The 219,500-nt window shown below is 62.1% G+C and carries 179 protein-coding genes and 21 pseudogenes (1 of these 200 cut by a window edge); 111 read left to right on the forward strand and 89 right to left on the reverse strand.

What is annotated here, in order from left to right; translation table 11 throughout:
* The 3 genes from OKW40_RS03675 to OKW40_RS03685 form a co-directional block, all read right to left on the reverse strand.
* Positions 1–3,030, reverse strand: the 5' portion of a protein-coding gene (locus tag OKW40_RS03675; RefSeq protein ID WP_429488246.1) for a hypothetical protein. The gene continues 1,206 nt to the left of window position 1, outside the view; only the first 3,030 of its 4,236 coding nucleotides appear in the window; it begins with the start codon at positions 3,028–3,030; its stop codon lies off the left edge, out of view.
* A 227-nt stretch (positions 3,031–3,257) separates the two neighbouring features.
* Positions 3,258–3,518: an integrase core domain-containing protein gene (locus OKW40_RS03680; protein ID WP_429488247.1), complete on the reverse strand. Its 261-nt coding sequence runs from the start codon at positions 3,516–3,518 to the stop codon at positions 3,258–3,260.
* A 24-nt stretch (positions 3,519–3,542) separates the two neighbouring features.
* Entirely contained in the window at positions 3,543–3,968 is a 426-nt protein-coding gene (locus OKW40_RS03685; protein ID WP_429488249.1) for a hypothetical protein, read from the reverse strand.
* A 582-nt stretch (positions 3,969–4,550) separates the two neighbouring features.
* Here OKW40_RS03685 and OKW40_RS03690 point away from each other — a divergent pair.
* From OKW40_RS03690 to OKW40_RS03715, 6 genes are all read left to right on the forward strand, one after another.
* The gene (locus tag OKW40_RS03690) at positions 4,551–6,686 is read left to right on the forward strand and encodes a metallophosphoesterase family protein (RefSeq protein WP_429488251.1); all 2,136 of its coding nucleotides are present in this window, start codon (positions 4,551–4,553) and stop codon (positions 6,684–6,686) included.
* Positions 6,687–6,968: 282 nt separating this feature from the next.
* Complete coding sequence (locus tag OKW40_RS03695; protein ID WP_429488253.1) at positions 6,969–8,066, forward strand: protein kinase domain-containing protein; 1,098 nt, start codon at positions 6,969–6,971, stop codon at positions 8,064–8,066.
* Positions 8,067–8,070: 4 nt separating this feature from the next.
* A complete protein-coding gene (locus OKW40_RS03700; RefSeq protein WP_429488255.1) occupies positions 8,071–9,675 on the forward strand; it encodes a tetratricopeptide repeat protein in 1,605 nt (534 codons plus the stop codon).
* A 1,215-nt stretch (positions 9,676–10,890) separates the two neighbouring features.
* Complete coding sequence (locus OKW40_RS03705; RefSeq protein ID WP_429488257.1) at positions 10,891–11,175, forward strand: type II toxin-antitoxin system Phd/YefM family antitoxin; 285 nt, start codon at positions 10,891–10,893, stop codon at positions 11,173–11,175.
* The gene (locus OKW40_RS03710; RefSeq protein ID WP_429488259.1) at positions 11,175–11,513 is read left to right on the forward strand and encodes a type II toxin-antitoxin system RelE/ParE family toxin; all 339 of its coding nucleotides are present in this window, start codon (positions 11,175–11,177) and stop codon (positions 11,511–11,513) included. Before OKW40_RS03705 ends, OKW40_RS03710 begins: the two co-directional genes overlap by 1 nt.
* Positions 11,514–11,618: 105 nt before the next feature.
* Positions 11,619–12,641, forward strand: a complete 1,023-nt coding sequence (locus OKW40_RS03715; RefSeq protein ID WP_429488261.1) for an oxidoreductase — start codon at positions 11,619–11,621, stop codon at positions 12,639–12,641.
* Between the two features lie 227 nt (positions 12,642–12,868).
* On the opposite strand, the gene hydA is transcribed toward OKW40_RS03715, so the two are convergent.
* The 5 genes from hydA to OKW40_RS03740 all read right to left on the reverse strand — a co-directional run bounded on the left by hydA (position 12,869) and on the right by OKW40_RS03740 (position 20,032).
* On the reverse strand, positions 12,869–14,326 hold the full coding sequence (hydA, locus tag OKW40_RS03720; protein WP_090811231.1) for a dihydropyrimidinase: 1,458 nt from the start codon (positions 14,324–14,326) through the stop codon (positions 12,869–12,871).
* Positions 14,327–14,368: 42 nt separating this feature from the next.
* Positions 14,369–15,871 carry an NCS1 family nucleobase:cation symporter-1 gene (locus OKW40_RS03725; protein ID WP_184033163.1) on the reverse strand — a complete coding sequence of 501 codons (1,503 nt, stop codon included), beginning with the start codon at positions 15,869–15,871 and terminating at the stop codon, positions 14,369–14,371.
* A gap of 53 nt (positions 15,872–15,924) precedes the next feature.
* Positions 15,925–17,205, reverse strand: coding sequence for an NAD-dependent dihydropyrimidine dehydrogenase subunit PreA (gene preA / locus OKW40_RS03730; RefSeq protein WP_429488263.1), 1,281 nt, complete (start codon positions 17,203–17,205; stop codon positions 15,925–15,927).
* Between the two features lie 48 nt (positions 17,206–17,253).
* Positions 17,254–18,639, reverse strand: coding sequence for an NAD(P)-dependent oxidoreductase (locus tag OKW40_RS03735; protein ID WP_429488265.1), 1,386 nt, complete (start codon positions 18,637–18,639; stop codon positions 17,254–17,256).
* A 127-nt stretch (positions 18,640–18,766) separates the two neighbouring features.
* On the reverse strand, positions 18,767–20,032 hold the full coding sequence (locus tag OKW40_RS03740) for a Zn-dependent hydrolase (RefSeq protein ID WP_429488266.1): 1,266 nt from the start codon (positions 20,030–20,032) through the stop codon (positions 18,767–18,769).
* 345 nt (positions 20,033–20,377) lie between these two features.
* On the opposite strand from OKW40_RS03740, the gene OKW40_RS03745 reads away from it, so the two are divergent.
* From OKW40_RS03745 to OKW40_RS03795, 11 genes are all read left to right on the forward strand, one after another.
* Positions 20,378–21,097, forward strand: coding sequence for a TetR/AcrR family transcriptional regulator (locus OKW40_RS03745; protein WP_429488268.1), 720 nt, complete (start codon positions 20,378–20,380; stop codon positions 21,095–21,097).
* 870 nt (positions 21,098–21,967) lie between these two features.
* On the forward strand, positions 21,968–22,237 hold the full coding sequence (locus tag OKW40_RS03750; protein WP_429488270.1) for a hypothetical protein: 270 nt from the start codon (positions 21,968–21,970) through the stop codon (positions 22,235–22,237).
* 36 nt (positions 22,238–22,273) lie between these two features.
* Positions 22,274–23,905: an allophanate hydrolase gene (gene atzF, locus OKW40_RS03755; protein ID WP_429488271.1), complete on the forward strand. Its 1,632-nt coding sequence runs from the start codon at positions 22,274–22,276 to the stop codon at positions 23,903–23,905.
* Between the two features lie 32 nt (positions 23,906–23,937).
* Complete coding sequence (locus tag OKW40_RS03760) at positions 23,938–25,035, forward strand: BMP family ABC transporter substrate-binding protein (protein ID WP_187630433.1); 1,098 nt, start codon at positions 23,938–23,940, stop codon at positions 25,033–25,035.
* Positions 25,036–25,065: 30 nt separating this feature from the next.
* Positions 25,066–26,220, forward strand: a complete 1,155-nt coding sequence (locus OKW40_RS03765; RefSeq protein WP_184054132.1) for an ABC transporter permease — start codon at positions 25,066–25,068, stop codon at positions 26,218–26,220.
* Entirely contained in the window at positions 26,213–27,139 is a 927-nt protein-coding gene (locus OKW40_RS03770; protein ID WP_429354453.1) for an ABC transporter permease, read from the forward strand. The genes OKW40_RS03765 and OKW40_RS03770 overlap by 8 nt, the downstream gene beginning before the upstream one ends.
* A 99-nt stretch (positions 27,140–27,238) precedes the next feature.
* On the forward strand, positions 27,239–27,931 hold the full coding sequence (gene biuH, locus OKW40_RS03775; RefSeq protein ID WP_429488274.1) for a biuret amidohydrolase: 693 nt from the start codon (positions 27,239–27,241) through the stop codon (positions 27,929–27,931).
* Between the two features lie 2 nt (positions 27,932–27,933).
* A complete protein-coding gene (locus OKW40_RS03780) occupies positions 27,934–29,547 on the forward strand; it encodes an ABC transporter ATP-binding protein (RefSeq protein ID WP_429488276.1) in 1,614 nt (537 codons plus the stop codon).
* A 43-nt stretch (positions 29,548–29,590) separates the two neighbouring features.
* Positions 29,591–30,256: a cysteine hydrolase family protein gene (locus OKW40_RS03785; RefSeq protein WP_429488277.1), complete on the forward strand. Its 666-nt coding sequence runs from the start codon at positions 29,591–29,593 to the stop codon at positions 30,254–30,256.
* A 2-nt stretch (positions 30,257–30,258) separates the two neighbouring features.
* Positions 30,259–30,657, forward strand: coding sequence for an oxalurate catabolism protein HpxZ (gene hpxZ / locus OKW40_RS03790; protein ID WP_429488482.1), 399 nt, complete (start codon positions 30,259–30,261; stop codon positions 30,655–30,657).
* An 84-nt stretch (positions 30,658–30,741) separates the two neighbouring features.
* Positions 30,742–31,479 (forward strand): GntR family transcriptional regulator, encoded by a 738-nt coding sequence (locus tag OKW40_RS03795; RefSeq protein WP_260321059.1) that lies wholly within the window; start codon positions 30,742–30,744, stop codon positions 31,477–31,479.
* 241 nt (positions 31,480–31,720) lie between these two features.
* Here the strand turns inward: OKW40_RS03795 and OKW40_RS03800 are convergent, their stop codons facing one another.
* A complete protein-coding gene (locus tag OKW40_RS03800; protein WP_184054110.1) occupies positions 31,721–31,915 on the reverse strand; it encodes a hypothetical protein in 195 nt (64 codons plus the stop codon).
* Positions 31,916–32,453: 538 nt separating this feature from the next.
* Here OKW40_RS03800 and OKW40_RS03805 point away from each other — a divergent pair.
* A complete protein-coding gene (locus OKW40_RS03805) occupies positions 32,454–32,924 on the forward strand; it encodes a YbhB/YbcL family Raf kinase inhibitor-like protein (RefSeq protein ID WP_429488280.1) in 471 nt (156 codons plus the stop codon).
* Positions 32,925–32,975: 51 nt separating this feature from the next.
* A pseudogene (locus OKW40_RS03810) lies at positions 32,976–33,074 on the forward strand (transposase); the annotation flags it as partial.
* A gap of 55 nt (positions 33,075–33,129) precedes the next feature.
* On the opposite strand, the gene OKW40_RS03815 reads toward OKW40_RS03810, so the two are convergent.
* Complete coding sequence (locus tag OKW40_RS03815) at positions 33,130–35,910, reverse strand: LuxR C-terminal-related transcriptional regulator (protein WP_429488282.1); 2,781 nt, start codon at positions 35,908–35,910, stop codon at positions 33,130–33,132.
* Positions 35,911–36,091: 181 nt separating this feature from the next.
* Between OKW40_RS03815 and OKW40_RS03820 the strand changes: the two genes are divergently transcribed.
* Complete coding sequence (locus OKW40_RS03820; RefSeq protein WP_429488283.1) at positions 36,092–36,745, forward strand: IS6 family transposase; 654 nt, start codon at positions 36,092–36,094, stop codon at positions 36,743–36,745.
* Here the strand turns inward: OKW40_RS03820 and OKW40_RS03825 are convergent.
* Entirely contained in the window at positions 36,727–36,900 is a 174-nt protein-coding gene (locus tag OKW40_RS03825) for a hypothetical protein (RefSeq protein WP_184058680.1), read from the reverse strand. The two genes, OKW40_RS03820 and OKW40_RS03825, sit on opposite strands and share 19 nt — an antisense overlap.
* Positions 36,901–37,081: 181 nt before the next feature.
* Here OKW40_RS03825 and OKW40_RS03830 point away from each other — a divergent pair.
* Positions 37,082–37,147, forward strand: a pseudogene (locus OKW40_RS03830) (hypothetical protein); the annotation flags it as partial.
* 44 nt (positions 37,148–37,191) lie between these two features.
* Here the strand turns inward: OKW40_RS03830 and OKW40_RS03835 are convergent.
* The 4 genes from OKW40_RS03835 to OKW40_RS03850 are packed head-to-tail and all read right to left on the reverse strand — an operon-like array spanning position 37,192 to position 40,828.
* The gene (locus OKW40_RS03835; RefSeq protein WP_429488284.1) at positions 37,192–38,064 is read right to left on the reverse strand and encodes a metal ABC transporter permease; all 873 of its coding nucleotides are present in this window, start codon (positions 38,062–38,064) and stop codon (positions 37,192–37,194) included.
* Between the two features lie 2 nt (positions 38,065–38,066).
* Positions 38,067–38,978, reverse strand: coding sequence for a metal ABC transporter permease (locus tag OKW40_RS03840; RefSeq protein WP_429488286.1), 912 nt, complete (start codon positions 38,976–38,978; stop codon positions 38,067–38,069).
* A gap of 6 nt (positions 38,979–38,984) precedes the next feature.
* Positions 38,985–39,806, reverse strand: coding sequence for a metal ABC transporter ATP-binding protein (locus tag OKW40_RS03845; RefSeq protein WP_187613992.1), 822 nt, complete (start codon positions 39,804–39,806; stop codon positions 38,985–38,987).
* A 5-nt stretch (positions 39,807–39,811) separates the two neighbouring features.
* Complete coding sequence (locus OKW40_RS03850) at positions 39,812–40,828, reverse strand: metal ABC transporter solute-binding protein, Zn/Mn family (RefSeq protein WP_429488287.1); 1,017 nt, start codon at positions 40,826–40,828, stop codon at positions 39,812–39,814.
* Between the two features lie 227 nt (positions 40,829–41,055).
* On the opposite strand from OKW40_RS03850, the gene OKW40_RS03855 reads away from it, so the two are divergent.
* Both OKW40_RS03855 and zigA read left to right on the forward strand, forming a co-directional pair.
* A complete protein-coding gene (locus OKW40_RS03855; RefSeq protein ID WP_187619925.1) occupies positions 41,056–42,063 on the forward strand; it encodes a CobW family GTP-binding protein in 1,008 nt (335 codons plus the stop codon).
* Positions 42,064–42,166: 103 nt separating this feature from the next.
* A pseudogene (zigA, locus tag OKW40_RS03860) lies at positions 42,167–43,358 on the forward strand (zinc metallochaperone GTPase ZigA).
* An 80-nt stretch (positions 43,359–43,438) separates the two neighbouring features.
* On the opposite strand, the gene OKW40_RS03865 reads toward zigA, so the two are convergent.
* Both OKW40_RS03865 and OKW40_RS03870 read right to left on the reverse strand, forming a co-directional pair.
* Complete coding sequence (locus tag OKW40_RS03865; protein ID WP_090811191.1) at positions 43,439–43,786, reverse strand: hypothetical protein; 348 nt, start codon at positions 43,784–43,786, stop codon at positions 43,439–43,441.
* 257 nt (positions 43,787–44,043) lie between these two features.
* Positions 44,044–44,379, reverse strand: coding sequence for an ArsR/SmtB family transcription factor (locus OKW40_RS03870; RefSeq protein ID WP_429488290.1), 336 nt, complete (start codon positions 44,377–44,379; stop codon positions 44,044–44,046).
* Between the two features lie 405 nt (positions 44,380–44,784).
* On the opposite strand from OKW40_RS03870, the gene OKW40_RS03875 reads away from it, so the two are divergent.
* Complete coding sequence (locus OKW40_RS03875) at positions 44,785–45,060, forward strand: metal/formaldehyde-sensitive transcriptional repressor (protein ID WP_429488292.1); 276 nt, start codon at positions 44,785–44,787, stop codon at positions 45,058–45,060.
* Positions 45,061–45,068: 8 nt separating this feature from the next.
* Positions 45,069–45,614: pseudogene (gene dmeF / locus OKW40_RS03880) on the forward strand (CDF family Co(II)/Ni(II) efflux transporter DmeF); the annotation flags it as partial.
* A 328-nt stretch (positions 45,615–45,942) separates the two neighbouring features.
* On the opposite strand, the gene OKW40_RS03885 reads toward dmeF, so the two are convergent.
* Together OKW40_RS03885 and OKW40_RS03890 are read right to left on the reverse strand one after the other, a co-directional pair.
* Entirely contained in the window at positions 45,943–46,614 is a 672-nt protein-coding gene (locus tag OKW40_RS03885; RefSeq protein WP_429488294.1) for an SCO family protein, read from the reverse strand.
* Positions 46,615–46,890: 276 nt separating this feature from the next.
* Positions 46,891–47,076: pseudogene (locus OKW40_RS03890) on the reverse strand (transposase); the annotation flags it as partial.
* Positions 47,077–47,292: 216 nt separating this feature from the next.
* Here OKW40_RS03890 and OKW40_RS03895 point away from each other — a divergent pair.
* A pseudogene (locus tag OKW40_RS03895) lies at positions 47,293–48,113 on the forward strand (phage integrase family protein); the annotation flags it as partial.
* Between the two features lie 26 nt (positions 48,114–48,139).
* On the opposite strand, the gene OKW40_RS03900 reads toward OKW40_RS03895, so the two are convergent.
* The 4 genes from OKW40_RS03900 to OKW40_RS03915 all read right to left on the reverse strand — a co-directional run bounded on the left by OKW40_RS03900 (position 48,140) and on the right by OKW40_RS03915 (position 51,633).
* The gene (locus OKW40_RS03900; protein ID WP_429488296.1) at positions 48,140–49,174 is read right to left on the reverse strand and encodes a PDDEXK nuclease domain-containing protein; all 1,035 of its coding nucleotides are present in this window, start codon (positions 49,172–49,174) and stop codon (positions 48,140–48,142) included.
* 254 nt (positions 49,175–49,428) lie between these two features.
* Complete coding sequence (locus OKW40_RS03905; protein WP_429488298.1) at positions 49,429–50,334, reverse strand: hypothetical protein; 906 nt, start codon at positions 50,332–50,334, stop codon at positions 49,429–49,431.
* A gap of 11 nt (positions 50,335–50,345) precedes the next feature.
* The gene (locus OKW40_RS03910) at positions 50,346–50,558 is read right to left on the reverse strand and encodes a hypothetical protein (protein WP_184056627.1); all 213 of its coding nucleotides are present in this window, start codon (positions 50,556–50,558) and stop codon (positions 50,346–50,348) included.
* Positions 50,548–51,633: a DNA-binding protein gene (locus tag OKW40_RS03915; protein ID WP_429488484.1), complete on the reverse strand. Its 1,086-nt coding sequence runs from the start codon at positions 51,631–51,633 to the stop codon at positions 50,548–50,550. The genes OKW40_RS03910 and OKW40_RS03915 overlap by 11 nt, the downstream gene beginning before the upstream one ends.
* Between OKW40_RS03915 and OKW40_RS03920 the strand changes: the two are divergent.
* A pseudogene (locus OKW40_RS03920) lies at positions 51,548–52,021 on the forward strand (tyrosine-type recombinase/integrase); the annotation flags it as partial. The gene OKW40_RS03915 and the pseudogene OKW40_RS03920 overlap by 86 nt on opposite strands.
* A gap of 223 nt (positions 52,022–52,244) precedes the next feature.
* Here OKW40_RS03920 and OKW40_RS03925 read toward each other — a convergent pair.
* Positions 52,245–54,243 (reverse strand): annotated as a pseudogene (locus tag OKW40_RS03925) (PhoX family protein).
* Positions 54,244–54,425: 182 nt separating this feature from the next.
* Positions 54,426–54,959, reverse strand: coding sequence for a hypothetical protein (locus tag OKW40_RS03930; protein ID WP_429488300.1), 534 nt, complete (start codon positions 54,957–54,959; stop codon positions 54,426–54,428).
* A 135-nt stretch (positions 54,960–55,094) separates the two neighbouring features.
* Between OKW40_RS03930 and OKW40_RS03935 the strand changes: the two genes are divergently transcribed.
* From OKW40_RS03935 to OKW40_RS03980, 10 genes and pseudogenes are all read left to right on the forward strand, one after another.
* Positions 55,095–55,793: an IS6 family transposase gene (locus OKW40_RS03935; protein ID WP_429402455.1), complete on the forward strand. Its 699-nt coding sequence runs from the start codon at positions 55,095–55,097 to the stop codon at positions 55,791–55,793.
* A 359-nt stretch (positions 55,794–56,152) separates the two neighbouring features.
* Positions 56,153–57,862 carry a phosphodiester glycosidase family protein gene (locus OKW40_RS03940; RefSeq protein WP_429488301.1) on the forward strand — a complete coding sequence of 570 codons (1,710 nt, stop codon included), beginning with the start codon at positions 56,153–56,155 and terminating at the stop codon, positions 57,860–57,862.
* A 24-nt stretch (positions 57,863–57,886) separates the two neighbouring features.
* Positions 57,887–58,237, forward strand: coding sequence for a transposase (locus OKW40_RS03945; RefSeq protein ID WP_429402456.1), 351 nt, complete (start codon positions 57,887–57,889; stop codon positions 58,235–58,237).
* 32 nt (positions 58,238–58,269) lie between these two features.
* Entirely contained in the window at positions 58,270–58,608 is a 339-nt protein-coding gene (locus OKW40_RS03950) for an IS3 family transposase (RefSeq protein ID WP_429488303.1), read from the forward strand.
* Positions 58,609–58,766: 158 nt separating this feature from the next.
* The gene (locus OKW40_RS03955) at positions 58,767–59,627 is read left to right on the forward strand and encodes a transposase (protein WP_429402458.1); all 861 of its coding nucleotides are present in this window, start codon (positions 58,767–58,769) and stop codon (positions 59,625–59,627) included.
* A 705-nt stretch (positions 59,628–60,332) separates the two neighbouring features.
* The gene (locus OKW40_RS03960; RefSeq protein WP_429488305.1) at positions 60,333–62,309 is read left to right on the forward strand and encodes a type VI secretion system Vgr family protein; all 1,977 of its coding nucleotides are present in this window, start codon (positions 60,333–60,335) and stop codon (positions 62,307–62,309) included.
* An 18-nt stretch (positions 62,310–62,327) separates the two neighbouring features.
* Positions 62,328–62,774, forward strand: a complete 447-nt coding sequence (locus OKW40_RS03965; protein ID WP_187619882.1) for a DcrB-related protein — start codon at positions 62,328–62,330, stop codon at positions 62,772–62,774.
* A 13-nt stretch (positions 62,775–62,787) separates the two neighbouring features.
* Positions 62,788–66,723, forward strand: a complete 3,936-nt coding sequence (locus OKW40_RS03970) for an RHS repeat-associated core domain-containing protein (protein WP_429488307.1) — start codon at positions 62,788–62,790, stop codon at positions 66,721–66,723.
* Between the two features lie 577 nt (positions 66,724–67,300).
* Positions 67,301–67,717, forward strand: a complete 417-nt coding sequence (locus OKW40_RS03975; RefSeq protein ID WP_429488309.1) for a macro domain-containing protein — start codon at positions 67,301–67,303, stop codon at positions 67,715–67,717.
* Positions 67,718–67,726: 9 nt separating this feature from the next.
* Positions 67,727–67,853 (forward strand): annotated as a pseudogene (locus OKW40_RS03980) (RHS repeat-associated core domain-containing protein); the annotation flags it as partial.
* Here the strand turns inward: OKW40_RS03980 and OKW40_RS03985 are convergent.
* Positions 67,841–68,026 carry a hypothetical protein gene (locus OKW40_RS03985; RefSeq protein ID WP_429488311.1) on the reverse strand — a complete coding sequence of 62 codons (186 nt, stop codon included), beginning with the start codon at positions 68,024–68,026 and terminating at the stop codon, positions 67,841–67,843. The pseudogene OKW40_RS03980 and the gene OKW40_RS03985 sit on opposite strands and share 13 nt — an antisense overlap.
* Positions 68,027–68,274: 248 nt before the next feature.
* On the opposite strand from OKW40_RS03985, the pseudogene OKW40_RS03990 reads away from it, so the two are divergent.
* The 4 genes and pseudogenes from OKW40_RS03990 to OKW40_RS04005 form a co-directional block, all read left to right on the forward strand.
* Positions 68,275–68,547, forward strand: a pseudogene (locus OKW40_RS03990) (IS5/IS1182 family transposase); the annotation flags it as partial.
* A gap of 86 nt (positions 68,548–68,633) precedes the next feature.
* Complete coding sequence (locus OKW40_RS03995) at positions 68,634–69,827, forward strand: ATP-binding protein (protein ID WP_429488313.1); 1,194 nt, start codon at positions 68,634–68,636, stop codon at positions 69,825–69,827.
* Between the two features lie 229 nt (positions 69,828–70,056).
* Positions 70,057–71,169 carry a BMP family ABC transporter substrate-binding protein gene (locus OKW40_RS04000; protein ID WP_184033114.1) on the forward strand — a complete coding sequence of 371 codons (1,113 nt, stop codon included), beginning with the start codon at positions 70,057–70,059 and terminating at the stop codon, positions 71,167–71,169.
* 26 nt (positions 71,170–71,195) lie between these two features.
* Entirely contained in the window at positions 71,196–71,732 is a 537-nt protein-coding gene (locus tag OKW40_RS04005) for a nucleoside deaminase (RefSeq protein ID WP_184058649.1), read from the forward strand.
* 350 nt (positions 71,733–72,082) lie between these two features.
* Here the strand turns inward: OKW40_RS04005 and OKW40_RS04010 are convergent, their stop codons facing one another.
* The gene (locus OKW40_RS04010) at positions 72,083–73,150 is read right to left on the reverse strand and encodes a purine-nucleoside phosphorylase (RefSeq protein ID WP_184044550.1); all 1,068 of its coding nucleotides are present in this window, start codon (positions 73,148–73,150) and stop codon (positions 72,083–72,085) included.
* 154 nt (positions 73,151–73,304) lie between these two features.
* Between OKW40_RS04010 and OKW40_RS04015 the strand changes: the two are divergent.
* Positions 73,305–73,448, forward strand: a pseudogene (locus OKW40_RS04015) (IS6 family transposase); the annotation flags it as partial.
* Here OKW40_RS04015 and OKW40_RS04020 read toward each other — a convergent pair.
* The 6 genes and pseudogenes from OKW40_RS04020 to OKW40_RS04045 all read right to left on the reverse strand — a co-directional run.
* Positions 73,441–73,674, reverse strand: a pseudogene (locus tag OKW40_RS04020) (GntR family transcriptional regulator); the annotation flags it as partial. The pseudogenes OKW40_RS04015 and OKW40_RS04020 overlap by 8 nt on opposite strands.
* A 52-nt stretch (positions 73,675–73,726) precedes the next feature.
* Entirely contained in the window at positions 73,727–75,337 is a 1,611-nt protein-coding gene (locus OKW40_RS04025) for an HAL/PAL/TAL family ammonia-lyase (protein ID WP_429488316.1), read from the reverse strand.
* A gap of 19 nt (positions 75,338–75,356) precedes the next feature.
* Positions 75,357–76,151, reverse strand: a complete 795-nt coding sequence (locus OKW40_RS04030) for an ABC transporter ATP-binding protein (protein ID WP_184058645.1) — start codon at positions 76,149–76,151, stop codon at positions 75,357–75,359.
* Positions 76,152–76,176: 25 nt separating this feature from the next.
* Entirely contained in the window at positions 76,177–76,923 is a 747-nt protein-coding gene (locus OKW40_RS04035; protein ID WP_429488318.1) for an ABC transporter permease, read from the reverse strand.
* Positions 76,924–76,941: 18 nt separating this feature from the next.
* The gene (locus tag OKW40_RS04040; protein ID WP_018422333.1) at positions 76,942–77,664 is read right to left on the reverse strand and encodes an ABC transporter permease; all 723 of its coding nucleotides are present in this window, start codon (positions 77,662–77,664) and stop codon (positions 76,942–76,944) included.
* Between the two features lie 95 nt (positions 77,665–77,759).
* Positions 77,760–78,620 carry a transporter substrate-binding domain-containing protein gene (locus tag OKW40_RS04045; protein WP_184058643.1) on the reverse strand — a complete coding sequence of 287 codons (861 nt, stop codon included), beginning with the start codon at positions 78,618–78,620 and terminating at the stop codon, positions 77,760–77,762.
* A gap of 155 nt (positions 78,621–78,775) precedes the next feature.
* Here OKW40_RS04045 and OKW40_RS04050 point away from each other — a divergent pair, with 155 nt between their 5' ends.
* Entirely contained in the window at positions 78,776–79,102 is a 327-nt protein-coding gene (locus OKW40_RS04050; protein WP_429488486.1) for a LysR substrate-binding domain-containing protein, read from the forward strand.
* 52 nt (positions 79,103–79,154) lie between these two features.
* Here the strand turns inward: OKW40_RS04050 and OKW40_RS04055 are convergent, their stop codons facing one another.
* Entirely contained in the window at positions 79,155–79,316 is a 162-nt protein-coding gene (locus OKW40_RS04055) for a hypothetical protein (RefSeq protein ID WP_176078954.1), read from the reverse strand.
* Between the two features lie 327 nt (positions 79,317–79,643).
* Here OKW40_RS04055 and OKW40_RS04060 point away from each other — a divergent pair, with 327 nt between their 5' ends.
* Positions 79,644–80,243, forward strand: coding sequence for a LemA family protein (locus OKW40_RS04060; protein WP_184058641.1), 600 nt, complete (start codon positions 79,644–79,646; stop codon positions 80,241–80,243).
* 51 nt (positions 80,244–80,294) lie between these two features.
* Entirely contained in the window at positions 80,295–82,244 is a 1,950-nt protein-coding gene (locus tag OKW40_RS04065; RefSeq protein ID WP_429488321.1) for a M48 family metallopeptidase, read from the forward strand.
* Between the two features lie 83 nt (positions 82,245–82,327).
* On the opposite strand, the gene OKW40_RS04070 is transcribed toward OKW40_RS04065, so the two are convergent.
* Positions 82,328–83,245 (reverse strand): mechanosensitive ion channel family protein, encoded by a 918-nt coding sequence (locus OKW40_RS04070; protein WP_429488323.1) that lies wholly within the window; start codon positions 83,243–83,245, stop codon positions 82,328–82,330.
* 462 nt (positions 83,246–83,707) lie between these two features.
* Between OKW40_RS04070 and OKW40_RS04075 the strand changes: the two are divergent.
* From OKW40_RS04075 to OKW40_RS04095, 5 genes and pseudogenes are all read left to right on the forward strand, one after another.
* Positions 83,708–84,010 (forward strand): annotated as a pseudogene (locus OKW40_RS04075) (hypothetical protein); the annotation flags it as partial.
* Entirely contained in the window at positions 84,007–84,255 is a 249-nt protein-coding gene (locus OKW40_RS04080; protein WP_429488325.1) for a helix-turn-helix transcriptional regulator, read from the forward strand. The pseudogene OKW40_RS04075 and the gene OKW40_RS04080, both read left to right, overlap by 4 nt.
* Positions 84,256–84,404: 149 nt before the next feature.
* Positions 84,405–84,890 carry an Hcp family type VI secretion system effector gene (locus OKW40_RS04085; RefSeq protein ID WP_090811148.1) on the forward strand — a complete coding sequence of 162 codons (486 nt, stop codon included), beginning with the start codon at positions 84,405–84,407 and terminating at the stop codon, positions 84,888–84,890.
* A 12-nt stretch (positions 84,891–84,902) separates the two neighbouring features.
* Complete coding sequence (locus tag OKW40_RS04090; protein ID WP_187613507.1) at positions 84,903–85,421, forward strand: DUF2778 domain-containing protein; 519 nt, start codon at positions 84,903–84,905, stop codon at positions 85,419–85,421.
* On the forward strand, positions 85,402–85,662 hold the full coding sequence (locus tag OKW40_RS04095; protein WP_429488327.1) for a hypothetical protein: 261 nt from the start codon (positions 85,402–85,404) through the stop codon (positions 85,660–85,662). Before OKW40_RS04090 ends, OKW40_RS04095 begins: the two co-directional genes overlap by 20 nt.
* 267 nt (positions 85,663–85,929) lie before the next feature.
* Here OKW40_RS04095 and OKW40_RS04100 read toward each other — a convergent pair whose 3' ends face one another.
* Together OKW40_RS04100 and OKW40_RS04105 are read right to left on the reverse strand one after the other, a co-directional pair.
* The gene (locus OKW40_RS04100) at positions 85,930–86,193 is read right to left on the reverse strand and encodes a DUF1348 family protein (protein WP_429488329.1); all 264 of its coding nucleotides are present in this window, start codon (positions 86,191–86,193) and stop codon (positions 85,930–85,932) included.
* Between the two features lie 91 nt (positions 86,194–86,284).
* Positions 86,285–86,668, reverse strand: a pseudogene (locus OKW40_RS04105) (short-chain dehydrogenase/reductase); the annotation flags it as partial.
* Positions 86,669–86,872: 204 nt separating this feature from the next.
* Here OKW40_RS04105 and OKW40_RS04110 point away from each other — a divergent pair.
* The 9 genes from OKW40_RS04110 to OKW40_RS04150 all read left to right on the forward strand — a co-directional run bounded on the left by OKW40_RS04110 (position 86,873) and on the right by OKW40_RS04150 (position 102,249).
* The gene (locus OKW40_RS04110; RefSeq protein ID WP_429488331.1) at positions 86,873–87,034 is read left to right on the forward strand and encodes a hypothetical protein; all 162 of its coding nucleotides are present in this window, start codon (positions 86,873–86,875) and stop codon (positions 87,032–87,034) included.
* A gap of 167 nt (positions 87,035–87,201) precedes the next feature.
* Complete coding sequence (locus OKW40_RS04115) at positions 87,202–87,513, forward strand: hypothetical protein (protein ID WP_184068153.1); 312 nt, start codon at positions 87,202–87,204, stop codon at positions 87,511–87,513.
* Between the two features lie 138 nt (positions 87,514–87,651).
* Positions 87,652–87,939 carry a hypothetical protein gene (locus OKW40_RS04120; RefSeq protein ID WP_429488332.1) on the forward strand — a complete coding sequence of 96 codons (288 nt, stop codon included), beginning with the start codon at positions 87,652–87,654 and terminating at the stop codon, positions 87,937–87,939.
* A gap of 435 nt (positions 87,940–88,374) precedes the next feature.
* A complete protein-coding gene (locus tag OKW40_RS04125; protein ID WP_429488334.1) occupies positions 88,375–97,521 on the forward strand; it encodes a hemagglutinin repeat-containing protein in 9,147 nt (3,048 codons plus the stop codon).
* A gap of 162 nt (positions 97,522–97,683) precedes the next feature.
* Positions 97,684–98,019, forward strand: coding sequence for a hypothetical protein (locus tag OKW40_RS04130; RefSeq protein ID WP_429488336.1), 336 nt, complete (start codon positions 97,684–97,686; stop codon positions 98,017–98,019).
* A 78-nt stretch (positions 98,020–98,097) separates the two neighbouring features.
* The gene (locus tag OKW40_RS04135; protein WP_429488338.1) at positions 98,098–98,559 is read left to right on the forward strand and encodes a helix-turn-helix domain-containing protein; all 462 of its coding nucleotides are present in this window, start codon (positions 98,098–98,100) and stop codon (positions 98,557–98,559) included.
* The gene (locus tag OKW40_RS04140; protein WP_429488340.1) at positions 98,556–99,107 is read left to right on the forward strand and encodes an IS630 family transposase; all 552 of its coding nucleotides are present in this window, start codon (positions 98,556–98,558) and stop codon (positions 99,105–99,107) included. The genes OKW40_RS04135 and OKW40_RS04140 overlap by 4 nt, the downstream gene beginning before the upstream one ends.
* 476 nt (positions 99,108–99,583) lie before the next feature.
* Positions 99,584–101,326 carry a ShlB/FhaC/HecB family hemolysin secretion/activation protein gene (locus tag OKW40_RS04145; protein ID WP_429488342.1) on the forward strand — a complete coding sequence of 581 codons (1,743 nt, stop codon included), beginning with the start codon at positions 99,584–99,586 and terminating at the stop codon, positions 101,324–101,326.
* Between the two features lie 35 nt (positions 101,327–101,361).
* A complete protein-coding gene (locus tag OKW40_RS04150) occupies positions 101,362–102,249 on the forward strand; it encodes a hypothetical protein (protein WP_429488488.1) in 888 nt (295 codons plus the stop codon).
* Between the two features lie 37 nt (positions 102,250–102,286).
* Here OKW40_RS04150 and OKW40_RS04155 read toward each other — a convergent pair whose 3' ends face one another.
* Positions 102,287–102,505, reverse strand: a complete 219-nt coding sequence (locus tag OKW40_RS04155; protein WP_184068173.1) for a hypothetical protein — start codon at positions 102,503–102,505, stop codon at positions 102,287–102,289.
* Complete coding sequence (locus OKW40_RS04160; protein WP_429488344.1) at positions 102,502–102,663, reverse strand: hypothetical protein; 162 nt, start codon at positions 102,661–102,663, stop codon at positions 102,502–102,504. The genes OKW40_RS04155 and OKW40_RS04160 overlap by 4 nt, the downstream gene beginning before the upstream one ends.
* Between OKW40_RS04160 and OKW40_RS04165 the strand changes: the two are divergent.
* Both OKW40_RS04165 and OKW40_RS04170 read left to right on the forward strand, forming a co-directional pair.
* A pseudogene (locus OKW40_RS04165) lies at positions 102,618–103,318 on the forward strand (substrate binding domain-containing protein); the annotation flags it as partial. The gene OKW40_RS04160 and the pseudogene OKW40_RS04165 sit on opposite strands and share 46 nt — an antisense overlap.
* A gap of 199 nt (positions 103,319–103,517) precedes the next feature.
* Complete coding sequence (locus OKW40_RS04170) at positions 103,518–104,375, forward strand: MBL fold metallo-hydrolase (protein ID WP_429488346.1); 858 nt, start codon at positions 103,518–103,520, stop codon at positions 104,373–104,375.
* Positions 104,376–104,555: 180 nt separating this feature from the next.
* Here OKW40_RS04170 and OKW40_RS04175 read toward each other — a convergent pair whose 3' ends face one another.
* Positions 104,556–105,488 (reverse strand): LysR family transcriptional regulator, encoded by a 933-nt coding sequence (locus OKW40_RS04175; RefSeq protein ID WP_187630684.1) that lies wholly within the window; start codon positions 105,486–105,488, stop codon positions 104,556–104,558.
* A 189-nt stretch (positions 105,489–105,677) separates the two neighbouring features.
* Here OKW40_RS04175 and OKW40_RS04180 point away from each other — a divergent pair, with 189 nt between their 5' ends.
* The 3 genes from OKW40_RS04180 (at position 105,678) to OKW40_RS04190 (ending at position 111,618) form a co-directional block, all read left to right on the forward strand.
* A complete protein-coding gene (locus OKW40_RS04180; protein WP_429488348.1) occupies positions 105,678–106,478 on the forward strand; it encodes a putative hydro-lyase in 801 nt (266 codons plus the stop codon).
* A 149-nt stretch (positions 106,479–106,627) separates the two neighbouring features.
* Positions 106,628–107,935, forward strand: coding sequence for an MFS transporter (locus OKW40_RS04185; RefSeq protein ID WP_429488350.1), 1,308 nt, complete (start codon positions 106,628–106,630; stop codon positions 107,933–107,935).
* 50 nt (positions 107,936–107,985) lie between these two features.
* Positions 107,986–111,618 carry a hydantoinase B/oxoprolinase family protein gene (locus OKW40_RS04190; RefSeq protein WP_429488352.1) on the forward strand — a complete coding sequence of 1,211 codons (3,633 nt, stop codon included), beginning with the start codon at positions 107,986–107,988 and terminating at the stop codon, positions 111,616–111,618.
* Positions 111,619–111,701: 83 nt separating this feature from the next.
* On the opposite strand, the gene OKW40_RS04195 is transcribed toward OKW40_RS04190, so the two are convergent.
* From OKW40_RS04195 to OKW40_RS04220, 6 genes are all read right to left on the reverse strand, one after another.
* Positions 111,702–112,055 (reverse strand): DUF1428 domain-containing protein, encoded by a 354-nt coding sequence (locus OKW40_RS04195; protein ID WP_429488354.1) that lies wholly within the window; start codon positions 112,053–112,055, stop codon positions 111,702–111,704.
* Between the two features lie 137 nt (positions 112,056–112,192).
* Positions 112,193–112,528, reverse strand: coding sequence for a helix-turn-helix domain-containing protein (locus OKW40_RS04200; protein ID WP_409259726.1), 336 nt, complete (start codon positions 112,526–112,528; stop codon positions 112,193–112,195).
* A gap of 80 nt (positions 112,529–112,608) precedes the next feature.
* Positions 112,609–114,564 (reverse strand): ABC transporter ATP-binding protein, encoded by a 1,956-nt coding sequence (locus tag OKW40_RS04205; RefSeq protein WP_429488356.1) that lies wholly within the window; start codon positions 114,562–114,564, stop codon positions 112,609–112,611.
* Positions 114,564–115,556, reverse strand: coding sequence for an ABC transporter permease (locus OKW40_RS04210; protein ID WP_090811125.1), 993 nt, complete (start codon positions 115,554–115,556; stop codon positions 114,564–114,566). Before OKW40_RS04210 ends, OKW40_RS04205 begins: the two co-directional genes overlap by 1 nt.
* Complete coding sequence (locus tag OKW40_RS04215; protein ID WP_026226132.1) at positions 115,553–116,506, reverse strand: ABC transporter permease; 954 nt, start codon at positions 116,504–116,506, stop codon at positions 115,553–115,555. Before OKW40_RS04215 ends, OKW40_RS04210 begins: the two co-directional genes overlap by 4 nt.
* A 132-nt stretch (positions 116,507–116,638) precedes the next feature.
* Entirely contained in the window at positions 116,639–118,219 is a 1,581-nt protein-coding gene (locus tag OKW40_RS04220) for an ABC transporter substrate-binding protein (protein WP_429488358.1), read from the reverse strand.
* Positions 118,220–118,534: 315 nt separating this feature from the next.
* Between OKW40_RS04220 and OKW40_RS04225 the strand changes: the two genes are divergently transcribed.
* The 3 genes from OKW40_RS04225 (at position 118,535) to OKW40_RS04235 (ending at position 121,678) form a co-directional block, all read left to right on the forward strand.
* Positions 118,535–119,425 (forward strand): GNAT family N-acetyltransferase, encoded by an 891-nt coding sequence (locus tag OKW40_RS04225; RefSeq protein WP_429488360.1) that lies wholly within the window; start codon positions 118,535–118,537, stop codon positions 119,423–119,425.
* Positions 119,426–119,685: 260 nt separating this feature from the next.
* A complete protein-coding gene (locus OKW40_RS04230) occupies positions 119,686–121,086 on the forward strand; it encodes an aspartate aminotransferase family protein (protein WP_429488361.1) in 1,401 nt (466 codons plus the stop codon).
* An 88-nt stretch (positions 121,087–121,174) separates the two neighbouring features.
* Positions 121,175–121,678 (forward strand): Lrp/AsnC family transcriptional regulator, encoded by a 504-nt coding sequence (locus OKW40_RS04235; protein WP_090811115.1) that lies wholly within the window; start codon positions 121,175–121,177, stop codon positions 121,676–121,678.
* Between the two features lie 93 nt (positions 121,679–121,771).
* On the opposite strand, the gene OKW40_RS04240 is transcribed toward OKW40_RS04235, so the two are convergent.
* The 11 genes and pseudogenes from OKW40_RS04240 to OKW40_RS04290 all read right to left on the reverse strand — a co-directional run bounded on the left by OKW40_RS04240 (position 121,772) and on the right by OKW40_RS04290 (position 132,171).
* Complete coding sequence (locus OKW40_RS04240) at positions 121,772–122,173, reverse strand: helix-turn-helix domain-containing protein (protein ID WP_090811113.1); 402 nt, start codon at positions 122,171–122,173, stop codon at positions 121,772–121,774.
* 11 nt (positions 122,174–122,184) lie between these two features.
* The gene (locus tag OKW40_RS04245) at positions 122,185–123,357 is read right to left on the reverse strand and encodes an NAD(P)/FAD-dependent oxidoreductase (RefSeq protein ID WP_429488363.1); all 1,173 of its coding nucleotides are present in this window, start codon (positions 123,355–123,357) and stop codon (positions 122,185–122,187) included.
* Complete coding sequence (locus tag OKW40_RS04250) at positions 123,354–124,730, reverse strand: FAD-dependent oxidoreductase (protein WP_429488364.1); 1,377 nt, start codon at positions 124,728–124,730, stop codon at positions 123,354–123,356. The genes OKW40_RS04245 and OKW40_RS04250 overlap by 4 nt, the downstream gene beginning before the upstream one ends.
* Positions 124,709–125,020, reverse strand: a complete 312-nt coding sequence (locus tag OKW40_RS04255; RefSeq protein ID WP_184044624.1) for a (2Fe-2S)-binding protein — start codon at positions 125,018–125,020, stop codon at positions 124,709–124,711. Before OKW40_RS04255 ends, OKW40_RS04250 begins: the two co-directional genes overlap by 22 nt.
* A complete protein-coding gene (locus OKW40_RS04260) occupies positions 125,017–125,793 on the reverse strand; it encodes an amino acid ABC transporter ATP-binding protein (protein ID WP_184071923.1) in 777 nt (258 codons plus the stop codon). The genes OKW40_RS04255 and OKW40_RS04260 overlap by 4 nt, the downstream gene beginning before the upstream one ends.
* A gap of 18 nt (positions 125,794–125,811) precedes the next feature.
* Positions 125,812–126,468 carry an amino acid ABC transporter permease gene (locus tag OKW40_RS04265; RefSeq protein ID WP_018422365.1) on the reverse strand — a complete coding sequence of 219 codons (657 nt, stop codon included), beginning with the start codon at positions 126,466–126,468 and terminating at the stop codon, positions 125,812–125,814.
* Positions 126,469–126,582: 114 nt separating this feature from the next.
* Positions 126,583–127,386, reverse strand: a complete 804-nt coding sequence (locus OKW40_RS04270; RefSeq protein WP_184005820.1) for an ABC transporter substrate-binding protein — start codon at positions 127,384–127,386, stop codon at positions 126,583–126,585.
* Between the two features lie 77 nt (positions 127,387–127,463).
* Positions 127,464–128,741, reverse strand: coding sequence for an NAD(P)/FAD-dependent oxidoreductase (locus OKW40_RS04275; protein WP_429488366.1), 1,278 nt, complete (start codon positions 128,739–128,741; stop codon positions 127,464–127,466).
* Positions 128,742–128,822: 81 nt separating this feature from the next.
* On the reverse strand, positions 128,823–129,491 hold the full coding sequence (locus tag OKW40_RS04280; RefSeq protein ID WP_429488368.1) for a haloacid dehalogenase type II: 669 nt from the start codon (positions 129,489–129,491) through the stop codon (positions 128,823–128,825).
* A 106-nt stretch (positions 129,492–129,597) separates the two neighbouring features.
* A pseudogene (locus OKW40_RS04285) lies at positions 129,598–131,092 on the reverse strand (aldehyde dehydrogenase family protein).
* Between the two features lie 464 nt (positions 131,093–131,556).
* Complete coding sequence (locus OKW40_RS04290) at positions 131,557–132,171, reverse strand: cupin domain-containing protein (RefSeq protein ID WP_184068225.1); 615 nt, start codon at positions 132,169–132,171, stop codon at positions 131,557–131,559.
* A 318-nt stretch (positions 132,172–132,489) separates the two neighbouring features.
* On the opposite strand from OKW40_RS04290, the pseudogene OKW40_RS04295 reads away from it, so the two are divergent.
* From OKW40_RS04295 to OKW40_RS04335, 9 genes and pseudogenes are all read left to right on the forward strand, one after another.
* Positions 132,490–133,375: pseudogene (locus OKW40_RS04295) on the forward strand (GNAT family N-acetyltransferase).
* Positions 133,376–133,381: 6 nt separating this feature from the next.
* Positions 133,382–134,305, forward strand: coding sequence for a 2-hydroxyacid dehydrogenase (locus OKW40_RS04300; RefSeq protein WP_429488370.1), 924 nt, complete (start codon positions 133,382–133,384; stop codon positions 134,303–134,305).
* Between the two features lie 94 nt (positions 134,306–134,399).
* Positions 134,400–135,488, forward strand: a complete 1,089-nt coding sequence (locus OKW40_RS04305; protein ID WP_429488372.1) for a tartrate dehydrogenase — start codon at positions 134,400–134,402, stop codon at positions 135,486–135,488.
* An 83-nt stretch (positions 135,489–135,571) separates the two neighbouring features.
* A complete protein-coding gene (locus tag OKW40_RS04310; protein ID WP_429488374.1) occupies positions 135,572–137,050 on the forward strand; it encodes an NAD-dependent succinate-semialdehyde dehydrogenase in 1,479 nt (492 codons plus the stop codon).
* A 2-nt stretch (positions 137,051–137,052) separates the two neighbouring features.
* Positions 137,053–138,045 (forward strand): M14 family metallopeptidase, encoded by a 993-nt coding sequence (locus tag OKW40_RS04315; RefSeq protein ID WP_429488376.1) that lies wholly within the window; start codon positions 137,053–137,055, stop codon positions 138,043–138,045.
* Positions 138,042–138,386, forward strand: coding sequence for a cupin domain-containing protein (locus OKW40_RS04320; RefSeq protein ID WP_018422376.1), 345 nt, complete (start codon positions 138,042–138,044; stop codon positions 138,384–138,386). The genes OKW40_RS04315 and OKW40_RS04320 overlap by 4 nt, the downstream gene beginning before the upstream one ends.
* A gap of 52 nt (positions 138,387–138,438) precedes the next feature.
* A complete protein-coding gene (locus OKW40_RS04325) occupies positions 138,439–139,767 on the forward strand; it encodes an NAD(P)/FAD-dependent oxidoreductase (protein ID WP_429488378.1) in 1,329 nt (442 codons plus the stop codon).
* A 385-nt stretch (positions 139,768–140,152) separates the two neighbouring features.
* Positions 140,153–141,286 carry a substrate-binding domain-containing protein gene (locus OKW40_RS04330; protein ID WP_184068246.1) on the forward strand — a complete coding sequence of 378 codons (1,134 nt, stop codon included), beginning with the start codon at positions 140,153–140,155 and terminating at the stop codon, positions 141,284–141,286.
* Complete coding sequence (locus OKW40_RS04335; RefSeq protein WP_429488380.1) at positions 141,283–144,114, forward strand: ATP-binding protein; 2,832 nt, start codon at positions 141,283–141,285, stop codon at positions 144,112–144,114. Before OKW40_RS04330 ends, OKW40_RS04335 begins: the two co-directional genes overlap by 4 nt.
* Positions 144,115–144,153: 39 nt before the next feature.
* Here the strand turns inward: OKW40_RS04335 and OKW40_RS04340 are convergent, their stop codons facing one another.
* The 3 genes from OKW40_RS04340 to OKW40_RS04350 form a co-directional block, all read right to left on the reverse strand.
* On the reverse strand, positions 144,154–144,786 hold the full coding sequence (locus tag OKW40_RS04340; protein ID WP_090811083.1) for a response regulator: 633 nt from the start codon (positions 144,784–144,786) through the stop codon (positions 144,154–144,156).
* Positions 144,783–146,408, reverse strand: coding sequence for a response regulator (locus OKW40_RS04345; protein WP_429488382.1), 1,626 nt, complete (start codon positions 146,406–146,408; stop codon positions 144,783–144,785). Before OKW40_RS04345 ends, OKW40_RS04340 begins: the two co-directional genes overlap by 4 nt.
* 255 nt (positions 146,409–146,663) lie before the next feature.
* Positions 146,664–146,981, reverse strand: coding sequence for a hypothetical protein (locus OKW40_RS04350; protein ID WP_429354404.1), 318 nt, complete (start codon positions 146,979–146,981; stop codon positions 146,664–146,666).
* Between the two features lie 310 nt (positions 146,982–147,291).
* On the opposite strand from OKW40_RS04350, the gene OKW40_RS04355 reads away from it, so the two are divergent.
* Genes OKW40_RS04355 through OKW40_RS04365 form a run of 3 tightly spaced genes read left to right on the forward strand, consistent with a single transcriptional unit; the run spans position 147,292 to position 148,088 of the window.
* Positions 147,292–147,537 carry a hypothetical protein gene (locus tag OKW40_RS04355; protein WP_026226136.1) on the forward strand — a complete coding sequence of 82 codons (246 nt, stop codon included), beginning with the start codon at positions 147,292–147,294 and terminating at the stop codon, positions 147,535–147,537.
* A 26-nt stretch (positions 147,538–147,563) separates the two neighbouring features.
* On the forward strand, positions 147,564–147,773 hold the full coding sequence (locus OKW40_RS04360) for a hypothetical protein (protein WP_090811076.1): 210 nt from the start codon (positions 147,564–147,566) through the stop codon (positions 147,771–147,773).
* 39 nt (positions 147,774–147,812) lie between these two features.
* Positions 147,813–148,088, forward strand: a complete 276-nt coding sequence (locus OKW40_RS04365; protein ID WP_260321451.1) for a hypothetical protein — start codon at positions 147,813–147,815, stop codon at positions 148,086–148,088.
* Positions 148,089–148,161: 73 nt separating this feature from the next.
* Here the strand turns inward: OKW40_RS04365 and OKW40_RS04370 are convergent.
* The 6 genes and pseudogenes from OKW40_RS04370 to OKW40_RS04395 form a co-directional block, all read right to left on the reverse strand.
* Positions 148,162–148,364 (reverse strand): annotated as a pseudogene (locus tag OKW40_RS04370) (NUDIX hydrolase); the annotation flags it as partial.
* A 206-nt stretch (positions 148,365–148,570) separates the two neighbouring features.
* On the reverse strand, positions 148,571–151,003 hold the full coding sequence (locus OKW40_RS04375; RefSeq protein WP_429488384.1) for a WD40 repeat domain-containing protein: 2,433 nt from the start codon (positions 151,001–151,003) through the stop codon (positions 148,571–148,573).
* A 670-nt stretch (positions 151,004–151,673) separates the two neighbouring features.
* Positions 151,674–154,373: a CoA-binding protein gene (locus OKW40_RS04380; protein WP_429488386.1), complete on the reverse strand. Its 2,700-nt coding sequence runs from the start codon at positions 154,371–154,373 to the stop codon at positions 151,674–151,676.
* A gap of 27 nt (positions 154,374–154,400) precedes the next feature.
* The gene (locus OKW40_RS04385; RefSeq protein ID WP_090811071.1) at positions 154,401–155,687 is read right to left on the reverse strand and encodes an ATP citrate lyase citrate-binding domain-containing protein; all 1,287 of its coding nucleotides are present in this window, start codon (positions 155,685–155,687) and stop codon (positions 154,401–154,403) included.
* A 7-nt stretch (positions 155,688–155,694) separates the two neighbouring features.
* Positions 155,695–156,582, reverse strand: coding sequence for an amidohydrolase family protein (locus OKW40_RS04390; protein WP_184068267.1), 888 nt, complete (start codon positions 156,580–156,582; stop codon positions 155,695–155,697).
* On the reverse strand, positions 156,579–157,883 hold the full coding sequence (locus tag OKW40_RS04395) for an MFS transporter (RefSeq protein WP_184068270.1): 1,305 nt from the start codon (positions 157,881–157,883) through the stop codon (positions 156,579–156,581). Before OKW40_RS04395 ends, OKW40_RS04390 begins: the two co-directional genes overlap by 4 nt.
* A gap of 149 nt (positions 157,884–158,032) precedes the next feature.
* Between OKW40_RS04395 and OKW40_RS04400 the strand changes: the two genes are divergently transcribed.
* The 3 genes from OKW40_RS04400 (at position 158,033) to OKW40_RS04410 (ending at position 161,752) form a co-directional block, all read left to right on the forward strand.
* Positions 158,033–158,770 carry a GntR family transcriptional regulator gene (locus OKW40_RS04400; RefSeq protein ID WP_429488387.1) on the forward strand — a complete coding sequence of 246 codons (738 nt, stop codon included), beginning with the start codon at positions 158,033–158,035 and terminating at the stop codon, positions 158,768–158,770.
* Positions 158,771–159,077: 307 nt separating this feature from the next.
* Entirely contained in the window at positions 159,078–160,385 is a 1,308-nt protein-coding gene (locus OKW40_RS04405) for an MFS transporter (RefSeq protein ID WP_090811874.1), read from the forward strand.
* A gap of 563 nt (positions 160,386–160,948) precedes the next feature.
* Complete coding sequence (locus OKW40_RS04410) at positions 160,949–161,752, forward strand: hypothetical protein (protein ID WP_429332741.1); 804 nt, start codon at positions 160,949–160,951, stop codon at positions 161,750–161,752.
* A 209-nt stretch (positions 161,753–161,961) separates the two neighbouring features.
* Here the strand turns inward: OKW40_RS04410 and OKW40_RS04415 are convergent, their stop codons facing one another.
* Positions 161,962–162,840, reverse strand: coding sequence for an NmrA family NAD(P)-binding protein (locus tag OKW40_RS04415; RefSeq protein ID WP_429488489.1), 879 nt, complete (start codon positions 162,838–162,840; stop codon positions 161,962–161,964).
* 115 nt (positions 162,841–162,955) lie between these two features.
* Between OKW40_RS04415 and OKW40_RS04420 the strand changes: the two genes are divergently transcribed.
* From OKW40_RS04420 to OKW40_RS04430, 3 genes are all read left to right on the forward strand, one after another.
* On the forward strand, positions 162,956–163,879 hold the full coding sequence (locus OKW40_RS04420; protein ID WP_429488389.1) for a LysR family transcriptional regulator: 924 nt from the start codon (positions 162,956–162,958) through the stop codon (positions 163,877–163,879).
* A 489-nt stretch (positions 163,880–164,368) separates the two neighbouring features.
* Complete coding sequence (locus tag OKW40_RS04425) at positions 164,369–165,937, forward strand: tetratricopeptide repeat protein (RefSeq protein WP_429488390.1); 1,569 nt, start codon at positions 164,369–164,371, stop codon at positions 165,935–165,937.
* A 238-nt stretch (positions 165,938–166,175) separates the two neighbouring features.
* The gene (locus OKW40_RS04430) at positions 166,176–167,336 is read left to right on the forward strand and encodes an IS30 family transposase (protein WP_429488392.1); all 1,161 of its coding nucleotides are present in this window, start codon (positions 166,176–166,178) and stop codon (positions 167,334–167,336) included.
* 69 nt (positions 167,337–167,405) lie between these two features.
* Here OKW40_RS04430 and OKW40_RS04435 read toward each other — a convergent pair whose 3' ends face one another.
* Both OKW40_RS04435 and OKW40_RS04440 read right to left on the reverse strand, forming a co-directional pair.
* Positions 167,406–168,677, reverse strand: coding sequence for an IS110 family transposase (locus OKW40_RS04435; RefSeq protein ID WP_429488491.1), 1,272 nt, complete (start codon positions 168,675–168,677; stop codon positions 167,406–167,408).
* A 544-nt stretch (positions 168,678–169,221) separates the two neighbouring features.
* Positions 169,222–170,943: a dihydroxy-acid dehydratase gene (locus tag OKW40_RS04440; RefSeq protein ID WP_429488394.1), complete on the reverse strand. Its 1,722-nt coding sequence runs from the start codon at positions 170,941–170,943 to the stop codon at positions 169,222–169,224.
* A gap of 206 nt (positions 170,944–171,149) precedes the next feature.
* Here OKW40_RS04440 and OKW40_RS04445 point away from each other — a divergent pair, with 206 nt between their 5' ends.
* The 3 genes from OKW40_RS04445 (at position 171,150) to OKW40_RS04455 (ending at position 176,096) form a co-directional block, all read left to right on the forward strand.
* A complete protein-coding gene (locus OKW40_RS04445) occupies positions 171,150–173,915 on the forward strand; it encodes an MGH1-like glycoside hydrolase domain-containing protein (protein ID WP_429488396.1) in 2,766 nt (921 codons plus the stop codon).
* A gap of 170 nt (positions 173,916–174,085) precedes the next feature.
* A complete protein-coding gene (locus tag OKW40_RS04450; RefSeq protein WP_429402507.1) occupies positions 174,086–175,408 on the forward strand; it encodes a DUF2254 domain-containing protein in 1,323 nt (440 codons plus the stop codon).
* 10 nt (positions 175,409–175,418) lie between these two features.
* A complete protein-coding gene (locus OKW40_RS04455; RefSeq protein WP_429488493.1) occupies positions 175,419–176,096 on the forward strand; it encodes a carbonic anhydrase in 678 nt (225 codons plus the stop codon).
* 199 nt (positions 176,097–176,295) lie between these two features.
* Here OKW40_RS04455 and OKW40_RS04460 read toward each other — a convergent pair whose 3' ends face one another.
* On the reverse strand, positions 176,296–177,693 hold the full coding sequence (locus tag OKW40_RS04460) for an MFS transporter (RefSeq protein WP_429488398.1): 1,398 nt from the start codon (positions 177,691–177,693) through the stop codon (positions 176,296–176,298).
* Positions 177,694–177,805: 112 nt separating this feature from the next.
* On the opposite strand from OKW40_RS04460, the gene OKW40_RS04465 reads away from it, so the two are divergent.
* Positions 177,806–178,678 (forward strand): LysR family transcriptional regulator, encoded by an 873-nt coding sequence (locus OKW40_RS04465; protein WP_429488400.1) that lies wholly within the window; start codon positions 177,806–177,808, stop codon positions 178,676–178,678.
* A gap of 270 nt (positions 178,679–178,948) precedes the next feature.
* On the opposite strand, the gene OKW40_RS04470 is transcribed toward OKW40_RS04465, so the two are convergent.
* The 3 genes from OKW40_RS04470 to OKW40_RS04480 all read right to left on the reverse strand — a co-directional run bounded on the left by OKW40_RS04470 (position 178,949) and on the right by OKW40_RS04480 (position 180,992).
* Positions 178,949–179,617 carry a DNA-binding response regulator gene (locus OKW40_RS04470; protein ID WP_429488402.1) on the reverse strand — a complete coding sequence of 223 codons (669 nt, stop codon included), beginning with the start codon at positions 179,615–179,617 and terminating at the stop codon, positions 178,949–178,951.
* A gap of 18 nt (positions 179,618–179,635) precedes the next feature.
* The gene (locus OKW40_RS04475; protein WP_184039521.1) at positions 179,636–180,541 is read right to left on the reverse strand and encodes a S1C family serine protease; all 906 of its coding nucleotides are present in this window, start codon (positions 180,539–180,541) and stop codon (positions 179,636–179,638) included.
* A 241-nt stretch (positions 180,542–180,782) separates the two neighbouring features.
* Positions 180,783–180,992, reverse strand: a complete 210-nt coding sequence (locus tag OKW40_RS04480) for a hypothetical protein (RefSeq protein ID WP_429488404.1) — start codon at positions 180,990–180,992, stop codon at positions 180,783–180,785.
* Positions 180,993–181,155: 163 nt separating this feature from the next.
* Between OKW40_RS04480 and OKW40_RS04485 the strand changes: the two genes are divergently transcribed.
* Positions 181,156–181,578, forward strand: a complete 423-nt coding sequence (locus tag OKW40_RS04485) for an ACT domain-containing protein (protein ID WP_184044736.1) — start codon at positions 181,156–181,158, stop codon at positions 181,576–181,578.
* Positions 181,579–181,831: 253 nt separating this feature from the next.
* Positions 181,832–182,227: a hypothetical protein gene (locus OKW40_RS04490; protein ID WP_429488406.1), complete on the forward strand. Its 396-nt coding sequence runs from the start codon at positions 181,832–181,834 to the stop codon at positions 182,225–182,227.
* Positions 182,228–182,239: 12 nt separating this feature from the next.
* On the opposite strand, the gene OKW40_RS04495 is transcribed toward OKW40_RS04490, so the two are convergent.
* Positions 182,240–184,993, reverse strand: a complete 2,754-nt coding sequence (locus OKW40_RS04495) for a UPF0182 family protein (RefSeq protein WP_429488408.1) — start codon at positions 184,991–184,993, stop codon at positions 182,240–182,242.
* A gap of 269 nt (positions 184,994–185,262) precedes the next feature.
* On the opposite strand from OKW40_RS04495, the gene OKW40_RS04500 reads away from it, so the two are divergent.
* Complete coding sequence (locus tag OKW40_RS04500; RefSeq protein WP_090811025.1) at positions 185,263–185,847, forward strand: glutathione binding-like protein; 585 nt, start codon at positions 185,263–185,265, stop codon at positions 185,845–185,847.
* A 62-nt stretch (positions 185,848–185,909) separates the two neighbouring features.
* On the opposite strand, the gene OKW40_RS04505 is transcribed toward OKW40_RS04500, so the two are convergent.
* Positions 185,910–186,842 (reverse strand): hypothetical protein, encoded by a 933-nt coding sequence (locus OKW40_RS04505; protein WP_429488410.1) that lies wholly within the window; start codon positions 186,840–186,842, stop codon positions 185,910–185,912.
* Between the two features lie 228 nt (positions 186,843–187,070).
* Positions 187,071–188,114, reverse strand: coding sequence for an AraC family transcriptional regulator (locus OKW40_RS04510; protein ID WP_429488412.1), 1,044 nt, complete (start codon positions 188,112–188,114; stop codon positions 187,071–187,073).
* Positions 188,115–188,604: 490 nt separating this feature from the next.
* Here OKW40_RS04510 and OKW40_RS04515 point away from each other — a divergent pair, with 490 nt between their 5' ends.
* Together OKW40_RS04515 and OKW40_RS04520 are read left to right on the forward strand one after the other, a co-directional pair.
* Positions 188,605–188,769: a hypothetical protein gene (locus OKW40_RS04515; RefSeq protein ID WP_167368794.1), complete on the forward strand. Its 165-nt coding sequence runs from the start codon at positions 188,605–188,607 to the stop codon at positions 188,767–188,769.
* Between the two features lie 237 nt (positions 188,770–189,006).
* Positions 189,007–189,723, forward strand: a complete 717-nt coding sequence (locus OKW40_RS04520) for a transposase (protein ID WP_184068447.1) — start codon at positions 189,007–189,009, stop codon at positions 189,721–189,723.
* A gap of 71 nt (positions 189,724–189,794) precedes the next feature.
* Here OKW40_RS04520 and OKW40_RS04525 read toward each other — a convergent pair whose 3' ends face one another.
* The 4 genes from OKW40_RS04525 to OKW40_RS04540 form a co-directional block, all read right to left on the reverse strand.
* Complete coding sequence (locus tag OKW40_RS04525; RefSeq protein ID WP_429488413.1) at positions 189,795–191,018, reverse strand: polysaccharide pyruvyl transferase family protein; 1,224 nt, start codon at positions 191,016–191,018, stop codon at positions 189,795–189,797.
* The gene (locus OKW40_RS04530) at positions 190,993–192,018 is read right to left on the reverse strand and encodes a lysylphosphatidylglycerol synthase domain-containing protein (RefSeq protein WP_429488415.1); all 1,026 of its coding nucleotides are present in this window, start codon (positions 192,016–192,018) and stop codon (positions 190,993–190,995) included. The genes OKW40_RS04525 and OKW40_RS04530 overlap by 26 nt, the downstream gene beginning before the upstream one ends.
* 335 nt (positions 192,019–192,353) lie before the next feature.
* Positions 192,354–192,551, reverse strand: coding sequence for a hypothetical protein (locus tag OKW40_RS04535; RefSeq protein ID WP_184068456.1), 198 nt, complete (start codon positions 192,549–192,551; stop codon positions 192,354–192,356).
* Positions 192,552–192,659: 108 nt separating this feature from the next.
* On the reverse strand, positions 192,660–193,202 hold the full coding sequence (locus tag OKW40_RS04540) for a phasin family protein (RefSeq protein ID WP_429332722.1): 543 nt from the start codon (positions 193,200–193,202) through the stop codon (positions 192,660–192,662).
* A 404-nt stretch (positions 193,203–193,606) separates the two neighbouring features.
* Here OKW40_RS04540 and OKW40_RS04545 point away from each other — a divergent pair, with 404 nt between their 5' ends.
* Entirely contained in the window at positions 193,607–194,377 is a 771-nt protein-coding gene (locus OKW40_RS04545) for a DUF3047 domain-containing protein (protein WP_429488418.1), read from the forward strand.
* 66 nt (positions 194,378–194,443) lie between these two features.
* Here OKW40_RS04545 and OKW40_RS04550 read toward each other — a convergent pair whose 3' ends face one another.
* Positions 194,444–194,773: a hypothetical protein gene (locus tag OKW40_RS04550; RefSeq protein ID WP_429488420.1), complete on the reverse strand. Its 330-nt coding sequence runs from the start codon at positions 194,771–194,773 to the stop codon at positions 194,444–194,446.
* Positions 194,774–195,035: 262 nt separating this feature from the next.
* Positions 195,036–195,512: a hypothetical protein gene (locus OKW40_RS04555; RefSeq protein WP_429488421.1), complete on the reverse strand. Its 477-nt coding sequence runs from the start codon at positions 195,510–195,512 to the stop codon at positions 195,036–195,038.
* A gap of 331 nt (positions 195,513–195,843) precedes the next feature.
* On the opposite strand from OKW40_RS04555, the pseudogene OKW40_RS04560 reads away from it, so the two are divergent.
* A pseudogene (locus OKW40_RS04560) lies at positions 195,844–197,148 on the forward strand (alpha/beta-hydrolase family protein); the annotation flags it as partial.
* Positions 197,149–197,273: 125 nt separating this feature from the next.
* Positions 197,274–197,564, forward strand: a complete 291-nt coding sequence (locus OKW40_RS04565) for an alpha/beta-hydrolase family protein (RefSeq protein WP_429488423.1) — start codon at positions 197,274–197,276, stop codon at positions 197,562–197,564.
* A 71-nt stretch (positions 197,565–197,635) separates the two neighbouring features.
* Here OKW40_RS04565 and OKW40_RS04570 read toward each other — a convergent pair whose 3' ends face one another.
* Positions 197,636–198,364: a FadR/GntR family transcriptional regulator gene (locus OKW40_RS04570; protein ID WP_184068465.1), complete on the reverse strand. Its 729-nt coding sequence runs from the start codon at positions 198,362–198,364 to the stop codon at positions 197,636–197,638.
* A 414-nt stretch (positions 198,365–198,778) separates the two neighbouring features.
* Here OKW40_RS04570 and OKW40_RS04575 point away from each other — a divergent pair, with 414 nt between their 5' ends.
* From OKW40_RS04575 to OKW40_RS04590, 4 genes and pseudogenes are all read left to right on the forward strand, one after another.
* Positions 198,779–199,906, forward strand: a complete 1,128-nt coding sequence (locus OKW40_RS04575) for a sugar ABC transporter substrate-binding protein (RefSeq protein WP_429488425.1) — start codon at positions 198,779–198,781, stop codon at positions 199,904–199,906.
* 35 nt (positions 199,907–199,941) lie between these two features.
* A pseudogene (locus tag OKW40_RS04580) lies at positions 199,942–201,493 on the forward strand (sugar ABC transporter ATP-binding protein).
* Positions 201,490–202,470, forward strand: coding sequence for an ABC transporter permease (locus OKW40_RS04585; protein WP_184044775.1), 981 nt, complete (start codon positions 201,490–201,492; stop codon positions 202,468–202,470). The pseudogene OKW40_RS04580 and the gene OKW40_RS04585 overlap by 4 nt, the downstream one beginning before the upstream one ends.
* Positions 202,467–203,453 (forward strand): ABC transporter permease, encoded by a 987-nt coding sequence (locus tag OKW40_RS04590; protein ID WP_184068473.1) that lies wholly within the window; start codon positions 202,467–202,469, stop codon positions 203,451–203,453. The genes OKW40_RS04585 and OKW40_RS04590 overlap by 4 nt, the downstream gene beginning before the upstream one ends.
* Positions 203,454–203,537: 84 nt before the next feature.
* Here OKW40_RS04590 and OKW40_RS04595 read toward each other — a convergent pair whose 3' ends face one another.
* The gene (locus OKW40_RS04595) at positions 203,538–203,762 is read right to left on the reverse strand and encodes a hypothetical protein (protein ID WP_018422453.1); all 225 of its coding nucleotides are present in this window, start codon (positions 203,760–203,762) and stop codon (positions 203,538–203,540) included.
* A 587-nt stretch (positions 203,763–204,349) separates the two neighbouring features.
* On the opposite strand from OKW40_RS04595, the gene OKW40_RS04600 reads away from it, so the two are divergent.
* A complete protein-coding gene (locus OKW40_RS04600) occupies positions 204,350–205,684 on the forward strand; it encodes an NRAMP family divalent metal transporter (RefSeq protein ID WP_429488427.1) in 1,335 nt (444 codons plus the stop codon).
* Positions 205,685–205,767: 83 nt separating this feature from the next.
* Here OKW40_RS04600 and OKW40_RS04605 read toward each other — a convergent pair.
* From OKW40_RS04605 to OKW40_RS04620, 4 genes and pseudogenes are all read right to left on the reverse strand, one after another.
* A pseudogene (locus tag OKW40_RS04605) lies at positions 205,768–205,995 on the reverse strand (acetylornithine deacetylase); the annotation flags it as partial.
* Complete coding sequence (locus tag OKW40_RS04610; RefSeq protein WP_429488429.1) at positions 205,988–206,665, reverse strand: DUF1028 domain-containing protein; 678 nt, start codon at positions 206,663–206,665, stop codon at positions 205,988–205,990. The gene OKW40_RS04610 and the pseudogene OKW40_RS04605, both read right to left, overlap by 8 nt.
* Positions 206,666–206,675: 10 nt before the next feature.
* A complete protein-coding gene (locus OKW40_RS04615; RefSeq protein ID WP_184068482.1) occupies positions 206,676–207,107 on the reverse strand; it encodes a RidA family protein in 432 nt (143 codons plus the stop codon).
* Positions 207,107–208,465, reverse strand: a complete 1,359-nt coding sequence (locus OKW40_RS04620; protein ID WP_429488431.1) for a flavin-containing monooxygenase — start codon at positions 208,463–208,465, stop codon at positions 207,107–207,109. The genes OKW40_RS04615 and OKW40_RS04620 overlap by 1 nt, the downstream gene beginning before the upstream one ends.
* Positions 208,466–208,643: 178 nt before the next feature.
* On the opposite strand from OKW40_RS04620, the gene OKW40_RS04625 reads away from it, so the two are divergent.
* From OKW40_RS04625 to OKW40_RS04655, 7 genes are all read left to right on the forward strand, one after another.
* On the forward strand, positions 208,644–209,567 hold the full coding sequence (locus tag OKW40_RS04625) for a LysR family transcriptional regulator (RefSeq protein WP_090811864.1): 924 nt from the start codon (positions 208,644–208,646) through the stop codon (positions 209,565–209,567).
* A gap of 124 nt (positions 209,568–209,691) precedes the next feature.
* Entirely contained in the window at positions 209,692–210,843 is a 1,152-nt protein-coding gene (locus OKW40_RS04630; RefSeq protein ID WP_429488434.1) for an SRPBCC family protein, read from the forward strand.
* Between the two features lie 43 nt (positions 210,844–210,886).
* Positions 210,887–212,092, forward strand: a complete 1,206-nt coding sequence (locus OKW40_RS04635; RefSeq protein ID WP_429488436.1) for an ABC transporter ATP-binding protein — start codon at positions 210,887–210,889, stop codon at positions 212,090–212,092.
* Between the two features lie 2 nt (positions 212,093–212,094).
* Positions 212,095–213,150 (forward strand): ABC transporter substrate-binding protein, encoded by a 1,056-nt coding sequence (locus OKW40_RS04640; protein WP_429488438.1) that lies wholly within the window; start codon positions 212,095–212,097, stop codon positions 213,148–213,150.
* 39 nt (positions 213,151–213,189) lie between these two features.
* Positions 213,190–214,446 (forward strand): ABC transporter permease, encoded by a 1,257-nt coding sequence (locus OKW40_RS04645; protein ID WP_184068497.1) that lies wholly within the window; start codon positions 213,190–213,192, stop codon positions 214,444–214,446.
* Between the two features lie 66 nt (positions 214,447–214,512).
* Positions 214,513–215,340: an ABC transporter permease gene (locus tag OKW40_RS04650; RefSeq protein WP_429488440.1), complete on the forward strand. Its 828-nt coding sequence runs from the start codon at positions 214,513–214,515 to the stop codon at positions 215,338–215,340.
* A 233-nt stretch (positions 215,341–215,573) separates the two neighbouring features.
* Positions 215,574–216,023 (forward strand): SET domain-containing protein, encoded by a 450-nt coding sequence (locus OKW40_RS04655; RefSeq protein ID WP_090811862.1) that lies wholly within the window; start codon positions 215,574–215,576, stop codon positions 216,021–216,023.
* Between the two features lie 158 nt (positions 216,024–216,181).
* On the opposite strand, the gene OKW40_RS04660 is transcribed toward OKW40_RS04655, so the two are convergent.
* Positions 216,182–216,958, reverse strand: a complete 777-nt coding sequence (locus tag OKW40_RS04660; protein WP_429488442.1) for a maleate cis-trans isomerase family protein — start codon at positions 216,956–216,958, stop codon at positions 216,182–216,184.
* A 376-nt stretch (positions 216,959–217,334) separates the two neighbouring features.
* Here OKW40_RS04660 and OKW40_RS04665 point away from each other — a divergent pair, with 376 nt between their 5' ends.
* Both OKW40_RS04665 and OKW40_RS04670 read left to right on the forward strand, forming a co-directional pair.
* Positions 217,335–218,471, forward strand: a complete 1,137-nt coding sequence (locus OKW40_RS04665) for a branched-chain amino acid ABC transporter substrate-binding protein (RefSeq protein ID WP_429488444.1) — start codon at positions 217,335–217,337, stop codon at positions 218,469–218,471.
* Between the two features lie 25 nt (positions 218,472–218,496).
* The gene (locus OKW40_RS04670) at positions 218,497–219,396 is read left to right on the forward strand and encodes a branched-chain amino acid ABC transporter permease (protein WP_018422469.1); all 900 of its coding nucleotides are present in this window, start codon (positions 218,497–218,499) and stop codon (positions 219,394–219,396) included.
* Positions 219,397–219,500: the final 104 nt, after the last annotated feature.

Here is a 219,500-nt window from a genome sequence, read left to right on the forward strand (position 1 = left end):
CCGAATCTTTGTCGGCGAGGTCATGATCGAATGAAGAATTTGCTCGGCGACGAACTCCTGGGTTGGCTCGCCCTTTGTCAGGTATGCCCACGCCAACGGAGCCAAAGCCACGCTGATGTCGGCAGGTGCGTCGGCAAGTGACATGAACAGATGTTCAGCGTGTTCCTTGGACACCGCTCCGTTCCCAGACTCCCGGGCCATCTTGGAAAGCTCGGATTTCGCGATATCGGGATACGCGGACACCAACGGCCAGTACCATTTTGGGTAGCCGTTAATTTCAAAGGCGCCGTAGCGCAATGCTCGGCGGACCTCGGACTCCGAGAGGGAGGGCAACGCCGCGCCAGTGCCAAGGTCCGCATAGAGCCCTTGCAAACCAGCAGCGGTGATATGGTAGGTCGATTGGGGTTGCGCCTCGTCGAACCGGGGTGGCTCCTTGCGCCAGACATTGCTGAATCCTTGGCGGACTGCGTCGGTAATGGTCGCTCCAGCCGTGCGTTCAAAGATCTTGAAGTCGACCTCGCTATAGCGGGAATGTGTGCTTGTTTGCAAAAGCCATTGCGCGACCCATTCGAGCCCGCTTTTACCCGTTCCATCGCGAAGGGCGGCTACCATGCCGAGCAATGCCTTCTTCGCAGAAGGGGTGACCTTTAGCCTATCTGCGCTTGCCGATTTTGCGTGCTTCGGTGGAGGTGGTTCCGGTGCTACGGCCTCTCTCGTGAAAAACTCGTCATAGACGTTTGAGAGGCGGGGAGAATTGATTTGCTGAATGTCTTCGGCCGTGTACCTGCAGGCAGAATAGTAGCCAATCACTAACATCAGAAACTGCTGGTCGGAGAGTCCGGACTGTTGGGAGATCATTTTGAGCAAATCTCGCCGAATCGGCGTATTCGCTTCGAGAGCGCGACGGACGCTGCTGGTGTCGGCGCCTCCAAACCTCCCTTCTGACAGCACGCGCCGAAGAATGAAACACACGCGAGCGACCCTTCCAGAGTTCGGTGGACTTGCTCGATTGACTAGCGCAGCAACGGCTTCGGCGGCCATCTCCGCATAGCGGTCATCTACAAGCCGGGACGCTCGACCTTCGTGCGTGTCTCGGTCGCAGAGCCTTGCCACGCGTATGACCATGCTTCTGGCTAGCTGATAGAGCTGTTGTTCGGTAGCCGTCTTCAGCAGATTCGCTGACTCTAGCACGTAGCCGATATGGTAGCCATCTTGTCCCCGAAGGTACTGTTGGTCGATAAGCCGGGCGACATCGGTAGGAGTGAAGTATTTCCAACCCAGTTTGCCGATGAGCAGAGCCACGAGGCTCGCGCGTGCGGTTTCACTCAGTTTAATAGCGGCCGCAAGACCGACGTAATCGGCTTCCTCGCCCAGCTCGAGGAGGTAGTGGACATCGGTGCTGTCACCAAGAAGACGCTCATAATTCTGCTGATGCCGACGCAAAACCTTGGTCCTCACGCCGTCAAGCTTGCACGCGGTTGCGATATCCATAAGGACGTCTCGTGCGCAGTGATGGTCGCCGTATTTGTCGAGGAGGCGCATGATGACTGGCGCCAGCCGCTTCGGACCGGCCTGCCAGAAGTTTTCCGATGTGAGTGTGAACATGCCTCGACCGGGGTGATCCCCATTTTCGACAAGACGTCGGATGCTCTCGCTTAAAGCCTCTGTTGCATCGCTCAATGGAACAAGGTTATTGCGGAGGTCCCCAAAGAATGCCAGCGCCTGCGGTTCATATTGGAGTATGACCGACCGACAATGCGGGTTCATTGTTGCCAGCCAGCCCATCGTCGGGAGTAGATCGCGGCGGATGCCGCACTCTCCGCTTGGCGCCGACCATGTGAAGTTTTGCATCAGGCGTTGAGCCTGATCGGGAGACTGAGCAAGCTGCGCCAGTCGCTGGGCCGCCAGAAACGGCTGCAATTCGTCCGGGTAAACTTTGACCTGGTGAAATCCGGCGTCGATGAAAAGCTGAGAGCCCAACAATTGGTTAATTGCCCGTTCCGTCAACACTGATGATGCTATCAACCTTGCGGACAACGCCTTCTCAGGGATGGCCAACGTTTCTTCAGGCATCTCGATGTTGAGCAACTGACAAAGTTGAGCCGCCGACGCGAGTTTTTGGGCCGCCTCTCCAAGCGATTCGGGACGGGGGCTGCCTGCTTCTGTAAGCCGAATATCTGCCCCCCGCAGAGCGCGAATCGTCCCGGCAACACGGTCGAAAACGTCGGTCAGTGAAGGAGGGGGGCTGGAGAGCAGATCAATGCGAGCCAGTATCTCGATGCCACCTGGGCTTCGTGCGAATCCCGAAAGACCTAGCTGACGCGCAAGGCGCAGAATCTCATCACTCGCGAGGTTCGGGTACCGTCCATTAAGGTATGTTTGTGCCTGGTCACCGTCCAGAGGCATCATCGAGAAGACACGGAGCTTTTCAGGAATAACTTCCGTGCTTTCAGACGTCGTGGTCGGAGTCGCGTTAGGCAGGACCTTGGTGGATGGAGACCCGCTTTCACGAAGTGTCAACGCCGGGCGTGCGAGGAGTGAGGCAATCCAGTCAAAGAGCTGAGTCGTCAAGACCGCGGGTCTGGTCGAGATTACCCAGTTGACCGACTTGCTGGGCCACGATATTTCGGTGGCGATGTCGCTCAGCAGATATTCAATGCTTTCCTTTTTTCCGGCTGCGGCTTCATCGAGTGAGTCGATGAAAAGAGTCAGTGTGCTCTCGGGCGTCGCTCGCCATTTTTGATAGGCCGCTCGCTCTGCTTCATCCAGCGCTTTTTCCAAACTTCCACGGTCGGCCAGCCGTCTCAGGGCAACGAACACAGCCATTTCCGATCGCGCGCGCATCTCGTTGGCGCGATGCTGCATCTCCGTCGTCTTGCCAAAATTCGCCGGCGCGACGATTACCGTGAATCGACTCTCCTGCAACTTTGACCAGGTAATCGGTTTGCCCGCGATTTCGTATGCAACCAGTTCCTCGGGACGATAGGACTCGCGCTCGACGAAACGTCGATTCAGGTTCAGATAGTTCACTGGTCTGTTCAAGAGATTGTTGTTTGTCTGTGCGACCAGAGTATCGCCTGGAAGGAGAATCCAGGGGAAGCGACGCGCCAGTCCCGACCGCCGCTAAAGCCTGTAATGCCGTTGACAGTGTACCGGCTCCGGCTGTTCAGACACGCTTTTGCAGTTCAGGCGGCCAGCTTCATCAGCCGTTCCTGACGGGCTTCGAGGGGTGATTTGAAGCCCAACTTTGCAAGACGCTAGTCGCGATTGCATCGATCCTTGAACGCGATGGCGGCAGCACGAACTTCCTCCAGGTCTTTGAAGATGCGTCCATGAATAGCCTGTTCCTTCATTGTCCGATTGAACCGCTCGGCGACGCCGTTGGTCTGGGGTTCGGCGACGAAGGCATAGCTCGGCGCGATGCCCCAGAACCTGATTTGGCCACGGAAGTCGTCCGACGTGCACTGCGAACCATGATCCATACGCAGCGACAGCCCGTGGCCCGCATCGGCGAGCACAGAGCCGAATTCATCCAGCAGCCCCTAGGAGATTGGGTCGAGAGCAGCAAAGCGGTCGTCAATCTTCGCGGCATGAATGCCGGTACACGTGCCGTCGCACTGATCAACGGCCGAGAAGATCCACACCATGCCGTCGTCCACGGTCGAAATGCGTGCGCCGCCGGTGCCCCACATCTCATTCGGACAATCGGTTGTGATCCGGCCATCGTGAAGGTTGGGTTCGCCTCGCGCTTGCCGGTGCGGCGACAGCAGGCTGTGCTCGCGCATCAGCCGCAGCACGCGTGTCCGGGAGACCCAGATGTCGGGTGGGATACGCAAGCGCGCCCAGACGTTGCGATGCCCCTCGCCGATGAAGGGCGGAGCCACCAGATCGTCGCGGATGGCCTTCAACAGGTCGGCATCGCGCATCTTCGGTTTCGGGCCGCGACGGCCCGGGATGATCGGCGCCACGTTGTCCGCCGTCCTCGCGCGCACAGCGTAGATCGTCGAGCGGCGCCAGAGGCGCTTCCAGTAGTGCTACGCGCCCCTTCCAGCGCCTCTGGCGCAACCCCGTTTGTATCTGTTTTCTTCAACATCAACAATTCCATTTTGGGACCCACGTTTTACCTCCAATCTGTGTCCAGAAAAACTGGAGCCGCGGCAAATGCCGTTGACGGTACACCTTGTGCCCGAAGCGCAGTGCACCCTGTTTTACTCATTCGATACGCCGATAGAGCATATTTGATGTCGATTGCATGGTCGATTCGTCATCCCTGCTGGGACTGCCTGGGAATCTCATGCCACGAATTTTGCATTGGTTGGCGATGCAGGTTGGATTATCATTGCGGGTCGCCTCACGGGGGGGCGCGACTTAGCGGCTGCAAGGTTCTGACTCAACCACGGATTGCCCTAAAGATTTAAAAATCTTCCGGTTGACTGGCCGTGCCCGGGTGACCCTGCGACGGCTATTTTGGCGCGAGAGGTCTGACTGCAAGCTCTTGCTAAAATTATCTGCTGACGGCCCCGAGCCGTGCGGCATACGAAGAAAAATACATGTCGTCGATCAAAATATTGCACATAAGCGACCTTCACTTTGGCACCAAAAACCAGCAAGCGGTCTGGAAGTCGCTGTCTGCACATATTCACGACATCAGGCCCGACCTCATCGTTGTGACGGGCGATATTGTCGACTCGCCTCACAAAAAGGCTTATGAGGGTGCGCGGGACGCCTTGGATCAGCTACGCATCAACAAGTGGTGGGTTTGCGCGGGCAATCACGATCGCCACCCCTTCGGAAACGCGAGGTTCGGGAGGTTGTGGCGGTTTGAGTGGGCCAAGCGTATGTTCAACGGTGACGCCGGCTCAAGCACATGGTTTGACGGATGTTTCTCGGGGAAGATCCTTCTTCCCGATCAGGCGCATGAGGTGACGCTGACGTCTGGACAGAATACATGGCGACTTGCGCTCCTCGGGCTCGATACCAGTCGTGATGCCCGTTACTTCGCACAAGGCTTTGTTGACCCAGGAAGCCTGGCGAAGTTAGCGAAGAGCGCGTCCAGCGTCGGCGCTGATTTTGATCTGTGTATTCTTGCAGGACACCACCACTTATTGCCAATTGCCAAGCTTGAGAGTGAATCGCAGACGCTGGGCGAAAGCGCCGTGGCCGCTACGACGGTTATGCGGAATGCCGGCACCTTGTTGAATACGCTGTCTGCTCACAATGTCAATCTGGTGCTGCATGGTCATGAGCATCAGCACTTTGCGGCACGATACGGCACTATCGGCGATAACAGCGGCGATGTCGCCGTTGTCGCGGCAGGCTCCGCTGTAGGTTTGCATACGCTGGAAGGGTGCGAGTTCAAACGCTCCTCGTTCAACGTGATCGAGCTCCTGGACGATCGACGCGTAATCTTGCATGAGCATCGATTTACCGACGGGGCCTGGTCATCAAAGGGTGGTGGCGTACAACTCTTCAACGCGGCCGATATTCGACGCTTCCAGGCCCGCCGTTCGAGGTCCATCGTCGAAACTCCGACGAGTCAGATTACAAAGACGTTCGATTTCAACCCGAGCCGCGACGTTTTTGTTCGCGAAGTGCGGACAGAATGGGTGGTGAAACCAGGCAGCACCACCCAAACTGTATTCAACAGTACGGGTTTTCCTGATTGCGAGGGTGTCGAGATTGAATGGGATGATGGCAGCAGCGACAGGTTCTGTCCGAAGTATGAGCCTGCGATGGCCGAACACACCCATGAACTCAAGATTCCGCTTGCGCTGACTAAGAACCGGAAAGCTCGGAGATTTATCATCGACACAAGTTGGGTGTCGGGTGGCTTGCTGACGACGGACGATTTCCTACTGGTACCGAGGCACCGACGGGGAAGGTTGCGAAACGAAGATCGGGAGTTCGCGACCGCGGTGGTAGACGCGCCTCTCGAGTCGTTGACAATCGTGGTGAGCCTTCCCCCACAGTTTGTCCCAGCCGTGGCAGACCTGACAATAGTCGCTGAGCCTGCGGCGAACGTAGCTGAAGGGCCGCCTGAGCGTCAGCCCGAACTGGTTAAGGGGTTGCGAATCCAGGACCTCGGACAAGGGCGGTTCTTGCTGAGAGTTCCGTATCCAGCGATGGGTGCGCGCTACGGTCTCGCATGGCGACCGGTTCAGGCTACCCGGCCGATGTCTGGCCAGAGGTTGCGCGAACTTGTGCCAGAGCCGCGGGGCCAAGCCGTTTTGACCGCGTGGATGGAAGGGCTCACGGACGAACTGAAGGCGGGTCCGTTATCCGTGTCGCTATATGGTGCGACGTCCGCGCAGGAGGCCTTGTGCTGGGTGAAATTGGCCGCACTTCCCAATCAGGCTGCGGAACTGGACGTTCCGCCCATGCAAATTGCTGTAAGCGGCGCAGAAGGCATCTATACGGATTGCTGGTGGGGAAAAACCATAATGATGCGTGCGGGCGAACGCGGTGCACAACTCCTGCAAGGCGAAGTTGCTTGTCTCGCTATACCCGTGATGCCGCCGCCGGATGGCCCGCAGCCTCCGCCGTTACTGATGGTTCGGATAGGTTACGGTACACTTCGTGAAATCATTGAGGATAGTGAATCCGCGACCACAGTTCGCGCGTTTCAGGCGCTTGAGCAGGCGGCGATTTTGTTGTTGAATGGTTACATCAGGTCGACTAGGAGATAGCATGCTTTTGCTATACAGACAAAACGGGCGCTTATGCGTGAAGAGGCGTCCCACGGGAGACGAGGAGCGTGTTCCCAGCTCAGCCGGCGGTTTGGGCGTCCCGTATTCCCAGCTATCAGCAGAGGAAAAGGCTGAGCTGACGGCTGACACCCGCGCGGAGTTGCGCGAGGCAGAAGACGTCGAAGTTTGACCTAATAATTGGCGCCAGATCCCCGCCCTTTTCCGGCGGGGATTTTTTTATGCGTCCGGAAAGATAACCGGGCCATATCTTCGGGGAATGCAATGTTGCAGAAAGCTGACAGCGTCGAAGACTTGGATGTCCTCGACGGGAACGCTCGGTCACAGGTTCTGGCGAATCTTGTGGGAACAAAGGTCAAAGGCTGGAAAGTGATGGAGGCGCACCCTTACGGCCCTGATCACTCTGGTGGCTTCTTCTCGCGCGGGTTCGTAGTGGAGCAGGCGGGAGTCACAGCGTTCATGAAAGTCCTCGACATGCAAGGCGCCTTGCAGGACGACGACCCGCAGACGCTGATCAAGCTGACGAGAGCCCACGACTTTGAGACTCTGGTTTTGACGTTTTGCACGAAAGAAGGCCTCGCAAACGTCGTCAAACTCCTTGAGTCAGGCAAGGCGCACGCGGTTTTAGACGGTCAAAAGCACAATATTTTCTATCTTGTCATGGAGCGAGGCGACGAAGACGTCCGCGCTCGTCTGGAAACAGGATTCGCTGGTGGCTTTGCTTGGCGATTATTCGCTTTGCATCAGACCGCGGTCGGCCTCGCGCAACTTCATTGGAAGGCAATAAGTCACCTCGACATCAAGCCGTCGAACGTCGTGGAGTTCAGGGAGGCCGGATGCATCAAGCTCTGTGACCTTGGCTCTGCTGTTTCGCGGCGCCATCCCGGTCCTGGTGATTCAATCGACTATCCGGGCGACGAACGCTATGCGCCGCCCGAGTGTATATACGGATTTGTGCCACAGGATGCTATCGACCAGCGGCAGGGCACGGATGCCTATCTACTCGGGAGCATGATTGCATTTCTCGTGATGGGTCTGGGCGCCACAAACCTGCTTATTGATGACACTCCGGATGAGGCCGTTCCGCTCGTTGATGGGCCAGCAGTGCGATTTTCTGACGCTCTACCATTCCTGGTTCGAGCTCATGGGCGCATCACGGGCAGAATTCGTCAGGCAGCACCGGAGTACTGTGCTAACGAGCTAGCCGATGCATACTGGCAGCTATGTCACCCGGACCCAGAGCTTCGGGGTCATCCAGACGCGCGGAAGTCGGCCGGGCGCCTGCCTGGCATCGATCGTTACATATCCCTGTTCGCCCGCTTGAAAATCAAAGCGGAACTAGCGGAAAGGAAGGCAGGGTAATAACGTGCAAACCAGACGTTTGTTGCCGCGCTGGAGAAGCTCTGAGATTACGCTCAAAGCGTTGAGAGAACATGAAGGTGCCCGGGCGGTCAGGTCGCGCGCCGATCCTAAAAAAGTGGCAGCCGAGGCACGCGAGCTTTGGCTGAGATGGTCGCGTTCGCCGAGCATCGGAGTCGCGGCTGATCTCCTTAATCTGGCGCGCTTCCCCGAAGCTAAGCAGTATCTCGATGGTCCAGCAAAGTATCTCATTGAGCGGCAGGTACACTTGCCTCCCATGTTGGAGAGGTCCGCACGTCGCATAGCGGGTTATGCGGCGCTGGATCTCGGAACTGGCGTGGATAGGACGACGGACCGCCATTCAGAGTTGGCCCGTCTTCGTCAACAACTGGCGCATCAGCCTCGTGACCCAGTCGGATGGATTGACCTTGCGCGACTGCACACAATCTGCGGAAGCCATGAGAAGGCTCGAAAGGGCGTCGACATCGCGTTGCAACTTGCGCCGGACTCGCGCTTTGTATTGCGCAGCGCGGCTCGCTTCTTTTCGCACGTCCGCGAGCATGAGCGAGCGGAACACCTCCTTCGTCGTTCTCCTCGAACAGCGGGCGATCCGTGGCTCATGGCAACGATCGTTAGTCTGCAGGCGATTTTAGACAGGACGGACGATGCAAAGCGGGGTCTCAAGATGCTTGCAACGAAACGGTTTTCTCCCGCGGACACATCCGAACTGGCATGCGCCCTCGGTACACTCGAACTATCTCAAGGCAGGTTCAAACAATCCCGTAGCCTGTTGTCACAGGGACTCATCACGCCGAACGACAATTCGGTCGCTCAAGCGCTTTGGGTCGTAACGACTTTCAGCTTTCCCATCAGCGCGAGGGAGGAGTGGCTGTCCGGAAACTTCGCGGCGGAAGCCCGAGTTTATCGGCACTACATTGACGGGAATTTTGAAGCGGCGGGTGATGATTGCCTGGTTTGGCAAGAGGATGAGCCATTTTCGTCGCGGCCTTGGGTTGCGGCATCTTACGTGGCCGGACTCCTCGAAGAGTGGGACCACGCGGTATCGCTTGCAACTAGCGGGCTCGCCAGCGATCCCAACGATGTCGCTTTGCGTAACAACCTTGCCTATGCCCTCATGGGCAAGGGCGCGATCAGCACAGCGTCTACAATCCTTTACCAATTGATAAAGGATGAACAGCGCGACGGGAAACGGATCGGAGCGCACACAAAGGCGAATCTGGCAATGCATGCCTATCGAACGGGCGATCCTGCATTGGCCGAGAAACTTTACCGCGACGCGTTTCGCGATTTTACGTCGCGCGGTAACTCGGGCAGTGAAGGAGCCGCCTCGGTCATGGCGCACTTTGCACGAGAAGCGAAGCTGGCTCGCGCTCCCAACGCTGACGCAATCCTGCTTGAGGCCTCCGCATTTGTTGAGAAAAGCGCGTGGCCATCGGCTCGCCTTGTAATGAGCAAGTTTGCTGTGTCGTTGCAGAAATCAGAAGGCAGTGGCCCCTCCGAAAAACACTCCCTTGTCAATACCAAGCGCAAGTGGCGATACGACGCAGATAAAAATATACTCGTGCTCGAGGAGCGCAGCCCATTCAATTGATGGCTTTCTCGACTTGGAGAAAGCCGATAGCCGACTTTCCGGGTTCCGGGTCGGTCACTGCGCGCAAGCGCTTTTTCAAGTTGTCTACACAGGTGTGTGTCCCTTTCATGGGCCCGATGGTCCTGCACATCCGTTGGCACGTGTTGTTGCGATTCCCTATGCGAAAAGATTCGCCACTGCGTTGTACGATGTGTCTTCCTTCTCTTTGCACCTATCGTGTATTCGGGTAGCCAGATTTCCCCGCAAAACTGCAATGAGTCGCGAGAACTCATTCAGTCGCATTGGTATCGGACATTCGAGACTACGACGGCGCGAACGGCGGCAAAGTGCGCATCACCTGTCTCACAGTGGCCGATACCCCAACGTCCGCAAAGGCCGACTACCGCGCCTTCAAGATCGACGGTCCGCCAATGAGCGATCGGAAGGGTTGGAGAAACTGTAGCTTGCCGGTTAGGAAACTGTGTCGCCCCGGGGTAACTGCAACACCAGGCGGACGCGAACAATTGCAATTGCTCGCTGACGCATGCGGTGTGAAACGGGTGCAATTATGATCCGTCGACGGAAACCCTAGGGTAATTGTGGTCAGTTGGTTGCCGACACAACGTAAGCGGTTCAAACCGCGGCGGGATGCTATTCACGAGTGAGCAAAGTCGTTACAAAGTTGACGTTCGCGGGCAACGATGATCCGACGGTGACGAAACTGGCCGTGGGTTGTGCCTGAGTTGACGACTCCAGGCAAGGTTTCTTTGGTGGGAATCGCCAATCCCAGGCTTCCTTCAGATCACCAAAAAAGTTTCAACTTTCGGTTCGCTCACGTGCATCTCCGCCACGCAATCAGCGTCACAATTGCATGCCGGACAGCGAAAATATCCGCGAAATTCCGGTCGAATCTCGGGTAACCAATTCCTACGCGAATTACGTGGAATATCTGATACAGATTGCGTGGAAGCGTTCTTCTCAGGAAGCCCCAAATTATGGATGTAAAGGCTGAACCTTCTCGGAGAATGCACCGTTGTGGTGAAACGGCCCAAAAATGGCGAAGAAAGTTGAAGAATTAGGTTCTCCAACTAACGCGACATCTGAACTTTGGACTAACAACAAAAATGTTGATAAATTACATTATGTCAAATGCAACTGCACATGGACGCACCGCAGATTGCCGCCGGACGTTAATGGTTTAAATTTGGTCCTATGTGAACCTCACCGGAGCGCTTGATGCATCTCGCCGATCATGTGAAGCCAATCAGCTACCTCAAAAGCGAAGCGGCGCAAATCGTCAAGGACCTGACTGATTCGGGAGAGCCGCTCATCATCACGCAGAACGGTGAAGCGAAGCTCGTCGTCCAGGATGTGCGAAGCTACGAATCGACGCAGCAGACCCTCGCGCTCCTGAAAATCCTGGCTATCGGCCAGAAGCACATCGAGCGCGGGGATCACGTCGATGGCGACGAGTTCTTTGCGGAACTCAACCAGCTCGATCGTCAGGAAAAGCTCCGCTGATGGCGGCACCGCTGCTGAAATACCGCATCCTCCCGACGGCGCGGATCGGCATTGACGAACTCAGAAGCTATGTTGTCCGCACATTCGGATGGGAAATGTGGCGTCAGACATCGACGCAACTGCAGGAAACGATCACGCACATTGGCCAGTTCCCCGCTAGCAGTCATGCGCCTGCCGAGCTTGAGGGCTTCTTCGAGGACGGTTTCCGGCAAGGCCTTTCCGGCAAGAACCGGATCATTTATCAGGTCCGCGACGAGACCGTTTTCGTTCATCTCGTGGTCGACGCTCGACGCGACCTGCCCCCCCTCCTTCAGAGAATCGTGCTTCGGCTGATGTAACGGGTCAGGACGGCCGCCTTGCGTTTCACACGCATTGCATGCGCGCGCTGCGCGCCCGACTCAGGAAGCCGCCCGATCCGTGCGAAACCCGAGAATGTCCAGCACATGCGGCGCGCGTGCAACGGGTATGCTAATCAGCATTCTCTCCCGCTAACGGCCTTCCCTCGACAATCGCCAATGAACCAGAACAAACAATGGTGCATCGACGACATCACGCCTCAGCACGGCAAACGCGTCATCATCACGGGGGCCAACAGCGGCATCGGCTATCACGTCGCTGCAATACTGGCTCGCACAGGCGCGGAAGTCGTACTCGCCTGCCGTGACGAACAGCGCGGCGCCGATGCCCTGTCCCGTCTGCAGAGGGAACTGCCCGCCGCCCGATTGCGGCTTGAACGACTGGATCTCGCAAGCCTTGCTTCGGTGCGCGCCTTTTGCGATCGCGAACTCGCGCAATGCCGGCCGCTCGACATCCTCATCAACAATGCGGGCGTCATGGCGCCCCGCCGACGCCTCGAAACGGTCGACGGCTTCGAATTGCAGTTCGGCACCAATGTACTCGGGCATTTCGCCCTGACGCACCTGCTGTTGCCTGCGCTCGAGATGGCGGCAGGAGCGTCTGCCGAGCGGCCGCGCGTGGTCACGGTTGCCTCTATCGCACACAAGACCGGGCGGCTCGACTTCGACGACCTTCAGGCAACCCGTCGTTACCGTCCGATGACCGCCTATCGACAGTCGAAGCTCGCCAACCTCATGTTCGCGTTCGAACTCGATCGCCGGTTGCGCGCCGCACGATCGCGCGTGATGTCCGTTGCCGCGCATCCCGGCGTTGCCAATACGAATCTGTTCCGTGCCGACCATTTTGCCGCAAGCCCGATCGTCCGCTCTGCGCTAGGCGGACTGATCGATATCTTGTTCAACAGTGACCAGACCGGCGCACTTTCCACGCTCTATGCCGCAACCGCGGCCGATGTCGTCGACGGCGGCTACTATGGTCCGCTCGGATTGTTCGAAACACGTGGTCGAGACGTGGGACCAGCGAACGTCGCCAGTCAGGCAAGAAACGGAACCGATGCAAGACGCCTCTGGCAGGCCTGTGAATCGCTGACTGGAACAGCGACCGGATAGCGCATGGATCGCGGAACGCGGGAAACACTAACCGCGAGATACGGATTACTCATTCAAGCATGACCGCACCCCGGCTCGCGCTTTTCTCATATCTGATCGCTCAATGGCGAACTCCGACGCAGATAAAAAGCGCCGACCGGTTTGCACTCGAACTACCGGGGCGCAACGCGAATCCTGTCGCGTCGAGCCCCCGATATCCCCTGCAATGCCTCCACGCGTTGCCGTGTTTATTGTGGTGCGTCACCTTCGCGATGCACCGGCTGCGTCTGCTTCAGGCTCTTCGCGAGGCGCGAGGCCTGCAGATAGCCGGGATTCGCGGGCCGCTTCAGATAACGCCCGGCTCCGCGCCGCGCGCGCAGGTCGCCGTCCGCCCACACGAGTTCGCCTTGTGAGACGGTGTGTGTGGGCACGCCGCGAACCGTCATCCCTTCGAACACGTTGAAGTCCACGTTCTGATGATGCGTCTTGACCGATATCGCGCGCGTGGCCTCGGGATCCCAGACGACGAGATCGGCGTCGGCACCCACGGCCACCGTGCCCTTGCGCGGGTACAGGTTGAAGATTTGCGCCGCATTGGTGGAGGTGACGCGCACAAATTCGTTCGGCGTGAGCCGGCCGGTGTTCACACCTTGATCCCACAACACCGCCATGCGATCTTCCACGCCGCCGCAACCATTCGGAATTCTCGTGAAATCATGGCGGCCCATGGCTTTCTGCGAAGCGCAGAACACGCAGTGGTCGGTTGCGGTGGTGTGCAGCAGGCCGCCCTGAAGCCCGCGCCAGAGCGCGTCGCGATGCTCCTGGGTACGGAACGGCGGACTCATCACGTGGGCGGCGGCGCGCGTCCAGTCCGGGTCGCGATAGACCGACTCATCGATCACGAGATGCCCCGCGAGCACTTCGCCGAATACGCGCTGCCCTTCGCCGCGTGCGCGCGCGATCGCCTCGAGCGCGTCTTTCGCCGAGACATGCACGATGTACACCGGCACGCCGAGCACCTGCGCGATGCGGATGGCGCGATTCGCTGCCTCGCCTTCGACTTCGGGCGGCCGTGAAAGCGGATGCGCCTCGGGCCCCGTGAAACCGCGCGCAAGCAACTGGCGTTGCAACTGGAATACGAGCTCGCCGTTTTCCGCATGCACGGTAGGCAGCGCGCCCAGTTCGAGTGAGCGCGCAAAGCTGTTCACGAGAATCTCGTCGTCGGCCATGATGGCGTTCTTGTAGGCCATGAAGTGCTTGAAGCTCGATACGCCATGCTCGTTCACGAGGAGCCCCATGTCCCGATACACGCTTTCATCCCACCACGTCACCGCCACGTGAAAGCCATAGTCGGAAGCGGCTTTCTCTGCCCAGCCGCGCCACTCGCGAAAGGCGTCCATCAGCGGTTGCTTCGGGTTGGGGATGACGAAGTCGATGATCGATGTCGTGCCGCCCGCAAGCCCCGCCGCCGTGCCCGTGTAGAAGTCGTCGCTGGCGGTCGTGCCCATGAAGGGCAGCTCCATATGCGTGTGCGGATCGATGCCGCCAGGCATCACATATTGGCCACCGGCGTCGACCACGGTCGCGCCCGCAGGCGCGTCGAGGTTCTCGCCAACGCTCTGGATCACGCCGTTTTCGCAGAGCACGTCCGCACGCCAGCTCTTGTCTGCATTGACGACGGTGCCGCCTCGAATCAGGATCGCCATGATGCCAAGTCTCCTTCAGTTGAACATTCACGCTTGAAACGCTCACGCGCTCGCAACACGTGGGCGCCGGCTCTTGCCGAGCTTCATCATCACGCCATAGACGAGCGCCGCAATGGCGAGCCCCACGAACCACGCATAGGTGTAAATGCTTTTGAACGCATCGGGCACGGTGGCAAACGCATTCGGGAACGCGACATTGAGAAAGCCCGGCAGGTTCGGCAGCACGCCTGCGATCAGCGCGATCACGGCAGCCGGATTCCAGCCGTTCGAGTAGGCGTATTCGCCGTTTTCCTCGAATAGCTGGGCCGTGTCGAGGCGTGTGCTGCGAACGAGAAAGTAGTCGACCATCAGGATGCCGGCCACCGGCCCAAGCAGCGCCGAATAACCGACGAGCCACGTGAAGATGTAGCCCTGGGTGGTGGCAAGGATCTTCCACGGCATCATCACGATGGCGATACCCGCGGTGATGAGACCGCCCGTCTTGTACGAGATGCCCTTGGGCCAGAGGCTCGAGAAGTCGTAAGCTGGCCCGACGAGATTCGCGGCGAGATTGCAGCACATTGTGTCCAGTGTGAGGATGATGAGCGCGATGCCCACACCGACGCCCTCCATGCGACTCGTGAGGTCGATCGGGTCCCAGATCGCCCTTCCGTAAATCACAACCGTTGCCGAGGTCACGACCACGGAGACCACCGAGAGCAACGCCATCGGAATGGGCAGGCCGATGGCCTGGCCCACGAACTGGTCTTTTTGCGTTTTTGCGAAACGCGTGAAGTCGGGAATGTTGAGCGCGAGCGTGGCCCAGAAACCCACCATGGCCGTGAGGCTCGGCCAGAACGTCGCCCAGAAGAGGCCCGCCTTCTTACCGCCGGCAGCGAACTGTGACGGTTGCGACAGCATCGAGCCCACGCCGCCTGCCTTCGAACATGCCCACCACACGAGCACTGCGCACATCACCACCTTGATGGGCGCGGACCAGCTTTCGAGCCAGCGGATCGAATCGGTGCCGTGCAGGATGAAGTACAGCTGGAACACCCAGAAGACGAGGAAGCAGCTAGCCTGTCCGATCGAAATGCCGAGCCACGGCAGTGCGTCGCCCACCAGCGCGTTGTGCGTGAGGATGTTGACGAGCGTGTAGATGGCGCTGCCGCCAAGCCATGATTGAATGCCGTACCAGCCGCACGCCACGACGGCGCGCAGCATGGCAGGCAGCTTGGCGCCCTGGGTACCGAACGACGCTCGCACGAGCACCGCATAAGGAATGCCGTACTTCGTACCCGCATGACCGATCAGCAGCATCGGCATGAGCACGATCAGATTGCCGAGCAGCACGGTTAGCACGGCCTGCCATGGCGCCATGCCCTGCTCGGTGAGGCCGGCGGCGAGCATGTAGGAGGCGATGTTCATCACCATGCCTACCCATAGTGCCGCGAAGTGATACCAGCGCCATGTGCGCTGCGCAACGCCGGTGGGCGCGAGGTCATCGTTGTATAGCTCGCTTTCGGCGCGGCGCGCATTGGCGTCGACTGCAAAGGGCTGGCTCATGAGGTGGGTTCTCCGTGCTTGTCGTGGGTCCGGCTCGATCCGGCTTCGAAATGTCAGGCGGCTTTCGGGTCGGCGACACGCACCGGGTTGTTCGGGTGCGTGGTCCAGTTCTCGTAGCGCTCGCCCGAATCGACACGCTCCATCGTGATGCATTGATCGACCGGGCAGACATGCATGCATAGATTGCACCCGACGCAGTTCGCATCGACCACCTCGAAGTGGCGCTTGCCGTCGCGCGTGGCGGTGATCGCTTGATGCGAGGTGTCTTCGCAGGCGATATGGCAGAGCCCGCACCGGATGCAGCGGTCCTGATCGATACGCGCCTTGATGTCGTAGTTGAGGTTCAGGTATTGCCAGTCGGTGACGTTCGGCACGGCGCGGCCGCGAATCGCGTCGAGGCTGGCGTACCCTTTGTCGTCCATCCAGTTGGAAAGGCCGTCGATCATGTCGCTGACGATCCGGAAACCGTAGTGCATCGCCGCGGTGCATACCTGCACGCTGCCCGCTCCCAGCACGATGAATTCCGCGGCGTCGCGCCAGTCGGAAATGCCCCCGATGCCAGAGATGGGCAAGCCTTGCGTTTGCGGGTCGCGCGCAATCTCCGCGACCATGTGCAGTGCAATGGGCTTCGCGGCAGGACCGCAATAGCCGCCATGTGTGCCCTTGCCGTCCACGGTGGGCAGCGGCGCCATGACGTCGAGATCGACACCGACGATCGAATTGATGGTGTTGATCAGCGAGACGCCATCCGCACCACCCTTCATCGCCGCGCGCGCGCCGTGACGAATGTCGGTGACGTTCGGTGTGAGCTTTACGAGGCAAGGCAGCCGCGTGCCTTCTTTCACCCAGCGGGTGACCATTTCGATGTACTCGGGCACCTGACCCACCGCCGCGCCCATGCCGCGCTCGCTCATGCCGTGCGGACAGCCGAAGTTCAGCTCCACAGCGTCCGCGCCAGTGTCTTCCACCTGAGGCAGAATCCACTTCCAGTCGTGCTCGTTGCAAGGGACCATCAGCGAGACGATGAGCGCCCGGTCGGGCCAGTCCCGCTTCACCTGCGCGATTTCCTTCAGGTTCACGTCGAGCGGCCGGTCGGTGATGAGTTCGATATTGTTCAGACCCGCCATGCGCTGGCCGCGCCAGGTGGTGGCGCCATAGCGCGAGCTTACGTTCACCACGTGCGGGTCGAGCCCGAGCGTCTTCCAGACCACGCCGCCCCAACCCGCCTCGAAGGCGCGATTGACGTTGTAGGCCTTGTCGGTGGGCGGCGCGGAAGCGAGCCAGAACGGGTTGGGCGATTGAATGCCGGCAATCGTGCAGCGCAAGTCGGCCATGATGCGACTCCTTCGTTTTATCTGGATTCGGTGTAGCTATCACGCGGCTCAGGCGGCCCTGGCGGACTGACTCGCAAGGAAGCGGTCGATCGCGTGCGCAGCGAGCTTGCCGTCCTGCACGGCCTGGACGGTCAGATCGGTGGCGCCGTGGCCGGCACAGTCGCCGCCTGCGAAAACGCCCGCGAGCGAGGTGGCGCCGTTCGCATCCACCGCGACGCGCCCGCCTTCCTCGCTGAGTTGCAACCCGTCGAGGCCTTCGGGTAACAGCGTTTGGCCAATTGCCTTCAGCACCATATCGGCCTCCACGCGCACGATCTCCCCAGTGCCGCGCAATGCGCCGCTCATATCGAGCCCGGTGCGCTCGAATTCCACGGCCCGCACCTGCGTGTCGCCGACGATTCGCAGCGGCTTCATCCACTCGGCCAACGTCACACCCTGGCTACGCGCGAATTCCAGTTCGGCCCAGGTGGCGCTCATCTGCGCCGCGCCGCGACGATAGGCGAGCGTCACTTGCTCCGCGCCCAGCTTGCGGCTTTGCACGGCGGCGTCGATTGCCGTATTGCCGCCTCCGAGCACCACCACCTTGCGACCGACGGGCACGCTGGCTAGATCGTCGGCCTCGCGCACGCGCGCGATGAAATTCACGGCATCGAGCACGCCGTCGAGCAGTTCGCCTTCGATGGAGAGCGTATGCGTGCCGCCAAGGCCCACGCCGACGAACACCGCGTCATACGCCGCGCGTAACTCCGCAAGCGTCACGTCATGCCCCAGTCGCTGGCCTTGGCGCAGTTCTATCCCGCCAACGGAAAGAAGCCACCGCACTTCGCGCTGCGCGTAGTCGTCGACGGTCTTGTACGCCGCTATGCCGTACTCGTTCAGGCCGCCCGGCTGTTCGCGCGCGTCGAAGACGCTCACGCGATGCCCGGCAAGCGCGAGCGTGTGGGCGCAGGCGAGACCCGCGGGACCCGCGCCGACCACGGCAACATGACGGCCTGTCTCGCTGGCGCGCTTGAAGAGCGCAGGGGCACCGGCGGCTTCGCGGGCCATCTGGAAGTCGGTGGCATGACGTTGCAGCGCGCCGATCTGAACGGGCTCGCCATCCTGATGATTTCTCACGCAGGCGCCTTCGCAGAGAATCTCGGTCGGGCACACGCGTGCGCACATGCCGCCCAGCGGGTTCGCGCTGAGGATATCGCGCGCCGCGCCCTTGAGATTGCCGTTGCCGATCTTGCGGATGAAACCGGGAATGTCGATGCCCGTGGGGCACGCGTTCACGCAAGGCGCGTCGTAACAGTAATGACAGCGGTCGGCGGCGATCACGGCCGCATTCGCGGAAAGCGGCGGCGCGACGTCGGCGAAATTGCAGCCCAGCTGCTCGGCACTGAGACGGCCTGGCGCGATGCCGTTGGCGGCATTCGAGGTGGTCTGGGACATCCGGATGCTCCTTGCGCGGCAAAACACGGGTCCGCCGGCCGCGTGCGTGACGTGCGCGGCCGGTACGTGGGGAATCGTTGGAAAGACAGCGCGGCGCTGAGACCGCTTGCGTTCGATCGAAATTGCGTCAGCCGGGCTCGCTCGCGCGTTCGAGCATGGCGTGCAGCAACACGTTCGCGCCGGCTTCGATCCATTCGATGGTGGCGTCCTCGACTTCGTTGTGGCTGATGCCGTCGATGCACGGTACGAACACCATCGAGGTCGGCGCGACCGTCGCGAGATAGCACGCGTCGTGACCTGCGCCCGAAACGATGTCGCGATTCGAATAGCCGAAGCGCTCGGCCGCCGCACGCACGGACTTCACGCACGTCTCGTCGAACGGCACGGGCGTGTAGTAGAAAATCTGCTCGACGTCGGCTTCGAGCTTGCCCTGTTCCGCGATCTTCGCGATGCCTTCGCGCAGTTCGGCGTTCATCTGCGCCAGCACCTCGTCCTGCGGATGGCGAAAATCGATGGTGAAGAACACGCGGCCCGGAATCACGTTGCGCGAATTCGGATGCACCTGCATCATGCCGACCGTCGCGCACGCGAGCGGCGCATGACGCAGGCCGATTTCGTTGACGAGCTGCACGACGCGCGAGGCGCCCAGCAGCGCGTCGCGGCGGCGCGGCATGGGCGTAGGCCCCGCGTGCGCCTCCTGGCCCGTGAGCACGACTTCGTACCAGCGCTGACCTTGCGCGTCGGTGACCACGCCGATCGTCCTGTTTTCGGCCTCGAGTATCGGCCCCTGTTCGATGTGCAGTTCGAACGCCGCGTGAATCTTGCGGCCGCCGCACGGCAACGCGCCCGCGTAGCCGATGCGTTGCAATTCCTCGCCGATGGTCTTGCCGTCGACGTCCTTGCGCGACAGTCCGTACTCGAGCGCAAACACACCCGCAAATACGCCCGAGGCGACCATCGCCGGCGCGAAGCGCGAGCCTTCTTCGTTGGTCCAGATCACCGTTTCAACAGGGCGCTCGGTTTCGATGCCGTAATCGTTGAGCGAGCGAATCACTTCGAGGCCGCCGAGCACCCCATAGATACCGTCGAAGCGCCCACCGGTTGGCTGCGAGTCCGCGTGCGAGCCGGTCATCACGGGCGGCAGGTCGTTGTTGCGCCCCGCGCGGCGCATAAACACGTTGCCCATCTGATCGACACTCACCGTGCAGCGCGCCTCTTTCGCCCATTGCACGATGAGATCGCGGCCCTGCTTGTCGAGGTCGGTCAGCGCCAGACGGCACACGCCGCCTTTGGGCGTGGCGCCAATCCTGGCCATCTCCATCAGGCTGTCCCACAATCGCTGACCGTTCACGTGGATCGCGGTCGTCAGCGCGGCTTCGCTTACTGCGTTCATGCGTGTTCTCCTGTCCGTGCTTGTCAAACGTGCATGCATGCCACCGTGTTGGGGCACGAAGGATCACGACGGTGCACGTCTCGATGGCACTGCGCTGCCCCTGAAACCCAGCCCTTCGAATCCTGTCCGATTGGACAGGTTTTAGACGAGAAACTTCGCGAATTCAATGCGGAGTTACGAGCGAGAAGCGTGCCATTGATGCTGCAGTGCGTGAAAAAAACCAGGCATCCGTGCTGCGCGTTTCTCCTGATGTCGGTGAATTCGCGGCGCACTTGCATCGTGGCTACAATGATTCCGGCATGCGCGCGGCCGCCGCGCTCCTTTTCTCTTCCGAATGGACCGAACATGCGCGACGACGAACCCACCACGCGAGCCGCACCCCTCGCGACGCGCGGCACGGTGCAGGCGCAACGAGCCGCCGACACATCGCACAAGCCACAGCGGCGCAAAGCCTCCATTCGTGCGTCGAATGAATCCCATCTACTCGCCTGTGCCGAAGCCGTGTTCTCCGAACGCGGATTCGAAGGCGCGAGCACGGCGCTGATCGCCGAGCGCGCGGGTTTACCGAAGGCGAATCTGCACTATTACTTCCCGACCAAGCTGGCGCTGTACTGGCGCGTACTCGACGATGTGTTCGAGGAATGGAACGCCGCCGCCAACCTGTTCGATGCAAGCGACGATCCGGTCGAGGCGATTGGCGGCTACGTGCGCGCCAAGATGGCCCTGTCACGGCGCCGCCCACTTGGATCGAAGGTGTGGGCCAACGAAATAATCAGCGGGGCGCTGCACATGCAAGAGATCCTGCTCGAACGCGTGAAGCCGTGGATGGACTCACGCGTGAAGCTGATCGAGCGATGGATAGCCAAAGGGTTGCTCGCGCCCGTCGACCCTCGGACGCTCCTCTTCATGATCTGGGCGACCACGCAGCACTACGCCGATTTCGAGGCTCAAATATGCGCGCTCTCGGGCAAACGCGCGCTCTCGACGAAGCGCTTCGAGGCTACGACGGAAGAAGTGGTGAGCATGATCCTGCGGGCGAGCGGAGCGCGATCGCCGGTCCGATGAATCGTTTAGGGAGTTTCCCTGATGACGTCATTGTCTCGTTGCCGCGGTCGCTGTTTTCCGCGTTAATGTAAGCGCTAACATGTCCAACAAGCGGCAATACCCAGCCGGCTTTGCAGTAAGGTTGTCGCTTTCATGTATCGAACGCATGAACGGCTGAAAGCTCAATGACGGCGTTGAGTCCAGAGGCGGCGCGAGTATTCAAACGTCTGAATCATCCGCGCACGTTCCGTGCAAAAAGCTGGTCTCGCCGACTTGGATATCCCGCCAAGCGCCCTATACTTGAAGAGAGCCGCGCGGAAGCCGGCCCCTGATGCAGAAGCGGACGAGAAATCGTTCATTGGGGCGCGGTAGCGGGGCCACGGAAACGCCCGTGTGAATAACACGGGCGTTTTCTTTTTTGTGCCCCGATCGTGCAGCTTTGGAAAGTGACCGGCTGGTCACGCCCGTTGATCAGCGGTCTTGCCTTGTGTCCCAAACCCGGAGCACGAAGATGGTGGCACGGGCTGGGCATATGCGGGTCTTATTTCGAGATGGATTTCGTATCGCCCGCCCAAACACACCCACTTGTGAACTTCGCGGGGCGGCGGGCCGTCATGCTCGTCCAGTTCCTCTCCGAGCCGGTGGTAATGGTCTTCGCCAGGCTTCCTCGCTTCGGCCAGGAGTGCCTTAACTACCCCGCTCGCTCAGTCCTGCGAGCGTCAGGATCCGGTGGGTGCCAACGATGGGGCGATAGCCGAGCGAACCACCGCTCGCGCCCTTCCCTCTGGTTGGTGCACGATGAGCGGGACACGTGCACCAACCCAAACCAATCGCGACCCACACTGGATCACGGGTAGACAAGTACCAGCGTCTACGCCAATGTAAAAATCGTTGCCGGGCAAGGACTTCCTGCCAACCTTCCCTGCCTGGCACAGTTGCTGCGAGCATGAGCTCAAACTTGTATTCAAGATTGAACTCATGCTTCCCGACGCCTTCTTCAAGGTTCGAGCGCTGCTCGAATCCTACGCCACCAAAAGCACGACGCCTCGCGACATCGTCGACACGGTGTTCGCCCGGATCGAAGCCTCCTGTCGCCCCGAAGTCTGGATATCGCGCGTGAGTGCCGCCGATCTCGGCAGCCGGGCTGCCGCGCTCGAATAAGCGCGCGCGCGCCTGGGCGCCGCGATCTTTGAGCGGATGCCGCTGTTCGGCGTACCGTTCGCGGTGAAGGACAACATCGACGTCGCCGGCATGCCAACCACCGCAGCCTGCGACGCCTTCGCCTACACGCCCGCAGCCTCGGCATTCGCCGTCGATCGTCTGCTCGACGCCGGCGCCATCCTCATCGGCAAGACGAATCTCGACCAGTTCGCCACAGGCCTGGTCGGCACACGCTCGCCCTATGGCGGCGTGCGACAGTTCGAATCCGATGCGCACATCTCCGGCGGATCAAGCTCCGGCTCGGCAGTCGTTGTTGCGGCTGGGCTGGTTGCGTTCTCACTCGGCACGGATACCGCTGGCTCGGGGCGTGTTCCGGCAGGCTTCAACGACCTCGTGGGTCTCAAGCCAACGCCTGGCATCGTAAGCAAGCGCGGCGTGGTACCGGCGTGCCGGAGCCTGGACTGCGTGTCGATCTTCGCGCATGACGTGGGCGACGCCTGGGAGGTCCTGCTGCAGATGGCGAAGTACGATGGAGACGACAGCTATGCGCGCCGAGTGCCGGCACTCGGACTGCCCCATGCACCACTGCGCCTCGCCGTGCCGGATCAGTTGACCTTCCAGGATGACGCTCAGGCGCATCAGGCCTTTGCCGCCACGCTCGACACGATCGCTTCGCGCCTTGCGCTTTCGCCAACAAGCGTGCCGTTCGAACCCATGCAGCGAACTGCCGCGCTGCTTTACGACGGCCCGTGGGTAGCGGAGCGCCGTGCCGCGCTCGGTTCCTTCTTCGAGACGAATCGCGCCGACATCGATCCGGTTGTCGCCGAGGTGATTGCCAAAGCGGACGGCTACAGCGCTGTCGATGCGTTCGACGGGCAGTATGCACTCGCCGCACTGCGCCGCGAAGTGGAAACGCTGTTCGAGGCGATCGACGTCCTCGTCGTGCCGACCACGCCCACGCATCCAACCTTCGACGAAGTACGTGCGGACCCGATCGGGGCGAACAGCCAGCTTGGCGTCTATACCAACTTCGTGAATCTGCTCGATCTGTGCGCTCTGGCGGTGCCGGGCATTCGCCGCGCGGACGGCCTGCCAGCCGGCCTGACGCTGATCGCCCCAGCGGGCGCCGACCAGCGCCTGGCAGTGCTCGGCGCACGCATCCAGGCGCTCTTCATGGCGCACGCTACACCCGACGACGCTGCCAGGATTGCCGCGCGACCGCTGCCCTTCGAAGAGCCGACGGTGACACTCGCCGTGGTCGGCGCTCATCTGCGCGGGCAGCCCCTCTGCTGGCAACTGCTCGAGGCTGGTGCGCGTTTCGTCGAGACCACCACCACGTCTTCGCACTACCGCCTTTACGCGCTCGCCGGTACGAAGCCGGCCAAGCCCGCTCTGGTGCGTACACCGCACGAGGCCGGCCAGCCCATCGAAATCGAACTCTGGGAAGTGCCGCTGCGCAGCTTCGGCGCATTCGTTGCCCACGTGCCGGCGCCGCTCGGCATCGGCAGCGTGCAGACAGCCGATGGACTCATCGTCAAGGGCTTTATCAGCGAGCCCTCGGCGGTCGCACCAGGCAGCGGCGCACACGACATCACTGCATTCGGCGGCTGGCGTGCATGGCTCGCAACGGCGGCCGGAACGCAAGCCCAATCCGATCGGCGATCCTGAATATATGCATTGAACTCACGAGGAGTCCAACCATGACAAACCGTCGCGATTTTCTCAAGGGCGCTGGCGCCCTCGCCCTCGGCAGCGCGCTCCCATTCGACCTCGCTTTCGGTGCCGAGCCGCTTACGGTCGGCGTCATCTACGTCGGTTCGCGCGGCGATTACGGCTACAACCAGGCACAAGCGCAAGCTGCGGCTGTCATCAAGAAGCTGCCGAACGTGAAGGTCGTCGAGGAAGAAAACGTGCCCGAGACCGTCGCCGCCCAAAAGACCATGGAGGCGATGATCGAGCAGGACGGTGCGACGCTCATTTTCGCGACCTCGTTCGGCTACTTCGATCCCCATGTGCTGAAAATGGCAGCCAAATATCCGAAGGTTCGCTTCGCCCACTGCGGCGGTCTCTGGAAGAGCGGCAATCCGGCCAACATCTCCAGCTACTTCGGCTATATCGACGAATGCCAGTATCTGAACGGCGTCGTGGCAGGCCATGCGAGCAAGACGAAGAAGCTCGGCTTCGTCGCGGCCAAGCCTATTCCGCAGGTGCTGCGCAACATCAACTCATTCACGCTGGGCGCGCAGTCGGTGGATCCGTCGATCGCCACGCACGTGATTTTCACGGGCGACTGGTCGATGCCGGTGAAGGAGGCGGAGGCCGCCAACAGCCTCGTCGATCAGGGCTGCGACGTGCTCACGTGTCACGTGGACGGACCCAAGGTCGTGATCGAGACAGCCGAGAAACGCGGCGCGATGAGCTGCGGTTACCACGCAAGCCAGGCGGCGCTGGCGCCGAAGGGCTATCTGACGGGCGCCGAATGGGACTGGGCGACGCCCTACAAGCTGCTCGTCACAAACGCGCAGACGGGCAAGCCGCAGCCGAACATTCTCCGCGGCGGTCTGCGCGAAGGCTTCGTGAAGATGTCTCCGTATGGCGCGAAGGTGACACCCGATGCCCGCACGCAAGCCGACACCGTGAAGGCGAAGATGGTCGCGGGCGACTACGTCATCTTCAAGGGACCGATGAAGGACAACAAGGGCGGCAGCGCCATTGCGGCCGGCACGAGCTACGCACAGACCGATATCGCGCTCGAAAGCATGAATTATCTGGTTGCCGGTGTGGTTGGCCAGATCTGACGACCGTAAGCGTCCTCGCCAGGAGTCGTGATGTCCGCATCCCTTTCTCCCGCTCACGGGCCGTCGCGAAGGCTGCCTGCAAGTCTCGCGCGCCTGCTGCTCGCGCTGTTGCCTGCGTTGCCGACAGTATGTGCAATCGTGGCAACTCTGGCGATCTTCGGCATCTTCCTGCTCGTGCAGGGACAGCCGGCCATCCAGGCCCTTGGTCTCATTGGCGAAGGTGCGTTCGGCTCGTCGTTCGCATGGCAGAACACCTTGCTGCGCGCCGCACCGCTCATGCTTACGGCTCTGTGCGTCGCGCTGCCTGCCCAGGTCGGCCTGATCGTGATTGGCGGCGAAGGCGCGCTCGCGCTGGGCGGGCTCGCGGCCGCCGTCGTGCCGCAGTGCCTGCCGCAGGCTACGCCGTGGATCGTCGCGACGCCGCTGATGGCGATTGCAGGCATGCTCGCGGGGGGCCTGTGGATCAGCGCAGTGGGCGCGATGCGTCAATGGCGTGGTGTCAACGAGACCATCAGCAGCCTGCTGATGTCGTATATCGCCATCGCCGTCTTCAAGTTTCTCGTCGAAGGGCCGCTGCGCGATCCCGCCAGTCTCAACAAACCGTCGACGCTGCCCCTCCCCGACGCCATGACCATCGGCTCGCTGCCGGGACTCGACGTGCACTGGGGCCTCTTCTGGGGCGTACTCGCGTGTCTCGCTGCCTGGGTGCTCGTGCGCCAAAGCACGCTCGGCTTCGCCATGCGCGTAACGGGTGGCAACGTGCACACGGCACGCCTCGTCGGCCTGCCCGTGGGCGGGCTCGCGCTCACCGCCTGCGCGCTAGGCGGCGCATCGGCGGGACTTGCCGGAATGTTCGAAGTTGCGGCCGTGCAAGGCAGCGCGAATGCGTCGCTGCTCTCGGGCTACGGCTATGCGGGCATCCTTGTCGCGTTCGCGGCACGCCAGAATCCGTTCGCCGTGATCGTGTGCGCCCTGATGGTCGGCGGCATCGAGGCGAGCGGCAGTCTGCTGCAACGTCACCTCGAGCTGCCCGACGCCGCCACGCTCGTGCTGCAAGGGCTGCTTTTCGCGAACCTGTTGGCCTGGGAGGCACTTGCTCCCCGTCTTGCCGCCTGGCGCGTGAAACTTCAGGCCGTCGCGCTCGACACCTCGTCTGCTTCACTGGAGCGTACCCGCCATGTCTGACCTTCACTCGCCCGCTGCGGTACTGCTGATCTCGCTCTTTGCGGGGGCCATTCGCGTGAGTACGCCCTATCTGTTCGTGAGCCTCGGCGAGTGCCTCACCGAGAAAGGCGGCCGCGTGAATCTCGGTCTCGAAGGCATCCTGGTCTCCGGCGCAATGTGCGGCTATGCGGGCTCGTATCTCTCGGGTTCGCCGTGGATCGGCGTGCTCGCGGCGGCGGCGGCCGGTCTGGTGCTCGGCTGCCTGCATGGGCTGGTCTGCTCGCTGCCGCGTGTTTCCGATATCGCGTTCGGCATCGCGCTCATGCTGTTCGGCACCGGCCTGGCGTTCTATCTCGGCAAGCCGTTCATCGAGCCGCAGGCTGCGATGCTCCCGTCGATCGATCTCGGCGCGTGGGCCGCCTCGCAGCAAGTGCACAACGCGCTGCATATCAATCTGCTCTTCGTGATTGGCGTCGTGCTTGCCGTCGCTTTGCAGTGGGGACTGCGCTCGATGCGCTGGGGCATGACGCTGCGGCTCGTCGGCGAGAACGCCGAGAGCGCGCGTGCAATGGGCTATCCCGTTACGCGGATACGCGTCATCGCGACGGCGGTGGGTGGTTTCTTCGCGGGCGTGGGCGGTGCCTATCTCTCGCTCGTCTATCCCGGCAGCTGGAACGAGGGACTGTCGAGCGGGCAAGGCCTGATGGCCGTCGCCCTCGTGATCTTCGCACGCTGGCAGCCGCTGCGCTGTCTTTGGGCCGCGCTGCTGTTTGGCGCTGCCGGAGCGCTTGGCCCCGCCCTGCAGGCAATCGGCGTGACCAGCGGCTATTACCTCTTCAACGCCGCCCCTTACGTGCTGACGCTCGCGCTCATGATCATCAACTGCAGGCCGGACCGCACGCTGACGGGCGCACCCGGCGAGCTGAGCCTGACGCGCTGAGCGCGGACAGCTTCCGACCGACCGACCGACCGACCGACCGACCGACCGACCGAATCCAGAATCGCCCGCGCTCGCGTAGCGCGCGACCGGAGAATCAACATGACCCGTACCATCGAAGCCCGTCCCTATTCCTGGCCCTACGACGGGAACCTGTGCCCCGACAACACGGCGCTCGTCATCATCGACATGCAGACCGACTTCTGTGGTTACGGCGGCTACGTCGACAAGATGGGTTACGACCTCTCGCTCACGCGCGCCCCGATCGAGCCGATCAAGCGCGTTTTGGGGCCGATGCGCGAACTCGGCTTCACGATCATCCACACCCGTGAAGGGCATCGGCCGGATCTGTCCGATCTGCCGGCGAACAAGCGCTGGCGCAGCCGCCAGGCGGGCACGAACGGTCTTGGCATCGGTGACATGGGACCGTGCGGCCGGATACTCGTGCGCGGCGAGCCGGGCTGGGAAATCATCGACGAACTCGCCCCGCTGCCGGGCGAAATCATCATCGACAAGCCTGGCAAAGGCTCATTCTGCGCGACGGACCTCGAACTGATCCTACGCACGCGCGGCATTGCGAATCTCGTGCTCACGGGCATCACGACGGATGTGTGCGTCCACACGACGATGCGCGAAGCAAACGACCGCGGCTTCGAATGCACGTTGCTCGCGGACTGCTGCGGCGCGACCGATAAGGGCAACCATGACGCTGCGCTGAACATGGTCCTGATGCAGGGCGGCGTGTTCGGCACGGTGTCCAGTTCGGCGGCGCTCGTCGCTGCCCTGGAGCAGTGACCATGATCACCGCGACACGCGCGCTCGGCGTCGAGGTGATCGGCGCGAGCAAGTCGTTCGGGACGTTCCGCGCACTCGATGACGTTTCGATCAGGGTTGCGCCCGGGACGGTTCACGCGCTGCTCGGCGAAAATGGAGCAGGCAAGAGCACGCTCGTGAAGGGGCTCGTGGGCTACGGCCCGCTCGATCACGGCACGATTGTGGCCGATGGAAGCGAGGTGCGCATCGCATCCCCGCGCGATGCGCAAGCGCTCGGCATCGGCATGGTCTATCAGCATTTCACACTCGCGGCGGGGCTCAGCGTCGAGGAGAACCTGCTCCTTGCGCGCGGCAACCTGTCATGGAAGATCGACTGGGCGGCCGAGCGCAACGCGCTCGACGCCTTCATGCGCCGCATGCCGTTTCGCCTCGAACTCGATGCGCCGGTCTCGTCACTCGCGGCGGGAGAAAAGCAGAAGCTGGAAATTCTCAAGCAGTTGTATCTGGAGCAGCGCTTCCTGATTCTCGACGAGCCCACCTCCGTGCTCACCCCGCAGGAAGCCGACGAAGTGCTCGGCCTCATGCGCACGCTTGCCTCGCGCGGCGACCTCACGGTGCTGATGATCACTCACAAGTTCCGCGAGGTAATGGCCTATTCGGACAACGTCACGGTATTGCGCAAGGGCCGCTTCGTCGGCACCTGCGCGGTGGCCGACACCGACCGCGACCGGCTGGCCGCCTGGATGATGGGCAGCGACGCAAGCGCGCAAACGCGTGAGGGCGCCGCTGAAGACACCGATGAGTTCAGGCTTGCGCGCCGGCCGAACTCGCCCGACGCTCCGGTGCGGCTCTCGCTATCGAGCCTTTCGGTCGTCGACGAGCGTGGGCACGCTGCCGTGCGCGAGGCGTCGCTGAGCGTGCGCGCGGGCGAGATCCTCGGGCTTGCGGGCGTCTCCGGCAACGGTCAGAAGGAACTGATCGAAGCGCTCGTCGGGCAGCGCAAGGCCCAGTCGGGCGCGATGGCCGTGGAAGGTTCGCCCTATGCCGCGACGCGCGAAGAGATGACACGCATGCGCGTGTTCGCCCTTCCCGAGGAGCCGCTGCGCAATGCTTGCGTGGCAGGCATGAGCGTGGCCGAGAATATGGCGCTGCGGGATTTCGACCGCGCGCCGCTGCGGCGCGGCGGATGGTGGCTCGATCGTCGCGCCATGCGCTCGCGCGCCGAGCGGCTGATCGCCGAATTCGACGTGCGGCCTCCACTGCCCGAGCGCGCCATCGGCTCGCTGTCGGGCGGCAACGTACAGCGCGCCGTGCTGGCTCGCGAGCTTGGGCACGCAGTGAACGTGCTGATCGTCGCGAATCCTGTGTTCGGACTCGACTTTGCCTCCGTCGCGGACATCCACGCCCGCATTCTCGCGGCGCGCGATGCCGGTGCGGCCGTGCTGCTCGTCAGCGAAGATCTCGACGAACTGCTGGAGCTTGCCGACCGGATCGTGGTGATGGCCGAGGGACGTCTCGTCTACGAGACTGCAGCAAACGAGGCGGATCGAGTGGTGCTTGGGCGTCACATGGCGGGCCATGGCGACGAAGGCAGGCCGCAGACGGCTGAGCCGGCCGAGCTGCACGCAAGCGCCTGAGCGGCGCGCGAACGATACACAACGCAAACGGAGAAATGTCGCGATGACAACCATCGCCAGCGCAAAGCCCGCGCCGTTCACGTTCGACGCGCGTCATACGGCGCTCATCGTGATCGACATGCAGCGCGACTTCATCGAGCCGGGTGGCTTTGGCGAGGCGCTCGGCAACGACGTATCGCTGCTTTCAGGCATCGTGCCGACCGTCGCGCGGCTGCTCGCGCATGCGCGCTTGGCGGGATGGCAGGTCGTGCACACCCGCGAATCGCATACACCCGACCTCTCCGACTGCCCCCCGGCCAAACGCATGCGCGGCACGCCAGATGCGCGCATTGGCGACGCAGGACCGATGGGCCGCATCCTCGTGCGCGGCGAGCCCGGCAACGCGATCATCGACACGCTCGCGCCGATCGACGGAGAACTCGTCATCGACAAGCCCGGCAAAGGCGCTTTCTACGCGACGCAGCTCGGCGAGGAACTGTCGATACGAGGCATCACGCATCTCGTGTTCGCGGGCGTGACGACCGAGGTCTGCGTGCAGACTTCGATGCGCGAGGCCAACGATCGGGGCTACGAGTGTCTGCTGGTCGAGGACGCGACGGCAAGCTACATACCGGCGTTTCGCGAAGCGACGATTGCAATGATTCATTCGCAGGGCGGCATCGTCGGCTGGACCGCTCCACTCGACGCCCTGCTGGGGGCAGACGGATGACGATGGAAGTGAACCGGCCCGAGATCGTCGCGCAGGTCGCGGCAGCTTTCGAGGCTTACGAGCGAGCGCTCGTCGACAACGACGTCGAGACGATGAACGCCCTGTTCTGGGACGCACCCGAAACGGTGCGCTATGGCATCGCCGAAATCCAGCATGGTGGCGACGCGATCCTCCGCTGGCGGGAAACCTGCGTGCCGATGCCCCGCTCGCGGCGGTTGCACCGCACCGTGGTGACGACGTTTGGCGGCGACTACGCGACGGTGAGCACTGAGTTCACGAGCGACACCACGCCTTTGACGGGCCGCCAGATGCAGACCTGGGCGCGGCTGCATGGGGCGAACGATATGTTCGGCGGCTGGACGATCGTGGCGGCGCACGTGAGCCTCATCGAGCCCGTTTAAGGGCGGATAATAGGGAGTTGGCCCCCGTCGCCCACCATTGCACCGACGCGCCGCACCACTCTCGACGTTATCGATACCTGACTCATGGACGACTTGACCGAAGCCGCCGCCGAAGCCCCCGCAGCATCTGGCACGAAGGTGACCTATAGCGCAAACCCCCTTGCCGAGCAGGTGTATCAGCTCATCAAGCAGGACATCTTCAGTTTTCGACTGTTTCCCGGCGACCGCTTTTCCGAAAACGACATTGCCCAACACCACGGCGTGTCGCGCACGCCGATGCGCGATGCGCTGTTCCGTCTCGCGCGCGAAGGCTATCTTGAGGTGGGGTTCCGGCGCGGCTGGAAAGTCTGCGATATCGACTTCAATCAACTCGACCAGTTGTATGACTTGCGCATCGTTCTCGAACTGGCGGCGCTCGAGCGGCTCTCGGGAGCGTCACACGATGCGATGGATGCGTTGCGAGCCGTATGGTGCGTTGACGAACGGGAACGCGAAAGCCGTCCGGCCACGATGTTCGTGCTCGACGAGGGCTTTCACCGCGGCCTCGTGAGTGCTGCCGGCAACAATGAGATGCTGCGCGTGCACAACGAAGTGACCGAGCGCATCCGCATCGTGCGGCGGCTCGATTTTCTCAAGGCGCATCGCACGAGCGCGACGTACGACGAGCATTCGGCGATGCTCCATCTCATCGATCGCGGCAAGTTTGGCGAGGCTGCCATCCTGCTGCGCGCTCACATTACGCAAAGCAAGCTCGAGGTGCGAAAGATCACGCTGTCGATGCTCGCGACTGCGCGCGACGAGAAGCTGCCCTTCGTCAGCTAGAGAGTGCCTTTCCGGGGCTTTGGCGCAACTATCTGGCGCGGTCTCCAGACACAGCCTTCAGCCTTCATGTCTTCGAGACGCCCTTCAAGGGGTAATCGTACTTTCCATGCAGAATTTGGCATTCCACCCCGGCGACTACGAGGAAGTCGACGATCCGAGGGCTCGTCGGTACTTCGCGGTTCGTCGGTTGAGGCTAGCTGCTCGCTCGAGTCCCAGCCGACACGCGGCAGGTTTCGACTTCTCAGTGTATGCGCGCGAGGTTACGAAGGAGCGAATCGCCGTCCTGCGTCACGCGAGGTCGCACTGCCCCGCCGGCAAGCCTCTCCATGGTGACGAGCTGACGTTCAAGCAGCGTATCGAGTTCTTCCCGCTCGGCAATGTGGTCAGCCGAGTCCCTGACCAGCATCAATGTCGCAAATTCATGGGCGCTGAGCATGCTTGCCTCCTGATAGCTTGAGTAGGTGCTGTATGGATTGTGTTGGCTGAGCCGCTCGCTTTTGACGTCGCCTGCCGATGGCGCGCTCGCTGCAATGGCGCGGGGAGTTGATGGTAGGGGCAGCGCAGCGGCGGGGCAATCCAGGGTCGTCCCGCATATTGGGTCGATTGGGAAGTGCCGCACTGCAACAGATGCGGTGGCGATCACGCAAAAACGGGTTTCGGCACGCTGGAGATTGGGAGGATCGTCGACGTAGCCGTTCGGGCTGTAAGCCGCCTTCTCGAGTTGAGCCAGTTCGGCCGCCAATGACTACAATTTAGGGATAGTCGCATTCCCCAAGGAGGCTGCCATGGCTCAATCAATGATCAGTTTTTGGGTTGGCCTTGTGGTTCTCGTTGTCGTTGCATCGGCCTTGTCCAGGCGCTACAGGCACGATCACCCGGGAGAGAGCCTGAGTCAGTGGCTCGATACACATCATATGAGCTGGATGCATCGCAAGCACTAGCTGGCGGCGCGGGCTGACGCCGAGGAGCGCACCATGGCCTTCACCCTCACCTCACAAGCTTTCCACGAAGGAAGCGAGATTCCTCGGCGCTACACCTGCACGGGCGCGGACGTCTCCCCGCCGCTCTCGTGGTCCGGGGTACCCGCCAACGCGAAAAGCCTCGTGCTGATCGTCGACGACCCCGACGCGCCCGACCCGGCCGCGCCACGGATGACATGGGTCCACTGGGTGCTTTACAACATCCCGAAGACGGCTCCTGGTGTTCAGGAGGGCGTCACTGCGGGCGCGCTTCCGGCAGGCACACTTGAAGGCACCAACGACTTCCATCGCACCACGTATGGCGGCCCATGCCCGCCCACTGGCCGTCATCGGTATTTCCATAAGCTCTACGCGCTCGACACCGTGCTGCCCGATCTTCACAAGCCCACAAAGGCGGCGTTGGAAAAGGCGATGCAAGGCCATGTCGTGGCGCACACCGAACTGCTCGGCACATTCAAGAAGTAACACGCAGACTCCTGGACGCTACTTGTCCGGGATTGTCGATTCCGCGTCGATGACAAGAAGCGCATCCAGCAGCTTGAGAAGGAATTGCAGCGCAAGGAGAAGGCGCTGGCGGAAGCGGCTGCGCTTGTGATTCCGAGAAAAAAGTCCAGGCGATCTGGGGATGTCCGCGCCGAATCTGGTGAGGGCTATTGCATATGGCTCGTCACTACATGGCCGCGCGGCCCTCTCCGACCCCAAGTCCAAAAACTCTCTGTACGGCGTCAATTCGCGAATTTACGTCGAGCTTTTCGAAGATATTTTTCAAATGCCACTTGACCGTCTCGGGTGCCAGTTTCAACGACCGGCCGATTTCCTTGTTCGAAAGACCGCGGGCAACGCACTCGAGTACCTCAAACTCCCTCACACTAAGAGCATCCGGTGACAGCGGCACGGCCTCAACATGCGCGGGCGACGCAGCCGGTGAGTTGCCGAAGGCATCAAAAGCTGTAAGCAGCCTGTCGACATACGCCGTTTCTGCCGTGGAAACATTCGCTGAAGCCAAGCGAAATTGCTGTAGCAACGCGCGCACGGGTGGCCCCTCATCAACGAAGCTGTTAATCATGCCGCTCTGCCTTCCGAGCCGTAGCGCTCGTTCGAGCGCACCAAGCGCCTTTTCGGACGCTCCACATTGCGCGAGCGCGCATGAGAACAGCAAGGAAACCACAGCCTCCGAATAGCGCCTGCCCGTAGCAGCCAGAGTATCAAGCAAAGGTGTGAGAAGCGTGACGGCTTCATCTGCACGATCCCCGGCGATCAGTACGCGAGCCTGCAGGAGACAATAGCTTGTCCAGGTGTCTACCGCGCACCCAGTCAGCCCTTCGCACATCATTGGCACGCTCTTGCTCAGTTCGTCGGCGATCTGCCTCGCTTGAGCAACGTTGCCTTCTACAAGGAGCAATCTTACCGTTTCGGCATCCAGCGCCAACTTCAGACGTAGCCAGTGTCGGGTTACGGCGGCCTGTCGACCGTCTTCGAGAATAGCCAGCGCCGAACCCATCTCCCCGTCGCGCCACAGCAAGCGTGCTGCAGACAGTATATGGCGCATCAAACCAGTTAGCGGCGAGGTTTCCAGTGCAGCGGTCGTGCGGCCCGCGATCATCCTCCGCGCTTCAGGCAGTTCGTTGCACTCATAGTAGATCGCAGCAAGGCAACTGGCCGCCCAGGTTGCGCAGGATGACGAGTGGCCCCATGCTTTTTCGATGCGGTGGAACATCGCCTCAAAAATTCGCCTTGATTCAGACAGCTCGCCATGCACAAATGCAGCAACACCGAACGACGAGCGTCGAAACATATCCGAGTAGTCGGGCTCCTGACCCTGTTCAACTCGCTCGCCGACGGCGTCGCGTATTTCACGTATCTGGTCGAACCTGCCCCTGTGCATCAAGCCGAAGAGCTGCGCGTATTGCGCGCAGCGCTGCACCCAAGGCGCCGTAGGCGCCACTGAGGTTTGAGCAGCATGGCCCAGTTCGAGTGCCCGCTCGCTGTCCTCTGCCATAGTGGCGATCAGTGCGCTGACCGCGTTGATCTCCGCCAATGCCGCTTCCTCTACCATGCGGGTATCCTTGCGACGCCCCCGAAAGAATTCGTTGGTAACAGCAGCAACCTCCCTCGAGGCGGCGTCCGGCTGAATCGAGAACACGAGCGCCCATGCTTCCGTAAGGCGCAAACGAAGCCGTCTCTGGATGACATCCGGTGGCAGTTTTCCGATCCATCCTAGCAACGTGTTCAACTCACCGCGCTCGAGCATCTCCGTCGCACAGTTTTCAACCCACTGTGCCGCCTGCTCGAGTTCGCCTGCAGCCAAGGCATGTCTGACTGCCTCGGGCCAAAGACGTGCTCCTGCAAACCATTGGGACGCACGACGGTGCAGCAACGGGACGTGTTGCGGCATCTGGCGAAGAAGGCGCCGACGAAGTGCGTCGGACAGGAGCGCATGATAGCGGTACCAGTGCCGTGTTTCATCCAGCGGCCGGATGAACACGCTGTGCCGCTCGAGCCAGTCGAGCTCGCCCCCGCTTCCACTTCCCTTGCCCATGATGGCATCGCACAACTCAGGGGCGAGTCGTTCAAGAATCGACGTGTACAGCAGAAACTTCAGCATATGGAGCGGCAGATGTGCGAGCACGGTATCGTTCAGGTACGAATCGATTCCGGAGCTGACTCCGACCAGCGCACCGGCGACCTTGGCCGCATCGCCCACATCGCGTAGCGCAAGAGCAGCAAGTTGCAAGCCAGCGACCCACCCCTCCGTTGCCTCGTTCAGCAACTCGACACTGGTCCGGTCAAGCGGCACGGTGCCTGTCCGGTCAAAAAATGCCTGCGCATCGGCGATCGAAAAACGGAGATCGTCGACATCAATACGTACTAGTTCCTCTGGAGCTCGAAACTGACCAACTATCAAGGCCGGTTCACCTCGCACCCCGAGCAGGATATGCATGTTCTCGGGGGCATAGCGAAGCAGACGGGAAGTAATCGCAAGAACTGGTTTCGCAGTCAGACGGTCGGCGTCATCCAGCACGAGGAAAACGCGCCTGCCGGATGCAGCGATCCCGTTCAGGAGTAGTGAAATGACCGTTCTGATAGGAGTCAGCGGATCGTTATTAAGGATCTGTTGCGCTTGCGAGGCAATTTCCGCCGAGGCCCTGGCGAATGCGGCCACCAGGTAAGCGCAGAACTGCTGCGGATCATCGTCTTCTGCGTCGAGGCTGAGCCATGCAACAACACGCTTTCGCTGCGACAGCGCTTCACACCAACCAGCAAGCAATGTCGTCTTGCCGAACCCCGCCGGAGCGGTCACGACGGTGATGCTGCGAACCGGCTGCTTACGCAACCACTTAAGCAACACGGATCGTTGCACGCAGCCAGACGGAAGACGGGGCGGGAGCATCTTGGTCTGAATCAGCGACACGCTCCATGGCCGATCGGTACTGTCTGAAGACGCATCCATGTTTGTCCTCTACTGGCCCCCAATCCAGAAATAATAGCGCGAAATTTTGCCAGCGCTATTGCTGCGATCCATTGCACACCGCTCCGTCCAGGTCACTCAGCAGACTGACATCAGACCCGCGACCCCGCTGCACCGGTTCTGTTGCAATAGCGGAGGCTGGTATGCTGCGGGACCTAACAGGATGCCGCTCGAGATAATGTTGGTGTGCGTGCGTTGGTACGTGGCCTACCCGCTGAGCTTGCGCAATCTCGAGGAGATGATGGCCGAACGCGGGATCGCGGTCGATCATTCGACCGTGCATCGGTGGGCCATCAAGCTTCTGCCAGTGCTTGAAAAGGCATTCCGCCGCTGCAAGCGCCCGGTCGGCAAGAGCTGGCGGATGGACGAAACCTATGTGAAGGTCCGAGGCACATGGAAGTATCTCTACCGCGCCGTCGACAAGGCCGGCAACACGGTTGATTTCCTGCTGCGAGCCAAGCGGGACAAGGGAGCGGCCCGACGGTACTTCGAGAAGGCCATCGATCAGAATGGCGCGCCCGAAACCGTAACCATCGACAAAAGCGGTGCCAATCTGGCCGGGCTGCACGCCGTGAACGCCGAGCGTGAGACGCCCATCAAGATCCGCCAGGCCAAGTGTCTCAAGAATATCGTGGAACAAGACCATCGGGCGATCAAGCGACGTACCCGACCCATGTTGGGATTCAAGGATTTCAGTTCTGCCCGCATCTTGTTGAGTGGCATTGAACTCATGCATATGATCGCCAAGGAGCAGATGAGAGACTCCGGCAAACTCAAGCCATCGGCCGCCCGGCAATTCTACTCGCTGGCGATGTGAGCAATCCTTCTCACATCGCAATCGTCCACCAAAATCGCCTTACCGCGACTGAACCGTCTGGAGATGCGGCGCTTGCCGCGCTGCTCGCCGAGCGGCACGTCATGCGTGCGGCCCGACATTATCTGGACGCCGTCGCCAGGTAGTGTGATGGCCATTCAGCTTGCGCTCGCCGACCGGTTTGCTCGAAGCAACTTGACCTTTGTAGTAGCTACAGGGTCTATCGTAGTCACCGTGATGAAACGTGTCGAGGTCGAAACGGTGAACTCTTCTCTGCCGCTGAAACTGCGCATCGGGGGCACGGACTGCGCGTCTTGTGCATTGAAGATCGAGAACGCGATGAAGCGGCTGCCAGTCGTGTCCGACATCAACGTTAGCTACGGCCAGGAAAGCCTGACCCTCACATTCGACGAGGACCGCACGTCGCTTGCCGCGATTGAGGCCAAGTCTCATGCGCTCGGCTTCGCGCCGGTTGGCGGTCCCGTCAGTGAGCCGACTGGTGCCTCCGAGGCCGGCCGTTCATCGTGGTGGCGCCCGAAGGCTCGTGCCCGGGTCCACACCTGCCCCACTCCGTAACAGGCGGCCCCAAGCATGCCAACGAAGAAACCGACTGGCCAGTTGGAGACATAGGAGAGGGCGATCGATGTCCACACCGTGACGAGCGAAATTCCAACCGACACCCATATCGCAAGAATCGGCCGGTCAGTCAGCGAGCGGGCCGCAGCCGCGGGTCCAATCATCAGGCTGAACACTAGCAGCGCGCCCACTACCGGGAGCGCCATTGCCGTCGCAAGCGCCAGGATGCTCATGAACGCAAGTTCCATCGCGCGGCTCGATACGCCTCTCGCCTTCGCCAGATCGGGCGATACCGAACTGAGCAGGAGTGGCCGGAAGAGCACAACCGCAACCGCAATCGAGAACCCGCTGATCGCGGCAACCGGCGCGAGATCGGTGTTGCTCACGCCTAGTACTTCGCCGAAGAGAAGGGCATAGACCGCTTGTGAATACTCGCTCGTCATGCTCAGGAACAGCGCCCCGAAGCCTAGCAGCGTGACGAGGCACAGGGCGGTTGCGACTTCGTGTCTTCCGCGCCGGCTCAGCCAACTGATTCCGATCACGCCGAGACCAGCGAAGACGATCAGGCCGAAGAGCGGATTGATACCGAGCAGGCTTGCCGCTGCAGCACCCGGAAAGGTGCCGAGCGGCAAGGCGTGCGCGGCGAACGAGGCGCCTCGAATCACCACGAAGAAACCGATGAATCCGGCGACCGCTGCCACGATGCTCGCCACGATCCACGTGTTGGTCATGAAGCTGGAGAACATGGTCAGGCCTCACCCGGTTCACGGGCGTTCAGGGCGATCCGCGCGCCCGTTGGGGGCTTCCGTGCAGGTCCGGCGCGACCTGTGATGACATACAGGGCGAAGATAAGCGTCACCACGAAGAAGCTCACTGGCCAGCCGTGCCCGGGGGTCCAGTAGTAGCTGTCGTACGCGAGGAGGATGCCACCCCAGGTCGTGCCCAGGCCGATTAACGCGGACAGACCCGTGGCCCAGCCTGGCCGCTTTGCCGCCCTCAAGGCGATCGCCGCCGGACCTATCAGGAGTGCGGTCGACAGGATGGCGCCGACCGTAATAGCTGATAGGGAAACGGCCAGCGCCAATACCAGCAGGTGCAGGAGTCCGACCGTCCGGACCCGCACGCCCATGACCGCAGCCAGCTCTGGGTCAACGGAGCTGAGCAGCAAGGGACGATAAAGCACGCCCGCGGCAATCAACGCCCCCGTGCCCACCGCCAGTGCGAGCGGAATGATCGATGCCGGAATGGCGAACATTGACCCGAACATGACGGTGATCGCCGCTCCAGTCGTGCTTTTCGATGTCACGTCGAGGTAAAGAAACAGCGCGGCAAGGCCAAGCCCCGCGCCCAGCACGACGCCGGTCACAAGATCGCGCTCACGGGCGCGGCGCACCCGCACCAGTTCGATGCCGCCCGCTGCCATGACCGCCATGATGAGAAATCCCAGCAACGGGTTGATGCCGAGCAGGAACGACGCAGCACCGCCCGCGCTGCTCACATCGGCCAGCGCGTGGCCGGCGAAGGACTGGCTCCTCATGACGGTGAATACGCCAATTACGCCGGACACGACTGCGGCGCCGCCGCCGACTACCATCGCGGTATGCACCGGTTCGCTGCTAAAGAAGCCCGGTTCAAAGATGAGGGTGAGCAGGGAATCCATCTTGAATCAGGGAACCTGCACAATGTGGGCGGGGTCTCGCCGAACGGCGGCAAGCATTTCGGCCTCGGTGCCGGCGGCAATCACCAGCACGCGGCCGTGCACGCGGACGACATCGATGTGATAGCCGTACAGTCTGCTCAGGACCTCGGTACGCACCACTTCGTCCGTCGCCCCGCTCGCTGCGTGGCCATTGGCGAGGTAGACGATCCGGTCCATCACCGGCAGCAAGGGATTCATGTCATGCGCCGAAAGCAGGACCGCAAGCCCGTGCTCGAGGCTCAGGCGGCGCAACAGCGCGACAATTTCGGCGACGCTGCGCATGTCGAGGTTGGCCAGAGGTTCGTCCAGCAACAGCAGCCGCGGACGGCGAACCAGAGCGTGTGCGATCAGTACCCGCTGCTGCTGGCCTCCGGACAGTTCCCCGATGCGCTGGTCCGCGAAAGGCTCCGCATCCACGACTTTGAGCATCCCGTCGACCGCCTCGCGGCGTTTTTTCGACGGTAACGGCAAGCCGAGCCTGTGGCCCTCGAGGCCGAGCGACACCAGATCCCGCGCACGCATCGGGAGGTAGGGGTCGAGCGCGATCTTCTGCGGGACGTAACCCACCGAGGTCAGGCTGCGCGCACCATTGATCCTGATGCTACCTGCACTCGCTACCTGGAAGCCGAGGATCGTACGCAGCAGCGTGGTCTTGCCCGAACCGTTCGAACCGATAAGGCCGCAGAACTCTCCCGCTTCCAGACTGAAACTCACCTCATGTAGCACGCTGTGCCCCGGGAAAGAGACGCTCACCCGGTCGACCGCAAGGACCTCGTTGCCAGGGCACATGCCGCTCACTGCACAGCCTGCAAGGTTTCGGTGGACACTTTGGAAGTCACTGCCTTTTCCAGCGCATTGACTTCCGCCAGCATCCACGACTGGTAAGTAAAGCCGGGGGTTGGCATGGTCTCGTAGACGCCGACCACCGGAATACCATTTTTCCTGGCCAGATTGAGGAACGACTGTGTGAGCGCATCCGTGACTTGCTGGTTGTAGACGAACACCTTGACCTTGTGGTCCGTGAACAGGCTGTTCTGTTTCGTCACGTCCTGCGGAGAGGGATCGGTGCCGTTCATGATCGCCGCCTGCAGGCTGAAGGGTGTGGCGATATTGGTGCTGACCGCTTCGAGCATGTAGTTGGCGACCGGCTCCGTCACCGCGACAGGCGTTTTCGCGTAGTGCGCCTTGAACGATGCAATTGCAGCCAGCCAGGGCTTGAGTGATGCGTCGAACTTCTTCACGTTGGCTTGAAAGTAGGCTGCCTGCGCGGGGTTCAATGCGGAAAGGTCCGCTGCCACTGCCTTCGCAACCGCCGGCATGGTTTTCGGGTCGTACCAGAGATGCGGGTTCGGCGTGCTGTCGGGCAGGCCAAGCAGGTGTTGGGCGTCAATGACCTTGCGTTTGTTGTTGGGCGCGGCTGCGATGATCTTGTCGGCCCAGGCGTCGTATCCCACGCCGTTCTTGACGATCAGATCGGCGGAAGCAAGCTGCGCTGCCACCTTCGGGTTGACCTCGAACGTGTGTGGATCCGTATTGGGATCCGTTTCGATCGCGCTCACCTGAACGTACTTGCCGCCGATCTGGGCGATGACGTCGGCGTACTCGTTTTCGACACCGATGGCGTTGATTACGCCAGCCGCTGCTGATGCCGCCATGGCGCTTCCCTGATGCGCGGCAAGCAGTACCAATGCAGCCGCAAGGCTACCGATGGGCTTTAGTGCGGCGCGCCAAACAAACCGGTCTGGCTGTCCTGAACTCCAGGATGCGCGGTGCTGAACGGAGTTGCAAAGCCTGGCGGCGATTTTTCTCATTGGCGTTCCTGGCACGAAAAATAACAATCCGATAGGATTAGATACGTTATAACATAACACATGCGGTGTCCAGCGTTCCCAGCAGACAGACTGGCCGTCCCGGAGCGTGGCATCAGCGAAGCGGGCTGTCACCGCATGGGGGCATCTCGACCGTAACCATTTGCTCAGCGCCTGGGCACCTCGACGGGCGAACATGCTTGAGCGCGTGCCGCTCACAGGAGAATGCAATGCAAGATGCAACCGGCTTCCAGCGTATCCCGACGACCATCCTGACCGGCTTCCTCGGCGCCGGAAAAACGACCTTGCTCAACCGCATCCTGACCGAGCATCACGGCGGACGCGTTGCGGTCATCGAAAACGAGTTCGGCGAAGCGGGCATCGACAACGAATTGCTGGTGCAGGACGGTAACGAGCAGATTGTCGAAATGAACAATGGCTGTATCTGTTGTACGGTGCGTGGCGACCTGGTGCGCATTCTTTCGACGCTCGCCGCGCGACGGGAGACAGGAGAACTCGCGTTCGAGCGGGTCATCATCGAGACAACGGGACTTGCCGATCCGGCGCCCGTCGCGCAAACGTTCTTTGTTGACGATGTCGTGCAGGAGAAATACCTGCTCGACGCCATCGTGACGGTTGTCGACGCACGGCATGGCGGCGAGCAGCTCGACGAACATCACGAAGCGCAGGAGCAGGTCGGATTCGCGGACCGTATCCTCGTATCCAAGGTGGACCTCGTTGGCGAAGAGCAGGCGCAGCAACTGATGCGCCGGTTGCGGCAGATGAACCCGCGCGCGACGATCAGGCCGGCACATTTTGGCGAGACGGACCTGAAGCAACTGCTCGACATCCGCAGCTTCAGTCTGGATGCCATTGTCGACATCGAGCCCGATTTCCTTGAAGACGTTTCGCACGAGCATGACGACGATGTGACGTCCTTCGTCTACCGCACTACTGCGCCTCTGGATCGGGACAAGCTCGAGGCGTTCTTCAGCGCCACGGTTGCGATCTATGGTGCCGCGATGCTGCGCTACAAGGGTGTGCTGAACCTGGCGGGTGACGACCGTCGCGCAGTGTTCCAGGGCGTACATATGATTTTTGGCGCGGATATCGGTAAGTCCTGGGGCGCGAATGAAACGCGCGAAACCCGGATTGTTTTCATCGGCAAACAGTTGCCACATGATCTTTTCAAGGCGGGCCTCGACAACTGTATGGTTGGCGAAGTCCTGCAGAACTGACACGAAGGATCGCGCCTGCTTGCCGCGCACCCGCCTCGGCCAGCAGGCTGGCCGTGTCGATTCATGCGACCTTCTTCACCACGTTTGAGGCTCCACTTTTCCCATGCACAAACTCCCCGTCACCGTACTGTCCGGCTTTCTCGGCGCGGGCAAGACCTCGCTCCTGAACCACGTCCTGAATAACCGCGAAGGCAAGCGGGTGGCCGTAATCGTGAACGATATGTCGGAAGTCAACATCGACGCTCAGCTGATTCGTGACGGCGGCAGCCAGCTCTCGCACATCGACGAAAAGCTCGTCGAAATGAGCAACGGTTGCATTTGCTGCACATTGCGCGAGGACCTGCTGATCGAGATCCAGCGGCTCGCGCGGGAGAACCGCTTCGACTATCTGCTGATCGAATCCACGGGCATATCCGAGCCCTTGCCGGTGGCGGAAACCTTCACGTTTCGCGACGAACAAGGTCACAGCCTCTCGGATATCTCTCGCCTGGACACGATGGTGACGGTCGTCGACGCCTATAACTTTGTGCGCGACTACGGTTCCCACGACTTCCTGGCGGATCGCGGCGAAACGATGGGCGGGGAAGACCGCCGCACCGTGGTCGATCTGCTGACCGAGCAGATCGAGTTCTGCGACGTGATCGTGCTGAACAAGACGGACCTTGTGAGCGCAAGCGAGTTGGAGTTGCTCAAAGGCGTGCTGCGGGTGCTGAACGCCCGCGCGAAGATCGTCGAAAGCCGCTTTGGCCAGGTGCCGATCGGGCAGGTTCTCGATACCGGCCTGTTCGACTTCGAAGCCGCTGCGCAAGCGCCTGGGTGGCTCAAGGAGATGCGCGGCGAACACATTCCCGAAAGCGAACAATATGGCATCATCAGCTTCGTCTACCGCGCGCGCCGTCCGTTTCATCCGCAGCGTTTCTTCGACTGGATTCAGTGCGAATGGCCGGGCGTCGTGCGCTCGAAGGGGTACTTCTGGCTGGCCTCGCGCAACCATGCGGTCGGCGAATGGTCGCAAGCCGGCGCGGTCTCGCGTCACGGACGCGCCGGAACCTGGTGGGCGGCCGTGCCCAGGCACGCCTGGCCGCAGGAGCCCGAAGCACAGGCTATCATCCGAAGCCGCTGGCATGAGCGTTTTCGGGGATCGTCAACAGGAGCTGGTCCTGATCGGCACCGGAATGGACGAGGCAGCCTTGCGCGCGTCCTTTGATGCCTGCCTGCTAAGCGAGGACGAACTGGCCCGTGATGAAGTCGAGTGGCACAAATTTACCGACCCGTTCCCTGAGTGGACGCAGTAAGGTGTGTCCACCCTGGCAGTAACCTGGCACCAGGCATACTCAATCGTATTGAGGTACTTCGCCTGCCTGGCGCCGGGCACTCAGGCGAGCTCAACCGGGCCGTGGTCGTCGCAATGATCGCCGTGCGGATGGTGCAGGTGGCCGTTGACCAGGTAGTCGACGTGATCGCCATGCGGTACCGCTTCGTGGCCGCATGCCGGCCCGTGGACATGTCCCGACTCATGACCGCCGCAGTTGGAAGTACATTGATCCGGATTTTTTGCGCTCACCTCCAGCCGGTGTTCGTCCACGTGATCGCCATGGGGATGGTGCAGGTGACCATCGTGCAGATAGTCAGTGTGATCGCCATGCCTGATCGCAGTGTGTCCGCAGTTCGGACCATGCTGATGGTCATGATGGGCATGATGCGGTTCGTTGCAGGTGCTCATAGCAGTGCTCCTCGACTCACGTGATAGTGAACGCATGACGTGGGCTTCGCGGCGTGCCCCCAATGGGCAAGGGTTAATCCGGCCAGATGTTAAAGCGATCCTCCTTGCGCACGCCGAAGTCAACGCCCTTTGTTTCCGTCTAGATGATGCCATACCCCCCGATGAAGTAAACGCGTCTGTGCTTTAATTAACCGGCGCGGTGGGTTCGATAGCCGGAAAACATCGGGGCTTGCCTTGCAGGTCAGCCGCAAAACGCGTCATTCCTCCTTCGGTGACTCATCAAATTCGGACGGCGGATGCTCACACTCGTGTTCAGCCATGTCGCTGATGACAAGCTTTACGTGCTCGTCAGTTGCTACACAGAAAATCTGTTTTCCGCACCGATCGGCGCGCAGCACCCGGGCTGCTCGCAAAAGCCGCAGGTGATGGCTGACGAGCGTTTGCGCCAAGCCATATTTGGCCGCGATGTAGGAAACGCACATCGGCACGCGAAGGCATGCTGCAATTATTTTCAGGCGGGTCGGATCGCCGATCTGCCGGAACATCTCTACCGGTTCCGCGACCTGGTCGTCGGTCAACTCGGATGCCTGCATTTTTGCATTCCAAAGAGTCACGTCGCCAATAGATGACGCACCGCCGCATGCACGGAAATACCACGGTTGCCCGTCTCCTGCCAAGGGCCATCGGGATATCGAAGTCGACCGATGGTTCTCGACACATCATCGTGGCCGGGACCCAGGCGCGACGAATAGGCTATGTACGAAGGGTCGAATTGGGCGATTAGCTATCCGCAACCGAGCGATGGCGGCTCCACCTTCAAGGTAGCCTTTCGATCGGAGCCAGGTCGAACGGCCGCGACGGGTTCGCGTAGCGTCGCTCGCAGCATCTGAAGCACGCGGCGCATATTCTTATCACACGATGCTGTGTCCGGCCAGAAGCAGCCGATCACGTCAGGAAAACGTATGCCTGCTTCTCCTGCGGTATATCGGAGGTCATTCATGAGCCACACCATTCGTGAGAAACAGAAGCTTCTCAACCGGGTCCGCCGCATCAAGGGGCAAGTGGAAGCCATCGAGCGGGCGCTTGAGGAAGAGCGTGGATGCATCGATGTCCTGCAGCAGATAACCAGTTGTCGCGGCGCGATGAATGGCCTGCTGGCGGTAGTGCTCGAGGAGCATATCCGCACGCATCTCGTCGATGCCGAAATCCACAAAGAGCCGGCCGGCAGCGCGACTGACCAGCTCATCGAAGTCGTTCACAGCTATTTCAAGTAGAGCAGCACATGAGTGATTTCAAAGACTCGGCGTTCGGCGCAGGACACGACCACATCTTTCTGGGCGCGGCTCACGAGCAGAACGAGCGCAGGACCTGGGCGGTCATTGCGCTGTGCAGCGCGATGACGCTGATTGAAATCATCGGCGGCAATATGTTCGGCTCACTGGCGCTTGTTGCAGACGGTCTGCACATGTCGACGCACGCTGGAGCAATGCTGATTGCAGCCCTCGCGTACACATACGCGCGTAAGCATGCTGCCGACCCCCGCTTCGTTTTCGGTACTGGCAAGCTTGGCGATCTCGCGGGCTTCACGAGTGCCATCGTACTTGCCATGATCGCAGTGCTGATTGGGTACGAGGCTGTGTCGCGCTTTCTGCCGCCAGTATCGATTCATTTCGGCGAAGCGATTCCCATCGCGGTGGTAGGCCTGTTGGTCAACCTGCCGAGCGCGTGGCTGCTCGGCGACCATCACGGGCATGGTTACGAAGACGAGGCGCAGAAGATCTTCGCTCCGTCCGGTGTGTTTGCCGTTTCCATCTTCGAAGATGGCATCATGCGGTGCTCCAGCGCTTTAAGGGGTTGTCCCATGTCACGGTCGAGGTCCAGCCTGCTCAAGCGGTGGCGTGATCCACGATGCTACCGGCGCCACACACTTGTATGCCAGGAAACCTTGCGTTGAGCGTGCATAGGGATTCTGGTCGTAGCCGGTTATTGACCAGCTGAACGCAGTGGTATGCGTGGAACTTCGGGCGGCGACAACAAGCGCTCCTCCGGGCGAATCTGGCCGGAATCTCCGACTACGTCCGACTCTATCTGTTGAAAACACCGTGGGTGCGCGAGCTCGTTCGCGGCCTCTTCAGCACCGTCGCGGGCGCCTGTCGTCAGGTCTCGTCGGCCAATTGACGCAGATCGTGCACAAATGCGTCGACCGGATCGTCGTCCGCACCGATCAGGCGTGCGTGCCCTTTCGCATCGAATATGTAGATCGCCGAGCTATGGGTTACCTCGTATCCACCGTTCGCGCGGGGCTTGTCAGCCTGGTACGCGACGCGATAGCGTTGCGCGAGCGCCTTGATCGCGCTGTCGGAACCGGTCAGGCCGACGTCGTGCTTTGCGTCAAACGCATCGACATACGCATGCATCACTGCGGGCGTGTCCCGCGCCGGGTCGACACTCACGAACAGGACCTTCACATGCTGTGCGGCGCCGCCCAGTTGATGCGTCACTTGGGCCAGTTTGGCCAGCGTCTCCGGGCATACGTCCGGGCAATGCGTGTAGCCGAAGTAGACGAGTGTGACATCACCTGCCAGGTTCGCCTGGCTAATCTGCTTGCCGGCGTCGGAGGTCAGTTCGAAATCCAGATCGGGAAAATGCCCCTGGACGTCCGTGAGCTTCCACGGCTCTTCATGGTGGCAGGCGGCAAGTGAAACAGAGAGCGTTGCGCCGACAACGAGACGCACACAGCGATCAAAGAATGGGGGCATGGATTGGTGCGGCATTGCCGTCGCAAAGATCAGGATTGGGAAGTACAGTCTATTGCGGAGAGCTTTCATTCGTCTGCCCGCGTAGTGCCTCATCCGCTTTACAACTCTCAACGACAAGGCTCCATTCGAGGGCCGTTGCGCCACAGGCCGCGTCACCCGAGCGCGCCAAAATGTCGCGCGTAAGGCGGGAAGCGAAGAGGGAATGCTTAAGGCTACGCTGAACAAGCCGCGAAATCGGCGACGCGTCAGCAATTTGAACGTCGTCAAGTCATGAAGTCGAGCTTGAGCGCATGCTTTTCGGCCCTCCCGGGCCTGCTGGCGGCCACTTTGCCCGCCGTTCGCCCACTATGGGCGTACCGATGCCATCAGTTGCCTACGCGAAAGATAGACGTTCGCCAGCGCGAGCGCGACGAACGCCCGATTAGCGTTCTTTGCCAGCCCGCGATAGCGAACCTTGGTAAATCCCCACAGTCGCTTCACGACCGCGAAGACATGTTCCACCCGGGCGGGAATCTTCGACTTGTTGCGGTTCTTGCCGCGCTGCACCTCGTCGACTTCGCCGCCCGCACGGCGGGTGCGCTGATTGGTGAAGTCGCGCGCCCTGGGTGCCTTGCTGTGGATCAGCGCGTTCTGGCTCGCATAGGCGCTATCCACCTTCATTACAAAGGCTTCAACACTACTACGAGCAGCTCCGCCCCTCGCTCCGACATCGGTATTCTTCCTCATGGTGTTTGCCATTTGTCATTCTCCCCTCGCGCCGTGCGCGTGCTGCGCGCCCAAGGCATCACGACGCTGGCCGACCTGACCGTGCGGATGCCGCGACGACGCCAATGGTGAAAAGCGGTCCCCGGTCTCGGCGCGGCGAGTGCGCGCGCGATCGAGCAGTTCTTCGCCGCATGGCCCGCCCTCACCGAAAAGGCCCGCGCGCTGGTGGTGGCAAGCCAGCGTGGTGACATCGCCGTGGGAAAACCCTGCGGCTGCCTCACGAGGTCGATGGCACCAGCCGTACGTTCCGCGCGCCCGTCGCGACCTGTCCGCTGGACGCGTCCAATGACTATGAGGCCGTGCAGACCTGGCTCGCGCTGCAGGAGTCGCCCGCCACGCGGCGCACCTACCGCAAGGAGGCCGAGCGCCTGATCCTGCGGGCGATCGTCGAGCGGGGCCGCGCGCTGTCGTCGCTGACGACCGAAGACGCAATCGCGTACCGGGCGTTCCTGCGGCATCCCTCGCCGCGTGCACGCTGGGTGGGTCCGGTACGGCCGCGTACGTCGCCTGACTGGCGGCCGTTCAACGGCAATCTCTCGGACCGTTCGGTTGCGCACGCGCTGTCGATCGTCGGCGCGCCGTTCCGCTGGCTGATCGAGCAACGCTACGTGCTCGCCAATCCGTTCTCAGGTGTGAAGGTGCGTGGCGGCAATGGCGCAGCGACGCTCGATGCATCGCATGCTTTCACCGAAGGCGAATGGGCGCTCGTGCGCACGATCGCCGACGGACCCGAGTATCCGGACCGGACTGCGTCCGGCACACCTTCAACCGGCTGGAGCAAGGCGGCCGCGCGCGACAAACGGTCAGTCGCCGGATCCTGGCGATCGAATCATTCGCGCCGCTTGTCCTGGAGCCGTGATCTTGCGGCTTCAATTGACTGGTGCAATTTCGCCTGTAACTGCTCTCGTGGCGGCAGCACAGTCAGATACTCTGCGACATGGATACCGCTTTTATCGAGTTCGAGCAGCTCGATCTGCTCCTGCTTCTTGCCTGCACACAGGATAATGCCGAGCGGCGGTTCCTCGTCTGGCTCCTGTTCATGTTTCGCGAGCCAGCGCAAATAAAGCTCCATCTGACTCTTGTATTCGGCCTTGAACGCGCCCAGCTTGAGTTCGATTGCAACAAGCCGTCGAAGCTTGCGGTTGTAAAAGAGAAGATCAATGTAAAAATCGTCGTGATCAATCAGCAAGCGTTTCTGACGAGCCACAAACGTGAAACCAGCACCAAGTTCGAGAAGGAACTGCTCCATCTCTCGCAGGATCGCATCCTCCAGATCCTTTTCGAGGTAGTGATCGTTGAGACCAAGAAAATCCAGCACATACGGGTCCTTCAGCAACGCGTCGGGAGGCACACGTCGTTCGTCCCTCAGCATCGCGAGATCCCGCCGGATTGCGTCTTCGGGTTTCCGCGAGATTGCACTGCGCTCAAAAAGCATTGAGTCGATGCGCTCCTGCAACTGCCGCGTGGACCAGCGTTCGACACGGGCAAGTTCAATATAAAAATCACGCTTCACCGGGTCGTCGATGTAGATCAGCGTCTTCAGGTGCGTCCAGCTCAATTCTCTCCGCACTGCGGAGACCATCGCTTCGTCGGCAAAAACCTCCGCAAGACGCATGCAGTGGCGCAACTGCTTGTCGCTCCAGCCGCGCCCGTATTCGGCGGTAAGCTGACGCGCCAACGATCCGATCACCTGTTGCCCGTACTCCGCGCGGGCGCCCCGCAATACCTCCGCCTCGATACGATGCCCCACCTGCCAGTACAGCAGTGTCAGTTCTGCATTGATCGCAACGGCGGCCCGTTCGCGCGCCGAATCGATCAGCAGTCGGACTTCGTCAAGCAAGGAGGAAGGCGTAAGGTCGTTCATACTTTCATGCTCAGGTGTGCGGCTACCGCCGCGTTAAAACTGCCCGCGGACGGCCCAATCTGTCTTCAAACCCGTCACCGGGGCTTGCGCCGGCGAGCGTCCGAATTGTCTCCGCAGTGCGGAGACAATTACGGATACCTGTTCGGCCTCGCGGCCGTCTCCTCGCCCGGGCGAACCGTCCGCCCCCGGGTCGCATCTCGCGAATGATTGCAGGACGACTGCCCGATGTGACCATTCGCGGCCTCGCTCACCGATCAACGGTGCTGCACTTTCCGTGTCGCCATGTAGGTGTCGAACAGGCCCGCATGCAGCCGGCTGAGCTCCTGGCGCAGCCCGATGAGTTCATGCTGGTCGCCTTCGTGCTCCCGGCGCCGGATCTCTCCGAGCAGGACCGTCGCGCGCGATGCCGCCTGGTCACGCTGCACGCGCGCCTCACCTAACCTGCCGGCGAGCGCCGGCTTCACCAACAGCAGCCATGCCGGGAACCACAAATAGTCGTCGACCTCGCCGGTGCCAGGGAATTCGGCATCGAAGCGCCGGCGCAGCGCGTCCAGCGAAGCATCACCCAAGGTGGGCAACAACGCCACGAACCTCGCCGGCGCCAGCCACGCCAGCTGCGCGAGCAGCGGCCACGCCGCATCCAGGCCGGCCGCCCGGTAGCGTGCCTCGGTCATCCACGCAAGCGGTGCCGGGATGCGCGACCAGGACTCAATGGCTTCGACTGCTTCAATCGCAGCCGCCCCGTCGCCCGCCAAAAGCCACAGCGGCACGGCGTGACTGTCTGCGTCGGCGGTACGAAACGGTAGCGATTCAGCCCGCTGAGCAAGCGCTCGCCAGCACGGCGTGAGCCACGACTGAACATTCTGCGCGGGCAGCACCCGCCGGGCGGCAAGTACGACCTCGTCCTCGAGATGCCGGCGTGCGCTGGCCAGCGTCTCGTGATCAGAAAAGGGCGTGGGCGATCTGCGTTCCAGCTCACGAACCAGCACGCTCATCGCTGGGAGCGCGCCATCGTCCGGATATTCGCCGGCAAGCAGCTCCAGTGCCGTTCGCGCCGCCACCGCATCGCGCCGCTGCAGCGGCTCCAGCACGTCGTTACGCAACATGACATCACGGCTGTCGGCGAAAATGTCGAGCTGCTGAATGGTGGGCTGCTGCATGTTCATCCCGCTCAGAAGAGCTGATCGTGAAGAGCGGCCAGATTAGCCCACTTCACCGTGCTGCGGAAGGTGCTTCCGTCTTCGTGCACCGACTCGATGATCACGCGCTGGCCGCTCGCTTCGGCGATCACGCGCACGGTCCGCTCGCCATAGCGCAACAGCGCGCCGATCGGCGGACAGACCGGGGCCTTCCGTCTCTTGCGCGGGCGGGTTCTATTTTCCATCCCTCTTTCCCCGCTTGCGGTGCACTACGGTCTTGCTGGCTGGCGCGGGCGTGACGCGCGGCGCGCGTGAAGGGCGTGTCGCCACCGGGCGCGCCGGGGTGGAGGCGGACTTCGCACGGGCTGGGCGGGCGTCGCGTGTATCCGCCTGCCGCAGTGCCGCCAGCTGTTGCTGCATCGTGACGTTCGTGGCCAGCACGGCATCGAGCCGTCCCTGCAGCACGCCCGCCTGGTGACGCACGTCCCCGAGCCGCGCCTGCAGCGCCTCGACCGCCCGGTGATGGTCCGCCCCGCGACTGTCGGCCCGCTTCACCGCGGCATCGAGGTCCTTCCGCAGCTTCGCGGCCGCACCCCACTCGCGGTCGATCTCCAGCAGCGCGCGCTTTTCCGATGCTCGCAGGCGCTCCTCGGCGCGTTCCGCGCTCTCGCGCAGCTTCTCGAGATCCCGCGAGAAACCTTCGCGCACCTTGTCCAGTTCACGGTCGCGCACGAGCGCCTCGGCCTTGAGCCGGACGACCTCGGCCTCGCACGCCTGCCGCGCCGCGTGGCCCTCGGTCTGCGCCTTTTCCAGTTCGCGCACCTCGACCTGCGCGGCAAGGAGCGTCGCCGTGCGCTGTTCGAGCGCGGTCTCGACGCGACCCAGTTCGTCGCGGGCAGCAACGACCGACCGTTGCGCCTCGACCTCGTCGCGCAGCGCGTCGAGCGCGGCTTCGGCAGAGGCGGTTGCGCGGGTCCAGAGCGCCGCGACCAGTTCGCCGGCGGCCGGCCCCAGATCGGCGGGCAGGTCGGGGTGTTCGATGCGCACCCGGCTCTTTTCGCGCAGTTCGGCCCAGAATTCACCGAGCACCTGGGTCGGCGTGCTCATGCTGCCGCGCTTCACTAACTGGTAAAGCCGGTTCGCGGTCGGCGCGATCCCGAAGCGGAAGAACAGTAGCGCGCAGACTTCGCGGTACAGCTCGCGGGTCTTCGGGAATTCGCCTTTCAGGCGGTCGATTTCAGTCGAGAGGCGGGTTTCGTCGGACAGGACGCCCCTCGATGCGCTTGAACTGTCCGCCGATCTCGACGGCCGCGATGGCAGCAACCGGGCGCGCGGGCATTCACAGATCGCCGCCCACGACGACCTGAATGCGGTCCGCGCATGGCTCGCGCGGGTCGCCGACAAAAAGGCCACCTTCGAGAATTACCGCAAGGAAGCCGAACGGCTGCTGCTATGGGCGATCGTGCAACTGGGCAAGCCGCTGTCGTCGCTCACGCACGAAGACCTGCAACTCTTCCGGCAATTCCTGAAAGACCCGTTGCCGCACGCGCGCTGGGTCGCCGACGGCGGGCGCAAATACCCGCGCCATGATCCGCGCTGGCGGCCGTTCTACAGGACGCTCCGGCCGAGTAGCCAGTACCAGGCGATGGTGATCATCAACGCGCTGTTCGCGTGGCTCGTCGAAGCCGGCTATCTGGCTGGCAATCCGCCCCGTAGTCGCTGACTATCACCACGCAGTTGCCTGAATGCAGGGCTATGTCACAGTTCGAAGAGTGTCTTGCGAACACACAACCTTGCCTCCCGGCTCCAATAAAAAACCCCCTCCAGAGAGGGGGCGATGAACCGCTCGCGAACCGTGCTTTTCGTATCGGATCAACGCGCCATCAATTTCCCCACAATGAGACTTGCGAGGATCTCTGCGAGCCTTGCCGTCACACCAGCCTGATCGATGTCGGGTCTGCTGTCAGATAGCCGACCGACGCGCCGAAGCGATCCCTGTAATTCGCGCGCACAAGCGGATCGAGCGTGTCCCTGAGCGCCTGCGTATGCTGGCTGCCCCAGTCGCCGGCATGCTGGAAGTTGCTCATGATGTAGGTCCAGCCGTTGAGTTCGTCGACCGCATGCAGACCGGTCGATTCGGCGCCGGCGGGTGTCGACAGCAGACGCGTGAGCTGCTTCGTGTCGACGTTGTACGCCCACAGGAAATTGTTCGCGTGGTAGCCGCTGTCCTCGCCGATAAAGAGCGTGCGCAGCTTCTCCGAGAATTTCAGGTTGTCCGGGTTGGCGACCAACTCCGGGTCGGCCTTGTTGCCGAGCGCGTCGGCGGCGATGTCCTTGCCGACCAGCAGCGCGCTGGTGTGCACCGGCACCCACTCGCTGTTGATGCGCGGCACCCTGGTTATCCTTCTGGCCGCCCGCGAGCTTGTGCTGAAGCACGCCGCCGGCGTTGATCGCGGCGTCGACGGAAATGTTGCTCTCCGCGTTCCAGCCCTTCGCGTTGCCCTTCACCATCGAGTCGACGATGTTCTGCAAAGCGGAGTACGCGATCTTGTCCTTGATGTTGACCGTCGTCCCTTCCATCTTCGTGAAGCCCATGCTGCCGCCCGCCAGGTAAGCGTAGCGATGGGTTTCGAGGAAAGCCGCAACCTTCTCCTTGCCCGGCATGATCCTGACCCACTGCGCGGTGCCGCCGGCGAAGATCTTCCGGTAGTTAGCGTCGGCAGGATCGGTCCACTTGACGTCGATGACGTCCTGCGGCCGATTCGACTTCGCCATGGCCTCGACTTCCGCGCTCGTCGCGTGACCCAGCCTGATCCACGTCAGGTCCGCGCCCGCCGCGGCCGGATCGACCGAGAAGCCCGCGCCCACTTTCGCCACATACAACGTGCCGGCCGACAGGTCCTTCTCGTTGTCCGCCACGAACATGAAGAGGCCGCTGTTGGTCGCGTCGTCGCCCATCAGGACCGTGCGGTTGTCCGGCATCACCTGCACCAGTTCGTGCGAAATGCGCCCGAGGCAATAGTGCTTTCTGACCGAGCCGGTGCCATCCGCCTTGACCGTGATTTCCGGCAGATGACCATAGAGATACGGGTTGAAAGCAATGTTCGTGTTGCCGTACAGGTTATCGTTGAACGCCTTGTACTGCGCCAGATTGCTCGAGCTGGCCGTGAACGCATCCGGCTCGTATTCCTCGCTCGACAGATGCGTGTTCCACGGCGACAGGCTCGCGCCGCAGGTGATCCACAGCCCATTCGCGGGCGACGTGTCGACGTTGTGATACTTGACGAGCGTCAACTTGCCGGTGGCCGGATCCTGATCCAGCGTCAGCACCGCGATCGGCGACGGGAGGCGGCCATACATGTCACTGCCGGACTGCGAGCGCGTCGTGTATTCGAACTGGACCACAGCGAACACCGCGTTGCCCTTTACGCCGGCGACCTTCGCGCCATCGATCTTCAGCAGCGACGTACCGTCCGGCGAGTCCGAAAAGAACTGGCGCCGTTGCGCGGGCACCGAATCGTCGTCGATCGGCTGGTTGTTGATGTCGAAGTACCCGCCGGCCAGCACGGTGCCGCCGTTGCCGTCCGGGACCAGATCGCCGGTCATGAAGAACGGCTGGTACGCGAGTTTGTAAGCCTTTTGGGAGCCGTCGGAATACGAAACCGTCAGGCCTGACCCGACCGTGGTGGTTGCCATCAGCGACGGATTGGCGAGCGACGGCGCCGGCATGCTGTTGAAAGACGCCGAAGTGAAGTTCGCGACCGGGGTGGCAGGCGTAGTAGGCGTGGCGGAATTGGCCGACGGAGTCGCCAGATCGCCGCCGCAAGCGGTCAGCATCGACGCCGTGGCGATGCCGCCTAGCGGCAGCATCGGCGCACCGGCAAGTAGTTTCAGGGCCTTGCGGCGGGAAATGTCGAACGGCTCTGCCATGTTGTCGTGATCCAGGGTTCGGGTAGCGTGGGTGAATGCACAGCCGGCACGCAGTCAGCCCGAAACCACATGGTTCACGCTCGCGCCGCTATGACGCGAGGATTCTATGAAGTTAATATGAAAGTATATTGACAGGTTTTAGTAATTTTTGAATCAACCTGGTCAGCCGGCCTGCCCCGCCTCTAGCCCGGGCGGCGAAATTCGTTTTCGACCCAGGCCACGGCGCTCGCCTCGCTGAGCTTGAAGCTGGGCGCGACCTGCACTTGCGCCAACTGCTCGCCGAAGGTGTCGAGCGCGGTCAGCAGCGCGTACGGTTCGATGTCGTCCGCAACGATGTCCAGCGTGATGTCGAGTTCGTCGTTACCGTCCGCGCTCGCCACCCGCACTTCTTTATGGAGTTGCGCACGCAGTTGCTGCTCATGGCGGCGTAGGACTTCTGAGGCGGTCTTCACCAGCGTGTTGAACGCCGACGTGTCGAGGGGTTTCGGATCCTTCTTGTTGCGGCCCATCGTCCACGGCCCGACGAGCGCCGGTTCCGCTTCGCCGTCCTTGATCATTTCGACGGCCCAGCCTTCGTCGTCTTCGTTCTTGATGACGCGCGCGGTCCAGCCGTCGTCGCTCCACAGACGTGCTTCGTGCACGGCTTCGCCTAATCCGGACGAGCCTTCCGTCGTGGGATCAGCAGCGGTGTCGGACGATGGAACGGGTGTATGCAACGCTGCACGTTTGGCGTCGACACGAAGCCCAGCGCGAATGGCTTTTGCGCTTTACTTTTCCGTCCGGCGGACCGGTTCTGTTGCAATAAGGCGGTCGCCTATGATGTGCGGAACAGATGAACGACTGAAAGCTTGATGAAGACTCTGAATCCGACCGTTGCCCGCGTGCTCAAACGCCTGCATTACCCGCTTGATGTGATCCTGACTTGTGTTCGCTGGTATGTGGCCTATCTGCTTAGCCTGCGAAACCTCGAAGAAATGATGGCTGAGCGAGGCATCTCAGTGGATCATTCAACCGTGCACCGTTGGGCGCTCAAGCTGCTGCCGGTGCTGGAAAAAGCGTTTCGCCGCCACAAACGCCCCGTGGGCAAGAGCTGGCGCGTCGACGAGACCTACATCAAGGTCAAGGGCCAATGGAAATACCTGTATCGCGCCGTCAACAAGGCCGGCAACACCATCGACTTTCTGTTACGGGCCCATCGGGATAAGACTGCGGCGCGGCGGTATTTCGAAAAGTCGATGGCCCTGAATGGCGAACCCGAGACTGTGACGATCGACAAAAGCGGCGCCAATATGGCTGCGTTGCAAGCCATCAACGCCGAGCGCGAAACGCCCATCAAGATCCGGCAGACGAAGTACTTGAACAATCTCATCGAACAGGACCACCGCGCGATTAAACGGCGTACCCGCTCCATGCTCGGGTTCAAGAATTTCCGGTGCGCACGCATCCTGCTCGGTGGCATCGAGGTAGCTCACATGATCGCCAAGGGGCAGATGCAAAACAACGGGGCCCGACAAACTTTCGCCGAGCAATTCTATTCGTTGGTGAAATAGGTAGTCCTAGTCATATCCGGCTTTGCTCAAATTGCAATCGGTATCGCGACAAAACCGAACCTCTACTGCCGACTTCCACGCGCATCAATCCGAAGCGATAGCAATTCCCGCCTCCGCCGTCAACGACATTCTGGACGGTACCGGTCTGACGCTTACGATATATTCGCAATGAATTATCTCAAAATCAATTTCGTGATTGATGCGTACTGCATATCAAATAATCTTTCTCAGCGATGTCACCATAGCAAATTAATATTCAATTAAGCTAAGGTTGTTCAGGATTATGATCTGAACAGGCCTAATTCGCTTCTTTGACGAATTGACAAGTAAGAAGAAAATTTGATTTGGAGAGTCGGTTGATGAAGAAGTTGGCCGATAGATATGTAGTTGGAGAATTAGTACTGGCGGCTGCGGCAGCCTTGATTCTATCGGGGTGTGGAGATTGCATTTCTGACGGATCTTCGTCGTCCTTAGCTACTGCGGCGCCCTCCCCGGCGGTCTCATGGCAACTACCCGCGGGCGAATTGCCGCTCGGACCGCCGGGGCTACAGGAAGCGCGTACGACCACACAGGTCAGCCCCGGTGTCACGTATTACCAGATCACTCGCGGCCAGGCGGCCAGCACCGATTCCTGGACGGTCACGGTTCAGTTCGCGAAGACACAGATCGCTGCGGCCCCTGCCGCTGCAGCGATGGCGGCAGCAGGTTATCCGGTACGCTATGACCCGGCGGGAACCGGACCGGACGGGTCGCCACTTGGTTTCAACGTGTCGATCGGCCAGTATGCAACTCAGGCCGCTGCACAGGCTGTTGCAACGGCAATCGCTCAACAAACCAGCAACGCGTATAAGCCCACAGTCCGCAATACAGGTCTTGACGGTAACGCGTCGTCGACCGGGCCATGGCTCGTCAATGTCCTGGCCATTTCACCTACGTTCAAGGGAAACCTTCAGAACATAATCGCGGGCGGCAATGCATCCGGCAGCGGCGGCACGCTGGGCACGGGCGGCGAAACGCCCCAGGCAACGGCCGCGCGCCTGGGGGCCATTGCTGCAATAAACTCCGGTTTCTGGTCGACCAATGCCAACCCCGCCGGTGTCCGGTTGAAGGGTGCAGCCAGCACGATTGTCTCCAACGGCAAACTTGAGGGTATGGCTGCTAATGGAGAGCCGGGTGTTTCGTTTGCGCAGGTGGACGGGCACCCAACCGTCGCTTTCTTACCCAACCTGTCGACGACAGTGACCGTGACCAGCGCGAACGGCACGAGCACGCCAATCGTCGCGTTTAACAGCTCGATTCTTGGTCAGATATTCAATTGTGGCAGCCCGGATGAAACGCCTGCCCCGGAGCGTGCACACGACTACACGTGTACAAACTATAACGATCTCGTGCTGTATGACAGCAATTTCAACGGTGGCCTGACGTCCTCAACCACGGTTGATCCGGGCTACAGCGGGCCGACCTACGAAGTATTGGTGAGCAGCAATGGTCAGGTCCTGTCAGGAAGTGCGACGCTGGGGGCGCCCCCGCCTAATGGCGGTTACGCTTTGCAAGGGCTTGGTACGAGCGCCGCATGGCTGCAACAAAATGCGCCGGTTGGGACGGCTCTGACAGTCGCGTCGCAGGTCCAGTCGAACAACGCTCCGGTGACACTGTCGCCGGGCGTGTCGCTGACCGCTGCCGGCCCAACCTTGTTGCCGGCTGCGACAGTTCAGGGAAGAGCCGTGACAGAAGGCTGGTCGCCTGACTATGCAGGCGTCGATCGATCAAGCTTTTACTGGGGATGGTTCAACGCACGTAACCCGCGCACGATGATCGGCACGGCTGCGGACGGCACGATCCTGCTGGTCGAGACTGACGGACGGCAACCCGGCCTTGCTTTGGGTACGACAATCCAGGAAACAGCAAACGTCATGGAGTGGCTTGGGGCGAGCAAGGCGATCAATCTCGATGGTGGTGGGTCGAGCGCGATGATCGTGAACGGTGCGGATGTCGGTCACCCATCCGACAGTGCGCCGGCGAATCCGACACAACGGGCGGTAGCGTCTTCAATCGTATTGACTCGGTGAGCCACGTGGAGTTGACCCGCTTTCGTGGACACCTATCCTTTGGAACAGGAGGTGTCCATCATGGGAAAGCACCGCAACCCTTACCCTCCCGAATTTCGGGCACAGATTGTCGAGCTGGTCAAGGCTGGGCGCACACCTGAGGAACTCGCGCAGGAGTTCGAGCCAACCGCGCAGACGATCTACAACTGGGTGGCGCAAGCCGATCGCGACACCGGCAAGCGACGCGACGGCCTGACTACGAGCGAGCGTGAAGAACTTACCCGTCTACGCCGCAAGGTGCGCCAGTTGGAGCTTGAGCGCGAGATTTTGTCAAAAGCCGCGGCCTGGTTTGCACGGGAGACCGGAACGGTGCCCGACAAGGGTTCGAGTTCATGAGAACAAACCAGGCCGCCTGGCCCATTGCCACGATGGCACGACTGCTGGAAGGCTCCGCCAGCGGCTTCTACGCGTGGCTGAAACGTGCTCCATCGAAACGTGCATGCAGCGACGCTGAGCTGCTGGGGCGTATTTGCGCCATTCATGCGAGCTCGCGCGGCAGCTACGGCATGCCTCGCATTCATTTCGAACTCACCGAGCAAGGTGTGCGCGTTGGGCGCAAGCGGGTTGCTCGCCTCATGCGCCTGGCGGGTCTATGCGGCGTGAGCCGGCGGCGCTGGATCAGCACCACACGGCGACAGCCTGACGCACGACCCGCGCCGGATCTCGTGCAACGGCACTTTGTGGCCGACGCGGGGTGCCGTCAATAAAGGGATTTTTTCGTACGCGTGCGACGTGAAGTCGCACCAGTTATTCAACTGGTTGCGGGTTTTCGACGGCCGTGGAATTTGTCTGCAAGCCGCGCCAGGACTGGATTTCAGGTCAGAGTAGCCAGATCGGCTAAAGTCCAGATTTCTGGACGCAGCGAATGACCCGAAGCCCATATTGGCAAGAGATTCCAACAAGATTGCGCCTGGAGCAGTTCGAGCAATTTGTCTGGCCGCATCTGAGCCTGGGCCGTCGCGGACCTCCCCCCACGCTGGCCTTGCACAAGATCTTCAACTACATCCTGCAGGCACTGTACATGGGTTGCCAATGGAAGATGCTGCCGATCGAAAAGAATGCCAACGGCCAACCCGAAATCCACTACACGCGCATCTACCGCACGTTTCGTCGCTGGCAGGCCGATGGTTGCATCGATGCCATCTTTTCGGGCTCGGTGCAGCAACTTCATCAGGACCAGCTGCTTGACCTTTCGGTCATCCACGGCGACGGCACCACGACGGCGGCGAAGAAAGGCGGCGACAATCTCGGGTATAGCGGGCACGAGCATCTGAAGGGCGACAAGGTGGTGGCCTTGTGCGATCGCAACTGCAACGTCATTGCTCCATTCATCAGCGTTCCCGGCAACCGCAACGAATCACCGCTGTTGCGCGACGCGCTGCCCAGCCTTACCGCCATGGCCCGCGCCATTGGCGCGGACCTGCACGGTTCAATCGTCAGCCTGGATGGCATCTACGACTGCAGCGCCAACCGCAAGGCGATCTTCAATCGCGGCATGACCCCGAACATCCCCGAGAATCCGCGCGGACGCAAAACACCGAAGCGGGGCCGCAAGCAGCGCTATGATCCGGCCATCTTCGAGGAGCGCTTCAGGACCATTGAACGGGTCTTCGCCTGGGAGGACAAGTTCCGCCGTCTGCTGCTGCGCTTTGAACGCATCAGTGACGTTCACTACGCGTTCAAGACGCTTGCCTATACGATGATTAACCTGCGCCACTACTGCTGAACCAGCGCGGCGCTCGCACTTCACTGACTGCGGCACGCGCCGTGATTGCTCACGCCTGTTGCATACGCATTCCTGATCATAATGCAAACTCCGATATCGAGATACCAGTCGCTTTTCACAACGATGTTCCTGGCTTCGCACGATTACCAACGGTCATCGTAGTTCTTCCGTTCGCAATGGACGGAAACGCGCAACCAGTTGTCCGCTTCAGTCAGTTCAACGGCACATTTCACGGGCAGGCTGGCAATCAGGATGAGATGTCCTGTCAGACTCGCCATTCTGAAATTCGTTTACTCGACAGACTTAACCGAATTTTTCTTTATTGAACAACGCCATCAGCACCCCAGTGAAAGATTCAGGGTGTGCTTTTCACGGCGCGGCATCCGGTAGTCGTTTCCCGAAAGTCGAGGCCAGCTGCAAGTTTTTTGGGCCCTCGCCCATGTACAGACATCCTGTCGAACGGTATTTATTGTGATCGCTGTCGATCCGGGCAGCGATTTCAAATTTTCCGTCGACACACCCAAGTCCTTGTCCGTATTTGAGATGCACTCCGTGGAGCTGCGCTGACACCGGATGGGCAGCCGGTATTCATGGAGGAGGATTGATGCAGACAGGCTTGATGAAACGATGGGCGCAGGACGCGAGGAATAGATGCGTGCGCTGCGATGACAGTGTCCGGTCCGGTTCATTGGGAGGACGGCGCTCATGCTGACCCTTGTGCCCCCCCGCACCTTTACGGTCAGCGGTGCCGCGTTGCCCACGCTGCTCAATGGCGAGCCGGCCCTGCAGTTACGCACGATCTCAGGCGAGGAAGCGCTGTCGAAGATCTACCAGTACGAACTGGAACTGGTCACGACGCTGGATCCGCTGCTGTCCGACCATACCGCGGCCAAATTCGACCTGAAGGCAATGGTCGGAAAGGAGATGACCGTGACGGTCCAGCTCGACGGGATGGGTGCATTTGTACCGGGCATGCCAGGTATGACAGGAGCCGCCAATATCGGCGCCGGCGTGCGGGAGATTAGTGGCATCGTCACCGCAGCAAGCCTGGTCCGGCAGTTGGAGCGCCAGTTCCTGTACCGGCTGGTGCTCAGGCCATGGATCGTGCTGGCCGAACGGCGTACGGACTACCGGATCTTCCAGAACATCACGGTGGTCGAGATCATCGACGCGGTGCTACGCGGCAACTATCCATACACCTGCGAAAAACGCCTGGGTAACGTGTATCCGAATCTGGTCTACCAGGTGCAGTACGGCGAATCGGATTTTTCCTTTATTCAGCGCTTGATGGAGGAAAACGGCATCTACTGGTTCTTCGAGCATTCCAATGGCATCCACCGGATGGTGCTGGTCGATAACCAGGGGGCGCACAGACCCGTGGAGAGCGCGGCTTACCGCACCTTGTGGTATTACCCGCCCGACTACAAGATCGACCGGGAATACATCAGTGCGTTCGACACCACCGAAAGCATCCAGTCCGGGATCTGGACGACCAACGATTTCGACTTCACCAGGCCGAAGGCCGATCTGGCGGTGCAGAACGCGCTACCGCAGGACACAGCGCACAACCGGCTGACGGTTTACGAGTGGCCGGGCGACTACACCGACCCGGCGCAGGGCGAGCAGTTCGCGCGTGTGCGCATGGAGGAAATCCGCGCGAAGGGCGAGCGTGCTGAAGGCCGCGGCAACCTGCGCGATGTGGTGTGCGGCACGACGTTCACGCTGGCGGGTTACCCGCAGGATGCCGCGAACCGGGAATACCTGGTGATCCGCGCGAGACTCGACGTCGAAGAGATTGCCGAGGCGACCGGTGCGGCGCAGTACCGCGTCAGCACGACGTTCGACGTGCAGCCGACGACCACGATATTCAGGCCGGAGCGCACGGTGGACAAGCCGCGCACGACCGGCCCGCAGACCGCGATCGTGACGGGACCCCGTGAGCAGGAAATCTGGACCGATCAGTACGGACGCGTGAAGCTCAAGTTCCACTGGGACCACTCGGATGTCAACGACCAGAATTCGTCGTGCTGGGTTCGGGTGTCGTACCCGTGGACGGGAAGCAACTTCGGTGGGGTGAACATTCCGCGCATCGGCAGCGAAGTGATCGTCGATTTCGAGAACAGCGATCCGGACCGTCCGATTGTGACCGGCAGGGTGTTCAACGCGATGACGATGCCGCCGTGGGAGTTGCCAGGTAGTGCGACGCAAAGCGGGATCATCAGTCGATCCATGAAAGGCGGGCAATCCAACTTCAGCGGCATCCGCTTCGAGGACAAAGAGGGTTCGGAAGAGTTCATGCTGCAGGCCGAGAAGGACATGAACTCGACCATCAAGCATGACGAGTCGCACACGGTCGGCAACGATCGCGTGAAGACAGTCGTGAGGGATGAAACGGGCAAGGTCGGTCGCGACCGCACCGTCGCGATCACCCGTAACGAAAGCATCGGCGTCGGCAGTGGCTTCGCGATGCTGGTCGGCGCGCTGCCCGCCGCTGACGCCCCGGCTCCCGCTGCCGGTACCTACACCCTGAAGGTCACCGAAAGCCTCGTCCTCGAATGCGGCGCTTCGAAGATCACCCTGCTGAAGAACGGCCACATCGCACTCGAAGGCGTCCAGATCGTGGAAACCGCGAAAGGGGCTTTCCAGATGACTGGCAAGCGAATCGATCTCAACAATTCCTAACGCTTAGCTACCCATTCCATGACCTCGCGCTATCGCATCGACGAGGGCAGTATCGATCTGCCCGAAGGATTTGAAGACCGCAGTACGAACATTTTTGTTTTTGGCGACCCGGACCGCTCACCGCTGAACTTAAACATTGCGCGTGACACGCTGGATGTGGGAGAAACACTGCCGGCCTACGTCGACCGCCAGATCAGGAAACTCGAAAAGATCCTGCGCGGCTACCGTCTCCAGCATCGCCAGGCCGCCCGGCTGGGCAGTGGCGATCACGTATCCGAGGGCGAGCAGATCGATGCTACCCGCAAGGAGGGCCAGCAGACCATCCATCAGCGACAGGCAGCGTTCCTGTGCGCGCCCCGGCGCGCGCTGATTTTTTCGGGCACGAGCATCAGGGCGTTCACCGGCGAGCAGAATGCCCTGTGGTCAACGTGGCTGGCGAGTTATCAGTCTTCATCGGCTGACTGAGCGGGGGCACGCCATGTACGAAGCCGCCCGTCTGCACGATCCCATTGCCCATTCCAGCGCACTCGCCGGTTTTCTGGTGGGTGCGTTGATCGGTATCGCGATCATCGCGGCCGTCGCCTTCGCTACCTGTACCTGTGGCTTTGGCGCGGCCTTGGTGGCGGGCCTGGTGGCGGGCTTTGCCGCACAGGGTGTATTGGCACTTGGGGAGGCGATAGGCCGCAGCATCAAATCGACGGCCGGGAAAATCAGCAGCGGCTCACCCAGCGTCTTCATCAACGGAGAGGCCGCTGCACGTGTCGAGTTCAGCGCGGTCGCATGCGAGAAACACGCGCCGATCAAACGCATCGCCGAAGGTTCCAGCAATGTGTTCATCAACGGCAAGGCGGCGGCACGCAAGGACGATCGCACCGAATGCGATGCGACCATCGGCGACGGGTCGGGGAATGTCTTCATTGGCGGAGGACGGGTTGCGTATCTGAAGATCGATCCCGAAATCCCCGACTGGCTGCGCACCACCGCCCAAGTGGCGTTCATTGTCGCTGGGCTCGCGGGCGGGCTCGCCGGCGGGCTCAAGGCGGCAGCAGAGGAAGCCGGAGAAGCGGGTGAGTCTTTCGGTGGGCGGTGCGCAACCAAATACGCTGCGGGTTTTCTTGAGGACGCCGCCATATCCGAGGCCATCGGCGGATTGATCGGCAGTCCGGTCGAGGTCACCTCAGGGCGCAAGGTGTTGCTGCCCGAGGCCGACTTCGTGCTGCCCGCGCGTATGCCGGTGTCCTGCTCACGCTTCTATTCGAGTACGCTGCACGAACCGGGGCTGCTTGGGCCGGGTTGGCGCCTGGATTGGGAAATCACCCTGCGTCGCACCGATGACGCGCTGATCTACATCGGTCCGCAAGGGCGTCCGATCCATTTCCCGTTGCTCAAACCAGGTCACGAACTGTATGACGCCGCGGAGCTGATCTGGCTGTCGCGCCTCGATGACGGGCGCTACCTGGTGCGAACACCGGAGCGGTATTACTTCCTGTTCGGCGACTTCGATGACAGCGGACTGGCCCGTCTGGTGATGATCGAAGGCCCCGACGCGCAGCAGATGACGCTGACATGGGATACCGCTGGCCGGCCGGTGGAGGTCCAGGCGGATGGTGGTTACCGGCTACGTCTGCAGTATCAGGAAGCGCCCGCGCGTCTGAGCCGCATCGAACTGCTCGAAGGCGGCACCCTTGGCACGCTGGTCAGCTACGGCTACGACAGTGCGGGCTATCTGGCGTCGGTGACCGACCGCGCGGGCGTGGTGACCCGTCGTTTCGGCTACAGCGACGGGCTGATGACCCATCATGCCAATGCCGAGGGGTTCCTCTGCCGCTATCGCTGGGAGATCCTTGCTGGCCAGCCGCGCGTGATCGAACACGACAACAGCAGCGGCGAGCGATACGGTTTCCATTACGACTTTGCCGCCGGCCACGCCGAAGTGACCGACACGTTCGGCAATGTCGCGCGGTGGGACTTCGACGCGAAGGAGCAGATCACTGCCCACACCGGCTTCGATGGCGCACAGTACGGTGCTGAATACAACGCCTCGGGATGGCCGATCGTACTGCATCTGCCGGGTGGGCGCACCCGGCGCATCGACTATGACGAACTGGGCCGGCCGGTGGCTCACACCGATCCGCTGGGCCAGATCACCCGCACGGACTATCACGCGAGTACGTCGCTACCTCGTCAGACGACCCTGCACGATGGCCGCCGTTGGATGACGGTTTACAACGGGCAGCATCAGGCGATCGAAACCGTTGATCCGCTGGGGCGGCGCACCGTCATGCACTACGGCGAGGACGGCCAGTTGCAGTGGGTCACCGATGCGAAGGGAGGCATCGTCACGCTGGAACACGACGCACGCGGGCTGCTGAACGCGCGCACCGACTGCTCGGGCAAAACCACCCACTACACGTACGACCGCGACGGCCTCCTCGACACGGTGACCGACGCGCTGGGCCAGACCACGCGCATCCGCTACGGTGCGCAGGGCCTACCCGAAGCCGTGACACGACCTGACCGGCAGACCGAGCGCTATCAGTGGAATGCCCTGGGTTACCTGGTCAGGCATACCAACGCGGCACATCACACCCAGCAATGGGAGCGCGATGGGGTGGGTCGGGTGCTGCGCCATACCGATGCTGAAGGGCGCACAGTCCACTTCGAGCGCGACGCGCATGGGCGACCGGTGAAGCTCACCAATGGGAACGGTGCGAGCTACCAGTTCGGCTGGGATGCGGCGGACCGCCTGCTTCGTGAGCAGCGCGTCGACGGCAGCGTGCACGAGTTCCGCTACGATGCGGCCGGATTTCTGCAATACATCGCCAGCCAGGCGGGCTCGTCGCGCCGCATGGAAGTCCATGAGCGCGACGCGCTGGGCCGGCTGGTGCGCCGCAGTGGCGACCATAGCGACACGGCGTACCGGTACAACGTGCTGGGCCAGTTGACCGAAGCCCGCCGCACGCCCACCGTTGCCGGCGAAGACCTGGGCATCGTGGCGGACACAGTGCGGATGGAGTACGACGCGGCCGGCCAGTTGCTGGCGGAATGGAGTGCTCACGGTCGCGTGGCCTACGAGCGTGACGAACTGGGTAATCCGCTGGCACTGACCCTGCCGCAGGGACAGCGGATCGAGACGCTTTACTACGGCTCCGGGCACGTGCACCAGATGCGCTTCGAGGGCGCCATCATCGCCGACTTCGAGCGCGACGACCTGCACCGCGAAATCCTGCGCACGCAAGGGCGGCTGAGCACGCACACCGGCTATACCTCACTGGGCCAGATCGCGTGGCAACGTGCCCATGCGCCGAAAGCGGAGGCGTCCGACGTACCGGACGAGACGCACAGTGTGCTATGGCGGCGTTACCGGTATGACCGTAGCGGCGAGCTGACGGAAAGCAACGACAGCTTCCAGGGCCATACGCTCTACGATTACGATCGCACCGGCCAGTTGCTGAGGCGCAGCGCCGAGAGCTTCGACGTCGAGCGCTTTACGTGGGACGCGGCGGGCAATCTGCTGGACGATGCCGGGCGCGAGCCTAACGTCAAGCTATCCCCGCTGCTGGATAACCTGCTGAGGCGCGACCGGGGGGTGTCGTACACCTACGACGACTGGGAGCAACTGGTGAGCCGCAACGGCATGGGCCTGCGCTGGGATGCCGAAGGTCATCTGCTGTCGGTGGACGATGGCGTGCAGCACACCGCTTACCGGTACGATGCACTGGGCCGGCGTATTGGCAAGTCGACCCGCGCCACACGGCACCCGGGTATGCCGCGCGACACCAAACCGCCGGAAGAAATCCGCTTCGTCTGGCAGGGCTTGCGGCTGTTGCAGGAACAGGACGGCAAGGGACAAAGCCGGACGTACCTGTATGACCCGGTGCGTGGGTATGCGCCGGTGGCGCGGATCGATCGTGCCGGCAGAAGCGATCACAGCGAGGTCTATCACTACCACACCGACCCGACTGGCACGCCGCGTGAAGTCACCGACGCCGACGGCAGGCCCGTGTGGAGCGGCAATTACAGTGCATGGGGCCAGGTACGGGCGAACATGCAGACGGCGGTGTTCAATCAACCGCTGCGCATGCCGGGGCAGTACCATGACGAGGAAAGCGGGCTCTCGTACAACACGTTCCGGTATTATGATCCGCATTGCGGACGGTTTATCTCGCCTGATCCGATTGGGTTGGCGGGCGGGCTGAATCTTTATCAGTATGCGCCAAACCCGATACGCTGGATTGATCCTCTGGGATTGAATGTCGGCGATATCACAACGCTTTATCACTACACAACGCAAAAAGGCTTGGAGGGCATTACAAGTAGTGGGGTTTTGAATGCATCAGAGGGGCCAGTGCACGCGAGGTTTGGCTCTGGCCAATATTTCGCGGACATCTCTCCTGATATACATCTCTCCTGATATGATTGGTGGTAGGACCATTGCAGATGCCGCCGGTACCGGGAAGATGTCGCTAGGCCAGCTCGCGGCGAACATTTATGGCGATGCGCGAAAACTCAATAGCGTCACGCATTATGTGGAAGTAGATGTCAGGGGTTTGAATGTTACAGAGCCACGACCCGGCACGTTCTTGATCGAAGGGAATGCACCGCTTGACATTTCGGATCGTATAGTAGGCAGCGGATCAAGTTGCTAATATGAAGAAAGAATATTTTCGTTCAAAGACTGAGTTTCCATGCGGCCCCGGAGAGATTTCTACGGAGTTTATCGACGGTGTCGCGACACGTCAGATCAGCCATCCTGACGGCGGTGTTGCTTATACCTCTTCATCCATACAGGATTGGAATCGTAATATAGGATATTTGCTCTTCGATGGGGCAAGGGATGAACTTGATATTCCGACACATGACCAAATTGAGCAGGACGATTTCGAGCTTGCTTGGAAAGCCGCTGTGAACAATCCTCCGCGCGAGCCTGCGATCATCTATGAAGTCGGTGACGCAGCTGTTCCACAAAAGGATTCAACCTTATTGCGCATGTGGTTAATAACCGCGGCAAATGGGGGCGTGGTTTTGTTGTTGCTCTTGGTCGCCAATACCCCGCTGCACGGAAGAGTTATCTTGACTTGTTCCGGCACGAACAACGGATACCGCTTGGATTGGTTCAATTCATACCAGTAGAAAATCAAGAACGAATATATATTGCAAACATGGTCGCCCAAGACGGGATTCGGAAGAATAGTCGAGATACTGAGCAATATATTTCGTATCCGGTTCTTCGAAATTGCCTTGAGCAAGTCTGCGAATTTGCCTTAGCCAAACGGCTTTCAGTGCAGATGCCGATGGTTGGTGCTGGGCTTGGCGGCGGGAGCTGGGATATCATTTCTGCTTATATTGATGAAATATTTTCACAATATAAACTGACATGCAAGATCGTGAAGCTTGGGGTGAGTTAGCGACTCCCATATTACGATCCGCATTGCGGACGTTTTATCAGTAGCGATCCGATCGGGTTGGCTGGTGGGTTGAATCTGTATCAGTATGCGCCCAATCCGATTCGGTGGATCGATCCTCTAGGCTTAGCAGCTGCCAATGGCGGCAATGCGCCAGTACACGGTGGAGCGGGCCACAATCAGGTCATTGATGATCATATTGCTGCGCTTCGACAAACTGACGGCGTGACGAACATACGGAAAAACCAGCAGCAGGTTGATGTGAATGGCGATAAGGTCGGAACCAATAGACCTGACATTCAATTTGATCAAGATGGGAACCACTACAATGTTGAGTACGACACAAACCCAAGAGCAAGCGCTGCTCACCAAACTCAGGTTACGGCTAGACGGTGTTAGGAACTTCGAAGTACTGGGATTGCATGGACAAGCATAAGTCGCCCCTTCAGAACTGAGCAGAGCCAGCTGCAGCAAGTGATCGGAACGAAGTTCGTTGATTGTCGAACTCCCAGAAGCGATATCGATCTGATTTTCTTTCCGGGAGTTTGCGAGCCTCACCGATGAGCACGCCCGATTTTTTTCGCAGTCGTCTGGACGCGATGATTGATCTTCGTCACCCGCTGGCGGTGTTGGCCACGCGAATGCCGTGGGTGTCGATCGAAGCAACGCTGACCCCGGTGTTCGAGCGGCGTGCTCGCGAAGGACGAGTCAATGATGATGTCGATCTGTTCGGTAGTGCGGCGACGCTGGCGGGGGCTGGCCCGAGCGCGGCAGGGCGGCCGCGCCTGCCGGTTCGCCTGATGGTCGGCCTGCTCTACCTGAAGCACGCGTACAACGAGCATGCGGGCTGTCCACGCTCGATGCTGCAGTCGACATTGCGCAACTGGCTGCGGCGGTTTCCGGCAAACGTCTGCTCCTCGTGCTGGATAACGCCGAGCATGTGATCGACGCCGTCGCGCGGATCGTCGACGCACTCGTAGCGACAAGCGAAATTCTGCGTGTGATGGTAACGAGTCGTGAACCACTTCGCCTGATGCAAGAGACGGTGTACCGGGTCGAGCCACTCGACGTGCCGCCTTCGCATTCAACCCATGCGGAGATCGTCCAGTTTTCAGCGGTAAAGTTGTTTTTGCTGCGCGTCAATTCAATCCAACGGTATGCATACGCCGGCTGCGAGGAAATTCATCTCATCGGCGAGATCTGCCGCCGGCTGGACGGCATTCCTTTGGCAATCGAGCTGGCAGCGACGCGCGTCGCTGGCCTCGGCATTGGGGGTGTTCATCGCTATCTGCACGACCGTTTCAGTTTGCTGACGGGCGGCTACCGGACCGCTCTGCCACGCCATCAAACCTTACGTGCGACGTTCGACTGGAGTTTCTTCATCCTGAATCCATGCCATCAGTTACTGTTCAGGCGCCTCGCGGTATTCAGCGGCGGCTTTACGTTCGATGCGATGTGCGCGGTGGTGTGCGACGAGAAGTACGCTGTGGCGGACGCGATCGGCGGCATCGGCGATCTGGTGGCGAAATCGCTCGTCAACATTGAGCTGGAGGGGCCGGTAAGCAGGTATCGCCTTTCCGATTCGGCACGTGCCTATGCGCTGGAGAAGCCGCATGCGCAAGGCGAGCAGAGGCTGATCGCGGCGCGCTATGCACGCTATGTCTCCCATTGCTTGCGACCGTGTCTGGCTGGCAGTGTCGCTGAACAATTGGACCTGGAAATCGATTTCCGGCAGTCGCTGGATGATGCACGCAGCGCTTTCGATTGGGCGTTCTCGCAGCATGGCGATACGCGGATTGGAGTCGAGCTCGCGGCAGGTTTCACAGAGGCGCTGCTCGATGCGGGCCTGATTCACGAATGCTGCACGCGTGCCGAGCAGGCCATCGATGCGCTTGAAGAACTGCCCCATGCCTCGGTGGACTCGGACACCGAAATGCGCGTACGTGCCACTCTCGCCTCGGCATTGATCTATGCTCAGGGGCCCGTGTCAAAGTCGGCACAATCGTGGAGGGAAGTGCTGGCTCTTGCTGGCGATACAGGCGACGGTTCTGGTGCAAATAGTGAAGGTGAATCGGTTAAGGTGTTGCCCCCCGATCTCATCATCCGACAATGATGCCCGAGCGCGGCCTGTCGCTGGCCCACACGACGATCGCTGCCTCCTATTCGAACTCCGCGATCCGCAGGCCAATTTCCCAATGGCTTCATATCCATTCCGTTATACGACACATAACGAATCAATATTTCGGCCTTGATATTGACTCACCATCATCGCTGACGCGACGCAGCCAGTCGTCTGGACGACTGGCGTCGTCTCCTTCCCGTTCCCCATCTTCGGAGACTCCATGAGAACAAACTTCGCTCGCGCGGTGGTGCGCTCACTGCGCCCTGCGGTTACGCTTTTAGCCGCGCTTGGCATCTATGTTGCGTTGAGCCCCACTGCCACCGCCGCAGTGCCGATGGGCGTCGCGTTCGTCTACCTCGGCAACCCCGGTGACGCTGGCTGGACCTACGCACACGAACAGGGTGTGAAGGCGATCGAAGCGAGGTTCGGTGACAAGATCAAGGTCACGCGCGTCGAGAACGTACCCGAATCCGCTGACTCGGAGCGCGTGTTTCGCGACCTCGCGAACAAGGGCAACAAGATTATCGTGGGCTCGAGCTTCGGATTCCAGGACTTCGAACTGAAGACTGCAAAGGATTATCCCGACGTCGTCTTCGAGCATGCGACCGGATACAAGAAGGCCACGAACTTTGCGACCTATGACGTGCGCACGTACCAGAGCGCCTATCTGGCTGGGCTCGTCGCCGGCTATACGACGAAGACGAATACGCTCGGCTTCGTCGCCTCGGTGCCGGTCCCGGAAGTGGTGCGCAACATTAACGCTTTCACAATGGGTGCGCGTTCGATCAATCCGAATGCGAAGGTAAAGGTCATATGGATCAATAGCTGGTTCGATCCAGGCAAGGAGAAACAGGCGGCCGAAACGCTGATTGGCCAGGGAGCCGACGTGCTGATCCAGAACACCGATTCGACGGCGACAATGCAGACTGCCGAGCAGAAGAATGTGCACGCGTTCGGTTGGGACTCGGACATGAAGAAGTTCGGCCCGAATGCCCAACTGGGCGCATGCGTGAGCTACTGGGGCGTCTACTACTCTCACCTGATCGAACAGGTGCAATCCGGCACGTGGACCAACGCGCCCACGTGGTGGGGTCTCAAGGAAAAAGCAATCGACCTCGCTGACATCAACACTGCAGCCGTATCGCCTGCCGCGCAAAAGGCGCTGGCGCAAAAGCGCGACGACATTATCGCTGGCAGATTCGATCCGTTCTCCGGACCGATCAGGGATCAGAATGGCGCGATCAAGGTGGCAGCCGGCACGTCGCTGCCCGACGCCGAGTTGCTGCGGCTCAACTGGTTCGTGCAGGGGGTCGAGGGCACGTTACCGAAGTAACTCAGCCAACGTGGAGGAGACACACTTTGAGCCTTGTCATTTCCCCGAAACAGAACGCGTCGGCGTTCCCTGAGCAGGGGCTCGCGCCGACACGCGAGCAGATCGTCCGCCATCTGCGTCATGCAAGCGTTATCGCAGAACGTGCGATGCTGTTGGGCCGTCACCCGTTTGGCGCCATACTCGTCGGGCCTGATCAGGAGTCGGTTCTAATAGAACAGGGCAATGTCGATTCCGTCAATCATGCGGAAGCGGTGCTCGCGCGTATTGCCGCGCTCAACTTTACGCCGCAATTCTTGTGGGGTTGCACGCTCTATACGACGGTTGAGCCATGTTGCATGTGCGCAGGCACGGCATATTGGGCCAACATTGGGCGGGTGGTTTTTGCAATGACGGAAGAGCGCCTGCTGCAAGCCACGGGCAATCATGCAGAGAATCCCACGATGAGTGTGTCGTCGCGGTATGTCTTCGACCATTGCCAGAAGCGCATTGAACTGGTTGGGCCCGTGGCCGAGGTCGAGGAAGAAGTGATGCAGGTGCAGCGCAGGTTCTGGGGACGCCGATGAGCATGGCGCATCGCGGCCTTATGTTCGCATCATGCCGCGCGCGGAGCCGCCACCGCCCGCGCAGCGGCCGCCGCAGCCACCGCGCCCGCAGGGCTCAGTTCGGGCCTTGCGCAGTTGAGGCCGTTCGCCGGATCAGACCACCCGAACGTACCCCCACGCTGAGGTAGGAGCACAAATGCTGAGATGGCGCGGTCAGATCCCGTGAGGTCGCATGCCGGTGCTCCGAGCACACCACCGGTCTGCGTTGGCGTAGGCGTGGCCACCGCTCGCGCCGCGGCAGCAGACGACAACGGTGGACACGATCGCTGTGCAGACCGGCACGCGGTACGCTCCACCATGCCGCAAACGCGCTACCGCTGCGGTACGCCGTCGCGCCACTCGCCCCAATGCGTGACGATGTCCTGCACGAGCGGATTGCCCGTCAGGAACAGATTGTCGATCGCGATCGTGAAGCCCCCCTGCGACGAGTAGTTGAGCAGATTGTCCGCGCTCGACTGGCCCGCGTACGGCCGGTCGAAGTCCGAACCAGCGCGCAGCACCGCGACACGGTTCAGGTCAACGCGATGCACGGTCGCCGCGCGCGTCAGCGCCTCGAAAGTGGCGTTGTCTTCCTGCTGGGTCGTGCAATAGGTGCCCTTGCCGTCGGTCAGGATCTTCGTCCATTGCCGCGCACGCTCGCCGAGATCGGTGCCCGACCACCAGGTATCGCCCGCCAGCGTGTCACACTGGATCACGGTCGGCGGACGGTTCGCGGGCGCATAGTTGTATTTGGCGCGGGCAGCCTGCGCCTGTGCGTCGTCGGTCAGCGTCACGTTGCGCGACAGCGCGAATGCCGCGTTCGAAAGCGCCGGATTGAGCTGGAACACTTCGGTGCGATAGTCGAGCGGCGGCTTCTGCGTCGGGCCCGTCGTGTTGATGCCGAGATAGCCGGTATTCCAGCCCGGCGGAATTTCGCGTCCGTCGATTTCCCATTGAATCCCGAAGTCGACCAGCCAGTTCGCCCACGCAGCGGAACCGACGGTGCCCTGAAGCGGATCAATACCAGCGATGCCCGCCACCATGAAGTACGTATGACGCAAGTCGAAACGCGGCGAGAACGTCAGCGCCATGATCGACGCGGCGGCATTCGCGTGCCCCATGCCCGTCGTCATCACGCAGACCTCCTTGCGATTGCAGTGTACGGCAGGGTAGTCAGGAGACAGGCCCGCGACGGTGATGTCCTGCCACGGGCCGAGATGATCGAGCCACACCTGGCCTTCCGGACCGAACATCGAAATGATCATCACCTTGACCGGCCGGCCATGCGACGCGCCGTCGTCCTGCGCGAAGCTGTCGTCGGCATGTGCGATGGCCGGTGCAACTGCGGCGCCTGCCACGAGCAACGATGAAATCGCTGCACCAAAAGCACGATTTAGCATAAGAGGTCCCACCTGATATGTAAGAACTGCGGTTGCGAAAAGTGAGTCGCGTGCCGTGTTGTCGACTGACGTCGTGGTTTTTTGTCGGCGTGCAGCGTGGGACCTGGGCGTGAGCCGTTCAGGTGACAGTGAGTATAAGCAGAGAAAAATCTGAATTGCCAGGCGGACGAATGTCATGCTCGGCTTCAACCGTTTCAGGAACGCCGCGATCACTCTGGCAGGCATTGAGTTGACGCATCGCATTCGCAAAGGCCAATTCAACCTGGCGAAGCTCGGCCTCAAAGATACCGTCGCGTGAGCACACGTCGTGCGCTCAACTCGCGCAACACGCGCGAAACGGTCATGCGTGCGACTCCGGACTCCTTGACCAACTCGGTTTCCGAAGGGATTGCGTCTCCAGGCTTCCAGGTGCCATCGGCTATGCGCTCGATTACATAGCGCTTTATCTGTTCGTATGCTGGCGCAAGCTTGCGCTGCAGCTTCAACCGCTTCGCCTCTCCACCCGCCTGCGCCGCCTCAGTCATGACTGTCCTGGTTGCACCGTGAACGATTTGCGCGCGCCGCGCGACGCCAGCCTCAAGTACCCACCGCCCCGGGCAAAGCATCGTTCGCCGATGCCGCCGCGCTGCCCGCCACGCAGTCCGTTGGTGCCGGAATGCAGAAATCCCGTGAGGGCCGGACCGTCAGCGGACCGGGCAACGGCGGCGGACCATCATCCATGATCATGTGGAATGCGCGTGTCATGTCGTCCGCAAGCGGACGGTCGTCACGGTAGGTCGGCAAGACAGCGCGAACCTGGCTATACAACGCCTGCGTATACGGCGCGCGCTCGGCTGCGATAGGCTGCAGGTCGTATGCCTGAACCGCGGCAAGCAGTTCAATGCCAAATATGCGGCCGCTGTTGTCGATGACGGCCAGCGCCTTGAGGGCGGCCGGCGTGGCGTGGCAAAGGTGATCTTCCTGCAAGCCGGACGTCACACCGCCGTCGAGGCTCGCGGGCGCGGCCTCGCGGCGGTTCTGCGCGACCAGCGCCGCCGCCGTGTATTGCGCGATCATGAAGCCCGAGCGCGTGCCGCTCGCTTGCGCGAGAAACGCGGGCAACCCGCTCACGAGCGGATTGACGAGACGATCGAGACGCCGCTCCGCCATCGCGGCCACCTGCGCGACCGCAACCGCGAGGCTGTCCATGGCGAGCGCGATCGACGCGCCGACGGCGTGCGCCTGCGAGAACACGCGCGGCTCCTCGGGCGTGCCGGCGATGATCGGATTGTCAGTCGTCGAGGCGAGTTCGCGGTTCACGACTTCGGCCGTCGCAGCCAGCACATCGCGCGCCGCACCGTGCACATGCGGAATCGTGCGCATGCTGAGCGGATCCTGCGTACGCCGTCCGAGTGCCGCCGCCAGCAGACCGCTGCCCAGCAGCGCCGCGCGCATGCGCGCGCCGACCTGCGCAAGGCCCGGTGAGACGCGATACGCGAGCGAGCCCGCGTCGAACGCCACCATCTGCCCGCCGAGATTCTCGAAGCTCATCGCCGCCACGGCGTCAGCCCAGTCGAGCAGCCGGTGCGCGCGTTGCAGCGCGAGCGCCGCGAGCCCGGTCACGCACGGCGTGCCGTTCACGAGGCTCAAGCCTTCTTTCGCTTCGAGCGACAAGGGTTCGAGCCCCAGCCGGCGCAGCGCCTCGGCGCCGCTGATGCGCTCACCACGCCAGTTCACGTGCCCCGCGCCGACGCACACGAGTGCGATATGCGCCATGTGGCTCAGATAGCCGACCGAACCGAGCGCGGGCACTTCGGGCAGGCAATCGGCCCGGAGCAGCGCGACGAGCCGCTCGACGAGTTCGACGCGCACGCCCGAATGCCCGTGCGCGTAATTGTTGATGGCTGCGGCCATGATCGCGCGCGTCTCCTGCGCGCCGAGCGACGCGCCGACGCCCACCGCGTGGCTCATCAAAATGTTGTGCGAAAGCGTGTGCTGTTCGGCCGGCGACACCACCACGTCGCACAACGCGCCGACCCCGGTGTTCACGCCGTAGGCGCGCATGCCGCGCGCGATGATCTGCTCAACGAGCGCGCGCGCGGCGCCAATGCGCTCGCGCGCTTGCGCGGAAAGCTCGAGCGGTGCGCCTGCCGCGACGGCGCAGACTTCGCGCCAGTCCAGCGGGTTTCCGGTACGGATGACGGTCATGATGAACCCCGACGATGGATCAATGTGCGTTGCGGTCCTGATGGCTCGACACGAACTGGCGGAAGCGCTCCGACTTCAGTTCGCCGAATACCTCCGCGGGCGTGCCGTCCGAATCGACCTGGCCCTGATCCAGGAACATCACGCGATTGGAAACGTGTTTCGCGAAGCCCATCTCGTGCGTGACGACGAGCATCGTGCGGCCCTCGTCGGCAAGCGTGCGCATGACGCGCAGCACTTCGCCCACGAGTTCGGGATCGAGCGCCGAAGTTGGCTCGTCGAACAGCATCACCTTCGGATGCATCGCGAGTGCGCGCGCGATTGCCACGCGCTGCTGCTGGCCGCCCGAGAGATGTGCGGGATAGTGGCCGCGCTTGTCGGCGAGGCCGACCTTCGCGAGCAGTGCCTCGGCTTCCTCGACCGCTTCGGCGCGGCTGCGCTTTTGCACGCGCATCGGGCCTTCGATCAGGTTCTGCAGCACCGTCATGTGCGACCACAGGTTGAAGTTCTGGAACACCATGCCGAGTTGCGAGCGCACGCGGTCCACCTGGCGGCGGTCGCCCGGTTGCAGCTTGCCGTCACGGCGGCGCTTCATCTTCAGCGCTTCGCCGGCAAGCGCGACGGTGCCGTCGTCGGGCATCTCAAGTAGGTTCAGGCAGCGCAGGAACGTGCTCTTGCCCGAGCCGCTCGCACCCAGGATCGAAATCACGTCGCCTTCGTGGGCGTCGAGCGAAATGCCCTTGAGCACGTGATGATCGCCGAACGACTTGTGGATGTTCCTCACGGACAGGGCGGCGACCGGTGCGACTGCGTTCATACGATTCTCCGGAAAGATGGGCCGATCAAGACGCGACGCGGCGGGTTTCGAGTTGCGTGGCGGGGCGGCGCACGACGGTGGGCGCGGCGCGCAGATGGCGCGAGAGGCGCCGCTCGACGAGGCCGATGAGGCGCACCACGAGGAAATTCAGGCATAGATAGATCAGCGCAGCGCACGTGAACACCTCCGTCGTGCGATAGGTCTGCTGAATGATCTGTTGCGCGACACCTGTCACTTCCCAGACGGTGACAAGGCTTGCGAGCGCCGTCGACTTGACGAGCAGCACGGCTTCAGTCGAATAGGCGGGCAGGCACTGCCGCAACGCGATGGGGCCGATCACGCGGCGCAGCAGCGCGAAGCCCGACAGGCCGATTGCATGACCTGCCTCGATCTGCCCGACCGGCACGGCCATCAGGCCGCCGCGGATGATCTCGGCGGTGTAGCCCGCCGTGCACAGCGCGAGCGAGAGCACGGCGCACACGTAGGGCTCGCGCAGCACGGGCCACAGGAAGCTTTCGCGGATCACGCCGAACTGTCCGAGCCCGTAGTAGACGAGAAACATCTGGATCAGCAGCGGCGAGCCGCGGAACACGAGAATATAGGCGCGCGCGAAGTGGTTAGGCAGCCAGTGCGGCGAGACGCGCATCGTGACGATCACGAGCGAAAGCAGGCCGCCGAGCACGAGCGAGGTGAAAAAGAGGCTCAGCGTGGTCGGCACGGCGGCAACGAGCTGGCGCGTCGTGTCGAGAAGAAAATCGAAATCGATATGCATGATGAGGCCGCCCTTGCGTCAGTTGCGCGCGAAGTTGCGCTTGAAGGAGCGGCCGACGATCGTCTCCGCCCGGCCGAACACACGGTTCGAAACGCCCGTCATCGCGAGATAGAGCGCTCCGCCAACGACGAAGAACAGGAAGTACTGGTGTGTCGATCCCGCCGCGACCTGGCTGGCACGCAGCAATTCCACGAGACCGGTGACCGAGATCAGCGCCGAGTCCTTGAGGCTCAACTGCCACACATTGCCGATACCCGGCAGTGCGAATCGCAGCACCTGGGGAATCAGGATGCGGCGCGCCATGGTGAGCGTCGGCATGCCGATCGCGCGCGCAGCTTCGAGTTCGCCGCGCGAGACAGCTAGCACGGCGGCGCGATAGACCTCCGTCTGATACGCGCCGGAAATCATGCCCACCGCGAACGCGCCAATCACGAACGGCGGCACGCCGATGAAGCCGTCGGCACCGAACCACTGCCCGATCGAGGACACCAGCGTCGAGCCGCCAAAGTAGAACAGATAGATGACAAGCAGTTCCGGCACGCCGCGGAAGACGGTCGTGTAGAAGTCGCCGATCACGCGCGCCGTGCGAAAACGCGAGAGCTTTGCCGCTGCGACGAGCGCGCCGAATACCGCGCCGATCGCGAGCGCCGCAAGCGTCAGCACCACCGTCATGAACGCACCGAGCAGGAGCAGGCCGCCCCAGCCATCGGTCCCGAAGCCGAGCATTTCGAAAAGAGCCATCACGCCACCTCAACCAAGCCTGCGAAACAAGCCGCGCGGCATCAGCCTTTCGAGCCGGATCAGGCCGAAGTGCGCGGTCACGTTGTGAGCGACGCTCAGGGCGTCACGTCGGTCTTGAACCACTTCTCCGAAAGCTTCTTCACGGTCCCGTCGGTAATCGCCGACGTTATCGCCGCGTCGAACTTCGCCTTCAGGTCCGCGTCCTGCTTGCGGAACGCGAGGCCTTCGCCCGGCCCCCAGATCAGGCCGCCGATCTTCGGGCCGGCCGTCACCGTCGGCACCGCTTCCTTCTTGTCGGCATTTGCGGCGTAGTACGTCACATCGTCGAACGACGCGTCGATGCGGCCATTGGACAGATCGAGATCGCGTTCCGGCGAGGTCTTGTAGACGCGGATCGACGCGACATCCTTGAAGTTCTCGTTGATGAAGCGCGTATAGACCGTGCCCGACTGAATGCCGATGGTCTTGCCCTTGAGCGCCGTGCGCAGCGCCTGGACGGCGGGCGCGTTCGACTTGGCGTCGGTGTCGAGCTTCAGCGGCGCCGGGTTGCCGGTTGCCTTCGGCAGGATCTTCGTGTCGGTGACCGCGAAGGTCGCCGGCGTGGACGCATACGGCTTCGAGAAGGCAATGATCTTCTCGCGCTCTGGCGTGATCGAGATCGCATCCATCAGAACATCGAACTTTCCGGCTTGCAAGCCGGGAATCATGCCGTCCCAGTCCTGCGCCACGAGATTGCACTTGAGTTGCGCCCGCGCGCACAGGTTAGCGGCGAGTTCGGGTTCGAAGCCGCCCAGCTTGCCGCCCGGCAGCGTCATGTTCCAGGGCGCGTAGCCGCCTTCGAGGGCGATCGTCACTGTCGTCCAGTCCTTCGCTTCGGCGGTGTTGCCCACAAGCGCCGCCGCTCCAAACGCGGCACCGATCAAACTCTTGACCAACCATCTGCACTTCGCCTGCATGTCCACACTCCTTGGATTGCCGAAAACTTCATTACGGTAGCGCGCCAATCGCGGTTTCGTCTTGTCTAGACAAGATGCGGGAAGTCGAATTTTGGCGCAAGCGCAATTTCTGAAAATGTCGCCGATTCAGGGTATCCACCAGGTCAGGGTCTCGGATCTGGCGCTTTACCCCGCCTGGCGGCGAACGCACAGTGGCAGTCACGGGTAATCGCATCAGCGACGATGCCGATGCAGTTCGTCGCTGGGCGATAGCCGGGGAAGGCCTTGTCTACAAGTCGCGACTGGACCTCATCGACGATCTGAAGGCAGGTCGACTGGTGGAGTTGTTTCCGCCGGCGTATTGCGAGCCTTCGCCGCTGCACTTGATTTGTGCTCACCGTGCGCAACTGACACCGACGATCAGCGCGTTGAATGCCTTCCTGCGCGAGCGCTGCTCTGCATTGCTGGCGAGCTACCTCTCGGGAGGCTCCCGATCTGCGTAACGAAGTTCGCCCTTTCCTGATCGTCTCAATGAGTCGACCGAAGGCTTAGGCGCTAGCTCAGTGTCTTGAACTGGATACCCGGCCAGGTGAGTTTTGGCAGCCTGCTTTCCAGGCAGGTGCGGAGTTCCTGCACCTGCGCCGCTTGGTCGGAATCTTCCGGTCTGGTGAGGTAATACGCGTCACCACTTCCAACGGCGGTTTTAAACGGCAGCACGAGTTGCCGCTCGTCGATCGCGTCCTGTCGACCAGCTGCATCTCGCCGACGACGTTGCACCCGAGGTCCGCGCGAACGTCGCGGTCATTACGACGCTCTCCGCACAGATCGCCATCGTGGAAAAGCGTCTTCGAAAAAACGTCGCACACACGCGGACTGCGCCCTCTTTACTCCAGTACCCGGCAATTGATGGAGCACGCTTAATTCGCACCCTTTGTCTTATAACAGTTTGACGAATTGATTGAATTAAATGTCATTTCACTTATCCTGTTTCCATAGTCGCGCGATGGTCCAAACCAGCAGTCCTCTCGTCGGAGGTCACGGCCAATGAGTCCCGTCGTCGTCACCCTGCTCGTGCTGCTGGGCGTCGGGCTACTGCTCGCGCTCCGCCTCATGGGCATCTACAACGGGCTAGTGGTCGCCCGGAACCGCTTCGCGAACGCCTTCGCCCAAATCGACGTGCAGCTCAAACGCCGCTACGAGCTGATTCCGAACTTAGTCGAAGCGGTCAAGGGCTACATGGGTCACGAAAGGGAGACGCTCGACGCCGTCATCAAGGCCCGCAACAGCGCGATGGCAGCCGAGCAGAAAGTCGCCGCCAACCCCAGCGACCCGGCGGCCATCAGGGGGTTTAACGAGGCCGAGGCCCAGCTCGGCGGCATTCTGGGCCGGCTCTTTGCGCTATCCGAAGCGTACCCGGACCTCAAGGCCAACCAGAACATGCTCGCCCTGCAGGAGGAACTGAGCTCGACCGAGAACAAGATCGGCTTCGCGAGGCAAGCCTTCAACGACGCCGCCACCGACTACAACAACCAGCGCGAAGTCTTCCCAGCCGTCATGGTGGCCGGCATGTTTGGTTTCAAGGAAGCGTCACTGCTCGAAACCACAGAGGCCGAGCGCGCAGCGCCCAAGGTGTCGTTCCGGTAACCGGAACCGCCACGGCTCCGTGCGCTTCACGCTCTCAAAACCGCGCCGACCATGGCCACCAATTTCTTTCAGCAGCAGGATTCGGCACGGCGCAAGACCTTCCAGCTGGTGGTCTATTTCGTCCTCGCGATCCTGATTCTGATCGCCCTCGTGTACGGTCTGTTGGTGGCGCTCAGCATGTATGGCGCTCACGAGCCCGTGTCTTGGTGGCAACCTGACATGCTCCTGCTCGCGGCGCCGGCGGTGGGCATCCTGGTCGGCGGTGCCAGCGCGCTCAAGGTGTCCCAGCTCGCTTCTGGCGGGCAGGCCGTCGCCTTGATGTTGGGCGGTAAGGAGGTGCCCGGCACGACCACCGACGCGCGGCAGAAGCGGCTGCTCAACGTCGTCGAGGAGATGGCCCTCGCTGCGGGAGTGCCGGTGCCCCCCGTATATGTTCTGCCGGAGACCGGCATCAATGCCTTCGCGGCCGGCTACGCCCCGGGCGATGCTGTGGTCGCCGTCTCCCAGGGCTGCCTCGACTACTTGACCCGTGACGAGCTGCAGGGCGTGGTGGCGCACGAGTTCAGCCATATCCTCAACGGCGACATGCGGCTCAACATCCGGCTGATCGGCCTGATCTTTGGGATCATGGCGTTGTCGATCATCGGCCGCAGCCTCATGTTCGCTTCCCGCGCACGCTCGTCGGGAAGACAGGATTCCCGCGGCGGCATGGTGCTACTGGGCCTGGGCGTGTTTGTGCTGGGACTGGTGGGAGCGTTCTTCGGTCGGCTGATCATGGCAGCGGTGTCCCGGCAGCGCGAGTACCTGGCCGACGCTAGCGCCGTCCAATTCACGCGCAACCCCGACGGGATTGGCGGGGCGCTCAAGAAGATCGGCGGGCTGGCCGAGGGGTCGCGCATCGACACCCCCCGGGCCGCCGAGGCTGGTCACATGTTTTTCGCCAACGCTTTCGCCGGCGAGGGGCTCGCCGGACTGCTGGCCACCCACCCGCCCCTCGTCGAGCGCATCCGCCGGCTCAATCCCCCGTTCGACGGCCAGTTCCCGGAAGTGCGACCGGTCGATGTCGATCGGGAACAACTCGAGGGCACCCGCCCCAGCCGCGTCCCGCCGTTCGCCGGGGTTCCCACGTTACCGGGGCTGCCGCAGGTGCCGGTGCCGGTATTGGGCTTCGCCGAGGAAGCGGCGTCTCGGGTCGGCCGCGTCCATCCGGAAGTGATGAGCTACGCCCAGGCACTGCACGACGGTATGCCCGACGCGCTCCGGGTTGCCGCCGAGGAGCCGTTCAGTGCTCGCGCCGTAGTCTGCGCCCTTCTTCTGGACCCGCTGGAGGACCTGCGGGAACTTCAGTTGGCCCAGCTGAAGGCCGGCGCCGAACCGCGGGACTTTGCCGAAACCTTGCGGCTGGTCGCCCCAGTCCAGGCGCTGCCGGACACGCATCGGCTGCCCCTCCTGGATCTGGCGCTGCCAGCCCTGCGGCAGATGTCGCACCGCCAGCACCAGGCTTTCCGCGCGCAGGTCGAGTTGCTCATGATCGCCGACCAGCGGCTGAGCCTGCTCGAGTACACGCTCCGCTGCGTGCTGCATCGCCATCTCGACGCCCAGTTCCTGCCGCAGCGTCAGACGCGTCCCTTGCACAGCTCGCCGCAAAAACTGGCGCAGCCGGTGGCGACGCTGTTAGCGCTGTTGGCCTGGGAAGGCCGGCCGGAACCCGACCGGGCCGCCCGAGCTTTCGATACCGGCATGCGCGGCTACATCGGCGGCGACCACACCCACCGCTTGCCGCCCCGCGAGAAACGTTCCCTCATCGAGCTCGATGCGGCCCTGCGAACGCTCAATCAATCCGTTCCGGCAATCAAGCGCCGGATCGTCGCCGCCTGCGCGGCGTGCATCCTGGCGGACCAGCAGGTCACCGTCCGTGGAGCGGAGCTGCTCCGCGCCGTTTGCGACACGCTCGACTGCCCGCTACCGCCGCTCGTCGCGAGCGAATCGGAAAGACGATGAACGACATTGCATGCAGGGCTTTGTCGCGGCAAGGAACGCAGAACAACTGCGATCGCTATGCCGCGGGATCGAAGAACCGGGGGCTACACCCCCTGCTCCGGTTTTCTGATCGCGGATGACCCTGCCTGACCGGCGGCTGCGCCGGATGCCGACGCGGCCGTCGCGCTCGGCACGATGTGCAGTTCACGGGTGCGCAACGGCAGCGAACATTGCGCGTCGGTCAGTGTTTGACGCACCCGGCGTGCGAGTTCCCAGCGCATGGTCCAGAACATGTCCGTGTTCGACCAGACGCGGATATTCAGCACCGCCGTGCTGTCGTCGAAGCGGATGACCATCACCTGCGGCGCGGGATCGCGGAGCGCACGCGGGTCGGCGGCGGCGAGCGTGCGCAGCGCCTCAAGCGCGCGATCCACATCGTCACCGATCGAGATCTCCACTTCGAGATCGAGCCGGCGCATCGGATTACGGCTGAAGTTGCGGATCGAATTGCTCCACAACGCGCTGTTCGGCACGTATTCGCAGATGCCGTCGGGTTTGGTGAGACGCGTCGTGAACAGATTGACTTCGTCGACCGTGCCCGCGACACTGCCGGCTCCGCCCTCGATATAGTCGCCGACCTTGAACGGCCGCAACACCAGCAGCATGATGCCGGCCGCGATGTTCTGCATCGTGCCTTGCAGCGCGAGACCGACCGCAAGACCGGCTGCGCCAAGCACGGCAATGATGCTGGCCGTCTGGATGCCTAACTGCGACAGCGCACCGACGATCGCGACAATGCGAATGCCCCACAGGCCGATGTCGCAGAGGATCGGTCGCAGCGTGGCGTCCATGCGTGACTGACGCGCAAGGAGCCGGCTCAGCGACATCGAAGCGCGGCGCGCGACCCACCATCCGATCACCAGTATGCCCGCAGCGGCGCCCAGATGAATCGAGAACGCGGTGAGCATATCCAGCAGGAAGGCCCATCTGCCCGGACTGATTTCGACGAGAAGATTCTCCATGTGTCTTGACGATCCCTATATTGGACAGCGGGTAGATTGCCGCGCGCGAGCATCGACGGTATATGTGGACGAACTCGACTGGCTTCCGGGAATTTAACCAGATAACTTCCGTTTTGGGCATTATCAGCGGTTAAAGCTGCGTGTTTTTTCTGAGCCTGTTATCCAGATCGCTTCTGTCGTAACGGCAGCCGCCCGAGCTAGCGGCTGCCCGCCCCGAGTTCCGTGAACGGCCCCGCCGGCGTGACTTTGAGGAGACGGAAACGATGTCCTCACGCCCCGTTCGACCTTCTCTGCAGGCGTTTCGATAAACCACTCAAGATACCCACAGAAGCTGGGCACAAGCCTGTGGACAACAGGCTCATGACTCGCTCAACTCATTGAGCGCATTGGTTTTCACTCACATGCTTCCGATAGGTCGGCTGCGTCGCGGCCACACGCGTGTCGGACGAGCCGGCCGTCGCCGCGGCGGCGCTCTCGCTCACCTTCATCGGGCGCGGCGCGCTGCACGTACCGATTGAAGGATCGGTCGCGCTCTTTCTCGCTGGCGCGGCGCTGCACCTGTTCGCCACCACTTCGATGGGCATTTTCATGGCCACGCTCGCGCGCAGCATGCCGCAGTTCGTGCAGAACGTCATGCTCGCCGCGCCCACCACGCATTTCGTCGAGCTCGGCCAAGCCATACTCTTTCGTGGCGCGGGCATCGCCGTGGTCTGGCAACCCTTCCGGTGGCTCGCGGCGATAAGAGGTCACACAGCGCATGAATGAGCGCCCTGCTACGCCGCGCGGAGGTCGAGCAGCGTATCGGCCTGACCGGATCGACGATCTATCTGAAGATCGCGCAAGGCAAGTTCCCCAAACCCATCACGGTCGGCGTGGCGGCGGTGCGCTGGCGTGAAAGCGAGGTCAATCAATGGATCGCAGGACATCCACCCGACCCGCATCGCGCGGGTCTTTTTTTGCCTGCGCGCTGCGCTCGATCAGATCGCAGTCACACTTCCGATGTTTGTTAAATCACGTCAAAGTATTGATAGTGCATAGCATCCCCGTTGCAAATGCTTGCGTATCTGGGTAAAAGATTGTCCGTTCGTAGTGCATACCTTATTAAAAATGAGGTCGTAACCATGCAGCGCTCATTTGACCATTCAAGGAAAAATTCAAGATGCCAATTCCTGCCCATATGTGGCTGAAAGATGATGGCGGCGCAGACATCAAAGGCTCGTCAACCGTTCAGGATCGCGAGGGAAGTATTGAAATTATCGGCTTCAGCCACGGCGTGAATCTGCCGGTTGATGCGGCTAACGGCAAGATCACCGGCGCGCGTGCGCACTCGCCGATTGCGTTCGAAAAGGAGTTCGATGCGGCGACGCCTTATCTTTACAAGGCCGTGGCGAAGGGGCAAACGCTGCAGTCCGCCGAGATCAAGTGGTATCGCATCAACGATGCAGGCAAAGAGGAAGTCTATTTCATGATGACGATCGAAGGTGTGAAAGTGTGTGGCATCAACCCCGGCATGGCTAATACCAGGCTGGCGCAGGCATCCGCACTCAATCACGTTGAAGCGGTCTCCATGATGTACGACCGCATCACGTGGCATTACCTTGATGGCAATATCAAATACACCGATTCGTGGAATGAGCGCGGATAAGGGGGCGTGACAATGGCCTATCAGGGTAAGTTTTTGGTGAACAACGAGCAGTTTTCACCGCTCACAATTTTCGGTGTCGGCACGTTCGACGCGTATTCTGGAAACGATCAATACCGCAATCGCGGTGGCTGCACGGCTGTGCCAAGTAACGGTCCGATCCCTGCCGGAAAATACTGGATCGTAGACCGGCCCACTGGCGGTATCGGGTCTCAAGCTTGGGCTTCGATAAAGGACACAGTTAATTCAGCGATTGGGAGTGCGGTACATCATCGCGAATGGTTCGCACTGTATCGGGATGATGGCCTCATTGACGACGTGACATGGATTGATGGTGTCAAGCGCGGACAATTCCGGTTGCATCCGGCAGGTGGCGAAGGTATTTCACTCGGCTGTATTACGCTTCCGAGCCGCACGGATTTTCTGAGAATCCGTAACGCGCTGCTGCACACCATGACCATTCCTGCCGGCAATTCGGGGCTTCGCGCCTACGGAACAATTGAGGTCATCACGTATGGCAACACTTGTCCGTAGGCTGTTCAAGGTGGCGCTATTTGTCGGCCTGTTCTGCCTTTCCGTGCCCTACGTCCACACATACCCTATACCGATGCCGGAAAGGCAGGCGCTTGCGTGGTTACACGCTGCAAATCGGCTTGGCATTCGCGACCCGGATGATTTATACATCCCGGTCATGCTGCTGGCTGATCTGCTTGTGGCGACGCTTGCCTATGTGGTGATCATGAGGCTATGGCGGCACTGTCAACGCAAAAACTAACAGGGTCGATGAGCGGCGATCAGGCCGAATTCATTCCTGCGCGGCCCCGTCCAGTCCGGCGCGTGATGATCGCGTTGCGGGGTTAACTAGTGGGTCAGAAAGTGCGCGTTTGCTCAGAGCCGGGCGGGACAAGGCTTTGCGCGGCGCGCGCGAATTTTGGTCTGGAAGGCGATCCCTTCGATGATCCCGGTGATATCCGCGATTCTGGTGGAACTCGTCCTGATCTCGCTCATCGTATCGACCAACGACGGTGCTCAGCGCAATTTTTCAAAGACCCAGCTCGCTCAGACCTGGGTGATCGTCGGGGCGGCGACCCAGCGGCGAATGGAACTTGTGATCGCTTGCCTTGATCGGCATGTCGTTGATACAGGCATACCGGTGGTGCGTCAGACCATCAGGTCCAGACTCCCAGTTCTCGTTTCCGTAGGAGCGGAACCAATTGCCAGCGTCTTCTGCAAGTCGAACCTTCTCGATTGCGGATTCAAGGGTGAACGGTGGGATGGGCGGGCGCACTTCAGCGTTTATGGACATCACAGACTCCCCTTATCCAGGCGGGATTGAGATAGAAATGGGCACTACTCAGCAGCGCAACCGCGCTACACGTTCGTCATCTCGAGAGAACTCAGTCTGAGAAATCGGTTGACGCCGACAGTGCCTTCCACGTTTCAGTTTCCGTAGCCACATAGGCGTTCTTTTCAGCTATCGCCTTCAGCGTGTCGGCTCCGAGCGGCAGACGCAGTGGCGGTCTCGGTACATCGACAAGCGTGACGAGGGCCTTCGCAAGCTTCTGCGGGTCGCCCGGCTGATTGTGATTCATTCCTTCAGCGAATCGACGCACATTGCCCGACGTCTCGTCGTAGTCGTCGATGACCTCCTTGCCGACGACGAGCGACGACGCATCGAGGAAATCGGTACGGAAATAGCCGGGCTCAACGACGGTCGCGTGAATGCCGAGTGGCTTCAACTCCGCGTGGAGCGCTTCCGTAATGCCTTCGACGGCGAATTTGCAAGCTGTATCTCTATGTACTTCCTTTCGGGCAAGGCTGAAATTGCCCTCAAAGCCCCGCCGGTTGGGGCTCCAGGTATCCCCGGCGCGATGTGCGCGGGCTACTCCTCTCTCGGGGTAATCCGGGGCCGAAACGCCTGCTTTCGCCACGATTACCGTGGCTACCTATAATCGAGCGACGCCCCGTTTTTATAGCGACGGACCATGCGCTCCAGCTATTTGACCCGAACGTTCAACCTCATCGCGATTACCGATCTGGACGAGGAAGGACACAAGAGCGTTACGAATGATATCGAGGCCGTACTCGCGGACCTCGTCGAGGCAGGCCAGTTCGTACCCGATCATCCGTATCAGCGCGTTATATAGCGCGATAGCGAGGGCCGGTGGGATCAGGTTGTTATTGACGAGGCGTGCCAGTTTGTCCGCTTCGCGCCAGTCCTCGATGGCGGCCTTATCGAATTCTCGGCAGAGCAGGATCTACGCCTTGCACTATCGAGGATGCTGCTCGGAGAATCCGGGGACGAGGCTCTCAAATGAAGCTCGCCTATCCGACGCGGCGCGTACTGCGTGCCGACGGCACTACGCAGGCGCTTGAAGGGCCGCGAACGATGGCGCAGATTGAGGCGCTTATCGGCCCCGACTGCGAGTGCTGCGATACCGTAATGCTCGACGGCCTACACGTCATGATCGTGGACGACCTTGGGTATCGTAAAGGTTTGCCGGTTAACGAGAACGCGACCGCGTTATACCTCCTGCGATGCGGTCCCGGTGTCGACTGGCAGATTCGCGGAGACGTTGTCATCGTGCCCGATGACGATTTCTCGCCCGCAGCGCTCAAACATTAGGCGTTAGGACCGGGCGTACCGGGCGAGTCAGGCTGGTTGCGCGCGTCGTCGACAAGGTCGCCGTGCCGTGCATACGCCGCGAACGCAAGCGCGATGTTCAATACGACTTCAAACGGCGCTTAATACCGATAGACGATGATGGACACACGCCCGCCGCCATGCTTATTCGAGATGGTTGCCTGGCTTGAGTGCGGCAAGAGCCCAGACCTTTGCGCCGAGGAGCTGCGCGCAAGGATCGAGTATGCGCGGGTCGGCCTGACGCGGCTCGAGCATGAACTGGCGATCGGCAACCTCGATACTGGCGATCGGCAACCTCGATACTGGCGCAACGCGGGCGGCGATGCTGCGCTCGTCGCTTGTCTCATCGCACCCGGAGCGGCTGTCGTGAATACCGGCTCCGGGGATGCGGCGCCATGTCTTGCATGAATGCCGCGCGATAGAGAATCGGGAGGCAGGCGCATGGACGAGATTCCCGCGATCTTCGTCGCCGGTTCAGCAGTCGTAACGTTGCTGCTCGTGGCCTTCATCGCAGGCATAGTCATTTTTACGCGACGCAACGATGCGCCGCCCCGATCCTGATTTACCTCAAATACTGAGGATTCTTGACAATGGGGACGTCCGGAAATAATCAAGCGCGCATTAAGCGGAGCGACCGAAATTATCAAGGATTGTCAGATCAGCATAACATTCAGAGTTATCTCATGGTGATTTCGAAATCAGTCTGATAGTCTCGTCACCCGCACGCTCAAGGCGAATCTCGAAGCGGCGCCCGATCTGCCGTCATGGCCTGGCGTCGTCGTAGAACGATTGGAAAACGTCTCGCGTTGCGCGGGGCTTCGTTCAGCATTACGGGTACAAGCAATGAATAACCACTGTTACCGGCTTGTGTTCAGCAAGCTCCGGGGGATGCTCGTCGCGGTCGCAGAAACCGCAATCGGACATGGCACAAGTCACGGAGAAACCGGGCCGTCGTCCGCGCATCGACCGACTACGCTTTTCGCCATGCGTCACGCGGCCTTTGCTGCACTGGCAATCTTCGGACTGGCTCCCGTTCTCGCAGACGCGCAGATCGTACCGTCGGGCGCACATGCACCCGGTGTCATCGGCACGGCAAATGGTCTGCCTCAAGTGAACGTGAACAGACCGTCGAATGCGGGCGTATCCGTGAATACGTATTCGCAGTTCGATGTACAAAAAAACGGCGTGATTCTCAACAATTCGCCCGTTAATACGAACACTCAACTCGCAGGCCAGATCTCCGGTAATCCGAATTTCGGGCCGAACGACGCCGCGAGGATTATCGTCAATCAGGTGAACAGCAACAACCCCTCACAACTGAGAGGATATGTCGAAGTCGCGGGCCAGAAAACCGCGGCTGTCGTGATCGCCAATTCCTCGGGCCTGGTCATTGACGGCGGCGGCTTCATCAATACGTCCAGAGGGATTCTAACGACCGGCAATCCGCTGATCGACGGTAGCGGCAACCTCACCGGCTTTAGCGTGACGGGGGGCACGATTACCGTTCAGGGCGCAGGACTGAACGGCTCGAACATCGATGAGGTGGATTTATTGGCGCGCGCCGTGCAGGCTAATGCGGCGATCTATGCCAATGCGCTGAACGTTACGACCGGCTCGAACAATATCGACTATGCGAGCCTGACGCCGACGCCCATCGCGGGCAGCGGACCCGCACCCGCCGTCTCCATCGACGTCTCGCAGCTCGGCGGTATGTACGCCAACCGTATCACTCTGGTGGGCAACGAGAATGGTGTCGGGGTCGCGAACGCCGGTACGATTGCCGCGCAGGCTGGCGACCTCACGCTGACGACTTCGGGCCAGCTTGTCCAGTCGGGCAGGATGACCGCGAGCGGCAACGTGGGTATCAACGCGGCAAGCGTCGCGAACAGCGGTACTGTCTACGCGCAGCAGAATACTACCCTCTCGACGGCGGGTGCGCTGACCAATAGCGGTACGCTTGCGGCGCAACAGAATACAACGGTCCATGCCGCGTCCGTCGATTCAACCGGCACCCTCGGCGCAGGCGTCAACAACGATGGCTCGGTCGGTAGCTCGGGCGACCTCAATGTTTCGACGACCGGGCAGCTCAATGCGACCGGCGAGAACGTGGCGGGTGGCAATGCGTCTCTCTCGGGTAGCGGCGTCAATCTCGCGGGTAGCGAGACGGCGGCGAACGGTAATGTATCGCTGACGGCAAACGCAGGCGACCTGAGCCTCGCGGGCGCGACGACGAGCGCAGGCGGCTCGGTCGTGGCGAGCGCAGCGGGTACGCTTGACAACGACAACGGCTCGCTCACGGGTGGGACCGGCGTGACGCTCAACGCGGCCAACCTGTCGAACCAGGGCGGCGAGATTTCGGCACAGGGGCCGCTCGTCGCGCAGGCGTCCGGCCAGCTCGCAAACCAGGGCGGCTCGATTGTCTCGCAGGGCGCGATGCAGGTAAGCGGCGGCGCCATCGCGAACAACCAGGGGACGATGCAGAGCGCCGCCGGTTTGTCGGTAGCCGGGGCGTCGCTCGACAATACCGCAGGCCGCATTACGTCACTGAACGGCGACGGCCTGTCGGTCACGACGACGGACCAGCTGGTGAACGCGGCAGGCACGACCGCAACCGGCGCACAGGGCGGCGTCATCGGCGGCAATGGCGCCGTTACGCTGCAAGGCGGGAGCATTGCCAACCATGGCGTGGTTTCGGCGCAAACGAACCTCCAGGTTACCGGACAATCGGTCGACAATAGCAGCGGCTCGCTCGGCGCCTCGGGCAATACGACGGTTAGTGCCGGTTCGCATCTGACCAACAGCGGCGGCTCGATTACGGCAGGCCAGACGGTGACGGAGAGCGCTACAACGCTCGACAACAGCTCGGGAACGACCCAGGCCGCGCAGGTATCGCTCAACGCGACCAACCTCGTCAATCACGCGGGAACGATTACGCAGACGGGTAGCGGGCCGATGAACCTCGCCGTCTCGGGCACGCTCGACAATTCGGCGGGCGGCACGCTCCAGACCAACAGTACGGACCTGACGCTTGCACCCGCCACGCTCGACAACGACGGCGGAACGATTACGCACGCGGGTACCGGCACGCTGATGCTTGATGCGGGCAACGGCGCGGGGTCGATCTCGAACGCGGCCGGTACCATCCAGAGCAACGGACAGGTCGTCGCCCAGGCCGGTGCGTTCGACAATGCGGCGGGTCGGGTACTCGGCCAGACCGGCCTCACGGCAACGGTCGGAAGCGCTCTCGACAACACGAACGGCAAGCTGCTCTCGAATGCCGACCTGAGCCTCGCGAGCGGTACGCTGACCAATAATGGCGGCGAGATCGGTGCGGCCTCGAACGAAACAATCCATAGCGGGTCGCTAACCAATAACGGCGGCTCGATCGCCGCGCCGGATCTGGCGCTCGCAATCGGCTCCACGCTCGACAATAGCGGCGGCGATATCGAGGCGAACCAGCTCGCGCTGACGGCCACGAACCTGCGGAACCACGGCGGCACGATCACGCAGTATGGCACGTCGCCGATGGGTATCAATGTCAGCAACACGCTCGACAACTCGAACGGCGGCACGCTCCAGACGAACAGCACGGACCTGACGCTTGCCCCCGCTACGCTCGACAACGACGGCGGTACGATCCTCGCCGCCGGAACGGGGACCCTGACGATTGCGCCGGGCAACGGTTCGGGCTCCCTGTCAAACGTAGGCGGGAAAATCATCACTGCCGGGCAGATCGTGGCGCAGGCCGGGAGCCTGGACAACGCGAGCGGCGTACTCGCCGCGCAGGGCAATATCGCGGCAAACGTCGCGGGCGATATCAACAATACGCAAGGGGCGATACGCTCGCTCGCGTCCCTGTCGCTCGCGAGCGGCGGCGCGCTGACGAATACGAACGGACAGATCCAGTCAGGTACGGGCGCCGGGGGTGGCACCAGCGATGCGAGCACGCTCGGCGTTCAGGCCGCGTCCGTCGACAATACAGATGGTCTCGTGAGCAACCTCGGTACGGGAAATACGACCGTACAGGGCGGCAGCCAGACCATCAATAGCGGCGGCGTCATGACGGGCAACGGTAACGTGGCCGTCAATACGTCATCGCTCTCGAACACGCAGGGCGGGCAACTGAGCGGCGCGAGCGTGGCGGTTCAAGCGGATACCGTCGACAACAGCGGCGGTGAGATCGGCAGCTTCGCGGGTTCGACCGGCGACGTTGCCATCACGACGACCGGCGCGATTACGAACACGAACGGGCAGATCGGCGCGACGCACGACCTGACGCTGAACGCAGCGGCACTGACGGGCGGCGGCGCATACAGCGCCGCCAACGATGTGGCGGTGAACGTTCAGGGCGACTTCGCGCCTACCCCGGATCTGCAATTCAGTGCCGGTCACGACCTGACCTTTACCCTTCCCGGTACGTTTAACAACGGCGCAACGCTGGCGGCGGTCAACAACCTCGGTATCAACGCGGGCGATATCGAAAACAGCGGCGTCATGATGGCCGGCGGCACGCTCACCACGCACTCGAACACGCTGGAGAATACGGGGGCGATTGTCGGCGGCAGCGTCTCGCTCAACGCAGCGCAATCGATCACGAATGTCGGACCAACCGCGCTGATCGGTGCGACGGACAGTAACGGCCTGCTCGAACTGCTCGCGCCCGATATCGAGAACCGCGACGACACCACGATGACCGATACGCAGGCGACGACCGCGATTTACGGTCTCGGTAACGTCGTGCTGGCGGGCGGCAAGGATGCGAACGGCAACTATACGAACGCGAACCTGATCCGCAACCAGTCGGCGCTGATCCAGTCGGCGGGCGACATGACGCTCGACGCCAGTCAGGTCACGAATACGCGGACGACGATGACCACGACCGGCCTGAACCAGCCGGTTGATCCGTCGCTGCTGGCACAGCTCGGCATCAGCCTGTCCGGGTGTACTGCGATCAACATGGCCGCCTGCTCCGCAGGTAATCCGTATGTCGGCTGGGCCACCCCGGATAACCCTGCTTTCCTGACCATGATCGGCGGTGTGTACACCGTGCCGCCGCAAGGCGGCCAGTGGAATAGCGGCTACCAGTACACGACCTATACGGGCGTGGCGATGGCAAACCTGATTGCGTCGATCAGCCCGCAGGCGCAGATCATTGCGGGCGGTAACCTGGACGCGTCGAAAGTGGGTCTGTTCCAGAACGACTGGAGCGCGGTCGCGGCGGTCGGCAATATTGCCGCGCCCGTCACGCTCGACCAGAATAGCTGGCAGGGGCAGATGGCGCCCGAGGTACAGGTCACCTACTCGGGCTACTATCACTACACGAACTACGACCATAGCATTGGGGACTGGACGTTACCGTTCGGCGATGCGCCGTTTGTCGGTTCCAATCCGGGCGGCTACCAGGCGGCACCCGCCGATATCCGCTCTTACGCGCTCCCGAGCTACGAGTCGAGCTTCGTCGCGGGGGGGACGCTTTCCGGTACGGGCGTCAATATCGACAATACGGCGGGCAATGCGGGCGTTCCTTCGCTTGGTCTTGTCCCCGGCCAGTCGCTCGGCGGGGTGACCGTTGGCGGCGTCAGCGGTAGCGCAGGCGGTACGAAAGGCGGAGCGGCTTCGGTCAACGGTGGCTCGGGGCTCGTTAATCCCGTCATCGCGAGCGCGACGGCGGTGAACGTCCTGAGCAACCTGACGATCCCGCAGGGTGGCCTGTTCAGGCCGGCTACGGCACCGAACGCGCCGTACCTGATCGAGTCGAACCCGGCCTTCACGAACGCGAAAACGTTCCTGTCGAGCGACTACTACCTCCAGCAGCTCGGCCTGAACCCGCAGAGCGTGGAAAAGCGCCTCAGCGACGGCCTCTACGAGCAGCAGCTCGTACAGAACGAGATCACCTCGCTGACCGGCAAGGCCGTACTCGGCCCGTACACCGATACGCAGTCGATGTATGAAGCGCTGCTCGCAGCGGGTGCCTCGCTCGCCGGGTCCCTTGGCCTGCCGCTCGGCATGGCCCTCTCGCCCGAGCAGGTCGCGGCACTGACCAGCAACGTGGTCATCATGCAGACCGAGGTGGTAGACGGGCAATCCGTGCTGGTCCCGGTCGTCTATCTCGCGCAGGCCAGCCAGCAGAACATGAACGGGCCGCTTATCGCGGCGACCGACATCGATCTGCAGAACGCGCAGACCTTCAATAACAGCGGTACGGTGCAGGCGGGCAATACGCTCTCGATTCAGGGCCAGCAGATCAACAATGCGTTCGGTACGTTGCAAAGCGGCGGCCTCATGTCGCTGGCGACGACGGGCAATGTCGACCTGACCTCGGCCACCGTGAACGCCGGGAGCCTCGCGCTGAACGCGGGCGGCGACCTGATCCTCAATACCGCGGCGAATACCGTCAACCAGGTCAGCGCGACGGGCGCGACACGGACCACGACGACGCTTGGGCCCATCGCGAACCTGAACGTGGCGGGTAACGCGGCCATCGTGACGGGCGGCAACTTCGAGCAGAACGGGGGCAACCTGAACGTGGGTGGCAACCTCGGCATGGCCGTGGGCGGCAACTACGATCTTGGCTCGGTGCAGACCGGCGAGCACAAGGTGGTCGCGGGCGCGAATGGTGTGTCGGATACCAACCTCAACCAGACGGCCGGCAGTTCCGTCAACGTGGGCGGCGTCTCGCAGATCGGCGTGGGCGGCAACCTGACCGCGACGGGCGCGAATATCAGTCTCGGCGGCGGCGGGACGATCGCGGTGAACGGCGACGTGACGCTCCAGGCGGCGAAAGCAACCTCGACCGTCGACAGCAGCAGCTCGGTCCGCGACAGTCACGGCAGCAATTCGGACTCGCAGCACAGGTCCGGCGATACGCTGACCGGGACGACGCTCAATTCTGGCAATTCCCTGACAGTCGTATCGGGCAATGACATCAACATTACCGGCAGCACGGTCAACCTCGACCAGGGGACGGCCACGCTCGCAGCAGCGAATAACGTCAATATCGGCGCGGCCACCGCGACCTATGTCGACAATTCGCAGGGGCAGCATAGCCATAGCAGCGTGGTAAGCGGCAAGGAGGTCGCAAGCTCGCGCGACACGACCACCACGCAGTCGCTCGGCAGCACGATTTCGGCGGACGGCGTGTCCATCAGCAGCGGTCACGATATCAACGTGGCGGGTAGCACGATTGTCGGCTCGAATGACGTGGCGCTGAGTGCCGCGCATGACGTAACCATCACCACGACGCAGGACACCATGCAGTCCTCCGGCAGCTATCAGGAGCAGCATTCGGGCCTGGGGACGAGCGGCCTGAGCGTGACGGTCGGTAGCAGCAAGCTCGCGACGACTGACCAGGAATCGAGCGTGACGAACAACGGGAGCGTGGTCGGCTCGCTGAACGGCAGCCTCTCGATCCAGGCGGGCAATACCCTGCATGTCACCGGCAGCGACCTCGTCGCGGCGCAGAACATTACGGGCACGGCGGCGAACGTCATTATCGACTCCGCGACCGATACCAGCCACACGAGCCAGACCCAGCAGACCAGCAGCAGCGGCGTGACTATTGGCCTCTCGGGCAGCGTCGGCGATGCGATCAACGGCGCGTACTCGCAGGGCCAGGCGCTTGCGAGCGGCAACAGCAACGGCCGCGCCGAGGCGCTGCATGCGATTGCAGCGGGCGGCGATGCGGCACTGGTGGGCATGGGGGCTGCGGGCGTGATGAGCGGCGCAACCGGGCCGAACGCGCCGAGCATCGGCGTGCAGGTCAGCGTTGGTTCCAGCCACAGTCAGAGCCAGTCATCCGAAGACCAGACGACCCAGCTCGGCTCGAACGTTCAGGCGGGCGGCACTGCCGCTTTCGTGGCAACCGGCAACGGCACGGCTGGCAGCGGCAACCTGACAATCGCCGGTTCGAACGTGAGCGCGAACGATGTCGTGCTCGCGGCGAAGAACCAGGTCAATATCGTCAACACGACGAACACTGATGTAACGCAAAGCTCGAACAGTTCCAGTAGCGCGAGCGTAGGTGTGTCGCTTGGCACGAACGGTTTCGGCGTGTCGGCAGCAATGTCGAACGCGCACGGCGACGGCAACAGCAGCGCAGCGATCCAGAACGCCTCGAACGTAAGCGGCGCGAACAGCGTTACCGTGATCTCGGGCGGCGACACCAACATCATCGGCTCGCAGGTCAATGGTGGCCAGGTGACGGCGAGCGTCGGCGGTAACCTGAATATCCAGAGCGTACAGGATACGACGGTGAGCACCGCGCACCAGAGCAGCGCGGGCGGTGGCTTCAGCATCAGCGAAACGGGCGGCAGCGCGAGCATTACCGCGCAGAACGGCCATGCCGACAGCAACTACGCCCAGGTTAACGAACAGGCCGGGATTCAGGCAGGCAACGGTGGCTTCGATGTCAACGTCAAGGGCAACACGAACCTGACCGGTGCGGTGATTTCGAGTACCGCCGATCCGTCGCAAAATAGCCTGACCACCGGTACGCTGACCTATAGCGATATCCAGAACCAGTCGCATTACAGCGCGTCAAGCAATGGCATCAGTGCGGGTGTGGGCGTTGGTAATACCGGCAAGGCTCTCGGCCTTGGCTCGGTGAGCGGTACGGGTGGCGTATCGCCGATGATTTCGCAGAACGACAACGGCGACCAGAGCGCGACCACGCGCAGCGCGATCAGCGCGGGCACGATCAACATCACCAACCAGACCGCGCAGACGCAGGACGTGGCGAACCTGAGCCGCGACACGACCAATACCAACGGTATGGTGTCGGCGACGCCGGACGTGAACAATATCCTCAACCAGCAGGCCGACACGATGCAGGCCGCGCAGGCGGCGGGCCAGGTGGTTTCGCAGGGCATCGGTGCGTATGCCGACGCGAAGCGCGACGCTGCGGCTAATGCGGTCGAAGCGGCGGCCAACAGCAACGATCCGCAGGCATTGGCAGCAGCGCTGGCCGACTACTCTGACTGGCGAGAAGGCGGCGATTCGCGTGCTGAACTCCAGGCCGCAGGCGGGGCGCTGATCGGTGGGCTTGGCGGCGGCGCGTTCGGCGCGGTGGGCGGCGCTGCAGGCGCGGCGATTTCTTCAAAGCTCGCGGACCAGACGAAAGCGGCGGCAGACGCCGTAACCGACGCGACCGGTTCATCTCTAATCGGCAACATTAGCGGCAACATACTCTCAGGTCTGGCGGGCGGCCTGATTGGGGGCAGCGCAGGCGCTTCGATGGCGTCGAGCGTCAACCTGTATAACCAGGCGAAGGACACGGAGTCGTCGGCACAGGACGCGCGAGTGAAAGGCATCGTCGCGCAAGCGCTCGGCAGTCCGCCTGACTTCAATTCGCTTTCGGTTGGGACGTTGATTGACCAGTTCATCGGAATGGTCAAGTCAGGCGCGCAGGCCACGATGTCCCAATCGCCTACTGACCTGGCGGCCCAGGGCGTCGCGAACGGCCTGAATGCTATTGTGGGTACGGGCGGCGGCAAGCCACCGACTCCGAGTACTGGAGGTGTGCTTGTAAATGCGGCTGGTCAGGCGGTACCGGGGACTGCTAACTCGCTGCCCGATAATGCTCTCTTGTCTGACGGCGGCAATAGCCGGCCTTCGGCGCGTCAGTCGGAAATTGATGTTGGTTCGGACCTTGGTTCAGGTGCTGATCCGCAGGTGAGTTATAAGGACGGTCAGCAAGTACCCTATGGTACGTCGGGTAGTGTTCGGCCAGACTATGTTGCGGCAGATGGAAGCGCCAGCTTCGAGGTCAAGAACTATAATGTCGCGACGAATTCGAGCGGCTTGATTAACAATGTTGCTAACCAAGCAATTCAGCGCGCGGCGAACTTACCGGACGGAATGGAACAGCAGGTCGTCATTGATGTGCGCGGACAAACGATGACCCCGGATCAACGTACGTCGATTGTCCAAGGCATTGTTCAAAAATCGAACGGTATTATTGACCCTTCCAATATTCAATTTAAGACGCAATGAGAAAGATCGGTTTCCATGGTGGTCATACAATTTGCGAATTGGGTCCGGCTTCTGACGTCGTATTGTTCTTTAGTTGCTTAGAACGATATGCCGAGGAAAGCGATCCCGCGCAAGATTGGAGTTTGCTAACGGATCGCCTTTATCGACGCTATCTTAGGCAAGATGAGTTGGGGCCTTGCCTTGACGTTGATGGCGAAGGCGCGTGAACTTTTTGCACAATTGCCTGCGCAAACGTCTATCGAGTGGGATGCTGTGATGCTGCAAAACCCGGAAAGAACTCGGCTGAATCCCGACCAGGCGACACTGGCTGATGTATTTAGCAGGTATTTCGATGGGTTCATCGACGTATGCGATTCCGCTAAGTCTTTTTTTAATGCCTTCAATATGTACAAGCCGGTCAGAGTGGTAATTTCCGATTTGGCTGGTTTCGCGCGCGATAAGAAAAAGCCGCTTGCGGAATACGATACCCTAGAGGGTAAGCCGTTCTGGCTTCAGTAATAGCGTTAAAGGTAAGTGTTGCTGGTAAACGCGTTTGAATTTTGTTAACTTCGGCGAACCCATTGCGCCGGAGTCCAGATGAAGTGTGTTGTAGAGCGGAGCGAAGCCGAGGAAAAGACCTTGCAACAGATGTCGTTGGACCACCAGCATCGCGACATGCGCACCCGGGCCGCGGGCGTGATGATGCTCGGCCGCAAGATCAAACTGACTGAAGTGGCTGCGCAGCTCAGCGTGAGCTGGCAGTCGGTCTACAACTGGGCGCACGCGTGGCGGGAATCCGGCATATGTGGGCTGCTGGTCGGTCATAAAGGCGGACGTCCCCGTTCGTCGTCTGAAGCCATAATCGCCACCGCCATCGAGGTGGCCAGCGCCGAATTGATGACTCTCAGACAGATTGCGCAGCGCGTTGAAGAAGCTCATGGTGTGCCGTTTCCCTGCCGCCTGGATACCTTGTCGACTGCGCTCAAACGAGCGGGGTTTTCCTACAAGCGTGGTCGCTATTCGCTCAAAAAAAGCGTAACCCCGAGGAGTTCGCCGTGAAGGCCTCCACCCTCGCGAAGCTACAGCAGGCCGCACTCGACGGTGCGTGCCAGCTGTTCTATTTCGATCAATCCGGGTTCAGTGCTTCGCCCCCGGTGCAGCGCGGCTGCTCGCCCATCGGCGAACCGCATCGTGTGTTCCCGCAACCGCACTGCAAACGCTCCGTCCCTGGTGCACTGGATTTCGGCGCCAACCTGCTGACGTATCACACCAGCAAGACCACGATCAAACGCCCCGATGTCGTGCAATTCCTTGAGCAGATCGCGCGGGAAAGCACGCCCGGTCTGACGACGCTAGTGGTGCTCGACAACGCCTCGATCCATCACAACATCGATCAGGAAACAATCGACCGATGGTTTCTCGAACATCGCATGGTGCTGTTCTATCTGCCGCCCTACAGCCCCGAACTGAATCTCATCGAAATCCTCTGGAAGCACGCCAAGTATCACTCGCGCCGCTTCGTCACCTGGACCAAGGAAACCATCGATGCCGAGGTCAAAAAACTGCTCGACGGATTCGGCTCAGATTTTCAAATCAGATTTTCGTGAACACTTACCGGTTTACTAGTAAATGCCGGTGCGGCGGCCATCGGCTATGGCGTCGGTCTCGGCGCTCAAAACTCATTGCCTGCAAAAAACTGGTTTATCCCGAACAATCTGCCGACTATTGGCGCGGGCGTGGCCGGTGCAGCAGGCGCAGAGGCGGGTACTGCCGCGATCAACCAAGCCAAAAAGTAGGCAGGAAAATAGAATATGTCGAACCTATTATTGGTTTATTTGAAATTAATAATTTTATGCTTTGTTGGAATCGTCGCAGTGAAACTATGGGCAATTTTTATCGTCATTTGGGTACATGGCGGGCAGTATCAATGGGGATGGGGAGATATTAAATTTGTAGTGGTGAATGGCTCGTTACTTGCCGCTGTGTTTTGCGTCTTTGCGACCATCCATTACATGAAAAACAGACCGTAGTAACGCACAGTATCGGCTGACCAGCAGCGCACTTGCTAACGAAAGTAATCCACATGAAAAACAAAAGGAGGCTCGCGGCCTTGCCGCTCACAGCCTTGGTTACGCTCGCGTCGAACGCGCAAACCCCGCCCGACTTAGCGGCGGCGGCCCGCACGAACGCCGAACAGAACCAGCAGATCCAGCAGCAGCGCGACGCGCAGCAGCGCGCGGCAACCGTCGCCGCGCCGGTTGTGCGCTCGGCGGCTCCCGCGCCGGGGGAATGGCCCGTACTGCCCGTCGAGACGCCGTGTTTCCGTATCGACTCGTTCGCGGTAGAGGTACCGGATACGTTGCCCGAGGTCGACCGCGCAAAGGGCGCGTCCGCACTACCGATGGACCCGTTCGCATTCCTGCATGACTGGCTGCGGCACTACGAGGGGCAATGCGTCGGCAAACAGGGCCTCGACCTGCTGACGAAGGGCCTACAAGGCGTCATCCTCAGCCATGGCTATATTACGACGCGCGTCCTCCTGCCGGCGCAGGACCTTTCAAAGGGGACGCTCAGGCTCGCCCTCATACCGGGCGTTATCCGCAACCTGAAATTTGCCGATGCCAATACGCGCGGTACGCTGAAATCCGCGTTTCCCGCGCACGACGGCGACACGCTTCAGTTGCGCGACCTTGAGCAGGGTCTCGAACAGATGAAGCGCGTACCGAACCAGGACGCGACCATGCAGATTGTTCCCGGTACGTCGCCCGGCGAGAGCGACGTCGTCGTGACAGTCAAGCGCTCAAAGCCATGGTCGCTCGTCGTCTCGGCAGACAACTCGGGCACGGCTGAGACGGGCCGCTATATCGGCAACGTATCGCTCGGCCTGTACAACCTGCTCGGCCTGAATGACGTCTTCTCGGGCGGCTTCAACCAGGATCTCCAGTTCGGCAATCACGACCTCGGCACGCACGGCTGGAACGCCTCCTACTCGGTACCATGGGGTTACTGGACCGGCACGCTCTACGGCTATACGAATACGTACTACCAGCAGGTTGCACAGGCTAGCCAGATTTTCGTGGCAAGCGGCAACGCGCAGACGGCGGGCTTCAAACTTGAGCGGGTTGTCCACCGCAGCCAGAACGATGTGTCGGGCGTTGAGTTCCAGCTTATCAAGCGGTTCGGCGCGAGCTTTATCGAGGATGCCGAAATAGCTCTGCAGCACCGCGACAACACGTTCATCGAGGCGGGGCTGACCAACCGGCATTACTTCGGCGCGGCGCAGTTCGACGGCACGCTCGCGTACCGGCAGGGTATAGGCGGGCTGGGTGCCCAGCCCGATACGCCGGGTGGCCCGACGTACCGCTTCCACATGGCGACGCTCGACGCGAATCTCTCAGTCCCGTTTGCAGTAGCCGGTCAGGCGTTTCGATATGTCGGTACGGTACACGGGCAGTTCACGAACGACGAGCTGAACTATATCGACGACCTGACTATCGGCAGCCGCTATACGGTGCGCGGTTTCAGCGGGCAGACGATGCTCGCGGCGGAAAAAGGTTTCTACTGGCGCAACGAACTCCAGTATCCGCTCGGGCAGACGGGGCAGGTTCTCTATGCGGGCCTCGACTACGGCCACCTGTGGGGGGCGTCTGCCGCGAATCTCGCCGGTACCCAGCTCGCAGGCGCGGCCATCGGCCTGAAGGGTTCTGTGCCGTCGCGTCTCGGTACGTACAGCTATGACGTATTCGCAGGGACGCCTATCTATGCGCCGTCCGGCTTTCCTGCACCGAGCGTAACGCTCGGGTTCCAGCTAACAGCGCAGTTCTGACAAGCAGTTCATTGACAATGAAAGGAATAACGATGATGAGAAACAACAGATTGCTGGTGGTTTTGATGGGGGTCACCGTGCTGCTGGCGGCATGTGGTGGCAGTAACGGGAGTGGCCTGAATGCCGCCACAGCCGGAGCGGCGTCAGCGGCTTCGTCACCAGTTGCGGCTTCTGCTCCCAGCGGTGCCTCGACGCCGCAAGCTTCAACCCAAACGGCGTGCCGGCCGGACGGCAACTTTACCTATTCGGGTTCGGCCTCGCAGGTCGTGGCGAACAACGGCCAACTGGCTGTGGTGGTTGTGCCGAGTTTGCCGGTGGCAAATTCGAAGAACAGAAACATGACTGCGCCTAACGCGCCCGCATCGAGCCAGGTTCAGCAGACAGGCGGTGCGTTTACCACGCTTGCATCATCGGCTGCGGCGACCGACTGTCTTGGGCTCGCCCATGGGGCGGTGAGCGAGATCCAGAGTGTTGGTAGCGATGTGGCGATTGGCCGGTGGAATCAGGCCATGGACACGGACGGCAATACCTATGCGAGCCAGCAGGGCGTTCACTATGCAGTCGGCACGCCGCTGTCGTTGTCCGCGACGAGCGGCACGCTCGCGTGTACCCAATTGATCGCAGACGCGGTGGCCACCAATGACGGCAGCGCAGGCGGTACGCTCGGAACGGCTTCGGCCACGCTCGATCTCGGCACACGCACGCTCAACAATCTGAACCTGTCGATCAATCTGGCGAATACCCAATATGCGCTGACGAACTCGCAGTCGCCGTTGAATGGTGTCTCGACGACCGGGCAGTTGTCCGTTCAGTCGGTTGTCGTGGGGCATGATGCGACGCAGCCGCTGGTTGCCGTCGGTTACTCGGCCACATTGCCGAATGGCCAGGGGATTGGCGGCGTTGTCGTGTTGCAGTGCCGGTAGGGTGCCTGGGCGGAGAGAGTCACCGCCCGTGATTTTGCTACCCTTGCTCCACACGAAACACTTCACTGAAAACGAGCACGAGGTCCTCGCCCCTGCATGGGTGGCTGCCGTACCAGGTCTCGGCGCGCCGCGCATAAATCACCGCGCTTGCCGCCCACGGCTCGCCCCGGCGCCGCGCTTCAGCGAGGACCTGATCGCCGAGCGTCGAATGGCGGAACAGTTCGCCCGTCATCCGGTTTCGTACGATCCCGCTCATGGTCCCTCCTGCTCGTGCTGCTCGCCGGAGACGAACGAAGGATCGTCGGGCATGGAACTGACGAGCGCGGCGCGCGCGAGCCGGGCGATCGAGGACAGCGAACCGTGTACGAGCGGCGCTTCGGCTAAGCGCTCCGACGGCGCTCGGGCGAACGGCACTGTGGCCATCGATCCTTGAGTTTGCGGCGCTATACCCTGACGTGCAGATCGATATTCGCTTCGACGATCATTTCTCGGACCTCGTCAGCGATCGCGCCGACGTCGGCTTCCGCGGCGGGTCCCCGCCTTCCGAGGGGGCGATTGCCAGGCGACTGCTACCGATTCAGTTGATCGTATGCGCGTCGCAGCCTATCTCGAACGGTACGGCACGCCGAAAACCGTGGACGAGCTCGATGCGCATCGTTGTTCTGGATACCGGCGTGCGAACACCGGCAAGCAGGCGCCGTGGGAATTTATGGTGGGCGGGGAGATTGTGTATCGGGAGATGGCTGCTTCGGTCTGTTCGAACGATATCGACGCTGAAACCGAAGCGGTACTGGCCGGCGTGGCAATTGGGCAGCCTGGAAGCTTCTCGGCCGTCTCACACATCCGGGCTGGACGGCTCGTGCCTTTGCTCACTCAGCATTTGACCCAGCGCGAGTCGATTTACGTCTACTACCGTCGCCGGACGGAACAACCGCTGCGCGTGAGAACCTTCATCGACTTCATCGTTGCGCGCCTCGCGGACAACAGTCAATTTTTCCTCACAGCAGAGGAGTTGGTTACTTCGACGAGCAGAAGCGGCCGCGCCAGGAGCAGACGAAGTGCCGCGTAGGGGTGTCTGTTGCGGCAAGCGTAGCCAGCCGTGGTAAATCACGCGCCAAACGCAAACAAGGCTTCGTAGCGGGACAAGGGCGTGGCGAACGAGCCGTTTGCGCCTGTACGTCAATGATCGTGTAACAATCCCTGCAACGACCGCGAGACGCCAGCGAGCGTCGAGCCGGCGGATGCGTACGTCAGCCCGGGAGCATCAGATGAAGCCCATACGTAATGCCGACTCTGCTTCAGGAGAGTGGTACATCGACACTGCATGCATCAATTGCGGTGCATCTCGTCACGTCGCGCCTGGGCTGATTGTCGAGCGCAACGACAAGAGTGTCTTCGTTCGGCAGCCGGCCACACCGGAAGAGCAGCTTGATGCCTGGCGTGCGGTGCTCGTCTGCCCTACGGCGTCGGTACGCAGCGAAACGAAACAGCCTCGTCCTAACGCAGCGATCTTTCCGCAGCAGATCACCTCGGATGTGTGGCGCTGTGGATTCAACGCACGGTCGTCGTTTGGCGCACATTCTTATTTTGCCGCGCGTCCGGAAGGCAATCTGCTCATCGACTCCCCGCGCTATGCGGCGGAACTCGTGAAATGGTTTGACGGCGCTGGCGGTATTGCGCACATTCTGCTGTCGCATCGTGACGACGTCGCAGACGCGGACAAATACGCGCGTCAATTCGGCGCGCGCGTCTGGATTCACCGCGAGGACGTGTCGGCCGCCCCATACGCGACGGATCTGCTCGACGACGGTTCAGCACTGAACATTGCGGCCGGCGTGCGCGCGATCCCTGTACCCGGGCACACTCGGGGTAGCGTCGTGTACCAGCTCGATGATCGCGTGCTGTTCTCGGGTGATTCGCTTGCCTGGAGCCCACGCCAGCAGGACCTCGTCGCGTTCAGGGACGCGTGCTGGTACTCGTGGACAGCGCTCACCGAGTCGCTCGGCAAGTTGGCCGCGTATCGCTTCGAATGGCTGCTTCCTGGTCACGGTTGGCACGCGCATTTGCAGGCTGCGGAAATGAATGCCCGCTTGCTCGCATTGGTTGCACGCATGCGAAAGGACTGAATTCGCTGTTTTTCGCTAAAACGCGTCGTCCTTGCCCCTGTGGAAACGCTTGAACGCGAACCGCACGTGCCAAACAATCGCCTCGACCAGGATCGACGAAGTCGTCAACGATCTGGAGCGCGGGGTCGAATGACTCTTCCTGGGTCGCTTGCCGCCTCCAGAGTCCGCAAGAGCCGGGCTCTATAGCCGCTCGATCAGGCGTCGGTCTCCCTGCTCGCAGTATTCATGACACGCCGCACGTGCCGCGTTCGCTGCGCCGTGCACGAAAAGCGGCGCATCCGCGCGTCGGGACATCGACACCACGATGGACGGCGGCGAGGGCTGCAGCGGCAGTTCGACCACCTCGCCTCGCGCGATCAGATCATCGACGAACAGACGCGGAATTGCCGCCACGCCGAAGCCATCGCGCACGAGTTGCACGATCACCGAAATCGATGGCGAACCCGTAATGCGCGTATCCGCGAGCGGCACGCCGTTGGCGAGTGCGAGCTTGCTGACGATGTCCTCCAGCGCGCGATGAGGCGCCGTCCCGCGCCCGAACGTGAGGATCGGATGACGCAGCACGCGTTTCGCGAGTCCGCTGCGCGAAGACGGTAGCAGCCCCGCGCGCGCGATCCAGTGCACCGGATAGTTCGCGAGCGCATCGCAGACGATCGATTCCTCGTCGCTGCCTTCCACGCGAACGATGAGATCGAGTTCGCCCGCCATCAGACGCCGCTGCAGCACCACGCTCACGTCCACCGCAAGCTCCACTTCGAGCTGCGGATAGTCCTTCGAGAGCCGCCGCAGATAGTCGGCAAGCCAGCTATGCACGACCGTCTCGATCACGCCGAGTCGCAACTTGCCGCGCATCGCGCCTTCATGTGACGCGGCGGCCTGCAACTGGCGCGTCGCCTCGACCACGGCCTTCGCGTAGCCGAGCAGATATTCGCCGTTCGGCGTGAGCCGAAATTCGCGGCTCTCGCGATCGACGAGCACGGTATGCAATTCGTCTTCCAGTGCCTTCAGGCGCTGCGAGATCGCCGCGGGCGTGGCGTGAAGCGCGGTCGCCGTCGTGCGGAAACTGCGCAGCTTGGCAAGCGTGACGAAGGTTTCGAGGAAGCGCGTATTCATCAGTCAAAGGTGGGCAGTGCAACGGGAGCAAACCGCTCCAAAAATCTCAACGTGACTCGGGAAAACCCTCGATTCCGTTAAGAAATTCTATTCACCTGGCGCAAAGAAAACTAGCTGGCGTCAAATTTTCTTCTTTTCTATGCTTCGCCTGACGGTAGGCAAGGCGCATCGCCCACCGCAGACAATCCGATGCAACCGCCAGAGCACGCTAACACCATGACTCCATCCGAATTCCGCCGGGCCGTCCGTCACCGCGACTTCCGTGGCCCGACGGCCGGCCATTGCGGCGACTACGCGCAAGCCAATCTCGCGATCCTGCCCGCTGCGCACGCGCACGATTTCCTGCGCTTTTGCCATGCGAATCCGAAGCCATGTCCGCTGCTCGGCGTGGGCGAGCCTGGCGAGTTCCGCGTGCCGATGCTCGGGCGCGACATCGACATCCGCACCGACGTGCCCGCGTACAACGTATATCGCGACGGCAACCTGAGCGAGCGCGTCGAATCGATCGAAGCGCTCTGGCAGGACGATTTCGTCGTATTTGCAATTGGCTGTTCGTTCTCGTTCGAGCACATGCTCGCGAAGGAAGGCATCGGCCTGCGCCACGTCGAAGAAGGCCGCAACGTGCCGATGTACCGCACCAGCATCGCCAACCAGCGGGCGGGCGTGTTCGGCGGCGAACTCGTCGTGTCGATGCGGCCGCTGCGCGGCGCCGACGCGATCCGTGCCGTGCAGATCACGAGCCGCTTTCCGGGCGTGCATGGCGCGCCCGTGCATATTGGCGATCCAGCGGAACTCGGCATCGTCGATCTCGCGCGCCCCGAGTTCGGCGACCCGGTGACGATCCGCGCGGGCGAACTGCCTGTCTACTGGGCTTGCGGCGTGACGCCGCAAACGGCACTGATGGCCGCAAAGCTGCCGCTCGCGGTTGCGCACGCGCCGGGCCACATGCTGATGACGGATATCACTAACGCGTCGCTGGCTATTTTCTGACCGTCCCGGCGGCGCGCCGCGCCGTCGTGCAACAAGCGATTCACAGCACCTTGAAGCCATCGGGCCGCGCGGCCCGGAGGGAATGACGCATCCCTACGTTGGTGCGTGGCTTCGATCGTTTCCCATGCGTCTATCCATAGGAGCAGCAGATGGACAGCAAGACACTCACGACGAGCGTCGACGATGCCGCCGACATGAAGTCAAGAACGGGAAGCCCGCAGCTTTCCTGGTATACCGAAGCCGGTCCGCACGCGCGTCGCGCGTTCTGGAGTTGCAAGGTCGGCTACATGCTCGACGGCATGGACACGCAGATGCTTTCCTTCGTCATCCCGACGCTCGTCGCTACCTGGGGCATCTCGCTCGCGGACGCCGGCTTCATCGGCACGTTGACGCTGCTGTCCTCTGCGCTCGGCGGCTGGATTGCCGGCATTCTTTCCGATCGCATCGGCCGTGTGCGCACGTTGCAGCTCACCGTCTTGTGGTTCGCCGTGTTCACCGGCCTATGCGGCCTCGCGCAGAACTACGGCCAGTTGCTCGCGGCTCGCGCGTTGATGGGCTTCGGCTTCGGCGGCGAGTGGACGGCGGGCGCGGTGCTGATCGGCGAGGTGATCCGCGCGCGCGACCGCGGCAAGGCGGTCGGTCTCGTGCAGTCGGGCTGGGCGCTCGGCTGGGGCATGGCGGCCCTGCTCTACGCGGTGCTGTTCTCCGTGGTGGCGCCTGAAATCGCGTGGCGCGCATTGTTCCTGATCGGACTCGTCCCTGCCCTGCTCGTGCTCGCGATCCGCCGCTATGTGAAGGAACCTGAAGTATTCGAACAGGCCAGGGTTCAGCAGTACGACACTCAAGACACGCCGCGCTTCACTGAGATCTTCTCTCCCAAGCTGCTTTCCACGACACTGCGCGCCGCACTGCTTACGACGGGCGCACAGGGCGGCTACTACGCGATCACGACGTGGCTGCCGACTTTCCTCAAGACCGAACGTCATCTCACGGTGATGGGCACGGGCGGCTATCTGGCGACGATCATCGCGGGCTCGTACGCGGGCTATCTGTGCAGCGCATGGCTCACGGACCGCATCGGCCGCAAGCCGAACTTCATTTTGTTCGCGCTGGGCTCGATGGCGATTGCCTTCGCGTATACCTCGTTGCCGCTCACGAATGCATCGATGCTGTGGCTCGGCTTTCCGCTCGGCTTTTTCGCGTCGGGCATTTTTTCCGGCATGGGCGCGTTTCTCACCGAACTGTTTCCGACCCGTGTGCGCGGCTCGGGCCAGGGGTTTTGCTACAACGTCGGCCGCGCGATCGGGGCGCTGTTTCCGGTGCTGATCGGCGTGCTGTCGAGCCGCTTCGGCCTGGGCACGAGCATCGGGATTTTCGCCGTGGCCGCGTATGGCGTACTGATCATCGCCGCGCTTACGCTGCCCGAGACGCGCGGTCGCGAACTCGAATCGGCCTGATTTTCACCTTGCGCACACCACTACCACTTTCGCATCACGACCACGACACCATGAAGCACGATCACGCCTCCGATGATTGCACGCCGTCCCGCTGGCAGTTCTGGATCGACCGCGGCGGCACGTTCACCGATATCGTCGCGCGCCGCCCGGATGGCACGCTCACCACGCACAAGCTGCTTTCCGAACACCCGGAGCAGTATCGCGATGCGGCTGTCGCCGGGATTCGCCATGTGCTTGGCCTGCGAGCCGGAGAACCCATTACGTCGCGCGACGTCGAGATGGTCAAAATGGGCACGACGGTCGCGACCAACGCGCTGCTCGAACGCAAGGGCGAGCCGGTAGCGCTCGTCACCACGCGAGGCTTGCGCGATGTGTTGCGGATCGCGTATCAAAACCGCCCCCGCCTGTTCGATCTCGACATCGCGTTGCCGGAAGCGCTCTATGAGAGCGTGGTGGAAATCGACGAACGCGTGAGCGCGCAAGGCGAAGTGGTCGCGACGCTCGATCACGCGGCAGCGGAGCGCGCACTGCGCGAGGTCTACCACAAGGGCATCCGCGCGCTCGCAATCGTGCTGATCCACGGTTATCGCCACACGTCGCATGAAAGCGAGCTTGCGGATCTGGCGCGCCGAATCGGCTTCACGCAGATCTCGGTTTCCCACGAAGTCTCGCCGCTGATGAAGATGGTCTCGCGCGGCGATACGACCGTGGTGGATGCCTATCTGTCGCCCATCCTGCGCCGATATGTGGATCAGGTCGCCAGCGAAATGCCGGGCGTGAACCTGCAGTTCATGCAAAGCAGCGGCGGACTGACGCGCGCCGATGTCTTTCAAGGCAAAGATGCGATTCTCTCCGGCCCGGCGGGCGGTATCGTCGGCATGGTGCGCGCGGCACAGGCAGCGGGCTTCGAGCGCGTGATCGGCTTCGACATGGGCGGCACGTCGACGGACGTCTCGCACTTCAACGGCGAGTTCGAGCGCGTATTCGAAACGCAGGTGGCAGGCGTACGGATGCGCGCGCCGATGATGAGCATCCATACCGTGGCGGCAGGTGGCGGCTCGGTGCTCGGCTTCGACGGCGCCCGGCTGCGTGTCGGCCCCGACTCGGCGGGCGCCAATCCGGGTCCGGCGGCGTACCGGCGCGGCGGCCCGCTCGCGGTCACCGACTGCAACGTGATGCTCGGCAAGATTCAGCCCGACTATTTCCCGCGCGTCTTCGGTCCGAACGCGAACGAGTCGCTCGATCGCGAGGTCGTCGCTGAACGCTTTCGGGCACTCGCCGACGAAATCTTTGCGGCTACGGGTCAGCGTCGCACACCGGAAGAGCTCGCCGAAGGTTTCCTGGAGATCGCCATTGGCAGCATGGCTAACGCGATCAAGAAAATTTCAGTGCAACGCGGCCACGACGTCTCGCAGTATGTGCTGACGACTTTCGGCGGCGCGGGCGGCCAGCATGCGTGCGGTGTGGCCGACGCGCTCGGCATGACGCGGGTGTTCGCGCATCCGCTTGCCGGTGTGCTCTCCGCTTACGGCATGGGCCTCGCGGATCAGACGGCGATGCGCGAGCGAGCGCTCGAAATCTCGCTCGACGACTCATCGCTTGCGACGCTGGAAGCCGCGCTCGATGCGCTCGCGGCCGATGCAACCGGCGCACTGCTCGAACAGGGCGTGGGCGCCGCGCGTATCACGACTGAGCGACGTGTCCATCTGCGCTATCAGGGCACCGATTCATCGCTCGCAGTGCCAGCGGGCAGCGTCGATGCGATGCGCGCCGCTTTCGAAGCCGCGTATCGTCAACGCTATGCGTTCCTGATGGCAGATACGCCGCTCATCGCGGAACTCGCTTGCGTCGAAGCGATCGGCCATGCCGACGCGCCAGTCGATGCCGGCAGCCTGCGGCAGCGCGCGGCAGGCGACGCGCCCCATGCGCAGTCGGTTGTGCGCATGTATTCGAGCGGTAGCTGGCACGACGCATCGCTCTACCAGCGCGAAACGCTGTGCGCAGGCGACACGCTCGACGGCCCGGCGATCATCGCCGAAAAGAACGGCACGACCGTGGTCGAGCCGGGATGGCAGGCGGTGCTGACCGTTCAAGGCAACGTGGTGATGACCCGCGTGCAACCGCTGCCCACGCGCCGCTCGATCGGCACCGAGGCCGACCCCGTGCGCCTCGAAATATTCAACAATCTGTTCATGTCGATTGCCGAGCAGATGGGATTGCGTCTGCAAAACACGGCGTATTCGGTGAACATCAAGGAGCGCCTCGACTTCTCGTGCGCGATCTTCGATGCTGCGGGCAATCTGATTGCGAACGCGCCGCACATGCCCGTGCATCTGGGATCGATGGGCGAGAGCATCAAGACCGTCATCGAGCGAAATCGCGGCGCGATGCGCGACGGCGATGTGTTCATGCTCAACGACCCGTATCACGGCGGCACACATTTGCCCGACGTGACCGTCATCACGCCCGTGTTCGCAGACGGTTCGGCCGAGCCGCTCTTCTACGTCGGCTCGCGCGGCCACCATGCGGATATCGGCGGAATCACACCCGGTTCGATGCCGGCCGCTTCGTCGCATATCGAAGAAGAAGGCGTATTGGTCGATAACTGGCAGCTTGTTTCAGCGGGCGTGCTGCGCGACGCCGAAACACGCGCGCTGCTCGCATCGGGCCGCTATCCGGCACGCAACGTCGCACAGAACATGGCCGATCTGCGCGCGCAGATCGCAGCGAACCAGAAGGGCGTGGACGAGCTGCGCCGCATGGTCGCGCAATTCGGCCGCGACGTGGTGCTCGCCTTCATGCAGCACGTGCAGGACAATGCCGAAGAAGCGGTGCGCCGCGTGATCGGCGCCCTCAAGGACGGCGCGTACCGTTACGAACTCGATAACGGCGCGGTCATCGACGTCGCGATTCGCGTCGATGCTGCGACGCGCAGCGCGACCGTGGACTTCAGCGGAACGTCCGTGCAACTGCCGAACAACTTCAACGCGCCGAAGGCGGTCTGCATGGCAGCCGTGCTGTACGTGTTCCGCACGCTCGTCGGCGACGACATCCCGCTCAACGCGGGTTGCCTGAAGCCCCTCTCGGTGATCGTCCCGGACCGCTCGATGCTCAATCCGGTTTATCCGGCAGCGGTGGTCTCGGGCAACGTGGAGACATCGTCCGCGATTACGAATGCGCTCTATGGCGCGCTGGGCATCGTCGCGTCCAGTCAGGGCACGATGAACAACTTCACGTTCGGCGACGCGCGCTACCAGTACTACGAGACGATCGCAGGCGGCAGCGGCGCGGGCGATGGCTTCTGCGGCGTCGACGCGGTACAGACGCACATGACCAACTCGCGCCTGACCGATCCCGAAGTGCTCGAATGGCGCTATCCCGTGCGGCTCGAGTCGCACCTGATCCGCGCGGAGTCGGGCGGCGCGGGACGCTGGCGCGGCGGTAACGGCGCGATCCGGCGCATCCGCTTTCTCGCGCCGATGACCGCGTCGATTCTCTCGAACAACCGCATTCACGCGCCTTTCGGCGCGGCAGGTGGACGCGCGGGAAGGCGGGGCAGCAATCGCGTCGAGCGCGCGGACGGCGAGATCGTCGCATTGGGCCATATCGCGAGCGTCGAGATGGCCGCGGGCGACGTGTTCGTGGTGGAAACGCCGGGTGGCGGGGGTTTCGGGGAAGCGTAATGCTTCATGGACTGCGGATGTTCAATGCCAGACAGCGGCGTCGGCTCGCGTCTCACTCGAACCGGCGCCATATTTTTACGCCATCACGCGTCGACGATCACTTCGAAACCGCCATAGATTAGCCGCTGACCGTCAAAAGGCAGCGGATCTTTTCCCGGTTGCAGCCGTTGGTCGGCCATCACCGCTTTCATCCCTTCGTCTCGCGACTGACGCGACGGCCAGACAACCCAGGAGAACACCACCGTCTCATCATCCTTGCGCTTGATCGCCATTGGGAACGACGTCACCTTGCCCTCTGGCACGTCATCTCCCCAGCACTCGACCACCTTCAACGCACCGTACTCCTTGAAGACGGCCGCCGCTCTTTCGGCGAACTGCCTGTAAATTTCGCGGTTGGCCGTAGGTACGGGGACAACAAATCCATCGATGTAATTCATTTGCAATCTCCTTGTTTGCACACGCACAGTAGGTGCCGGTTGGCAGCGCATCGCAACACGGCCGCCCATACGCACGACGAGCGGGGAGTCAACAAATCGACAATAGTCGCGTCCCTTTGCTCTGATAGCCTGCGGCTCTATCTGAATGCGCTGCCCGATTCTGGCGAAGCAACGAAATGCCCCGGCGTCACGCCGACCGCGCGCCGAAAGTGTCGGCCAAGGTGACTTTGATCGAAAAATCCGACTTCGGCAGCGACCTCACAGGGCGGGACGCCGTCACGCAATAGCCGTTTAGCGTGCTGGATTCGCACCAGACACACATAGCGATGAGGCGAAATACCCACCTCTTTGCGAAACAGGGTGGCGAAGCGCGAAACACTCAACCCGGCGGTGCCGGCGAGCGTCGCGAGGCTGACGGGCTGCGCGAACGAACTCTCGATAAAAGCCACGGCCCGCCTGATCGCGCGCGACATCGCCACGGTCCTGTCGCCTGCGCAGTCGTAGGAGACTCCGGTCATGTTCTATCCCCTCGCGCTACGTTTTCGTAGCGGCATCAGACCCGCACCGTGCCGGACTGCGCGAGCACGCTCGCCGTAGCAGCACCGTCGGGCGGCCCGCTCTGGTACCGCTCCAGTTCCGCTTCGCTGCGATGGCACAGCACCTGCGCGCCGCTCGCGAGCGTGCGCACGCTCGGCGACGTGCGATTGCAGACACCGTCGATGCGCATCGGGCATCGCGCGAGAAATGTGCAAAGCTCCGGCTCATGAGTCGACTCACCGATCGGCGGCAACGTCTGATGACAACGCTCGCCCGCTTCTTCGAGCCAGCCGGCGCGAAGCTCCGGCGCCGACGACACGAGCAGATGCGAATACGGGTGATACGGCGGCGCCGACAACGCGTCGCGGTTGCCCGTCTCGACGCGGTGCCCCGCGTACAGCACGACGATGTCGTCGCTGATCGCACGCACCTTGGCGATGTCGTGCGTGATGAACAGATATGACACGCCGAGCTTCTTTTGCAGATCGCGCAGCAGCTCGAGAATGGCAGCGCCGACCACCGTATCGAGCGCGGACGTGACTTCGTCGCACAGGATCAACTTGGGTTCGGCGGCCAGCGCCCGCGCGAGATTCACGCGCTGTTTCTGCCCGCCCGACAGCTCTCCGGTGCGCCGCTGCGCCAGCTCGGCAGGCAGGCGCACCAGGCCGAGCAGTTCGGCGACGCGGCCCCGCGCGGCCTCGCCCTTCATGCCGTGATAGAACTTCAGCGGACGCGCCAGCGTGCGCTCGACGGTGTGGGTCGGATTAAGCGCGGTGTCGGCGTTCTGGAACACGATCTGGATACAGCGAAACTGTTCGCGGCTGCGGCGGCTGAGGTTGGCGGCGAGCGGCTCACCGTCGAGCAGCAGATTGCCGCGCGCCATCGGCACGAGCCCGGCGATCACCTTCGCGAGCGTCGTCTTGCCCGAACCGGATTCGCCGATCACGCCTACCGTCTGACCACGATCGATCACGAGGTCCACGTCGCGCAGAATGACCTTGTGCGGCCAGCCCTTCGCGTCGGTGCGGCCGTAGCCGGCCGTCAGACCGCGCAGTTCGAGCAGCGGCGTGTTCGGCTGGGCTGCGTCGGGAGCCGCCGAGGTGCAGGCAGCCGGGGCGACGGGCGTCACGGCAGCAATCAGGCTTTGCGTGTACGGGTGCGCCGGCGCATGCAGAATCTGTTCAGTGCGGCCCGTTTCGCGGATTTCACCATTGCTTAGCACGACGATGCGATCCGCCATCTGCGCGACCACCGCCAGATCGTGCGATACGTAGACGGCCGTCATTCCGCATTGGCGGATCACGCTGCGAAACGCTTGCAGCACGTCGATCTGCGTGGTGACGTCGAGCGCCGTGGTCGGTTCATCGAGGATCACGAGTTCGGGGTCGGTGATCAGCGCCATCGCCGCCATCAGCCGCTGCAACTGGCCGCCCGACACCTGGTGCGGGTAGCGCCGGCCGATCGTCTCCGGCTCCGGCAGCGCGAGCGCGCGGAACAGTTCGACCGCTTTGGCCCGCGCGGCGCGCTTGCTGAGCGTGCCGTGAATCAGCGCGCTTTCGATCACCTGGTCCATGATCGGGCGCGCCGGGTTGAACGCAGCGGCCGCGCTTTGCGCGATGTAGGCAACCTTGCGGCCACGCAATCCCGCGAGCGCTTTCGGCGAGAGCCCGAGCACGTCGGTGTCGCCCACCCGGATCGCGCCGCCCGCGATGCGGCAGCCGCTGCGTGCATGGCCCATCAGCGACAGTGCGATCGTGGTTTTGCCCGAGCCCGACTCGCCGATCAATGCGAGCACCTCGCCGCGCGCAATCTCGAAGTCGATGTCATGCACGATCGTCGTATCCGGCTCGCCGGGCCGGCTTCCCACCACGCGCAGCCCCCGTACCTCGACCAGATTCGACGGGGGTAGCGGCGCGGTCCTCGAGATGGCCTCAAAGGCCACGTGAGCACGTCTGAAAAAGGGTGCCTTCATCAGTGGCCTCCATCGGCATCAGGCATGCCCTTGCGGCGGCCATGATGCGGCAGTCCGTCGATCAGCAGGTTCACGCCGACCGTGAGGATCGCGATTGCGATCGCGGGCAGGATCACGACCGGCACGCCTTCACCGAGGCCGGCGATGTTCTCGCGTACCAGCGAACCGAGATCGGCATACGGCGGCTGCACGCCGAGACCGAGAAAGCTCAGGCTGCTCAATAGCAGCACGACGAAAGTGAAGCGCAGTCCGGTGTCGGCGAGGATCGGATGAATCATGTTCGGCAGCATCTCGAAGCACGCGATGTAGAGCGCGCTTTCGCCGCGCGCCCGCGCGACCTGCACGTATTCGAGCGTGCCGATATTGACCGCCAGCGAGCGGGCGATCCGGTACGAGCCCGGCATGTAGCTGATCGCCGCGGTCACGATCAGCAACGGCAGTGACGAGCCGAACGCGGCGACGATCATCAGCGCGAACATCTTCGACGGGATCGACGTCACCGCATCGAGCAGCCGGCTCATGGTTTCGTCGATACGGCGGCCGGCCACGGCCGCCAGCAGTCCCAGCATGGTCCCCGTGAGCGCCGCGAGCAGCGCCGCCGCCAGCGCGAGTACGACCGTCAGGCGCATCCCGTAGATGATGCGGGTCAACATGTCGCGACCCAGGTAGTCGGAGCCGAACGGCAGCTTCGCGCTGAAGCCCGCGAATACGTCAGGCGTGAGGATCGCGCCGATCGAATGCGGCGCGAGCCACGGTGCGAACGCCGCGACGAACAACGCGCAACTGACCATCGCCAGGCCGATCCAGCCGCCGGTCGACAGGTTCATGCGTTGCGCGAGGCTGCGGCGGCGCACCGGCCGAGGCGCCGGGCCTCCGCCGCCGCCCCAGGACCGCGCGGGATCGGCGCCCTCCGGCATCATGCTGCTGCGTTGCACCGGTTCGAGCGCGCCGAGCCGGTGAGGCGCATCGGAAGAAGGTCGAAGAATCGTCATGTCCGCAGCCTCGGGTTCGAGATGATGGCGCACAGGTCGGCTAGCAGCACGAGCAGCAGATAGCCGAGGCAGAACAGCAGCGTGCAGGCCTGTACGAGCGGGAAGTCGCGGTTGCTCACCGCGTCGACCATCAGGCTGGCGAGGCCCGGGTAGTTGAAGATGGTCTCGACGACGATCACGCCGCCAAGCAGATAAGACAGGCTCAGCGCGATTGCATTGGCGATCGGGCCGATCGCATTCGGCAGTGCGTGGCGCAGTACCACGCGGGCGGGGCTCGCGCCCTTGAGCATCGCCATTTCCACATACGAAGAACTGAGTTGCTCGATCACCGCGGCGCGTGTCATGCGGGCCATCTGCGCGATCACGACCGCGCACAGCGTGACGACCGGCATCGCATACGCGCGCAGAAAGTCGTGCAGGCTCTCGATCTCACCGCTGTACGACAGCGCCGACAGCCAGTGCAGCTTGACGGCCAGCACCAGCACCGCCAGCGTCGCGATCAGGAACTCGGGCGTGGCGACCAGCGACAGCGTACCGAGGCTCACGATCCGATCGATCAGCGAGTCGCGCTTGACTGCCGCGAGAATGCCCGCCGACACCGCGATCGGCACCGACACCCCGGTGGTGATCGCCGCGAGGGTCAGCGACTTCGGCAGGCGCCCTTCGATCATCTCGGACACCGGCAGATTGCTCGACAGCGACACGCCAAAGTTCGCGTGCAGCAGACCGACGAGCCAATGGAAGTACCGCAGGTATGCCGGCTGGTCGAGGCCGAACTGCAGCCGCAGCGCCGCGACCGTATCCGCCGTCGCCGACTGGCCGAGTGCGGCCTGCGCGGCATCGCCCGGCAACAGGTTGGTGATCACGAAGATGATGATCGAGACAATCAGCAGCGTCAGCGCAGTGACGGCGACGCGCCGGCCGATCAACTGGGCGATATTCCCGTTCATGGGCATGAGCTCCTCGGTTAGGCTGCGCGACACGGCGAGTCATACATGAGCCGTGCCGCTCGGGTGCGCCGCGGCTGCCTGCCGCGAGCGGCGCGGCGGGGGCCACCCGCCGCGTCCGGGCGCTTCAGCGGGTCACGCGTTCCACCACACGTACTCGGCGAAGTTGAAGCCCATCATCGCGCCGGTAGGCACGGGCTGGAGCCCTTGCAAGTGCTTGTCGTTCGCATCGAGCAGGCTCAGGAAGGTCGGGATGCCAATGCCGCCCTGCTCCGATACCAGCACCTGCATGTCGCCGTACATCTGCTTGCGTTTCGCATCGTCGGTTTCCGAGCGGGCCGCGGCCAGCAACTGGTCGAACTTCGGGTTGTTCCAGCCCGACTCGTTCCACGGGGCGTCCGACTTGAAGAACTGCGTGAACAGCACATCGGCGCTCGAGCGCGGATTGACGTTGCCGAACCCGAGCGGATGCTTCATCCAGTGCGTCGACCAGTAACCATCCGCCGGCACGCGGTTGATCTCCAGGTTCACGCCGATCTTCGCGGCGGACTGCTGCAGCAGCACACCCATCTCGATCGAGCCGTTCGCGTCGGTCGTCGCATAGATCGGCGGCAGCGCCGTACCGATTGCTCCGGCTTTCTGGAAGTGGAACTTCGCCTTGTCCGGATCGTGCGGGCGCTGCGGCAGCGACGCATTGAAGTAGCGGTGTCCGGGCGGAATCGGTTGATCGTTGCCGATCACCGCATAACCGCGAAACACCGCCGAGCGGATCTGCTCACGGTCGAACAGATACTTCATGCCCTGCACGAAATCGGGGTTGCCCGTCAGCGGGTTGTCGCGGCGCATGATCAGATCGGTATAGAGACCCGACTTGGTCTCGCGCACCTCGTAGCCCGGCGTCGCGGCAATGCGCTGCGTCGCGCGCGGATCGACGGAATTGATCAGGTGAACATCGCCGGACAGCAGCGCATTCACCCGTGCCGCGTTATCGCCGATACCGATCAGCTCGATCTGGTCGAGGTAAGGGCCGCCGCCGGTCTTCCAGAAACTGTCGTTACGGATGCCGACGGTCGAAACGCCGGGCTTGAACGTCTTCAGCTTGTACGGGCCGGTGCCGACGGCCGTCGTGAAGTCCGCCGTGCCGTCCTTGATGATCACGAATTGCGGCGTGGCAAGAATCACCGGCAGGTCCGCGTTGGCGGACGCGAGCGTCAGCGTGACTTCGTTGGGACCGGTCTGCTTCGCCTCCACGAACTGATCGGCCAGCGTCTTCACCTTCGACGCCGTTGCCGGATTCTTGTGACGCATCAGCGAGTAGACGACATCGGCGGGCGCGAGTGGCTTGCCGTCGTGGAACGTGACGCCTTTGCGCAGTTTGATCACCCACACTTTCGCGTCGCTGGTGTCGATCGATTCGGCGAGATTCATCCTCGGCGTCAGCGACGAATCGAGCTGCGTCAGGCTGCTATAGAACATGAAGAAGCGGATGTAATCGGAGCCTGCCGAACCCTTGGCCGGGTCGAGCGTATCCGCGGTCGAGGATGCGTCGTAGGCCACCCGGATCTTGCCGCCTTTCTTCGGCGTGGGTGCCGCGAATGCCGGGCGAGCCCCCGCCAGCAGACCTCCCGCGCCGGTGGCAAGGATGCCGCCGGCGGCCAGCAAACGCATCATGTCACGGCGGCTGAAGCCGCCCGTTTTGATTGGGTCGTCGTACATGCAACTGCTCCTCACTCGGGATTGAACGCGGGGTATCCAGCATTGGTGTTCGACGGCGCTCCGCGTGCTGGTCGCGGCGCGGTGGCATTGCATGAATCGATTTAAGCACTGCAAAAAATGGCGTTGATCGCGTATCGGTGGATTCGACCATTCGAAAACATGGTTTTGAGTGGTCAAAACAGCATGATTTGCCGCTCCTGGCGTTGACCCTGATGTTCTGGACAGGACGCCTCCCCACGATGAGAAGTTCGTACTAGTCAATCACCGGGCAACGTGCAACAGTCGCGGCACGGCCGACTATTCACGGAGCGCCCCGTGTCCGATCCAACGCCTCACGCACGTTTCACCTACAGACGCCTGACAGCCGACGACATCCCTGCCGCTCAACGCCTGTCCGCCGCGATTGGCTGGCCGCATCGCCGTGAAGATTGGCGGTTCTCGGCGCGCACCGGGATCGGCTTCGTCGCCGAGACGGCGGGCGCGCTGGTCGGCACCGTGGTGTGCTGGAAGTTCGGCGCGGATCAGGCGACGCTGGGCATGCTGATCGTCGCGCCGGAGCATCGCGGCGTGGGTATCGGCCGCACGTTGCTCGCGCACGCGCTCGACGAGCTTGGCAAGCGTGACATCACGCTCTATGCGACCGAGGCTGGCCTGCCGTTGTGCGACGCGCTCGGCTTCGAGCGCTGCGGCGCGCTCGACCAGATGCAGGGTGCGGCGTTCCGGCCGCCGCTCGTTGCACTGCCCGCCAACGAGCGGCTGCGCCCGCTCGGGGCGAGCGACGCGCAGCAACTCGTCGCGCTCGAATCACGCGCTAGCGGCCTCGATCGCAGCCACGTACTGCCGCCGCTGCTCGATCTGGCCGACGGTATCGCGCTCGATCGCGACGGCGAACTGCTCGGCTTCTCGCTGTTCCGCCGCTTCGGACGCGGCTTCGTGATCGGCCCCGTCGTCGCCAGCGCGTTTCCCGACGCCGTGCGGGCCAAGGCGCTGATCAGCCATTGGCTCGCGCTGAACGAAGGCGCGCTGGTGCGCATCGACGTGCCGCACGGACACGGCCTGCGCGAGTGGATAACCGGCCTCGGTCTCGCACGCTCGGAGACGGTCGTGAAGATGCGCCGGCTTGCATCCGCGCCAGCCGATGGCGAGTCGAGCCGCGCCGACCCGGGGCTGCATCAGTATGCGGTGATCGCGCAGTCGCTCACTTGAGCCAGGCGAAGCCACGCTGAACCTGAACCCGCTGCACCGCGGCGCATCTCTCTTCCACACGCAAACACGGCCGCTCATGCACGGCAGCGTTGGGGTTCGCCCTGCTATTAAGCACGCCCAGCAGAAAATGCTGTCTGCGGGGTGAAAAACGCTGCACCGACGCTCTTTAGGCTTTTTTTTGGCTGAACGGCACGCATACGGCTGTCGCTACTATCGAGGGGTGACTCTTACCTGATCGCCACGTGCGGGAAACCACCATCATGTCAAACTCATCGCTGATCGACGCCGACCGCAAGCACCTGATTCACCCGGTCATCAACTATCGCGCGCACGAGGCGCGCGGCACCACCGTACTCGAATCCGGCCAGGGCGCGTATCTGCGCGATATCGACGGCAACGAACTGCTCGACGCATTTGCGGGCCTGTGGTGCGTGAACGTGGGTTACGGCCAGCAGAGCATCGTCGAAGCGGCGACGCGCCAGATGACGAAGCTGCCCTACGCGACCACCTACTTCCACTTCTCGTCGGAACCCGCGATCGAACTGGCCGAAACACTGGTGTCGCTTGCGCCCGCTTCGCTGCAGCACGTCTATTTCACGCTCGGCGGCTCCGATGCGATCGACTCCGCGATACGCTTCATCACGCATTACTTCAATGCAACGGGGCGCCCGGCGAAAAAGCAGATGATCGCGCTCGAACGCGGCTATCACGGATCGTCGTCGGTCGGCGCGGGGCTCACTGCGCTGCCCGCGTTCCACCGCAACTTCGACCTGCCGCTGCCGCACCAGCACCATCTGCCGTCGCCGTATGCGTACCGTCAGCCGCAAGGCGGTGACGCGCAAGCGCTGATCGCCGCATCCGTCGCCGCGCTCGAAGCGAAAGTCGCGTCACTCGGAGCGGAGAACGTCGCCGCGTTCTTCTGCGAGCCGATCCAGGGTTCGGGCGGCGTGATCGTGCCGCCGGTCGGCTGGTTAAAGGCGATGCGCGACGCGTGCCGCCGCCTCGACATCCTGTTCGTCGCCGACGAGGTCATCACGGGCTTCGGTCGTACCGGCCCGCTCTTCGCGTGCGAGGCCGAACAGGTCGAGCCGGATCTGATGACGGTGGCGAAGGGGCTGACCTCCGGTTATGCGCCGATGGGCGCGGTGCTGATGTCCGACGAAATCTACCAGGGCATTGCAGGCGATGCGCGCGATACCGCGGTCGTCGGTCACGGTCAGACCTACTCCGCGCATCCGGTAAGCGCCGCCATCGGGCTCGAAGTACTGCGTCTCTATCAGGAGGGCGGTCTGCTCGCGAACGGCATCGCGCAGGCACCGCGCTTTGCCGCCGGGCTCGACGCGCTGCTCGCTCATCCGCTGGTGGGCGACTCGCGTCATCGCGGGCTGCTCGGCGCGCTGGAACTGGTCGCGGACAAGAACTCGCGGGCACGCTTCGATCCGTCGCTGAAGCTGCCGGACCGGATCACGGCCGCAGCCTACCGCAACCGCCTCGTGTTCCGCGCATTCGGCGACAGCATTCTCGGTTTCGCGCCCGCGCTGTGCTTCGGCGAGACCGAGTTCGAACAACTGTTCGGCCGTCTGCGGCGCACGCTCGACGACGTGCTCGAGCAGGCGGAGGTGCGTGCCGCATTGCGCGGCGCGAGCCGCGCGGCCGCCTGAGCGCGTGATAACATCGGCCTGCGCGTTGCTTGACCAAGGCGAAGCGCAACGAAGCGAAAAGCAGAACCTTCGACGGGCAGACCGATACATGACGACAAGCGGCGACACGAAGCTGGACCGGATCGACCTGCGTATTCTTTCGCAACTCCAGAAGAAAGGCCGTATCACGAACGTCGAGCTTGCGGACGCCGTGGGGCTCTCGCCGAGCCCCTGTCTGATTCGCGTGAAAAGGCTTGAAAAAGCCGGCTATATCGTCGGCTACGGCGCACATATCCAACTGCAGAAACTCGGTGACGTGCAGATCGTGTTCACCGAGGTCACGCTCGCCGACCATCGTCGCGAAGACTTCGCCAAGTTCGAGGCGGCGATCCGTCCTGTGGACGAGATCATTGAATGCCATCTGGCGAGCGGCGGCTACGATTACCTGCTGAAGTTCGTCACGCGCAGCGTCAATCATTATCAGAGCGTGATCGAAGGGCTGCTGGAGCGCGACATCGGCATCGAGAAGTATTTCAGCTACGTCATCATCAAGACGCCATTCGTGAAATCCGAATACCCGCTGGAAACGCTCTTCTCGCAGCAGCATCAATGAAGCGGTGACGGTTTCGGCTACGCGCAGCCGGCCCGATCGGGTCGAATGCGTTCGAAGCCACCGGCGCGACGCCGGTGGCCTGTCGACTTGCAGTCAACCATTCGCGCTCAGCCATTCCCCCGGCGTTCTGCCAAGCACACGTTTGAAGTGCCGGCATAGATGGCTTTGATCGAAGAAGCCCACCTCGGTCGCGACGATCGACGGCGGCAAGCCTCGTCGCAACAGGCACTGCGCATGCCGTACGCGCACCAGCCGCACATATTGCTGCGGCGACACGCCAATCTCCGCGCTGAAGCGCACCGCAAACCTCGAAATGCTCAACTGCGCGACGGCCGCCAGTTCGGACAGGCTGATTGGCTCGGCGAAACAGGCATCGATGAAGTCGAGCGCACGCTGCACGGCGCGGCTTACGCGATTCGGCGCGCGCGTCGGATGACGGCTCGCGCCCGCAAGCTCAGGCGCGGATGATGACGAAGTTGGGCTCAGGCTCAGCATCGACGCTCCGCTCACGCAACGCGCGACGTGGGCGGCACTGTCGGTGCCGTCTCCCGACTGGTCGCGAAGCGGCGGATGTCGAACGGCTCGAGCGGCGTGCTGGTGGCGCCGGTGTCGATCAGTTCGGCCATCGCGTCGCCTACGCCCGGACCAAGCTGAAAACCGTGGCCGCAAAAACCGAACGCATAGAACAGGCCGCTGGTCGTCCCGCTTGCACCCATGATCGGTTTGTCATCGGGCATATAGCCCTCCACGCCGCTCCACACCCGGATGATGCTCAGCTTGCGCAGCATCGGCGCGACCCGCTGCAGCTGTCTGAACTGCAGCAACGTGCTTGACGGGAGAACCTTCGCGCGACGCTCGTCGAGATACGCAGGCGCACGCGCGCAACCGCCGATCACGATATTGCCGCGCGCGACCTGGCGGAAATACACCACCTCTTCGATCTGCGGCGACGACACGCCGACCACCGGCTGGATCGCATACGGCACGGGTTCGGTAACGGCCATCTGTGGACCGTTGACGGCGATCGGCACCGCTTCGCCAAATTGCTCCGACAGCAGGTTGCCCCAGGCACCCGCCGTGATCAGCAGCACGGGCGCATGGAACGTGCGGCCGTCGGCGCTCGTGGCGCGAAACTCAGCGCCCTCTTTTTCCACCGTCACGACATCGCAGTTTTCGACGATCTGCGCACCGAGCCGAGCCGCGGCGCGGGCGAACGCGGGCGCCGCGAGGCGCGGATTCGCGTGCCCGTCCATCTGCGAATACGAGCCCGCCAGCACCTCCGCACCGAGAAACGGAAACCGCGCGCGCAGCGCGTCGCCGCGCAACAGGTCGAGCTTGAGACCGTAGTGCGCGGCCTCCTTCGCATAGGTTTCGAACTGGTCGGCCTGCTCTTCGCGATAACAGACGCGGACATGGCCCGACATCAGAAACTCGGCGTCGTGCTGGATCAATTCCGGCAGACGCCCCCAGATTTCGCGCGAACGGTTCGCCAGCGGCAACTGCGGCAGAAAGCGCCCTTGACGGCGCACGTTACCGAAGTTGGTGCCGCTCGCCTGCTGCCCGACGAGCTGGCGCTCGAGCAGGATCACCGAGCGGCCCCGCTGCCTCAGAAAAAATGCGGCGGACGCACCCATGAACCCGCCGCCCACGATCAGAACATCGGCTTGTGCACGGTTCACTCGGTATCCTCCACGGTTGCGATGGCCAGCGGCTTGACCGGTGCCTGTCCACGAAGTCTGCCAACCTGCTCGAGCGGCACGTTCGCCGCCGCCGCGATCACCTCTGCACCCGCATGGCCGCAGTAACGTCCCTGACAGCGCCCCATACCGACACGGCTAAAGGCCTTGGCACGGTTCGCTTCCTGCGCGCCTTCATCGCGCACCACGCGGCGCAGTTCGCCCGCGGTGATGCCTTCGCATCGGCAAACGATCGTATCGTCGGACAGACGCGCCGCCTGCGCGGCAGGCCACGCAAACGCCTCCACGAGACCGAGTCGGAAGCGATCCATTTTGCGCTGTTCGCGCGTCAACGCGTCGAGCGTGGTCGCCGCAACTGGCCGCCCGAGATCGCTCAGCGCAGCGTGGGCCGCGAGCCGTCCGGCGACCTCGGCGCCGTCCGCGCCGAGCACGCGCGCGCCATCGCCCGCGATATAGACGCCCTTTTCGCTACTGCGACCGAGTTCGTCGAGTTGCGGCACCCATTGCCGCGTGATCGCGTCGAACCGGAACGCACAGCGCGCGAGATCGGCAAGCTGGGTTTCCGGCCGCAGGTGATAGCCGAGACCGACCGCGTCGCATTCGACCTGCGCGACGTTGCCGCGCGCATCGCGAAAGCGTACGCCAAGCACGCCGTCGTCCGGAGTGCCGAGAATTTCGAGCGGCTCGATGCCGTTTTCCACCCGCACGCCTGAGCGCTTCAACGCGCTCACGAGCGCGCGGCCCTTGCGCAATACGTCGACGCGCGCCAGCAATTTGGGCAGCGCGCGCAAGCGCGCACCGGTCTTCGACGTGTCGAGTACTGCCGCTACCCTGGCGCCCGCCTGCACATACTGGTTCGCGACCAGATACAGCAATGGGCCGGTACCCATGAAAACGACCTGACGGCCAATCGCGCAGGCCTGCGACTTCAGCGCGATCTGCGCGGCACCGAGGCTGTAGGTACCGGCGAACTGCCAGCCTTTGACCGGCATCAACCGGTCGGTCGCGCCGGGGCACAGGATCAGCGCGTCGTAGCCCAACACGCTCGCGTGCCCTTCATGCACGATATGCAGCTTGCCTTGCGCGACGTTCCACGCCAGCGTCTGCGGACGGTAATCGATCTGCGGGCGCAGTCGCTCGAAAGTTTGATGGAGATTCTCCGCGCGCGCGGCTTCCGTGCCGTACAGCTTCGAATACGGCCGCGTGAAGCCATCGGGCTGACGCCGGTAGATCTGGCCGCCATCGCGCCTGCCTTCGTCGACGACGATCGGGCGGATGCCGGCCGCCAGCAGCGTTTGCGCGCAGCGCACCCCTGCAGGCCCTGCGCCGACGATTACGATGCGAGGTTCGGCCATTGCGCCTCCGGTTGCGTCGTGACGACGCGCATGCCTGCTTCGACCACCGTGGTGCAGGCGCGCAGCCGCTCGCCGTCCGCGGTCCATACCCAGCAGTCCTGACACGCGCCCATCAGGCAAAAACCCGCGCGTTGTTCCGCGCCGAACTCGGACTGCCGCACATGCCGCACCGAGCACAGCATCGCAGTGAGCAGCGTGTCGCCGGCCAGCGCTTCGACCGGCGCGCCGTTGATCGTCAGTTCGACTTTGGCGCGAACCGTCTCGCCTACGCGTACGAATCTGCCGTTCATGCCGCGGCTCCTGCCATACCGTCGGGCGCGACGTGAGCGTCGCTGCGATTGGTCAGCACGTGGCGCAGGAACTCGCGGGTGCGCGCCTCGCGCGGCGAGCCCAGCACCTGCTGCGCCGTGCCCTCCTCGATGATGAGCCCCGCGTGCAGAAAACACACCCGGTCTGCCACCTCACGCGCAAAGCCCATTTCGTGGGTGACCACCAGCATCGTCATGCCTTCCCGTGCGAGGGTGCGCATCACGCCGAGCACTTCGCCGACCAGTTCTGGATCGAGCGCCGAGGTCGGCTCGTCGAACAGGATCGCCTTCGGCTTCATCGCGAGCGAGCGCGCAATCGCCACCCGTTGCTGCTGCCCGCCCGAAAGCTGATGAGGATAGGCGTGCAGCTTGTGGCCGAGCCCCACCTTGTCGAGCAGTTCAGACGCTTCGCGTTGCGCGTCCGCGCGCGCGAGGCGCTTGACATGCACCGGCCCTTCCATCACGTTCTCGAGCGCCGTACGGTGGGGGAACAGGTTGAAGCGCTGAAACACCATGCCGACCTGGGTGCGCAACTGGTTGATGTTACGCGCGCGCTGTTCGACGCGCTCGCCGAGCAGACGAATTTGGCCTTCGTCGTATGACTCCAGCGCGTTAATGCAGCGCAGCAGGGTTGACTTTCCCGAGCCCGACGCACCGATCAGGCAGACCACTTCGCCCTGGCGGACGTTGAGCGAAATGCCCTTGAGAACGGGTACGGTGCCAAAGCTCTTGTGCACATTCGTGATTTCGATCATCGCATCCTCACTTCGCACTTATCTCGCCCTGTGCCGACCGAAACGTCGTTCAAGCGTGCGGGTCATGCTCATCAGCGGCAAGCTCATCGCGAGATAGCCGAGCGCGACGAGCGTATATACCGTCAGATTCTGAAACGTCGACGACGCGATCAGTTGGCCTTCGCGCGTCATTTCGGCGACCGTGATGGTCGACGCGAGCGATGAATCCTTCAGCATCATCACGAGCGTGTTGCTGTACGGCGGCAGCGCGACCTTGATCGCCTGCGGCAGGATCACCCGTATCATCGTCTTCACGCGGCCCATGCCGATCGACTGCGCGGCTTCGTACTGGCCCGGATCGACTGCCTCGATACCCGCCCGGAAAATTTCCGCGACGTAAGTCGAGTAACCGAAACCAAGCCCAATGATGCTGGCTTGCAGCGCCGACACCTGGATGTGGATTTCCGGCAGCACGAAGTAGATGTAGAACAGCAGCACGATCATCGGCAGGCCGCGCACGACGTTGATCATCGTGCTCACACCGCGTACGACGAGGGGATAGCGCGACATCTTCAGCAATGCCCAGGTCAGGCCGAGCACGGTGCTCAACACCAGACAACCCAGCGTGATGACGATGCTCATCACCGCGCCTTGCAGCAAAATCGGTACAAAGTCGGCTATATCTTGCCAGTGCATGTCGTGCCTTTCATTGCTCTTCGTATTCGTTCAGTCCGCCGCGCCGCTGCGCGACGGACCTGGCAGGACGAGTCCCGCATCGCCGCGGGCACGGCTCCTTTCACGCGAAGCCAATCAGCTCACGAGGTGCCACTTTTTGAGGATCGCGTCGAGCGTGCCATCGGCCTTCATCTTCGTCAGCGCGTCGTTGATCTTCGCCATCAGCGCGCTGTTGCCCTTCTTCACCGCGATCGCGATGTCGAACTTTTCCATCGGCACATACGCGTCGTCGACCCGCGTCCCCGCCATCGCGCCCGCCGCTTCCTGGGCCTTCAGGATCGGATAGTCGTTGAAGCCCGCGACGATGCGGCCTAGCGCGACATCGCGCGTCATGTCGGCGGGGCTGTCGTACATCTTCACTTCGGTGAAGATGCCGAGTTTCTTCAACTGATCGCCGTAGTCGGTACCGGTTGGCGCCCCGATCGTCATGCCCTTCAGGTCCTGCACCGAGTGATAGACCGCCTTGTTCGTGTCCTTCACGATGATGCCTTCGCCAAACGCCGTCACCGGCTGCGAGAAATCGACCACTTCGGCGCGCTTCGGCGTCGGCGTCATGCCGGCAACGATGATGTCGATCTTGCCCGATACCACCGACTGGATCAGCGCCGAGAACGGCACCGCGTCGTACGACACGTTAAAGTTTTCGCGCTTGCCGATCTCCTTGACGACATCCGGCATCAGGCCTTCGATCTGCTGCGTCTTCACGTTCATGAACGTGGTCGGCGCGCTCGACGGCGGCGAGCCGGCGGTGAGCGTCGCCGTTTCGGCAGCGTGGGCGGCGCCGAACATCATCGTCATCGCGAGGCCCGCGCCGGCGGCAAAGCGCTGCACAGTGTTGAAGCGGACGGCGGCTGCAGGCTGGAACATGAAACGCAACATGGGGATTTCCTCTGGGAATAGTGATTTTCAATCTACGCGCTGCCCGACCATCTAACGGTAGCGATCAGTCGATCCATTCAATGCAGTACATCCTGCAACCTGTAATACGCGCCGACGAGCGGCAGAAACCACGCGCGTCCAAAATGTCCTGGAATCGCGGGCCATTCGAGCGTTCGCCACGGATTGCGCGAGGCGGCGCCGAACATCACGTCTGCCATCAGACGACCCATGTGCACGGACATCTGCACACCGTGGCCGCTGTAGCCCATTGAATAGAACAGTCCTTCATGCTGGCCCGCGCGCGGCAGCCGGTCGGCCGTCATGTCGACGAGGCCGCCCCAGCAATAATCGATGCGCACGTCGGCCAGTTGCGGGAAATAGCGTGCGAGCCCATCACGCAGAATCCGCCCGCTTTTCTCGTCCGAACGCGGATTCGACATCGCGAAGCGCGCGCGGCCGCCGAACAGCAGACGCTCGTCCGGCGTTGCACGAAAATAGTTGCCGATGTTCAGCGTCGTCACATACGAGCGGCGCGTCGGCAACACCGCATCGAGGCGCGCCTTGCCAAGCGGCTCGGTCGCGACGATGAAGCTGCCGACGGGCGCGATGCGGCGCCGGAACCATTGCAGCGGACCGACCTGCGACGCGCCGGTGGCAATCAGCACGCGCTCGGCGCGTACCGTCCCGAGCGGACACTGCACGTCGAACGCGTTGCCGCCGAGCGGCTTGAGGTTCGTCACCGGCGTGTTCTCGTAGATCTGCGCCCCACGCAGTGCGGCTGCCGTGCCGAGACCCACGCCGAATTTGCCCATGTGCATCTGCATGCCGTTGCGTTGCACGAGGCCGCCGAAAAAGCTGTCCGACCCGATCTCGTTGCGAATCTGCTCGGGCGGCACGAGTTCGACATCGGAATCGACTTCGCGCCGCAACACCTCGTACGACTTCGCGAGCGACGCGAAATGCTGCGGTTTCGCGGCGAGTTTGATCTTCCCGGAGTGGCGCAGATCGCAATCGATCTGCTCCTCCCCGATGATCGTTTTCACCGTTTCGACGGCGCCGGCATACGCACGGTAGAACTCCGACGCGCGTTCGCTGCCGATGCGCGCGGACAACGCCGCGTAGTCCTGCGCGACGCCCGTATTGCAGTGGCCGCCGTTCCGGCCCGATGCCTGCGCCGCGAGTCGGCCCGCCTCGAACACGATCACCGACATGCCACGTTTGGCCAGCTCCAACGCAGCCGACAGCCCGGTGAAGCCGCCGCCGACCACCGCAACGTCGACCCGCTGCGGTAGCGGACCCTGGGCGCCGCCGGTAAAGCGTGGCGCAGTGTCGAGCCAGTAGGAGTCGAGCTTCATCGTGATGCGTTCCTGTCGGTTGGTTGCGCCGCTTTCAGCGGCGCGCGGGAAGCGATGTCGTGAGAAGGCCGGACGTGCGAATCAGAGGCCGAGCAGCGATGCCAGTTGCGGAATGCCCGACACTTCGTTGACGCCGTAATACGGGTTCAGCGGCTCGTGACCGCGGTTGACGAACGCCTTGTGTTTGATGCCCATGTCGTACGCGGTCATCAGGTCATAGCGGAAGCTCGACGACACATGCAGCACGTCTTCCGGATTGCAGTCCAGTTGCGAGAACATGTACTCGAAGGCTTTCTGCAGCGGCTTGTACGCCTGTGCCTGCTGGGCGGTGTAGACCTTGTGGAACGGCGCGCCGAGCTTGTCGACGTTGCTGTGGATCTGGTCGTTCGACGCATTCGACAGGATCACGAGCTTGTACTTCGAGGCCAGTCGCGACAGCCCTTCCGGCACGTCCGCGTGCGGGCCCCAGCTCGGCACGGCCTCGTAGATCTTCAGTGCGGTCGCTTCGTCGAACGGCACGCCGGTGCGTTCGCAGGTGCGGCGCACCGAGTTCACGACCACGTCGCGATAGGGCTTCCATGCGCCCAGCACTTCGTCGAGGCGGTAGCCACGGAAGAACTCGACAAACTCATCCATCTTCGCCTTCTCCAGCTTGTCGCCGTAAAGCTCGCGCGCGGTCTGGCCCATCTGGAAGTTGGTCAGCGTGCCATAGCAGTCGAAAGTGATGTACTTCGGCTCGAAATCGATCATGGTCAACATCCTGTCGTCGTGGCGAACCTAGTTGCAGGCTCGGGGTTCAGTTTCGGGTTGAATCAGTGCGGTTGATGCTTGCGTATATCAGGTGTAAAGCCGTGCTTCACAGCGTTTCGAAATCGATCAGCACACTCTTGTGCCGCATGCTCGCCACCATCGCTTCGCGGCCGAGATCCTTGCCGATACCGGACTGGCCGAAGCCGCCCCGTCGGAATGATCATGTCGCCGCTGCGGCCGTAACGGTTGATCCAGATGGTGCCCGCGGCGATGCGGCGCATCGCCCGCAGCGCCTGACCGATGTCGCTGCTATGGACCCCCGCCGCGAGACCGTAGATCGGATGCGCGGCGAGCGCGATGCCCTCTTCCTCGTCGGCGAATGTCTGTACCGTCAGCACCGGGCCGAATAGTTCCTCGCGCACGGCGGGCGTCTCTGAAGTCACATTGGCGAGCAGCGTCGGGCGGTGGAAATAGCCTGCGTCGGTGCCTTCGAAAAAGCCGCCGCCGAAGATCACTTCCGCGCCACTCTCGCGGCTCTGCCCGATCAGCGCTTCGATGCGTCGCGCCTGGGCGCCACTGATGATCGGCGAATAAGCGGTGCGGCTGTCCCACAGCGGGCCGGGCTCGATCGGCTGCAGTTGCCGTTGAATGGCGGCGATCAGCGGCTCGGCAATGCGCTCGTGCACGATCAGCCGCGTGCCGGCCACGCAGGCCTGGCCGCCGTTGGCCGTAAAGCCGCGGGCGACACAGCGCGCCGTATGCTCGAGGTCCCGCACATGTTCGAACACCAGTTGCGGGCTCTTGCCGCCGAGTTCCAGCGTGACGGGCTTGGTGCCGTGCATCGCGGCGTCGCTCATGATCGCGGCGCCCGTGCGGGTCGAACCGGTGAAGCTCATCTTCGCGATGCCTGGGTGACGCGTCAGCGCGGCGCCCGCCGTCGCTCCACGGCCATTCACCACGTTGAAGATGCCCGGAGGAATGCCGGCTTCGATGGCGAGTTCCGCGAGACGCAGCGTCGAGAACGGCGTCATTTCCGACGGTTTCATCACGACCGCGTTGCCTGCCGCGAGCGCGGGACCGCACTTCCATGAACACATCGACAGCGGAAAATTCCACGGTGTAATCGCACCGATCACACCGTACGGCTCCGATGCAACAAAACCGAGACTGTCGCGGCGCGTGGCCGCGATATCGCCACCGAGCTTGTCGGCCAGCTCCGCGAAGAAGCGGATCGCCTCCGCGGTGAACGGCACATCTGATGTATAGCTTTCCGTCACCGGACGCGTCGAGCTGACCGTTTCGAGTTGGGCGAGGCTCACCGCATCGCGATCGATCAGATCGGCCCAGCGGCTCAGCACCTTCGCGCGCTCGCGCGGAGAGCGGGTGCCCCAGCCGCTCGTCTTCCATGCCGCTAGCGCATTGCTGACTGCGTGATCGACGGTGGCATCCGACGCGTCCGGCACATGGCCAAGCAGCGCGCCGTCCGACGGCCGGTGAACGGCAATCTGCGCTTCGCCCGCCGAATAGTACGCACCGCCAATGAAATGCCCCTGCGGCAACGGCACGGCTGAAGGATCGAAATCGAGTGACGGAGTGGACATGTCCGGCCTGATCAGTAGGTTCAAGTGTGTGGTGCCGCGTGCGCATACGCACTGATGACTGCGGCACCACTCGGCACTGCTGTTCGCCATCGCGACCGCCGAATGAACGAACATCGGATGAAGTTCATTTTAATGAACACGAAATGAAATACTAGTGGTCAAAAATAAACTGTGTGAAAAGTTCGTTGTGCGCTGCAATACATTGCCTGCCTCGGAGAGCACACCGCCGCACTGGTGGGCACGGGCCGCAAGCCCACACGGCTGGGGCGCGCACGAGCGAGGCGAGGCGACGCGACACGCCCGTTCCGTCGTGCAATGCAAAACCGAAAAGTGAATGAGAGAAAGGCGTTGACGTCAGCCGCCGTCCGTGCGAACCGGACGCGACGCGTCAGAGCGAGCGGGGAAAAGAGAGGGAAGACAGCGCCGCTTGCCACACGACATGCGGCTCCGGTACAACAAACAGATCAAAGATGAATGACGGGCGGCTGCGTGTTCATGATCCACAGCAAACGGGCAGTCTTCCTGCTTTCGTTACGCACGCTATGCGGCACCGTGCTCTTGAACTGGAAGCTGTCTCCCGCGCGCAGTTCGGAGCGCCGGTCTCCGACATTCAGCACGACCGTGCCTTCCAGCACCAGGCCCGCCTTCTCGCCGATGCCCACCAGCACCTCTTCGGAACCGGAGCCGGCCGGCAGCATGATGATCATCATCTGCAAATCGTGATCGCCATGCGGCGACAGCAATTCTTTCTGCATGCCGTTCTTGCCGACTTCGAACAGCGGCCGCTCGGCCGCCTTGCGCACGAAATCGCCGGTGATCGGGTCCGAGACCGCGTCGTCTTCTTCGAGCAGCGCGGTCAGCGGAACCTCCAACGCCAGGCGCAGGCGCTCGAGAATACGCACCGACGGATTGGCCTTGTTGCGCTCGACCTGACTGACGGTGCCGACCGACACGCCCGCGCGCATCGCCAGTTCGTTGATCGACAGACCCTGCGCGACGCGCAGCGCGCGCAGACGAGCGCCGACGTCGCCGTGACCCGGGTCGGCCGTGCGCTTCTTGCTGAGCTCCGTTCGCTGCATGTGTTTCCCGTTGATGACGGTGCGGCCGGCTGCCTATGTGCCGCCGGTGCGGTTGTTGTGCTGGGCGCGCACGGTCGCATCCGATGAGGCGCCAGCCGCTTCGTTACAATGAACGCCCGTTCAATTTTTCAGCATTATATTGAATATAGCACCCGCGGGGTGAACGCCAAAAATACCTGTGCAATTGCGTTGCGCGTCGCTGCCGCCGTGAAGCAGACCCGAGCACACACCGGCCCGAATAACAAAAAGATCGTCCTATGAAGCAGGCACCGGGAATGCCACAGTCTAGGCTGATCATGCCGCCAGCAGGAGTTTGCAGTGTCCGAATCAACCGTGAAGAAATCACTGACCTATCGCCGCTTCACTTCCGATGACATCGCCGCCGCGCATGGCCTCTCGGTTGCGGTGCGCTGGCCGCACCGCGCCGATGACTGGCGCTTCATGTACGACGCCGGCACCGGCTTCGTCGCCGAAGACAATGGCGCCGTGATCGGCACCGCGCTCTGCTGGAAATTCGGCGCGGACCGGCGGCACGCTCGGCCTCGTGATCGTCTCGCCGGACGAACAGGGCCGTGGCATTGGCCGCAAGCTGATGGAACTGGTGCTCGAAGAACTTGGCAACCGCGTGACCTTCCTGCACGCAACGGTCGCGGGCAAGCCGCTTTATGAAAAGCTCGGCTTCGTCAGCTGCGGCGGACTCACCCAGCATCAGGGCGCGCTCGGCAGCGTGGCCGCTGTCGCGCCGCCGGCCGGCGAACAGTTGCGTGCCGCGAGGCCGGACGACACGCCGAAGCTGATCGAACTCGCGTCGCGCGCGAGCGGCTTCGACCGCAGCGCGACGATTCCGGCGCTGCTCGGGTTCGCGCAAGCCGTGGTTCTCGAACGTGACGGCGAAGTGGTCGGTTTCTCGCTGTTCCGTCCGTTCGGACGCGGCTACTCGGTTGGACCGGTGGTCGCGCAGCATGGGTCCGACGATCTGCGTGCCCGCGCACTGATTTCGTGCTGGCTCGCGCAGCACGCCGGCGACTTCGTGCGGATCGACGTGCCGGACGACGCCGGCATCAACGACTGGTTGACCCATGTCGGCATGCCGCGCGTCGACTCGGTCGAAAAGATGGTGCGCAACGCGCCCGCCGACTTGCGCGAGGTGGCCCCGGACCCGGGCTGGCGCGCGTTCGGCATCATCAATCAGGCGATGGCGTAACCGCCAATGACCGTCCTCTACAAAGCCGATCCGGTGCGTGGAGCGCTATGGGCCGAGCGCTTCGCGCAGCTAGCGCCCGACGTGCCGTTCCGGGTGTGGCCGGACATCGGCGATCCCACGGCCGTGCGCTATCTGGTCGCGTGGCAACCGGGAGACCTCGCGCTCACGCTGCCGAATCTCGAAGTGGTGTTTTCGGTCGGCGCGGGAGTCGATCAACTGGATCTGTCGCAGATTCCGGCGCATCTGCCGGTGGTGCGGATGCTCGAGCCGGGCATCGTCGAAGGCATGGTTGAATATGTCACCGAGGCGGTGCTGGCGATTCACCGCGATCTGTTCGATTACGGGTTGCAGCAGCGGGCGCGCGTCTGGCAGCCGATGCCGTTGCGCGCCGCCGCGTCGCGTCGAATCGGCGTGCTCGGCCTCGGCATGCTTGGCCGCGCGGTACTGGAGCGTTTGCGGCTGTTCGGCTTCGCCTGCGCGGGCTGGAGCCGCTCGAAGCATGAGCTCGAAGGGATCGACTGCTATGCGGGCGAGGCCGGGCTCGATGAGTTGCTTGCCCGTGCCGACATCCTGATCTGTTTGCTGCCGCTCACGGACGCCACGCGCGGCCTGCTCTGCCGGCGGGTATTCGACATGCTGCCGCGAGGCGCGTCGCTGGTTCACGTCGGCCGCGGACCGCAACTCGTCAGCGCCGATCTGCTCGACGCGCTGCAACGCGGGCAGATTCACAGCGCGGTGCTCGATGTCACCGACCCGGAGCCGTTGCCCGCCGACCATCCGCTGTGGGCGCAACCGCGCGTGCGCATCACGCCGCATATCGCGAGCGCGACGCGGCCCGAATCGGCCGTCGATGCGATACTGGAAAACCTGCGCCGCTATCGCAGCGGCGAGCGGATGAACGGCTTGATCGACCGGACACGCGGCTACTGATACCCATGCGCGGCCCGGCCCCCGAACGCAACCCCATTTCGCCATCCGCGCGGCGTCGGCAGACGGCGCGCGATCACGGCAAGGAGAGAGACGTATGACCCGCAAATACCGCATTGCCGTGATTCCCGGCGACGGCATCGGCACCGAAGTGATGCCCGAAGGCCTGCGCGTGCTGGACGCCGCATGCAAACGCTTCGACATCGGCATCGACTACCGCCATATCGAATGGGCGTCGTGCGACTACTACGCGCAACACGGCCAGATGATGCCCGACAACTGGAAGGCGCAACTGCAGGACTGCGATGCGATTCTGTTCGGCGCGGTCGGCTGGCCCGACAAGGTGCCCGACCATATTTCGCTGTGGGGTTCGCTCCTGAAGTTCCGCCGCGAATTCGACCAGTACGTGAACCTGCGCCCCGCGCGGCTGTTCGAAGGCGTGCCCTGTCCGCTCGCCAACCGCAAGCCGGGCGATATCGACTTCATGATCGTGCGCGAAAACACCGAAGGCGAGTATTCGTCGGTGGGCGGCACGATGTTCGAGGGCACCGAGCGCGAAGTCGTGATGCAGCAGTCGATCTTCACGCGCCACGGCACCGAGCGCGTGATGAAGTTCGCGTTCGACCTTGCACGGCGTCGAGCGAAAAAACTCACGGTTGCAACGAAGAGCAACGGTATCGCGATCAGCATGCCGTGGTGGGACGCCCGCGCCGATGAAATGGCCGCCCGCTACCCGGATGTGAAGATGGACCGTCAGCACGTCGACATCCTGTGCGCGCGCTTCGTGCTGAACCCGGATCGCTTCGACGTGGTGGTCGCATCGAACCTGTTCGGCGACATCCTTTCCGATCTCGGGCCGGCGTGCACGGGGACGATCGGCATCGCGCCGTCGGGCAACCTGAATCCCGATCGGCGCTTTCCGTCGCTGTTCGAGCCGGTGCATGGCTCGGCGCCCGACATCGCCGGCAAGGGCACTGCCAATCCGGTCGCGATGATCTGGTCGGCCGCGATGATGCTCGACTTTCTCGGCCACGGCGCGGGTGTCGAGCGCGATGCGCACGACAGCATCGTCGCCGCGATCACGCGGGTACTGAAGCAAGGCCCGCGCACGGGCGACCTGGGCGGCAGCGCATCGACCACGGAGGTCGGCGCGGCGATCGCGGCTCAGGTCGCCAACCCGTCCTGATCATTCACAGAGCAGGCAGCACTGATCGCCCGGCGCGTGTCGGGCGCTCTGCCATCGCATGCCAACCGGCTCGGAGACCTCATATGAGCACGAATCTCGAACAACAGGCCCGCGCGCTGATCCGCACGGAGAACTTCATCAACGGCGAGTGGGTCGCCGCCGCGAGCGGTCGGCGTTTCGCGGTCACCGATCCGGCAACCGGCAAGCTGATCGCGGAAGTTGCCGACAGCGACCCCAGCGACGCGCGAGCGGCCACGGACGCCGCCGCTAAAGCGCTGCCCGCGTGGCGCGCGAGGCTGGCCAGCGAACGCGCGGCGGTACTGCACCGCTGGCACGCGTTGATCGTCGCGAATCGCGACGCCCTCGGTGCGTTGATCTCACTCGAACAAGGCAAGCCGCTCGCCGAAGGACGCGCCGAGGTGAACTATGGCGCGTCGTACGTCGCGTGGTTCGCCGACGAAGCCACCCGCATCTACGGCGACCTGATTCCGCAGCAGCAGCGCGGCAAACGGATGAGCGCGGTCAAGGAACCGATCGGGGTCGTCGCGGCCATCACGCCCTGGAATTTTCCGCTTGCGATGATCGCGCGCAAGATCGCACCCGCGCTCGCGGCGGGCTGCACGGTGGTCGCGAAACCCGCGGAAGACACGCCGCTCACCGCGATCGCACTGGTGATGCTGGCGCACGAGGCGGGCGTGCCGAACGGCGTGCTCAACCTGATCTCGGCTTCGCGCGCGGCGGCGGCCGAGACGGTCGGCGACTGGCTCGCCGACAGCCGTGTCCGCAAGATCACGTTCACCGGATCGACGCCCGTCGGCAAGCATCTCGCGCGCGAATCGGCGGGCACGCTGAAGAAGCTCTCGCTGGAGCTCGGCGGCAATGCGCCGTTCATCGTATTCGACGACGCCGACCTCGATGCCGCGGTCAATGGCCTGCTGGCCGCGAAATTCCGCAATGGCGGGCAGACCTGCGTGTGTCCGAACCGCGTCTTCGTGCAGCGCGGCGTATACGAACGTTTCTCCGCGCTGCTGTGCGCGAAAGTGGCCGAACTGCGGGTCGGACCCGCCAGCGAGCCCGCCTCGCAGATCGGGCCCATGATCAATGAGCGCGCTGTGGACAAGATCGCTCGTCATGTCGAGGACGCGCTCGAGAACGGCGCGCTCGTGCTGACGGGCGGACGACGGCTCACCGAGCTGGGACCGCACTACTACGCGCCCACGGTGCTGGGTAACGCCACGTCGTCGATGGTGTTGTGCGGCGAGGAAACCTTCGGCCCGGTCGTGCCGCTGTTCCCATTCGACAGCGAGCAGGAAGCGGTGCAGGCCGCCAACGACACGCCGTTCGGGCTCGCCTCGTACTTCTACAGCGAGAACATGCGCCGTATCGAGCGTGTCTCGCGCGCGCTGGAAGCCGGCATCGTCGGTATCAACGAAGGCGCGCTCGCTTCAGAAGCGGCGCCGTTCGGCGGTGTGAAGGAATCCGGCTACGGTCGCGAAGGATCGAAGTATGGTCTCGATGACTATCTGTCGATCAAGTATCTGTGTCAGGGAGGTCTGGAGTAAACATGGAAGCCTATCCTATCGAAGTCGAATTTCCGGATCTCTCGGCGCACGCCGACGGCAATACCGGCATTGCATACGTGCACTCGTTCGACTCCGGCCAAGCCGGGCCGCACGTGATGATCAATGCGCTCACGCATGGCAACGAAGTGTGCGGCGCGATCACCGTCGACGCGTTGTTGCGCAGCGGCCTGCGCCCGCGCCGCGGCAAGCTCACGCTGTCGTTCGCGAACGTCGCCGCGTATGCGCGGTTCGATCCCACGACACCAGACAAAGCGCGTTTCGTCGATCAGGACTTCAACCGCGTCTGGACCGCCGCGAAGCTCGACGATCTGGCGACCCGCTCGTCGGAACTCGATCGTGCGCGCGCGATGCGGCCGGTGATCGACACAGTGGATCTGCTGCTCGACCTGCATTCGATGCATGAAAAAAGCGCGCCGCTGATCGTCGCGGGGCCGCTGCGCAAGGGCGCCGAACTGGCCGAGCGGCTCGGCACGCCCGCCACCGTGATTCAGGACGAAGGCCATCCCGAAGGCCGCCGGATGCGCGACTACGAGGGCTTCGGCGACGACACGAGTCCGAAGAATGCCCTGTTGATCGAATGCGGCCAGCACTGGGAAGCCAGCGCGGTGACGGTTGCGCGCGACTGCACCGCGCGCTTTCTGTTGCTGTCGGGCATCGCCGACGCAGCCGACCTGCCGCCCGGCTGGATCGCGCCATTGCCCGACGAAATGCGCATCGTGCGCGTGACCGAACCGGTCGTCGCCAGGAGCATGGATTTCCGTTTCGCGGGTCCTTACACCGGCCTCGAGACGTTCGACAAGGCCGGCACCGTGATCGCATGGTCCGACGGTCAGCCAGTCTCGACTCCGTACGATGACTGCATGCTGGTGATGCCCTCACTGCGCCAGTTGCGCGCCGGCGTCACCGTGGTCCGGCTAGGCCGGATCGAACGACGTATCGACCTCCGCTCACGACAACAGGAAACAGCGCAATGAAAGTTCAGCAGATCAGGCAAGCCGCGGAAGTCTCCGCACTGGAGGATTGGGGAACCGCGGGCCTGCCCGGTACCGAACCGTCGCGCGTATCGGGACGCCAGTACGTCATTCCCGGTCACGAAGCAATCGATACCGGCGTGTTCGAGTGCTCGCCCGGCACCTATCGGCGCTCCGTCAAGCAGGCGGAGGTGATGCATTTCATCAAGGGCAGCGGCACCTTCACGCCCGACGGAGAAGACACGGTCCGCTTCGCCGCCGGCGATACGCTGTTTTTCCAAGCCAACACGGAAGGACTCTGGAACATCGATGAAACGCTGCGGAAGATCTATGTGATCTTCTGACAGCGTACGCACCCGGTATCCGGCTGCTCATGTCAATCATGGTTGCTCAAACATGCTAAGAATCGACGAAGTCCCGAATAGCGAGGGGTTCCCCGATCGCTGCGACGTAGCCGTGATCGGCGGCGGCATTATCGGCGTCAGCACCGCTTACGAGCTGGCACGGCGCGGCGTATCGGTCGTGCTGCTCGAAAAAGGCATCATTGGCGCGGAGCAGTCGGGGCGCAACTGGGGTTGGGTGCGTCAGCAGAACCGCGACCTTTACGAGTTGCCGCTCGCGATGCAGAGCCTGAAGCGTTGGGGCGAGTTGAGCGACGAACTCGGCGAGGACATCGGTTTTCGGCGCAGCGGCATTCTGTACGCAAGCGAGCAGTCTGCCGATGTCGCCCAGTGGGAAACATGGCTCGGCAAGGCGCGCGCGCTCGGCTTCGACAGTCAGCTGCTGTCGGCTCGAGAACTGGCCGCGCGCGTTCCGCATAGTCGTGCAAAGTGGGCGGGCGGCGTGTGGTCGCATTCCGATGGACGCGCGGAGCCGTCGCGAGCAGCACCCGCCATCGCAAGAGGCGCGCAACGACTCGGCGCGCGCGTGCATCAGACCTGTGCGGTTCGTGGACTCGATAGCAGCGCGGGTCGAATCTCCGGCGTATGGACCGAGCGCGGCCGGATTGGCGCGAGCAGCGTCGTGCTGGCCGGCGGCGCGTGGAGCGCCCTGTTCTGCCGGCACCATGGGATCGATCTGCCGGCGGTCAATGTGATCGGAACCGCGCTGCGCACGGCGGAAGCGCCGGCCGTGATAGACGGGTGCTTCTCCGGCCCGAACTTCGCGATGCGGCGGCGGCTGGACGGCGGCTACACGATCGCGGTGCCAGGCTATGGACGCATGGAGATCGCGCCACAGAACTTGCGGCACGCGGTCAAGTTTCGCCAGATGTTCCGCAGCAAACTCAACAAGAAGCTCAAATTCCGGATCGCGCAACCTTTCTTCGGCGGCCCCGAAGGAAGTGCGGACTGGCGCAACGACGACATCTCTCCGTTCGAGGTGACGCGGGTTCTCAATCCTGCGCCCGATGCCGAGTGGCCGACACGTGCACTACAAAACGTTGCGACGGTCTTTCCCGAACTGTCGGGATTGCGTATCGCTCATGCGTGGGCAGGCGCGATCGACACGATGCCCGATCTGGTGCCGGTGATGTCACGCGTGGAGAGCAAGCCGGGCCTTGTGATCGCTTCGGGGTTCAGCGGTCATGGATTCGGGCTGGGACCGGGAGCCGGTATGCTGGTTAGCCGCATCGTGACGGACGACGCGACTGGGATCGAGACACAGCCATATCGATTGACGCGCTTTAGCGATGGCACCCGGCTGGCGAAACCCGAGATGATGTAACACCCGACGTCGCCCCGCGAAATCTCATGTTCCCAGCCCGATCGCGGGAAGATGCAGTTTCGACCGTTTCACCGCCATTCCTCAACCCCGGATACGGCGAAGCGGCTTCCGTGCCAAACGACACTGCCAGTCGTCATGCTGTCGTACCTGCTTGCAGACGAGAAACTCCATGGCTTGCGATCGATGAACGGTTGATCGCGCAATCGTGGCAAACACTGACCATCAGACCATTGCAGTTGAGTGCCGACCACGCTTGATCCAATCTGCGCCAGCGCATGACCGATGACACGCGGGAATCGGCTTGTAATATCCTGCTAAAAAGGTCATCCGCGAGCGGCTTTGGGCACCCCCAATCGACCTCGACGGAGCCCATGGGGGGAACAGCATGAAGGGCTTCCTTCTGGCGTTGGCTTGCGCGTGTGTGCTGCCGGCCGCCGCCGCGCAGGATTTATTGCCTGGCCCTGCGCCCGGAGCCCCGGTCGCCGCGACGGACTTCCTGGCCCTGGCCAGGCGAGTGGTCGACGCCGCTTCGCGACCCGCTGCACCCTGGAACGGGCCACGCAAGGGGCCACCCGCGCAATCTGGAAAACACATCGCGGTCGTCACCGAGGATTTGCGCAATGGCGGCATCCTCGGTGTGGTCGATGGTGTGCTGGAGGCGGCCAAGGTGATCGGCTGGCGCGTGAGGATCTTCGATTCCGCGGGTGCGGCCGACCTACGTCTGAAGATGCTCGCGAATGCGCTGGCAAGCCACCCCGACGGTCTGATCCTCGCCGGGGGCGACGCACGCGCGCTGCTCCCCGCACTGCGGCCGTTTGCCGAGAACAACATCCCGATCGTCGGCTGGCATGTCGCGGCCCGGGCCGGACCGGTGCCCGGCACGCCCGTGGCGATGAACGTGGCGACGGATCCGCTCGAGGTCGCGCGCGTGACCGCGCTGGCGGCCATCGTGCAGTCCGGCGGGCATGCGGGTGTCGTCATCTTCACCGATTCCAATTTCCGAATTGCGCAAGGCAAGGCGGATGAAATGGCTGCCGTCGTTCGCGCGTGCAGTGGCTGTACCCTGCTTGAAGTGCGCGACGTGGCGATTTCGCGCAGCCGGGAACTGGTGCCGGGGACGACACGCGCCCTGCTCGCGCGTTACGGCCCGCGCTGGAACTGTGCGCTGGCGATCAACGACATCTACTTCGACTACGCCGCCCCGGTGTTGACTCAGGCGGGAATGCCGAACGCTGCAATGATCATGCTGTCGGCTGGCGACGGCAGCGAGTCCGCCTTCCTGCGCATCCGCACCGGCACGTTCCAGACCGGCACCGTGGCCGAACCCCTGAATCTGCACGGCTGGCAACTGGTCGACGAAATGAACCGACTTTTCGCGGGCGTCGGCGTCACGGGTTACGTGACGCCGGTGCATCTCGTGACGGCGGACAACGTCGCCGCGGACGGCGGCGATCGTCTACTCTACGACCCTGACAACGGCTATCGCGACATTTATCGTCAGATCTGGCAACGACCGTGAAACTGCCATTCCCACAATCGCTCACCGCTCAATTTGCGCTCGTTGTTTCGTGCCTGGCCGCGCTGGTGGTCGTCGTCGGAGCCACGACGATTTACTCGTTGACAGGTTCGGCCCACTCGATCCGTCAGCTGGCCGAAGAGCGGCTCACGCGCCTCGCGGATGCGCAGGATCTGGTACAGCACACGCTGACCATTGAACGCCTCGCATTGCAGTTGTCTCGCGACGATACGATCGATGCCGTGCGCGAGACCCATCGGCATGTGCTCGAACAGCTGGCATCCTTCGACCGCCTGGTTGACCGCCTGGCCTCCGCGGCCGCAAGCGACGACCCAGAGGTCGACGCGCTGACGCTTTATCGGTCGAGCCAACGCTTTCGCAACATCGCCAACATCGAGGCGCAGGTGCGCGAGACCGCGCTCGGCACCCGGGGTGCGCCGGCGGATGGGCAGCGGCCGGGCGTGTCGCTGACCAGCCTCGACAAGGATCTGCGCGGCGCGGCCGAGGCTCTGGCCGTCGCGGCGCAACGGCAGTCCGATTATTTGACGCGCGACTACCGCGAAGCAGTCCAGGATCTGGCCGTTCGCGCAGATCGCACACGCAAATGGGTGGCAGGTGGAGTCGCGGTGAGCCTGCTGCTCACCTGGCTAATCGCCCGCGAATTCCTCGGGCGCCATGTCGTGGCGCGCCTGCGCCGCGTCAGTCACTTTCTGCGGCACGGCGATGCCGGGAGCACGCAAGCCGTAGTCCCCGTGCACGGCGGCGACGAGATTGCCGATATGGCGCGCGCAGTCGAGCAGTTCCTTGAAGACCGGCGCCGGCGCCGCCAGGCCGAGGATGCGTTGAAGGAGCTCAACGCCGGACTCGAGGCGCGCGTCGCACAGCGCACGGCCGAACTCAGTACGGCGCTTGCGGGTCAGGCGGCCGAGATCGCCGAACGTCAGCACGCCGAAGACGCCGTCCGGGAAAGCGAGAACTTTCTTAACAGCATCATCGAAAACATCCCGGACACGATCTTCGTCAAGGAGGCCGCGACCTTGCGCTTCGTGCGCTGCAACAAGGCGGCGGAGCAACTTCTCGGCTACCGGCGCGAGGAGCTCCTCGGCCGGTCCGTCCACGATCTGTTTCCCGCGGAGGAGGCTGAATTCTTCGCGCTCAAGGATCGGGCCGTGCTGGAGTCGCATCACATGATCGACATACAGGAAGAGCCGGTTCATACGCGACATGGCGTGCGCCTGGTGCACACCATGAAGATCCCGATCGCCGATGTGCGCGGCGTGCCGCAGTTCCTGCTCGGCATCTCACGCGACATCACGGAGCACAAGCATGCCGAAGCGGAATTGCGGCGCTATCGCGAGCACCTCGAAGACATGATCCGCGAACGGACAGCGGAACTCGCCGTGGCCAAGGAACATGCAGATACGGCCAACCAGGCAAAAAGTGACTTTCTCGCGCACATGAGCCACGAACTGCGTACGCCGCTGAACGCGATTCTTGGTTACGCGCAGATCCTCACACGCGACACGACACTCGATCAACGCCAGATCGACGGACTCGCGGTCATCCAGCGCAGCGGCGAACACCTGCTGACGCTCATCGACGACATCCTGGATATAGCCAAGATCGAAGCTGGACGAATGGAACTCAATCTTTCCGACGTTCCGCTCGAACAGTTCGTCTGTTTTGTTGCCGAGACGATGCGGGTCAAGGCAACGGAAAAGGGCCTGGCCTTCGATTGCGACATACCGCCCGATCTGCCCGCGGCTGTCCGGGTGGACGAAATACGGCTGCGTCAGGCGCTGCTCAACCTGCTTTCCAATGCGATCAGATTTACCGAGCAGGGGAGCGTGCATCTGAGCGTCGCTTTTATGCCGCCCGCGCGACTATGTTTCAAAGTGCAGGACACCGGCATTGGGATAGATGAAGGGCGCCTGGAGGAAATCTTCAGGCCTTTCGAGCAAGTGAGCGACGACCGGCACCGCTTTGGCGGCACGGGGCTGGGGCTCGCCATCAGCCGGCAACTCGTACGCCTGATGGGCGGCGACATCTATATCGAGAGTCGCCGCGATATTGGCAGCGTCTTCTCGATCGAGCTGGATGTCCAGGTGGTGGCGCCCCCGCCGGCTGTCGCCGCGTCCGGACGGATCGTGAGCGGTTACAAGGGGCCGCGCAAGGCTATCCTGGTCGCAGATGACGTGGCGGAGAACCGTGCCGTGATGGTCGATATGCTGGGGCCGCTCGGATTCGACATGGCGGAGGCTGGCAACGGATCCGAAGCTCTGGAGAAAACCCGCACCCTGCATCCTGCGCTTGTCCTGATGGATGTGGTCATGCCCGGGATGGACGGGCTCGAAGCCACGCGTCGCCTGCGCCAGATGCCCGAGTTCCGGTATCTGCCCATCGTCGCAGTCTCCGCAAGCGCCTCGGGGACCGATGCGGCGCACAGTCTCGCGGCCGGCGCAAACGCTTTTCTTGCCAAACCGATCGATTTCGGCCGGCTATTGTCCCATGTCGCGTCGCTCCTGAATGTCGAGTGGATCGACGAAGCGAGCAAGGCGCAAGTCACTGGCGCGGACCACACGGCTGTACCCGCTGCCGCTCCTTTTACCGCGCCCTTGATGGCACCGCCGCAGGGGGAGATCGAAGCGCTGCACTACCTGGCGCGACTCGGCGACATGCGTGCCATCGTGCAACACGCCCAACACTTGAGCGAGCTCGACGAGCGCTATCGACCCTTCGCAGACCACCTTTGCCGGTTGGCGAAGGCTTACCGGTCCAAGGCGATCCTCAGCTTCGTCGAGCAATATCTGGAAAAGAGACTACCGCGGTGATTCGCGCCTCAGAACGCGAACCGCATCATCCTTCGTTTTCTACTCGACGATCATTCCGTGCCGGATCGCGTACCGGATCACCTCAGCGTTGTTGGAAAGCCCGAGTTTCTGCATCAACCGCATCTTGTGTGTGCTGATCGTTTTCGCGCTGAGGGCACATGCCTGGGCAATTTCATTGATGCTCCTGCCTGCCGCGAGCATCTGCAGGACCTGGAATTCGCGGTCCGACAGGACTTCATGTGGCGGGACGTCGCCGCGCTGTGTATCGAACACCATCGCATCGACGAGCTTCGGATCGATGAAACGGCCGCCGTCCGCGAGCTTGCGGATTGCCGCGAGCAGCACCTCCGGGTCACTGTCCTTGGTCAGATATCCCGTTGCTCCCGCGCGCAGCGCGCGCGACGCGACCTGAGCCTCGTCGTGAATGCTCAGCACCAGCACCGGCAACGAAGGATGTTCCGCCCGTACCCTGCGGATCAGAGCGACGCCGCTGATGCCGGGCATCGTCATGTCGAGCAATAGAAGATCGAGCGCGCACGAGCGCAGCTTGTCGATCACTTCCGCTCCTTGCGCCGCTTCCGCCGCAACGACGATATCGCTCGTGGTCGCGATGATCTGTCTGAGTCCGCCACGGACTATCGCATGATCGTCCGCAATGAGTATCCTGATCATGTTCGAGCTCCGCCATCGAGCGGAATATGAATCGAAACCATGGTGCCCGCGCCCGGCGAGCTGTCGATCGAAAGCGATCCGCCGATCAGCCGCGCGCGCTCGTTCATGCCGAGCAGGCCATATGAATAGTTGCGACTCACCACTTGCTGGTCGAAGCCGCATCCGTCGTCACGCACATGCAGCAAGAGCTGTGCAGCCGTCGAAACAAGCGTCACCTCGACACGTGTGGCGGCGGCATGACGCGCGACGTTCGTCAGCGAAGCCTGTGCAATGCGGAACAGGGCCGTCGCGTGGGCGTCGGACAGCGTGGGTTCGCCGCCTTCGATGCGCAATTCACACGCAATCGCATTGCGGCGGTTGAACTCGTCGACAAGCCATTCGAGCGCAGACACGATGCCGAAGTTAAGCGCCGCGGGCCGCAGGTGGCTCGCGACATTGCGCACCATCGAGATCGTGCCTTCGACCAGTTGGCGCATATCGTCGGCTTTTTTTGTCGCTTCCGCGTCGTGCGCGATGCGCATTTTGAGCAGAGACACGTCCATCTTGAGCGCGGTCAGCAATTGCCCCAGCTCGTCGTGAATTTCCATCGCAATGCGCTTTCTCTCCTCCTCGCGAATCGCCTCCATGTACGCGGACAGTTCGCGTTGCTGCTCGCGCGATTCGACGAGTTCCTGTTCCATCTGCTTGCGCCCCGTAATGTCATTCAGGCCCACATAGATCGCGGGAGAATCGTCGTAAGTCGCGGCGCGCGCCGTCGCCATCGCCCAGAACCGGGTACCGTCCTGGCGCCGGAACTGTATCTCCGTGTTGCGCAAGCCACCCTTGGTCCGCAGATGTTCGATCAGACGCTCGCGCTCGCCCCGCTCGGCGTAGAAATCCGCGATATTGGCGGACAAGCCTTCGTCCATGCCGAAGAGTTCGCGCAGCGGCGGGTTCGTGTACAGGATGTGCCCATCCGGCATCGAGGTGATGCACAGCGGCACCGGACTCGTTTCGACAATCGCGCGAAAGCGAGCCTCGCTTGCCTGCAGGCGCGCGTCCGCGCGCCGCCGCTCGTCGATCTGCGCCCGCAAGTTGGCGTTGGCGCGCGCCAGCTCTTCGGTGCGCAATGCGACACGTCGCTCCAGATCGTCGCGCGCTTGCGATAGCGCGGCCTCCGTTTCCTTGCGCACGGCGACTTCCGCCAGCAGTTGCCGGTTCTGCGCGAGAACCTGCTTGTGCATCACCCGCAGCTCGAGGTGCACGCCAACGCGCGCGACCATCTCATCGACGCGCAATGGCTTGGTCACATAATCGACACCGCCCACCAGGAAGCCTTCGACGTGGTCCTCGTTGTCCATCAGCGAGGTCATGAATATGACGGCGATATCGCGCGTGCGCTCATCGCGCTTGAGGCGCCGACAGGTCTCGAAGCCGTCGATGCCCGGCATCTTCACGTCGAGCAGGATCACATCGGGCTGCGAGAAGGCTGCGCGCTCCAACGCTTCGATACCGTCGAGCGCCACCAGCACGCGAATGCCGCGCGCCTCGAGACTGTCGACAACCACGCCGAGATTCCCCGGCGTATCGTCGACGATCAGAATCGTGCCCGTATACGCGACCGGAGCGGCGAGATGGCTCATGATGCGGTGTTCCCTTCGAGATACCGCTCAGCGGGTTGCAGGAGCCCGCTCCACCATGCGTCGAAAATGTCGAGCGCCATATATCCCCGCGAGTGCCGCCGTTGTGGTCGTCCTATTCTGCACTCGATGCCGGCGCCTGGTCCATCACGCCCGCTACGGGTTTCAAACGTCCGATGAAACGGCGCGCCCCGTGGCCTCACAGCCGCCGCATGCGTGCCTGTAAGCAGTTGCGCGCCTGGCCGCCGTTGCCGTTCGCTAGTGCGACACCTCGCCCGCCACCGCGATCAGTCGGACCGTGCGCGGCAAGGTCAGTTCGTCGATGAGGTCGGCCACCTCGCACAGCGCGCGAAAGTCATACTCGTCGATCTGCTCCGCGTGATTGCGCCGCAACTCGCGCATGGCTTCGCCCAGGCGCCTGAGCGCGTTGGTCGTGCTGTCTATCAACGGCCAGCAGTGCATCAAATACGCAAGCGATGTCACGCTGCGCGTCTCGCACCAGGTGTCGAACAGTCGCAGACATATCGCGTCGATTTGCTCGATGACGTTTTCCCGTTCCGATAGATAGCCGATCATGTTGCATCAATTCGACATTGCATTTCGATGGCTCATCATCTACGAGCAGAAAGTGTGTCGCATTCAGCGCAAGCTGGAAAATCAGGGTGTGACTTCCTGATTCGCGTGTCAGGAAATCCTTAGTGTCATTCATGGCGAAAGCCCCCGCAGATGGGCAAGGACCCTTAAATGCCGTTCTACATGCTGTTCCGCTTCAGGAAGTCCTGACGGCTGAAACCAGCGATTCCTGAAACGACATTCCGGCCGGCGCCGATTGGACGCACGCACCGATCGCCATAGCATCGAATCATCGTGCATCGCGGGGAAAATCATGGCGGGCAACAGATCGCTGCGTTCTCAGGTCGAAAAACTCGTTGGCCCGACGGGGGGCCGAGGGGCGCGCGTGCGTCTGCTGAACCGCTCGCGCTCGGGTGGAACATGCCGGGTGTGCATTCAAATCGATCTGCCGACCGGGGCGTTTTCACTCTTCTTCTTTCGCCATGCCGACGGCGCATGGCACGTGTTTCCGCCGGGCCAGCGCCGTCCGGAAATGGGGATAGGCCGCATGGCGGCCTGATCGTTCAGCCAGCCGGGGAAACGCACATGCACGACGATGCTTCGAACACACTGCCGCAGGACGTGATAGAGCTGCGCGCGTGGCTCAACGACTGGTACGACCATGCATTCGCCGTAGGCTACGTCCATCCGCCCTTCACGCTCGATGAAGCGACAGCCGACCGGCTCGAAGGCTACTTCAAGGCGGGCCTGACGCCGGCCGAAGGCGCAATTTTGTTCTTTGGCGTCGTGCATTGAGAGGCGAGCGATGAAGGCGAAAGACGGTGAAGTCAATCAATGAAACATCACATCGTCGGGCGTTATCGCGGATTCGTCATCGAAGCGCACATGGAGCCGCGGACGGCCCGTTTGTCCGTTGGAATCGCGCTGACATATCGCGTCACGTGGTCATTGCGTAGAAGGACACGAAAACAGCACGTCACCGGTGACTTAGCCGATGCCGTTACCTACGAGTCGGAAAGTGTTGCTCTCACGTGCGTCGACCGCAAGGCTCGCGCTCTTATCGATGCCATGCTAGCGAATCAGGAAGCGTTAAAAACCGTGGGGCTGTAACCCCGATGCCTGGAAGGCCCGCGCCTCGCGCAGCGTCACGCGGACTCGAACGATCAGGAAAAAAACGGCTCGACTAGCCGCAGACATCCCTGCCGAGATACACAGCGACCGCGCCTGTCACGGCGAAGCCTGGCAATTGCTCCGGCGACGCCAGATGCGCGGCGACGATCTCGCGATTATCGAGCCGCAGTTCGGGTCCCGGATACTGCCGCCCGGAAACCCCCATTCGGCGCGGTACGACGACTTCAGCAGCAACAGCGACTGACCGACGTAGATTGGGCGGATTCAACCGGTCGATGCAACGCAATGAACGCCGGATGAGCGACTCTCGGTGCAGAGGAAAACATGAGCGGACCTACGAGTAGGCGATGGACCTGCTCATGGCCGCGGACTTCGATGTGAGAGCTAGTCAGGAAGATTGGAAAGCAATTGGTCGCGCTGGCCAAACGTATCGTTGCTGCTCGCTCCGACCGGTCGGCGAGTTACGATCCACATACGTTTTCGCCCCGGCGCCCGCGTACGAGAGAAAGAGCAGCTTCATCATCGGTTGTGAGCAGGTTTGCTCCCACGAGCCTTTCCCTACACACGGCTTTAGCCAGGCTCTGACCTCGCTTCTGCATGAGCCATCGGATAGGCCACACCCGCGCGGTCTGATCCGCGGACGCGGTCACCACGCGCTGGCCGTCCGGGCTGAAGGCGGCGGAGAAAACCGGTCCCTGATGTCCGGTGAGCTTCGCGATCACCTCGCCGGTCGCCGCGTCCCACACCCGCGCGGTCCCGTCCGCGGACGCGGTCACCACGCGCTGGCCGTCCGGGCTGAAGGCGGCGGAGAAAACCGGTCCCTGATGTCCGGTGAGCTTCGCGATCACCTCGCCGGTCGCTGCGTCCCACACCCGCGCGGTCCCGTCCGCGGACGCGGTCACCACGCGCTGGCCGTCCGGGCTGAAGGCGGCAGAGAAAACCGGTCCCTGATGCCCACCGAGCTGGGCGATCTGTTTGCCGGTGGCCGCGTCCCACACCCGCGCGGTCCTGTCCGCGGACGCGGTCACCGCGCGCCGACCGTCCGGGCTGAAGGCGGCGCAATAAACCAGATCCTGGTGCCCGCTGAGCTGCGCGATCTGTTTGCCCGTGCTCGCGTCCCACACCCGCGCGGTCCTGTCCCTGGACGCGGTCACCACCCGCTGGCCGTCCGGGCTGTAGGCGACGGAATCAACCGGGCCCTGATGCCCGCTGAGGAGCAAGATCTGTTTGCCGGTGGCTGCGTCCCACACCCGCGCGGTCCCATCCCAGGACACGGTCACCACCCGCTGGCTGTCCGGGCTGAAGGCGACGGAATCAACCGGGCCCTGACGACCGCTGAGGAGCAAGATCTGTTTGCCGGTGGCCGCGTCCCACACCCGCGCGGTCCCATCCGCGGACGCGGTCACCGCGCGCCGACCGTCCGGGCTGAAGGCGGCGGAATAAACCAGATCCTGGTGCCCGCTGAGCTGCGCGATCTGTTTGCCGGTGGTCGCGTCCCAAACCCGCGCGGTCCGATCACGGGACGCGGTCACCACCCGCTGGCCGTCCGGGCTGAAGGCGGCGGAAATAACTGACCCTTGATGCCCTCTGAGCAGCAAGATGCCCATCGCCGCGTCCCATGCGCGCGCGGTCCTGTCACGGGACGCAGTCACCACCCGCTGACCGTCCGGGCTGAAGGCGGCGGAATTCACCGGCCCCTCGTGTCCGGTGAACTGCACGATCACCTGGCCGGTCGCCGCATCCCACACCCGCGCGGTCTTGTCATCGGACACGGTCACCACGCGCTGGCCGTCCGGGCTAAAGGCGGCGGCGCTCACCGGTCCGCGATGCCCAGTGAGCTGCACGATCGCCTGGCCGGTCGCCGCGTTCCACACCCGCGCGGTGTTGTCATCGGACGCTGTCGCCACGCGCTGGCCGTCCGGACTGAAGGCGGCGGAGAAAACCGGTCCCCGATGCCCTATGAGCTGCGCGATCACCTGGCCGGTCGCCGCATCCCACACCCGCGCGGTCTTGTCATCGGACGCGGTCACCACGCGCCGGCCGTCCGGGCTGAAGACCGCGGAGCTTACCGGTTCCCGATGCCCGGTGAGCTGTGCGATCACGTGGCCGGTCGCCGCATTCCACACCCGCGCGGTCCTGTCCGCCGACGCGGTCACCACGCGCCGGCCGTCCGGGCTGAAGGCGGCGGAGAAAACCGGTTTCTGATGCCCGCTGAGCTGCGCAATCTGTTTGCCCGTAGCCGCGTCCCATACCCGCGCGGTCCTGTCCGCGGACGCAGTCACCACCCGCTGGCCGTCCGGGCTGAAGGCGGCGGAATAAACCAGATCCTGATGGCCACTGAGCTGCGCAATCTGGTTGCCCGTAGCCGCGTCCCATACCCGCGCGGTCCTGTCCGCGGACGCAGTCACCACCCGCTGGCCGTCCGGGCTGAAGGCGGCAGAATAGACCAGATTCTGATGGCCACTGAGCTGCACAATCTGTTTACCCGTGGCCAGGTCCCACACCCGCGCTGTCCCATCCCAGGACGCGGTCACCACCCGCTTACCGTCCGGGCTGAAGACGGCGGAATCAACCGCATTCTGATGGCCACCGAGCAACGCAATCTGCACTGATGCTTGCGCGCCACGCATAAGCTCAAGCTCTGCTTCTGCCGATCCCGGCGAGAGCCAACCGTTCCCCAACGCCAGCATCGCGAAGCGCATTGCGCGGTCATAATTTCCCGCGTCGTTCGCCGTTGTCGCGGCCGACGCCAACGCAAGGGAAGTCTGGCGTGCGACCGTCCGAGTCTGGTGAATGATCCACCCGGCAGTCACAACTAGAATGAATACGATTGTGCCAATCAGTACCTGGATGCGTCGCTGCGCGCCCTGTCCGTGCCCGCTCTTCGTTGACATGGGCTTGATCCTCAACGATTTGTTGCAACTGCGACTCGCGCTCCGCGCGTGCAACCTCCTCGCGCCCGCAGCAAGTCCATCGATAGGAAAGGTCGTCCGCGCCCAGCCGAAAGCAATTCGCACATGTCCAATTCGCAAAGAAATCGCTCGCCCCACACCGTCGCCCAGACGTCTGGGGGCTCCCGGTCGCATCGTCTCACGCCACACCACGCACTCGATTCCAGGAAACAGCACATCAGTGCGCACCAGTGTCCGCTGACAGGGGCGGATTCAACCGGTCGATGCAATAGTTCGATGAAATCGTTCAGCCGGTGTTTCGTAATCCAGGGTCTTCCTTGGGCGCTCGTTCCGCCTTGCAGGAGACGTCACTGATGAAATTGCTAAATGATCGCGTTAAACCATATGTTCGGTATCGCGCATGTTTCAGGTCCGGGTAAAGCACACTTCCGAGACAGCGAACGTCTATGATCACCGCAACCCAAAGAGGAGAAGCCTCGCGAAGCGAAACGCGTCGTAGTTGAGCAAGGCCAACGAATAATCGCCACATAGGCTCGGGTTGTTCGGAAAAGCGTGCACGACTCGCACCCCCAATCCCGTGCGGAGACAACTGATAGTTGTGGGCATGAACCCGGCAGCGCGGAAAGACTTCGTGCGCTTCCGGGTCATTCCGCTACGCAACGAAACGACACTCCGACGCTGGTGTACGTGTATCCATGTTCCTTCCGCGGTTCATATGGTCATCGATTTCAGCCGCGCAACCGAGCATGCGAGGGTAAAGAAAGATGGTAAAGGCGGCCGTCTCCAAAGCGTTGCGCGAATACGTTCCGTCACAATACGGCTGCCAGAGCATCTTGAGCAGTAACGCGGCAATCACCGCATCGATGTTGACGCAGTAAACGTTTCGCGAAACCCCCGCGTCGAACAGGCTTTGGACCAACGTCCGGTAAAAGTCGTGGAAGATGTTGTATTCGTCGCGCTCGGCGAACAATCGCCGCACGAACATTTCACGCGGGTCGTGATTGACGGGTTTATCTTTAAACACCGGATGATTCACGCCAGGGATTTTCTGGATGTCTAGGCTGCCGCTCGTTTTCTTGCTCGATTTGTATTTGGCGTAACTTTCGACGTACGTCATCGCTAGTGCTTTCAAATCCAGCCCGTGCGCAGGATTGCCCGGGTCAGTCAGTCCGCTATGCGCGAACTGGTCCAGCAGAAACGCAATTCCCTCAAATCCATTGCCACCGTGTGTGTAACCACTGTGCGTAAGGAAGCCGATTAACGCCTTGTTGAGTTGGACGCGCTCGGGGTCTTCGGGACCATCGGCAGAGACCGCACCTTTTGCACCCTGCGCGGAAATCGTTCCGGGTCCATTTGACAGCAGCAGACCGACCAGCAATTGGAAGGAAAACAAGTCGCTCGTGCCTGGCCACAATCCAAACAACGCGCCGAAGGCGGTTTCACCAAGCGAACGCTCCTCCAGGACTGTCTTCGTTTCGACGCCGCAGAAGCTGTCCGGACCATGCTGGTCCGAGGGCACTGAAGCGCCTATCAGGGAGCCGAAAAGTTGTATCCACCACGGAAGGCTCTCAGCCGAAAGGCGTGAAATGCGTTTGCGCATGAGCGGTCCCCATGCGAGCGTCGCGCAAATGGCTGCCAATACGCCATCGGTAGTCGGCTCGCCGGGCAGGCTTTCAACATATTGCACGAATGTCGACTTCACGTCGCGAGCTTTGAGTCCCGCCAGGATTGCGCGGGCCCGAAAATCCGGTTCACTGCCGACGAACAGGTTGAGGTCGGTGACTTCGGCGCGCGAAAAGTCGAAACTCTCATCCATCGCGTTCTCGAGCTTCACCGGGGCAAAGGCGTCGATTAGAGCGCGGACCGCCTGGCGAGGCCCGGCTTGCCCTCGGGGCCCGATGATACTCGCCGCCGCTGCAAGGACAGTGTTTGGTGCATTACCGGCATCCCGTGCCGCCTGGGCAGCCCCAAGTGCGGGATGTCCATACAGGTTCAGGAACGCACTCACAGCGACATTGATTAGCGCGCGGTCGTTCATCCCGCCGGGTTCGTGGAGCAGCGCGAGGCTTACGTTTGTCTCAAGGGGGTACTGCGCCGCATCAAGCATCGAAACGCCGTAGAGACTGGTCACCTGCGACTTTGGGTCCATCTGCGACGCGCCAGAAGCATCCTTCATCGACTGTCGCGGTGGTACAGCTCCAACCTGTTTGTCGAGCGCGGCAATCTGGGCATCGTATGGGGCCGTGGCCTGCACGACAGGCAAATCCAGCGCCTGCGGCAGGCTCAATCCGCGGTGACTGCTAAACCACGGTTTTAATGCGAGGTTACCTTCCGGCTCGAAATCTGGCCTGCAGGCGTTTTCACGCATCACAGCCGTGAGTGCTGCGGGTATGTGCGCGATGTTCGTGACAAGCGCACCCTTTGCCGACACGGCCGGATTGTCCGGCGTGAACACACTTGACACCCCGAATTTATCGAGAAACCATTGTTCTTTCGATGCGGCGTCGTCCGCGCCTCCGGACATAGCACCCGCGTGTCCGACAGCACGGGTCAGCTTTGACTTCCAGCGACCCACGACGCACGCAACCACCGGCTTCGTAAAGTTGGCGTCGAGCTCGTAGTAGCCGCCCGGTTCGACATAAAGAACGGCCGCCTTGCTTCGCGCGTCGTTTGCCAAGGCCGCAGCGAACTCGGGCGCCGCGAATTGAATGTAGACGTCTTTGCCACTTGAGATGGCTGTAGTCGTGCCCCATCCGGCCATCCGCAGGTAGGTTGCGATGGTAGTCGTGAAGTTGCCCGAGTTGGAAAACAAGGCAATCGAGCCACGCCGCAATGCCTCTTCAGGGTGGTCGCCGCCCAGCGCTCCCCCGATACGCACCTGGTTCCAGGCGTCAGCCACGCCGAGGCTGTTGCCGCCAAAAATGTCGACCCCGTTGGACTGACCCATCGCGCGGATTTCGCGCGAGTCACTGACGGCCAGCTTTTCGGTAACGATGAAAATCTTCTTCAGTTCCGGATTGACACGGATTAGCTCAGCCACGCCGTCCCGTGCAGCGGAAGGCGGCAGATAGATGACGCCGCAGTTGAACCGGTGACCATCGTTCAGGCCTTCAAGGACATTGTTGTAGACCGGCACGCTTCCAAGTGCCGTTTCCAGTACCTGTCCGCGCTTTCCCGGAGCCGTACCAAACACCACGTTGCCACCGGAATAGGCATGACCGACGGGCGTGACATCGCTCGACTCGCCGCCCAGAATGTTGAGCACGCAAACGCGGTCGTCCTTTGTGGCAACTTGGGATAACGAACTAATTCCTACGAAGTATTTAAAATCGCCAATTCCCTGCTTGTACATAATGATTCTCCTCAGTCGATGAGATGCTCAGGCAGCCTGTTTGACCGCAATTCCCAGCTTCGCGGCAATCTGCTCACGGCCGCCTGCTTTCATCCATTGGTCAACCTGCTTCGCGTACAGGACCACCTCGCTCATGTCCGAGTCAAAGCCGAAGAAGGTGTACGGCAATCCCAGCGAATCGAGCGTGTCGCGCAATGCTCCCATTCCGCGAACCAGATTCGGACCGCCACGGCCGACCACCACATAGAGCGGCGTCGGGCCGTGCTGACTGAAGTGCTCGCGTAACGCGTCGGCCATTGCGCGAAATGTTTCGAAAATATCCGTGTTGTTCGACTTTCCACCAATGATGAACAGCACATTGCTCTGCTCAATCCAGTGCTTGAAGCAGATGCGGGCAACTTCCTTCATTTTTTCGTAGGGTGGGTTGCCGCCGAAGTCTGACGAGATGATGGCGTCGTCTCCGAGCATTTGCGTGACAAGGGAGTTCGCGCCGCCACCGAACGTCGGAGCGAGAATGCTGCCCTTCGCGTTAATGACGTAGACGTCGCTCTGCCCCTGATACGTGCGAAGCTGGTTGATTTCCTGTTCGAAGTCTGAATAGTCGACTGCGAAGAGATGCGCGGGCAGGTCAAGGCGCTGCCAGCGCGGGTCATCACGGTCGAAGCCGCATTTGAAGTCACAGGCGACGGGTGTCAGCCGTCCCTTGCTATCCTCGCGCATCCGGATTGGATTGAGTTCGAGGGTCGTCATTCCGAACCCGTGGTAGAGCTCCCATAACTTGGGGAGGTGCTGTACAAGCGGCGAGATAATCTGTTTGGGTGCGCCCAGCGTCGAAAGCGCGTTCGCCACGACGAACGCCTTGAGCCCGGTGAGCGGGTCAAACGGAATCTGCACGACTTGCGACTTGTCCAGTTCCTCGATGTCGACGCCACCGTGATGTGTGAGCGTCATCGTCGGTGCGCGGAAGTGTGTCGAGTCGGTAATCGAGAAATAGACCTCGTACTCGGCCGGCACACCCGCCTCAAAGGTCACACCATTGGCTTTCGACACAGTATTGGCAACGTGATGTTCGACGAAGTAAAGACGCTCCTTCTCCTTCAAGGCGGTCGTCAGGTCAGTCGCGCGGCCAATCAGACCGGCCTTGCCCTTCTTGCCAACACCGCCCTTGAAAACCGGCTTGATGAAAATCATGCCGTGCTTTTTCAGCATCGCTCGAATCTGTTCTTCGCTAGCGTCCGGACCCAGAATCTCGGGCGTCGGAAAGCCCACGAACTGCAGCAATCTGGCGCCGTGCAACATACCGGTGACTTGCATGATGACCTCAGGAAGTGAGTTGGGAAGTCGGTGTCGTCGGGACAATATCCCTCACGGGGTCTTTGTCGAACCCGTAAAACGAGTGCGGGGTTGAGCACAGGATTGCCTCGACAATCGCGGGCGCAAGATGTAAGTCCAGCAACGCGGTAAGCGTCTGGCTGTAGGCCGTCGCATGTTCAAACTGCGTATGTGGCCAGTCGCTACCCCACATCAGACGTTCGGCGCCAAATGCGTCTATGAGTTGGTCCGTGGCATCGCGCATGAAACTCGAGTCCGGCTCCGAGCACCGATAGGCGCCCGAAATCTTGACCCACACGCGGCCAGATGGGCCAAACTCCAACAGGTCGTTGAAGCCCGGGTCGCGTGTGCCGCTGTCCGGGTCAGGGCGGCCAAAATGGTCAACGACGACTGGCAAGCCCACATCCAGCAAAGTGTTGACGAGCGGCGCCAGGTCCGACGCCTCCCTGTGCAACTCAACATGCCAGCCTAGTTTTGATAACTGCCGCCAAAGCGTTACATATGGCGCCGAGCCCAGCTTGGGGAGCGTCTGTCCGACAAGGTTGAGACGCACGCCCGTCACACCCTGACAGTTCAGTCGCTGCAGGTCGTCTTCTGAAATTTCGGGGGACACGACTGCTACACCTCGCAGCCGGCTAATGTCGCTGGTCAGCGCCTGTAAAAGATGGCTGTTATCGGTACCGAGAAAGCTGGGCTGGACAAGGACGGCATTGCCAATATCGTTCTCGTCCAGAAGCTTCCGGTAGGCGTCCAGCGTTGCGTCATAGTCGGGTGCGTAGCGCCGTCCGTCCGCCAGCGGCAGAGTCCTGGCAAACACGTGCGCGTGCGTGTCAACGCGCGGCAGCCGTGGCCGCGCGATGGATGGGGCCTGAGTCATCGCTGGCTCCGGTGATGGTCAAGCGCTAATTCGGCGTCGGCGACCAGTTGTGAAGCCTGCTCGACGCCGGACGGCCGCAAGCGCTTGCCGCGCGTTTCGGGAAGCAACAACACGGCAACCATCGCCAGCCCGTACGCAATTGCGGCATCGATACCAATCGCTGCTCCCAGCGACATCGAATGACTCATGTACCCGACCAGCACCGGGAAACCCGCCGAGGCGATGCGACCGAAGTTGTAGCAAAAGCCGACGCCTGTCCCGCGCATGTCCGCAGGATAGAGTTCGTTGAAAAGTGCGCCCAGGCTGGCCGGGATGCCGGCGGCGAAAAAGCCTAGCGGGAAGCCCAGAACAAGCATCTGCGTGTTGCTCAATGGAAGCATCACGTAGGCGAGCACGGTGACGATGCAAGAAAATGCAAAGAATGCGATGTTGCGACGCCGTCCGATACGGTCGAGCAGGTAAGCGCTCGCCATACAGCCGCACCAGAAAGCCACGATAACAACCGCAAGATACCCACCGGTGTTGAGGACCGACAGATGTCTTTCCTTGGAGAGGAAGGTCGGCAGCCAGGTCATGATGGCGTAGTACCCGCCGTGTGCGCCTGTGCCCAGAATCGCCCCGATAACGGTGGTCTTGATGACGCGCGGCTGGAATACTTGCGCGATTTGCCCCCACACAGAAACCACTGGTTCAGCGCGAGACGGCTCAACGCGCACAGGTTCGCGGAGATTGCGGCGGACGTAAAGGACGAGAAGCGCGGGCAGCAGGCCAGCACCGAACATGACACGCCACGCCGTGTCTGACGGCAACCACGAAAAAGCTGCGGCATACAACAGCACTGCGCCGGCCCAGCCGACAGCCCAGGCGCTCTGTACCGCGCCCATGGCCTTGCCGCGGTGTTCCGTCCGGATGGTCTCAGCCATCAACACGGCGCCTGCAGCCCACTCTCCGCCGAACCCGAACCCTTGCAGGGCCTTCAGGACCAGTAGTTGAGGAAAACTCTGGGCGAAGGCACAAAGGAAAGTGAATCCTGCAAACCAGAGAATCGTAATCTGCAGCGTCCGCACCCGACCAATCCTGTCGGACAAGGCGCCCGCCAGCCAGCCGCCCATCGCCGATGACACCAGTGTCACGCCGCTGATCGCGCCCGCCTGCGTGTGGTCGATGCCGTACGCTGCGATGATTGCGGGGATTGCCAGGGTAAACATCTGCACATCAAGGGCATCGAGGCCCCAACCCGCGAAACATCCCCAGAAGGTGTTTCGTTCGAGAGGTGTGCCTTGCTTGTACCAGGTGAACATCGCCGTCTCCAGGGTAAATTCATATATTCATGTATATGACTATATGTTTAGTTTAGGCGCTTCGACGAAGAAGTCATTGGGGATTTACCCTTGTTCCGGCAGATGTTGTACAGTGACTATTCCTGTGAACAACTATATGAATCATGGATATGCAGTCGTTCTCGGCCAGGCCAGACAGTCGTTTGCCGCGATACCAGCAGCTACGCGATGACCTGGTGCGCCGCATCGCGGAGGGCGAGTGGGCGCCAGAAAAGGCAATCGACACAGAGGCGGAGCTCAGCCTGTTTTATAACGTGTCGACCGGCACACTTCGGAAAGCCATTGATTTGCTGGTGGCCGACGGGGTGCTCACCCGCACCCAGGGAAAGGGGACCTTTGTCCGGCGCCCGCGCTTTGATTCGTCGTTGTTCCGCTTCTTCCGATTCAAGTCAGCTGACGGGAAGCCGGTCCGACCGACGGCGAAGGTGCTCAGCCGCGAGGTCGTCAAGCCAAACGAGACGATTCGCTCAACCTTGCAGATGAAGGCGACGGAGAAGGCTGTTCATCTCTCGCGGGTACGATTGATTGACGGACAACCCGTTTTGTCGGAAGAAATATGGCTACCTCGAAGCCGTTTCGAAGCGCTGGCGACTCTGCCCCTTGGTGGCTTCGAGGATTTGCTTTATCCGCTTTACGAGCGGCTTTGCCGCCAAATCGTCGCATCCGCAACCGAGATTCTGAACGTCGAACAGGCGACGGACGCTGATGCGGCGCTCCTGCATATCGACGTTGGCAGCCCGGTAATCCTTGTGCACCGTGTGGCATCCGATTTCGCCGGGACGCCTATTGAATGGCGCACCACGCGTGGTGCTGCTGCAGCGTTCCAGTATCAGGTCGATATTCGCTGACAACGCGACTTCCTCGCCGCGTTTGGTGCTGTCATAGGGACCGACAACGCGAACTGACTTTCTGTCAACCGGCAGGTCGCATTTTTCCTGCGACTTTCAGGCTCTACACCTCGTTCGCCGAATACATCACTGGTCGCCAGTTGCGGCCGCAGCTCGCTTGCGTGCGCTCGTCCGGGTTATACCTCATTGCAGCCCGACCTCAAACATACAAACATATACATGACTATATCAATCTGCTTGTTTTCGTCTGACTGACCGTTTTCGAAACGCCAGTCGAGCGGCAGCGGGCATGGAACTTGGAGCGAACATGTCTACGTCCGTAACACGTGAGCAGCAGGTAATGAAGAAAATGGCATGGCGGCTGATGCCGCTGCTGATTGTCATGTTTCTCATCGCATTCATCGACCGGCAGAACGTCGGCTTCGCGAAACTGGAAATGGTTCAGGCACTCGGCATGACGGAAGCCGCGTATGGCCTTGGAGCATCGCTGTTTTTCATTGGCTACCTGCTGTTCGAGGTGCCCAGCACACTGGCGCTACATCGGTTTGGGGCCCGGACGTGGCTCGCTCGCATCATGATTACGTGGGGCGTCGTTACAGTGCTAATGGCGTTCACCAGGTCCCTGCCAGCTTTTTACTCGTTTCGGTTTGCGCTGGGTGTTGCTGAAGCCGGGTTTTATCCAGGCGTCATTTACTACCTGACGCAGTGGTTTCCTCAAAGCTACCGGACACGTGTGCTTGGCCTTTTTACCCTCGGCAGTTCGCTGGCAAACATGCTTGGCGCGCTGGTCGGAGGGCTGCTCCTTTCCTTGGGCGGAACACTGGGACTGGCGGGTTGGCAATGGGTCTTCCTTGCCACCGGTCTTCCGGCAATACTGATTGCCTTCGTAGCGCTTAAATATCTACCGAGCTCCGTCGAGGAAGCGAACTTCCTTTCTCAGGATGAGAAGGACATTGTGGTCGCAGCGCTTGTGCGCGAAGCGTCCCCGGAAGCAAAGGAGTCCCGGCCATGGGCGGCATTGCTTGACCCGAAGGTTCTCATGTTCGCAGCAACCTACATGCTGATGTCGACGTCGCTCTACGGCGTTACGTACTGGCTGCCCACGTTGGTTAAGAGCTGGGGCGTTTCGTCGAGCGTCAATGGCCTGCTTAACATGATTCCGTGGGCACTCGCGGCTCTTCTCCTGCTTTGGCTTCCCGGGAAGCTCAAACGTGAACAGGTGGTGTTAAAAGCAATGGCCATAGTCGCCGGCATCGGCGTCGTATGCTTTGCATCGAGCCTCGTGTTGCCGACAGTGTCGTTGCGCTTCATTGCTCTGTGTCTGGGCGGCGCCTGTATTCCACTGCTATACCCTTGCTTCTGGTCGCTTCCCCCACGCTTCTTTTCTGGCGCTCGAGCCGCCGCAAGTGTCGCTGCCATCAACTGCATTGGAAACCTTGGAGGGTTCTTCGGACAGAACCTCATGCCGTACGTTGGCAAGGTAACCAACAGTCATGTTGCACCCATGCTCGTTCCGACTGCATGCCTGTTAGCTCTCGCAATCGGTACCATCATTGCGTGGACAGTCGGTGGGCATCGCAAGGCGGCGCTTGCGTCATCAACGGTTCCGCTTTGATGCGGGCCATGACACCCCCAAGCTATTTGCACAGACGCAATGTACCCTCATTTGAGCCGCATGTTCGATTGATTGCAGACTGAGCGCGGTTCAACTTCGCGATGGTTTGAAGCCATCCGGCCCGGCTTGGGAGTGCCGTTCCGGAGCAAGGCTCGAATCGACCGCTCATAGCCCTTTGCGCATCAAATAAGACGGGTTATTTGCGTGCAACCCCATCGGTTGTACGCGGCGAATGGCCGCTGACGAGAAAGCCGGATGTCTCTTCAGGGTCGCGTGCTGCCGGTCATGACCCGACACTTGTCGATCACACAACGATTGGCAAGGTTCGGCCAATTTGAGACGGTCGCGAACGGCTCTGCGAGGTCGCTGAGCGGCTGTCACAAGCCCTGAGTCCGTCCCCGTCAAGTATTTCGAGGGCGGCCGATCTGGCCAGTCTGTGCCTAGCCAGCGAGACCCAAAGCCTGATTTGAAAAGGCCGATCCACTGGTTAGATTTGATGCCATGTCCCTCCCCAACGTAGCAAGCGGTCATGTGGATCTATACTGGGGCACCTGGAGGCTTCGATGGCTAATCAAGACAGACTGCATCCGCTACGTCCGCTCCTGAAGAATTGGGTTTGGGAGCATGGCCGAATCGGTACCCGATATCTGGACTGCACCGATGGCGAAATCAAGTTTGACGAAGGCAAGAAGTCGCGCTTCGCGGCCGAAGAATACATTTACGTGCCGCTCGAGAAGGATGCTGACGACGATGCGCCTGTGGAAGGTCCTGCGATCCAGGAAGCGGGGCTCGCCCGGTTTTTGAGGGCAGCGCAGTTAGGCAGGCCCGAGGAGGCCGGCACTATCGTGGAGGTCCAGCGCGCAGTGCAGGACTGCATGGAACTCGGCCTGTTCAGCGCATATCAGTTGAGCGCCCAGCAGGCCGCCGCACGCTATGCGCAAGAACCCATGTTCGAGGATGAAATCCGCGCCGCGGTTGTCGACGATATCCGACGTATCTACGCGGGCATGCGCGAGCAATTGGCGCTGTACGATTTCAGTGTGCTTTACGGCTTGCCCACGCCCCTGCTCATCAGCGAGGCGCCGTTCATCGACTGGCGCGTGCGCGCTAGTCCGGCCCTTCCGTTTGTCTCGCTTCCTCTTGGGCCATACTGCCTGCTGGTGGGTGCGCCGTCGGGCAGGAGCAGCCGAATTGGCCCCGTGGTCTGGAAGTCCGCCGCGGCAATGGGCCCATTGAAGGACCACAACCGCCAAATCGCGGAGCACGCACGGTTGTGGCTGGTGGCGACCACTGACGACCAACTCGTCGCGGTACAAAGCCGCTTTGCTGATGCCAGGAGCCCCAAGCCAGAGGATGCGAGGCCCTGACTGAAGTCGGCGGGAAACGCGTTGAATCGTTCGTGCTTCTGGAGACGATTTACGGACGTCCGCTCCCTGAAGCCACGAGTGTCACGCTGGGTCGATATCCGCGCGGCCTTCATAAGCAGCGGAATACACCCGAGAGCAGGGGTCGGCCCCGTCAAGCCCCCCGTCGCGCGTGCCAGCCTCTGAAAGTCGCGATCGCGTATCCTGGCAGGTCAGTCCTTAGCCCACGCCGCAGCCATGGCGACGGCAAAGTCCCGATAGGATCTCGGTTGCCGTCCCAGCAGCGTCGCCAGACGCTCGACGTCCGCGCTGGACGCGACCGCGCCGTCCTGCTGATACCGGCCCATCATGAGTCGCATGTCGTATGCGAGCCAGGCAGGAGCAACCGACTTGAGGCGCTGCTCAAGGACGTTGAGATCGTCGCCACCGTAGCGGACGGGACGTCCCAGCGCCTCGGCCCAGATCGAAACCACGGTCTGCGCATTGATCACGTCAGGACCGACGAGTTCGTACGTCTCGCGCGGCAGCGGGTTTGAGCCACGCTCGCGGCGCAGCAGTTCGCGCGCGGCAGCCTCGCCGATATCACGGACGTCGACCATGGAAATGCCTTTCGCGCCAATTGGCATGCCGTAGACGCCGTGCGAAAGCAGCGGGTCTTTCTGCCGGACGTCGTTCTGGATGAAATACGCGGGACGCAGCACTGTCACCGGCAGGTCGAGGTGTTCGATCATGCGCTCGACCGTATGTTTGGCGGTGAAGTGCGGCACGTCGACGTATTCGGCGCCCTTGAACACCGACAGATAAACCACGCCTTTCACACCCGCTTCCCGTGCGACGCTCAGGGTCTGTACCGCCTGAGTCAGCTCGTCCGCGATGTTGGGCGCAAGCAGGAACAACGTGCTGACGCCGATCATCGCCTGCCGCACCGCGTCGACGTCGGACAGGTCGCCCTTCACTGCGGTGACGCCACCAGAAAATCGCGCTTTCTCCGGTGTGCGGGTCAGCGCGCGTACCTCGGCACCGCTGCCGCCCAGATGCTCGATAACCTGCTTACCGATCACGCCCGTGCTGCCTGTAACGAGGACTGCCATGGGTATCTCCTTGAGGTGGATGGGCTGGGTCGGCCCGTGAGACAAACAATAGTCGTTTCGCTCAATAGTCGAAAGTGCCAGAATTCATACACTTCGTCTCGTAAACGGAACGATTATGGATTTGACGTCGCTCGGCGATTTCAATGCAGTTGCACTGCACGGTGGCTTTGGGCCCGCCAGCCGGGCGCTCGACCGCCCCAAGGCCACCCTCTCGCGGCGCGTGGCCGAGCTCGAGGAAAGTCTCGGCGTCAGGCTGATCGAGCGAGGCTCACGCAGGCTGCGTCTGACAGAAGAGGGCGTTGCACTCCATGAACGCACGCGGGGGCTCATGGCTGAGATTCAGGAGGCGGGTGAAGCGCTCGCCTCACGCGCCCCGGTGCCGCGCGGGCGGCTGCGCATCAGCGCGCCTGTCGTTTTCGCGCATGTCGTGCTGTGCCGGATCGCTGCGCGCTTTGCGCTCGCCTATCCGCAGGTCGAACTTGAGGTCATTGCAGAAGACCGCATCGTGGATCCGGTGGAGGACGGCTACGACCTCGTTATCCGTATCGACCCGGCGCATGGCGAGCAGCTCGTGGGACGGCGCATCCTCGGTGACGAGCGCCTCGTGGTCGCGGCGCCGGGCATGTCGATACCTTCGAGACCGGCACCCGATGCAACCGGGTTGGAGGTGCCGGCCGTTATGTCGGCCGCGGCACCATCAGGCGCGTTATGGCACATGCGAACGGAAGACGGTGGTGCGATAGCGATCAGGCCGATGCCCGTGTTGCGGCTGTCATCGTTGCTGATGGTGCGTGACGCGGTGCTCGAGGGCGTAGGCGCGGCGCTCTTGCCCAGATTGCTGGTTGAGCATGATGTGTCGACAGGAAGACTCGCCTGTTGGGGAAAGGCGGGCTCGCCCGTGGAAATCTGGGCCCTTTACAATTCGCGCCGGCTTCTGAGCGCGAAGGTGCGAGCGTTCATGACTATGCTGCAGGAGTTGCCGGGTCGGGAGCGCAAATGGGGTGGCGCTAGCAGCTCCAATGATTCTCCGCGCCGCTAGCTTTCTCTGTGGTAGCGCGGCGACGTGGTCGAGCCGTCGAGCGGCTGCTTTCGGCGACATTGAGTGTCTCTAACGGGTCGTTCACGGTCCGCCGTTGTCGCCGGTAACGGTTGTCGGTGTAGAGAACAAAAATTACGAGGACCAGGGGCAGCGTAACGCGAAGACTCTGATGCAGATCCTCGGCGGCGACGCAATCCAGCCTTGAACGCCAGCAGGCAGCAGTCGGCCAAAAGCAGCCGCCGGAACCCAACCTGCGACCGTCCGTTCCCCATTCAACATACGACAGCCACTAGGGTTGACCTGTCTTGCGTAGCAATCGGAAAGGAGGATTGCAGGGCTCCGCGTCGCCGGAATCGTCGCTATTTCCATACGCAGAGAACCGACGGCTGCCATTGCTTCGATCTGGAGGCCCGCGTTACGCGACGCCGTACAATGAGGCGTTTCCCCACCCGTCGACAGATCGCATTCTGCGCGCCGCCCTACATCGCCATGAATCACGACACTGAACACGCTCTCGCTGCCGCGCAAAAGAACCTCATGGCCGGTCAATTCGACGATGCAACACGTCTGCTGAGCGGTATTCTGGCAAGCGTCCCCGACCACGGTGAAGCTCTTGCGGGCCTCGGTTACATCGCGGCCAAACAGGGCGATCATGCACGTGCAGCGGCGTATCTGATACAGGCATCGGCGCACATGTCCATGTCGGCGGAACACCTGAATTTCGCCGCGCAGGTGTGTCAGTTGGCGCAACGTCACGATGATGCGATAGCGCTGTTCGAGCGCTGCCTGGCCCAGTTTCCAAACCATGCCGCTTCATTGCATGGCGTCGCAATGTCGCTGATACAGCTTGGCGAACCGCAGCGTGCACTCGAAATCCTGGTGCATCTGTGCAAAATCCAGGCACATTCAGCCGAAGCGCATTACAACCGGGGCGCGCTGCTCGGCAAGTTGGAGCGCTATGAGGACGAACTGGATGCCTACCGGCAGGCGATCGCGCTCAAGCCGCGTTTCGTGCGCGCATACGTCAATCTCGGTGTCGCGTTGCGAGATCTGCGACGCTTTGATGAGGCGTTGCTTCAATTCAAGAAGGCGCTTTCGCTCGATCCGAACGACGTCGGCGCCCGCACCAATCGGGCTCAGACGAATTTGCTGCTCGGCGAATTCGAACACGGCTGGCGCGAATATGAATGGCGTTGGCGCGATGGCACCGATAGCCACGGATTTCCGCAGAACACCCTATGGACCGGCACCCAACCGATACGTGACAAGACAATACTCGTTCATCACGAGCAGGGGTTCGGCGACACGCTGCAATTCGTGCGTTTCGTGGATCGACTCAGCGCAGTTGGAGCTCGGGTCGTGTTGCGTGTTCAGGATGCACTGCTGCCGCTTCTCAAGAATTATCAGGGTGCGGCCGAAGTCATCGGCGAGACAGGACAGGTGCCGCATTTCGATTATCACGTTCCGACCCTGAGTCTACCGTTTGCGCTCAAGGTTCGTGCACCCGATCTCGCGGTGACCGGTCCATATATTCACGCAGACGACGCGCTTGTACGTCAATGGGACGATCTGTTTGCAGGCTCTGCTCGACGGCCGAGAGTTGGGATCGTATGGTCGGGAAGCCTGACGCATGTAAATGACTGCAACCGGTCTATGTCACTCAAGCAACTGAAGCCGTTGTTAGATGCCGACGCGGACTTCTTCGCGCTGCAACAGGATGTACGCGACAGTGATCGTACGTGCCTCGCGCAGCTTGAGCAGCGCGCGGTGCTGCGCGATGTTTCCGCGCGGCTCACTACGTTCGCTGAGACGGCTGCGCTGATCGCTCGCCTCGACCTCGTCATCAGCGTCGACACGGCTGTAGCGCATCTGTCGGGGGCGCTCGGCAAGCCCGTATGGATTGCTTTGCCGTTCATGCCGGACTGGAGATGGCAACTCGACAGAAGCGATAGTCCATGGTACGCACAGGCGCACTTGTTTCGACAAACGACGCGAGGTGATTGGACTGGCGTAGTGGCTGCGCTTCGCGCAGAGCTGGACGCATTGCGGGGTGCCTGAGCGACGCCCTACGTACAGCGAGTGCCCGCTCATGTGCTCGCGGGGGTTTGAGCCGCAAATGTGATCGTGTCATCTCCGTCGGGTCGATTACCCGCTTTGAGCGAGCAAAGCGCGTCGAATGGCCGGGTGAAGACACCGGGAAAGATTGTCCGTCGTGTCGAGTGTCCGATCGCAGCTGGCGGATTCAACCGGTGGATGCAACACACTGAAGACTGCGCAAGCAGTGGGAGTGTTGCAGATGAAACAGCGACGCCGGATTTACTACAGCGAGAAGCAGAAAGCGCTGATGTGGGAACGTTGGCGGAAGGGAGAGTCTCTCCAGAAGATCGCCCAGCTTTTTGACCGGAACCACTCGTCTGTACAGGGGATTCTGGCTGAGACAGGTGGAATCCAGCCACCACAAAGGCATCGATCGGGATTGGCATTGACGCTGGAGGAGCGCGAAGAGATCTCACGGGCACTTGCGGCCGACGATTCGATCCAGTCAATCGCCATGCGACTTTCGCGAGCTCCCTCCACCATCTGTCGTGAGATCAAACGTAACAGCGGCCCGGACGGCTATCGGGCAAGCCACGCCGATCAGCTCGCGTGGGATCGCGCGCAGCGACCCAAAGCCTGTAAACTGGTTGAGCACCGGATGTTGGCGCACATCGTGGCAGCCAAGCTACAACTGCAGTGGTCACCGCAGCAGATCGCCGGATGGCTCAGACGCGCGTACCCAGACAACGAGGACTACCACGTGTCCCACGAGACAATCTATCGTTCTCTCTTCATACAGGCCCGTGGAGCCCTGAAGAAGGAGTTGCTGGAGCACCTGCGGCGCACCCGGGCCATGCGCCGTTCGCGCCATCACACGCTAAAGACGGAGGATCACGGCAGGATTCGTGACACCGTATCGATCAGCGAACGCCCGGCTAGCGTTGAAGACCGCGCGGTACCGGGCCACTGGGAAGGTGATCTGCTGTGCGGTAGCGGCAGCAGCCAGATTGCGACGCTCGTCGAGCGCCAGACACGCTATGTCATGCTGGTGAAGATAGCCAGCAAGGACAGCGAAACGGTCATCAATGCGCTCATCAAACATGCCAGCAAGTTACCGCAGGAACTCTACAAGTCGCTCACCTGGGATCGGGGGACGGAGATGGCCGGGCACAAGCGCTTCACCGTCGCCACCGACATTGCCGTCTACTTCTGCGACCCGCAACATCCCTGGCAGCGTGGGTCGAATGAGAACACGAATGGACTATTGAGGCAGTACTTCCCGAAAGGTACCGATCTGTCAGTGTATTCGCAGGCCAAACTCAACGCTGTGGCAAGACGACTGAACGAGCGTCCAAGAAAGACACTGGACTACGAGACGCCCGCCGAACGATTCCAGCAAACTATTGCATCCACCGGTTGAATCCGCCGCTCTCTTACGGACATTCGCTATGGTGACTCGACAGGCAGCTTCACGCCCTGAGTCCGTCCGTCAAGTATTTCGAGGGGGAAGTGCGAGGCTTCCAAGGAGAGGCGAGCCGCGCTTCCTCAATGCATTCAGATAGACGCTCTCATCGTACAGTGTCCGAGTTTGCCAGCAGCGGTAGAGGATCCGTATCCACTTGAACGCCAAAGCTCTGACGGCGGCCTGATACGAACTGCCCTTCGCTCGCTGTTGCCGGTAGTAAGCGCCCGCCCAGAATGACTTGTTAATTGTCTGGCCGGCCCATTCCACGAATGTCTGGCGCAGGAACGTCGGACATTGCCAGCGCCAGTGCACCCAGCATTTCTTGCCACTGCGCTCAGTGACCGGCGCAATGCCGGAATACTTCTGCAGTTCAGCAGCGTGCCTGAAGCGTTCACGCTGCTCGCCGAATGCGGCAAGCAGCCGCGGTGTCAGATGTGGGCCCGCTCCCGGCAGGCATTCAAACAGGGCGAAGTCAGGTAGCGTTCGCGCGACCATCGCAATCTCCCTGTCGAACACATCGATCCCAGCGAGAGCCGTTCGCAGTTGTGCCACCAGCGCCAACGCGTGCAGCCGGCAGGGTGAGAGGATGCCGGGATCCTCAGTCAGAGGGGTGGCCGAGCGGATGGACTCCAGACGCGTCTCGATCAGCCTGGGGCGGCGGCAGTTGTGCGCGTGGAAGAACGCCTCAAGGGTACTGCGGTGGGCGCGTTTGACGGATGAAAGCGTCGGCCAGCGCGTAATGAAGTCGCAGAACAGTACCGTGTCGATGTGCGCGAACCATTCCAGTGCCTGCGGATAATACTGCTTGAGCGTATTGCATAAGCGGTTAGTGAATCGCGTCTTGTCGCCGACCATTTCACGGCGCTGCTCGATCAAGCTCGTCAGACAACGCATGCCCGCACCTTGCGGTCTCAGTGGAGCGAACCGTTCGGGATGGCGAAGCAGCAGATCGAGTGCCAGTTCGGCATCGGTGGGATCGTCTTTGGCCCGACTCGGTTTGAACGCCTCGCGGTATTTTGCGAGCGTCGATGGATTAATCGGAAAGAGGACCAGGAAATCATACTTCTGAAGCGCGGAAACTATTGGTCCCCTTGCCAGCTCGAGGGCAACCGCGATCATCCCATCAAAGCGCTGATGTAATCCCTTTGCCCACTCATCAATGCATGCGACCTGATGAGGAACACAACTGAACTCTCGCCTGGTGTCGTCGGCAGCCTGCAGGCAGATATCGTGTTTCGCATCCGCCCAGTCGATGCCAACATACGCTGCAAACTGCTGATCCGATAGAGGCGACATGTGAACCTCTGCAAGTGATAGATTGTCTGGCAGGGACATGCATGCTTGCGTTCAGCGAAGCCAATATAGTGAGCCGGTGCGACGGCGAACCCTGAGTATTCGTTCACGAGCGCAAGCGCACCCGCGGACTCGAAGCTAAAGCCGCAAACGTCCAGGCGTTTGGGTCGAGATATTCGTAGCCCGCGGGTGCATGTTCCGCTTGCACTGGCAGCAAGCTGCCAGTGCTACCAGTATCAGTGAAAGCGGAACGGACTATCTATATCGGGTCGACACTCGACGATGGCGCCGCCATCGAACAGGCTGCGGCGGATGGTCGGTTGAACCGGCTCGTAGTCCGCAACCCAGCGGGACCCGATACCCCCTACATTTCGCTTCTTTTCCCCGGTGATCTGCTGGGTCGCCTCGAAACACTGTGGCCCAGGCAATCCGCAATCTTCGACGACACCTCCGCTGAGGGATGAACTCTTCGTCGTTTGCGCTTGATCAGGCGCAGAACAGATCGAGTCGCGCGGGCGCTTCGGTCAGGGAGTAGAAAAAGCACCCGCTACTTAAGCTCTTCGGAAGGAAACGCGGTGAGGAAATCAAAGTCGCACCCTGCCGCGGCAGAGAGCACGTGATCGTGATAGAGCCGCTGGTAACCGCGCGCATACATCCCTTCCGCCGGACGAATCTCAGCGGCACGACGCGCCAGCTCGACCTCGTCAACCAGTAGATCGATCCGCTTGTCCCGCGCCGAGAGCCGGATCCGATCGCCGTTGCGCACCAGCGCCAGCGGGCCACCGAGCGCCGCTTCTGGCGTCACGTGAAGCACGATGGTCCCGTACGCCGTGCCCGACATGCGCGCATCGGAAATCCTCACCATGTCCTTCACCCCCGCCCGTGCAAGTTTCTGCGGGATCGGCAGATAGCCGGCCTCGGGCATGCCTGAAGCACTGCGCGGCCCCGCGTTCTGCAATACGAGAATGTCGTCCGCGCGAACGTCCAGACCGGGGTCGTCGATGCGCGCGGCCAGATCTTCGAGCGAGGTAAATACCACGGCACGCCCTTCGTGTTCGAGCAGTTCGGGAGTAGCGGCGGCGCGCTTCAGAACCGCACCGCCGGGCGCCAGACTCCCGTTCAGAACAATCAGCCCGCCATCGGGACTGACCGGTTTCTCCGTCGAGCGGATCACGGCCGTATCGATCGGATCGGCAAGCGGCCTGTTCAAACGCTCCTCGAGACTGTGCCCGGCGATATCGCGACAAGTCAGATCGAGTTGGGGCATCAGTCCGCGCAGAACGCCCTCCAGCCCGCCGGCTGCATGGAAATCCTCCATGTAGCCGTTGCCTACCGGCTTGAGATCCACGAGTACGGGCGTTTCATCAGACAGCCGGTTGAACTCGTCGTAATCGATCTTCAGTCCGATACGACCAGCAATCGCCGCCAGATGAATCACGGCGTTGGTCGAACCGGAGACCGCGAGCACCACGCGCAAGGCATTGCGCACCGACGCGGGCGTCACGATCTCGGCCGGTTTCGGTCCGCCATTGAGGGCCATGCGCGCAACCAGCGCTCCGGTTTCTTCGCAATTGCGCAGACGATCCGCGTGCACGGCCGGAATCGCCGCCGAACCGGGCAGCATCATGCCCAGCGTTTCCGCGATCAGTGCCATGGTCGACGCCGTGCCCATGACCGCACACGTTCCCGCCGTGACCGCCAGACGCCCCTCCACTTGCCTGATCTCCTGCGCCGAGACTTTCCCCGCGCGGAAATTCGACCAGAAGCGCCGGCAGTCCGTGCACGCGCCAAGCCGCTCGCCGCGATGTCGCCCGGTCATCATCGGACCGGCCACCACCATTGCGGCGGGCCGCTCCGCGGAGATCGCGCCCATCAACATCGCCGGCACGGTTTTGTCGCATCCGCCGAGCATCACCACCGCATCCATCGGCTGGGCACGAATCATTTCCTCGACGGCCATCGCCATCAGATTGCGATAGACCAGCGAAGTCGGCGAAAGGAAGACCTCGCCAAGCGACATCACCGGAAATACGACCGGCAATGCGCCCGCCGCGAGCACGCCGCGTTCGACCGCCTTGATCATTTCGGGAAAGTGGCGATGGCAGTTATTGAAACCGCTCTCCGAGGTGCAGATTCCGACGATCGGCTTGTCGAGCGATTCGCCGGTGTAGCCCATCGATTTGGCAAACGACCGGCGCAGATAGCGCGCGAAGTCGGGATCACCGTAGTTCGTCAGGCCATTGTCGAGGCCACGCGGTTTTTGATTCATGTCCAGTTCCTTACGATCAGGCGATGCAGCGCGGATATAGCGAAAGAAAACGTCAGATGAAACCAGGAGCGAGGCGGCCTCCGACCTCCGATAAGTCTAAACGACGCCTATCATCCAGATACCGCCCGGCGCCGCACGCGTGACGGGATGGGCGGGGACTCACGCACTGAACGTGTTCGACGGTCGATCCCGGTTTGGGAGGTCACATGTCATCGCTACGCGCAAACGATCTGCTCCATTCGAAGGAAGGGTTCCGTCTGCATGGCCAGGACCTCGACTGCTGGCGCCGCTGGGGGCCTTATCTGAGCGACCGGCAGTGGGGCACCGTTCGCGAAGACTACAGCGACTACGGAACCGCATGGGAGTATTTCCCCCACGAGCATGCGCGCAGCCGCATGTACCGCTGGGGCGAGGACGGCATTGCCGGATTCGGCAACGACCCACTCGACTGGTGCGTGTCGCTCGCGCTCTGGAACGGGCGCGACCCCATCCTGAAGGAGCGGCTGTTTGGCTTGACCAATGCGCAAGGCAATCACGGCGAGGACGTGAAGGAACTTTACTTCTATGTCGATGGCACGCCGACGCACTCGTACATGAAGATGCTGTACAAATACCCCCACGATGCGTACCCGTATCAGGACCTGATCGAGGAAAACGGCCGGCGCGGCGCCGATCAGCCCGAATACGAAATCCTCGATACGGGCGTGTTCGACAACGATCGCTATTTCGACGTCTGGATCGAGTACGCGAAGCACACACCCGACGACATCGTGATGCGCGTAAGCGTCGAAAATCGCGCGGATCAGCACGCGCCACTCCATGTGCTGCCGCTCTTCTGGGCGCGCAACCGCTGGGCGTGGTCAGGCAAGCCCGGCAAGCCGTCGCTCACGCTCGAGCCGGAGTCCGCCGAGGGCGCGCGCGTGATCGCGCACAATCCCGCGCTGGGCACGATGATCGTCACGGCCTCGGCGCCGCAGCCGATCGAATGGCTGTTCTGCGAAAACGAAACCAACGTCCGCCGCCTTTTCGGCATCGCCGGCGCAGGCCCGTTCAAGGATGGCTTCAACGATTACCTCGTCGATGGCGACGAGCACGCAATACGCCGCGACGCGGGCACCCGCGCCGCCGCGCATGTGGCCCTGTCGCTCGCGCCGCACGAGCGCGCGGTGCTGTATCTGCGCTGGCGTCCGGCGGCACTACCGGGCATCACGCGCGACGACGTGCCGCTCGACTTCGAAGCGCTGTTCGCGCGCCGGATCGCGGAGGCCGATGAGTTTTACGCGGCGCTCCAGCACGACATCAGCGACGCCGACGCGCGGCTCGTGCAACGCCAGGCGCTCGCCGGCATGCTATGGACGAAGCAGTATTACCAGTTCGACGTGACGCGCTGGCACGACGGCGACCCCGGTCAGCCGAAGCCGCCGAAAGGACGCCGGCACGGGCGCAACGCCGACTGGCGGCATATGTGCAACGGCGACGTCGTTTCGATGCCGGACAAGTGGGAGTACCCGTGGTACGCGTCCTGGGATCTCGCGTTTCATGCGGCCGCGTTCGCGATGGTGGACCCCGACTTCGCGAAGAAACAGTTGCTGTTGCTCGTGAAGGAACGGTACATGCATCCGAACGGGCAGTTGCCCGCCTACGAATGGGCATTCGGCGACGCGAATCCGCCCGTTCATGCATGGGCGACGTGGCGCGTGTACGAACTCGATCGTGAAGTCACGGGCGTCGGTGACCACAAGTTTCTCGAGGTGATGTTCCACAAGTTGCTGCTGAACTTTTCGTGGTGGGTCAACCGCAAGGATGCAGAGGACCGCAACATCTTCCAGGGCGGCTTTCTCGGGCTAGACAACGTCGGCATCTTCGACCGCTCTTCCCCGCTGCCGACTGGCGGCCGCATCGACCAGGCGGACGGCACCGCCTGGATGGCCTCGTATGCGCTCGACCTGATGCAGATCGGACTCGAACTCGCGATGACGAACAACGCGTACGTCGAAATCGCGGTGAAGTTTTTCGAGCATTTCCTGTATATCGCAGAAGCCGTCGGTTGCAGCGAAGGTTGCAGAACGGGGCTATGGGACGGTCACGACGAATTCTTTTATGACGTACTGCATCTTCCAGACGGAACCCGTGTGCCGATGCGCGTTCGCTCGATCGTCGGCCTGATTCCGTTGTTCGCCGTGCATGTGCTCGAAGAACGCATATACGGCCACCTGCCGGGCCTGCGAGAACGGCTCGCGTGGTTTCTCGATCACCGGCCCAATCTGGCCAAACTCGTATCGCGTTGGACCGAACCGGGCAAAGGCAACACCACGCTGCTCTCGCTACTGCGCGGATACCGGATGACGGCACTGCTGCGCCGCGCGCTCGACGAAGACGAATTTCTGTCCGATCACGGCGTGCGCGCGCTGTCACGCGTGCATCGCGATACACCGTACGAGTTCGATCATGGCGGCGCGCATGTCTGCATCGCGTATCAGCCGGCCGAATCGGATTCGCGCGTATTCGGCGGCAATTCGAACTGGCGCGGGCCTGTGTGGATGCCCGTCAACTATCTGCTGATCGAATCGCTGTATGAATTCCATCGCTACTACGGCGACGAGTTCCGCATCGAATATCCAACTGGATCGGGCAACCGGTGCTCGCTCAGCGAGATCGCCGACGGTCTCGCGCGGCGTGTCACTACCCTCTTTCTCAAGGACGAGCACGGCGTGCGGCCCGTGATGGCGGCTTATCCGCAGTTGCAGGCCGACCCGCGCTCGTCTGATCTCGTGCTGTTCCACGAGTACTTTCACGGCGACAGCGGACGTGGCGTCGGCGCTTCGCACCAGACCGGCTGGAGCGGTCTCGTCGCGCTGCTGCTTCAGCCGCGTCTGATGAAGCTGGCCCACGTGGCGGCCGATGTCACTGCCGAAAAGGTGCCGGCAGGCGCGCCCGTCGCCGAAGACGCGCTGCCCGCGATGGCGCGATAGACGGGCATCGAAAATCCGCAATCGATCGAGACGCGATTCCCGAAACTCTATGTCCTCGACCTATCGGACCAAAGTCTGATTGACCGACCTGAAGGTCACGTGCATCGTCAAAGGCGAACCGCGAACGTTTCGGCCTCCGCTGCCGCACGAATCGTAGGAAGAGCGCAAACATGGACTGGAACCGCTGGTACAGCTTGAAGAGTTACCTCAGATCTTCCCTGTGGACGGTACCGCTCGTCGCGGTGGCGATCTATGCCGTGGTAAAGCCGCTCACTGAAATGCTGGGAAGGTGGCTGATCGGACACGACATCCTCGATCCGAAAACCGGCCTTTTTGCGCTGTCCATGACTGGAGCGCGGTCACTTGTCGGCGACATCGTTTCCGCAGACCTGGCGTTTCTGGTGTTTACCTTCGGTTCGCTGCTCGTCGCAATCCAGGTCGCTGGCGGTCAATATACCCCGCGGATCATCGCGACGACCTTGCTGCGCGATAACGTGATCCGCAGCATCTCGGGATTGTTCGTATTCACGCTTCTGTTCGCCAACAGAACCCTGGGCTGGATGGGTGACAGCGAGGTGCACCAGCTTCAGGTATTCATTGCAGCGCTATTCGGATTCGCTTCTGTCGTCGCATTCCTTTTCCTGATTGATTATGCGGCCAAATGCCTGCGTCCAGTAAGCCTCGTGGCTCGGGTTGGGGAGCACGGGATCGCGGTCATCGAAAGCGTCTATCCCGACCCAGCGACGGGCCGAATCACCCCGCAGAGACTTGACCACGAGCGAGGCGTCCCTGGCCGCATTGTTCGCCATAGCGGTACATCCGGCATCGTTCTGGCCGTGAATCTCGAAAGACTTGTCGCCAAGGCGAGGCGCACTAACTCGGTTATCGAATTCGTGCCGCAAGTCGGCGACTTTGTCGCGGTGGACGAACCCTTGTTTTATTTGTACGGAGACTCTGACGCAATCGATGAAAACCGGCTGCGTACACTCGTTGCTTTCGGGACTGAACGCACGATGGAACAGGATCCTATGTTCGCGTTTCGCATCCTTGTTGATATTGCGCTGAAAGCGTTGTCGGCTGCGATCAACGATCCAACAACGGCCGTGTTGGCCATCGATCAGTTGCAGCGGCTATTGCGTGTAGTCGGAAAACGGTCTTTGTACTCCGAAGAGATGACGGATAAGTCCGGACTTGTGCGCGTTATCTATCGAACGCCGAACTGGGAAGATTTCGTGCATATCAGTTTCCGCGAGATACGTCAGTACGGCGCGGGCAGCCTTCAGATCGCGCGGCGTCAGCGCGCGGCGATAGAGAATCTCCTTCAGTGCTTGCCGGAGCATCGTCACGACGCCTTGCGTGTCGAGCTGACCCTGCTGGACCGTGCGATCGGCTCGAAGCATCCATTTCCGGAGGACCTGGCGCTGGCCCGCATCCCCGACTCGCAAGGGCTTGGAGGCTCGGAAAGCTCGACAGCAAGGCAACCCGTCCTTTGAGAGGCAAACCATGCGAAAACTCATCATGGGCATCGTTGAATTCCGGGAGAAAATGCTGCCGCAATACGTGCAGCAGTTCAGCAAACTCGCGCTCGCGCAGACACCTGATGCGCTCTTCATAACGTGCTCGGACAGCCGGGTCGTGCCGGATCTGCTTGCATCGACCCATCCCGGCGATCTCTTTACGATGCGCAACGTCGGCAATCTGATACCACCGGCGACTGCGGAGGGCGTCTCTACCGGAGATCTTTCCGAGGCAAGCGCGATCGAATATGCCGTGCTGGTGTTGAAAGTCGCGAATATTGTCGTGTGTGGACATTCGGAGTGCGGCGCGATGAAGGCCGTGTTCTCCAGGCACGTCAAGCTGAAATCGCCAAACCTCGATAAATGGCTATGCCACGCCAACAACGCAGCGTTTCGCCTCGAACAGGAAGGTCCGCTCGACGACAGCTTGAAAGCGCACGATCAATTGTCGCAACTCAACGTACTCGTGCAACTCGAGCACCTGATGACCTACCCGATCGTCCGCCAGCAGGTCACTGCCGGGGCACTCGTATTGAGCGGCTGGTGGTTCGACATCGCAACGGGCGCCATGTATGCCTATGAGCGCACGAGCCGCTCATTCGCAGTCATCGATCGCACAATGGCTGATCGGATGATTGCGCGCCTTGCCGCACGGGCGAGGTGACGGGTTGCGAAGCCCGCGACGGGACCGGCATGTCGCTAGCGACCAATGCAATCCCTGCGTCGCGATGCAGACGGCAAGTTCTGTTTCAATGTTCGCTCCGGCCATCAACGGGTATTCAGCTAAAATCCAGCGTGTCTGCTTACAGACATACATGAGCCATTGCGGTTAACGCGCGACTGCACACCTGAAGAATCGGGTCTTATCTGTCAGAGGCCAGAATCCTGGAAGTGTTCTCAATGTGCACGGGCCGTGGCGTTCTGATTCCGTACAGGCACATCACGCTGCCGCACAGCAGGAGCACCGCAGCGGTCATGATGGAAAGATGCATACCTTGCATAAATGCATCAGGACGGGTATCGCGTACGAAAAACCCGAACACCGCCACCCCGAGCATGCCGCCTACCTGCCTCGCCGAGTTGAGCACTCCTGACGCGATACCCGAGCGGGAAGCATCCACGGATGACAGCGTGACGTTTGTCATGGTCGGCACCATTAAGGCAATGCCGCTTGCGGCTATGAGCATTGGCACGATCAGCATCCAGTACGAGCCGTCTATGCGAACCGGCAACAGCAGCAGATAACCCGACGCGGCAATCAGCATGCCGGCAATCATGAGTTTCTTTGCGCCGACGCGGTTGAGCAGCCGACCCGCCAGGATATTCACTGCCATCAGAACGACGGTCATGGGCAAAAACGCGAGGCCGGTCCACTGAGCTGATAACTGCTGCTCTATCTGAAAGAAGAGACTAAAAACAAAGATCAAACCGTAGTAGGCAAAGTTCACGATGACGCCGGCGGCCGAGGCCGCAGAGAACGTAGTCGTTCGAAAAAGAGCCAATGGGAGCATGGGTTCCGTACGGCGTGACTCAAGCCACAGAAACGCCAAGGTGGCAACAATTGAGAACAGTAGCGCGCCATAGACCAACGGATGATGCCATCCAAACCGGGCCGCTTCCGTGAGGCACACGGTCAGAGCGACGAGCGCCAGAATGGCCGCCACCTGGCCGGCAAGGTCAATGCTTCGGCTATGCGCCCGTGCGGCTGTCGCCGCATGACGGAGAGTAAGGCTCACGCCTGCAATTCCGATCGGCAGGTTAATCAGAAAAATGCTGCGCCAGCCCACGTGAGTCACCAGCAGCCCACCTAGCACAGGTCCTGCTGCAAGTGCAATTCCGCCTGCAGCACCCCACCAGCCCACCGCTCGGCTTCTCTGCTCCGTATCAGGGAACGCCTGGCGCAGCATAGCCAGCGAATTGGGCACCAACAGCGCGGCGCCCATGCCCTGTACGACGCGTGCAGCCACAAGAATCGGCAACGAGTACGCGATCCCACATGCAATCGATGCCACAGTAAAGACGGCGAATCCCGCAGTGAAGATTCGCTTTGCGCCGAAGCGATCACCTAAGGCGCCCGTGGTGAGAAGCAGCGACGCGAATGCCAGCGTGTACGCGTTGACAACCCATTGCAGGCCGGTCACGTCCGTGGTGAAACGGGCTCGCAAGGCGTCAAGAGCGACGTTAACAACGCTGACATCAAGCAAAACAACGACAAAGCCCAGCCCTGCGGCGGCGAGAGTGCCGCGTTGATCGCGGCTCATAGACATGCTCATCTGGAATGACCCTTATCGACTGAACGAGTCTCATGGTAGGCATGTCGCCTTTGTGCGAATATTCCCCAAAACCGCACACTATCCTTGAGAAATTGCACAGATGTTCGATTGGGAAAATATTCGTCATTTCCTGGCTGTCGCCCGCGTCGGTACGTTGTCAGGGGCCGCGCGTGATCTGAAGGTTGATCACGCGACGGTGAGCCGACGCTTGAGCGCACTCGAGGACGAGGTCAAGACGCGCCTTGTCGAACGGCTCCCCAGGGCCTGCAAACTCACTCTCGCTGGGCAGCGCGTGTTCGAACTCGCGCAGGGAATGGAAGAGAACGCGTACGCGATTGAACGGTTCCTTGATGCCAGCCTATCCCCGCTGAGCGGCAAAGTCACGCTGAGCGCACCGCCGGTACTAGTGGCCAGTTTTCTGGTGAAGCATCTGGCGGAATTCCGGCTTGCAAATCCCGGCGTCCAGTTGTCTGTTTCTGGCCAGGCACGACAGGTTTCCCTTAGCCGAAGGGAGGCGGATATCGCCTTAAGGCTGGTTCGTCCGGAGGAAGCGACCAGCGTCGTACGCAAGCTAGGGCGTATGCCGTTCGACCTATACGCGAGCAGGGACTATCCGCACCTGCACAATCCATCTGCATGGGAGTTCATCGTCTACGATGCCGGATTCGCGGACATGCCACAGCAGAAGTGGTTGATGAGCGTTGCAAGAGGGCGACCTATTGCTTGCGAAATCAGCGATATCACGGGCCACCTTGCAGCGACCCGAGCAGGCGCCGGCGTGGCTGGCCTCCCGTGCTTCCTGGCAGATACCGATGCGAATCTACAACGCGTCGCATACGACGGCGAACGGTTTTCGCGTGATATCTGGATGGCTGTGCATCGGGATTTGCGGCGTTCGCCGCAAGTACGGGCAGTGATGGACTTTCTGCTGAAAATCGTGGCGGAACATTCCGCCTTTACGATAAGCGGTTAGACGGCGGATGCCAAGGGCCGCCGCCTACGATCGAAATAGTACGGCTGGCACGGCAGATAGCCCATGCCACCGTGACCGTGCTCGAACGCGATGCGTTTCCGACAGCGGACACCTGGCGCAAAGGCGTCCCGCAGGGTCGTCACACTCATGGGCTTCTTGCCCGCGGCAGCGCGATGCTCGAGGAATTCTTTCCCGGATATAACAGTGAGGTCGTCGTGGAAAGCGGCGGGGACGTCGTCTAGTGTCGTGGGTAGAGAAACGCGAGCTTGTCTACACCATGATGAATCCGTGCCGCATGCCGAGCATCACCGCTTCGGTGCGGTTGGTCGCACCGAGTTTGCCGAAGATTGACGAGAGGTGGGATTTCACCGTGTTGTCCGAGATGTCGAGGTGCCGCGCGATCTCCTTGTTGCCGAGTCCGTCGGCGAGCATCGCCAGCACTTCGATCTCTCGTAACGTCAAGGCTTCGAACGGTTCGCCGGATCCCTTCTGGCGCGACGGTCTTGTTTCGGCCAGCAGCCTTGCGAGGATGTCGGGCGTCAGCACGCAAAGGCCTGCGGCGACGGCTTCGATGGACACGACGATTTCAGCTGGCATCGCGTTGCGCGGCAGGATAGCCACCGCATCGGCGGGCAACGCATCGAAGATCCAGTCGCTGTCCGGGTCGTCGCTCAACAGGACGAGCGACGGTGACCCGGGCGAGAGTTCGAGTAGCGTCTTGAGCGCATCGCTCGCCTCCGGCGCGATGTCGGTGACGACCACATCCGGCACCGATCCGGCGAGGCAATCGACGAGCTTTTCGGCGTCGGGCGCGCTACCCAGGAACTCAAGTGCCGGGTTCGCCTCGACAAGCGCTTGCAAGCTTGCGCGCTCTTGCCACGATGCCGCAATCACTACGACCCGTAAAGGCGCCCTCCGTATCGTCTGTCCATCCGACATTTGGTCGCTTCCCGGACGTCACCTGCACGAATTCCGTTGGGGCCGTTCGCCCACCGTTACCGAACACGCGTGGCGTTCGCCGCCTCGGATCAAGGCGATATGCAACTGCTGCCCAATGCTTGCGGAGCCCAGCGCCGCACTCACGTCACCCATGTCGCGGCAAGGCTTGCCGTCAAGTTCGATCAGTACATCGCCTATCAGCACGCCCGCCTGCTCCGCAGGGCCGCCCGGCGCAAGCGAATTGATCAGCAATCCACTGCTGAACGACAGGTTCATTTTATTGACCCAGGCGTCAAGCAGGCCGACCCGCTGCGTGCCGACACCAAGGTAGCCCCGCGAGACGCGCCCTTTAGCCAACAGTTCATCGGTGACGCGCTCCACGGTCATCCCCGGAATCACGATGCCGGCCCCGCGCATCAGTGCCGAGGTGCAGATGCCGATGACCTGCCCGCGCATGTCCGCGAGGGCCGCCCCGGAGAAACCCGGGCGCAGACCGCCGTCCAGTCGCACGAACGCATCGAGTTGTCCGCCTTTCCACGTTCGCCAAGGACCACCTATGCTGCCGATCACGCCAAAATCAGCGCTGACGCCGGAATCGTCCGCACGTGCGACGGCGAGCGCAAGATGACCCGGCTTCAGTGAGTGGGCGTCGCCGGAACCGATCGGGTCGAGGTCCACGCCGTCCAGTTTCAGCACGCCGACGTCGGACCCCAGATCCAGGCCCGCGAGGACTGCGGCGACCGTACGGCCGTCGGTCAATGTGACTTCGATGCCGTCCTCACGCCTGAGCGTGTGTGCAGCCGTCACGACGACGCCACGTCGCCAGATTACGCCACTCGACGGCATGCGATGTCGGCCGTGTACTGCGACGACACTCCGCCCGACTCGCGCGACGATGTCTGCCAGATTGTCCGAGAGATCCATCAAAGGATTTCCGCTCGAGGATGTGGTTTCCATTTCAAGCCCCCTGTCAATTGCGTGCGACCTGCCAGTGCTTCGCGTCGACGTTTGCTCGCCTGTCCAGCTAGCGTTATGACGACGGGTTCACAATGACAGAACGACGGGGGGCGCACACCACCCAAATGGGTAGCCGGGTAGATGCAATGCGGACTTCACGATGCAACGAGTCTGGTCTGCGACCAGCACGTCCCTGATCACACTGCGGTTAGCGCCGCCCGCTACGGCCCCATACATAGCGAACCCACCGCTGCCACCGGCTTTGCGGTGGAGCGGGCGCGTGGCGCGCAGTCTGCGCTTCGCGGTCGCGCTGGACGGACTTCTGCACCTGTTCGTGGATCTGCCTCAAACTCATGCCGCCTGGGCCTTTCAGTTTGTCGGGATCGGTAGCAGGATCGCCATCGGGATCGTCTGTCATGAGAGTCGCCTGTTTGTGATGAGGCGACTTGATCTTGATACAGATGCTCGGTAGCAGCAAGTTGGACGCGGCTCGCCGACCGGCGCGTACTCCGACAGTCCTTGCCCGCGTGCCGTTCGTGAAGTAGATTTTTCTAATGAGGTTCGAGCCGGGAGGGACGGCCATGGAACTGAGCGTGGAACGGGTCGAGGTTTGGGCAGCTACCATCGACGATAAACCGGGAGGCCTTGCGAAGGTCTTAAGCGTCTTGCGGGATGCTGGTGTCGACTTGCAGTTCGTCGTGGCACGTCGAACGCCAGAGGCAGCGGGTAAGGGAGTCGTGTTTGTCGCTCCGCTACAGGGAGAAAGTGCGATCCGTGCCGCCACACAGGCGGGGTTCAGCGTCACCCCGAGCCTTCACTCCGTCCGTGTAATGGGTCTGGACCAGTTGGGCATCATCGCGCAATTGACCCAGATGTTGGCGGATGGGGGGATCAACCTTCGCGGCGTCTCGGCCGCTGTACTTGGCACGCAGTTCATTGCGTATCTCGCGGTCGACTCGTTGGACGATGCCGAAAAGGCGATTGACCTTCTACAAAGGGCCTGAAGTACCCGTACCGGACCGCAAACCGGCTTGGCTCTTGCTGACGAGGCAAGGGGGCCGCTCTGTCTGACGCGACTGCCGTCGACCATCTCAAATCCGTTGCGACAAAGCCGAGCGGCCATTTGAATGGCGAACGAAGGAAGCGCCGGGCATGGCGGCGAATCCGGATGCCGGTAGGAGGTCGACAGTGATGAAGACACCGACGACCCGAAGGCGGGTGCTTTGGGCGCTCTCGCTTTGCATTATCGCGACTTGCATGGCAGTTGGCGGGGCATTGCTGTTCGAGCTGTCGGTGGTCGGCCGTGCCGTGAGCGATTTCCGCCGGGACGCGGCCCTGGCGCAAGGGGGCATCGCACGTGGCGAGCCGGCTACGTCCGAGGAGCGCATCAACCCGCCCTATCTGAAGCGATACGGGTTGGACCGTAACCTGTACAAGGACATTCACGGATACTTTTCGCCAACGGGTGCTGACTGGCGCCAATGGGGGCTGCGAACCAAGGTCGCAGCCACTGTGTTGTGGCTGGGTCACGATCCACCGGGAACGTGGTGGACCTACGTTCAGATCAAGTGCGTCGATCGGTTTCCTCAAGCTCACGCCGACAGCGAGCCGATCGTCGATGTTGCCGACGCTTGCCTCGGCGAGCCGCATTGATCGTCCCGTTGGTCACTTCCGGTCATCGGAACGGCCAGCGCCGAGTGCCTCGAGCAACGGCCGGAGGGCATCCAGTTCCGCGCCGAAGCCGCTCCAGTCTCCCGCCTTCAGTCTCTCGATGGCGCGGTCATAGTGGACAAGTGCCTCTCTCGCGCGAGCGTCCACGGTGCCTCGGGCTGGCGATGCCGCTCGTGCGGTCTCACTGAAAAGCGCCGCCAGCGCCTCATCCAGAGTGTTCTCCATCACCACACGGTCCCCATACGCGGCAATCACCCGCTTCAACTCCGGCAACTGACCGGACGCCGCGCGCAAATAGAGCGGCGAAACGTAGAGGATCGAGTTCTCGATCGGCACGACCACGAGATGACCGCGAATGACGCGTGAGCCCATCTGGTTCCACAACGAGATCTGCTGCGAGATCTCGGTATTCTGCTGAATCCGCGCTTCGATCTGAAACGGCCCATAGATCAGCTTGTCCTTGGGAAAGGTGTACACGATGAGCTTGCCGTACCCGGGCGCATCGCAACGCGCCGCCAGCCAGGCAATCATGTTCTCGCGCTGGCTCGGCACCATCGGCAGCATGAGGATGAACTCGGCGCGTGCGTCGCCGGGGAGTCGCATGATCGTGTAATACGGCGGCATCGTGCTGGCGGTGCTTCCGCCATCCATTCCGACCAGCTCCTGGGGAAACTGCCACAGATCCTCGCGGTTGTAGAAGATCTCCGGCGCATCCATATGATAGGCGCGGTAGAGCTGCGCCTGGATCAGGAACAGATCTTCGGGATAGCGGATATGCTTTCGCAGCCCGGGTGGCATCACGTCCAAAGGCTTGAACAAACCCGGGAAGATGCGCTCGTATGTGCGCAGGAGCGGATCGGCGGGATCGCTGACGTAGAAATCGACCGTGCCGTTATATGCATCGACCACGACCTTGACGGCGTTTCGGATGTAATTGGCGCCGTCGCCGAAACCCGGCCGGGAGTAAGGAAACCACCGGCTGACGGTGTAGGCGTCCTGGATCCAGAACAGGCGCCCATTGCTTGCGACGACATAGGGGTCATGGTCGAGAGTCAGGAATGGCGCGATCGTACGCACGCGGTCCTGAATGTTGCGATGAAGCAGGATCCGGCTCTTGTCTGTGATATAGCCGCTCAGCAGGATGTTCGGATCGTCGAGCTGCCAGGCGAACAGACTGCGGCGTGCCACACTGCCGATGCTGACGCCATCGCGCCCGCTATACGTCGTGTAGGCATTAGTCGGCCGTTGGGGAAAGTCGAACTCCGCTACGTTGCCGTTCACGATGACGTAGTCCTGCCGGCCTTCGCTGAAATAAAGACGTGGTTCGCGAATGGCCGGGCCGCCGCTGGAGACTGGCGGAATATCGTGCAGATAGAAAAACGGTAAGCCTTCGGTGGATTTCTCGGTGACTGGCGACATCACGACGCCGATGCCGTGAGTAAAGATAAGGTGCAGGTTCACCCAGGTTTGGGCGTTGGTCGGAAGCATCGCCGGTTCCAGTTCACGCGCCGACAGCATTACCTGTCTGTATCCGGCGTCAAGCTGATAGCGGTCGATGTCCACCGAAATAAATTTGTAGTAAGTCCTGATCTCCTGCAACTGTGCATAGGTATCCATCAGCGGTTGCACATCCCATAGCCGGATGTTGTCGATGGTCGCCCGATTGGCCTGCAGCGAGTCGAGAGTCAGTCCCTGCTCGGCCTCAAACGGTTTAACCTCGATCTTGGCGAGGCCGTAAGCCTGTCGCGTTAGCGCGATAGCGTGCTCGATATAGGGTGTTTCCAGTTTCAGCTCGCTCGGTTTGACATAGAAGCGCTGAAACAGCGATGGATAGATCACAGCGAATACAAACGAACTGCCGAATACGAGCAGCGCGAGAACGACGGGTTGCAGATGGCTCCGCCGGCGCATGTTGATCCAAAGGGCAACGGATGAGGCTGCGGCAAGGCCGACAAGCATCCACAGGACCGGCAACTCGACGTGGACATCGGTATAGCTGGCGCCGACCACGACGCCGTTGTCGCCATAGAGCAGCAGAAAGCGGTCGAGCCACCACGACCAGGCCTTCACCGCAAAGAACAAACCGAGCAGTGCCGAACCATGAGTGAGGGGGGCGGCCGAGAGCGTGCGTGGTGGCCGCTCCAGCGCGATGTCACCGCGCAACCCGTAGACAACACCTGCCACGATCGCGCTCCAGAAGATTAGCTGCAGCAGCCAGTTCTTGAGTGCGACATACGCGGGGAGCGAGAACAGATAAAAGCCGATATCCCTGTCAAAGATCGGATCGCGTTCGCCAACAGGGACCTGATAAATGAAGCGAAGCGCGAGGTCCCAGCTCGAGATTTCGCTAGCGGCAATAACCAACCCCAGGACGACCGCGGCGCAGGCAATACTGGAGCGCCAGGGAATGTGCGGCGCGATCAGTTCAGACAATTCAACGGCAACTTCCGTCGGACCCGATGGATCAGCTGTTTGCGCTCGCAAGATATCGATGCGCCTCGCGTAACGATGCGCCAAAATCCCAGACAGCCATATCGCGCACGCCGAGACTGCGAACACCGCGGCAAACAGCAGCGCTCTCGCGCAGAGGATGGTCCAGAAAACGCCACCATAGCCGATCGAAGAGAACCACAGCCAGTTGACCAGGATGCCGGTGATGCGTCCGACGACAAGCAGGCCAACGATGACGGCCGTCACCGTGATTGCATAATGTCTCAGGCGCACGCCGGACTTCACTTCCGACCGCATGGTCTCTCCTGTGCTGGCCGTCGCCCTGCCCTGCTGCGATTGCGATCCGGGTTCGGCGAGTCAAAACGGGCGGTGCCCGGGGCAGCGATGCGGCAATTATGCCAAAGTGCGCCGGCACCTGGATTCCCGCAGTACTCGTCAGGACGGTACGTTTTTCCGGGAAACTCGCCTTGCCGCAAACCTGCCTCACGAACCGTGTCGACGGCGGCGGCACGCCCTTTGCTGCGTTGAAACGGTTCAGTTCATCTCACGAAAAAGGGACCCCTATCATGAAGCTCTACTATTCGCCTGGTGCCTGCAGCCTCGCCGACCATATCGCAATGCATGAGGCCGATCTCACTTTCGAAAGGATTCGCGTCGACTTGAAGTCCAAGGAGACCGAGACTGGGGAGCAGTTCAATCGGATCAATCCAAAGAGTTACGTCCCAACCCTCGAAATGGATGATGGTCAACGGCTTACCGAGAATATCGCGATTCTTTCGTGGGTCGCACAGCGCAAGCCTGCCCTTGCGCCGAATAGCGAACCCGGCAGCCTGCGCCTGCTCGAGATGCTCGCGTTCATTTCGACGGAAATCCACAAACAGTTCAGCCGTGTTTTCAAGCCCACTTCGGATGCTGAAGCAACGGCAGCGCGCGAGAAGCTCGGTCAACGCTTCCAGTTGATCGCCACCATGTTCAAGGGCGAATACCTGTTCGGCAGCGAAGCGAGTGTGGCGGACGCCTATCTGTTCACGATGCTGCTCTGGGCCAAAAAGGTAGGCATCGAAGTGCCGGAGAAATTGCGAAACTTTGCCGAACTGATGCGCGCGCGTCCGGCCGTCCAGCTTGCCATGAAGCACGAGGGACTCGACTGATGAAACGCAGATCCTCGCCGCGCGCACCTTTAGCTGGATGATTCGTGTGCGTTCGGGCTCGCTCAATGCAGTGTGGCGAGTGCGGCCCGGATACGCATCCCCTGCTCTTCGGAGACGAGCCGATCGAGCACTTCCGCGAAATGGGGGTGATGCATACCGGAATGGAGGTACTGCCACCGGTAGGCATGATGGAAATTCGCTTCGATCGACATGGCTTCTGCCTCGACGACGGCACGCCCGCAGTTCGCGATGAAATACCGCGAGTCCGCTGTCGCCTGCCCGCGCAAAATGCCATCGATCGCAATCATCAGGTCGATGAACTCGTTGACCGCGTTGTCGCGCGCCGCATCTGTCAGCGTGGCGTCGTGCCGCTTCCATTCCAGCTCATCGAGAATGGCGTGCTGACTTTCTTCCTTCCAGTGGTACAGAAATACATCCTTGAACAGCTCGGATAGCTGATCGTCAGGATGAATGCTCTGGCGGTAGTGAATTTGCGAGAACAGTTCAATATGCAGCGTCATGGCCAGCACCGCCCAGGTGCTCTTGCCGAGGACCACGGCGGCAAGCGCATCGGGATCGACGTCGAAGCGATAACCCGCGGGCAGCGTTTCGCCGATCATTTTTTCGATGCGGCGAAACAGCGCCTGGTGTTTAAGCTCTTCGTCGCTGAAACGCACGAGCGCTTCGAGCGCCACCTGATCGCCGAGCCAGTAGTCGCGGCTCACTTCCAGCACCTTGGCGTTAATGAAGCGCTCGACGAGCCCGAACACGTTCGCGTATGTACGCCCCTGAATCTGGCTGACGAACCGCTTCTCAGCCTCCGAGAGCATGATGAAATCCGGCACCAGCGAGAGCCCGTCCGGCAAATACTTCTGGGACATGTCGAAGGCACGGCCTCCAATCACGTCACGGTCGATGTCCCAACTGACCATCTTCGAAGCGCGAATGCATCGGGCGTAGCGATCGCGATCGGACAGCCGCAATATTGCGTTCATTGAAGTTCTCCCAATATGGACCGCGATGCGGTCTGGCGTTGAGTGTCGATTCACCGGGCAGAGCCAGTCGGATGATCTGGCTTTCCGGCACGCTCAATTTACGATTGGGAGTCTTGAAGTTCTATGATCGAGTCGCCGGACGATATGACTGAAACGCCGTTTCGTCACGTTGGTCGCACAGGTCGACAATTGAGTGGGTAGAAACAGCACGGCGCGTCGCGGCAGGCATCACTGATCCCCCAGTGCGGCAACGCCACGCGTAGGTTGCGCGTGCTGCGCTGATGTGGCCACGCCGTTCGTGTTTCCTTTGCTCTTGCGCCAGCCGGCCGGCGGCATGCCGAATTCGCGTCTGAACGCGCGACTGAATGCGGCTTCCGACTCATAGCCAATCTGTTCCGCAACGGCGTTGAGCGGCTTGCTACCGATCAGAAGTTCGTGCGCCGCAATCTGCATGCGCCATCTCGCGAGGTATTGCATGGGCGGCTGCCCCAGAAGATCGGTAAAGCGTTGCGCCAACGCGGAACGCGACAGGCCCACTTTGCGCGCAAGTTCCTCGACGGTCCACGCATGCGCCGCCTGCGCGTGAAGCAGCGAGAGCGCGCGTCCAACGTAGCGGTCACGCACGCCGGCGAGCCACCCGGTCTGGTTATCAGGTAGCGCTTCAATACAGCTACGGATTGCTTCGACAAACAGCAGTTCCGATAGCCTGGCAAGCACGATCGTGCCGCCCGCGCGCGAGTCGGTCGCTTCCGCGGCAGCAAGTTTGAGAGACGACTCGAGCCATGCCGCACGCGGATCCTGGCGCATGTCGATCTTGAACAGTCGCGGCAGCGATGAGAGCAGCGGATTGCTCAAAGTATCGTCGCAGGCCAGAAAGCCGCACACGATGCGCGTCACAGCGCCCCCGCCGCCATAGGACAGCGTCATCACTTCACCGGGTGCTGTCGCCATCTGCCCGGCCAGTAGCGAGTCCGACGGCACAGGGGAGATATCGATCGCGCTGCCGATGATGTGCGTTTCACCCTGAGGCACCACGATCAGTTCGCCGGCATGGACGTGAATCGCCGAACCGGGATCGTCGGCCAGCGTCGCCCAGCAACTCCCCTCTATGATCAGATGATAAGAAACGACGCGCTCCGAAGGCGGCAAGTAAGCGCCGCAGAGCGATGCATCGGTGCGACCGATCAGACACCACGGCGCGGTGAGTGTCCCGTTCAGAAACACGGCGCCGCTCAGACGAACAGCGCGCAGAACCTCAGAGACTGCATCCATGGATAGCTCGCGTGAAATGCGATTTCCCGGGCGAGAAACCTGGCCGCCGTTCATTCGTCAGGATGGCCAAGGGCTCCATGTTATACCCGCAACCTCACTTGATGACAATTCCCTTACTGGCGTTTTGCGCGAGGCTTATGAAGCGCTTTGCGGGTCCGTTGAAGACTCGCGCCTGGCAAAAAGCGCAATCCACGGAACATGCGCTTCGCCAGGATGACAGGACGATCTTTGTGGACGCCCGCACTGCGCACGCGATGCATCGGCAAGAAGTGGACGATCGGACAAGAAAGATCGACGCACGGGCAGGACGGCAATGGCTTGCCGCGGGCAGAGTTCATGACAGGAAGGAACATCACGGATCGGCGTCATCCGTACTTCGCCAACAAGCCTTCCTCGGACTCTGGAAACCTGGCGCGTCACCCAACTTGCACGAATCGGTTCAAGCACAGCAACTGACCGCTTCGCGCAAACACAGTAGCGTGAGACACCGATGAAACGCCTGATAAGCCGTGCGATGTACCACCCGATCATTGCGCTATCCGTTTTCTATCTGGCCGACGTTATGCATCACGTCGATTACAGCATCGCTGGTGCATTGCTGGTTCTGACCGCGAAAACGATCTCGCGGGTTTCAAGTCTGTTCGACAAGGGATAGAGCTGCGATGCGAAGCGTTCGTCGATCAACGTCCGAGCGGCGCGCTGCAATTCAGCATTGGCATAAGAGACACTGGCTGCGATCGGCAAATCAACGAACAGAGGCCATAAAAAAGGCCTGTTCGTGATGCAGATGCACGAACATGATCGCTAGAATTTCCTCCAGCACGTTACACACGGTCCCGCGTCCGATATCTGTCGGACCGCTTTCTCACATCGGATCTCCGGTTAATTCAGCATGGCACGGCTTGCACGGCACTACGTCCCCGATCAACCGCAGCACGTTATCTTGCAGGGACTCGCGGGGCCCGCTTTCATGGACGAAGGAGACTACCTGTACTTCCTCGCCTGCGTGGCAGACGCAGCGCGCGTCGCTGATCTGGCGGTCCATGCGTGGGTGCTCATGCCTGATGCGGTACAGTTCCTCGTCACGCCTTCGTACGAGTCGAGCGTCGCCATGGCAATGCAGGCGGTTGGCCGTCGCTATGCCGAGACCTTCAACCGCCGCCATGGACGCCGCGGTGCGGTATGGCGTGGCGAGTACCGGTCGACAGTGATTGAGCCCGACCGGTATTTCCTGCTCGCGAGCCAGGTCATCGATCAGGCGCCGGTGCGCAATGGCCTGGCGGCCGAGCCGGGAAACTACCCGTGGTCGAGCTGCGCGCACCACATCGGGCTGCGTGTCGATAGGTTCATCAAGGACCATCCACTGTACCGGGCGCTCGGCAATACGCCGTTCGAGCGCCACCAGGCTTATCGCGATCTGGGCGCACAGCCTGTTGACGAACGCGAGATCAATAACCTGATGCAGTCGACGCTCAACGGCTGGGTGCTCGGCAGCCCCGCGTATTGCGAATGGGCGGCGCAGACAGCCAATCGGCGCTTGATGCCACTGCTGCTGCGCGACCGGCCGTCCACGGTTCGCACCACACGCTCGCTCGTACACGTGGGCTGAGCAAAGAACGATCGAGCTTCGCGAGATTACACGACCGCGCCGACACCGCTCGTCGCGCGAGGCCCTGCATTTCACGCACAAGACATTGCCGCTCGCGTCTGCGCGAATCCCTCGCGATAGCGAGCGGCGAGGTGTGTGGCCGTGCGCCGCAGCAACGTCCGGTCGATCGTCAGGGCATGGAGCATTGCTTGCGAAAGTGCCTCGATCCCGACGCTGCCCGGCACGCACGCTGGCTCCCACGTCGCGGCAAACGCGGACTGTTTGGTCGTGTCGTTCGCGCGCGCCGGATGGAAGAAGTTCACCCGCGGCAAGCCGAACGCCAGCGCGACGATCCGTCCGTGCAGGCTGCTTCCCGCGTAGGCCGTGGCGTCCGCGATCAGTGCGCAGATGTCCCATATCTCCAGCGAACGGAAGAGTTGCGTACGTGAGACCTTCATCCGTGCCGCAATCCGCTCGTAGCAGGCCATATCGTCATGCCAGGGCGCCGCACCCGCTCGAAAGAACACAATACCAAGCCCGCTCTCGTTCGACACGCGATCGAGCTCGCGCGCAAGCACACCGAGCGTTCCGTCGTCGCCGAAATCCGCACTGAACTGCACGGCGACATACCCCTCGGGAAACGCCCTTTGCAAATCCGCCACGCCGCTTCGTTCCTTGCACGCGCGAATGTTCGCGCCGAACAGCTCCGTCACCATCACCGCCGGATCCGGCACGAGCCGCGCGAGCATGCCTGCTGCGGCGAGCCCGTTCTGGGTGTGGATGTCACGCACGCTGACGTCGTCGGCTTGCGCGAGCTTCGACAGGACTTCTGCTCGCATCCCGGGATCGAGTCGCTCCACATCGACGCCGCCGGCCGCTTGATAAGTGACGCTCGACGCACAGGGAAACATCGCGCGAGACGTCATGTAGGGGGCAAGCGCATCGAGACCCGTCAGCGCACGTGCCCACGCGCGTCGCTCGTCGTTGTGCGTTTCCAGTCGCGCGACGATCTTCTGTGCCTGGTCCCACGGCAGCAGCATCACCGCCGCCTCCCAGTCGCCGCAAGTCAGGATCTCGCCGCCCGCATGCACGATATGCACACGGTCCTTGCCGCGTTCTGCGGCCAGTTGCGCGAGCGCCTGAACAGCGTGGCCGCCGTGGACGCGCAGGTCGCGCTCCGCGAGCCCGGCGAAGATCACGTCGTCGCACGCAAGCAGTTTTGCGACGACGTGAGGGAACAGCAGGTCACCCAGGTTGTGGCGATCGAAGGCGCCGAACACCACGACCGCATCATGTTTTCCTGTGTCTCGCATCATGATTCGGGCCCCGACCTCCCTCGGTACGAAGTCGCCGCTTGTCGCGCCACTCCTCCACCTGCCAGGCGATCAGTCCAGGCAGAAAGACGATGATGTCACGAATACGGCGCGCACCCGCGAGCGCGAGGCAAAGCTGCGGATGGAAACCAAGCACCGTGCCGATCAGCAGAAATCCACCTTCCTGAACGCCGAGTGCGCCAGGCACAAAGAACGCGACGCTGCTGAGCGCCTGGATGAGCGACTCGAGTACGACTGCCTGCAGGAAACCTGCTTTTGACGACAGAAAATAGAGCGCGAGCCATAGCTCGAGCGCCGTCGCGATGCATTGGAGTGATTGCCAGATGAGCAGGTAACGGATGATGACGCCGGGCTGATGCCAGAGCTCACTGATCGATTGATCGATGCGCACCGACTCGCCGACGAGCGAGCGGAACTTGCCGCTCGTGATGCGATTGAAAAGTTTCGTGAGCCGCGCGAACGGACTCGCTCGCTGCACGAACGAAAACGCCAGGAGCAGAACCACCAGAATGGCGATGCCGCCCCCCAGCCTGGCTGCGAGGTGCAACGCCCGGGAGCCGGCATGGGCGATCAGATAGCCGATGGCCGCGATGGCGAACAGCATTTCGCTGATGAGCGTGAGTTGGAGGTCGACGACGAGGCTCGCCATGGCCGGGGCAGGCTCCATGCCCCATTTGCGCATCATGCGAAACGTCACGACTTCACCGCCCACTCGGGCAACGGGCAACATGCCGTTCACGGACTCCCGAATCCAGACGAGACGCAGTACGGCGAACAGCTTCGGGCGTGTCGCGCCGCGCATCAGCATTTGCCAATTCCTTGCGTTGGCGAGCATCGGCAGAATGTGGACCATCCCTGCAAGCGCGAGCCCGGCGCCGGCCGCGCGCATCAAACCGAGCACCTTCAGCGCGTCGGCGTGCCAGACGAGCCAGACCGCGATGGCCAGGCCAGCAAGTGCGGCAGCCCGGGCGAGATATTTCATAAGCTGGCGCGAGCGTAGTGTCAGTCGCTTTTAAGCGGCAGCAATAGACTTTTGCGTCCACTTCGGACATCGAGGCGCAGCTGCGACTCTCCCGATAACTTTTCACCGAGAATCTGGCATATCGCACCTCGGGCCCCTATTCGAGCTGTCGCATAACTCGTTCCCCGCGCGGGGAGAATGGTGGTGTGATTAGCGACCGTGACGAAGTCCCCGCTGCGCGCTGCGTGCTCAGCGACAGTCACTGGCGAAGCTGTTCGTGCACACGATTGCCGAGCGGCGGCGCAGCCGGCCCACCCAACGTATGTAGGTCGTCAGATACGTTGTCTGCGCACCGGTCAGCGGACCCGTGCGAACGCTCGCAGCACGGCGTCGCCGCGCGGCGTCACGCGAGGTAACCGGAAGCCCGGCCCAGTTGGCTCATTCGCAATCAACTGCAGTTCGCGGAGCGCCCCAAGCTCTGCCCGATCCGAATCAATTCGTTCAGGCGCATCCTTCAACAGCAGCAACGTGGCCACTTCGTGCGGGCTCAACATGTCGTTTACCTCACGGCGGGAACGAAGGAACGGGTGACCAGATCCGGCCACGGCTGCATCGGCAGCACGCGAATACCGGACCCGGCAGGATTGGTGGAAGCTCGTCGCCTATCGGGTTGACGAGCGACGTGTGCGAGGCGGACCTCGTCGTTCCGCCGTGTCAGGCGTCGCCTTTTCGACGCGCTCGAGAAAGGCACGGACCATTTCCCCGACCTGTGCCTCGGCGACGGACACGCCGTCCGGCTGCACTTCCGGCGGCACGGCCGCGCGCATCATCGTATCGACGCCCGTTGCGCAGGCCGGCAGGCCAGCGGGCCTGGTGTCCTCGTGGAGCTCACGCTCGTCGTCGTGATCGCCGCCGGCGTGGCACGGTCTGATTGTTTCAGACGCGATATCCATCCAGCCGCGGGTGTATCCGGCGAACTGCAGGGTAAGCCAAGGCATCACATCCGCTTGACGTCTGAGGAACTGTTCAGGCGTCTGGGCGCGCAATACGCTTTCCCAGTGCAGCGCGGCACCCGTGACCGCGGACCTGTATGTATCCACGTTCAGCCGTATCAGCGCGCAATAACCGGCGAGGAACTGGTTGGGCAGTTGCGACACGTCGGTCGGAACGGATAGGGTAAATGGCATCTGTTTTGGGCTGCTCACGGAATATCTCTCAGGTTCTCGCGGACACGGCGATCGCTGCCACTGCGATTCGTGAAGGTCGTTCCCATACCGGGCCGTTGGCCAGGCACACGGTCTGAAGCCGTCTTAGAGCAGCCATTCTAACTTTGTTAAGTCGAGTTACGATTTTTACGAGCCAGGGAGTTTCCCCAATATGTGGGAAATTGACGCCTGTGATGAGTGGCGGCGATCACGGTCATTGATAGCAAACCCCTCGCGCGCCGCACGACGCGACGGGAATACCGCGCGGCGCGTTGCGAGCCTCGTCATGCAGCCGCTACGACGCAGCAAACAGAACCTCAACCGCCGGCGTGAAAGCTCCGCTGAAACGTCGCCCGAGGAGCCCATTACAATGGACGCTATCCAACATACGAATGCGACCTGCCGTGCATCTTCCCTCGCGCCGTCGAGCGCAAAAACGAACAGCCCCGTCAGCCTGGATCGCCGCATGCGTCGCGCTTCTTTTGTTGTCGCCACCCATCCTTGCCCAGGACGAAAAGCCCGGTGTCGCCTTTTCCTTGATCGAGCCCGGCGCATCGCTGCCCGCGGGCTGGAAAAACCTGCCGGTCGTGCGCGGCAAGCCCATCACGCAATACACGCTCGTTCACGACGACCACGCCACTGTGCTGCAGGCGGACGCGAACCGCTCTGCTTCCGCGCTGATGCACGACGGTGATATCGACCTCGCTCGCACTCCCGTCGTGGCATGGCGCTGGAAAGCGGATAGACCGATCGAAGGCGCCGATAACCGCGTGGCGTCGAAGGAAGACGCGCCAGCGCGGCTGGTGTTCATGTTTGCCGGAGACAAGAGCAAGCTGTCGCTTTTCGACCGGGCGAAGATGGGGCTGGCCAAGGAACTGAGTGGCGAAGATCTGCCCTATGCCACGTTGATGTACGTGTGGTCGACCACCGCCGCGCCGGGTACCGTCATTGCCAACCCTCACACGAACCGCGTACAGATGATCGTGGTCTCCGGTCTGCCTGGCGATGCGGGTCAGTGGCAAAGCCTGCGCCGCAATATCGTGCAAGACTATGAGCGGGTCTTTCACGAACCGCCAGGACGAATCACAGGCTACGGGCTGCTGACCGATACCGACAATACCGGTGCCACGACACGCGCCTGGTACGGAGACGTCCAGTTCCTTCCCGGGCCTTGATCACCGGGTGCCATCGAGTTGATCGAGCCGTCGGCGCGGCGTGGCCGGCTGAGCGTCCCGCGCGCTTTACCCGTGCCGATGCGCGTCCGCAGGCCAATGCCGTTCATGCGTACCCCATCGTGGTTCCGCCGGCTGCATGCCCTCTTCCACGAACGCGTCGACGGACCACGTATCGACGAACTCGTTTCGCGCCTTGCGGCTTTTGGCGACCTGGAAGTCCCGTTCCGCCACCTGAATCGCCTTGATGTTCAGCCGGTGCGCGAGCGCCGCGTCACGAAGATCGGGGGAATGGCCACGAGCGCAGCCGCGCTGCGGGCCGAGACGATGGTTGCCGCGCGGGAACGCGCGTTGCTCGATGTGCATCGCCAACACGGAATGCATAACGGAGACACCCATGGGCTGCGCGTTTTTCGCGGCCGAAGGCGCGACCAGCGGGGCGAGCGTCTATGTCCCGGTCGCGGACGAGATCGACTATCCCGCCGATCTGGAGGCCGCGCGCAACCGCCGGCAACGCAGACGTACGTGGCAAGCGTTCAGTTGTGGGAGAAAAGCGATGTCCATTCAGGAATATGCGCCGTATCGCGGCTGCAATATCGAGGTGAACGTTACGCTATCGAAAACGCATTGGCTCGGTGGCAAATATCGCCGTTATCGCGTGTCATGGACTGTGACGTTGCCCGGCAATCCGGAACAGGAACTGCTGAGTTTTCCGGAACAGTTCGATTTTCTGACCGAGCATGAAGCGTTCAAGTATGGAGAAAATCGGGCGCACACCTTTGTCGATTCGATGTTGTCGACGCCTTCTCAAAGGCGCAGGTTCCGCGACGCGGTCGCTCGGCCCGCAACGCGCCAGGAGGTTTAATGGCTCGCGCCGGCGTGCCCTTTCGGAGCGGTATGGCGCGTCGCCGCGTTTGCCTATGATCCCTTCGAGCTTCGTGCGGCAGACAGAAGCGACCGGAGACACCGGGTCTTCCTGGAAGTCTTGCGACAATCGCAACACCATCTCGCTATCTGGCCTGTTTGCCTTGCCGGTCAACTGCGTAGCGTCGGCAATGCTCCAGATATTCGGCTTGGTTTGCGACGGCCAATTCAACCGGCGGGTTTCGAACCGCTTGCCACCGACAGGCCGGTTCATCGATGTTTGAACACGATGCGCGCAGAGCGACGATGTTGTTCGGGGGACAGAAAGGTAAATACAATGCGACGCATGGCCGGTTTATCGTTGACGTTTTTTCGACGTAGGAGAAACATCGCACGAGATCGGAGCAGCCCCGTCCGTCCCGCTGCCCCCATGTGTCGCGCTGCGCGCGGTAATCAGGAAAACATCGTCGTGGCTGATCATGCGGCGGCATCTTCCATTACTGCCCTCCTGGCGGAGTCTGAATCAAGGCTGGTCGCGTCATCAACTCCTTTGCGGGTGACCCGCGGAAACGAGGTGCGAGTTGTGCCAATCCGAGCGAGCGCGCATGCGGGACTCCCATGAGCCGGTAGCCGCCGGGCTTCGAAGCACGTCCTGGACGCCGACGCTTAGCGGCTCGCTGCTCGCGCTCGTGTTCTGGTGGCAGTCACTGACGCCGACACTGATTCCGCGGTCGTGGGGAACGCAAACCGTGGTCGGCGCGTTCTGTCTGGCCATCGGCTATGGGATAGGCACATGGGTCGGCCGCGGCGTGCATCGGCTGCTGGAGCGATGGGGGCGCGTGGCCGGCAGCGAGATCCGACGGCGCAGCTGGATCATTCTGACAGCGGCGTGGCTCATTGCACTATTCGTTGGCTCGAAGCTATGGCTCGGCTGGCAGAACGAGCAGCGTAGTTTCATGGGGATGGCGCCGATCGCCTGGTTCGACGCCGTGCTGGTGAGCGTCCTGTCGCCGTTGAGCGCGGTGTTGCTGGTAGTCATCGGGCGATTGACGGCGCGCGGTGTCGCCGCAGTCAAGCAGGTCATCCAGGGCCACGTGCCCCCGATCGTTTCGGTGCCGGCAACAGCGCTGCTCGTCATCGTGATTGGCATGGCGCTCGCTCGCGGAGTGGCGCTTCCCGCCCTCAACACGGCCGCCAACTTCGTCCACGGGCGGGCGAACGAAGACACCGCTGAAGGAATCGTGGCCCCGACGTCGCCGGCGGTGTCGGGCAGCAGCACGTCGTTCGTCGCATGGGACACCTTGGGCCGCATGGGGCGCGGCTTCGTGGCGACAGCGACAAACAAGCAAGAGCTCGCGAAGTTCCACGGGACTGATGCGAGACTGGTCGATCCGGTGAGGGTCTACGTGGGAGTGCGTTCCGCGGACTCCCTCGAGCAGCGTGCGCAGATTGCGGTCCGCGAGCTCGAGCGCGCCGGCGGGTTCGAGCGGAAAGTGCTGGTCGTGTGGATACCCACCGGCACGGGCTGGATAGTCCCCAAAGCCGCAGCTTCGCTGGAGCAACTGCACCGTGGCGACACGGCGATCGTGGCGATCCAATACTCTTTCCTGCCTAGCCGACTCGCCATTTTCATGGATGCTGGTCTCGCGAACGAGGCGGGTGTCACGCTCTTCAACGCGGTTCGCGCCCGATGGTCGATGCTCCCGCCGAAACGACGGCCAAAGCTCGTTCTGTTCGGCAAGAGTCTCGGCGCCGCGGGGGTGGAAGCGCCTTTCGTCGGGAAAGACGCCTCTGCCTCGGTGGCCAACATGATGGCCCGAACGGATGGCGTGCTGATCGTCGGCGCCAAACAAAGCAACCCAATCCATTCGCAACTCACTCGTGAGCGCGATAGCGGGTCGCCCTTCTGGCAGCCGATCTTCGATGAGGGGCGTTCGGTACGGTTCTTGAACCGCGATCGCCGCATCAGGTGGCATTGGACACCGACTGGCCGGCCCCGCGAATCGTGTACCTTCAGCATCCGGCCGATCCGGCCGTGTTCTGGAGTGCCAATGCGTTCTGGTGGCCGCCCGAATGGCTGGCTCGGCCACGTGGCTTCGACGTGCCTGACGCCATGCATTGGTTTCCCATCGTCTCGGGCGTGCAGGCGGTGGGCGATCTGATTCACCAACTTGGCGTGCCGGCGGGTTTTGGTCACAACTACTCGTCGGAGGACTACGTCAACGGCTGGGCCAGCGTGGTGCCTCCCGAGGGCTGGACGCACGCCGATACCGAACGACTGGCGCGGTTCCTCGACCACATTGCCGGCGATGAATCAGAGCCGTGACCGAGCGGAAGGCGAACGGACTGGGGCAGTGCCGTTGCAGCTTGCGGCGCGCACCGCAGAACATGGTCTGGCTAACGCCAGGCTCGTGTGAACTCGCCGACCACGCGCGCCAGATGCGCCTGCATCGCCGTGCGCGCGGCGGTCGCATCTCGCGCCATGATGGCCGCAAAGATGCGCTGATGGTCATCCTGTGAAGCCGCCCGCAATGCGGGAGTATGAAAGTGCTCCTCGATCTTTTTCCACAACGGGTCGGCACGGGAGTTGTCCCACATCGCTGTCACCACGAGCCGGAGCATTTCGTTTCCCGTCGCCCGCGCGATCGCCAGATGGAAATCACGGTCAGCGGCCTCGTTCGCAGCCTTGTCGTCCATGTTTTCGCGCATCGCGCGCAACGCGGCGAAGAGCCGGTCGAGGTCTGAATCTTTGCGCTCGGTAGCGGCTAAGGCCGCGATCCCGCTTTCGATCACCGCCCGCGCGCGCAGCGTCTCGATCGGGCCCAGTCCGCGCGGCAGTTTAAACATGGCGGAGCGCGCCTGCGGCGCTTCTGCCACATAGATACCCGAGCCGACACGGACCTCGACCACGCCCTGCACTTCCAGCGCGATGATCGCTTCCCTCACCTGCGTGCGGCTCACGCCAAAACGCTCGGCCAGCGTGCGCTCGGAAGGCAGGCGCGCACGCGGCCCGACGTCGCCGGCGACGATCAGATCGTAGATCTGCTTCGCGAGCCCGACATAGGAACGGTCGGTCGCGTCCTCATCGGCGGCGCGGCCGGTTGGCGTGTGCGAAAGATCGGCCATTCAGGATTCCCGAAAGCTTCGAAGCCGCCCAAGGATTGGCTCGAGTTCGCTAAAATGGTACACCAATTGCCGGCGTCAGCCTGCATCGGCCTGACGCCGCGTTTGCCCGCCATCGAACCAGTACAGCAGCAGTTTCAGGCTACTCGAATCCTCCCGCGACGCCGTGGTAAACCACTATCGCGCGCGGATTGGTATGCCAGTACTGTCAGACGTGACTGCGTTCGCGCCGGCCCTTCGTTTTGCTTCGAGGCGGCGCCGTTGAAGAGGTCATCGCGCTGCTTCGGCGAGTCCGAGTCATCCCCGCTGCAGCACATTCCGCAAGATTCCCTGCTTCACGCACAGAATTCGGCGGCGATCCATGGCCGCCATGTTCGCCGGCAATCGGCAAGTTCAATCCAACAAAAGGGAGACGACATGCTTTCAGGAATCCAGGTGCTTCGAGCGGCGGCGACCGCGGCATTCACGCTGTGTGCAAGCGCGGCTTTCGCGCAGGCATCGTTCGTTTCAGGACCGTCCAGCGATCCAACCTGCATGGTCCCCTGGAAGAGCGAAACGAAGTTCATCAAGTATCCGAAGAAGAACGGGCCCTACCGGATCGCACTCGTGAACGGCTATATCGCGAACACCTGGCGTATCCAGATGATCAAGACGGCCAAGGCCTATACGGCGCAGCCGGCCGTCGCCGCCAAGCTCAAGGAATTCAAGGTCGTCTCGACCGGCGAGGACGTGCCGGCGCAAATCTCGGCCGTCAACAACTTCATCGATGCCGGCTATGACGCGGTCATCGTGGACGCGCAAAATCCCGCCTCATTCGGCCCCGCGATCCGCCGCGCGAAGAAGGCCGGCGTCGTGCTGATCGCGTTCGACAACATCCTCGACAGCGAAGACGCGATCAACGTCAACGTCGACCAGTACGGGCTCGGCGTGCTGTGGGCCAAGTGGCTCGCGAGCCACCTGTCGAACGGAGGCAAGGTGCTCGAGGTTCGCGGGGTGGCGGGCACGTCGGTCGACACGGACCGGCACAATGGTTTCCTGAAAACGTTGGACGACACCGGCAAGAAGTGGAACGTCGTCCAGGTCTACGGCAAGTGGGACGACGGGGTCGCGCAAAAGGCCACCGCCGACGCGATTGCCGTGCAGGGCCATTTCGATGGAATTTCGGCGCAAGGCGGCGACACGGGAGTCGTGCGCGCGATGATCGATGCGAAACATCCGTTCGTGCCTTTCGGCGGCGAGACGGAGAACGGCTTTCGCAAGTTCTGCGCGCAGTATGGGAGCCAGGGCCTGAAGTGTACGTCGGCGGGCACCGGTCCCGCGCAGGTGGCCGTGGCGATCAAGACGGCGCTCGCCGCGCTGGACGGCCAGACGATCCCGGTCTCGATCAAGCTGCCGCTCGACGTCACCGACGATTCGAAGCTGAAGGCGGGCGTCAACTATTTCCCGAACGACTCCGACAACTTTTTCGTCGGCAACTCGTTTCCGACTTGCGGCATCAATTTCTCTGCGCAGGAAATCATGAAGCAGAGCCAGGGCAACCAGTGATCGGATGATGGCCGGGATGTGACGGGAGACGAAGCATGCTGCAGGATGCAGAGCAGCCGTTCTTTCAGATGTCTGGCGTGTCGAAAAGCTACGGCGGCGCCGTCGCGCTGGATCACGCTGAGCTCACAGTGCGCAGGGGCCGCATTCACGCGATCCTCGGCGAGAACGGCGCGGGCAAGTCCACGTTGCTGAAGGTGATGTCCGGCGTCGTAAAGCCGGACGAGGGCACGATGCACTTCGATGGCCGGCAGGTCTCGTTCGCGTCGCCGGCCGAGGCGAACGCGGCCGGCATCGTCTGCGTGTATCAGGAGCTGTCGCTGATCCCCGACTTGAGCGTGGCGGACAACATCTTCGCTTCGCACCCGCCGCGACGTTTCGGCATGATCGACCGCCGGGCCCAGCGCCTCCAGGCCGAGGAGGCGCTCGCCCGGGCGGGCGCCGCCGACATCAATCCGCTTGCGAAGGTCCGGGACCTGCCGCTGTCGCGCCAGCAGATGGTCGAGCTCGCGAAGGGGCTGGCACACGCGCCGCGCATTCTGATCCTCGACGAAGCCACCTCAGCGCTGACTGCGGCCGACGTCGCGCGCGTGATCGAGGTGCTCAAGCGCCTGCGCGAAGAGGGGCTCGCGCTGCTGTTCATCTCGCACCGGATGCACGAGGTGAAGGCGCTCGCGGACGAATGCACGGTCTACCGGAACGGTCGTCATGTGATGAGCTTCGAGGCGGGCAAGCGCTCCGACAACGAGGTCGTCGAAATGATGATCGGCCGCAAGTACCAGCATGCGTTTCCGGCCCAAACCCGCCGGCGACCGCAGTGCCGCTCCGGTTCTCGCCTGCCGGGATCTCGCGTGGAACGACACGTTGCAAGGCATCAGCTTTTCATTGCAGCCCGGTGAAATCCTCGGACTGGGCGGCCTCGACGGACAAGGCCAGCGCGAACTGCTGCTGGCGCTGTTCGGCGTGTTGCGCGGGTGCGCCGGCAAGATCGAGATCGACGGCAAAGCCGTGTCGATCGGCAGTCCGTTGGCCGCGCGCGCCAACGGCATCGGTATGGCGCTGATACCGGAGGACCGCAAGACCGAAGGCCTGATGCTGCCGATGTCGGTACGCGAGAACCTGTCGTTTGCCGCGCTCGATCGCATGTCCACCGCCGGCGTAATCGATCGCGACCGCCAGCAGTCGCTCGTCGACCGGATGATGGAGCTGCTTGCGATCAAGTCGTTCAGCGTCGACGCGCCCGTGAGCTCGCTGTCGGGCGGCAACCAGCAGAAGGTGGTCATCGCGAAGTGGCTGATCCGGCAGCCGAGGATCCTGCTGCTCAGCGACCCGACGCGCGGTATCGACGTCGGCACCAAGCAGGAGCTCTATCAGCTGCTCAGGCGCCTCGCCGACGAAGGCGCCTCGATCTTGTTCTATTCGACCGACTACGACGAGCTGATCGGCTGCTGTGACCGCGTGCTCGTGCTGTACGAAGGCAGGATCAAGAAGGAACTCGTCGGCTCGGCGATCACCGAGCAGAACCTGATTGCCAGCGCACTGGACCTGCCCGTCGGACAGATTTCGCCTTCCACGGGAGTCGCGCTATGAGCGGGTTGCGTTACTGGTATGCGGAAAATCGCGGGGCCGTGTTCGCGTTCGGCCTGTTCGTGCTGATGTTCGCGATCTACCTGGTCAACTATCCGTCGGCGTTGTCGGCCAACGTGTTTCAGACGGCAGCGAACAAGGCGGTGCTGCTCGCGCTCGTCTCGATGGGCCAAGCGCTCGTCGTGCTGACGGCCGGCATCGACCTGTCGATCGGCATGACACTGGTGCTGACGAATTGCATCGGCTCGTGGATCGTCACGGGCGGCACGCTGCACAGCGCGCTCGGCATCGCCGGCGTGCTCGCGGCGGGCGCGCTGTGCGGCGCGCTGAATGCCGTGATCATCATTTTCGGCCGGCTGCAGCCGATCGTGACGACGATCGCGACGGGCGCCGTCTACTACGGCCTGGCGCTGCTGCTGCGCCCCGTGCCCGGCGGCTCGATCAACGAGGACCTCGCCGACGCACTGACCGGCAAGGTCGCCGGCGTCCTGCCGGCGAGCTTGCTGATTCTGCTCGCGGCGACGCTGATCGTCTGGATTCCTTTCAAACGCTCGGCGGTCGGGCGCGCGGCGTACGCGACCGGCTCGTCCGAACCTGCGGCTTTTCTGTCCGGCATGCCGATCCGCCGCGCGAAGTTCGCCAGCTATACGCTGGCCGGCCTGCTCACTGCGATCGGCGGCCTATTCCTGACGTTCTTCACCGACACCGGCGAAGCGAGCCTCGGCAGCGCCAACTCGTACACGCTGTTTTCGATCGCCGCGGTGGTGATAGGCGGCGTGTCGCTGCTCGGCGGCAAGGGCAGCGCGATTGGCGCGATCTTCGGCGCATTCGCGTTCCGCTCGATCGGCGACCTGCTGTTCGTGTTCAACGTCGATGCGCTGTGGCAGCCGCTATTCCAGGGTGTGATTCTTCTGCTCGCTGTCGCGATCGGCGCATGCGGGCTGTTCAGGGTACGCAACCGTCTGGAGTGGTTTCAATGAGCCACGTTTCAGCGACCAGCCGGACCACGTTCGTGTCGAGGCTCGCGCGCAGAATCGACAAACCGATCGTGATCGCGTTCGCGTGCATCGTCGCGCTGCTGCTCGTCGGCGGGATGTATTCGCGCAACTTCACGTCGCCGGAGTACATCCTGCTGCAACTGAAGGTCGGCGCGTTCCTCGGCATCATCGCGACCGGCCTGATGATGGTGATCCTGCTCGGCCACATCGACCTGTCGCTGCCGTGGACCATCACCGTCGGCGCAATGATGGCGTGCGCGGTAGCGGGGCACGGCGAACTCGGACGGATCCTCGCGATACCGGTCGGGATTGGTTGCGGCGTGCTGATCGGCGTCGTCAACGGCATCCTCGTTGCGCTGCTGCGCATTCCGTCGATGATCGCCACGCTCGCGACCAATGCGGTCGCACAGGGCATCATGATCGTCTATACCGGCGGATCGTCGCCGCAGGATTCCGCCCCACAGGTGATGCGATGGCTCGCGGCGGGCTGGCTCGTACCGGGCGTGCCGAATGCCGTCGCGCTATGGCTCGTGATCGGCGGCGCCACGGTGTTCCTGTTGTCGCGTACGACCTTCGGCCGCACGTTGTACGCGATCGGCAATACCGAACGCGCGGCGTATCTGTCCGGCATCAATACGCGGCTCGTGACCGTGGCCGCATTCGCCGTGTGCAGCGCCTTCGCGGCGTTCGGCGGCGTATTGCTCGCCGGTTATGCGTCGAAGGCAGCGCAGTCGATGGGCGATGCCTACCTGTTGCCGGCGATCGCGGCAGTCGTGCTCGGCGGCACATCGATTCTGGGTGGACGAGGTTCATACCTCGGCACCGTGGCTGGCGCGATCCTCATCACGCTGCTGCAGTCGATCCTTTCAGTCGCGCAGATGCCCGAGGCGGGACGTCAGATCATTTACGGCGCGGTGATAGCGGCAATGTTGCTGCTGTATGGGCGCAGCAAGCGGGAAGCGTAGGTTTGAGTCGATCCGCTGGCGCGTCCTCCCGGCCCACCAACGGCAACGGCTCCGAGCCTCTCGACTACCCTGCCAAGCGCAAGCTCATCCATGAGCATCCACCCACGCGCGCGCCCAATCCAGGCCTGCATGGTGGGCTTCCTCCTCGCTATCGAATAGTCCCAGAATGCCTGATGCTTCGATCAGCTTTCCGCCTCGCGTAATGGTTCCGCTCGCCGCATAGCGCTCCGGTTGCAGGATGCCTTCGCCTTCCTGCTGAAGGATGGCATGCCCCCACAACGTGTACCCGTCGTAGTCGATCGTTTCCATTAGCGCACGACCCTCACGGATGCGGCGCGAGTCGTCACTCGAAGCATGTTCGCGCGTGCCTCTGGTGGATTCCAGAGCTCAGCGTAGTCCGATGCGTGCGCGCCCGTGCAAGGCGTCATGATCAGAACCGTGAATCCTGTCTTTTTCAAGATTTCTCCTTTCCAGCGATTTTCTTCAGCGGCTCGTCGCAACTGTCACTTTGTCCGGCACATCCGGCATCCCTACCGAAGCAGGTCGGGAATTCAGGCAAACGCAGCGAGTCAGCTGCGGTGCAGTATGGCCGAGTGTGTCATTCACCGCTTTGAATCCGTTTCGATTGCCGCAGCGCGGAAAAGACGCCTGGGCATTGAGACCTCACTTGCGGGGAGCTATCGCGGAGACTGGTCGTTCGCTCGCCGCGGTCGACGAGCGTTTCGCGCTGGTCGGCGCGGGTTGAAGATGTGACATTGTATCGTCAGCCTGAGGGAGTCCTGATAGTCGCCCCCGATAGCGTCACATCCGCTGTATATGTAAGCCGCGAAACGAGTCGACGAAGGAACGTTTCGTGCGAGCGCTACAGCATCCCTGGTTTCCCGACGGTCAGGCGAATGCACTCTTCCCCCGACAGGGGCACCGCGCCCCGCGCCGCACAAGGTAGTACGCACGCTGCCTCGTCGCAGGCCGCCCGCTCGTGGGCCGCCGATCTGCGGCCGGGGCTGGCAAGTCTCGGCTGCGATAACGATCCCAGCGGTATCGCCACATATTCACTCGCGGGCGCGTGGTACGGCTACGACCTGCTGTGGACCTGCGTGCTGTCGTATCCGTCGATGGTCGCGTTGCAGCTGGTCTCGACGCGTGTCGCCGCCGTCACTGGACATGGCCTGACCGCGAACATGCGCGCGCACTATTCGCCGGTGTTCTTCTATTTGGCGGTGGCGCGGTTCGTGATTGCGAATACGCTGAATATCGCCGTCAATGTGATGGCGATGGCCGCGGTCGTGCAACGCTTCACTCATGGGCCGCTTTGGTTGCTTGCCCTCGCATGCGGTTGCACCTCGATTGCGTTGCAGTGGTTCATTCCCTATGCGCGCTATGCGCAGGTGCTCAAATGGTTGATGCTGCCGATGCTCGCGTATGCCGGCGTGCTGCTGATCGTCGATGTGCCGTGGCACACGGTCGTGCTGCGCTCGCTCGTGCCGCACGTCGAGTGGAAAGAAGATTTCGTCACGATGCTGATGGCCGTACTCGGTACGACGATGAGTCCCTATCTGCTTTTTTCGCAGGCCGAGCAGGAAGCACAGGAAGAACATCGACAGCACGAACAGCACGCGGCGCGAGGCGATCGACGTTCGTCAGAGCAGCTTCGCCGGGCGCGCATGCAGACCTTGACGCGCACCGCGCTATCAAGCGTGGCCGCATTGTGCATCATGATTGCGGCTGCGGCGACGCTGCATGGTGCACAGACGCGGCCCGGCGAGCCCATGGAGCTTTCCAGGGTGCTCGAACCGCTAGTGGATGGCTACGCCGGCACACTGCTGGGGCTTGCACTGATCGGCTCAGCGCTGCTCGCCCTGCCTTCGCTTGGGGGTTCCGCTGCGCAAGCGGTCGCGAGTTCGTTCGACTGGCCCCACGGCCAACGGCGTGATCGGCGCATTGCTGTTCTGCTCGTTGCGCTCGCGGGGCTCGGGACGCTGCTTGGCGTTGCGCTCGGCCTATGGCACGTCGACCCTGTCAAGGCGCTGTACTGGAGCGCCATCGTCAACGGTATGACCATTACGCCCGTGCTGGTGCTTCTGGTGCTGCTGAGTGCGAAACGAGAAGCGGTCGGCGAAATCGTCGCGCACTGGTCGTTACGCGCGCTCTGCTGGCTCGCGACCCTGATCACCGGTGTGGTCGTGGTCGCGCACTTCGTGCTCGAAGTGGCGGAGCGCGTGTCCTGGTGAACCCCTCACGCCCGATTTGCACCGCAGACGTGCAGGCTACCTCACGCTTTTGAGATGTTCAGCGAGGCGAGCGAACATCGCGTCACACCATCGGTATGCCCGGACAGCCCGATGCCACCACGCTCTCGCGGACCGATCGTGGCGAACAGGTTGGCCTTGGTACGCTCGGCGTTATGGAACAGCTCGCTGTCCACACCTGGATCCGCGAGGTATTGCTGCACGAAGCCGATCAGTTCCAGATTGGAGTCGCGGCTGACAGTCGCAAAACCGATCAGCCGTTCGAGCAGCGCACGGCTCGACAACTCACTCATCGCCGGGCACTCCGTAGCTCGGCGCCGCGGTTGGATTCAACGCGCGTGCGATGTAGTCCCGCATCTGCGGCCGATACGCTTGCCAAAGGGCGGCAAGTTTGCCGATCGGATCGTCGTCGGCCCAATCGACACGCAGATCGACGCTCGGCCAGACGTGTGTATCGACGATCTTCAGAGCCGCCGAATGCACGGGCCCTGCTTCTCCGCCAGCTTCGACGGCCGCATGCATCGCGTGCAGCAGGCGATCGGCGAGCGCGCCTTGTGCGCTCTCGAACGCTTTCACCATCGCGTCGATCACCGGCTTGCCGGCGAGCAGATTGCCCGCTGCCACACACTGATTTCCCGCGACGGCGTGATGCACGCCGAGTGCTTCCTTGCCGGTGAACATCGCGGTCCGCCCCTCACTGTCGACCACCGTCACCTGCCGGTATTCGCTCCATTCGCTCGCGCCTAGCGCCCGTTCGAGCGCCGTATCCGCCGCGATACGCCCACTTTCCAGCAGATCGAGAATCTGCGGCCCGAGCGCGGGCAGCGTCACGTTCTGCGTCGCCACCGCACCGACGCCCGCGCGCGCCCACGGACACCTCGCACCCACCGCAATGCTCGACGAACTGATCGCGATACCGAGCTGACCGGTCTTGCCACAACGTCCGACGATCGAGAATGTCATGGGTAGCTCCTCACGCCTGAGATGGCTTCCAGTTGTCCGGAATCACGGCGATCACGTCGATTTCCATCAGCCATTGCGGCTGGCCGAGCGCGCTGACGCACAGCCCCGTCGAAATCGGATACACGCCCTTCAGCCACTTGCCGACTTCCTGGTACACCGGCTCGCGATAACGAGGATCAGTGATGTAAGTCGTCGTCTTGACGATATGCGACAGGTCGCTGCCGGCTTCCTCGAGAAGTTGCTTGACGTTCTTCATCGCCTGCTCGGCCTGCGCGCCCGGATCGCCGAGACCGACCAGGTTGCCGTCGAAATCCGTACCGACCTGGCCGCGCACATAGACCGTATTGCCCGCGCGAACCGCCTGGCAAAGATCGTTATCGAGCGACTGGTTCGGGTACGTATCCTTCGTATTGAACATGCGGATGCGGGTATGCGTAGGCATCAGTTCACTCCCACTTCTTTGGTCTTCGGCGCGTGCGATTCGTCGCACGCGGTGTCGGTTGGATTCGCGCCGTGCACGCCGCGCGCGTCCTGCCGACGCTGCGACGCGTCGCGATACGCGAGGTATTTGCGCTGCGTGACGATGTGATCGGCGATGTGCTTTGCGTCGTGCCAGACGCCCCAGATAAACGACGACGCGCGCCGCGACAACCACGGCAAGCCGAGGAAATACACGCCGGGTTCCTTCGATACACCGCGCTGATGCTGCGGCTTGCCCGTATCGTCGAATGCGTTCACGTGCAGCCAGCTGAAATCGACGGCATAGCCGGTGGCCCAAATGATCGTGCTCACACCCGCCTTCTTAAGATCCAGTTCCGGGAGCGGATGCGTCACGCACTCCGGGTCTGGTGGAATCAGGCGTGCGTCGGGGTCTTGCGGCAGGTCCACGCCGTTGCGCTCGACGTAGTCGTCGGCCGCGTCCAGTAGCGACATCAGGTTTTCGTCGCCACGCTTCAGATTGGCGGCGAGGTCCTGTTCGAAGGTCGCAACGCCATTCGTGAACGATTTCGTCGTGCCGACCAGCGTCATGCCCTGATGAGCGAGCCTGCGAAAATCGATGGTCTGGCCGCCGTACGCGCCGCTGACGGCAATGGTCACATGCTCGCGTCCCGGCACGGCGACTTCCTTGTCCCATTCGCCGAGTACACCCAGCCACCAGCAGAAATCGCGACCGCGATAGGCGCGCGGCGGACGGTCATGCGCACCGACGGACAGATAAACCTTGCGGCCCGCGCGTTGCAGTTCGTCCGCGATCTGCACGCCGGACGAACCCGCGCCAACCACGAGCACCGCCCCTTCGGGCAGCTGCGCCGGGTTCCGATAGTGGGCCGAATGAAGCTGCGTGATCTCGACGTCCTGTGGCGCGATGGGGGGAATGACGGGCCGCTGGAACGGCCCCGTCGCAACGACCACGCGACGGGCTTCGATCGTGCCATTGGACGTTGCGACCGTAAATCCTGCCCGGCCCTTCAGACGCTCGACGCTCGTGACTTCGACGCCCGTGCGGATCGGCGCATCGAACTTGCGCGCATAGGCCTCGAAGTAATCGGCGACCTGATCCTTGGCGGCGAACCCATCAGGATCGAGTCCTTCGAACTCCATGTTAGGGAAGCGGTCGTGCCAGGCGGGACCATTGGCGACCAGTGAATCCCAGCGGCAGGTACGCCAGCGTTCGGCAATGCGGTCGCGCTCCAGCACGAGATGGGGTACGCCGAGTTTGCTCAGGTGTTCGCTCATTGCCACGCCAGCCTGACCCGCGCCTATGACCAGCGTGTCGATCGACAATTGTTCAGCCGACATGGCCTTCTCCTTCTGAAAAGCGCTCTGGATTCAGGTCACTCTCTCTCTTCGGTCGGACAGAATGTACGCCGCGCGGCGGGCAACAAAAACTATATTTTAAAAATGCTTTGCATCGTTTTTCGCTATGCAATCGACAATTGGCGAGCGACAATCGGTTCGACCGAACACGGAGCAACTGATGGACGGCAACTCGATACGCTACTCGTTGCGTCAGCTCAGGTATTTTGTCGTCACGGCCGAGACGCTTTCGTTCACCGCCGCGGCAAAGCGCCTGCACATTTCGCAGCCGTCTATCTCGACGTCGCTCGCGGATCTGGAGGAATCGTTCGGCGTCCAACTGTTCATCCGCCATCACGCCAGCGGGCTGTCGCTCACGCAACCGGGCCGCGATCTGCTCGGCCACGCTCGCAATCTGCTTCAGAACGCCGAAGAATTGCAGCTGACCGCGAAGGAAATCGATGGCGGCATGTCGGGCTCCATCTCGCTGGGCTGCATGGTGTCGCTGGCCCCGCCGCTGATGCCAGGCATCATCAGCCGCTTCGTGCGGGACTATCCGGCGGTCACCTTCCGTACGACGGAAGCGCATCAGGACACGCTTTTGAGCGGCCTGCGCGACGGCTCGCTCGATATCGCGCTGACCTACAGCCTCGATATCGCCGATGGAATCGCGTTTACCCCGCTGCTTTCGCTGCCACCGTATGTCATCCTGCCTAAAACACACAGGCTTGCACGGGCTCGCAAAGTGTCGCTGGCCGATCTGCTGCCCGAGCCCTATGTGATGCTGGACCTTCCGCATAGCCGCGAGTACTTCTCCGCGCTGTTCGACGCAGTCGGCAGCCGCCCGACCGCGGCTTTCCGGTCGTCACAGCCTGAAGTGGTGCGTGGCATGGTTGCCAACGGCTTGGGTTACAGCATACTCAACTTCCCGCTGAAGTCGACCCGGACAGTGGACGGCGAAGACTTCGTGATTAAACATTTCAAGGAAAGCGTCAATGCGACGACGCTTGGCATCGCACTATCGGGCGCCGTCAAGCCGCGCGAGGTTGTGAAGCGCTTCTCGGCATTCTGTGAAACGTATATTCGGCGCCTCCACATCGGTTAGCGGTCCCGAAAGCCTCTCGGCATAGGCTTGAGCTATGCACTGCATGCAAAAACAATATTTTACCTAGCAATTTGGATTGTTAGATTGGTGCTCATCGGATGCACACACTGATGGGGGGCCCCCTATGTCAGCCATTCTTCAGTCGACGGACACTGAGCTCGACATCGTTCGCGCCCTGCGCGAGAACTGCGAGCGTCCGTTCGGGGATGCGCACGCAATGCCGCCGGCCGTCTACACGTCGGAGGCGTTTCTCGCGCTCGAACGGCGCGACGTGTTTCGCAACGAGTGGTTGTGCGTGGGCCGCGCGAGCGCGCTCGCACAGTGCGGCGACTATCTGACCGCGCAAATCGACGACCAGCCGGTGTTCGTGCTGCGCGATGCGAGCGGTGCGTTGCGCGCATTCTCGAATGTTTGCCTGCACCGGATGTCGGTATTGCTTGAAGGGCGCGGCAACGTGCGCCGGATCGTGTGCCCCTATCACGCATGGAACTACACGCTCGATGGTTCGCTCGCGGGCGCGCCGTTGATGGATCGGCAGCCGGGCTTTTGCAAGGAACAATACAAGCTGCCTGCCGTGCGCTGCGAGACGTGGCAAGGCTGGATCTACGTAACGCTCAACGCGCATGCGCCTTCGGTGGAATCACATTTGTCCGGGCTGACGAAGCTGATCGAGCCGTACGGCATGAGCGACTACGTCGAGACCTTCCACGAAGAGCACGTGTGGGACACCAACTGGAAGATCCTCGCGGAAAATTTCATGGAGAGCTACCACTTGCCGATGCTGCATCGCGCAACGGTCGGGCCGCACTCGAAGCTCGAAGAAATGGAATGTCCGCCGGGCTTGCCCGCGTTCAACTATCACTGGATCACCAAGGAAGCGTCGCTGCCGATCGGCAACGCGCATCCCAGCAATACACGTCTGCAAGGGCACTGGCGCCGTACCACCGCGCTGCTGGCGATCTACCCGACACACCTGATCACGCTGACGCCCGGCTACTTCTGGTATCTGATCCTGCAGCCGCGGGGCGTCGGCCGCGTGCATATCCGCTTCGGCGGCGGCCTCGCACCGGATTTCGTCGACGATCCGCGGGCCGCCGATTACATGGCTACGCTGAAGACGCTGCTCGACGAAGTCAACGCCGAGGACCGGCGCGGCGTCGAGGCCGTGTTTCGCGGCGTGCACGCGCCACTCGCGAAGCCTGGCCATCTGAGCCCTCTGGAACGGCCGAATTACGACTTCGCCCGCTATCTGGCGGGACGCCTGGGCGCGAAGTGATTCGCCGCCCCACGTGGACCGCCAACACTCTGCCGAGTTACTCATGTCAAGCCACCCATTTATTTCGTTCGACGGCGTCAGCAAGTCATACGACGGCGTGCATAGCGTCGTCGAGGGACTCGATCTCGATGTCGCGCACGGTGAATTCGTTTCGCTGCTCGGTCCGTCCGGTTCCGGCAAGACCACGACACTGATGATGCTCGCGGGATTCGAAGCGCCGACGCGCGGTGAAATCCGCCTCGGCGGCAAGCGTCTGGACGACAAGCCGCCGCATCGGCGCGATATTGGCATGGTGTTTCAGAACTATGCGCTGTTCCCGCACATGACGATTGCCGAGAACGTCGCGTTTCCGCTGTCGGTGCGCAAGATAAGCCGTAGCGAACAGAAAACGCGCGTGACGCGCGTGCTGGACATGGTGGAGTTATCGCATCTGGCGGGGCGGCGTCCGTCGCAACTGTCCGGTGGTCAGCAGCAGCGCGTTGCGCTTGCCCGCGCGCTGGTTTTCGAGCCGAGCGTGGTGCTGATGGACGAGCCGCTTGGCGCGCTCGACAAGCGCCTGCGTGAAACCATGCAATACGAAATCATGCGGCTGCATCGCGAACTGTCGCTGACGATCGTCTACGTGACCCACGACCAGAACGAAGCGTTGACGATGTCGGACCGCGTCGCCGTGTTTTCCGATGGACGCATCCAGCAGGCCGCCGCACCGACCGAACTCTACGAAAACGCAGCGAATGCGTTCGTTGCCAATTTCGTCGGCGAGAACAATGGACTGACCGGTCGCGTCGATTCCGACGGCGGGGAATGGGCTGCGATGCAGCTGGCCGACGGCAGCACTGTGCGCGGACGCCCAGGCGCGGGGCTCGCGTCGGGCGACACGGCGGTGCTGGCGCTGCGTCCCGAGCGCGCGCACATCGCGGCGACGCCGGACGCCGTGCAGGAAGCGACCCGGCAGAACATGAACATCGTGCACGCGCTTGTCGAGGAACTCGTTTACTGCGGCGATCATCATCGCGTGCATCTGAAGCTCGGCCATGGCGAAAGCATGGTCGTCAAGCTGCCGAACACACAGCACCATGACCTGCCCGCGCTCGGCCGTCAGACCGCCGTGACCTGGCGACGCGACGACTGCAAGGTGCTGCCAGCAATGGCGGCCGCGCCGCAATCCGCCGCCGCGTCCGGCGGCGCCGACTATTCCACTGTTGCCGTTCCCTCGTCCGCCTCGCCACTTATCGCAGGAGCCAACTAGAAATGAAGACCACACTCTCGTTATTCCGGACCACATTCGCGGCGTGCGCGCTCGGGGTGTTTGCCACGGCCACGGTTCACGCGGCCGAAACGATTTCCGTCGTCACCTTTGGCGGTGCGTATGAAGCTGCCGCGAAAAAGGCATGGTTCGAACCGTTCACTGCGAAAACCGGCGACCAGTTCTCCACCGAGTCCTACGATGGCGGCCTCGCCAAACTGCAAGCGATGGAACAGTCGAAGAACCCGACCTGGGATCTGATCGACCTCGAAACCAACGACGCAATCACCGCGTGCGACGAAGGCCTCATCGCCAAGTTCGACAAGAAGTTGCTCGGCAACACCAGTGACTTCCTGCCGGGCTCGATCAGTGATTGCGCCGTCGCGGCGATGGTATGGTCCACCGTCTATGCGTATGACACCAGCAAGCTGAAATCTGCGCCTACTACCATCAACGACTTCTTCGACCTCAACAAGTACCCGGGCAAGCGCGGCATGCGCAAGTCGCCGAAGGTCGCGATGGAATGGGCCTTAATCGCCGATGGCGTTGCACCCAAGGACGTGTACAAGACCCTCTCCACGCCGGCTGGCGTCGACCGCGCGTTCAAGAAGCTCGACACGATCAAGCCGAGCATCGTCTGGTGGGAGGCGGGTGCGCAGGCGCCGCAACTGCTCGCCGACGGCGCGGTCGTCATGACGCAGGCGTACAACGGCCGCATCGACGACGCCGTGCACAAGGACAAGAAGCCCTTCAAGATCGTCTGGGATGCACAGGTGTACGACTACGAATGGTGGGCCGTGGTCAACGGCGCGAAGCATGCCGACGCGGCGCGGAAGTTCATCGTCGCATCCTCGACACCGCAGGCCTATGCGGACCTGTCGAAGTACATCGCGTACGCGCCGCCGCGCAAGGACGCCATTCCGCTGATCGACAAGGCGCGTCTGAACGATCTGCCGACAGCGCCGGAGAACTTCAAACGCCCGCTGCAAATCAACGCGACGTTCTGGGCCGACAACGCGGATGCGATCAACAAGCGGTTCCAGAACTGGCTGGCGCAGTAGCGCCAGATCGAACGAACGTCACCCGGGAGATCGAGCACGATGAACACGCAGCTGCCATCCACCGCCCCTTTTGGCCGCGGCCCGCAGGCCGCGAACCGCGAGTCGTTTCGCGCCGCGCGCCGCAAGGCCGCGCTGCGCGCGTTGCTGCTGGCTTTGCCGTTGCTCATCTTTCTGCTGGTGACGTTCGTCGCGCCGATCGCGAGCCTGCTCGCGCGCAGCGTGCGAAACCCTGAAGTGCGCGCCGGCATGCCGCAATTGAGCACGGCGTTGGCCGGATGGGACGGTGCGGGCGTACCCGGCGAACCGGCCTTTGCCGCACTCGCGCACGACCTGAAGGACGCCAGCGAATCCGGCCAGCTCGGCAATATCGCGCGACGCATGAACTTCTCTCAACCAGAGTTCCGCAGCCTGCTGTTCAAGACGGCGCGTGCCACACGTTCGCAAACGCCCGCGCAATGGAAGCCCGCCCTGATCGATCTGGATGAACGCTGGAACACACCGGAAACCTGGCGGCTCCTCAAGCGTGCGTCGATCTCGCCCACGCCCGACTATTTGCTGAACGCCGTCGACGCGCAAGTCGCGCCCGATGGCTCGGTGACGTCCGTCGCGGCGGACAGCGCCATCTTCCGCGCGGCCTTCGGACGCACGGTCACGATCAGTGCGACGGTCACGCTGCTGTGCCTGGTGCTGGGTTATCCCGTGGCGTATCTGCTCGCGACATTGCCGGAGGACCAGAGCAACCGGCTGATCCTCTTCGTGATCGTACCGTTCTGGACCTCGCTGCTGGTGCGGACCACCGCGTGGTATGTGCTGCTGCAACCAGGTGGTGTAATCAACGGCGCGTTGCTCCGCTTTGGGCTCATCAATCATCCGTTACCGCTTATTTTCAATCGCACGGGTGTGTTGATCGGCATGACGCACATCCTGCTGCCATACATGATCCTCGCGATCTTTTCGGTGATGAAAGGTGTCCCGCCCGTGTACATGCGGGCGGCGAAATCCCTCGGCGCGCATCCGGCTGTGGCCTTCGTGCGAGTGTATATTCCGCAAACGCTGCCGGGTGTCGGCGCGGGATGTTTTCTCGTGTTCGTGCTCGCGCTCGGTTATTACATCACCCCCGCCCTGCTAGGCGGCGCCGGCGACGAAATGATCAGCCAGCTGATCGCGTCGCAGACCAACGATCAGCTCAACTGGGGACTCGCGGGTGCGTTGTCGTGCTATCTGATCGCATTCACGGCGGTGTTCTATTTCATCTTCAACCGGCTGGTCGGTATCGACCGCTTGCGCTTCGGCTAACGCGCCGCGCAACCGACGCTAATGGGTTGTCGCTCCTTCGTATGGTTGATCAACAGGCAGACTCAGATGAAAGACGGACGAACCCGGCTACTCTCGGAACGCATCGCGGGCGCGGGACTACGCGTGCATTGCACGCTCATTTTCTTTTTCCTCGTCGCGCCGATCCTCGCGATCGTGCCGCTGTCGTTCAACTCCGGCTCATTCTTCTCGTACCCGATGCAGGGCTTCTCGCTGCGCTGGTACGCGCAGGCGCTGAGTTCGCCGGACTGGCAACGCGCGTTGGCGAACAGCATCGGCATCGGCGCGGCGTCGACGCTGATCGCGACGGTGCTCGGCACGCTCGCCGCGCTCGGCTTGAGCCGCACGCAGTTTCCTTACCGCTCGATCATCATGCCGATCATCGTGTCGCCGATGATCGTGCCTATCGTTGTCGTCGCGGCAGGGTTTTATCTGGTCTTTTCGCCGCTCGGCCTGGTCAATTCGTATCTCGGCGTCGTGCTTGCGCATGCCGCGCTCGGTACGCCCTTCGTGGTGATCACCGTGACGGCTTCGCTTCTTTCGTTCGATCAAAGCCTGCTTCGGGCTGCCTCGGGGCTGGGCGCGCAGCCGTGGGTCGCGTTTCGTCGCGTCACGCTCCCGCTGATCACGCCCGCCGTCGCAACGGGCAGTGTGTTCGCATTCGCGACGTCGTTCGACGAAGTGATCGTCATTCTGTTCATTGGCGGCCCCGAGCAGCGCACCGTGCCGCGGCAGATGTGGAGTGGCATCCGTGACCAGATCGACCCGTCGATCCTTGCCGTGGCCACACTGCTGATGGCGTTCGCCATCGCCCTGTTCGCCTGCATGAACTGGTTGCGCAAGCGCGCAGCGGCGGCCAGCCGCTCGTTTGGCTGAGCCGGCTGTTGTGCCAGCGTGATGCCGTGGACATGCGACTTGACGACCTCCCTGTAACCGTCGACCGTTGCCAGCCTCGTTGCGGCAAAGCCGGAACCCTTGGCGCGGTCCGTCCTTGGCCGTTAGTTGCGCTTTTAAAAAGAAAAATATTGAGCGCCTGACTGTGTGGCGATATGCTTCGCATCGCCGCTCAACCACATGCAACGACCGAGGGTCGCGAAGGAAACGACAACATGCGATTGCGACGCATCACCGCACGACGCTCACCAGTGCATGGCATGGGACTGTTTGCCCTGCAGCCGATCGCCCCGGGCGAACGGGTGATCGAGTACAAGGGGGAAGTGACCAGCTGGCGGCGCGCCGCCGCCCGTCAGCGAGCCGACGCGGGCCACACCTTCGTGTTTGGGCTGTCCAGCGGACGAGTGATCGACGGCAGCCGCGGCGGCAACAGCGCCCGCTTTCTGAACCATGCGTGCGCCCCCAACTGCGAGGCCATCGAGACGGGCGACCGGGTGTTCATTCATGCGCTCGCCACGATCGCACCCGGGGAGGAGCTTTTCATCAATTACGGTCTGTCAGTGGACGGCGCGGTCACCGACGACATTCGCGCCCAGTACGCGTGTCATTGCGGCGCGCCGGCATGTCGTCGAACCATGCTGGGAAATGACGGACAGTCGTCGTAGTCCTGCCGCCGCGCAGACGCTTCGATGAGCGATTCCTGCGGCGGTTCATCCAACGCGCCTGCCGCGTCTGTGGTCCGCGTCGATGTCTGGAACATGGCCTCGGCGTCGATCGCCGCATGGTCGCCCCGTCGCGCCGCGTCGCATTTCAAGGTACAACGTCACAGCGCGAACAGCCGCCCAAGATGAGGCTCGCAATCTCCCACGCCGGCGAGCCGCAACGCGTGCCACGCCATCGCGTAGTTGCTCGATATCACCGGCTTGCCGATCGCCCCCTCCAGCTCCGGAATCAACCCGGCGATGCGCAAGCTCGTGCACGATACGAAAATCGCGTCCACGTCACGATTGCGCGCAAGTCGCTCAACACCAGTTCGCAATGACGCCGCATCGATCCGCGCCACTTCGTTATCGTTCGCATGCTCGAACGACGCCACGCGCGTAATGCCGTGACCGCGCGACTCGATATAGTCGCGCATGTATTCGTTGATCGAACGCACATAGGGAGTAAGCAGGGCCGTACGTTGGACGCCAAGTGCGCGAAGCGCCGCCAGCGCCGCGGTGATCGGCGTAGTGCACGCGGCGTCCGCACGCGCTTCGCGAATCCGCGCGAACACCTTTTCCTCCCCAATCACCATCGACGCGGACGTGCAGCCAAACGCCACCACATCGATACGCTCGGCCGGACGGATCAGCGCGACCGCCGGTGCAATACGGTCCTCCATTTCCGCTAGCCGTTCGGGCGTGATGTCCGCCGAGTTATACACACGGCTTTCGTAGAACGCCACGCCGTCCTGCGTCAGCAAGCCCCGCCACTCATGCTCGATCGTATGATCGGTGGCGAGCACCACGAGCCCAATCGCGGCACGACGGCCGATGCCGTCGTCCAGCGTGAAATCGAGCTTCGTGTACACGTCGTCATGCGGTGCAATCGCACTCATTTCGGAGTCGTCCTGTCATGTCGCGTTCGGGCTCGCGAGTCTCTGTCGTCACTGCCTCTTAAAGGTAGGGGATTGCCGGCGCCTTTGTGTAATGGTTTATACGCAAATACCCTATACCGTCCAACGCACACCGGCTTCTATCATGAAAGAAGCGCTTTAGTGTCAGCGCTCCGGTGAAACCAGCAGTCACGCCGTTGACCTGGTGGGTATGAATCACACGCAATCGCCCCATTTCCGTCCGCTTTCCGATGTCACCGGTATACCCGTGTGGCGGATCGTCCGATCCCTCTCACAATAAGGAGTCTCTAACATGTTTGCTCAGACGATTGGCTGGTCCGGTGCAAAGCGGGGCTCGCGGCAAACGGCCTTTGCGGGCATGGCGGCCGCCGTGGCCCTGCTTGTCGGCATGGCTCCCGGTTCGGCGCTAAGCCAGGGCGCCACCATCAAGATCGGCGTGCCCGTTCCGCTGTCGGGCAGCAGTGCCAATGCCGGCACGGATATTGTCAATGGCGCGAAGCTCGCCGCCGCCAGAATCAACGCGGCCGGTGGCGTGCTCGGCAAGCAGATCGAGCTGGTGCCCGAGGACGACGCCTGTGATGCGCAGACCGCGGTGCAGGCGGCACAGAAACTCGTCGATGCGGGCGTTGTCGCGGTAGCGGGCGGATATTGCTCAAGCGCGGCGCTGCCGGAATCGACAACCTTTCATCGCGCCGGGATTCCCTACGTGCTGGATGCGTCGACGAATCCGCAACTGACCGAGATGGGGTACGACAACGTGTTCCGCACGATCGGCCGTGACGACCAGCAGGGCCCATTCGCGGCAAGCTTCATGAAAGACGTTCTGCACGCGAAGCGCGTGGCGGTGATCGACGACAACACGACCTATTCCAAAGGCCTCGCCCAGAACACCGTGCAAGCCCTGAAGAAGGACGGTGTCGATGTCGTGTACGCCAATTCGATCACGCCCGGACAGATGGACTATTCACCGACGCTCACGCGGGTCTCCTCACTGAAGCCTGACGTGATCTACTACACAGGCTATTTCTCCGAAGCCGGCCTGCTGGTCAAGGAGGCGCGGCAACTGGGTCTGAAAATGACCTTCATGGGCGGCGACGCCACCAATGACCCCACCCTGATGAAGACGGCCGGTCCCGCCGCCGACGGCATGATCATCACGACGGCACCGCTCGCGCAGTTCCTGAGCGGCGCGCACGCCTACGTCGATGACTATACGAAGGCTTACGGGCAAGCGCCGGGACCGTACTCGGTCTATGAATACGACGCTGTCGGAGTCACGGCCAAAGCCATCGCGGACGCAAAATCGGCCCAGCCTGCCGCGATCACCGCGGCTCTGCACAAGATCTCGAACTACCCGGGCGCGACCGGAACGATTGCCTTCAATTCGAAGGGGGACCGCAGTAAAGCTGTGTACATCACCATCATCGTGCACAACGACAAGTTCGAGCCCTACCAGCGGCAGGAAGCGAACGGGCATTGGGTGGCGATGAAGTAGGCGTCATTGCGCGCGCCGCCCCGTCATGAGCGACTTCTTCCAGTTCGTCATCGAAGGGCTGACGACCGGCTCGTTCTATGCCCTCGTCGCCCTCGGCTACACGATGGTCTACGGAATCATCCGGCTGATCAACTTCGCTCATGGCGACCTGTTCATGGTCGGCGCGTTCATCGGCTGGACCGGTCTGATGGTTCTTGCGTCCGCGCATCTGCCGCTCGCCCTGGCGCTGCTGATCGCCCTTGTGGCCGCCATGACGGTCACAGGCGCGCTCGGCCTGCTGATCGAGCGGCTCGCGTATCAGCCGTTGCTGCGCGCGCCGCGGCTGTCGATTCTGATTACGGCGCTGGGCGTCTCGCTGGCGCTGCAAAATGGGGTGCTGCTGATCTACGGCGCGGGCTTTCGCACCTATCCGCACGTGCTGAGCCAGGCCGGCTTCGAACTCCACGGCGTGCAGATCACCTTCGCGCAGATCGGCATCATCGTGACGAGCCTGGCCCTGATGCTGGCACTGTATTTCTTCGTTCACCACACTTTCCTCGGCACCGCGATGCGCGCGCTGGCAATCGATCAGGACGCCGCGCGTCTGATGGGCATCGACGTCGAACGCCTGATCCAGCTCACCTTTCTGCTCGGGTCGGTGCTGGCCGCCGTGGCGGGCGTCATGGAAGGTCTTTACTACACGCAGATCAATTTCTTCATGGGCTTCGTGCTAGGCCTGCGCGCGTTCACCGCCGCCGTGCTTGGCGGCATCGGCAACATCCCGGGCGCGATGGCGGGCGGCATCCTGATTGGCCTGCTCGAAGCCTTCGGCGCGGGCTATGTCTCTTCGCAATGGACCGACGTGTTCGTCTTCGGCGTGCTGATCGCCGTGCTCGTGATCAAGCCGACCGGGCTGTTCGGCGAACGCGTTGTCGAGAGAATGTAGTCCATGAGCGCCAGTCAGGTCTCCGCGCGTTGGGCCAGGCCTCTCGGCGGTGCGCTGCTGGCCGCCGCCGTGGCGCTGCCCGCTGTCGTCAGCAACTATGTCGT

This window comes from Paraburkholderia sp. RAU6.4a, from assembly GCF_050435625.1.
Lineage (GTDB): Bacteria > Pseudomonadota > Gammaproteobacteria > Burkholderiales > Burkholderiaceae > Paraburkholderia > Paraburkholderia tuberum.

Bases quoted from the DNA above. Each gene is read 5' to 3' on its own strand.
- OKW40_RS04320 (WP_018422376.1), top strand. From the start codon at position 138,042: ATGAAAGTTCAGCAGATCAGGCAAGCCGCGGAAGTCTCCGCACTGGAG.
- OKW40_RS04650 (WP_429488440.1), top strand. From the start codon at position 214,513: ATGAAAGACGGACGAACCCGGCTACTCTCGGAACGCATCGCGGGCGCG.
- biuH (WP_429488274.1), top strand. From the start codon at position 27,239: ATGACCCGTACCATCGAAGCCCGTCCCTATTCCTGGCCCTACGACGGG.
- OKW40_RS04385 (WP_090811071.1), bottom strand. From the start codon at position 155,687: ATGCAAGTCACCGGTATGTTGCACGGCGCCAGATTGCTGCAGTTCGTG.
- OKW40_RS04445 (WP_429488396.1), top strand. From the start codon at position 171,150: ATGTCATCGCTACGCGCAAACGATCTGCTCCATTCGAAGGAAGGGTTC.
- OKW40_RS04250 (WP_429488364.1), bottom strand. From the start codon at position 124,730: ATGGCCGAACCTCGCATCGTAATCGTCGGCGCAGGGCCTGCAGGGGTG.
- OKW40_RS04520 (WP_184068447.1), top strand. From the start codon at position 189,007: ATGGCACGGCTTGCACGGCACTACGTCCCCGATCAACCGCAGCACGTT.
- OKW40_RS04135 (WP_429488338.1), top strand. From the start codon at position 98,098: ATGAAGTGTGTTGTAGAGCGGAGCGAAGCCGAGGAAAAGACCTTGCAA.
- OKW40_RS04380 (WP_429488386.1), bottom strand. From the start codon at position 154,373: ATGTACAAGCAGGGAATTGGCGATTTTAAATACTTCGTAGGAATTAGT.
- OKW40_RS03715 (WP_429488261.1), top strand. From the start codon at position 11,619: ATGCGGCGCGCGTGCAACGGGTATGCTAATCAGCATTCTCTCCCGCTA.
- OKW40_RS04610 (WP_429488429.1), bottom strand. From the start codon at position 206,665: ATGACATTCTCGATCGTCGGACGTTGTGGCAAGACCGGTCAGCTCGGT.
- OKW40_RS04595 (WP_018422453.1), bottom strand. From the start codon at position 203,762: ATGGAAACGATCGACTACGACGGGTACACGTTGTGGGGGCATGCCATC.
- OKW40_RS04195 (WP_429488354.1), bottom strand. From the start codon at position 112,055: ATGAATTACATCGATGGATTTGTTGTCCCCGTACCTACGGCCAACCGC.
- OKW40_RS03805 (WP_429488280.1), top strand. From the start codon at position 32,454: ATGGCCTTCACCCTCACCTCACAAGCTTTCCACGAAGGAAGCGAGATT.
- OKW40_RS04575 (WP_429488425.1), top strand. From the start codon at position 198,779: ATGCTTTCAGGAATCCAGGTGCTTCGAGCGGCGGCGACCGCGGCATTC.
- OKW40_RS03710 (WP_429488259.1), top strand. From the start codon at position 11,175: ATGGCGGCACCGCTGCTGAAATACCGCATCCTCCCGACGGCGCGGATC.
- OKW40_RS03770 (WP_429354453.1), top strand. From the start codon at position 26,213: ATGTCTGACCTTCACTCGCCCGCTGCGGTACTGCTGATCTCGCTCTTT.
- OKW40_RS04515 (WP_167368794.1), top strand. From the start codon at position 188,605: ATGAAACGCCTGATAAGCCGTGCGATGTACCACCCGATCATTGCGCTA.
- OKW40_RS04365 (WP_260321451.1), top strand. From the start codon at position 147,813: ATGAAACATCACATCGTCGGGCGTTATCGCGGATTCGTCATCGAAGCG.
- OKW40_RS03725 (WP_184033163.1), bottom strand. From the start codon at position 15,871: ATGAGCCAGCCCTTTGCAGTCGACGCCAATGCGCGCCGCGCCGAAAGC.
- OKW40_RS04415 (WP_429488489.1), bottom strand. From the start codon at position 162,840: ATGGCAGTCCTCGTTACAGGCAGCACGGGCGTGATCGGTAAGCAGGTT.
- OKW40_RS04355 (WP_026226136.1), top strand. From the start codon at position 147,292: ATGGCGGGCAACAGATCGCTGCGTTCTCAGGTCGAAAAACTCGTTGGC.
- OKW40_RS04450 (WP_429402507.1), top strand. From the start codon at position 174,086: ATGGACTGGAACCGCTGGTACAGCTTGAAGAGTTACCTCAGATCTTCC.
- OKW40_RS04435 (WP_429488491.1), bottom strand. From the start codon at position 168,677: ATGTCGCCTCTATCGGATCAGCAGTTTGCAGCGTATGTTGGCATCGAC.
- OKW40_RS03885 (WP_429488294.1), bottom strand. From the start codon at position 46,614: ATGAAAGCTCTCCGCAATAGACTGTACTTCCCAATCCTGATCTTTGCG.
- OKW40_RS03960 (WP_429488305.1), top strand. From the start codon at position 60,333: ATGCTGACCCTTGTGCCCCCCCGCACCTTTACGGTCAGCGGTGCCGCG.
- OKW40_RS04600 (WP_429488427.1), top strand. From the start codon at position 204,350: ATGCACTCTTCCCCCGACAGGGGCACCGCGCCCCGCGCCGCACAAGGT.
- OKW40_RS03940 (WP_429488301.1), top strand. From the start codon at position 56,153: ATGAAGAAGTTGGCCGATAGATATGTAGTTGGAGAATTAGTACTGGCG.
- OKW40_RS04080 (WP_429488325.1), top strand. From the start codon at position 84,007: ATGAGCGCCCTGCTACGCCGCGCGGAGGTCGAGCAGCGTATCGGCCTG.
- OKW40_RS04265 (WP_018422365.1), bottom strand. From the start codon at position 126,468: ATGCACTGGCAAGATATAGCCGACTTTGTACCGATTTTGCTGCAAGGC.
- OKW40_RS04115 (WP_184068153.1), top strand. From the start codon at position 87,202: ATGAAGCTCGCCTATCCGACGCGGCGCGTACTGCGTGCCGACGGCACT.
- OKW40_RS03875 (WP_429488292.1), top strand. From the start codon at position 44,785: ATGAGCCACACCATTCGTGAGAAACAGAAGCTTCTCAACCGGGTCCGC.
- OKW40_RS04635 (WP_429488436.1), top strand. From the start codon at position 210,887: ATGTCAAGCCACCCATTTATTTCGTTCGACGGCGTCAGCAAGTCATAC.
- OKW40_RS04465 (WP_429488400.1), top strand. From the start codon at position 177,806: ATGTTCGATTGGGAAAATATTCGTCATTTCCTGGCTGTCGCCCGCGTC.
- OKW40_RS04170 (WP_429488346.1), top strand. From the start codon at position 103,518: ATGAAGCCCATACGTAATGCCGACTCTGCTTCAGGAGAGTGGTACATC.
- OKW40_RS04430 (WP_429488392.1), top strand. From the start codon at position 166,176: ATGAAACAGCGACGCCGGATTTACTACAGCGAGAAGCAGAAAGCGCTG.
- OKW40_RS03900 (WP_429488296.1), bottom strand. From the start codon at position 49,174: ATGAACGACCTTACGCCTTCCTCCTTGCTTGACGAAGTCCGACTGCTG.
- OKW40_RS04280 (WP_429488368.1), bottom strand. From the start codon at position 129,491: ATGATCGATTTCGAGCCGAAGTACATCACTTTCGACTGCTATGGCACG.
- OKW40_RS03780 (WP_429488276.1), top strand. From the start codon at position 27,934: ATGATCACCGCGACACGCGCGCTCGGCGTCGAGGTGATCGGCGCGAGC.
- OKW40_RS03690 (WP_429488251.1), top strand. From the start codon at position 4,551: ATGTCGTCGATCAAAATATTGCACATAAGCGACCTTCACTTTGGCACC.
- OKW40_RS04350 (WP_429354404.1), bottom strand. From the start codon at position 146,981: ATGATCGGCTATCTATCGGAACGGGAAAACGTCATCGAGCAAATCGAC.
- OKW40_RS03740 (WP_429488266.1), bottom strand. From the start codon at position 20,032: ATGAACGCAGTAAGCGAAGCCGCGCTGACGACCGCGATCCACGTGAAC.
- OKW40_RS03840 (WP_429488286.1), bottom strand. From the start codon at position 38,978: ATGGATTCCCTGCTCACCCTCATCTTTGAACCGGGCTTCTTTAGCAGC.
- OKW40_RS04670 (WP_018422469.1), top strand. From the start codon at position 218,497: ATGAGCGACTTCTTCCAGTTCGTCATCGAAGGGCTGACGACCGGCTCG.
- OKW40_RS04620 (WP_429488431.1), bottom strand. From the start codon at position 208,465: ATGTCGGCTGAACAATTGTCGATCGACACGCTGGTCATAGGCGCGGGT.
- OKW40_RS04035 (WP_429488318.1), bottom strand. From the start codon at position 76,923: ATGCATATCGATTTCGATTTTCTTCTCGACACGACGCGCCAGCTCGTT.
- OKW40_RS04495 (WP_429488408.1), bottom strand. From the start codon at position 184,993: ATGCGGTCGGAAGTGAAGTCCGGCGTGCGCCTGAGACATTATGCAATC.
- OKW40_RS04110 (WP_429488331.1), top strand. From the start codon at position 86,873: ATGCGCTCCAGCTATTTGACCCGAACGTTCAACCTCATCGCGATTACC.
- OKW40_RS04410 (WP_429332741.1), top strand. From the start codon at position 160,949: ATGGCTAATCAAGACAGACTGCATCCGCTACGTCCGCTCCTGAAGAAT.
- OKW40_RS03735 (WP_429488265.1), bottom strand. From the start codon at position 18,639: ATGTCCCAGACCACCTCGAATGCCGCCAACGGCATCGCGCCAGGCCGT.
- OKW40_RS03695 (WP_429488253.1), top strand. From the start codon at position 6,969: ATGTTGCAGAAAGCTGACAGCGTCGAAGACTTGGATGTCCTCGACGGG.
- OKW40_RS04425 (WP_429488390.1), top strand. From the start codon at position 164,369: ATGAATCACGACACTGAACACGCTCTCGCTGCCGCGCAAAAGAACCTC.
- OKW40_RS03800 (WP_184054110.1), bottom strand. From the start codon at position 31,915: ATGCTCAGCGCCCATGAATTTGCGACATTGATGCTGGTCAGGGACTCG.
- OKW40_RS04645 (WP_184068497.1), top strand. From the start codon at position 213,190: ATGAACACGCAGCTGCCATCCACCGCCCCTTTTGGCCGCGGCCCGCAG.
- OKW40_RS04045 (WP_184058643.1), bottom strand. From the start codon at position 78,620: ATGCAGGCGAAGTGCAGATGGTTGGTCAAGAGTTTGATCGGTGCCGCG.
- OKW40_RS03765 (WP_184054132.1), top strand. From the start codon at position 25,066: ATGTCCGCATCCCTTTCTCCCGCTCACGGGCCGTCGCGAAGGCTGCCT.
- OKW40_RS04065 (WP_429488321.1), top strand. From the start codon at position 80,295: ATGGCCACCAATTTCTTTCAGCAGCAGGATTCGGCACGGCGCAAGACC.
- OKW40_RS03955 (WP_429402458.1), top strand. From the start codon at position 58,767: ATGACCCGAAGCCCATATTGGCAAGAGATTCCAACAAGATTGCGCCTG.
- OKW40_RS04440 (WP_429488394.1), bottom strand. From the start codon at position 170,943: ATGAATCAAAAACCGCGTGGCCTCGACAATGGCCTGACGAACTACGGT.
- OKW40_RS04505 (WP_429488410.1), bottom strand. From the start codon at position 186,842: ATGAACGCAATATTGCGGCTGTCCGATCGCGATCGCTACGCCCGATGC.
- OKW40_RS04510 (WP_429488412.1), bottom strand. From the start codon at position 188,114: ATGGATGCAGTCTCTGAGGTTCTGCGCGCTGTTCGTCTGAGCGGCGCC.
- OKW40_RS04180 (WP_429488348.1), top strand. From the start codon at position 105,678: ATGCAACCGCCAGAGCACGCTAACACCATGACTCCATCCGAATTCCGC.
- OKW40_RS04420 (WP_429488389.1), top strand. From the start codon at position 162,956: ATGGATTTGACGTCGCTCGGCGATTTCAATGCAGTTGCACTGCACGGT.
- OKW40_RS03855 (WP_187619925.1), top strand. From the start codon at position 41,056: ATGCAAGATGCAACCGGCTTCCAGCGTATCCCGACGACCATCCTGACC.
- atzF (WP_429488271.1), top strand. From the start codon at position 22,274: ATGCCGCTGTTCGGCGTACCGTTCGCGGTGAAGGACAACATCGACGTC.
- OKW40_RS03825 (WP_184058680.1), bottom strand. From the start codon at position 36,900: ATGGCCATCACACTACCTGGCGACGGCGTCCAGATAATGTCGGGCCGC.
- OKW40_RS04235 (WP_090811115.1), top strand. From the start codon at position 121,175: ATGACGACAAGCGGCGACACGAAGCTGGACCGGATCGACCTGCGTATT.
- OKW40_RS04260 (WP_184071923.1), bottom strand. From the start codon at position 125,793: ATGATCGAAATCACGAATGTGCACAAGAGCTTTGGCACCGTACCCGTT.
- OKW40_RS04550 (WP_429488420.1), bottom strand. From the start codon at position 194,773: ATGGGTGTCTCCGTTATGCATTCCGTGTTGGCGATGCACATCGAGCAA.
- preA (WP_429488263.1), bottom strand. From the start codon at position 17,205: ATGGCCGACTTGCGCTGCACGATTGCCGGCATTCAATCGCCCAACCCG.
- OKW40_RS04130 (WP_429488336.1), top strand. From the start codon at position 97,684: ATGAGTTGGGGCCTTGCCTTGACGTTGATGGCGAAGGCGCGTGAACTT.
- OKW40_RS03905 (WP_429488298.1), bottom strand. From the start codon at position 50,334: ATGCAGCAGCCCACCATTCAGCAGCTCGACATTTTCGCCGACAGCCGT.
- OKW40_RS04205 (WP_429488356.1), bottom strand. From the start codon at position 114,564: ATGAAGGCACCCTTTTTCAGACGTGCTCACGTGGCCTTTGAGGCCATC.
- OKW40_RS04660 (WP_429488442.1), bottom strand. From the start codon at position 216,958: ATGAGTGCGATTGCACCGCATGACGACGTGTACACGAAGCTCGATTTC.
- OKW40_RS04500 (WP_090811025.1), top strand. From the start codon at position 185,263: ATGAAGCTCTACTATTCGCCTGGTGCCTGCAGCCTCGCCGACCATATC.
- OKW40_RS03760 (WP_187630433.1), top strand. From the start codon at position 23,938: ATGACAAACCGTCGCGATTTTCTCAAGGGCGCTGGCGCCCTCGCCCTC.
- OKW40_RS04460 (WP_429488398.1), bottom strand. From the start codon at position 177,693: ATGAGCCGCGATCAACGCGGCACTCTCGCCGCCGCAGGGCTGGGCTTT.
- OKW40_RS04300 (WP_429488370.1), top strand. From the start codon at position 133,382: ATGACCGTCCTCTACAAAGCCGATCCGGTGCGTGGAGCGCTATGGGCC.
- OKW40_RS04290 (WP_184068225.1), bottom strand. From the start codon at position 132,171: ATGCAGCGAACGGAGCTCAGCAAGAAGCGCACGGCCGACCCGGGTCAC.
- OKW40_RS04190 (WP_429488352.1), top strand. From the start codon at position 107,986: ATGAAGCACGATCACGCCTCCGATGATTGCACGCCGTCCCGCTGGCAG.
- OKW40_RS03820 (WP_429488283.1), top strand. From the start codon at position 36,092: ATGCCGCTCGAGATAATGTTGGTGTGCGTGCGTTGGTACGTGGCCTAC.
- OKW40_RS04570 (WP_184068465.1), bottom strand. From the start codon at position 198,364: ATGGCCGATCTTTCGCACACGCCAACCGGCCGCGCCGCCGATGAGGAC.
- OKW40_RS04475 (WP_184039521.1), bottom strand. From the start codon at position 180,541: ATGGATCTCTCGGACAATCTGGCAGACATCGTCGCGCGAGTCGGGCGG.
- OKW40_RS04060 (WP_184058641.1), top strand. From the start codon at position 79,644: ATGAGTCCCGTCGTCGTCACCCTGCTCGTGCTGCTGGGCGTCGGGCTA.
- OKW40_RS04095 (WP_429488327.1), top strand. From the start codon at position 85,402: ATGGCAACACTTGTCCGTAGGCTGTTCAAGGTGGCGCTATTTGTCGGC.
- OKW40_RS04090 (WP_187613507.1), top strand. From the start codon at position 84,903: ATGGCCTATCAGGGTAAGTTTTTGGTGAACAACGAGCAGTTTTCACCG.
- OKW40_RS04220 (WP_429488358.1), bottom strand. From the start codon at position 118,219: ATGTACGACGACCCAATCAAAACGGGCGGCTTCAGCCGCCGTGACATG.
- OKW40_RS04100 (WP_429488329.1), bottom strand. From the start codon at position 86,193: ATGTCCATAAACGCTGAAGTGCGCCCGCCCATCCCACCGTTCACCCTT.
- OKW40_RS04310 (WP_429488374.1), top strand. From the start codon at position 135,572: ATGAGCACGAATCTCGAACAACAGGCCCGCGCGCTGATCCGCACGGAG.
- OKW40_RS04150 (WP_429488488.1), top strand. From the start codon at position 101,362: ATGAGAAACAACAGATTGCTGGTGGTTTTGATGGGGGTCACCGTGCTG.
- OKW40_RS04585 (WP_184044775.1), top strand. From the start codon at position 201,490: ATGAGCGGGTTGCGTTACTGGTATGCGGAAAATCGCGGGGCCGTGTTC.
- OKW40_RS04590 (WP_184068473.1), top strand. From the start codon at position 202,467: ATGAGCCACGTTTCAGCGACCAGCCGGACCACGTTCGTGTCGAGGCTC.
- OKW40_RS04270 (WP_184005820.1), bottom strand. From the start codon at position 127,386: ATGTTGCGTTTCATGTTCCAGCCTGCAGCCGCCGTCCGCTTCAACACT.
- OKW40_RS04070 (WP_429488323.1), bottom strand. From the start codon at position 83,245: ATGGAGAATCTTCTCGTCGAAATCAGTCCGGGCAGATGGGCCTTCCTG.
- OKW40_RS03910 (WP_184056627.1), bottom strand. From the start codon at position 50,558: ATGGAAAATAGAACCCGCCCGCGCAAGAGACGGAAGGCCCCGGTCTGT.
- OKW40_RS03950 (WP_429488303.1), top strand. From the start codon at position 58,270: ATGGCACGACTGCTGGAAGGCTCCGCCAGCGGCTTCTACGCGTGGCTG.
- OKW40_RS04535 (WP_184068456.1), bottom strand. From the start codon at position 192,551: ATGTTGAGCCCGCACGAAGTGGCCACGTTGCTGCTGTTGAAGGATGCG.
- OKW40_RS04395 (WP_184068270.1), bottom strand. From the start codon at position 157,883: ATGTTCACCTGGTACAAGCAAGGCACACCTCTCGAACGAAACACCTTC.
- OKW40_RS04040 (WP_018422333.1), bottom strand. From the start codon at position 77,664: ATGGCTCTTTTCGAAATGCTCGGCTTCGGGACCGATGGCTGGGGCGGC.
- OKW40_RS04215 (WP_026226132.1), bottom strand. From the start codon at position 116,506: ATGAACGGGAATATCGCCCAGTTGATCGGCCGGCGCGTCGCCGTCACT.
- OKW40_RS03845 (WP_187613992.1), bottom strand. From the start codon at position 39,806: ATGTGCCCTGGCAACGAGGTCCTTGCGGTCGACCGGGTGAGCGTCTCT.
- OKW40_RS04375 (WP_429488384.1), bottom strand. From the start codon at position 151,003: ATGTCAACGAAGAGCGGGCACGGACAGGGCGCGCAGCGACGCATCCAG.
- OKW40_RS04030 (WP_184058645.1), bottom strand. From the start codon at position 76,151: ATGAACGCAGTCGCACCGGTCGCCGCCCTGTCCGTGAGGAACATCCAC.
- OKW40_RS04400 (WP_429488387.1), top strand. From the start codon at position 158,033: ATGCAGTCGTTCTCGGCCAGGCCAGACAGTCGTTTGCCGCGATACCAG.
- OKW40_RS04640 (WP_429488438.1), top strand. From the start codon at position 212,095: ATGAAGACCACACTCTCGTTATTCCGGACCACATTCGCGGCGTGCGCG.
- OKW40_RS03705 (WP_429488257.1), top strand. From the start codon at position 10,891: ATGCATCTCGCCGATCATGTGAAGCCAATCAGCTACCTCAAAAGCGAA.
- OKW40_RS04175 (WP_187630684.1), bottom strand. From the start codon at position 105,488: ATGAATACGCGCTTCCTCGAAACCTTCGTCACGCTTGCCAAGCTGCGC.
- OKW40_RS04315 (WP_429488376.1), top strand. From the start codon at position 137,053: ATGGAAGCCTATCCTATCGAAGTCGAATTTCCGGATCTCTCGGCGCAC.
- OKW40_RS04325 (WP_429488378.1), top strand. From the start codon at position 138,439: ATGCTAAGAATCGACGAAGTCCCGAATAGCGAGGGGTTCCCCGATCGC.
- OKW40_RS04390 (WP_184068267.1), bottom strand. From the start codon at position 156,582: ATGACTCAGGCCCCATCCATCGCGCGGCCACGGCTGCCGCGCGTTGAC.
- OKW40_RS04630 (WP_429488434.1), top strand. From the start codon at position 209,692: ATGTCAGCCATTCTTCAGTCGACGGACACTGAGCTCGACATCGTTCGC.
- OKW40_RS04125 (WP_429488334.1), top strand. From the start codon at position 88,375: ATGAATAACCACTGTTACCGGCTTGTGTTCAGCAAGCTCCGGGGGATG.
- OKW40_RS03795 (WP_260321059.1), top strand. From the start codon at position 30,742: ATGGACGACTTGACCGAAGCCGCCGCCGAAGCCCCCGCAGCATCTGGC.
- OKW40_RS04200 (WP_409259726.1), bottom strand. From the start codon at position 112,528: ATGTCGCGCGCGATCAGGCGGGCCGTGGCTTTTATCGAGAGTTCGTTC.
- OKW40_RS03815 (WP_429488282.1), bottom strand. From the start codon at position 35,910: ATGGATGCGTCTTCAGACAGTACCGATCGGCCATGGAGCGTGTCGCTG.
- OKW40_RS04455 (WP_429488493.1), top strand. From the start codon at position 175,419: ATGCGAAAACTCATCATGGGCATCGTTGAATTCCGGGAGAAAATGCTG.
- OKW40_RS03835 (WP_429488284.1), bottom strand. From the start codon at position 38,064: ATGTTCTCCAGCTTCATGACCAACACGTGGATCGTGGCGAGCATCGTG.
- hydA (WP_090811231.1), bottom strand. From the start codon at position 14,326: ATGGCGATCCTGATTCGAGGCGGCACCGTCGTCAATGCAGACAAGAGC.
- OKW40_RS04345 (WP_429488382.1), bottom strand. From the start codon at position 146,408: ATGAGCCATCTCGCCGCTCCGGTCGCGTATACGGGCACGATTCTGATC.
- OKW40_RS04360 (WP_090811076.1), top strand. From the start codon at position 147,564: ATGCACGACGATGCTTCGAACACACTGCCGCAGGACGTGATAGAGCTG.
- OKW40_RS04240 (WP_090811113.1), bottom strand. From the start codon at position 122,173: ATGCTGAGCCTGAGCCCAACTTCGTCATCATCCGCGCCTGAGCTTGCG.
- OKW40_RS04000 (WP_184033114.1), top strand. From the start codon at position 70,057: ATGAGAACAAACTTCGCTCGCGCGGTGGTGCGCTCACTGCGCCCTGCG.
- OKW40_RS04025 (WP_429488316.1), bottom strand. From the start codon at position 75,337: ATGACCGTCATCCGTACCGGAAACCCGCTGGACTGGCGCGAAGTCTGC.
- OKW40_RS04145 (WP_429488342.1), top strand. From the start codon at position 99,584: ATGAAAAACAAAAGGAGGCTCGCGGCCTTGCCGCTCACAGCCTTGGTT.
- OKW40_RS03965 (WP_187619882.1), top strand. From the start codon at position 62,328: ATGACCTCGCGCTATCGCATCGACGAGGGCAGTATCGATCTGCCCGAA.
- OKW40_RS03870 (WP_429488290.1), bottom strand. From the start codon at position 44,379: ATGCAGGCATCCGAGTTGACCGACGACCAGGTCGCGGAACCGGTAGAG.
- OKW40_RS04340 (WP_090811083.1), bottom strand. From the start codon at position 144,786: ATGATCAGGATACTCATTGCGGACGATCATGCGATAGTCCGTGGCGGA.
- OKW40_RS04305 (WP_429488372.1), top strand. From the start codon at position 134,400: ATGACCCGCAAATACCGCATTGCCGTGATTCCCGGCGACGGCATCGGC.
- OKW40_RS04530 (WP_429488415.1), bottom strand. From the start codon at position 192,018: ATGAAATATCTCGCCCGGGCTGCCGCACTTGCTGGCCTGGCCATCGCG.
- OKW40_RS04405 (WP_090811874.1), top strand. From the start codon at position 159,078: ATGTCTACGTCCGTAACACGTGAGCAGCAGGTAATGAAGAAAATGGCA.
- hpxZ (WP_429488482.1), top strand. From the start codon at position 30,259: ATGGAAGTGAACCGGCCCGAGATCGTCGCGCAGGTCGCGGCAGCTTTC.
- OKW40_RS04655 (WP_090811862.1), top strand. From the start codon at position 215,574: ATGCGATTGCGACGCATCACCGCACGACGCTCACCAGTGCATGGCATG.
- OKW40_RS04330 (WP_184068246.1), top strand. From the start codon at position 140,153: ATGAAGGGCTTCCTTCTGGCGTTGGCTTGCGCGTGTGTGCTGCCGGCC.
- OKW40_RS03970 (WP_429488307.1), top strand. From the start codon at position 62,788: ATGTACGAAGCCGCCCGTCTGCACGATCCCATTGCCCATTCCAGCGCA.
- OKW40_RS04665 (WP_429488444.1), top strand. From the start codon at position 217,335: ATGGCGGCCGCCGTGGCCCTGCTTGTCGGCATGGCTCCCGGTTCGGCG.
- OKW40_RS04275 (WP_429488366.1), bottom strand. From the start codon at position 128,741: ATGAAGCTCGACTCCTACTGGCTCGACACTGCGCCACGCTTTACCGGC.
- OKW40_RS04255 (WP_184044624.1), bottom strand. From the start codon at position 125,020: ATGAACGGCAGATTCGTACGCGTAGGCGAGACGGTTCGCGCCAAAGTC.
- OKW40_RS04555 (WP_429488421.1), bottom strand. From the start codon at position 195,512: ATGAACCGGCCTGTCGGTGGCAAGCGGTTCGAAACCCGCCGGTTGAAT.
- OKW40_RS04085 (WP_090811148.1), top strand. From the start codon at position 84,405: ATGCCAATTCCTGCCCATATGTGGCTGAAAGATGATGGCGGCGCAGAC.
- OKW40_RS04470 (WP_429488402.1), bottom strand. From the start codon at position 179,617: ATGTCGGATGGACAGACGATACGGAGGGCGCCTTTACGGGTCGTAGTG.
- OKW40_RS03850 (WP_429488287.1), bottom strand. From the start codon at position 40,828: ATGAGAAAAATCGCCGCCAGGCTTTGCAACTCCGTTCAGCACCGCGCA.
- OKW40_RS03865 (WP_090811191.1), bottom strand. From the start codon at position 43,786: ATGAGCACCTGCAACGAACCGCATCATGCCCATCATGACCATCAGCAT.
- OKW40_RS03785 (WP_429488277.1), top strand. From the start codon at position 29,591: ATGACAACCATCGCCAGCGCAAAGCCCGCGCCGTTCACGTTCGACGCG.
- OKW40_RS04490 (WP_429488406.1), top strand. From the start codon at position 181,832: ATGGCAGTTGGCGGGGCATTGCTGTTCGAGCTGTCGGTGGTCGGCCGT.
- OKW40_RS04625 (WP_090811864.1), top strand. From the start codon at position 208,644: ATGGACGGCAACTCGATACGCTACTCGTTGCGTCAGCTCAGGTATTTT.
- OKW40_RS04525 (WP_429488413.1), bottom strand. From the start codon at position 191,018: ATGATGCGAGACACAGGAAAACATGATGCGGTCGTGGTGTTCGGCGCC.
- OKW40_RS04230 (WP_429488361.1), top strand. From the start codon at position 119,686: ATGTCAAACTCATCGCTGATCGACGCCGACCGCAAGCACCTGATTCAC.
- OKW40_RS03935 (WP_429402455.1), top strand. From the start codon at position 55,095: ATGAAGACTCTGAATCCGACCGTTGCCCGCGTGCTCAAACGCCTGCAT.
- OKW40_RS04210 (WP_090811125.1), bottom strand. From the start codon at position 115,556: ATGACGATTCTTCGACCTTCTTCCGATGCGCCTCACCGGCTCGGCGCG.
- OKW40_RS04155 (WP_184068173.1), bottom strand. From the start codon at position 102,505: ATGAGCGGGATCGTACGAAACCGGATGACGGGCGAACTGTTCCGCCAT.
- OKW40_RS04615 (WP_184068482.1), bottom strand. From the start codon at position 207,107: ATGCCTACGCATACCCGCATCCGCATGTTCAATACGAAGGATACGTAC.
- OKW40_RS04485 (WP_184044736.1), top strand. From the start codon at position 181,156: ATGGAACTGAGCGTGGAACGGGTCGAGGTTTGGGCAGCTACCATCGAC.
- OKW40_RS04480 (WP_429488404.1), bottom strand. From the start codon at position 180,992: ATGACAGACGATCCCGATGGCGATCCTGCTACCGATCCCGACAAACTG.
- OKW40_RS04120 (WP_429488332.1), top strand. From the start codon at position 87,652: ATGGACACACGCCCGCCGCCATGCTTATTCGAGATGGTTGCCTGGCTT.
- OKW40_RS03745 (WP_429488268.1), top strand. From the start codon at position 20,378: ATGCGCGACGACGAACCCACCACGCGAGCCGCACCCCTCGCGACGCGC.
- OKW40_RS04010 (WP_184044550.1), bottom strand. From the start codon at position 73,150: ATGCTAAATCGTGCTTTTGGTGCAGCGATTTCATCGTTGCTCGTGGCA.
- OKW40_RS04185 (WP_429488350.1), top strand. From the start codon at position 106,628: ATGGACAGCAAGACACTCACGACGAGCGTCGACGATGCCGCCGACATG.